Source organism: Pseudoalteromonas sp. P1-25 (assembly GCF_001401805.1).
Lineage (GTDB): Bacteria > Pseudomonadota > Gammaproteobacteria > Enterobacterales > Alteromonadaceae > Pseudoalteromonas.
This window is the reverse complement of record NZ_LKDW01000005.1, coordinates 1-165,201: the sequence shown is the minus strand read 5'-3', so window position 1 is coordinate 165,201 and position 165,201 is coordinate 1. Positions and strand designations below refer to the sequence as shown.

Annotated in this window: 154 protein-coding genes and 1 other RNA gene; 91 read left to right on the top strand and 64 right to left on the bottom strand. The window is 41.0% G+C overall.

The genetic code is table 11. The annotated features are described in order from the left end of the window. Positions 1–148: 148 nt before the first annotated feature. The 5 genes from AN393_RS05555 to AN393_RS05535 all read left to right on the top strand — a co-directional run bounded on the left by AN393_RS05555 (position 149) and on the right by AN393_RS05535 (position 6,237). Positions 149–835: a tRNA-uridine aminocarboxypropyltransferase gene (locus AN393_RS05555; protein WP_055017556.1), complete on the top strand. Its 687-nt coding sequence runs from the start codon at positions 149–151 to the stop codon at positions 833–835. Between the two features lie 776 nt (positions 836–1,611). Continuing rightward, a complete protein-coding gene (locus AN393_RS05550) occupies positions 1,612–2,616 on the top strand; it encodes an extracellular solute-binding protein (protein WP_055017555.1) in 1,005 nt (334 codons plus the stop codon). Next, the gene (locus tag AN393_RS05545) at positions 2,616–4,247 is read left to right on the top strand and encodes an iron ABC transporter permease (RefSeq protein ID WP_055017554.1); all 1,632 of its coding nucleotides are present in this window, start codon (positions 2,616–2,618) and stop codon (positions 4,245–4,247) included. The genes AN393_RS05550 and AN393_RS05545 overlap by 1 nt, the downstream gene beginning before the upstream one ends. Next, complete coding sequence (locus tag AN393_RS05540; RefSeq protein ID WP_055017553.1) at positions 4,248–5,294, top strand: ABC transporter ATP-binding protein; 1,047 nt, start codon at positions 4,248–4,250, stop codon at positions 5,292–5,294. Between the two features lie 43 nt (positions 5,295–5,337). Then, complete coding sequence (locus AN393_RS05535; RefSeq protein ID WP_055017552.1) at positions 5,338–6,237, top strand: Dyp-type peroxidase; 900 nt, start codon at positions 5,338–5,340, stop codon at positions 6,235–6,237. Here AN393_RS05535 and argR read toward each other — a convergent pair. After that, positions 6,234–6,701 carry a transcriptional regulator ArgR gene (argR, locus tag AN393_RS05530; protein WP_004587918.1) on the bottom strand — a complete coding sequence of 156 codons (468 nt, stop codon included), beginning with the start codon at positions 6,699–6,701 and terminating at the stop codon, positions 6,234–6,236. The genes AN393_RS05535 and argR overlap by 4 nt on opposite strands. A gap of 225 nt (positions 6,702–6,926) precedes the next feature. On the opposite strand from argR, the gene mdh reads away from it, so the two are divergent. Beyond that, positions 6,927–7,859 carry a malate dehydrogenase gene (mdh, locus tag AN393_RS05525; protein ID WP_055017551.1) on the top strand — a complete coding sequence of 311 codons (933 nt, stop codon included), beginning with the start codon at positions 6,927–6,929 and terminating at the stop codon, positions 7,857–7,859. Between the two features lie 88 nt (positions 7,860–7,947). Here mdh and ispB read toward each other — a convergent pair whose 3' ends face one another. Further along, the gene (gene ispB / locus AN393_RS05520; RefSeq protein ID WP_055017550.1) at positions 7,948–8,919 is read right to left on the bottom strand and encodes an octaprenyl diphosphate synthase; all 972 of its coding nucleotides are present in this window, start codon (positions 8,917–8,919) and stop codon (positions 7,948–7,950) included. A 421-nt stretch (positions 8,920–9,340) separates the two neighbouring features. Here ispB and rplU point away from each other — a divergent pair, with 421 nt between their 5' ends. The 7 genes from rplU (at position 9,341) to AN393_RS05485 (ending at position 15,030) form a co-directional block, all read left to right on the top strand. After that, entirely contained in the window at positions 9,341–9,652 is a 312-nt protein-coding gene (gene rplU / locus AN393_RS05515; RefSeq protein WP_004587921.1) for a 50S ribosomal protein L21, read from the top strand. Between the two features lie 16 nt (positions 9,653–9,668). Continuing rightward, positions 9,669–9,926 carry a 50S ribosomal protein L27 gene (rpmA, locus tag AN393_RS05510; protein WP_004587922.1) on the top strand — a complete coding sequence of 86 codons (258 nt, stop codon included), beginning with the start codon at positions 9,669–9,671 and terminating at the stop codon, positions 9,924–9,926. A gap of 136 nt (positions 9,927–10,062) precedes the next feature. Continuing rightward, positions 10,063–11,214, top strand: coding sequence for an Obg family GTPase CgtA (gene cgtA, locus AN393_RS05505; RefSeq protein ID WP_055014271.1), 1,152 nt, complete (start codon positions 10,063–10,065; stop codon positions 11,212–11,214). A 74-nt stretch (positions 11,215–11,288) separates the two neighbouring features. Beyond that, a complete protein-coding gene (gene folA / locus AN393_RS05500) occupies positions 11,289–11,780 on the top strand; it encodes a type 3 dihydrofolate reductase (RefSeq protein ID WP_055014270.1) in 492 nt (163 codons plus the stop codon). A gap of 78 nt (positions 11,781–11,858) precedes the next feature. Continuing rightward, positions 11,859–12,236, top strand: coding sequence for a DUF3718 domain-containing protein (locus AN393_RS05495; RefSeq protein WP_055014269.1), 378 nt, complete (start codon positions 11,859–11,861; stop codon positions 12,234–12,236). A 312-nt stretch (positions 12,237–12,548) separates the two neighbouring features. Beyond that, positions 12,549–14,474: a methyl-accepting chemotaxis protein gene (locus AN393_RS05490; RefSeq protein ID WP_055017549.1), complete on the top strand. Its 1,926-nt coding sequence runs from the start codon at positions 12,549–12,551 to the stop codon at positions 14,472–14,474. Between the two features lie 82 nt (positions 14,475–14,556). After that, positions 14,557–15,030 carry a peroxiredoxin gene (locus tag AN393_RS05485; protein WP_055014267.1) on the top strand — a complete coding sequence of 158 codons (474 nt, stop codon included), beginning with the start codon at positions 14,557–14,559 and terminating at the stop codon, positions 15,028–15,030. A gap of 45 nt (positions 15,031–15,075) precedes the next feature. Here the strand turns inward: AN393_RS05485 and AN393_RS05480 are convergent, their stop codons facing one another. Further along, positions 15,076–17,202: a S8 family peptidase gene (locus tag AN393_RS05480; protein ID WP_055017548.1), complete on the bottom strand. Its 2,127-nt coding sequence runs from the start codon at positions 17,200–17,202 to the stop codon at positions 15,076–15,078. A 329-nt stretch (positions 17,203–17,531) separates the two neighbouring features. Here AN393_RS05480 and AN393_RS05475 point away from each other — a divergent pair, with 329 nt between their 5' ends. Both AN393_RS05475 and AN393_RS05470 read left to right on the top strand, forming a co-directional pair. Then, a complete protein-coding gene (locus AN393_RS05475) occupies positions 17,532–18,716 on the top strand; it encodes an NAD(P)/FAD-dependent oxidoreductase (protein WP_055017547.1) in 1,185 nt (394 codons plus the stop codon). Between the two features lie 78 nt (positions 18,717–18,794). Beyond that, entirely contained in the window at positions 18,795–19,706 is a 912-nt protein-coding gene (locus AN393_RS05470) for a M48 family metallopeptidase (RefSeq protein WP_235576186.1), read from the top strand. Here the strand turns inward: AN393_RS05470 and AN393_RS05465 are convergent. Both AN393_RS05465 and AN393_RS05460 read right to left on the bottom strand, forming a co-directional pair. Then, positions 19,703–20,809: a DUF917 domain-containing protein gene (locus AN393_RS05465; RefSeq protein WP_055017546.1), complete on the bottom strand. Its 1,107-nt coding sequence runs from the start codon at positions 20,807–20,809 to the stop codon at positions 19,703–19,705. The genes AN393_RS05470 and AN393_RS05465 overlap by 4 nt on opposite strands. Positions 20,810–20,884: 75 nt before the next feature. Further along, the gene (locus AN393_RS05460; RefSeq protein WP_055017545.1) at positions 20,885–23,029 is read right to left on the bottom strand and encodes a TonB-dependent receptor; all 2,145 of its coding nucleotides are present in this window, start codon (positions 23,027–23,029) and stop codon (positions 20,885–20,887) included. Positions 23,030–23,225: 196 nt separating this feature from the next. On the opposite strand from AN393_RS05460, the gene AN393_RS05455 reads away from it, so the two are divergent. After that, positions 23,226–23,744 carry an Lrp/AsnC family transcriptional regulator gene (locus tag AN393_RS05455; RefSeq protein ID WP_055014245.1) on the top strand — a complete coding sequence of 173 codons (519 nt, stop codon included), beginning with the start codon at positions 23,226–23,228 and terminating at the stop codon, positions 23,742–23,744. Between the two features lie 55 nt (positions 23,745–23,799). Here the strand turns inward: AN393_RS05455 and AN393_RS05450 are convergent, their stop codons facing one another. The 4 genes from AN393_RS05450 to AN393_RS05435 form a co-directional block, all read right to left on the bottom strand. Continuing rightward, complete coding sequence (locus tag AN393_RS05450) at positions 23,800–25,074, bottom strand: cytosine permease (protein ID WP_055014244.1); 1,275 nt, start codon at positions 25,072–25,074, stop codon at positions 23,800–23,802. Between the two features lie 227 nt (positions 25,075–25,301). Continuing rightward, positions 25,302–26,501, bottom strand: a complete 1,200-nt coding sequence (locus AN393_RS05445) for an AGE family epimerase/isomerase (protein WP_055017544.1) — start codon at positions 26,499–26,501, stop codon at positions 25,302–25,304. Further along, positions 26,498–27,475 carry a carbohydrate kinase gene (locus AN393_RS05440; protein WP_055014242.1) on the bottom strand — a complete coding sequence of 326 codons (978 nt, stop codon included), beginning with the start codon at positions 27,473–27,475 and terminating at the stop codon, positions 26,498–26,500. The genes AN393_RS05445 and AN393_RS05440 overlap by 4 nt, the downstream gene beginning before the upstream one ends. Before the next feature lie 17 nt (positions 27,476–27,492). Next, a complete protein-coding gene (locus AN393_RS05435; RefSeq protein ID WP_055017543.1) occupies positions 27,493–28,794 on the bottom strand; it encodes an MGH1-like glycoside hydrolase domain-containing protein in 1,302 nt (433 codons plus the stop codon). Positions 28,795–28,990: 196 nt separating this feature from the next. On the opposite strand from AN393_RS05435, the gene AN393_RS05430 reads away from it, so the two are divergent. From AN393_RS05430 to AN393_RS05415, 4 genes are all read left to right on the top strand, one after another. Continuing rightward, positions 28,991–31,432, top strand: a complete 2,442-nt coding sequence (locus tag AN393_RS05430; protein ID WP_055017542.1) for a TonB-dependent siderophore receptor — start codon at positions 28,991–28,993, stop codon at positions 31,430–31,432. A 185-nt stretch (positions 31,433–31,617) separates the two neighbouring features. Continuing rightward, entirely contained in the window at positions 31,618–33,198 is a 1,581-nt protein-coding gene (locus AN393_RS05425) for a sodium:solute symporter (RefSeq protein WP_055017541.1), read from the top strand. 10 nt (positions 33,199–33,208) lie between these two features. Further along, on the top strand, positions 33,209–34,450 hold the full coding sequence (locus AN393_RS05420) for a glycerate kinase (RefSeq protein ID WP_055017540.1): 1,242 nt from the start codon (positions 33,209–33,211) through the stop codon (positions 34,448–34,450). 73 nt (positions 34,451–34,523) lie between these two features. Continuing rightward, positions 34,524–35,681 carry an ROK family transcriptional regulator gene (locus tag AN393_RS05415; RefSeq protein ID WP_055014237.1) on the top strand — a complete coding sequence of 386 codons (1,158 nt, stop codon included), beginning with the start codon at positions 34,524–34,526 and terminating at the stop codon, positions 35,679–35,681. A gap of 69 nt (positions 35,682–35,750) precedes the next feature. Here the strand turns inward: AN393_RS05415 and AN393_RS05410 are convergent, their stop codons facing one another. The 3 genes from AN393_RS05410 to coaBC all read right to left on the bottom strand — a co-directional run bounded on the left by AN393_RS05410 (position 35,751) and on the right by coaBC (position 40,551). Next, on the bottom strand, positions 35,751–38,510 hold the full coding sequence (locus AN393_RS05410) for a prolyl oligopeptidase family serine peptidase (RefSeq protein WP_055017539.1): 2,760 nt from the start codon (positions 38,508–38,510) through the stop codon (positions 35,751–35,753). A gap of 158 nt (positions 38,511–38,668) precedes the next feature. Then, positions 38,669–39,256: a nucleoid occlusion factor SlmA gene (gene slmA / locus AN393_RS05405; protein WP_004587943.1), complete on the bottom strand. Its 588-nt coding sequence runs from the start codon at positions 39,254–39,256 to the stop codon at positions 38,669–38,671. 101 nt (positions 39,257–39,357) lie between these two features. Further along, complete coding sequence (gene coaBC / locus AN393_RS05400) at positions 39,358–40,551, bottom strand: bifunctional phosphopantothenoylcysteine decarboxylase/phosphopantothenate--cysteine ligase CoaBC (RefSeq protein WP_055017538.1); 1,194 nt, start codon at positions 40,549–40,551, stop codon at positions 39,358–39,360. A gap of 144 nt (positions 40,552–40,695) precedes the next feature. On the opposite strand from coaBC, the gene radC reads away from it, so the two are divergent. The 3 genes from radC to rpmG all read left to right on the top strand — a co-directional run bounded on the left by radC (position 40,696) and on the right by rpmG (position 42,044). After that, positions 40,696–41,370 (top strand): DNA repair protein RadC, encoded by a 675-nt coding sequence (gene radC, locus AN393_RS05395; protein WP_055017537.1) that lies wholly within the window; start codon positions 40,696–40,698, stop codon positions 41,368–41,370. A gap of 270 nt (positions 41,371–41,640) precedes the next feature. Further along, complete coding sequence (gene rpmB / locus AN393_RS05390; protein WP_004587946.1) at positions 41,641–41,877, top strand: 50S ribosomal protein L28; 237 nt, start codon at positions 41,641–41,643, stop codon at positions 41,875–41,877. A gap of 11 nt (positions 41,878–41,888) precedes the next feature. Then, positions 41,889–42,044, top strand: a complete 156-nt coding sequence (gene rpmG, locus AN393_RS05385) for a 50S ribosomal protein L33 (protein WP_022946036.1) — start codon at positions 41,889–41,891, stop codon at positions 42,042–42,044. Positions 42,045–42,195: 151 nt separating this feature from the next. Here the strand turns inward: rpmG and AN393_RS05380 are convergent, their stop codons facing one another. Beyond that, on the bottom strand, positions 42,196–43,122 hold the full coding sequence (locus tag AN393_RS05380; RefSeq protein ID WP_055014233.1) for a manganese-dependent inorganic pyrophosphatase: 927 nt from the start codon (positions 43,120–43,122) through the stop codon (positions 42,196–42,198). 118 nt (positions 43,123–43,240) lie between these two features. Between AN393_RS05380 and AN393_RS05375 the strand changes: the two genes are divergently transcribed. Together AN393_RS05375 and mutM are read left to right on the top strand one after the other, a co-directional pair. Further along, the gene (locus tag AN393_RS05375; protein ID WP_055017536.1) at positions 43,241–43,756 is read left to right on the top strand and encodes a hypothetical protein; all 516 of its coding nucleotides are present in this window, start codon (positions 43,241–43,243) and stop codon (positions 43,754–43,756) included. Then, entirely contained in the window at positions 43,756–44,565 is an 810-nt protein-coding gene (gene mutM / locus AN393_RS05370) for a bifunctional DNA-formamidopyrimidine glycosylase/DNA-(apurinic or apyrimidinic site) lyase (protein WP_055017535.1), read from the top strand. Before AN393_RS05375 ends, mutM begins: the two co-directional genes overlap by 1 nt. Before the next feature lie 5 nt (positions 44,566–44,570). Here the strand turns inward: mutM and AN393_RS05365 are convergent, their stop codons facing one another. The 4 genes from AN393_RS05365 to AN393_RS05350 are packed head-to-tail and all read right to left on the bottom strand — an operon-like array spanning position 44,571 to position 48,157. Continuing rightward, positions 44,571–45,071, bottom strand: a complete 501-nt coding sequence (locus tag AN393_RS05365; protein ID WP_055017534.1) for a DUF3299 domain-containing protein — start codon at positions 45,069–45,071, stop codon at positions 44,571–44,573. A 13-nt stretch (positions 45,072–45,084) separates the two neighbouring features. After that, positions 45,085–46,380: an ABC transporter permease gene (locus tag AN393_RS05360; protein ID WP_055017533.1), complete on the bottom strand. Its 1,296-nt coding sequence runs from the start codon at positions 46,378–46,380 to the stop codon at positions 45,085–45,087. After that, positions 46,377–47,075, bottom strand: a complete 699-nt coding sequence (locus tag AN393_RS05355) for an ABC transporter ATP-binding protein (RefSeq protein WP_055017532.1) — start codon at positions 47,073–47,075, stop codon at positions 46,377–46,379. The genes AN393_RS05360 and AN393_RS05355 overlap by 4 nt, the downstream gene beginning before the upstream one ends. An 11-nt stretch (positions 47,076–47,086) precedes the next feature. Further along, positions 47,087–48,157, bottom strand: a complete 1,071-nt coding sequence (locus AN393_RS05350) for a CDP-glycerol glycerophosphotransferase family protein (protein ID WP_082422674.1) — start codon at positions 48,155–48,157, stop codon at positions 47,087–47,089. A gap of 369 nt (positions 48,158–48,526) precedes the next feature. Between AN393_RS05350 and AN393_RS05345 the strand changes: the two genes are divergently transcribed. The 6 genes from AN393_RS05345 (at position 48,527) to AN393_RS05320 (ending at position 55,292) form a co-directional block, all read left to right on the top strand. After that, entirely contained in the window at positions 48,527–49,630 is a 1,104-nt protein-coding gene (locus tag AN393_RS05345; protein WP_055017531.1) for a phosphoribosylaminoimidazolesuccinocarboxamide synthase, read from the top strand. 121 nt (positions 49,631–49,751) lie between these two features. Beyond that, entirely contained in the window at positions 49,752–50,408 is a 657-nt protein-coding gene (locus tag AN393_RS05340) for a methylamine utilization protein (RefSeq protein WP_055014226.1), read from the top strand. Beyond that, a complete protein-coding gene (locus tag AN393_RS05335) occupies positions 50,401–52,716 on the top strand; it encodes an EAL domain-containing protein (protein ID WP_055017530.1) in 2,316 nt (771 codons plus the stop codon). Before AN393_RS05340 ends, AN393_RS05335 begins: the two co-directional genes overlap by 8 nt. Then, positions 52,703–53,602, top strand: coding sequence for a DUF3034 family protein (locus tag AN393_RS05330; RefSeq protein WP_055017529.1), 900 nt, complete (start codon positions 52,703–52,705; stop codon positions 53,600–53,602). Before AN393_RS05335 ends, AN393_RS05330 begins: the two co-directional genes overlap by 14 nt. Further along, positions 53,602–54,021: a group 1 truncated hemoglobin gene (locus tag AN393_RS05325; RefSeq protein ID WP_055017528.1), complete on the top strand. Its 420-nt coding sequence runs from the start codon at positions 53,602–53,604 to the stop codon at positions 54,019–54,021. Before AN393_RS05330 ends, AN393_RS05325 begins: the two co-directional genes overlap by 1 nt. Before the next feature lie 176 nt (positions 54,022–54,197). After that, complete coding sequence (locus tag AN393_RS05320) at positions 54,198–55,292, top strand: capsular biosynthesis protein (RefSeq protein ID WP_082422673.1); 1,095 nt, start codon at positions 54,198–54,200, stop codon at positions 55,290–55,292. A gap of 37 nt (positions 55,293–55,329) precedes the next feature. Here AN393_RS05320 and AN393_RS05315 read toward each other — a convergent pair whose 3' ends face one another. After that, complete coding sequence (locus tag AN393_RS05315) at positions 55,330–55,680, bottom strand: DUF5522 domain-containing protein (RefSeq protein WP_055014221.1); 351 nt, start codon at positions 55,678–55,680, stop codon at positions 55,330–55,332. Between the two features lie 43 nt (positions 55,681–55,723). Here AN393_RS05315 and AN393_RS05310 point away from each other — a divergent pair, with 43 nt between their 5' ends. After that, positions 55,724–56,050, top strand: a complete 327-nt coding sequence (locus tag AN393_RS05310; RefSeq protein WP_055017526.1) for a hypothetical protein — start codon at positions 55,724–55,726, stop codon at positions 56,048–56,050. 125 nt (positions 56,051–56,175) lie between these two features. Here AN393_RS05310 and AN393_RS05305 read toward each other — a convergent pair whose 3' ends face one another. Next, the gene (locus AN393_RS05305) at positions 56,176–57,144 is read right to left on the bottom strand and encodes a class 1 fructose-bisphosphatase (protein ID WP_055014219.1); all 969 of its coding nucleotides are present in this window, start codon (positions 57,142–57,144) and stop codon (positions 56,176–56,178) included. Between the two features lie 155 nt (positions 57,145–57,299). Between AN393_RS05305 and AN393_RS05300 the strand changes: the two genes are divergently transcribed. Beyond that, a complete protein-coding gene (locus tag AN393_RS05300) occupies positions 57,300–59,729 on the top strand; it encodes a zinc-dependent metalloprotease (RefSeq protein WP_055017525.1) in 2,430 nt (809 codons plus the stop codon). Between the two features lie 46 nt (positions 59,730–59,775). On the opposite strand, the gene mgtE is transcribed toward AN393_RS05300, so the two are convergent. From mgtE to AN393_RS05240, 12 genes are all read right to left on the bottom strand, one after another. Then, positions 59,776–61,134: a magnesium transporter gene (mgtE, locus tag AN393_RS05295; protein ID WP_055014217.1), complete on the bottom strand. Its 1,359-nt coding sequence runs from the start codon at positions 61,132–61,134 to the stop codon at positions 59,776–59,778. Positions 61,135–61,272: 138 nt separating this feature from the next. Continuing rightward, complete coding sequence (locus tag AN393_RS05290; RefSeq protein WP_055014216.1) at positions 61,273–61,545, bottom strand: HPr family phosphocarrier protein; 273 nt, start codon at positions 61,543–61,545, stop codon at positions 61,273–61,275. Positions 61,546–61,585: 40 nt separating this feature from the next. Next, the gene (gene rapZ / locus AN393_RS05285) at positions 61,586–62,431 is read right to left on the bottom strand and encodes an RNase adapter RapZ (protein WP_055014215.1); all 846 of its coding nucleotides are present in this window, start codon (positions 62,429–62,431) and stop codon (positions 61,586–61,588) included. Between the two features lie 19 nt (positions 62,432–62,450). Continuing rightward, positions 62,451–62,903 (bottom strand): PTS sugar transporter subunit IIA, encoded by a 453-nt coding sequence (locus AN393_RS05280; RefSeq protein ID WP_055017524.1) that lies wholly within the window; start codon positions 62,901–62,903, stop codon positions 62,451–62,453. A gap of 4 nt (positions 62,904–62,907) precedes the next feature. Next, on the bottom strand, positions 62,908–63,195 hold the full coding sequence (gene hpf / locus AN393_RS05275; protein WP_004589084.1) for a ribosome hibernation promoting factor: 288 nt from the start codon (positions 63,193–63,195) through the stop codon (positions 62,908–62,910). Positions 63,196–63,222: 27 nt separating this feature from the next. After that, positions 63,223–64,722 carry an RNA polymerase factor sigma-54 gene (locus AN393_RS05270; protein WP_055014213.1) on the bottom strand — a complete coding sequence of 500 codons (1,500 nt, stop codon included), beginning with the start codon at positions 64,720–64,722 and terminating at the stop codon, positions 63,223–63,225. A 69-nt stretch (positions 64,723–64,791) separates the two neighbouring features. Continuing rightward, positions 64,792–65,517, bottom strand: a complete 726-nt coding sequence (gene lptB / locus AN393_RS05265) for an LPS export ABC transporter ATP-binding protein (protein WP_004589086.1) — start codon at positions 65,515–65,517, stop codon at positions 64,792–64,794. Beyond that, positions 65,514–66,062 carry a lipopolysaccharide transport periplasmic protein LptA gene (lptA, locus tag AN393_RS05260; RefSeq protein ID WP_055014212.1) on the bottom strand — a complete coding sequence of 183 codons (549 nt, stop codon included), beginning with the start codon at positions 66,060–66,062 and terminating at the stop codon, positions 65,514–65,516. The genes lptB and lptA overlap by 4 nt, the downstream gene beginning before the upstream one ends. Then, on the bottom strand, positions 66,052–66,606 hold the full coding sequence (gene lptC / locus AN393_RS05255) for an LPS export ABC transporter periplasmic protein LptC (RefSeq protein ID WP_055017523.1): 555 nt from the start codon (positions 66,604–66,606) through the stop codon (positions 66,052–66,054). The genes lptA and lptC overlap by 11 nt, the downstream gene beginning before the upstream one ends. Then, the gene (gene kdsC, locus AN393_RS05250; protein WP_055017522.1) at positions 66,603–67,154 is read right to left on the bottom strand and encodes a 3-deoxy-manno-octulosonate-8-phosphatase KdsC; all 552 of its coding nucleotides are present in this window, start codon (positions 67,152–67,154) and stop codon (positions 66,603–66,605) included. The genes lptC and kdsC overlap by 4 nt, the downstream gene beginning before the upstream one ends. Then, positions 67,155–68,126, bottom strand: coding sequence for a KpsF/GutQ family sugar-phosphate isomerase (locus AN393_RS05245; RefSeq protein WP_055014209.1), 972 nt, complete (start codon positions 68,124–68,126; stop codon positions 67,155–67,157). Positions 68,127–68,128: 2 nt separating this feature from the next. Continuing rightward, positions 68,129–69,097 carry a calcium/sodium antiporter gene (locus AN393_RS05240; protein ID WP_055017521.1) on the bottom strand — a complete coding sequence of 323 codons (969 nt, stop codon included), beginning with the start codon at positions 69,095–69,097 and terminating at the stop codon, positions 68,129–68,131. A gap of 254 nt (positions 69,098–69,351) precedes the next feature. Between AN393_RS05240 and mlaF the strand changes: the two genes are divergently transcribed. From mlaF to murA, 7 genes are read left to right on the top strand one after another with little or no spacing between them, the layout of a single operon-like run. Next, positions 69,352–70,155 (top strand): phospholipid ABC transporter ATP-binding protein MlaF, encoded by an 804-nt coding sequence (gene mlaF / locus AN393_RS05235; protein ID WP_082422676.1) that lies wholly within the window; start codon positions 69,352–69,354, stop codon positions 70,153–70,155. Continuing rightward, positions 70,155–70,934 carry a lipid asymmetry maintenance ABC transporter permease subunit MlaE gene (gene mlaE, locus AN393_RS05230; protein WP_055014206.1) on the top strand — a complete coding sequence of 260 codons (780 nt, stop codon included), beginning with the start codon at positions 70,155–70,157 and terminating at the stop codon, positions 70,932–70,934. The genes mlaF and mlaE overlap by 1 nt, the downstream gene beginning before the upstream one ends. A gap of 13 nt (positions 70,935–70,947) precedes the next feature. Then, complete coding sequence (gene mlaD / locus AN393_RS05225; protein ID WP_004589094.1) at positions 70,948–71,496, top strand: outer membrane lipid asymmetry maintenance protein MlaD; 549 nt, start codon at positions 70,948–70,950, stop codon at positions 71,494–71,496. 5 nt (positions 71,497–71,501) lie between these two features. After that, positions 71,502–72,182 carry a phospholipid-binding protein MlaC gene (locus AN393_RS05220; RefSeq protein WP_055017520.1) on the top strand — a complete coding sequence of 227 codons (681 nt, stop codon included), beginning with the start codon at positions 71,502–71,504 and terminating at the stop codon, positions 72,180–72,182. After that, positions 72,175–72,468 carry a lipid asymmetry maintenance protein MlaB gene (locus AN393_RS05215; protein WP_055017519.1) on the top strand — a complete coding sequence of 98 codons (294 nt, stop codon included), beginning with the start codon at positions 72,175–72,177 and terminating at the stop codon, positions 72,466–72,468. The genes AN393_RS05220 and AN393_RS05215 overlap by 8 nt, the downstream gene beginning before the upstream one ends. A gap of 5 nt (positions 72,469–72,473) precedes the next feature. Beyond that, positions 72,474–72,731 (top strand): BolA family protein, encoded by a 258-nt coding sequence (locus AN393_RS05210; protein ID WP_004589097.1) that lies wholly within the window; start codon positions 72,474–72,476, stop codon positions 72,729–72,731. Between the two features lie 13 nt (positions 72,732–72,744). Then, on the top strand, positions 72,745–74,004 hold the full coding sequence (gene murA / locus AN393_RS05205; protein WP_055014203.1) for a UDP-N-acetylglucosamine 1-carboxyvinyltransferase: 1,260 nt from the start codon (positions 72,745–72,747) through the stop codon (positions 74,002–74,004). A gap of 147 nt (positions 74,005–74,151) precedes the next feature. Here murA and AN393_RS05200 read toward each other — a convergent pair whose 3' ends face one another. The 3 genes from AN393_RS05200 to AN393_RS05190 form a co-directional block, all read right to left on the bottom strand. After that, on the bottom strand, positions 74,152–75,234 hold the full coding sequence (locus AN393_RS05200; protein ID WP_055014202.1) for a trypsin-like peptidase domain-containing protein: 1,083 nt from the start codon (positions 75,232–75,234) through the stop codon (positions 74,152–74,154). A gap of 100 nt (positions 75,235–75,334) precedes the next feature. Then, positions 75,335–76,687, bottom strand: coding sequence for a Do family serine endopeptidase (locus tag AN393_RS05195; RefSeq protein ID WP_055014201.1), 1,353 nt, complete (start codon positions 76,685–76,687; stop codon positions 75,335–75,337). 149 nt (positions 76,688–76,836) lie between these two features. Continuing rightward, on the bottom strand, positions 76,837–77,280 hold the full coding sequence (locus tag AN393_RS05190; protein ID WP_055017518.1) for a YhcB family protein: 444 nt from the start codon (positions 77,278–77,280) through the stop codon (positions 76,837–76,839). Positions 77,281–77,415: 135 nt separating this feature from the next. Here AN393_RS05190 and zapE point away from each other — a divergent pair, with 135 nt between their 5' ends. The 8 genes from zapE (at position 77,416) to AN393_RS05150 (ending at position 83,926) form a co-directional block, all read left to right on the top strand. Then, a complete protein-coding gene (gene zapE / locus AN393_RS05185) occupies positions 77,416–78,504 on the top strand; it encodes a cell division protein ZapE (protein ID WP_055017517.1) in 1,089 nt (362 codons plus the stop codon). A 288-nt stretch (positions 78,505–78,792) separates the two neighbouring features. Then, complete coding sequence (gene rplM, locus AN393_RS05180; protein ID WP_004589103.1) at positions 78,793–79,221, top strand: 50S ribosomal protein L13; 429 nt, start codon at positions 78,793–78,795, stop codon at positions 79,219–79,221. 8 nt (positions 79,222–79,229) lie between these two features. Beyond that, the gene (rpsI, locus tag AN393_RS05175; protein WP_024600778.1) at positions 79,230–79,622 is read left to right on the top strand and encodes a 30S ribosomal protein S9; all 393 of its coding nucleotides are present in this window, start codon (positions 79,230–79,232) and stop codon (positions 79,620–79,622) included. 555 nt (positions 79,623–80,177) lie between these two features. Continuing rightward, positions 80,178–80,768, top strand: coding sequence for a ubiquinol-cytochrome c reductase iron-sulfur subunit (petA, locus tag AN393_RS05170; protein ID WP_055017516.1), 591 nt, complete (start codon positions 80,178–80,180; stop codon positions 80,766–80,768). After that, positions 80,768–82,033: a cytochrome b N-terminal domain-containing protein gene (locus tag AN393_RS05165; protein WP_055014197.1), complete on the top strand. Its 1,266-nt coding sequence runs from the start codon at positions 80,768–80,770 to the stop codon at positions 82,031–82,033. Before petA ends, AN393_RS05165 begins: the two co-directional genes overlap by 1 nt. Then, complete coding sequence (locus AN393_RS05160) at positions 82,030–82,779, top strand: cytochrome c1 (RefSeq protein WP_055014196.1); 750 nt, start codon at positions 82,030–82,032, stop codon at positions 82,777–82,779. Before AN393_RS05165 ends, AN393_RS05160 begins: the two co-directional genes overlap by 4 nt. An 80-nt stretch (positions 82,780–82,859) precedes the next feature. After that, complete coding sequence (gene sspA / locus AN393_RS05155) at positions 82,860–83,486, top strand: stringent starvation protein SspA (RefSeq protein ID WP_055014195.1); 627 nt, start codon at positions 82,860–82,862, stop codon at positions 83,484–83,486. Beyond that, complete coding sequence (locus AN393_RS05150; protein ID WP_055017515.1) at positions 83,486–83,926, top strand: ClpXP protease specificity-enhancing factor; 441 nt, start codon at positions 83,486–83,488, stop codon at positions 83,924–83,926. The genes sspA and AN393_RS05150 overlap by 1 nt, the downstream gene beginning before the upstream one ends. A gap of 48 nt (positions 83,927–83,974) precedes the next feature. On the opposite strand, the gene dolP is transcribed toward AN393_RS05150, so the two are convergent. The 4 genes from dolP to AN393_RS05130 all read right to left on the bottom strand — a co-directional run bounded on the left by dolP (position 83,975) and on the right by AN393_RS05130 (position 87,465). Further along, a complete protein-coding gene (dolP, locus tag AN393_RS05145) occupies positions 83,975–84,541 on the bottom strand; it encodes a division/outer membrane stress-associated lipid-binding lipoprotein (protein WP_004589110.1) in 567 nt (188 codons plus the stop codon). After that, the gene (locus AN393_RS05140; RefSeq protein ID WP_055014193.1) at positions 84,534–85,127 is read right to left on the bottom strand and encodes an SIS domain-containing protein; all 594 of its coding nucleotides are present in this window, start codon (positions 85,125–85,127) and stop codon (positions 84,534–84,536) included. Before AN393_RS05140 ends, dolP begins: the two co-directional genes overlap by 8 nt. Positions 85,128–85,197: 70 nt before the next feature. Further along, positions 85,198–85,569 carry a YraN family protein gene (locus tag AN393_RS05135; protein WP_055014192.1) on the bottom strand — a complete coding sequence of 124 codons (372 nt, stop codon included), beginning with the start codon at positions 85,567–85,569 and terminating at the stop codon, positions 85,198–85,200. A 12-nt stretch (positions 85,570–85,581) separates the two neighbouring features. Further along, positions 85,582–87,465: a penicillin-binding protein activator gene (locus AN393_RS05130; RefSeq protein WP_055017514.1), complete on the bottom strand. Its 1,884-nt coding sequence runs from the start codon at positions 87,463–87,465 to the stop codon at positions 85,582–85,584. Positions 87,466–87,526: 61 nt separating this feature from the next. Between AN393_RS05130 and rsmI the strand changes: the two genes are divergently transcribed. The 6 genes from rsmI to AN393_RS05105 all read left to right on the top strand — a co-directional run bounded on the left by rsmI (position 87,527) and on the right by AN393_RS05105 (position 93,104). Further along, the gene (rsmI, locus tag AN393_RS05125) at positions 87,527–88,384 is read left to right on the top strand and encodes a 16S rRNA (cytidine(1402)-2'-O)-methyltransferase (protein ID WP_055014190.1); all 858 of its coding nucleotides are present in this window, start codon (positions 87,527–87,529) and stop codon (positions 88,382–88,384) included. Positions 88,385–88,427: 43 nt separating this feature from the next. Next, positions 88,428–88,806: RNase P RNA component class A (gene rnpB / locus AN393_RS05560), an RNA gene on the top strand. Between the two features lie 139 nt (positions 88,807–88,945). Continuing rightward, positions 88,946–89,224: a hypothetical protein gene (locus AN393_RS05120; protein ID WP_055017513.1), complete on the top strand. Its 279-nt coding sequence runs from the start codon at positions 88,946–88,948 to the stop codon at positions 89,222–89,224. 76 nt (positions 89,225–89,300) lie between these two features. Further along, the gene (locus AN393_RS05115) at positions 89,301–90,461 is read left to right on the top strand and encodes a metallophosphoesterase (protein WP_055017512.1); all 1,161 of its coding nucleotides are present in this window, start codon (positions 89,301–89,303) and stop codon (positions 90,459–90,461) included. Beyond that, positions 90,454–92,208, top strand: a complete 1,755-nt coding sequence (locus tag AN393_RS05110; RefSeq protein WP_055017511.1) for a hypothetical protein — start codon at positions 90,454–90,456, stop codon at positions 92,206–92,208. The genes AN393_RS05115 and AN393_RS05110 overlap by 8 nt, the downstream gene beginning before the upstream one ends. Beyond that, the gene (locus tag AN393_RS05105; RefSeq protein WP_055017510.1) at positions 92,205–93,104 is read left to right on the top strand and encodes a hypothetical protein; all 900 of its coding nucleotides are present in this window, start codon (positions 92,205–92,207) and stop codon (positions 93,102–93,104) included. Before AN393_RS05110 ends, AN393_RS05105 begins: the two co-directional genes overlap by 4 nt. 285 nt (positions 93,105–93,389) lie before the next feature. Here AN393_RS05105 and AN393_RS05100 read toward each other — a convergent pair whose 3' ends face one another. The 5 genes from AN393_RS05100 to AN393_RS05080 all read right to left on the bottom strand — a co-directional run bounded on the left by AN393_RS05100 (position 93,390) and on the right by AN393_RS05080 (position 100,804). Next, on the bottom strand, positions 93,390–94,802 hold the full coding sequence (locus AN393_RS05100; protein ID WP_055017509.1) for a sigma-54 dependent transcriptional regulator: 1,413 nt from the start codon (positions 94,800–94,802) through the stop codon (positions 93,390–93,392). After that, the gene (locus AN393_RS05095) at positions 94,799–96,505 is read right to left on the bottom strand and encodes a transporter substrate-binding domain-containing protein (RefSeq protein ID WP_161804163.1); all 1,707 of its coding nucleotides are present in this window, start codon (positions 96,503–96,505) and stop codon (positions 94,799–94,801) included. The genes AN393_RS05100 and AN393_RS05095 overlap by 4 nt, the downstream gene beginning before the upstream one ends. A gap of 335 nt (positions 96,506–96,840) precedes the next feature. Then, positions 96,841–97,902: a putative porin gene (locus AN393_RS05090; RefSeq protein ID WP_055017507.1), complete on the bottom strand. Its 1,062-nt coding sequence runs from the start codon at positions 97,900–97,902 to the stop codon at positions 96,841–96,843. Between the two features lie 33 nt (positions 97,903–97,935). Further along, positions 97,936–99,207: a dicarboxylate/amino acid:cation symporter gene (locus AN393_RS05085; protein ID WP_055017506.1), complete on the bottom strand. Its 1,272-nt coding sequence runs from the start codon at positions 99,205–99,207 to the stop codon at positions 97,936–97,938. Positions 99,208–99,733: 526 nt separating this feature from the next. Then, positions 99,734–100,804: a mechanosensitive ion channel family protein gene (locus AN393_RS05080; protein WP_055014278.1), complete on the bottom strand. Its 1,071-nt coding sequence runs from the start codon at positions 100,802–100,804 to the stop codon at positions 99,734–99,736. Positions 100,805–100,934: 130 nt separating this feature from the next. Here AN393_RS05080 and AN393_RS05075 point away from each other — a divergent pair, with 130 nt between their 5' ends. Next, a complete protein-coding gene (locus AN393_RS05075) occupies positions 100,935–101,897 on the top strand; it encodes a YihY/virulence factor BrkB family protein (RefSeq protein ID WP_055014185.1) in 963 nt (320 codons plus the stop codon). On the opposite strand, the gene AN393_RS05070 is transcribed toward AN393_RS05075, so the two are convergent. Together AN393_RS05070 and AN393_RS05065 are read right to left on the bottom strand one after the other, a co-directional pair. After that, complete coding sequence (locus tag AN393_RS05070; protein WP_055017505.1) at positions 101,894–102,784, bottom strand: LysR family transcriptional regulator; 891 nt, start codon at positions 102,782–102,784, stop codon at positions 101,894–101,896. The two genes, AN393_RS05075 and AN393_RS05070, sit on opposite strands and share 4 nt — an antisense overlap. Positions 102,785–102,857: 73 nt before the next feature. Continuing rightward, positions 102,858–105,878, bottom strand: a complete 3,021-nt coding sequence (locus AN393_RS05065) for an EAL domain-containing protein (RefSeq protein ID WP_082422670.1) — start codon at positions 105,876–105,878, stop codon at positions 102,858–102,860. Between the two features lie 345 nt (positions 105,879–106,223). Here AN393_RS05065 and AN393_RS05060 point away from each other — a divergent pair, with 345 nt between their 5' ends. Next, complete coding sequence (locus tag AN393_RS05060; RefSeq protein WP_055014182.1) at positions 106,224–107,066, top strand: pirin family protein; 843 nt, start codon at positions 106,224–106,226, stop codon at positions 107,064–107,066. A 21-nt stretch (positions 107,067–107,087) separates the two neighbouring features. Further along, positions 107,088–108,068 carry a glutathione S-transferase family protein gene (locus AN393_RS05055; protein WP_055017503.1) on the top strand — a complete coding sequence of 327 codons (981 nt, stop codon included), beginning with the start codon at positions 107,088–107,090 and terminating at the stop codon, positions 108,066–108,068. A 70-nt stretch (positions 108,069–108,138) separates the two neighbouring features. Here the strand turns inward: AN393_RS05055 and AN393_RS05050 are convergent, their stop codons facing one another. The 3 genes from AN393_RS05050 to AN393_RS05040 are packed head-to-tail and all read right to left on the bottom strand — an operon-like array spanning position 108,139 to position 109,182. Next, positions 108,139–108,381: a hypothetical protein gene (locus AN393_RS05050; RefSeq protein WP_055017502.1), complete on the bottom strand. Its 243-nt coding sequence runs from the start codon at positions 108,379–108,381 to the stop codon at positions 108,139–108,141. 10 nt (positions 108,382–108,391) lie between these two features. Next, on the bottom strand, positions 108,392–108,838 hold the full coding sequence (locus AN393_RS05045) for a hypothetical protein (RefSeq protein WP_055017501.1): 447 nt from the start codon (positions 108,836–108,838) through the stop codon (positions 108,392–108,394). A 5-nt stretch (positions 108,839–108,843) separates the two neighbouring features. After that, positions 108,844–109,182, bottom strand: a complete 339-nt coding sequence (locus AN393_RS05040) for a DUF883 domain-containing protein (protein WP_082422669.1) — start codon at positions 109,180–109,182, stop codon at positions 108,844–108,846. A 766-nt stretch (positions 109,183–109,948) separates the two neighbouring features. Here AN393_RS05040 and mraZ point away from each other — a divergent pair. From mraZ to lpxC, 16 genes are all read left to right on the top strand, one after another. Beyond that, positions 109,949–110,407 (top strand): division/cell wall cluster transcriptional repressor MraZ, encoded by a 459-nt coding sequence (gene mraZ, locus AN393_RS05035; protein WP_004589407.1) that lies wholly within the window; start codon positions 109,949–109,951, stop codon positions 110,405–110,407. Positions 110,408–110,435: 28 nt separating this feature from the next. Continuing rightward, positions 110,436–111,374: a 16S rRNA (cytosine(1402)-N(4))-methyltransferase RsmH gene (gene rsmH / locus AN393_RS05030; RefSeq protein WP_055014178.1), complete on the top strand. Its 939-nt coding sequence runs from the start codon at positions 110,436–110,438 to the stop codon at positions 111,372–111,374. Then, the gene (ftsL, locus tag AN393_RS05025) at positions 111,371–111,697 is read left to right on the top strand and encodes a cell division protein FtsL (protein ID WP_055014177.1); all 327 of its coding nucleotides are present in this window, start codon (positions 111,371–111,373) and stop codon (positions 111,695–111,697) included. Before rsmH ends, ftsL begins: the two co-directional genes overlap by 4 nt. Next, complete coding sequence (locus AN393_RS05020) at positions 111,694–113,511, top strand: penicillin-binding transpeptidase domain-containing protein (protein WP_055014176.1); 1,818 nt, start codon at positions 111,694–111,696, stop codon at positions 113,509–113,511. The genes ftsL and AN393_RS05020 overlap by 4 nt, the downstream gene beginning before the upstream one ends. After that, a complete protein-coding gene (gene murE / locus AN393_RS05015) occupies positions 113,504–114,982 on the top strand; it encodes a UDP-N-acetylmuramoyl-L-alanyl-D-glutamate--2,6-diaminopimelate ligase (RefSeq protein WP_055014175.1) in 1,479 nt (492 codons plus the stop codon). The genes AN393_RS05020 and murE overlap by 8 nt, the downstream gene beginning before the upstream one ends. Then, on the top strand, positions 114,979–116,361 hold the full coding sequence (murF, locus tag AN393_RS05010; RefSeq protein ID WP_055014174.1) for a UDP-N-acetylmuramoyl-tripeptide--D-alanyl-D-alanine ligase: 1,383 nt from the start codon (positions 114,979–114,981) through the stop codon (positions 116,359–116,361). Before murE ends, murF begins: the two co-directional genes overlap by 4 nt. Beyond that, positions 116,361–117,443 (top strand): phospho-N-acetylmuramoyl-pentapeptide-transferase, encoded by a 1,083-nt coding sequence (gene mraY, locus AN393_RS05005; protein ID WP_055014173.1) that lies wholly within the window; start codon positions 116,361–116,363, stop codon positions 117,441–117,443. The genes murF and mraY overlap by 1 nt, the downstream gene beginning before the upstream one ends. After that, the gene (murD, locus tag AN393_RS05000; RefSeq protein ID WP_055017500.1) at positions 117,444–118,778 is read left to right on the top strand and encodes a UDP-N-acetylmuramoyl-L-alanine--D-glutamate ligase; all 1,335 of its coding nucleotides are present in this window, start codon (positions 117,444–117,446) and stop codon (positions 118,776–118,778) included. Then, positions 118,775–119,950: a cell division protein FtsW gene (gene ftsW, locus AN393_RS04995; protein WP_055014171.1), complete on the top strand. Its 1,176-nt coding sequence runs from the start codon at positions 118,775–118,777 to the stop codon at positions 119,948–119,950. The genes murD and ftsW overlap by 4 nt, the downstream gene beginning before the upstream one ends. After that, on the top strand, positions 119,947–121,023 hold the full coding sequence (murG, locus tag AN393_RS04990) for an undecaprenyldiphospho-muramoylpentapeptide beta-N-acetylglucosaminyltransferase (RefSeq protein ID WP_055014170.1): 1,077 nt from the start codon (positions 119,947–119,949) through the stop codon (positions 121,021–121,023). Before ftsW ends, murG begins: the two co-directional genes overlap by 4 nt. Before the next feature lie 42 nt (positions 121,024–121,065). After that, entirely contained in the window at positions 121,066–122,475 is a 1,410-nt protein-coding gene (gene murC, locus AN393_RS04985; protein WP_055014276.1) for a UDP-N-acetylmuramate--L-alanine ligase, read from the top strand. Continuing rightward, on the top strand, positions 122,472–123,392 hold the full coding sequence (locus tag AN393_RS04980; RefSeq protein ID WP_055017499.1) for a D-alanine--D-alanine ligase: 921 nt from the start codon (positions 122,472–122,474) through the stop codon (positions 123,390–123,392). Before murC ends, AN393_RS04980 begins: the two co-directional genes overlap by 4 nt. A 1-nt stretch (position 123,393) precedes the next feature. Continuing rightward, a complete protein-coding gene (locus tag AN393_RS04975) occupies positions 123,394–124,179 on the top strand; it encodes a cell division protein FtsQ/DivIB (RefSeq protein WP_055017498.1) in 786 nt (261 codons plus the stop codon). Then, entirely contained in the window at positions 124,176–125,408 is a 1,233-nt protein-coding gene (gene ftsA / locus AN393_RS04970; RefSeq protein WP_004589420.1) for a cell division protein FtsA, read from the top strand. Before AN393_RS04975 ends, ftsA begins: the two co-directional genes overlap by 4 nt. A gap of 23 nt (positions 125,409–125,431) precedes the next feature. Then, positions 125,432–126,679, top strand: a complete 1,248-nt coding sequence (gene ftsZ, locus AN393_RS04965) for a cell division protein FtsZ (protein WP_055014167.1) — start codon at positions 125,432–125,434, stop codon at positions 126,677–126,679. Between the two features lie 106 nt (positions 126,680–126,785). After that, positions 126,786–127,697, top strand: coding sequence for a UDP-3-O-acyl-N-acetylglucosamine deacetylase (lpxC, locus tag AN393_RS04960; RefSeq protein ID WP_004589422.1), 912 nt, complete (start codon positions 126,786–126,788; stop codon positions 127,695–127,697). Between the two features lie 83 nt (positions 127,698–127,780). Here the strand turns inward: lpxC and yjjG are convergent, their stop codons facing one another. The 3 genes from yjjG to AN393_RS04945 all read right to left on the bottom strand — a co-directional run bounded on the left by yjjG (position 127,781) and on the right by AN393_RS04945 (position 129,963). Further along, on the bottom strand, positions 127,781–128,455 hold the full coding sequence (gene yjjG / locus AN393_RS04955) for a pyrimidine 5'-nucleotidase (protein ID WP_055014166.1): 675 nt from the start codon (positions 128,453–128,455) through the stop codon (positions 127,781–127,783). Then, a complete protein-coding gene (yjjX, locus tag AN393_RS04950) occupies positions 128,455–129,000 on the bottom strand; it encodes an inosine/xanthosine triphosphatase (RefSeq protein WP_055017497.1) in 546 nt (181 codons plus the stop codon). Before yjjX ends, yjjG begins: the two co-directional genes overlap by 1 nt. Positions 129,001–129,063: 63 nt before the next feature. Next, positions 129,064–129,963: a phosphoribulokinase gene (locus AN393_RS04945; RefSeq protein WP_055017496.1), complete on the bottom strand. Its 900-nt coding sequence runs from the start codon at positions 129,961–129,963 to the stop codon at positions 129,064–129,066. Between the two features lie 116 nt (positions 129,964–130,079). Here AN393_RS04945 and AN393_RS04940 point away from each other — a divergent pair, with 116 nt between their 5' ends. Together AN393_RS04940 and AN393_RS04935 are read left to right on the top strand one after the other, a co-directional pair. Beyond that, complete coding sequence (locus AN393_RS04940; protein ID WP_055014163.1) at positions 130,080–130,952, top strand: hypothetical protein; 873 nt, start codon at positions 130,080–130,082, stop codon at positions 130,950–130,952. 63 nt (positions 130,953–131,015) lie between these two features. After that, positions 131,016–131,360 (top strand): hypothetical protein, encoded by a 345-nt coding sequence (locus AN393_RS04935; protein WP_055017495.1) that lies wholly within the window; start codon positions 131,016–131,018, stop codon positions 131,358–131,360. A gap of 85 nt (positions 131,361–131,445) precedes the next feature. Here the strand turns inward: AN393_RS04935 and AN393_RS04930 are convergent, their stop codons facing one another. The 6 genes from AN393_RS04930 to AN393_RS04905 all read right to left on the bottom strand — a co-directional run bounded on the left by AN393_RS04930 (position 131,446) and on the right by AN393_RS04905 (position 136,912). Continuing rightward, positions 131,446–134,019 (bottom strand): M1 family metallopeptidase, encoded by a 2,574-nt coding sequence (locus tag AN393_RS04930; protein WP_055017494.1) that lies wholly within the window; start codon positions 134,017–134,019, stop codon positions 131,446–131,448. Positions 134,020–134,167: 148 nt separating this feature from the next. Further along, positions 134,168–134,848 (bottom strand): hypothetical protein, encoded by a 681-nt coding sequence (locus tag AN393_RS04925; RefSeq protein WP_055014160.1) that lies wholly within the window; start codon positions 134,846–134,848, stop codon positions 134,168–134,170. A 132-nt stretch (positions 134,849–134,980) separates the two neighbouring features. After that, positions 134,981–135,331 carry a DUF2750 domain-containing protein gene (locus AN393_RS04920; RefSeq protein WP_055014159.1) on the bottom strand — a complete coding sequence of 117 codons (351 nt, stop codon included), beginning with the start codon at positions 135,329–135,331 and terminating at the stop codon, positions 134,981–134,983. Between the two features lie 17 nt (positions 135,332–135,348). Further along, entirely contained in the window at positions 135,349–135,927 is a 579-nt protein-coding gene (locus AN393_RS04915; protein ID WP_055017493.1) for a glutathione S-transferase family protein, read from the bottom strand. A 54-nt stretch (positions 135,928–135,981) separates the two neighbouring features. Further along, positions 135,982–136,263, bottom strand: a complete 282-nt coding sequence (locus tag AN393_RS04910; RefSeq protein WP_055014157.1) for a peptidylprolyl isomerase — start codon at positions 136,261–136,263, stop codon at positions 135,982–135,984. A gap of 79 nt (positions 136,264–136,342) precedes the next feature. Beyond that, on the bottom strand, positions 136,343–136,912 hold the full coding sequence (locus AN393_RS04905) for a glutathione peroxidase (RefSeq protein WP_055017492.1): 570 nt from the start codon (positions 136,910–136,912) through the stop codon (positions 136,343–136,345). Positions 136,913–136,994: 82 nt separating this feature from the next. Here AN393_RS04905 and AN393_RS04900 point away from each other — a divergent pair, with 82 nt between their 5' ends. The 3 genes from AN393_RS04900 to AN393_RS04890 all read left to right on the top strand — a co-directional run bounded on the left by AN393_RS04900 (position 136,995) and on the right by AN393_RS04890 (position 140,764). Next, on the top strand, positions 136,995–137,486 hold the full coding sequence (locus AN393_RS04900; protein ID WP_055014155.1) for a GNAT family N-acetyltransferase: 492 nt from the start codon (positions 136,995–136,997) through the stop codon (positions 137,484–137,486). A 110-nt stretch (positions 137,487–137,596) separates the two neighbouring features. After that, a complete protein-coding gene (locus AN393_RS04895) occupies positions 137,597–139,588 on the top strand; it encodes an ATP-binding protein (protein WP_055014154.1) in 1,992 nt (663 codons plus the stop codon). A gap of 48 nt (positions 139,589–139,636) precedes the next feature. Beyond that, entirely contained in the window at positions 139,637–140,764 is a 1,128-nt protein-coding gene (locus AN393_RS04890) for a PleD family two-component system response regulator (protein WP_055014153.1), read from the top strand. Positions 140,765–140,796: 32 nt separating this feature from the next. Here the strand turns inward: AN393_RS04890 and queG are convergent, their stop codons facing one another. The 4 genes from queG to AN393_RS04870 all read right to left on the bottom strand — a co-directional run bounded on the left by queG (position 140,797) and on the right by AN393_RS04870 (position 144,872). After that, complete coding sequence (queG, locus tag AN393_RS04885; protein ID WP_055017557.1) at positions 140,797–141,930, bottom strand: tRNA epoxyqueuosine(34) reductase QueG; 1,134 nt, start codon at positions 141,928–141,930, stop codon at positions 140,797–140,799. Positions 141,931–142,043: 113 nt separating this feature from the next. Then, positions 142,044–143,261, bottom strand: a complete 1,218-nt coding sequence (locus tag AN393_RS04880; RefSeq protein WP_055017491.1) for a methyl-accepting chemotaxis protein — start codon at positions 143,259–143,261, stop codon at positions 142,044–142,046. A 46-nt stretch (positions 143,262–143,307) separates the two neighbouring features. Beyond that, positions 143,308–144,009: a glycerophosphodiester phosphodiesterase family protein gene (locus AN393_RS04875; RefSeq protein ID WP_055014151.1), complete on the bottom strand. Its 702-nt coding sequence runs from the start codon at positions 144,007–144,009 to the stop codon at positions 143,308–143,310. Continuing rightward, positions 144,006–144,872, bottom strand: coding sequence for a DMT family transporter (locus AN393_RS04870; RefSeq protein WP_055014150.1), 867 nt, complete (start codon positions 144,870–144,872; stop codon positions 144,006–144,008). Before AN393_RS04870 ends, AN393_RS04875 begins: the two co-directional genes overlap by 4 nt. Positions 144,873–145,197: 325 nt before the next feature. Here AN393_RS04870 and AN393_RS04865 point away from each other — a divergent pair, with 325 nt between their 5' ends. The 4 genes from AN393_RS04865 (at position 145,198) to rlmB (ending at position 150,296) form a co-directional block, all read left to right on the top strand. Beyond that, complete coding sequence (locus AN393_RS04865; RefSeq protein ID WP_055017490.1) at positions 145,198–146,295, top strand: sensor histidine kinase; 1,098 nt, start codon at positions 145,198–145,200, stop codon at positions 146,293–146,295. 2 nt (positions 146,296–146,297) lie between these two features. Further along, the gene (locus tag AN393_RS04860) at positions 146,298–146,912 is read left to right on the top strand and encodes a DNA-binding response regulator (protein ID WP_055014148.1); all 615 of its coding nucleotides are present in this window, start codon (positions 146,298–146,300) and stop codon (positions 146,910–146,912) included. 145 nt (positions 146,913–147,057) lie between these two features. Continuing rightward, positions 147,058–149,556, top strand: a complete 2,499-nt coding sequence (gene rnr, locus AN393_RS04855) for a ribonuclease R (protein ID WP_055014147.1) — start codon at positions 147,058–147,060, stop codon at positions 149,554–149,556. Then, positions 149,553–150,296, top strand: coding sequence for a 23S rRNA (guanosine(2251)-2'-O)-methyltransferase RlmB (gene rlmB, locus AN393_RS04850; protein ID WP_055014146.1), 744 nt, complete (start codon positions 149,553–149,555; stop codon positions 150,294–150,296). The genes rnr and rlmB overlap by 4 nt, the downstream gene beginning before the upstream one ends. 116 nt (positions 150,297–150,412) lie before the next feature. Here rlmB and AN393_RS04845 read toward each other — a convergent pair whose 3' ends face one another. Then, positions 150,413–151,261 (bottom strand): LysR family transcriptional regulator, encoded by an 849-nt coding sequence (locus AN393_RS04845; RefSeq protein WP_055014145.1) that lies wholly within the window; start codon positions 151,259–151,261, stop codon positions 150,413–150,415. A 126-nt stretch (positions 151,262–151,387) separates the two neighbouring features. Between AN393_RS04845 and AN393_RS04840 the strand changes: the two genes are divergently transcribed. From AN393_RS04840 to AN393_RS04815, 6 genes are all read left to right on the top strand, one after another. After that, the gene (locus tag AN393_RS04840; protein ID WP_055017489.1) at positions 151,388–151,987 is read left to right on the top strand and encodes a hypothetical protein; all 600 of its coding nucleotides are present in this window, start codon (positions 151,388–151,390) and stop codon (positions 151,985–151,987) included. A 98-nt stretch (positions 151,988–152,085) separates the two neighbouring features. Beyond that, a complete protein-coding gene (gene gcvT, locus AN393_RS04835; RefSeq protein ID WP_055014143.1) occupies positions 152,086–153,168 on the top strand; it encodes a glycine cleavage system aminomethyltransferase GcvT in 1,083 nt (360 codons plus the stop codon). A 72-nt stretch (positions 153,169–153,240) separates the two neighbouring features. Next, a complete protein-coding gene (gene gcvH, locus AN393_RS04830; RefSeq protein ID WP_055017488.1) occupies positions 153,241–153,630 on the top strand; it encodes a glycine cleavage system protein GcvH in 390 nt (129 codons plus the stop codon). Between the two features lie 154 nt (positions 153,631–153,784). Next, positions 153,785–156,676: an aminomethyl-transferring glycine dehydrogenase gene (gene gcvP, locus AN393_RS04825; RefSeq protein WP_055017487.1), complete on the top strand. Its 2,892-nt coding sequence runs from the start codon at positions 153,785–153,787 to the stop codon at positions 156,674–156,676. A gap of 514 nt (positions 156,677–157,190) precedes the next feature. Next, positions 157,191–157,850, top strand: a complete 660-nt coding sequence (locus AN393_RS04820) for a hypothetical protein (RefSeq protein WP_055017486.1) — start codon at positions 157,191–157,193, stop codon at positions 157,848–157,850. Between the two features lie 59 nt (positions 157,851–157,909). Beyond that, complete coding sequence (locus AN393_RS04815; protein WP_055017485.1) at positions 157,910–158,554, top strand: nitroreductase family protein; 645 nt, start codon at positions 157,910–157,912, stop codon at positions 158,552–158,554. A gap of 111 nt (positions 158,555–158,665) precedes the next feature. On the opposite strand, the gene AN393_RS04810 is transcribed toward AN393_RS04815, so the two are convergent. Continuing rightward, on the bottom strand, positions 158,666–159,391 hold the full coding sequence (locus AN393_RS04810) for a TetR/AcrR family transcriptional regulator (protein ID WP_055017484.1): 726 nt from the start codon (positions 159,389–159,391) through the stop codon (positions 158,666–158,668). Positions 159,392–159,720: 329 nt separating this feature from the next. On the opposite strand from AN393_RS04810, the gene AN393_RS04805 reads away from it, so the two are divergent. The 3 genes from AN393_RS04805 to AN393_RS04795 all read left to right on the top strand — a co-directional run bounded on the left by AN393_RS04805 (position 159,721) and on the right by AN393_RS04795 (position 164,398). Next, the gene (locus AN393_RS04805) at positions 159,721–160,833 is read left to right on the top strand and encodes an efflux RND transporter periplasmic adaptor subunit (protein WP_082422667.1); all 1,113 of its coding nucleotides are present in this window, start codon (positions 159,721–159,723) and stop codon (positions 160,831–160,833) included. Next, a complete protein-coding gene (locus AN393_RS04800; protein ID WP_055017483.1) occupies positions 160,833–163,883 on the top strand; it encodes an efflux RND transporter permease subunit in 3,051 nt (1,016 codons plus the stop codon). Before AN393_RS04805 ends, AN393_RS04800 begins: the two co-directional genes overlap by 1 nt. A 173-nt stretch (positions 163,884–164,056) precedes the next feature. Beyond that, the gene (locus tag AN393_RS04795) at positions 164,057–164,398 is read left to right on the top strand and encodes a hypothetical protein (protein ID WP_055017482.1); all 342 of its coding nucleotides are present in this window, start codon (positions 164,057–164,059) and stop codon (positions 164,396–164,398) included. Between the two features lie 219 nt (positions 164,399–164,617). On the opposite strand, the gene AN393_RS04790 is transcribed toward AN393_RS04795, so the two are convergent. After that, positions 164,618–164,926 (bottom strand): hypothetical protein, encoded by a 309-nt coding sequence (locus tag AN393_RS04790; RefSeq protein ID WP_004587588.1) that lies wholly within the window; start codon positions 164,924–164,926, stop codon positions 164,618–164,620. Positions 164,927–165,201: the final 275 nt, after the last annotated feature.

Here is a 165,201-nt window from a genome sequence, read left to right as displayed (position 1 = left end):
TGATAGCTGATAGCTGATAGCTGATAGCTGATAGCTGATAGCTGATAGCTGATAGCTGATAGCTGATAGCTGATAGCTGATAGCTGATATCTATTCCCTTTTATTTTAGCTACAATACGCGCCGAACAAATTTTAGGTAATAGCCCCCTTGAAAAATCCCCAACATAACTCAGTATTAGTTTTACGTGCTCAGCAAATTAGCGAATCGCGCCGTGAGTTTAATGCCCGCGGTGGTAAAATGGACCGTTGTGAGCAATGTTTAATAGCTAAGCATTACTGTATATGTGAGGGTGTAGAGCAAGCGCAGTGCGATGCTGGGGTGTGTTTATTAATGTATCATAATGAAAGTTTTAAACCCTCAAACACAGGGCGTTTAATAGCTGAAATAGTCCCAGATAACTATGCATTCAGATGGGATAGAACAGCGCCAAGCGCTGAGCTATTAGCCTTATTAAACAATGCTGATTATCAACCTATGGTGATATTTCCAGCTGAAGATGTAGAGCCAGGCAGAGCAACCACCGAAGTAAATATTACGCCTGGTAAAAAGCCATTATTTATATTTTTAGATGGCACCTGGCGTGAAGCTAAAAAAATGATCCGTAAAAGCCCGTATCTTGATAATTTACCTGTGTTGTCGATCACGGCTGATAAACTATCAGATTACCGTTTACGCGTTGCACCTCACGCTTATCAGTTAGGCACTGCTGAGGTAGGCATTATGGTGTTAGCGCTCGCAGGTGAGCAAGATGCCGCCTTAAAGCTTGAACAACACTTTATAAAATTTCGTGATGCGTACTTACTTGGCAAGCGAAATAAGGGCAGGCCACAGTAACTTAATTTTAGACAAAGAAAAGCGCGCTCTATCTCTAGGCGCGCTTGCGGAATCTTCTAATTTTGCATCCTGCAATTGAACTTAATCAACTCCAATTTTTACTTATCCATGTGATTACGATATTACTTTTTAGTTCTATGTAATTTAGGCTATCCGGGCCTATCTCCTTTAAATCCCTGTACATCCTGTATTGGTAAAAACTATTACCCATTCCTTTTAGCACGTCCTAGTGCAGTCCGTTAATTTACAATTCCATTGCGTTGCCTCAAGGGCCTGTCCATTTAATTCCGTGTAACTTCCTGTTAAACAACTATCCGATGTTGTTATCCTTACTGTATCATCCTAATACGTTCCTTTGTGCAACAATCCATTGCGATACTCATCCTGAGCCTGTCCTAATTTCCGTGTTGTCCGTAGTAACCTAATCATTGGTTGTTCGAGTAAGCAGTCCATTTCCATTTACTCGATAAGCATCACTGCTTGGTTGATGTAGTAATTGTAGCGTGTTGATGCAACTAAAATAGGTTAAAACGGTAATAGATTTACTTATAAAATATGAGAATTTTAATAATATTACTTAAAAACAATACCTTATAGTAATTCTAACTAGTTGTTATCGCTTTTTTTACTCATTAGCTGTCACCCCTGTAAGAGATGTCTTACGCAGTATTTCTGTTTTGTACATTAATTACTTATTTACATTTATGTAAAGAGTGTATATTTTCACGTATCGCGATAAAATTCCCTGTAAATAAAGACTATTTAGGTACACTGATATGAGAACTGCATTGGCTATACTCACCTGTATTATTAGTATTTCACCTGCATTTGCGAGTGATGTTGTTAATATTTACTCTTTTCGTCAACCGTTTCTAATTCAACCAATTTTAGACGATTTTACAAAACAAACGGGCATTAAAACGAATGTGGTTTTTGCAAAAAAAGGGTTAATAGAGCGCGTTAAGCGTGAGGGAAAACACAGTAAAGCCGATTTAGTCTTAACATCTAACTTTAGTGCACTCATTCAGCTAGAAGACCTAAATTTAACGCAAAGTATTAACAGCGATCGTATTAAAAATAATATCCCCGCATCATACAGAGATAGTGGTGGGCAGTGGGTGGCGTTAACTAAGCGAGTACGTAATGTGTACTCATCAAAAGAGCGCCTAGGTGCATTACCTGAACTTACCTACGAAGATTTGGCAAACCCTCAGTATAAAGGGCAAATTTGTACTCGCTCTGGTAAGCACCCTTATAATCTTGGCTTGGTTGCTTCGATGATTGCTCACCATGGCGAGGCAAAAACTAAAACATGGCTAGAAGGTGTCAAAGCTAATTTAGCACGTAAGCCACAAGGCAATGATCGCGCGCAGGTCAAAGCGGTTAAAGAAGGTTTGTGCAATCTTGCTTTAGGAAATAGCTACTACCTTGGCAAAATGCTTCAAGACGAAGAGCAAAAAGCATGGGCTGAGTCTGTTTATATTAATTTCCCTAATCAGCAAAATCGCGGCTCACACATTAATGTATCGGGAGCTGTTATTACTAAGTATGCAAAAAATCCTGGTAATGCCCTTAAACTTATTGAGTTTATGAGCGAAACCAAAGCACAGAACATGTATGCCTCTGTAAATATGGAGTACCCAGTTAAGCAAGGTGTTGAGCTATCAAACTTAGTTGCATCTTGGGGGAGCTTTAAAGAAGATGGCCTAGCACTCGATGAAATCAGTAAATATCGTCCGTTAGCCCTTAAGCTAATAGATGAGGTGAAGTTCGACCTTTAATGAATTTTATATTTAAGCTGTCTAAATGGCAGCTCTTTGCTTGGTCGACAGGCCTTTTATTGTCGGCCCCGCTGTTTTTTTTGATATATGAATCTTTACAAGGCGACTCAGAAGTATTTTCTCATCTGTGGGATACCGTGCTGTGGGATTATATTACCAATACCGTATTGCTTATTTTTGGCGTATGCCTGCTTAGCTGTGCAATTGCGCTACCGCTTGGTTGGCTCAGTGCGTATTGCTCCTTCCCCGGAAAAAAGCAATTTGAATGGGCGCTTATGCTGCCCCTTGCAATGCCTACCTATTTAATAGCCTATGTGTATACCGACTTGCTAGATTACGCAGGCCCGGTTCAAATTGCCCTTAGAGACTGGTTTGATTGGCACTCGCCAACGGATTATTGGTTTTTTGATATTCGCACTTTGCCAGGCGCTATGGTGATGATCGCACTTGTGCTGTATCCGTATTTATTTTTAATTTTTAAAACCGCACTGCGAGAGCAGTCATTTAAGTTAGTGCAAGCGAGCCAATTAATGGGCTTATCGCCTTGGCAAAGCTTTTTTAAGGTAAGCATAGTACTCTCTCGTGGCTCAATTGTGGCTGCCCTTGCGCTTATTAGCATGGAAACCATGGCCGACTATGCAACGGTGAGCTACTTTGCAGTGAGCACATTAACCACCGCAGTGTACGATACATGGTTTGGTTATTACTCACTCACAGCTGCAGCAAAAATATCAGGCGTTATGTTGTTACTGCTATTTTTAGCGTTAATGGCGGAGCGCTTTAGTCGGCGTAACCAGGCCGTATTTGAGCGCCAGTCGGGCGTTAATAGCGAGTCGTTGTATAAACTTAAAGGTAAACATGCATGGTTGGCTACGTCATTTTGCAGTGTTATTTTACTCATTGCTTTTATTATACCTATGTTTGTGTTGCTAAATTATGCAATAACTTACTTTGATAAAGCGTGGAACACCGCATTTTTTAGTTACGCGTGGCAAAGTTTAAAAGTGGCTATTATTGTCAGTGTGGCCAGCATAATACTTGCTACACTAATCGTTTTTTATCAGCGTGTGGCAAAGCAAGGCTACTCTTTAATACCAGGTCGCTTAGCAAGCACCGGCTACGCACTGCCAGGTACGGTACTGGCTATTGCAGTATTATTACCGCTTAGCGTATTAGAGAACTCAATAAATACAGCGCTTGAGAGCTACAACCTCGATATAGGTTTATTACTAACCGGTAGCATTGTCACTATTATATTGGCTTACATAGTGCGCTTTTATGCCATAGCGCATGGTGCGATAGAATCGAGCTTTGTGCGTATTAGCCCATCACTAGATATGGCTAGCCAATCTATGGGTAAAAGCCAAGGGCAAACATTGCGCTTAATACACCTTCCTTTATTACGACGAGGGCTTTTAACGGCAGCATTACTTGTATTTATTGAGTGTATGAAAGAGCTGCCAGCCGCTTTACTATTAAGGCCTTTTGATTTTGAAAGCTTAGCTACACACGTATTTCAATATGTGAGCGATGAACAGCTTGAGCTTGCTTCTATTTCCGCTTTATTTATTGTTTTGGTTGGGTTGATCCCCTTGTATTTTATTAACCGTTCTATGGAGCAACACAGTTAAATGAGCCGTTTAAATTTACAAGGTGTAGGTTATCACTACAATGGCACACCGGTTTTAAACAATTTGGATTTAACGGTGGGTCAAGATGAAATAGTGTGTTTACTTGGTGCCAGTGGCTGCGGTAAAACAACCACCTTAAAAGCCATTGCTGGCCTTATTGAAGTAAAGCAGGGGAGTGTATCTATAGAGGGCAAATGCGTAAGCGATAAGGATACATTTGTCTCTCCAGAGCATCGTAATATTGGGATGATGTTTCAAGATTATGCTCTGTTTCCTCACCTCAGTGTGGCCGATAATATCGCATTTGGACTAAGTAAAATAAGTAAAGCTCAAAAACAGCACCGGGTAGAGGAAATGCTGGAGCTGGTGCATTTAACAGGATGTGCAAAACGCTACCCTCATCAACTCTCTGGTGGCCAGCAGCAACGTGTCGCTATTGCGCGAGCGCTGGCTTATAAACCTAGCTTATTGCTCCTTGATGAGCCTTTTTCGAACATAGATACACAAGTGCGTTTTGAGCTAATTGCTGATATTCGGCGCATTATTAAAGCGCAGCAGGTTTCTGCGGTGTTTGTTAGCCACTCAAAAGAAGAGGCCTTTGCGTTTTCGGACACGTTGGCCATAATGCACCTAGGAAAAATAGCCCAACAAGGTACGCCAGAGCAGCTTTTTGCCAAGCCAGCGACAAAGGAGGTTGCAGAGTTTCTGGGTCAGGGCATATACTTAGGCGCAGAAGTGTTAACGGCAACTGAATACGCAACCACTTATGGTGTTGTGCAATCGCAGCAAGAACATAAGCACAGTGCAATAAAAGGGCTGGTGTATATACGTCCGCACCATATTGAGCTTGCGCAAAATACGCAGGCTGATAACCCTCAAAGTGTGAGCATTTTAAACCGTCGGTTTATAGGTTCGGCTTATGTTTACACTGTTTTAATTGCAGATCAAGAGATTGAAGTTGCCGCACAATATGGCCAGTCATTTGAAATAAATGAGCAGGTTATAATAAAAATAAAACCTCACACGGTGAATTTTTTCGAATCATAACAAACGTGTTATTCGCTGTGTTTTATAAAGCTAAGGAATAACAATGGCGCAAGCGCAATCTGGGATTTGTGCTGAAGCAAACTTACACGGTTTGCATTTATTTTTTAATGTATTTGATGGTCAAGACGAGTCATTGCGCGCAAAGCTAAAGCGCGTAAGCGCAATTGAAGAAGAGTTTAGTGATCAGTTCTCCGAGGCCATGCTCTCTTGCATGGTTGCCATAGGCGCGCAATATTGGCCGCATATACTACCTGAATATATCCCAAGCGAGCTGCAAAGCTTTCCTAATATAAATCACAGCGATTTTGTTATGCGCGTACAGCCCTGCGATTTATTTATCCAAATTCGCTCAGACCGAGAAGATGTTAATCACCTTTTTGCATTGCAAATATTAAAGTTGTTTTCGCCCGATGTAGAGCTGGTTGAACAAATTCGCAACTTTAGGTTTTTAGATGGGCGAGACTTTAACGGCTTTATTTACGCAGGCGATACCCCGCATGGGCGGCAAAAACGAATCACTGCACTGGTTAATAAGCCCGACAGCTTTGAACACCAAGGTAGTTATATTCATGTCCAACGTTATAAGCATGACTTGAGTGTATGGCAGCATTTATCACTCAGCGAGCAAGAGCATATTATGGGGCGCACGCGTTTAGATAACACTTTAATTGAGCCTAAGGTAGATACTAGCCACGCCACTAGAAGCGAGCTAAAAAATGAGAGCGGCCAAGCAATATTGCTTAACCAAAGCATGCCGTATGGCGATGTTTATGAGCAAGGTATGCTAAGTATTACATGCTCTGCATCGGGAAGTGCGTTTGAAAAGGTACTTAACAGCCGCATAGGAAAAGGGGAGTGTTACGACCATTGGCTTGATTTTACTCAAGCCGATATGGGCTCAGCGTTTTTTGCGCCGTCAGTTAGTTTTTTAAAGCAGCTTTAAACCGTATCAAATAAAATGCGTACGCGCTCAAGCGTAATGTCAATTTCAGAAATTTTTGCAGGCGCAATAAAAATAGTGTCATCTCCAGCAATTGTGCCTAAAACACCATCAGCTTTACCTAAAGAATCTAACAAACGAGCAATTAACTGCGCTGCGCCTGGGCTGGTGGTAATAATAATCATCATCTCGTTATGCATAATATCAATAACAAGCTGGCGCAGTGGGCTTTTAGCTGTCGGTACGCCCATTTCTGCGGGAAGGCAATACACCATTTCTTGTTTAGCATTACGGGTTCGCACAGCGCCAAACTTGCTAAGCATACGCGATACTTTACTCTGGCTTATATTGTCAAAGCCTTGCTCTTTTAATGCTTCGACTATTTCGCCTTGCGAGCCAAAATTCTCTTCTTTTAAAAGTGCTTTAAACGCTTTTACCAGTGCTTCTTGTTTGTCTTGTGGTTGCATAGTCTTTATTCATTTTTGTTATTTATAATGCAAATTCTACACAAAAATGAATAATTATGCAGCAGTTGTTTAGTTAACTTGCCAGTTTGCTGCGATAAACCAACAAAGTTTACAACTATGGTCGAAAATATACCTGAAATAAGCAGGATAAATTTGTTTTTAGTCGCTAATTTCATTATCTTAAGAGCCACAAATATTTCCTACCTCAAATTACGGAGAATTCCAATGAAAGTTGCTGTATTAGGTGCTGCAGGCGGTATCGGTCAAGCGTTGTCTTTATTATTAAAAACAGGCTTACCAGCAGGTTCTGAATTATCACTTTACGATGTTGCACCAGTTGTACCAGGTGTTGCGGTTGACCTATCACACATCCCTACAGATGTTAAAGTAGCAGGTTTTGGCGCAGACGATTTAAATAAAGCGCTTGAAGGGTGTGATATCGTACTTATCCCAGCGGGTATGCCACGTAAACCAGGTATGGATCGTGCGGATTTATTTAACGTAAACGCAGGTATCATCAAAACATTAGCAGAAGGCATTGTTGCTAGCTGCCCTAAAGCATTAGTGGGTGTTATCACTAACCCAGTAAATGGCACTGTGCCAATCGTTGCTGAAGTATTCAAAAAAGCAGGTACTTACGATGCAAGCCGCGTATTTGGTATTACTACGCTTGACGTAATTCGTTCAGAAGCATTTGTTGCTGAGCTTAAAGGCGTAGACGTAGCATCAGTAAAAGTACCCGTAATTGGTGGCCACTCTGGCACAACTATTCTTCCTCTACTTTCTCAAGTTGAAGGCGTAAGCTTTACCGAAGAAGAAGTTGCTACACTAACTCCACGTATCCAAAATGCAGGTACTGAAGTAGTAAATGCTAAAGCGGGTGGTGGTTCAGCTACACTTTCTATGGGTGCTGCTGCAGCACGTTTTTGTATGTCTTTAGTTAAAGGCCTACAAGGTGAAGACGTAGTAGATTACGCATACGTTGCTGTTGAAAATGGTGATGCAGAGTACTTTGCTCACCCAGTACGTTTAGGTAAAAACGGCGTAGAAGAAATTCTTTCTTACGGCGAGTTAAGCGCATTTGAAGAAAAAGCTAAAAACGATATGCTTGAAACGCTGAAAAAAGACATCAAAGAAGGTGTCGATTTCATGGCGTAATAGCCAAATTTCATACAAAAAAGCCTGCATATGCAGGCTTTTTTATTGCTCGAAAATTATTACCCTTTACTAATTAAGGGCTATGGCCTTAGTGATCTCGCTCTACAGCAATACGCGCTAGGCTTATTAATGCTTGCTTATACTGTGATTCAGCTAAAAAGTCTAAACAGGCTATCGCTTTATCAGCTTCTTGTTGCGCCTTTTGCATTGTAAATTCAAGCGCCTTGGTTTCTTTTAAAGCCGTTAAAATAGCCTCAAGGTTATCCATACCATTGCAATGTTCAATAGCATCTCGAATAAGGGCTCGTTGCTCATCACTACCATGCTGCATAGCATAGATTAATGGTAAGGTAGGTTTGCCTTCTGCTAAATCATCACCAATATTTTTACCTAACTGGTCAGCGTCTGCGTTGTAATCAAGCACATCATCAACTAATTGAAAAGCAGTACCTAAGTGCATGCCGTATAAGTTAAGCGCATCTAGCACACTATTATCTTGCTCGGTAATAATAGCCGCAAGCCCTGTAGCGGCTTCAAACAATTTAGCCGTTTTAGAATAAATAACCTGCATGTAACTTGCTTCGGTAGTGTTAGGGTCGTTGCAATTCATAAGCTGCAATACTTCGCCCTCGGCAATAACATTGGTTGCATCAGCAAGTACTTGCATAATCTGCATTTTACCAAGTCCCACCATCAGCTGAAATGAGCGGGTGTAAATAAAATCCCCAACTAACACGCTGGCAGCGTTACCAAATTCGGCATTAGCAGTAGGTGTACCACGGCGTAGGTTAGATTCATCAACAACATCATCGTGTAATAGCGTTGCAGTATGAATAAATTCAACAATTGTTGCTAAGGTAATGTGATCTTTACCTTGGTAGCCCAAAGCTCTTGCAGCCAATAGAGCAAGCATAGGGCGTACGCGTTTGCCACCGCTGTTAACGATGTACAGCCCAAGTTGATTGACTAACGCCACATCTGAGCGCATTTGCGCGTGTATAAGTTGATTGACGTCATTCATATCGCTTTCGATTAACGCCTGGATAGCTTTTATATCCATTGATCTCCGAGCCAATTTTTATGTGTGAACGGCGCCGATTGTACAACAAAAAATGCACTAGCTCGATATTTTGTGACGATTCATTAAAAAAACCGAGTTAAAAACCTGAATTAGTGCTTAATTAGCGTATTTAACTGTGTATTTAATAGACTTTTTGTGGCTGTTTATTATTCAGTTAGTAGGTTCTAGAGTAGGCATCACTGCACGGAAATTTATTTTATTTTTACGCTAAAAAGCGCTTGGCAACAGGGCAATTTAATATAAAATGGGGGAAATATTGAATTGCTCTCAATGCAGCTACTTTTTATTCATTTTAATTACAAAATAGGCTTGCTAGTTTTTATGCATTAGCGTAAACTTCGCGCCCTATCGAAGAATATTTTAGTTGCGTCGATTTGAGGGCGCACAGACGGAGTTAATTATGTACGCGGTTTTCCAAAGTGGTGGTAAACAGCATCGTGTGACTGAAGGTCAAACGATTCGTCTTGAAAAATTAGACGTTGAAACTGGTGCAGCAGTTGAATTTGATTCAGTACTTTTAGTTGCTGATGGTGAGAAAATCGAGATCGGTGTACCGTTCGTAAACGGTGGTAAAGTAACAGCTGAGGTTGTTTCACATGGTCGCGGTGAGAAGATTAAGGTTGTTAAATTTAGACGCCGTAAGCATTCTCGTAAGCAAATGGGCCATCGTCAATGGTTCACTGAAGTTAAAATCACTGGCATTAGCGCTTAATTAGAGGTACTTAGAAATGGCACATAAAAAAGCAGCTGGTAGTACTCGTAACGGTCGCGATTCAGAAAGCAAACGCCTAGGTGTTAAGCGTTTTGGTGGCGAATCAGTTCTAGCGGGTAGCATCATTGTTCGTCAACGTGGTACTCGTTTCCACGCTGGCGCAAACGTAGGTATCGGTAAAGACCACACTATCTTCGCAAAAGCAGATGGTAAAGTTCAATTTGAACAAAAAGGTCCTTTAAACCGTAAATACGTAACTATCGTAGCTGAGTAATCAGTAAGGTAGTAAAAAACCCCGCCTTTGCGGGGTTTTTTGTTTTCAGATGTATCAAATATATACCCAAGCCTGCATTTGTGTTGGCTTGGGTATATAATAGTTAAATTAAAGCCAATCCCTAAAGTGAGTAATCATGAAGTTTGTAGATGAAGTAGAAATTCGCGCAGAAGCTGGTGACGGCGGCAGCGGTGTCGTGTCTTTCCGTCGAGAAAAATATGTACCCGACGGTGGCCCGGACGGCGGTGACGGTGGAGACGGTGGTAGTGTTTATCTACAAGCTGATGAAAACTTAAATACCCTAATTGACTACCAGTTTGAGCGTTTTCACCGTGCAGAGCGTGGTACTAATGGTCAAAGCCGTAACTGTACTGGTAAAAAGGGCGAAGACTTAGTAGTGAAAGTACCTGTTGGTACACGTATTACCGATGTAGATACCCAAGAGGCGTTAGGTGATTTAACGCAGCATGGTCAAAAAATTGTGGTTGCAAAAGGTGGTTTCCATGGCTTGGGGAATGCACGTTTTAAATCAAGTACCAACCGTGCTCCGCGTCAAAAAACGTTGGGTACACCAGGCGAGGTTCGTAATCTTAAGTTAGAGCTTATGCTCCTTGCTGATGTAGGCCTTTTAGGGTTACCAAATGCAGGTAAATCAACGTTTATTCGTAGTGTATCGGCAGCAAAGCCAAAAGTAGCTGATTACCCGTTTACCACGCTGATTCCTAATTTAGGGGTTGTGCGTCCAGAGGCTAACAAATCGTTTGTAATAGCTGATATTCCGGGCTTAATTGAAGGTGCCTCAGATGGTGCAGGCCTTGGTATTCGCTTTTTAAAGCATTTAGAGCGTTGTCGTGTTTTGTTACACGTGATCGACGTTATGCCAGTTGATGGCTCGAACCCTGTTGATAATGCATTTGCGATTATTAACGAGCTACACCAATACAGCCCTAAGCTTGCAGAAAAGCCACGCTGGTTAGTGTTTAATAAAATAGACCTGTTACCTGAAGATGAAGCGCAAGCCTTGTGTGAACAAATTGCGCAAGAGCTAGGTGAAGAAGAAAACGTTTACCGTATTTCTGCAGTTAATAAGCTTAATACTCAGCCGTTAATTCACGATATTATGGCGTTACTTGATAGTATGCCTAAAGAGAAATTCGAAGAAATCGAAGATGAGGAAGTTGAGTTCAAGTGGGATACTTACCATCAAAAAGCGACCAAGAATGACGACGATGATTGGGACGACTGGGACGAAGACGACTACGATGTAGAAGTGGTCTACGAGCGTTAATAAATACATATTTTTAAAAAGGAGCTCAAGCTCCTTTTTTTATATTTTTAAGAATAAAGTATTAGGTATTTAATGTGATAATTTCAATGATTGCCGCTATGGCAAATAACCGCGTAATTGGTCTTGATAATAAAATGCCGTGGCATTTACCCGCCGATCTACAGCATTTTAAAAAGGTAACAACAGGCAAGCCTGTCGTTATGGGGCGTAAAACATTCGAATCAATTGGGCGCCCTTTACCAGGGCGTCGTAACATAATTATTACCCGTAATAGCCAGTATAGCGCCCAAGGTATAGAGACGGTTACTACCCCAGAGGCAGCGCTGGAGCTGGTTAAAGCCGAAGAGGAGGTAATGATTATTGGCGGTGGTAATATTTATCAGCAGTTTTTATCAAGTGCCGATCGTTTATATTTAACCTTTATAGATTTAGAGGTTGAAGGGGACACGCAGTTTCCAGATTACCAAGCGGTAGCAACGTGGAAAAACGTCGACGAACAGTCAAATAAACCCGATGAAAAGAATCAATATAGTTATAAATTCGTAACTTTATATAAAAAAGATTAACATTATTGCGAAACTTACAGTAGGTTGGTACAATATTAGACAATCAACATAGGTAAAAAGTACCATAAAGGGTGTTTCATGTTTAAATTGTCAAAGCTAATTGTTATTACAGCCGTTGCTGCTGGTTCGTTAATGTATACCGTGCCTGCTAAAGCCAATGACCAATTAGCAGTATCTATTTGTGAATATATCGCAGCTGATGATAAAAACCGTTTACGTAGTAAACTAAAGAGCTCACGTGTAAAAATTCGCAATATTTACGATGCTATTCAATGTAACGGTAATAACTTACTTCGTCATGCTGTAGCTAGTAACGCTGTTAACTCTGGCGAGTATATAGTTAAAAACTTATCAAAAAGCGCACTGTCTGATGGCGCTGATATAGCGTGGGCTGAAGGCAACGGCCACGGTGGTTCACCGTTAATTGCTGTAATTAAAGACCGTGCTGGCCTTTAATTAACACAATAAAATAAAAACCGCGCTGGTCGCGGTTTTTTTGTGCCTGGCGCTAGCTAATACACAGCGCTTTAATAAATAGCTGTATTAAGGCTATTTAATTTACTCACCCAAGTGATAAAACTCTCACCTTGTAATTAATCCGCGTTTCTTATCTTTAATAGTATATAAAGTAAGTCAATTTGTTTGATAATGTGATCGCTAAGCCTTTACTCGTATATTTGCCGCAAAAATACGTGTTTTCTCTGAGTTACATAAAATTGTCATAAATAGTTAATAGTCTACGCGCTTAAACAATAGGGGGTGTTATTTATGCGCGTTTCTTCTTTTACTCGGTTATTAGCTATTTTGCTAACGCTTGCTAGTATTTTATTGGCCATCACACTATTTTGGGCAAGCCAAACCTTACTTAAGCTTGAGCAACAAGACAGCGCATACAGTAAATTAAAAAACACGATTTTAGTGGATTTAGCCGGTGACTTAGGCAGTTATCTAGAACAAGGTGATAGCCAGTATTTAAATCAATCATCAGCCCTAATTGAGCAAGTGAAAACACAGCAACTCGCAATGCTCCCCTGGGTACTTGCTGAGCAATTAAATGAGCAGCTAAGTACGTTAGATACCGATATTAAAGGTAAGTACAGAGCGCTGGGAAAATTGTCGGGCAACGAAACGGCGTTACTTGATAATGCAATTCGCCAAATGGCCGGCTCAGCGTCGTCACTCATTGGTTATGCAAAAAAATCCCCTAATCAAAATAGCGATGCACAAGCTTATTACACACTTGGCGCTGATTATTATAACGAAGTGACCAACCTTGCCTTATTTACTTATCAACTTATCGTAAGCTACGACAGCAATACTGAACAAAGTTTGCAGCAAAGTATTGCTAATTTAAATGCGTTAGCAGCTAAAATAGAGCAACTCCCTAATTTAGGTGTAATGAGTGAAGTTGATGAAGATGCTTTATTTTTTGATGAAGAAGCTGAAGATTTGGCCGATGAAATAAAATCTGAAATTATAAGCTGGCCTAACCGCTACCCTCGCGATTTAGCCAACACAATAGCGCAATCCCAACAACGTGAAGCGGGCACTGATGAATTACGTGAGCAAATTAGCTTGCTCTCTAAAACCGTTATTAATGCAGAGCAGCAACTAAAACACGCACAAGGGGCGCTTAAAGAAAACGTATTTTGGGTATTTTGCTTTGCTATTGGCGCTTTGGTAATGCTAGCCGCGGGTGTTTATATTGTGCAGCGTAACCAAGTGCTCAACCCACTAAGGCAACTCAGAGACGGGTTTGCCTTTTTAATTGAAAGTAACGAGCTTAAAAACATTGAAAGTAAGAACCCAAAAACAGAGGTTGGCGAAATAGCCAGTTACTTTAATTTATTAATTGAACGACAGCGCAAAGAGGCGCAAGCGCGTGCCCAAATGCTAAAAGTGGTAAATGATTTTATGCAGCAAATGAGTGAACATTTGCAAACTATTAGTCATAAAGCGTCTACAAGTCATGGGCAAGTGGAGCAAAACCAACATTTACTTACCGATATTCAGCAAATCGGCGAGCAGGTAAATAATATTAATGCTCAAGTGGCAGATAACGCCCAACACACGTTTAGTGCTATGGAGCAAAGTTTAGGCTTTGCACAAAGCATGCTAAGTGCCAGTTCAGATACGCAAACACGGGTTGAACAAAGTATGCAAAACCTACAAGAGCTGCTTGCGGGGGTTGAAGGCGTTGGGCAAATTATTGAAGTGATCCGTAATATTGCCGAACAAACAAATTTACTCGCGTTAAATGCAGCAATTGAATCAGCACGCGCAGGCGAGCATGGCCGAGGCTTTGCTGTTGTAGCTGATGAAGTACGCCAGCTTGCCCGTCAAACTCAAGGTTCATTGAGCGATATTAATGAGCAACTCACACTACTGAGCGAAAAGTCGGGCACAGTATCTACACAAATTGCGGCCTTAGCCGATGGCGCACAATCGCAAACACAAAATGCACAAGAGCTAAAAGTAAATTCAGAAGGCGTGGCCGACAACGCTCAGCAAGCCAACAAGGTGGCCTTTGAAGCCATGGAGTTGGCTAAACAACAAAGTACTTTACTGAATAACTTTAGTCAGTCAATGCAAAGCATGAAAGGCCAAGTAAGTGAATCAAGCCTACTGGTTGATGATATTCGCGCTCAGCTTCAGCAACAAATACAGACGATAAAAGCGAATCTCGGTTTGTAAATTCAGCATTAAAACTTTGCTTTTAAGGGTGCTTTATAACGTTATACTGTGAGTACATTAATCAAATGCTTAAGGATTTATCATGATTGAACAAGGCCAAACGTTACCTGCAGTGACATTATCGCAATTAACCAATAAAGGTATGCAAACGCTTACTAATACTGAGCTTTTTAGCGGTAAAAAAGTTGTGTTATTTGCAGTGCCAGGAGCATTTACACCAACGTGCTCAAATGCCCATTTGCCTGAATTTATAACCCTTAGTGATAAAATTAAAGCTAAAGGTATTGCGGCAATTTACTGTGTATCAGTAAACGATGCGTTTGTAATGAAAGCATGGGGAGAGTCTCAAAATGCGCAAGAAATTGATATGCTTGCAGATGGCGATGCCAGTTTTACTAAAGCATTAGGCCTTGATAAAGACACCGGCGGTTTTGGTGGTACACGTTCTACGCGTTATGCAATGATTGTTGATGACAACGTAGTAAGCGGTTTATTTGTTGAAAAAGACAAAGAGTTTTTAGTGAGCCGTGCTGAGTCTGTGTTAGAAGCATTATAATCGATTTATGACGGCCCTAAGTGCATGCACTTAGGGCCATTTTAATTATGGCTGGTATTGTCCACTTAAAGTTAAACCTGAAAAGGTTCTATAAGCGTTAACGCTTAAATGCCATGTACCCGCTTGCGGATTACTAAATGTACATGTTTCTGCGTTGCCGTTTTTATAAGGACGACAATCGTAGCTAGATGCGGTAGGTTGGCTGCCAAACTTAACAAATAAGTCAGCATCACCTGTACCACCTGAGGTGGTGACTGTAAATGTACTCATTCCTGCTGGCACATCTAAAGTGTAGTGCTTCCAATTACCTGTTGTAGCCGTTACATCGCTTACCGTGCCGCCACCGGCTTCTGGTGTAGTTGAACCGCCACCTGTTGAGCCACCTGTAATATTACCCACTAAACTAACGCCAGAGTATGCAGAATAGCCACGCAGCATTACATGGTATGTACCAGCGGTTGGGTTATCAATAGAACATTCTTCGCTATTACCGCCTTTATACGGACGACAATCGTAGCTTGATGTCGTTGGTTGGCTGCCAGCGCGCACGTATAAATCTGCATCGCCGCTACCGCCACTCATAGTAAATGTCACATTCGTTGCGCCACTTGGTACTGTCATTGTGTAATACGCTTGTGAACTTGCAGCACCGCTTAAGCCTGTTTTTGCTTCGCCATCTGTCAGTTCGCTATCGCCACCTGTAGGCGGTGTTGTACCGCCACTTGCTGCAGCTACTGCGGCTGCTGCATCAACAATACCCGTACCACAACTTGTACACGTTGCAGGGAAAGAGCGGGTGGTTGATTTTAAAATGCTTTCTATTTCATCTGGGGTCGCATTTGGTTTAGCTTGTTTTATCAGGGCAGCAACGCCGGCAACATGAGGCGCCGCCATTGATGTACCTTGAGAGAACGCATAGCTATCGCTTGATGGTGTAGATGAGCCAGAGTTATAGGTTGATAAAACCCCTTCAGAATCGTTTGCAAAGCTTTGTGCGCCGCCCGGAGCTGCAACATCAATATTGCTACCGTAGTTTGAATAATACGCTCGCCCGCCGTTACGTCCTACAGAGGCAACATTGACAACGCCGCTACAGTTACCTGGGTTATAGTTTGCTGAGTTATCGTTATCATTGCCGGCAGCAATAACCACAACTGCACCATTACTGCGTGCCGTGTTAATAGCATTTTGTGTGGTAGAGCTACACGAGCCGCTGCCACCTAAGCTCATGTTAATTACATCAGCAGGATTTGGGTTAGCAGGAATGCCCGATACACTTCCGCCAGATGCCCAAATAATGCCATCTGCGATATCTGATGTTAAACCACCACATTTACCAAGTACACGTACAGGCACCACTTTAGCGCCATAGGCCACACCGGCAACACCTTCACCGTTATTAGTAACAGCCGCAACCGTACCTGCTACATGCGTACCGTGCCAGCTTGAGCCTTGTGCACCGTTATTTCCACATTCGCCAGCAGCTACAGCATCACCCGGATCGCGTGCGTCACTGTCGCGACCGCCGCCATCGTTTGCTACCGATAGGTTAGAGATCATGTCGTAACCCGGTAAAATGTTAGCATTTAAATCAACATGTGGGCGGTAGCCAGTATCAAGTACCGCAACCACTACGCCACTTCCCGTTGCAGTATCCCAAGCCGTAGGTAAGTTTAGGCCGCCAGCTTGCTCATAGTAGTGCCATTGATCGCCGTAACGAGGGTCGTTAGGCGTTGCAAATGGTTTTAACATTTGATCCACTTCAATGTATTCAACATTGCCAGAATCAACCATTTCTTGCATAAATTCTTGTGCTTCTGCAGCGCTCAGTTTTTTGTCTGCGCGCATTACGTGGTGGTTATTAAGAGCCATAGCACGAATATACTTCGCTTTCACTTTACCTTTTTTAGAAGCGAAATTTTTTACAAAGCGCTGAGCACGCTTTTTCATATTTGCGGGGCTAGCATCAGCTGACGAGATGCTTAACATATCGCTCGCGCTATCTTTATATTTAATAATAAACTGTGTTTCAAAGCCCGCTTGGGTTTGTAGCTTGGCTGAGGTTTCTGCCATTGAGGTTGAAACATCTTGAGCAACACTTGCAGATGCTGCAAATACCGTACTAATAGTGAGCGCGATAGCGCACCGCTTAAATGATTTACTTGTTGTCATAATTATCCCTAGTTGTTATTAGTCAATTCGTAATACTTGATTACGAAACAGAAACAAAGGTAAATGATCTGTTAACTTCTTTAAAATACCAATTACTTATGTACCTATTTCTTTTGGTTATAACTTAGGCAGTTAGCGGTTTTGCAGCATTTTAGTATTTGTTATTAAATAACAAAATAAGGTTTAAGTATTAGTGATTTTAACTACTTTAATATGGAGGGTAATTAAGCGTAATTACATTTGTTGCTATAAAATTAACAATAAATTCTGTTCAGGGTGTTTAGCTAAACTTTGCTATAATCGAGCAAATTTTTTAGTAAGGTAAAGTAATGAATCAAGTAGATGTAATTGTGATTGGCGCAGGTGCAGCCGGATTAATGAGTGCAGCACAGGCCGGTTATCGCGGGCGCAGCGTTACAGTGCTTGATATGGGTAAAAAACCAGGCCGAAAAATTTTAATCAGTGGCGGTGGGCGTTGCAACTTTACCAATGAAAATGCCAGTCCAGAGAACTACTTATGCAGTAACCCTCACTTTGTTAAATCGTGCTTAAGCCGTTACACGCAACATGATTTTATTGAGCTGGTAGACCGTCATGGCTTGGCTTATCACCATAAAACTTTAGGGCAGCTTTTTTGCGATAACAGCGCGCAAGATATAGTCGATATACTACTTACTGAATGCGAGTGGGCAGGTGTTACTATTAAATTGCGCAGCGAAGTGCTAAATGTGGCTAAAACCGACAACGGCTACCGTGTTACCACTGAACAAGAAACACTTGCTTGTGAGTCGCTCGTTATCGCATCGGGCGGTTTAACAATGCCCAAACTAGGCGCCACTCCTATAGGTTATAAAATTGCAGTGCAGTTTGGCTTAAACGTACTACCTACCATGGCGGCGCTAGTGCCATTTACTTTGCATCAACACGATAAAGAGCGCTTTGAAGGGCTTTCGGGTATTAGCATACCGTGCGAAGTGTCAAGCGAAGACGGCACAGTATTTAAAGAGAATATTTTGTTTACCCACCGTGGTCTTTCGGGCCCTGCTATATTGCAAATAAGCTCATTTTGGCGAGCAGGGCAGGCAGTTACTATAAACCTACTCCCTGAGCTCGATTTAAAGCAGCAACTGGCCGATTGGCGAGAAACACAATCTCAAAAGTCATTAAAAAATAGTCTGGCAACTATTTTACCCAAACGCTTTATAGACATACTGCACGACAGTAAAGCCATTCCTGATTGTAATATTAATCAGCTTACCCATGCCCAAATAGATGAACTGGTAAATTATATTCACGCGTGGCAAATAAAGCCTAATGGCACAGAGGGCTATCGTACCGCTGAGGTAACGTTAGGCGGCGTTGATACCGATGAGTTAAGTTCTAAAACCTTTGAAGCTAAAAAAGCCAAAGGCTTATATTTTATAGGCGAAGTAACCGATGTAACAGGCTGGCTAGGCGGCTATAACTTCCAATATGCGTGGAGTTGTGGGTTTGCATGTGGGCAATACGCATAAGTATTTCAGCGTATTGTGATAGGCGAGATAAAAATATTACACTTTTAATTAAAGGTAACTTTGAAGAGTGTGATATCAGTGCGTATATTTTTGCTGTTAAGTATTGCCGCTACCAGTTTTAATGCATTAGCATCTGAAAACTACAGCGATCATGAAGTGTTTTGCTTGCAACAGCCCCAAACACACTGCTTAACTTATATTGAAACGCGCCTTAATAAAGCCCAAGGTAACCCTCCACAGTGGTTTAAACTAAAAACCTACCAATTTGATTACTACTACGACTACCAACAGTTCGAAAACTTACTTAACGCTATTACTCCGTTTTTAGAGCAAGATAAGCTGCCCGATGTATTTAAGCTACAAATGTATTTTTATTACGCTAAAGCACTTAATTATATTGGCAAAAAAGCAGAGGCTAAAGCGTATGCCGCAAAAGCGTTTACCCAGTTAGACGGTATTTATAATGCGTTTGGCGATCCGCTAAGGTTGGTGGAGTTGGCTAACTTGCACTATGTATTTGGGAGTAAAAAAGCCGCCATGCGTTTGCTAATAGATGCCGAGCAGCGCTTTGCAAAAAACAATGATCCTATTTTTCATTTAGAGCTGCATATTAACAAAGCGCATATTTACTTAAATTGGCAGCAATACAAGCAAGCTATACGTAGTAATTTAATGGCCTACAACGCCATAAAAAGCACAAATCATGTCGCTAAAATAGTGCTTGCGAGTGGTAATTTGGCTTACAGTTATCATCAAAATAAAAATTATAAAGAGGCTATTAGCTATTATAAAAAAGCGTTTGATTACACAGAACAACAAAGTATTTACCACGCTATTTATAGCTTGCGCTTAGCGCAGGTATATTTACAAATAGGTAAAAAAGCACAAGCGAAAGAATGGCTTAGTAAAATTGATAGAAACGCCACTATGTTTGGTAAAGGGCATGCTGCATTGTATAGCAAGCTGCAACAAGCCCTTATTAAAAATTAGCTTACAACAGCTGCTTTATAAGGGGCGTTCACGCCGGCATATTGTGGGCCAAATATGCTTAAACCTTTAGGGCCTGTAAACTCCTTTGGCGCTGGTAAAATTACAACGGCTACATGCATGCCTACCTCGTAATTAGGATTAGTAATGGGTGTGCCTGTTTGGCTGTTAATACAGCATATTAAATCAGGAATAGTTACGTGCACTTCCTCATTTAAAAACGCGGCCATATTTTCGTTTTTAACCGTTATTTTGTAGTTGTTATTTACAAATTCGCCTAACCCTTTAAGTGTTACCTCACCTAGGGTAAATCCCTCTACGGTGTTGAATTCAAATGCGCTTACCTCGCCTTCAAAGGCAACAAAACCACCACCATGCTGTGCGATTACTTGCTCGGTATTAGCGTGCTGTTCGTTGGCTTTTCGCATTGCTTTACCGAGTTTGAGTGCTTTACTAATAGTGCCGTGAATGATCGCATCCTTCATTTGCTCAATTGGTAAAATATGGTCAATAGCAGCTATGTCGTTACGGCTAATTTTAGCCAGCGCTCGCACGACGGTTTCGGCGCGTAAGTCATCCATTACATTTTCGCAAATAAAGCACTCACCAAATTCATTCGCGGTAATAATGGGCGCTGCGGGTAAGTTATTTAAATAATAGGTTGAATGGGTGATCTCCGGTACTGCGCGCCCCGCGGGGTCGGCATCAATAATATAGCCGTCAAACATTGCTGCTAAGTAAAACGATACTGCGGTATTAGAGCCGCCAAGCTCACAACAAATAGTGCCATAAATAGCATCATTACCTGTGTACTGTAGTGCGCGCTCATAAGCGGACAAAATAGCATGTTTATTGGTACGGGGCAGGTTTGCATAAGCGCGCTCTTCTTGTTCACTTAAAGGTGATATTGCCCCTAAAATATAAGGTGTACATACCAGCTCCCCTGGCGGTACTTCATCAGCACTAATTAGCTTAAAGGTTTTACCCTGTGCGAGTGCTTCATCAATATAGGCAATGCCTTCACGTAACTCACCGCCGCCGCCAGTGCCTAAAATGGCGCAGCCATATAAAATATCAATAAGTTGTTCACGATTAAGAATTTGCATGTGTGTATCGCTATTAGTTAACTAAAAAAAACAGCAGGCGCTCAAAGGCATACCTGCTCTATAAGGTGAAATACATTAAAAGTCGTAGCTTAGCTCTATGCCGTAACTGCGTGGCTTATTAGGTTGGCGGGCAAGCTCGGTTACACCATCGCCAAATAAGAAAATATCTTCAATGGCGCGCTCATCCGTTAAGTTGTCTACGTAAACTTGAACGCTCCATTGGTCTGACTTAAGTCCTACACCTGCATTTAGATAGGTATAACGCGACGACTCAACATCAGGAATATCAATATTGAATGTTTTAGGGCCTTCAATTAATAGCTCAGCACGCGAGAACAGAGACCACTCTGCGTTTAGTACTAGGTTATGATTTGCCGACAGTCCGTAGTTATATTCAGGCACCCAAAATTGTGGCCTGCCAGAAAGCTCAGGACGTAGTGCAAAGCGTTTAATTTCTGAATCGATAATGCCAGCGCTAAAATTAATACTTAGATTGCTGGTGGCAGCGTATGCAGCTTCAAGTTCTAAGCCTTTGGTTTGCACTTCATCAATAGAGAGATTTTCTAGGGTGAAGGTATCTACATTAAATTGGGTAAATTGCGCATCATCTTGCTCAATAATAAACGCGGCACCATTAAGGGTAACTTTGTTATTAAACAAAGCGGTTTTAAAGCCTATTTCGTAACTGTCAGAAATTTCTTTATCGAAGGTGCGGCTAATACCGTCGGCCGGCTCGTTAAAGCCCCCACTTCTAAAGCCACGGGAGTAGCCGGTGTAAAGCAGTAGGTCGTCATTCATCTGGTACGCCAAGGTAACTTTAGGTTGTAATTGGCTAAACGATTTTTTAGCGTAAGTGGCGTCTTTATTGGTTGGGTCGAACGACTCGCGGGTGTCGTGATCGTAGCGCATTGCACCGGTGAGCTCTAACTGCTCGTTTATATCGTAGTTAAATTGCCCAGCAAGCGCCCATGCATCGCTGCTGTTGTTATCGATAATTGAAAGGTAGGGATCGTCGCTGGCAAAATCTGCACGCGTTAAAATTTCGGCATCGGTAAAATCATCATAAAATAATACCGCAGTATCGCGGTCGCGCTGTTGATAAAACGCCGACACTGACCATCTAAATGCCTGATCCGTCTGGGATATAAATCGTGATTCTACCGTTAATGATTCAATATCGTATAACCCTTCAGTACCAAATGGAGCTCTAAAAAAGCCATCTTCGTCAATAAAAGTGGCATCGGCAGAGTAGTCGCCATCGTAAAAGTGCTCGTTTTCTGAATTGCTATACGCGGTTACAAACTCAAACTTACCTAAATCATAATGTTGGGTAAGCTTAGCGCTTAGCTCATACACATCACGCTCATCTTGGTTAATAATATTTTGTGAGGTATTAATTGAAAAGTCTTCAATGGTGTCATCGCTCACCCCTTGGTAGTAAGCAAACCCAGCTTCGCTTGAGGTGTATTTGCCTTTTAGATTTATTGAGGTGTCTTCGTTTAGCTCAAACTCTAACTGAGAAAAAACCGATTGCTCTTTTAACGGGTCGGCGTAATCGCCTGTATAGGTATTTTTAATTAGCCCATCGGTATCTTTAATGTAACCACCGGCTCTAAAGTAAGCGGTGTTTTCATCATTAAGCGAGCCCGATACAACCGCATTCAAATTATAGGTGTTGCCATTACCTATTGAGCCTTTAATTTTACCTTCAAAGTCTTCAATGGGTTTTTTCGTTGTCACAATAACCGCACCACCAATGGCGCCTCGGCCATACAGTGCGCCTTGAGCACCACGCATAACTTCAATACGCTCAATATCAACTAGGTCTTGGTTTATAAACTCTAAATCGGGGGCGGTAACACCATCAACTACAAACGCTAATGGTGGATCGCCAACCTGTGGTGTAATTAAGCCACGAATAGTAATACGGGCTAGGCCGGGTCTAAAATTATCGAGCTGCGATAAGTTGGGCGTTAAATTAGCAACATCACGAAAGTTAGTAATACGTGATTTTTCGATTGTCTCGGCGCTAAATGCGGTAACAGAGTCGGGCACATTTTGTATCGACTCAACACGCCCGCGCGATATTACCGAAATTTTTTCTATGGTGTCAGTTACTGTTTGTTGTTGTTCTTGCGCATGCACATAGTTTATGCACGACAGAGTAACTGCCGATGCTAATAGTGTTTTACGAAAGCGTATTTTGTTGTATCTGCTCATGTTCTATGTCCTAATGTGACTATCATGGTGATGTTACTTAGTGATAAACATTGTCGCTTTTTCAGGCAAAATAATATTTTGTAAAGCCTTAATACAGCACACACAAATTGCTGAAAATAACGCTTAAGCGCGTAATTTTATGTATTTGTTGACCTTAAATTTACAAAATTAATTATTATTAAATGTGAAACCGGTTATGAAAAAAACGATAAAAATAGACAGGTACAATCAAAAAATACTGGCAATTTTGCACCTTACTGCAGACCTAACAAATGTCGAATTAGCTGAGCAAGTTAACTTATCGCCCAGTGCATGTTTTCAGCGAGTAAAAGCGCTAAAAGAGGCGGGATACTTTAGAACCTTTCATGCGGATATTAATTTAGAGCAAATTTGTGAGCATGTATTTGCCTACATGGAATTTACGCTAGAGGATAACAGCCTAGCAGCACGGCGTAAGTTTTTAGCTGACATACACAATATTCCCGAAATAATGGATTGCATGCAGCTAAGTGGTGATATTGATTATATTTCTTTTTGTTGCTTTGCCGATATTCAAGCACTTAATGCAATGTGCGACAGGCTAACCGGCAGTTCACAATATGCAATTAAAAAGCTGACTACACGCATAGTGCTTGAGCGCGCTAAGTTCTTTTTAGGCTACCCGCTGGAAAAACTTAAATGGCGAGACGAAATGAAAGTAGACGATGAAGAGTAGCCCCCTAATTTAGATTAATAAAAAGGCGCTTTATGCGCCTTTTTATTGTTTAAAGTTATTGCTGAATAACAGGTTTGGGCGCGATGGCTTTTGCAAACAGGGTATAAATAACGGCCGTTAATAAAATGGCGTCAATTACGGTAATACCACTCATTGATACGTTAAATAAAGCGCCATTACACACCGCATATGCCGCGCCTGCAAACCATGCGCTAAACGCGGGAAGTGAAAAGTTAGCGTTATTTGCCAAAGCAGCTGCGCTATAAGCTTGGGGTTTAATAAACAGTGCATCAACAATAATTACGCCCGCTACCGGTATAAAAATATCAGACAAAAACGCTAAAAAGCTTATAAACATATCTAAAATATTAATAAAAGCAGCGCCAATTCCCACCAAACCTAATAACACAATAACCCACTTTTTATGCCAATGCGGGAAGGTAGCCTCCACGCTAAGTGCGGTACTGTACAGGTTTAACGAATTTAAAATCCAGCTGCCTGCTATCACAATAAAAAAAGCTGAAAACCCTAAATTAAGCGCAAGCATTAAGCTTAATATTTCAGTTTCTTGCATGGCAGCTGCGGCAAATACAGCCACAAAAATAACCAAAAGCTCAATAACCATATACGCAATAAACGAGGTGTACACGCCGCCACGTTTTTGCTTAGAAAAACGGGTTATATCGGGCAATATTATTGCGCCAATAATAACGCCGCCAACAATGGCAGCTACACCATCTTCAAGAGAAAGCGTTGCTGATTTTTCTAAATTAATAAAATCAACCAGTGGCATACTATCGAGTGCGCCAAATAGCATCATGGCGGTGACTGCAGCCAAAATAGGGATCATGATAGAGGCCAGTACGTTAATCGCTTTAAACCCATACAATGTGGTTATGAGCATGGCGCAACCTGCGACTATATCGATCGGCCATTCGGGCACAATAATATTAAACTCAGCGCTAAGTAAGCGCACCACCGCATTAGAAAACAAATCAATATTTACGCCAAACCAGCCAATTAATGATAAAGCAAAGGCAATATTGACGATGCCCGCGCCAGCATTACCAAACGCTATTTTTACCAATAGATAAGAGCTTAAGCGGCTTTTCACACCTATGGTGCCCATGGCGCCACCAATAATGGTTAAAATAAGTGAGCCAATAACTAATGCCCAAAGCGTGTTGCTCACACTTGAGCTTTGATGTATTTCCAGGCCGGTGATAAAGGTGGGTAGCGAAAAGCTGAGCATTGCGGCTATGGCTGCAATACGTGGCCAAGCAACAAGTTCGCTGGTATTAATACTGTGAGGGTCGTTCCCGTTTGGCATTGCCTGTTTCTCTTTTTATTATCTTTTATATTACTATACGCCGCTGGCGTGCAAAATTTTTTACTATTAGGTGTTTATTCAAAATATGAGGTTTTAAAAGCAGGGCATGTACAAAATTATATTTTGTGGTGATTATTATGTATTTGAAAAGCGCTACAAACTAGGCAAAAAAAACCGCCAACATGGCGGTTAAAAGGTCTACACAACAAAATATAACTACTTTTTCGTTATTTTAATAACGCCAACACATCAAAGCAGGCACCCATAGTATGGTAATCAGTTTTACCAATAGGGCTTTTTTCGGTATCTATTTTTTTGTTATCTACGCTTAAAATTCTAAACCACGCACCATATTGATGATCAACCAAGTGCTGCCATGAATACTGCCAAATTTTGTCATACCATTGCTGGTATTTTTCATCACCTGTGGTTTCATAAAGGTAGGCTGCACAACACAGTGTTTCGGCTTGTACCCAAAAGTACTTGTCGTCATCGCATATGCTTTTATCTGGCGCAAACCCATAACAAATACCGCCGTGTTGTTTATCCCACGCAACATCTATTGACTCATCAAATAAAGCTTTGGCGCGTTCTACAAGCCAGGTTTGTGGCTTATGCTTATTTAAAAACATTAATAGTTTTGACCACTCAGTTTGGTGACCTGGTTGAAAACCCCACGGGCGAAATAAATTTTTAGGGTCGTTTTTGTTGTACTCTAAATCAACCTGCCAATTTATATCGTAGTGCTCCCAAATAAGCCCGCCCATTAAGTTAGCCTGACGGTTAACCATGTTGTCGGCAAGTGTGAGCGCACGATTTAAAAATAGCTCATCTTGAGTGGCTTCATAAGCGGCAATAAGTGCTTCGCAGGTATGCATGTTGGCATTTTGGCCGCGATATGCATCGCACTGAGTAAAGTCACTGTTGTGCTGATCTTTATATAAACCGGCTGTTGCATCCCAAAAATGTGTTTCCATTGTTTGAAATGTATCGTTTAGGTATTCGCGCGCCTGCGTAACACCTACGCGGTACGCCCAGCTGTAGGCTAAAATCACGAACGCAAAGCCATAACAGTGGTTGGTATCATCAAGTACAGTGGCGTTACCTTGATCAACACTCAATAGCCAATTGTAGCCGCCTGTTTGCTCAACAAAGTGGTGCTTACGAATAAACTCAATACCCGATTTAACACGGTTTAGGTACTTTTCGTCATTAGAGGTTTGGTACGCACGTGCATAGTTAAATACAAAGCGGGTAGAGCTTACTAAGTGGCGGGTTTGCTTATCAAACACCTCACCATTATCCGAAAAGTTTTGGTAAAAACCGCCGTGCTCATCGTCAATGTTTGGCTCATAAAACGCCAGTGTATCGGCAATATGTTGTGTTAAAAATTCGCGGCTTTTAAAGTTATCAGGTGTGTGGCTCATAGTGCGCTCCTAAAATCGTTAAGCGATTTTTCGTTAGGTAAGGAGGTAAACGCTCCTTTATAAGATGCGGCATGGGCACCACATAACGAAGCAAATTCAAAAATAGTTGTGAGTGTTTCGGGGTTATTGCAAAGCTTACTAAAAGAGCTAGGTGTCAGGTTTTGTAAGCCTAGTTGATACAGTAACCCACCTACAAATGCATCACCTGCGGCGGTGGCATCAACCATAGTTACTTTTTGTGGGATAAGCGTTTGCTTGGTATTTTTGGTATACCAGTGCATTGGGTTGCCTGCATCGGTAACCACAAATAACTCACAGCCATTATTAAGCGTGTGAGCAATAAATTCTTCACCCGTTTGCTCAGCGGCTAAATACTCAAGTTCTTCTTTTGAGGCCTTAATAATAGAGCAGTGTTTTAGTAAGGGTAAAATATGCTCACGTGGATTGGCATTACTTGGCCATAAGTTGAGGCGTAAGTTAATGTCAAAACTGACAATTGAGTTATTTTGCTTGGCAAATTCAACCCCATACGCGGTGGTTTTACGTATGCGCTCGTCGGTTAAGGTGTTTGAGCAAATATGGAATATGTCACATTGCTCAAACCATTCACTGCTAAAGTCATCATTACTAAAGTGTAAGTCGGCGGTGTTATCGCGGTAAAACTCAAACGTGCGGTCGCCGTCGCTATCAAGTGATACAAACGCAAGGGCGGTTTTGGCTTGGCTTGTAAAGCGCATAAAGTCGGTTTTTACACCTTGCTCTTTTAGGGCGTTGTGTAGAAAACTGCCAAAACTGTCGGTGCTTAGCATGCCGGAAAAGTAGGCGTTACCACCTAGCTTTGCAATGGCTACGCTTACGTTTGCAGGTGCGCCACCTGCAAACTTAGTAAATGCTTCGTGCTCGCTATTGTTTTGACTTAATTTATCTGAGAGTAAATCAACGAGTACTTCACCAAAACATATTGTGTGTTTCATGATGCTGCCTTAGGTTATCAATCAAGTAGCCAATGCAGTGCAATTGCTGCTGTCCATGAGAAATCTTTACCACCACAGCCAGCGCCTGTTTCTGGGTTAAAATATTCGTAGTAACCCGACTTAAGCACTAAGTCGCGGGTGTCATCCTGAATTTTTTCAGCTGTTGTTACAAACCCTGCTTCTTTAAGGCCGGTGGCTATCATCCAGTTAATGTGTAACCAAATAGGGCCGCGCCAGTAACGTTGTGGCTCGTATTTATCTTCTTTAGGGTGGGTAGATGCCACACTAAATTGGCTCGACTCGATAAAATCTTCTGTTGCGGTTTTAATAATGTGAGTTTGCTCGTCAGATGTTAAACCAGCATAAACGGTTAGTAATGCCGCTGACGTTTTAACTTTAGCGAGACTGTTGGTTAACACGTTTTTACAGTAAAAATATTCGCTTTGCTCACACCATAACGTGTTAACTGCTGTTTGAGTTAGTTCTAGACGCTGTGCTAAATAATCGGTACGTGCATCGTTTAAATCAAGCTGTTCACCCATTTTGAGTAAATCTTTTGTCGCACGGTGCAAAATAGCAATAATACCTAGGTCGTTCATTTTGTACGGACAGGTTTCGTAAATTACTTTGCTATCAAAATTGTTACGTTTAAAAAAATCTACTAGGTATAAGAAACGGTCGTACTCGCTTTTATGCGGGCGCTGCGACGAATCGACATGGCTGGTGTCGCGGCGGGTATACTCCCAATCAACACCAGGTACAGCTTCAAGCGCATCATCCCAAGATGGGCTGTTATCCATACCCGATTCCCAAGGATGGTAAGTGACCACTAAGCCTGTGTTTTCAGGATCGCGGTCGTTGTACCACCATAAATGGTAATCAACAACCTTTGAAAATAACGCCTTAACTTTTTGCTCTGCAAGGGTTTTATCTTGTGCACTGGCAAGCATTTCTTTCATTACTGTGGCCACAACGGGTGGCTGCGAAATAGACGTACTTTTAATTTTTTTATCTGAGCCCCACACATCTGGACCAGGGAAATAGGTAGTTGAATCTTTATGAAATAAGATATGCGGCACCATGCCATCATCCCACTGGCCTGAAAATAACACATCAATTTCTTGCCACGCACGGCGCTCGTCAGACTTCATCCAACCTAGTGCTGTTATTGCTGAATCCCAGTTCCATTGAAACGGGTAAAGGCCATGCGTTGGTACTGTATAGCCACCTAAATCGTTTGCTATTAGTGTTTTAGTAGCAAGGTCTGTAAGCGATGCCGCTGTGGCTGCATCAAGTTTACCGTTGATCGTAGTAGTCATATTGGGTGCTCTTTGTGTGTTATTTTCGATTTGAATAATGTTAAAGCACTCATTGTGGGTTGTAAATGTTTTTTTTCTGTGCTTAAATCCTGTTCGAAGTAACAAAAAACTAACATGTATACTTGATTATTTCGCACTTACTTAGCCACACTCTAAGTAATTACACACAGACAACTAGCACAATTGGAGAATACCCGTGAATAAAACTACGATCGCCTCTATTGTATCTTTATGCCTCACACAAGGCGCGTTTGCCGCAGAAGAGTCTGCGCCAAATACAGCAAAAAAAGCCAACAACGTTGAGCGTATTATCGTCTCTGGTACCAGTAAAGGACGTGTAATTTCAGATACTCCACAATCTGTAACCTCTATTAGCGAAGATGAATTAATAAAGCTTTCCTCAAGCAGCCAAGCAGATGTACTACGTTATATCCCAGGTATTAAAGTAGAAGGGGGCGGTGGTGAGGTTGCAACAAACCTACAAGTAAGAGGCTTACCTTCATCGGGTCAGTTTCAGTTTACGCCACTGTCGTACGACGGTTCACCTAGTTTGAGTGTTTTTGGCTTAAACTCGTCGGCTTTTGATGTTTACTACCGAAACGACTTAGGTATTGAGCGCGTAGAGTTTGTGCGTGGTGGTGTATCTAACTTATTTGGCCAAGGTTCTGTAGCGGGTATTATTAACTACATTTCTAAAACAGGCAGTGATGATCCGCAAAGTACCGTGCAAATGGAGCTATCTGATCAAGGGCGTACTCGTTTAGACTTTGCTACAAGCGGACCGCTTAACGAAGAGGGCCTTTACTATGCGCTGTCGGGGTTTTACCGTTACGACGAGGGCCCGTTAGATACAGGGCTTGAGACTAAAGGTACTCAGCTTCGCGGTAATATTCGTAAAGAATTTGATGACGGCTCTGGCTCATTTACGGTTTATGGCCAATACATTGACGATCAAGCGCAGTTTTACCTGCCTATTCCGCTTGATGGCGACAGCCGCGAGCGTTTAATTGGTAACGATGGCAGCGAGGTGGAGTCATTACAAACTGCTAATGTGTCTAACCTTACTTATGACACTGCTAATGGTCGTTATGAATCGCCAATCAGTGATGGTGTGGTAACTAAAGGTGGCTCAATCTCGGTCGTGTTTGAAAAAGAGCTCGCTAACGATTTTGCTATTAACATGCGCAGCAAATACGCAAAGTATCAGCACGAATTTAACCTTTTTTTAGATGGCGACGGTATTATTAATGTTCCTGAGAGCCAAGAAGACTTTTTAGCTAACCGAGGTTTAGGCGATGTAAGCGATGCAGCGTTTACTTACACCGCATCTGGGCAGGCACTGGCAAGTGACGACTTGCTATTTGCTAACCGTATTTTAGACCGCGATCGTCCAGCAGAAGATTTTTCTGCCGAATTTAATGTTATTAAAAGTATGTTTGTTGGCGATTTTAGCCATGATATTACGTTAGGTTCGTTTTTCTCACACAGTGAAGCCGATGACGATAACATTATTACGACCTACTTGGGGGAATTTAACAATAACCCAGAACTGGTTGATTTAACGTACACCAATGCTGAGGGTGATGTTGTTCAGTACACACAAAATGGTATAAGTGGTCCAGGTATTTCTTACACTAACCAAACAATTAGCGCTACCCGTCGTGCGCTTTATATTGCGGACCAAATGGAAAGCGATGACTGGATTATCGATTTTGGTGTACGATATGAAGAAATTGACGGCAAAATTAGCCGTGAAGGCAGCCAAGTTGTACAAATATCTGATGATCCATCACTTGCGCCTAATTTACAGGTAAACACCACAGGCAGTGGTGTGATGACCTACGGTGAAGTAGATACCTCTGAATTTGCCGTATCGGGTGCGGCGTTATACCGCTTGACCGCTAACTTAAACGTATACGCGAATGCATCTCGCGGGTTTTTCTTCCCAGAAATTAGAGGGATTCAGTTTAACGATTTAGGTGAGCCTGCCAGCTACGAAGCCGAAATTGTTGAACAAGGCGAACTGGGTATTAAGTTTTTTGATAACGACTTTAGCGGGAGCATCGCGTTATTTAGAACCGACTTAAAAGACAGGCGCAGCGTAGACTTTGTAAACGATGGTAACGGGGGCGTATTAGAGCTGCCAGTTATGCAATCGACCAAAGCAATGGGCGTGGAGCTTACCGGTCGTTACGATATTACCGATGAGTGGGCGGTTGATGCCAACATGACTTACACCGACCACGAATTTACTGAGTTTGACTCAGACCCTTCTATTATTGGTAACGAGTTACGTCGTAAACCAAAAATATTATTTAACTCATCCATTAGTTATACCGCAGACAACTGGGATGCTGCTTTGTATCATAACTTTACCGGTAAAAACTATGCTAACGATGCAAACTCGGTAGAGCTTGATTCATTTCATTTATTTAGATTTGATGCAGGTTATAACTGGCAAATTGCACCAGAGCAAACAGTACGCCTAAGCGTAGGGATATTTAATTTGTTTGACTCTGATGGTGTAACCGAAGGCTCGCCGCGTTTAGGCAACAGCCAAACGTCAGACAATCCTTACTTTGTAGGTCGCCCAATTCTCCCACGACGCGTTACATTTAGAGTCAAATACGACTTTTAAATAAATGCTTTACGCCTATTAACCTGTTATGGGGTTAATAGGCTTTTTGCGTTGTGATGCATTTTTCAGCTAAGTTAGCGATAGGTTTGTTTTTAGGGACTATTTTAGAAGTAAGCATATAGCTGTTTAGTTTTTTATTTTTGAGAAGGCGCTGTGTTTTCTTCATGTGAATACGCGAAATAATTATGAATATATTAGATTTTTCAATAGTTGCTCTTTATCTCGGTGCCTTATTGGTAATGGGGTTTATGCTACGCGAACAAACCAATAAAAGTGATTACTTTTTAGGAGGTAAAAGCTTAGGGTGGAAACCTTTAGCTTTGTCGGTAATGGCCACACAGCTTTCGGCTATTAGCTTTATTTCGGCTCCTGCATTTGTTGGTTTGCGTGAAGGTGGTGGTATGCAATGGCTCTCGTATGAGTTAGGTGTGCCGCTGGCGATGATTTTAATTTTAGCGACTATTTTACCTAAGCTTTATAAAAGCGGCATTGTCAGTATTTATGATTACTTAGAAATGCGCTTTGGTCGTTCTACCCGTGTGCTTATTAGTGTGGTTTTTCAGTTTAGCCGTGCATTTGCCACCGGTATTATGATTTATGCGGTATCGCTTATTCTTCAAGGCACCATGGGCATAGAAGCATGGCAAGCCATTGTGCTTACCGGCGTGATCACGGTGTTATATTCACTGCAAGGCGGCATGAAAGCGGTGGTATATGGTGATGCAATTCAAATGATCATCATTGTATTGGGTACCATTGCCTGTATTGGCTTCGGACTTTATCACTTAGGTGGGGTTGATACCTTTATTGCTAATGTGGATTCGAGTCGATTAGAAGCCATAAAATTTGATTCGTTTGGTTTTAGTGGTGATGGTTTTGGTTTTTTACCTATGATTTTTGGTGGTGTGGTGCTTTACGCCTCCTACTATGGGTGTGACCAAACACAAGCGCAACGTGCACTTAGTGCGAAAGATCCTAAAAACTTACGCTACATGATTTTAGCCAACGGCGTAGTACGGTTTCCTATTACTATTTTATATTGTGTATCGGGTTTAATTGTAGGCACACTGGCTATGAGCAACCCTGAATTTTTAGCAAAAATTCCAGCCGATAACCCAGATTGGATGATGCCAATCTTTATTTTAGATTACTTACCACATGGCCTAATTGGTTTATTAGTAGTGGCTATTTTATCGGCGGCTATGTCATCACTTAGCTCTGCTATTAACTCGCTTTCGGCGGTCAGTATTGAAGATTACAGCCGTATTTCAAATAAAGAGCTAGACCAACCAACCTATTTAAAACTAGCTAAATACTTAGGACTTATTTGGGGGGCAATTACGTTAATTTTATCGCTTTATGCCGGTGATATAGCGCCTACTATTATTGAAGCCATTAACAAAGTAGGCTCATTATTTTATGGCCCAATACTGGCGGTATTTTTAATTGCCGTAGTTAGTAAGCGCAGTGCTGCGCTGCATGCAAATATAGGCCTAATTAGTGGTGTGTTAATTAACTTGTTGGTGTCGGTTTTTGCGCCAGACATATTTTGGTTTTGGTGGAACTTTATTGGTTTTGTAAGCACTGCAATTATTATTTATATAACCAGCCGCGTTATTCCTCGTGAAGTAAACGAGGTTGCTAAAGCGCAAAACGCTGAGACAACCTCAAACTCAATTTTAACCGGTAAAGATATCGTTATGCTGCTTAGCATGTTTGTTGTGATGGTATTAATTTGCCTTGCTATTCCATCAATTTTTTCGTGAGCGTTTACCCATGGATTCTAAAAAGTCATTTTTAATCGATTTATTTACCACGGCGGTAAATGCCTGTAAACCCAGTGCGTGTATGGGCAAGTACTTGGAAAATATAGATGCCAGTAATGGTTTATGTGTGGTAGGTGCTGGTAAGGCCGCCGCAGAAATGGCCGCAGAGGTTAACCGTTTTTATGGAGATAAATGCTTTGGTGCGGTAGTGACGCGTTATGGCTACGAAAGTGCCGGCGATACTGGGCGCATAAAAGTACTGAGCGCTAATCACCCAACGCCAGATGATAACAGCTTAGCAGCAGGTAAAGAGTTATTGGCGCTTGTAAAAAATAACCCGGCCGATATTCCTATTTTGTTTATTATATCAGGTGGTGGCTCGTCGCTTATGTGCTTACCGGTAGATGATGTTCCATTTGCGCAAAAGCAGGCACTTAATCAGTTTTTACTTAAAAGTGGTGCAAGTGTTGATGAAATTAATGTTGTGCGCAAACAACTCTCGCTTGTTAAAGGCGGTAAGTTAGCGCAAGCGGCTAAATCGGATTATGTCACGCTGATTATTTCTGATGTAGTGGGCGATAAGCCAAGCGATATTGCCTCAGGCCCCACTATTAGCGATGGCAGCACTAAAGCTGATGCACTGGCTATTTTACAAAAGTACAATTGGCCAGTCATAAGCGAGATTGAAGCTTATTTACTAAAGCCTGAGCAAGCGGGTGCAGCCGATACAGTGGGAGAGCACTTTATTGTAGCTAATGCGCAGCACGCCATTGATAGCGCAATAAATGTAGCACAGCATCATGGCTGGGATACGCAAGTACTTGGATACGATATTCAAGGTGAGGCAAAAGAGGTTGCCCGCGCACATGCTAAAATTGCTCTTGAGCAAAAAGTACAAGGCAAGCGGGTTATGTTGTTCTCAGGTGGCGAGCTTACAGTAACTGTTGCCGATGTATACGGTGATGGCGGCCCTAATCAAGAGTATTTAATGGCACTGGCTGAAGCACTAAACGGCGAAGCGGGTATTTACGCAATAGCGTGTGATACTGACGGAGTTGATGGCAGTAAAGATGTTGCTGGCGCGTATATAGATAGCAGTACGATTGCTCGCGCACAAGCCGCTGGTGAGAACTTACAAGCGCAGTTACAAGGTCATAATAGTCATCAGTTTTTTAAAGCTATAGATGATTTAATTATTACTGGGCCCACTAACACAAATGTGAATGATTTTAGAGTGATAGTGGTTGAGTAGGCGCTGCGCCGTACTTGTTCTTTATAGTGGTTTAACGTAATCTTGTGCTCCAATTTTATTAGGGTTAATAGCTATGTTTTCGCTAAATAACAGTAACTTATTACGCTCAGGTTTTGAGCTTGGCAAAGGCGATAAGCTTTTTCAAGACATTGAGCGCGATATTATTAAGGTGGTGTTTTGGGAGCAATGTGTAACACAAAGCCATATTGTGAGCGCCACCCGAATTCCGCAGCAAACTGTCTCGCGTTTACTTAAGTCGTTAACCCAGCACGGCGTAATAGTGCAAACCGATACGCTAATTCCTAATAAAAAAGGTAAACCGGGGTTTGGCATTGCGCTAAACCCCGATTACGGATTTACCTTTGGTTTAGCTATTTTGCTTGATGCCATTTCACTTGCAGTTATGGATTTTACTGGCAAAGTAGTTTACACCCACATGCAGCTAATGTCGGATATGAGCATTAATAACGTGCTTAAATGCGCGCAAAAGCTGGTGGATGATATAAGCGCAGAGCGCGATATTCCAAGCGATAAAATATTGGGTATGGGCGTGGGTATTTCAGGCTTTTTTAGTTCTATGGACGGAAAAATGAATACCCACCATATGCTAGAAGAGTGGTCACAGGTTGATATTATCGATATTGTATCGCAGCACTTTCAGTTACCTACTTGGGTGGTTAACGACGCCACAGGCGCCGCCGCGGGCGAGGGCGTTGCAGGTATTGGCCGTGAGTATAAAAACTTTGTATATATGTTTGTATCGGCCGCATTTGGTGGCGGTATAGTTAATAACGGCGACGTATTGCATGGTACATACGGTAACGCTGGTGAGCTTGGCGACATGTTACCGCCTAAGCTGTATGCCCATCCAAATTTAGAGTTATTAAAACGTATTTTGAAAAAAAATGGCGTTGCTGTTAATTCAATTTACGACTTGCACGATAACTTTGACCCAGAATGGCCAGGCGTTGAAGAATGGCTATTTAAAGTTCAAGACTCGTTTGATTTAGTCGCAACCTGTTGCTCAGCGTTATTAGATGCAGAAGCGATTATTATTGGTGGCCATATACCTAAAGAGCTAGCTGAAAAAGTAATAGCGCGTACTGAAGTTTATGCGCAATTTAGACGAGGTGCTAAACGCCCAATGCCTAAGCTGGTGGTGTCTAATATTGATAATTTTCCGGTGTCGATAGGCGCAGCCACATTGCCATTTAGAGAGTTGTGTTTGTAGCTTAAGAGAAACCTAAAAACAAAAAAGCCGATATTGCATAAGCAATATCGGCTTTTTTGTTTGGGTTACTTACTCTTCAACGAACGGTTCACCTTCTGTCATCCACTTAGCGGCTGGCTTGCCTTTTAAGTAATGATCAAAGTACTGCATCATACGTATTGAAAAATCGACCTGATTAGGAAACTTTTTCAAATGATGTGGTTCGCCTTCATATTGTAAAAAGGTCGCGTCTTTACCCGCTCTGCGCAGTGCTAAATAGTATTGCACGCCTTCGTGCCAAGGCACTGCATCGTCTTTATCGCCAAACATAATTAAAATAGGGGTATTTACTTTATCTGCAAAAAACACTGGTGAGTTTTCTATATACAGCTCGGGTGCTTCAAATAAGTTTTTACCTATACGGCTTTGTCCTGTTTCGTATTGAAATTGACGTGCAAGGCCCGACTTTAAACGTATGCCACTGTACGCACTGGTCATGTTTGATACCGGTGCGCCGGATACAACCGCTTTAAACATATCTGTTTGGGTGATCATAAATGCACTTTGATATCCTGCCCATGAGTGCCCTTGTAGGCCTATTTTATCTGGGTCGGCTATGCCTAAATCTATAAGCTTTTGTGTGGCGTTTATCATGGTTTGCGTTGACGATTTACCTGGGTGGCCTATTTCAAAGCGAATATCAGGCAAAAATACTGCGTAACCATTTGAGGTGAACATAGGGAAGTTAGGACGATGATTTAGCTCCATTTTAGGAAAATCATACATGCGCTGGCTCATATAGCGGTAAAAGTACACAACAACCGGTACTTTATCGCCTTTTTTGTAGCCTGCAGGTTTAATTAACACCCCTTGTAAGTCTTCGCCGTCAAAGCCTTTATAACTAATTAGCTCTGGCTTTTCGCCCCAGGAAAAATCAGCAATTTGTGGGTTTAAATGAGTCACCTTTTTAGGCGCTGAAAAGCTAAAATCAGTTTGGTAGTAATCAGGGAATTGTTGGTAAGTTTGCTCGGTAAATAGGTATTTATCGGCATTTTTTGCTTTTTTAACTACATCAAAGCGCTTATTACCGTTAAGTACTTTAGTGACTGTGTTTGAGCCTAAGTCGAGCTTAGCAACTTCACGCTGTTTTGATTGTAAGTTCACAGCTGATAGTAGCAACGTGTCGTCTTTATTATAGCCAACTAGGTTTTTATCTAGCTGAATTACGCGATATTGGGTGTCTGTATCTTTACCGTTTGTAAGTTGGGTTGCTTGCTGGGTATTTACATCAAACGCCCAAATATCGTATTTGCTATACACTAATACTTGGCTGCTGTTATTTAACCAACCGGCAAACCCATAACCAGGCTGCGCTGACGGGTAGTCGTGCTTGTCATCTGCAAAGGTGGCATTAATGGCTTTGCTAAGCGCGGTTACTTTATTATTTTTTAAATCTTTAAGCTGAACTTGGCTATTAGCAAAATAAGCAGCGTACTGACCATTTGGCGCAAGGCTTGGTGTAAACGGTGAGTTTTTAACAATGACTGTTTGCTCACCAGTATTTACATTGATGCTGTAGTAGTCGGCAAAAAAGCCGCCGTACATTATTTTTTCAAGATGCGCTTGGTTTGAATAGCCTAATACACTTTGACTACGGTTAGTGTTAAGCGTTAAATCGCTCACTTTTTCATTACTAAGCTGTACTGTTTTTTGACTATCTAAATGTAAAACTGCGCTGTAATGACGGTTTTTATTTACCTTGTTCCATTGTTGTTCTTCGCGTGGTTTTATTTGAGCGTCGTTATTGTGCCAAACTTTCAACCCTTTATGCTCACGAATCGTGTCAAAGTTATACAGTGACGCTGTATCAGTGTATTCTTTTGCTTTTACTTTTGCAGCAAGTTTTGGGTGGTTTTCAAAGTATAAACGCTCGCCATCTTCGGAGAATGTAATTTTTGCTGTTTTGCCTATTACCCAGTCTTTATTAGGGGGGTCGATAGTGCTAAGGGTATTATTTTGCCAAAGTTTTAGTTCATATTGCCTACGGCGTGTATCGTCATTTACATAATTACCTAAGCTAAATGCTGCAATATCTTTACTTGGATGCCACACAATTGTTTGCGCAACAACACCAGGCTCATCGATTAGTACACTTTGTGCAAAGTTGTTGTTTAGTTCAAGTAGGACAATTTGATTATTATTGCCATCGCTGTAACTTTGGCTTGCGAGTAACAGGCTGGCTTTAGGGCTTATGGCGTAACTAAATACATTATTTATGCTATGTGTTGTATTGTTTTTTAAATCGACAATAACCAGCTCAAAGCTTTTATCTTTTTTGTCTGGGGTGATCTCGCTTTTTTCTTCTGTTTTATTGTCGGTGGTTTCGTCTTTTTCAGCTTTTTGATCAACTCGGTAAGCAAGCCACTGGCCATTATCAGCTAATACATAATCTTTTACGTCGGCAAATTGTTGTTTTTCGCCGGTTTGAGTGTTGATTAATATAAGGTTGTTTTTTAGCTCAGACTTCTTTTTAGTGGTCTCTTGCTTTAAAAGCGTTGGCACTTGTGTGAAGGCCACCCAGTTAGCGGCTTTGTTAATAACGGGCTTGGTGCCGCGCTCTACAGTGCTAATGAGGGTGTTAGTTGTTAAGTCATAAACTTGCCCGTTTGCATTGCCACGGTAAGGCTTAGCGCTAAAGCTGAGGATTTTACCATCATCTGAAAGTTGTGTGTTTTTTGCGTACTTAAAATCGAATACGTCTTTAAATTCTAACGGCTTTTGAGCCCAAGCAGCTGGGCTTGCCAAACTTGCAAGCAGAGCTGAGCTTAAAAAGGTGAGCGTTGTTTTCATTATTGATTCTCGTTTTTCACAGTACTTTTAATGTAATAAGTATTGTAGCGAGTTTGCTTTATATTTCGAGCGGATCAGATAAGCGGTATAAGAAAAGGGACGAAAGGGTAAGCGTTAGCGCGAATAACTAGCGCTAACGGTAAAATAATAAAGTAAGGTTATAACCAAATTTTTTGTAGCTCTGGCCATTGTTTTTCAAATTGCGAACTTGGCTTTACTTTAAAGTCGCTGCGTACAAACTGGTTCATTTTACCTTCAACATAGGCTAGTAAAAAGTTAGCCAGGGTAAGTTCGTCACTTTGGAAGGTTTTTCCTTCACGAAGCTTTCGCTCGCGCAGTACTTGTTTAAATTGCGTTTCTAGTTTTTCAAATAAACCTTGTACACGTTCGCGTAAACGCTCTTGCTCGCCTTGTAGGGCGTCGCCGGTAAGTATACGTGTAATTCCTGGGTTTTTTTCTGCAAAGGTGAGTAGTAATAATAAAATATTATAAACGCGTGTTTGGCTTTCTTTTTCGTTTTCTAAAATAAGGTTGATGCGCGATAAAAGTGTGTCTTCGATAAATTCTATTAGGCCTTCAAACATACGTGCTTTACTTGGGAAGTGGCGGTAAAGCGCCGCTTCAGACACGCCCACTTCAGCAGCAAGCTTTGCAGTTGTAATCCGTTGTCCTGGGCTGGTTTCTAACATTTGCGCGAGGGCTTGCAGTATCTGCTCTTTGCGATTACTTCTTTTTGTCGCAGGCATGAACCTTCCTTTTTTATTTGTTATTTTTAGCTGGGGCTAGTCATTTTCTGTTCAAATGAGTGGCTTATGTTAATGTTTTATTCAGTTTGTTTCCAGCATTTTTATAGATGTTTAGCGAGCTGTTCGATCACTTGATGCGCAATTTCTGTTTTACTTGTTGCTGGTAATTCTACGCTTTGATTATGCCAATAAAGTGTTAAAGCATTATGATCGGAGTTAAAGCCTAAGCCACTTTTTGATACATCATTTGCACAAATCATATCTAAGTTCTTATTTTTAAGTTTACCCTTTGCGTAGCTCTCTACATTTTGTGTTTCTGCTGCAAAACCTACTGTATAAGGGCGGCCTTGCTCTAAGCTTGCAACGGCGGCTATTACATCGGGGTTTTTAACAAGTGTAAGGGTAAGCTCATCGCCTTGTTTTTTCATTTTTTGAGTAGCGACATTCGCTGCTCTGTAATCAGCTACGGCGGCGCAACCAATAAAAGCGTCAGAATGTACGGCATAGGCTAATGACTCATTTAAAAGCTGTTCAGCACTTTCTATGTTTATTAAATTAGCACCAGCAGGGGCTTTAATAGTCACTGGGCCTGAAATTAAATTAACTTTAGCACCAAGCTCTAACGCAGCTTGTGCAAGGGCATAGCCCATTTTTCCTGAGCTGTGATTAGAGATAAAGCGTACAGGGTCAAGTGGCTCACGTGTTGGCCCAGCGGTAATGGTAATTGTTTTACCCGCTAATAATTGCGGCTGCTCTGTGGCCGTGCACAAAGCTACAAGCTCATGCGGCTCTAGCATGCGCCCAGCACCTACATCGCCACACGCTTGCTCGCCTTTGCCAGGGCCCCAAATTAATACATTACGAGATTTAAGCGTTGCCAAATTAGCTTGTGTAGCAGGGTGAGCATACATTTGCTGGTTCATTGCAGGCGCTATTGCTACTTTTGCGGGGGTTGCCAGTAATAACGTTGTTAGTAAGTCATCGGCAATGCCTGCAGCCATTTTGGCAATAGTATTACTCGTTGCAGGTGCGACTAAAATTAAGTCAGCCCATTTTGCAAATTCTATATGGCCCATTGCAGCTTCAGCTGAGGGGTCAAGTAATGAGTCAGACACTATCTCGCCGCTCACTGCTTGCATGGTTAATGGAGTTATAAAGTGTTTAGCTGATTCGTTCATAACGACTTTTACTTCGCAACCTGCGTCTTTTAAACGCCTAACGAGCTCGGCACATTTATAGGCTGCAATACCGCCAGTGATGCCAAGTACTATTTTTTTGTTTGATAAGTTAGTCATGAGTGTTTTCAGCTTGAGTATGTATGTAGGCTAAAATAACAAATCTTTGTGCTTTGAGCTAAGTTTTTAAGATTAAATAATCAGGCTAATTTTGAAATTTGCATTACAGTTATATGACTGTTTTTTAATCATCAAGGATGAATAATGCAATTAACTTCGTTACCTAATTCACTTCGCCCCCGTGAAAAACTCATTGCTAAAGGACCCAAAGCCTTGAGCGATGCGGAGTTATTAGCGATTTTTTTGCGTACGGGTTTACCTGGCATGAATGTTATTGAGCTTGCGCAGCACCTGCTCAACGAAAATAAAACATTGCATAATTTATTTAACGCCAGCCAAGATGAGTTTTGTGCGCAAAAAGGCTTAGGGATGGCAAAATATGTGCAATTGCAAGCTGTGCTTGAGCTAAGTCAGCGTTACATGCAGGAGCGCTGCCAGCGCGATGCGGTGTTTAATTCGCCAAATGCGGTATATGAATATTTAACACTGCAAATGCGTGGGTTACAGCAAGAGGTGTTCATGGTGCTCTACCTTGATAGTCAAAACCGTTTGGTAAAAGACGAAATATTGTTTTATGGCACGATAAACTCAGCCAGCGTTTACCCCAGAGAAGTGCTTAAAGCGGCCTTAAAAAACAATGCTGCGGCTATTATTTTGGCGCACAACCATCCTAGTGGTATTGCCGAGCCAAGCCAAGCAGACAAACTTATCACTCAAAAATTACAGCAAGCGTTGCAATTGGTAGACATAAATGTGCTTGATCATATTATCGTGGGAGGAGAAACGTGTGTTTCATTTGCACAGCGAGGCTTGATTTAACTTTGCTTGGTGAATAAGTGTGTTAAAAATGAGCTGTTTGAGGTGTTTTGGCAAATTAGTTTAATTTAAATGCAGTTTTTACTTTCCCTAAGGGCATTCGATCTTTATAATTAGCCGCTATCAAATTTACATATGAGCTGGTTGGATAGATCAGTATTTGATCTTTGCCTGTAAAAGCTGTATAAAGAGCGCCCTTCGATTTATCTAGGGCACAAATACATGGCCTTAGGTTAAATTAAGCTCGAGCGAAGTTATTGGAGATATATAGACATGTCTAAAGTATGTCAAGTTACAGGTAAGCGTCCAACGGTTGGTAACCACCGTTCACACGCGAGAAACGCGACTAGACGTCGTTTCCTACCTAACCTACAAACACACCGTTTTTGGGTTGAAAGTGAAAAACGTTTTGTAACACTACGCACTACTACTAAAGGTATGCGTATTATCGATAAAAAAGGCATCGACGCGGTACTTACAGATATCCGTGCTCGCGGCGAAAAAGTTTAAGGAACTGAATCATGCGCGATAAAATCCGTTTAGTTTCAACTGCTGGTACTGGTTTTTTCTACACTACCGACAAAAACAAGCGTAACATGCCTGAAAAAATGGAAATCAAAAAATACGATCCTAAAGCTCGTAAACATGTGATTTTCAAAGAAGCTAAAATCAAGTAATTTAGTTTTCTTTCAGAATTGTAAAAACCCAGCTTAGGCTGGGTTTTTTGTTTTTAAAGTTACATATTCGTAATGTATACGCCAACTTACTCTAAAACCTAGGCATAAAAAAACCTTGCAGGTAAAACCCACAAGGTCATTATTTTAAAGCTTACAGCTTGGCAAACACGTCTTGTAGTGGTGGTACTACTTGCTTTTTACGGCTTAATACACCGTCTAGCCACACTTTACCTTCGCTTAGTTTTTCACCATAAGCTTGCTCTACAAGTGTTGCATCATCTGATGCGATCAGCATTTGTGAGCCCTCTTTCATGATGTCGGTAAGTAGTAAAAATACTGAGTGGCGGTTACCTTCAATTTTTAGCTTAGCAATATCGGCTTCTAAGTCTGCTTTAATTTCGTCAAACACTGCAAGGTCGATTACTTCTAGCTGGCCTATGCCGACTAGATTGCCGTTCATGTTGAAGTCTTTAAAATCACGCATTACTAAGTCACGTACTGGCGTGTCTTCAACTGCAGACTTAACACGGAACATGTCCATGCCTAGTTCTTTAAAGTCTTCAATGCCAGCGATCTCTGCAAGTGCTTCTACACATTTAATATCAGCCGTTGTACAAGTAGGCGATTTAAAAATAACGGTATCGCTTAAAATTGCACATAGCATGATGCCAGCGATGTCTTTAGGGATTTCTACGTTGTAGAAGTCATACATCATTTTAATAATAGTGTTAGAACAGCCAACTGGGCGAATCCAGCACTCAAGTGGTGTAGATGACGTTAAGTCACCTAACTTATGGTGATCGACTACGCCAACAACGCGTGCTTGGTCGATATCGTCAGGTGCTTGTGTTTTTTCGGTGTGATCAACAATATATACATCTTCGCCAGCGTAGCTTAATTTAAGCTCAGGTGCTTCGAAGCCAAATTTATCTAGGATAAATTGTGTTTCTGGTGACACTTCACCAAGGCGTGTTGGAATTGCTGGCTCATCGATTTGGTTTTTTAAATAAGCCAGTGCAATTGCACCACAAATAGAATCTGAATCTGGGATTTTATGGCCCACTACATACATAGACATTGACGGAACTCCTTTAAATTTGCAGATATTCTACCAAAGTCTGTGGCCTTTAACATATAGACAGTGCAATTAAGTTTTAGTTACACTTTAAAATCTTGAATTTACTGGGTGTATAAATATGCGACTAGGCCGCAAAGGTTGGAACAACGTTATTATTTTTTCGATGTTGATTATGATCTTTTTTTTAAATGGCTGGCATAAGCAGTTTTTAGGGGGCGAGGACGGGCCTAAATTACAGCCTGTACTGCCATTACAAAGTTTTGTGTTAACTCTGAGCTTTGTTGATCAGAAAATTGAACGTATTGGTACTAGTTGGCGTACAACTGCATTAAAAGAAAATACGCCAGTGAGCTGGGATGCATCACAGCAGCAGTTAGCTGAGCTAATCAATAGGTGGCAAACGGCTGCCTTATTGGAAGTAAATGAGTCGATGGTATTTAACCCCAATTCACCACTTTATGTTGCCACCTTTGAGTTGGCTGGCGAGCGCTTACCTTGGGTTTATTTACTTTATAAAGGCAGCGGGCAATATTATTTGCTCGAGAAAAATAGCCAGCGTGTTATGGGGCTTGATTTAGAAACTGCAAAGCAGTTATTTCCAAGTGTTGATTTTTCAAAAAGTGAGTTGCATTAATGCCTGAATTACCAGAGGTAGAAGTTAGTAGACTGGGGATCACCCCACATATTGAAAACCAAGTTGTAAGCAAAGTTAATATTTATAATGCCAGTATGCGCTGGCCTGTGCCAGATGATGTTTATAAGTTAGAAGGGCTCAAGGTAGATCGAATCGAGCGCCGAGCAAAGTATTTGTTACTGCACTGCGAATTAGGGAGTGCTATTTTACATTTGGGAATGTCGGGTAATTTGCGTGTTGTGGATAAACGCGAGCCACTTAAAAAGCATGATCATGTTGAGTTTATTCTTAGTAATGACAAGGCGCTGCGATTAAACGACCCTCGCCGGTTTGGTTGCTGTTTATGGCAAGCACCGGGTGATGTACATAAGTTGCTTTCAAAGCTTGGACCTGAGCCGCTTACGGATGATTTTTTTGCAAAGCGTGTATACGAGCAATCGCGAAATAAAAAAGTCCCCGTGAAGCAATTTATTATGGATAACGCGGTGGTTGTGGGCGTAGGTAATATTTATGCCAATGAGTCGTTATTTAAAGCGGGGATACACCCAAAACGCGAAGCAGGCAAAGTATCGCTAAAGCGTTATCAAACCCTCGTTCCTATTATTAAAGAGACCCTAGCAGCGGCAATAACACAAGGTGGTACAACCTTAAAAGACTTTGCCCAAAGTGATGGCAAACCAGGTTATTTTGCGCAGCAGTTGTTAGTGTATGGGCGAAAAGGAGAGGCGTGCGTAACGTGTAAAACGCCACTTGAAGAAATTAGGCTAGGGCAGCGCAGTACGGTGTTTTGTAAGCACTGCCAAAAATAGCCATGTTATAGCTCAAAGGGGGCCACACCGACGGCTTTCATTTTATAGCCCACTTGGGCTATTTCGCCCGACCAGGTTTCAGTGCTGATAATGCCTGTGACAACAATCGCATCATACAAGCTCTCTATGGGCACACCGCCTTTTACTGTTACATGAACGATTTGATTTGGCGGCGGGGGCGGTACGTGAATACACGCGCCAAAGTATGGCACAAGTAAAAACTCAGTAATGACTTCGCTGTCGCCCTCTAGTGGAACAACAAACCCCGGCAAGCTCACTGATTGCCCATTTAATGCTTCAACCACGGGAGCATCTAATTCTGGTTGCACCCAGTTTTGCTCGCTGCCCTCGTGATTGGCCTGTGCTTGAGTATCTATTTGTACATGCCCTTGTGGGATTAAGTCTTCCCAAAAAATTTCTTTTGGTGGATTTGCACTGCTGTTAAAGCTAATAAGGAAGCAGCCCACTAGCATGCTGTAATAAAGCGCAGATTTAAAAAGTATCATGAAATTCCTAAAATTAAGTTTTTATACTCATACCATCGCTAAGCGAATAAAAGTAAGCGCGGGTGGCGGGTATTAAGCCAATTATAAACCCAGCGGCCATAATAACGCCTATTAAAGTGAGTTCATAGTAAGAGAGCATGGCTATATTAACGCTTATACCTGCATGGCTTTGCAAATAGCTACTACTAACAAGCATAACGCCATAATATAAACCACAGCCAACTAGGCAGCCTAATAACGTTGTAAATAACGACTCCATGCTTATGAGTGTAAAAAGCTGCCATGGCCTTGCGCCCACTGAGCGTAAAATAGCAAGCTCTCTTCGGCGTTGGTTTAAATTGGCCAGTAGTGTGGTTAACATGCCCAATAAACTGACCAATATAACAACGCCTGAAAACAGTAAGAGTACTTTTTCGACAATGGCGAGCATTTGCCACAGCTCTTTTAAGGTGACTGTGGGCATAATGGCCAGCAGAGGCTCTTTTTTGTATTGGTTTATATTGCGCCTAATTTGCAATGTATATAAAGGTGAATCGAAGCCCATTAAAAATGCAGTAATTTGATTTGGTTCACCGATTAGGTTGTTATGCTCATCGTGCTCATCGTGCTCATCGTGCTCATCGTGCTCATCGTGCTCATCGCTTTCACCATGTTCAACATTCGATGAATGTACGCCGCCATGGATTAAATCAATTGCAGCTAGAGGTATGTGCAAGGTTTTATCTACTGGCGTGCCGGTGGCGTTTAAAATACCAATTACAGTAAACGGGTTGTCTTTATGATGGTGAAAACTTGTATTACCCATGCCGTGTGAGATTACTATGCTATCACCTAGTGTATACCCTAAACGGCTCGCTACATCGCTGCCAAGTACCACCTGGTTTACACGCTCAAACGCGTGGCCTTGTTGAAAACTTAATGTTTGCTTTTTACCAAAGCGATAGTGGGTAAAGTAATCGCGGGTTGTGCCAATTACAGCTTGGCCTTTATGACTGTCGCCTAAACTAATAGGAATGCTCCATTTAACACCACGTTGAGCTGTGATGTACTGATAACTTTGCCAACTCACCCCATTATTGGCATGGCCTATTCTGAATACGGATGAAAGCAATAGCTGTATGTCGCCGGTACGGGCACCGACAATCAGGTCTGTACCGGAGATGGTATTACTAAAACTGGTTTTTGCATCCACGCGAATTCGCTCAATACTGAGTAATAGCATCACGCTAATAGCAATGGTAAACAATGTCAGTAGTACACTCGCTCGGCGGTTAAGCAAACTTTTATATGCTAATTTAGTCAGGATCATAACTGCTCCTGTAAGCTAGCTAGGCTGATTGCACGATTAAATAGCGGCTTCAATGCTTCGTCATGGCTTACAAAAACGAGCGTGCTGTTGGCACGCTTAGCCTGTTCGAATAACAGCTTTATAAAGCTTTCTCTATTTGCGGTATCAAGTGCCGAGGTAGGCTCATCAGCAATTATGAGCTCTGGGCTACCAATAAATGCGCGAGCAGCGGCAACCCGCTGTTGCTGACCAATGCTGAGCGAAGCAACATCTTTACTATGATATGACTCACTTAAACCTAATGCTGTTAATAAGCGTATCGCTTCTTTTTGTAAGCTTGGCTTAGGCTCTGTTGTTTGCTGTAAGGCTTTTTGTTTTCTGCTTTTTGAAAATTCACAGCCAAGCGTGACATTCTCAATGGGGGTCAAATACGGTAATAAATTAAAGTTTTGATAAATATAGCCTATATTCTCCGCTCTAAATGCATCTCTTTGCGTATTGCTAAGTGTATTTAAATCGTGATTTAAAATACGTATGTTGCCACTGCTTGGTGTGTTTATACCTGCTAATAGTGCAAGTAAGGTTGACTTACCAGAGCCACTAGGACCATGTAAAAAAATATGCTCGCCTTTATCAATCCTAAGGGTTGGGATATTTAGCGTAGGCTTGGTATCATTTTTATGCCATTTAAAGGTTATATTATTAAGTTCCATCATACAGTGTGGTTTTACCAACCCCAAAAGTTGAATTCTTTACGCATTTTAAGATTTCGAAATAGGTTAAGAGGTTTAGGTTTTAGCTTTTCGTTTTTATGCAAAAATTCATTTGCAGCATTAAGCACACGCAGGCTAGATTTTCCATCCGTGTATGGGTGTAGCTCTTGGCAATAGTCTTCAATATATTGCATTAAGTCATTAGGCCTCGTTAATGCACGCTCAATTGCTGGCTCAACTTCATTTGCGTTGGTAACGTCAAGCAAATGAGGCATAGGCTTTTGATTACAAAAGGTAACTACAGGTTTGCGAAGTAACAGAAACATCAGTAATACCGATGAGGTATCACAGAGCATTACATCAGCTGCCTTAAGCAGAGGTAACACGTTATCTGTTTCAATAAAGGTTAAGTTTTTATTGCTTAGTGCTTTGTACTTATTTACCCATTCGGTTGGCATTTTAGGATGAAACTGCATTAGGATTCGCCATTTACCTTTTTCACTAAAATGCTTTATTTGCTCATATAGTTTGGGGGCTAGTGACAACTTACGAGAGAAGGTTGAACAAATAAGTAAAGTAGGGCGTGGATCGTTACTTTGGTATGGATTGCTTTGTGATTCGTTAAACAAAGGGTCAAGAGTAGGCCAACCTGTTTCTGTTACTTTAAAAAAACCATGTTGTTGTGCAAGTTCTTTAAAGCGCTCAGTTGTATTAGGACCTTGAGTGCAATATAAATCATAACAGCCCCTAATGGTAAAATGGCCTCTGCTCCCTTCAGAGCTTCGCTTTTCAGAGTTGAACCCATGAAAAACGGCTACTTTTTTACCAGGGATAAAGCTTGGAACAATATTGCCAGGAATATATGTAATATCGGGTTTCCAATTCCTTACATCTGTAATTGTATACAATCGCTTTTCATCTTCATTTAAAAAGTCAGGGTTTACCTCATTACCCGCTAAAAACCAACGTACCTCACCACCATGCGCTAAAATTTGTGCTTGTAATGGCCTTAAAATAGCGTACGAATAATTTTGCGAAATATACATTAGGTATTTTTTATTTGCGGTCGCGGTTAGGTAGTTCAAGCGGTACTCCTCTAGTTAGCACGCTAAGTTTACCGCATTATTACAGCCATATAAATATTGCTTAGTTATTTAACCTGAGCTTTGGATAATAAACCAGCAGCTATTTTCAGCGCTAACGCCGTTGAATTTACTTGCAATAGGGCAGCTATCAACGCGTAAATTCGCCTTGTTATCATTGAAAACCTCTGGCTAGAGAAAATAAATTAGATATCACCATAATTCAACACGCCCTAGTAAATCTCTTAACCAAGGGTCAGGTTATTTAGTTTTCAGTGCTGATTGAGCTTTAGGGTAGGCTGATTTATTATATAGTGCTTATAACCCCATACCATACTTTGCTCTTTGAGCACCCCTAACCCCGGAGATAGCATGACTAGCTATAAAGTTTTAGACATTAACGATGATTTACCCATTCGCACTAAAGGTGACGTACACAGCGGTAAAGTTCGTTCGGTTTATTGGCTAACAGATGAAGACAGCGCACGCCTCATTAAAGAAAAAAACTATAAAGTTCCGCAAGGAACTGAGCTTGCAATTATGGTTATTTCAGACCGTATTTCTGCTTTTGATTGTATTTGGCAAGGCGAGAATGGCTTAAACGGCGTGCCGGGAAAAGGTATTGCGCTTAACTCTGTTGCATCTCATTGGTTTACGTTATTTGATAAAGCTGGCCTTGCGGGTAACCACATTGTTGATATTCCGCATCCTTACGTATGGATTGTGCGCAAAGCAAGTACCGTTAAAGTAGAAGCAATTGCGCGCCAATACATAACTGGCAGCATGTGGCGTGATTACAGTAAAGGAATCCGCAACTTTTGTGGCATAGATTTACCTGAGGGATTAACGGCAAACCAAAAGCTTGATAATGTACTAATTACGCCTTCTACAAAAGGGATTATCGAGGGCGTGGTTGATATTCCACCCGTTGATGATGTAAACATTACGCGCGCTAACATCACTGATAACCTAGATGTATTTAATTTTAAATCAGCTGAAGATGTAACTAAGTACGAAAAGCTATTAGTTGAGGGTTTTAAGCTAATTAGTGAAGAGCTGGCAAAGCTTGATCAAATATTTGTAGATACAAAGTTTGAGTTTGGTTATGTAGAGGATTTAGACGGTAACCAACAGCTTATTTATATTGATGAAGTGGGTACTCCTGATTCTTCACGCATATGGGATGGCGCGGCGTACCGCGATGGTAAAATAATCGAAAACTCTAAAGAAGGGTTCCGCCAGTTATTAATTTCTAATGTGCCAGAAAGTGATGTGCTATTAAATAAAGACCGTATGAGTGAGCGCGAGCAGCTTGCTAAAGACTTTATTTTACCAGAATCGGTGATGCTTGAGGTGTCTAACACTTATGTAGGCATAGCGAGTAAAATTATTGGCGAAGAGATTGTTATTCCAGAAGATCCTCGCCAAGAAGTGATTAATATTTTAGATACTGATTACGGCCTTATTGTAAAATAGTACAACTAAAGTATTAAAATAAGCAAAGCCCAGTCTTTATTTTTGGTTACTGGGCTATATTCCTTGCAATTAGTGCTGGTCTCTAATTAACTTAACCTAAGATTAACTTTTAGGTGTTGTTATGTTTAGGCAAGTGCAGCAAGTTTTTAATAAAAGAGGTTATTTACTCGCCGCTACTTTATTTTTTAGCCAAGGCGTACTGGGTGCAAATATTGACTTAGTAATTCAAGATCAACATGGTCAGCCATTACCAAACGCGGTCGTTGAGCTTTATAAAGCGGCAAAGCATGAGCGCACTTCGTTACCCGTTGCAGTAATGGACCAAGTAGATAAAGCGTTTTTTCCCGATTTACTGGTAGTGCAAAAAGGCCAGCAGGTTAATTTTCCTAATAGTGATAATATTCGCCATCATGTTTACTCTTTTTCTCAGGCCAAGCCATTTCAGCTAAAACTCTATTCAGGTCAACCTAAAGAGCCCGTTACTTTTGATCAACAAGGTGTTGTTGTACTAGGCTGTAATATACATGACTCTATGGTTGGCTATATTTATGTAGCCAATAGTGAGCACGTTTATAAAACCAACAATACGGGGAAGTTAACCTTAGACATAGCCTCTTTACCGACTACGCTGAGTGTGTGGCATGCGCTACAAACTGCACCGTTGGAAAATAAAAAAATGATAACAATAAATAATAATGAGCTAATAATTCAAATAGATACATCCACCCCAGCCCCAAGAAATACGTTTGGTAATAAGTTTAAGGGCGGTAATGACTAACAGTTTAAAAAACCGCATTATTGTTTTGTGTGTAGGCTTAGTGTTACTGACCACTATGCTGAGTATTGCTAGTTTTTGGTGGTCCACAAGTAAATTTCAAGAAGAAAAAGTAAATCAAAATATTAGCGTGGCGCAAAATGTATATAAGCAATATCTGAGCGCAAAAGAAAGCTTGTTGCTGACAGCCGCTAAAGTACTCACAGCCGACTTTGGCTTTAAGCAAGCGGTTGCCACTCGCGATGCGGGCACCATAAGTAGTGTGTTGTTTAACCACAGTCAGCGTATTGATGCAGAGCTTATGCTACTGATTGATTTATCGGGTAAATTAATTTCAGCCAATACTCATGCCGATTTATACCCTCAAAACTTAAAGCCGTTACTGGATGAGTTACTAACTTCGCCAGAGCAATCGAGCTTTGTTGTTCTTAATAAACAGCTATACCAAGTTATTTTACTACCTGTAAGGGCACCTAGAACCGTTGCTTACAGCTTAGTGGGTTTTAAAATTGACGACGAAGTCGCTCTTGAACTTAAAAACCTAACAGGAATGCATGTCAGTTTTATTGCTGAGGAAAATAACTTAGTAAGGAGCTCTTTACTTGAGCGCCCAGAGGTTTTTGCACCTAAAAACTACTTTAATACCACCACCACAACGCGTTTGTTTGGTGATTACCCTATATATAAAAACCGAGACATCACGCTGCCCTCCCTGCAAGGAAACTTAGTAACTATATTACTTAGCGCTGATTTAACACAAAGCTATAACGATTTTGAAAACTTATTGTTTACGTTAATTATTATGGCCATTCTAACGATGCTAGTGGGGGTTGTTACCAGTAGTTTACTGGCAAATAACTTAATCACTCCCCTGTCGCAGCTTGCACTAATAGCCAAACAATTTGCTCAAGGTAATTACGCGTTTGAATTTAATGCTTCTAAACAAAGTACTGAAATAGCAACCCTTGCTAACGCCTTTGATAATATGGGTAACGATATTAACGAACGTGAACAAAAAATTAGTTTTCAGGCACGCCATGATTCGCTAACAGGCTTTTATAACCGCTCGGCTATGCTTGAAGTGCTCGACGATGAGCTTACTTCCTCTACACAATACACCCTTGTGGCTATAGATATAAAAGGCTTACGGCATATAAACGATAAACTTGGCCCACGGATAGGCGATGAATGTTTAAAAGCCGTTGCCAATCGAATTAGTGGTTTTTCGGACGAACTTGGCGGCTTTCATGCGCGCATTGGGGGGGATGAATTTTTAACTGTGTTCCCAAGCGCCGCCGCTAGAGAGAAAAAAAGCGGTATAGTAGGTTTAATGGCACAGCTTTTAGCTTGCTATACCATTAAAACACTAAAAATTAACTTACGCTTTAGTGCAGGGGTTGTAGAGTACCCAACACAAGGGATTACCAGCGACGACTTAATGCGCCGTGTACTTATTGCTGTAGACAATGCAACAGATAGCCAAGACAGTATTCACTATTATCAAAATGGCGAAGACGAAGCGCATTTAGACCGTTTAAAAATACTCGATGAACTAAAACAAGCCATTAACGATGATGATGGGCAGTTGTTTATGACCTATCAGCCCAAGTTGCATTTACACACACAAAAAATAAATAAAGTTGAATCCCTCATCCGATGGCAGCGTAAAGATGGCAGTTGGGTAAACCCAGAGCTGTTTATTGATTTAGCTGAGCAATCGGGGCTTATTGTAGAGCTTACATCTTGGGTTGTTAAAACGGTGGTTTCTCAAGTGGCTGATTGGCAGGCTAAAGGAATTGAAATGCAAGCTGCCATTAATGTCTCGGCGCAAGATATTGCCTCACCGAGCTTTCACTCTGCGCTCGTGCGTACATTAAAAAAATACAAAGTTGATCCAACCCTTATTACTGTTGAATTGACTGAGCGCGACATGATTGAAAACGAAGAAAAAGGCATAAAAGCGTTACAAAACTTAAAAGCCATTGGTGTCAAAATTTCATTGGATGATTATGGCATAGGGCAAACATCATTGGGCAGATTAAAAACTCTACCTATTGATGAGCTAAAGTTAGATAAGTGCTTTATTTTAAAGTTAGATGAGTCGCGTAAGGATCAATACATAGTGCAGTCGACTATTACCTTAGGGCATCAATTAGGCTTTAGTGTTGTTGCAGAGGGCGTTGAAAACAGAGATTCGTTAGATTTACTTAAACTTATGCATTGTGATCACGCTCAGGGGTATTACCTAAGTAAGCCTTTAAAAGCAGAATTGTTAGAACAGTGGCTAAAGGAATATTATGAAAAAAGTTAAGTGTTTATTGCTAGGGCTATTAATGACTTCGAGTTTTTATGGGTTAGCAAGCGACGGTAAATTGTTAGCAACCCCAGGGGTTTCGCAAATAGAAGGTAGCGGGGGCGGCGGTATTGTGCCATGGGCACAGCTTGCAGGCTATGCCAGTGAAGACGAGTTCTCTGTAAATGGCTTTTGTAGTCATGCCGATGTAACCGATTACACATTAGATGTGTGTGGAGCACAAGTTAACTTATTTAATCGTGTAGAGTTTAGCTATGCACAACAGCGCTTTGACGTCCCTGCACTTGATACCGAAATAGAGCAATCTATCACGGGCGCTAAAATTCGTTTATACGGCGATATAGTTTATAGCAAATGGCCGCAATTGAGCTTAGGGGTTCAGCATAAATCCCTTGATGATGGCGCTGTTGCGACTCTTGTAGGGGCAAAGGATACTAGCGGCACCGATTACTACCTTGCAGCAAGTAAACTCCATTTAGGCGCTGTAGGGGCAAAGGATACTAGCGGCACCGATTACTACCTTGCAGCAAGTAAACTCCATTTAGGCGCTGTAGGGGGGCTTAATTGGTTTTGGAACCTCACAACGCGCTACAGTGAAGCTAATCAACTCGGGTTACTTGGTTATGGTGGGGCAAATGATAATGCAAAAATTTTATTTGAAGGCAGCACTGCAGTATTTTTAAGCCGAAGTGTTGCTGTTGGTATTGAATATAGGCAAAAGTCCAATAACCTTAATTTAGGTGAGCAAGACTGGAAGGATTTGTTTATTGCGTGGATGCCAAACAAGCATGTGAGTGTTACCGCCGCATACTTAGATTTAGGTAGCATTGCAGGTGCGAGCGATCAAACAGGGTGGTACTTATCAGTAACAGGGTATTGGTAATGAAAAACGTCGTTATATTATGGCTGTGTTTAGCTGCGCTGACAGGGTGTGTAAGCTCAACACGTTTATCTCTTTATCAACAGCTTGATGGCCGTGCGGGGCTTGCGCGTATTGTTGATAGTTTTATTTACCAAATAGGTAATGACGATCAAGTATTGCATTATTTTGAACACAGCGACATAGACCACTTTAGGGAGGGCTTTATTATGCATATGTGTATGCTAGTTGATGGTCCATGCAAGTACACAGGAGATTCTATGGTAGATATTCATACAGGGATGCATATAACTGAGAAAGACTTTAACCATGTAGTGGATTTGCTTGTTAAGGCTATGGAGGAGCAAAATATTAGCCATAGCATACAAAACGAAATCCTATCCAGAATGGCGCCGCTGCGTAGTAAAATTATAAAAATTTAGGTAACATCTATAATTTATTTACTTGTCGCGGTGAACCTTACTTTTGTAATAGTGTCCACTTAGTATTATTTTCTTAAAAACAATAATTGGCGCGCACAGCTTGTATGTCTTACCTATTTATCTCTCGCAAAAATGTACACGCAAAGTACTATAAAAAAATAATCAAAAAGCTGAGTATGGATTGCCAACTGCATGTTATGGGGGCGCCAAAGCTTTCAGCTATAAACTATTTAGCCAAAGCGTTTAAAGTTGATTTTACCGATGTTATTACTGCACAACTAAAACGTAAGCGCGCCCGTAACAACCTTTGGAACAATGCTTTAGTATCTGCGGTTTACAAGGCGGGGCTGCGCTTTTTTGAACGTTTACGTTATGCAAAATATTTAGCTTTATTAACTGAAGTTAACCCTGATGTAATCGTTATATGGAATGGTAATAAGCTGCCTAACACTACCGTTGCTATGGCTGCCAGGGCACTGGGCATTAAGCAGTTTTATTATGAAAATGGTTTGCTTCCGGGAACCACTAGTTTAGACCCCCAAGGTATCAACTTTAATGCGTCGCTAAGCCGAGATCCTGATTTTTATTTAAATTTTAATGTAAATAATGCCTTAAACTTTGATGCTCCAGCATTGGTCCCACGAGAAAATCATAAAAAACGCTGTGAATTTGCAGCTGAAAATATACCTGAACGTTATATTTTTGTGCCGTTTCAAGTGCCCCACGATACGCAATTAGCGAGTTTTTCACCATGGGTTGATTCTATGGAAATGCTATACGATGAGGTTATAAGCGCAGTGAAGGCGTTGAACGATCCTAGTTTAAAGGTCGTTTTTAAAGAACACCCCTCATGGCATAAGCATTACACTCATTTATATAATAAGGACCCCATTGGGTTATTTGCAAACGGGAATAAAACCTGTGAACTTATTGAATGCGCAGAGGCGGTAATAACAATCAATTCTACGGTAGGTTTAGAAGCGCTGTTATTAAATAAGCGTGTTATTACTGTAGGACAGGCCTGTTATAATATAGAAGGCTTAGTTAAGCATGCGGATACTCGCGAGGAATTAGCTGCTCAAGTTGCAGAGCTAGCTCACGGTTGGCATTTTAATGCGCAGCTGCGCGATAAGTTTTTTTGCTATTTAAAACATGTTTATAGTGTGCCGGGCGTTTGGAAGCACGCAGAGGAAGAACATATCAAAGCAATCGAGTTACGTTTTAAAGGGGCAGATAAATTTGCTCAATTCAACAATATTGCAGCTAATTAGTTCTTTCAGTTGCGTATTAATTATTAACATGTGTGATTTACCCATAAGGGCAATTTTTACAGCCATTTTTACAGCACGTTCCTCGTTTTAAAAAATACCACTTACTAAACACCATGTAGCCACTTTGCATGGTGTAATCTAGCCCTTCTATTAAGTGGTCATTACCTCTAAATTTTTTAGCAAACTCAATTTGTGCTTTTATAGGCTGCGTATAAATATGCGCTAAATAAGCGTTTATTTCATTAAGTGTACATTGCGGGCATAAACAGCTTGTTGCTGACTCTTCAAGCGGTAAAATAGCAGGTAATTGATTACACCAACATGCGTTTATATCGTTTACATTACAATCAAGCGTAGTGTGACATTGTGAGCAGTTTAATCTCGTCATTTTAACTCTTATCAGCAGTGGAGCAGCAAGAATAACAAATATTATGAATATACAAAAAGCATTGGCCGAATTTATTACTTTTGGTGAGCAAAGAGTTGATGCTATTAGCGTGATTATCTCTACTCCCGCAAAGGAAAGCGCCCCCATTTATACACTCACAAAACCGGTATTGATTCACGTGCTAACACGCTGTGTAAGTAACGAAATAGAGCTGGATGATTTAGAGTTATGGGCAAATGTTGTTGATTCTAGAGATGATATAGATAGCGGCGAATACGAAGGGGTTATTTTTGCGCTCAGTAATAGCGAGCAAATGGGAGAGCTTGATCGCCAAAAACTTGAAAAATTATTGGCATTATTAAAAGAGTAGATATTTAGGCTGATTCACATTTTTAGATGTGGGCTTATTGCGGTTATATATAGCGAATACATAAAAAAGCCGCATTTAAATAAAATGCGGCTTGGTATTTTATTTTTTAACAACTGACAAAGTGTTTACTTGTGGTATCCCAAGCATGTTTCTACTTCGTTTTTAGAGCCTAATATGACTGCCACACGCTGGTGGATTGCATCAGGTTGAATATCCATAATTCGCTCAGTACCCGTTGAGGCTATACCACCGGCTTGCTCAACTAGCATAGCCATGGGGTTGGCTTCGTAAAGTAAGCGTAGCTTGTTGGGTTTATTTGCATCTTTAGTGTCGGTTGGGTACGTAAACAAGCCACCTCGGCTAAGTACGCGATGCACATCGCCAACCATGGCAGCAATCCAGCGCATGTTAAAGTTTTTAGCGCGTGGACCCGTATCGCCAGCGAGTAAATCATTAATATAGCGTTGCATTGCTGGTTGCCAATGACGTTGGTTAGACGCATTAATAGCAAATTCGTTGGTATCAGCTGGAATAGTGGCAAAATCTTGTGTTAGTAAAAAGCTGCCTTGGGTTTTATCTAGCGTAAACATGCGTGTGCCTTTACCTGTAGTAAGTGCAAGCATAGTTGATGGGCCGTAAAGTACGTAACCTGCAGCCACTTGTTTATGGCCAGGCTGCATAAATATACTTTGATCGGCGGCATCTGAGCCTTCAGGCGCTTCCATAATCGAAAATATAGTACCAACCAGTGAGTTTATGTCGGTGTTTGATGAGCCGTCAAGGGGGTCAAACGCCACAATGTATTTAGCGTCTTGGTTACCTGCAACTGTGTAGTCTTCTTCTTCTGAGGCGATGGCTTTAACTGCCCCAGACTCCAGTAAAATATCTTTTAAAAGCTGATTAGAGAGTACATCGAGCTTTTTTTGTGTTTCACCTTGAATGTTTTCATCAAGCGTTGACCCTAATACGCCAGAAAGCGCACCTTGGCCAACACGAAACGATATTTCTTTACATGCTGCTAAAATGGTTCTAATTAACGATAAAAGTTCTCTAGGGCAACCGTCTTCTAGTAATACGGGTGGGAGTCTACGCATTCTATTTTCCTGATAACGTGTACTAGCTAATCTAAATGTGAGAGAGATTAACTTAGTGCGCTGAATTTCGTCTTAAATACCTGTATTGTTTAAATAGCACTGTAATAATGGTGCTACCTAATCGTACTTAAAACGCCAATAACAAAGATAAGATTATGAAAAAAATACCACTAATAAGTTACATACTCTTTACTGTGCTGTGCTCTATCATAACCCAAGCGCACGCAGCAATTAAGTCTATAGATGAATTTACTGCCCAAATGAATCACTTTCCAGGGTACTTTTCGTTTTATTACGATACACAAAATGGCAAAGTGTTCTTAAAAGTAGATAAATTAGAACAGCAATTTTTACTTCAGCAGAGCTTACCTTATGGAGTTGGCTCAAACGATATTGGTCTAGATAGAGGCCAACTTGGTAATACGCACCTTGTGCAGTTTGAGCGTTTTGGCAATAAAGTAATGCTGCGCGCTGTAAATACTTACTATCGTGCTAATACCAATAATAAAGCCGAGCAACAAAGTATTAAAGAGGCCTTTGCATCAAGTATCTTAGCGGGCTTTAAAGTTGTTGCACAAGATAAAACCAGCGCATTGATTGACTATACACCTTATTTATTGAGTGATGTGCACGGGGTTAGTCGAAAATTAGCTGCACGTAAACAGGGTAATTTTAGCCTTGATGAATCACGCAGTGCTGTGTACATGAGTCGCTCAAAGGCGTTTGTAAAAAACACCGAGCTTGAAGCTGTATTAACGTTTAAAGGCACAAAGCCGGGTGAATTTGTTCGCCAAGTGAGTGCCGATGCATACGCACTTACGGTGCATATGCATCACTCCCTTATTAAATTACCCGATGATAATTACACGCCGCGCAAATTTGACCCGCAATCAGGGTATTGGAGTATTGAGCATAAAGACTATGCCGCTGCGCTTGATGAGTCCATGTTTGTGCGTTACATACCGCGTCACCGTTTAGCTAAAAAAGATCCAACTTTACCGATAAGTGAGCCCGTAGAGCCTATTATTTACTACCTAGACCCAGGCGTTCCTGAGCCAGTTAAAAGTGCCTTATTAGAAGGCGGTAAATGGTGGAATGATGCATTTAGTGCTGCTGGTTACAAAAACGCATTTGTAATAAAAGTACTGCCGAGTAATGCAGACCCTATGGATATCCGTTATAACGTAATTCAGTGGGTGCACCGTGCTACACGTGGTTGGTCATACGGAAGCTCTGTAATAGACCCTCGCACAGGTGAAATATTAAAAGGCCATGTTACGCTTGGTTCACTGCGTGTGCGCCAAGATATATTAATAGCCGAAGCACTTGCAGCTCCCTATTTAAAAGGGGACGAGGTAGCTAAAAACCTACAAGCAATGGCGCTTGATAGGATCCGTCAGTTAAGTGCCCACGAAATTGGTCATACACTGGGCATTGCGCATAATTTTGCGGCTTCGGTGGGTGATAGAGCCTCGGTTATGGATTACCCACACCCACTTCTTAGCTTTAACGAGCAAGGTGAACTTGACGTAACTCGAGGCTATGCAAGTGGTATGGGTGTATGGGATACCCAAGTTATTAAATATGGTTACAGCGACTTTACTAATCAGGACGAAAGCGCTGAACTTGCTGCAATAATAAAAGAGAACAAAGCCAAGGGGCTTGAGTTTATATCTGACAGTGACGCACGCGCTAAGGGCGGTGCACACCCTACAGCACACTTATGGGATAACGGTACTAAACCAGCGCAAGAGCTACTTAGAGTGCTTAATGTACGTAAAAAAGCGCTTTCGCAATTTGGCATTAACAACATTAAAACGGGCGATGCTCTTTCGCAGTTAGAAGAAAAACTTGTGCCGCTCTATTTATTTCATCGCTATCAAGTAGAGGCTGCAGTTAAACTTATAGCGGGGGTTAATTACGAGTACGAAACACGCGACAATTCACCTGTTAAGGGCGCACAAGTGGTTGCAAAAGCGCAGCAGCAAGAAGCGGTAAATGCTATTTTATCCACATTAAAACCCGCTAATTTAATTTTGCCCGAGTCAGTGTTAGCGCTTATTCCGCCAAAGGCCTATGGGGAGTCTAAATCGCGCGAAAGCATAACTGGACGCACAGGTTTAACACTTGATGCAATGGCTTTACCAGAAGTCGCTGCACAGCATAGCTTATCTTTATTATTAAACCCACAGCGTTTAAATCGTTTAGCTCAACAACAAGTGCGTAATTACAATTTCTATAGCTTAGATGAGTTGCTTGAGCAGCTTTACAGTCACGTGTTTAATGTGTCTTCACCTAATACGATGAAAGGTAAAGTCACTCAACGTGTACAGTTTTTAACTGCAAAAAATATAGCCGATTTAGTGGCAAGCGATAAAGTAAGCCCAGAAGTGCAAGCGCAGTTACGTTACTACTTAGTTAAGTTGAGTGATGAGTACAATCAAAACTCAATGCTGAGTAACACCAGTGTCGGCGAAAGCGCGTTTAAGCAGTATTTAGCAGAGCAAATTAAACAGTTTTTAAAAGCTGGTAAGTGGCCTGAAAACTTTACTAATTTACCAATACCACCAGGCTCACCAATTTAACTTTACGTTTTAACTAATAGTGGCTACTTAACCTAGAGTTAGGTTGCTAAATAAGTAGCCACGTTGCTGTGCCTAAAAAGGCAAAAATACCAACAATATCAGTCACAGTTGTTAGTACAACACTGCCGGCAAGTGCAGGGTCTATATTCATTTTTTTCAATAAAATAGGAATACATGCGCCAGCAACGCCCGCTACTACAAGGTTCATAAACATAGCAAATGCGAGCACGCCGCCAAGCATAAAATCCCACTGCCAAAGTGCAATTACACCAGCAATAAGTAATGACCAAATAATCCCGTTTAATGCGCCTATGGCCAATTCTTTAGCCATTAAAAAACGTTGGTTAGTTTGATTAATGTGCCCCACAGCTATACCGCGAATAACCAGTGTTAAGGACTGACTACCTGCTACACCACCCATTGAGGGCACTATGCCATTGAGTACAGCTAAAATAGGGAGAATGTCTAAGGTACTTTCAAAAAAGCTGGCCACAAAGGCAGCAGCCAGGGCGGTAAGTAAGTTAACGCCAAGCCATACTGAGCGTTTTTTTGAACTTTTTAAAACAGGTGCAAAGGTATCTTCTTCATCATCAAGACCCGCTAAGCTTAATAAGCTATGCTCAGCATCTTCACGAATAACATCAACAATATCATCAATAGTGACACGTCCAAGCAAGTGTGCGTTATCATCGACTACCGGTGCAGATATCCAGTTGTGGCGTTCAAATAATTGAGCGACCTCACTTTCATCCATCGAGATAGGGATAGACTCACAGTCTTCATCCATTAAATCTTGAACAATTTTTTCAGGCGGATTAGTTAAAAGCGTACTAAGTGATAACGCACCTAAAAAGCAGTTGTGCTTATCAACAACGTATAAATCATCGGTGCCTTCTGGTAGCTCGCCTCGCAGCCTGATATAGCGCAGTACAACATCAAGTGTAACGTCTGGGCGAATGGTCACCGTATCGGTGTTCATTAGCGCGCCTGCAGAGCGTTCTTGGTATGATAAAGCCTGTGTCGCACGTTCACGGTCTTGCGTGTCCATCGCGCTAACTACATCTTTATACACGGTGTCAGGTAGGCTACGTAGTACTTCACCTAAATCATCGTGGCCCATATCCTCAGTGGCGGCGGCAATATGCTCAGGTTCCATTTGGGCAATGATGCCTAAACGTACATCTTCAGAGAGCTCTTCTAGCACGTCCCCTTGTACATCTGGGTCAACCAGCTGCCAAAGCATGCGTCTAATTTTATGCGGAGAGGATTCAAGTAAAAGGGCAGTATCACACGGGGCCGTTTTTGCTAGCATGCGTCTTACTTGAACAAATTGCCCACTATTAAGTGATTTAGTCACCTGTTTTAGTTGTTGCAGTGGGTAGTCTTGTTCAAACGCTTCTGGCATTGGCATCCTAATTTTTTATATACGAGGGGAGGCGATTAACCGCATTGTGATTAATCTAATTAAACACTATTCATTTACCAAGCTACACAAATCAGGGTATAAAGCAAAAATGTATGAGTAAGCTTGGTAATTAAACGTTTATTCTTGTTCGTTAAATCGCTGTGCGATTAATTGTCCGACCGCATGCAAAGCCTTTTCTGAGTCTGGGCCTTCACATACAACTTTAACTTCTTTGCCTTTACTACTTTCGAGTAGCATTAAGGCTAATACGCTATCACCAGCGGCTTCTTTATCATCTTGATGTAAGGTAATTTTAGCATCAAATTGCACAGCTAATTGCGCAAGGACCGTTGCCGCTCTGGCGTGTAAGCCTAATTTATTTTTTATTAAAAACGTGTCTTCACAACGCATAAATTACTATACCTAAACTGAACAGGTTATTATTTTAAGGTTACTTTTCTTGCTCACGGTGCCTAATTTTTACATTTGGATGTGTCATTGCAAAGCTCTCACCTATAGTTTGGGCTAAATAAACCGAGCGGTGTTGTCCACCCGTACAACCTATTGCAATAGTCAGGTAGCTGCGGTTATTGCGCTCTAAGTGTGGTAACCAAGTTTGTACAAATGTTTGAATTTGCCAAGTAAATTTTTGCACTATGCTGTGGTTTGCCAAAAAGTCTTTTACTGGTTGATCAAGACCTGTAAGCGGTTTTAATTCAGGCTCCCAGTGCGGGTTTGGTAAAAAGCGAGCATCAAACACATAATCAGCCTCTTTAGGTATGCCGTGTTTAAAGCCAAACGATTCAAACGTTACAATAAGTTGTTTATCTTTTTTACCGAGTATTTTTTCGCGAATTGACTCAGCTAATTGGTGGACACTTAAATCAGTCGTATCAAGCATAAAGTCTGCGCGAGTTACGAGTACATCAAGCAGTTCTTTTTCTTTTTTTATTGCTAAATCAAGCGGTAATGAATCGATGGATAAAGGGTGTAATCTGCGTGTTTCTGAAAAGCGTTTGATCAGTGTTTGATCATCACTATCTAAATAAAACAGAGTGGGTTTAGCAAAGTCCGGTAGGTACTCGAGAATATCGTTAAACTCGTCTTGTTCTTTGGGGATATTACGAACATCGATACTAACAGCTATTTTGTCATAGTTATCTGAAACACTACGTACTAAAGAGGGCAGCAGGTTGACCGGGATATTATCTACGCAATAATAGCCTAAATCTTCAACCACACGTAAAGCAACCGATTTACCTGAACCGGAACGGCCGCTTATGATTATTAACTCCATTTATAGCCCTTAGTATTTACTACGATTGATCAACAATTACTTGATACAGTTCTGCATCGGTTTTAGCGTTTCGCAGCTGTTTGCAAAATTCTTTATTGCTCAGTTTATCAGCTATGGTTGCTAGAGTCTTTAGGTGCTGCTGGTTATCGCCATCTGGTACGATGAGTGCAACAAAAATATCAACAGGACAGTTATCAATAGCATCAAAGTTTACAGGCTTGTCACTAACGAGTACTAACGCAAGCGGTTCTTCTACGCCACCCATTCTGCCATGCGGAATTGCGATACCGCGGCCAATACCCGTACTACCTAGTTTTTCTCTGCTAGCTAGCGCATTAAGAATATCCTGTTGCGGTAAGTAAGGGAGCTTTTCATGAGCCAGCTCACTGATAAATTCTAAAATTCTTTTTTTACTACTAAAAAGGACCGCAGCTTTGCTGCAGTCCTGGCATACTAATGTACTTAATTTCATAATATTAGTGTCTAGCAAGCTTCTCTTTATGTTTTATGACTTGACGATCGAGCTTGTCAATCAACGAGTCTATAGCAGCATACATATCTTGGTGCTCTGTTGAGGCAAATAAATCTGCGCCGCTTACATGAATAGTCGCTTCTGCTTTTTGGTTGAGTTTTTCTACATCGAGAATGACATGCACATTGCTAATATGATCTGAGTGCCTTTCTAGCTTTGCAAATTTATTATTTACATAGTCTCTAAGTGAATCAGTTACTTCTACGTGACGACCAGTTAGGTTTAGTTGCATAAGCATTTCCTCTTTGTTTTTTACGTCTTATATCAAACTCTTTCTCTGATTTGACGGTGGAATAGCTAGCGATTCACGGTATTTTGCTATTGTGCGTCTAGCTACTTTAATTCCTTGCTCTGCCAATATATCCGCAATTTTACTATCACTCAATGGTTTGGCTGAGTTTTCCGCGGCAATTAGCTTTTTAATTAAGGCACGTATTGCGGTTGACGAACATTCGCCGCCGTTTTCAGTGCTTACGTGGCTTGAGAAAAAATATTTAAGCTCAAAAATACCACGTGGCGTATGCATATATTTTTGCGTAGTAACACGCGAAATTGTTGATTCGTGCATTTCTACCATTTCAGCAACATCGTTTAAAACCATTGGTTTCATGGCTTCGGGGCCATGTTCAAAAAACGCTTGTTGCTGTTTTACAATACAGTTTGTTACTTTTAGCAGCGTGTCGTTTCTGCTTTCAAGACTTTTTATAAACCATTTAGCTTCTTGCAGATGAGAGCGAATAAACTGGCTATCTCCACTAGATTTTACGGTACGTGACATGGCCGCATACTGACTATTTACGCGTATTTTTGGCATGCTATCTGGGTTTAGCTCTACCACCCAACGGCCCTTAATTTTTTTAACTGATACATCCGGTATGACATACTCAGACTCTTCCCTTACTATTGTATCTGCAGGTTTTGGGTTGAGGGTATGTATAAGAGTCATGACCTCTTTAAGCTCGTCTTCTTTAAGCTTAGTCTTTTTCATTAATGTACGATAGTCGCGTGCCGCTAATAGATCAATGTGATCGGTTAAGATCATTTTAGTTTGTTCTATAAAAGGGGTGTCTTTATCAAACTGATTAAGCTGAATACACAAGCACTCCTGTAAGCTTCGCGCGGCTATACCTACAGGGTCGAATAATTGAATACGTTTTAAAACGGCTTCTATTTCATCCAGTTCAACCTCAACGTCGTCATCGTTTTCTTGGTTAAAGCTTTCTAAAATTTCTTCACAACTTAGCGTTAAAATACCCGAGTCATCTACAGCTTCTACAATGGCTATAGCAATAGCTTCATCAGTGGGGCTAAAAGGAGTAAGCTGAAGTTGCCACATTAAGTACTCATGTAGCGTTTCAGTAGAGGCGCCCTGATAAATAGACTCATCTTCTGGCATTGGGCCTGAAGATGCCGCAGGGGCTGCACTCATGTACTCATCCCAAGTTACATCCATCGCCATATCATCGCTAACGGTGTCTTTATTTAAAGCTTCACCACTGTCTTGCTCGTATTCACTGGTTGTATCATCAGCCGATGCGCTTACGGTTACATCATCCGTATCTGCTTTTTGTTCATTTTTTCCAGCCGACTCTTCCGTGTAATCTTGCTCTTCTACTTCTAATAGCGGGTTGCTATCCAGTGCTTCTTGTATTTCTTGCTGGAGATCCAATGTACTGAGCTGCAGCAAGCGAATCGCTTGTTGCAATTGTGGAGTCATTGTAAGTTGCTGGCCCATGCGCAGCTGTAATGATTGCCTCATGTATCTCTAACAATCCTTTTATGTTGTTATAATTAATATTAGCAGATGCTTGTAGGTGTGGCTTAAATGTTACAGCCTAAATTGCTCGCCTAAATAAACATCGCGTACAGTTTTGTCATTTAATACGTGTTCTGGGGTGCCAGATGCAATTAGCTCCCCATGAGAAACAATGTAGGCTTTTTCACAAACATCAAGGGTTTCTCTTACATTGTGATCGGTAATTAATACGCCAATGCCACGATTTTTAAGATGTTCTATTATTTTCTTTATATCTAACACTGAAATCGGGTCAACACCAGCAAAAGGCTCATCCAACAAAATAAATTTAGGGTTCGCTGCGAGTGCTCTGGCTATCTCTACACGGCGGCGTTCACCACCAGAAAGCGCCATACCTTGGCTATCACGTATATGTTGAATGCTAAATTCATCAAGTAAGTTGTTAAGCGTTTCTTCTCGCGCGGCTTTATTTAGCTCTTTGCGCGTTTCTAAAATAGCCATTAAATTTTGATAAACTGTTAGCTTTCTAAATATAGATGACTCTTGCGGCAAATAGCCAATGCCTAAGCGAGCACGACTGTGCATAGGTAATAACGTGATGTCGTTATCATCAATAGATATTTTACCTTTGTCGCTAGGTACTAACCCTACAATCATGTAAAAGGTGGTGGTTTTACCTGCGCCATTAGGGCCTAATAAGCCCACTATGCTGCCGGCTTCTACCTCAAGGCCTACATTTTTTACAACTTGGCGGCCTTTATAGCTTTTTGCTAATAGTTCTGCTTTTAAGGTGCTCATGGTTGACCTTCGTTACCTGTTTTTTCTTTAATATTTGCTTCAACAGGCACTAAAATTGTGTGGACACGATCCGTTGAGTTTTCGTCTTTTTCTGCGCTAATAAGCTGCTGCTGCATATCGTAGGTAATACTTTTAGCATTAATTTTTTGACCGGCTTGCGCGACTTCGGCATCCCCAACAAGTGTTAAAAAGCGCTTTGCTACGTCGTAACGTACTTCGTTTGCACTGGCACTCATTACGGTACCATCGTCTTGTTTTTCTTCGAAGTAGGCAGGGCTGCCAGTGGCAATAAGCAGTTGTTTGTTATCCCCTAGGTCTTCACGTTTATGTACTTCGAGTCGGTCGGCTGTAATTTTGCGGTTCCCATGCACAATTTCGACGTTTTTTTCAAAAATACCTACGTTTTCTTTAAGTTGACCTTCTTGACGGTCTGCACTAATAGAAATTTGGTTTGCTGGCGGTTGAGCAGCAGGCTCAGCAGCAGAAGCGCTAAATGCCAGCATCAGCGATGGGATAATAAGTATTTTAGTGAGTTTATTGGTCATAATATATTGTTCGCGTATGGTTAATTAGTTTTATTACTTCGGTTTTTAAATCGGCTTCAAGGCCTTTACCGACAATCTTTAAATTTGGCCCAGTGACAACCACTGGCTGCTCAGAGCGCATTGTTAGCGCTTTAATGTCGACTTCGATGTTGTCGGCATTGATGTTATCTATCATGGCGTTATCAACTAAATTTTTGGCAACCACGTTGCCTTCTAAAATAAGTTGTTTATCTTCGTAAAGCGTTGCTTCGTCAGCGTTTATTCGCCATGTTTGTGTTTCGTTATATAAAGTAAAAATAGGCTTTTCAAAAAATGTAAAACCAAGTTGTTGGTACAGCTCCATTTTAGCCGCGGTAACTTTATGGCTTATTTTACCTTGCTCGTCATAGGTTGTTTGCTTAAGCTCTATAGCGGTGTAATCAGGCTTTGCAATGACTTCTGGTTCTTGCTCTGGTGCTACATTGCTTTGCGTAAAATAAGGGTACCAAAGCCAAACCATACAGCCGATGAATAACACACTGAGTATAACGCGTGCTGCATTCATGAACTGGTACCTTGTGTAGTAAGTGCTATACCGTTTTCGAGCATGAGTAAATCTGTGAGCTCTCTCACTGCACCAAAGCCACCAGGCATTTGTGTAGTGTAATGCGATAAGCGTTTAATTAGCGGGTGCGCATCGTTTACTGCGACGGCAAAACCAACGCGCTCCATGACGGGCATGTCAGGTCCATCATCGCCAATATAGGCTATTTGTTCATCAGTTAACTTTAAAGTGTTTTTGAGTTCTTGATAAGCAATAAGTTTGTCTTCTTGGCCTTGATAAATATGCTGTACGGTTAAGCTGCTCATGCGAGCTTGCACTATTTTTGAATGACGCCCCGTAATAACCGCAACTTCAAAACCGCTATTGATCAGTGCCTTAATGCCAAAACCATCTTTTGTATTAAATGCTTTTAACTCTTCGCCTTGGTTACCGAGGTAAATTCGGCCATCAGAAAATACACCATCAATATCGCATATGAGTAGTTTTACTTTTTTGGCGCGTGCTCTGGCATCATCGCTTAGCGGTTGATAGAGATCTTCAAATTGCATTTATAATACTCCTGCTTTTAAGAGGTCTTGCATATTTAAGGCGCCCACAGGCTGGTTTTGCTCATTAACTATGATTAAACCATTAATCCGCTTATTTTCCATTATATTTAGTGCTTCTGCTGCAAGCATATCGGCCGTGGCGGTGGTGCATGACTTAGTCATAACTTGGTTAATAGCGGTGTTATGTATATCAACTTTTTGCTCTAAAATACGACGTAAGTCGCCGTCGGTAAAAAGGCCAGCAAGCTGTTGATTGTTATCTACAATAGCAGTCATGCCTAGCCCTTTGGCAGACATTTCTATTAACGCGTCTTTAATTGTTTGCGTTACACCTATAATAGGGGTGTTTGTGCCGCTGTGCATTACATCTTTTAAAGTGAGCAACAATCGCTTACCTAAGCTGCCGCCAGGGTGAGAGAGTGCAAAGTCATCGGCGGTAAAACCGCGTGCTTCTAAAAGCGCAACCGCCATTGCATCACCCATTGCTAAAGTGGCTGTGGTGCTTGCTGTTGGCGCTAAACCTAACAAACATGCTTCTTGTTCTACCTTTATGCATACGTGCACATCGGCAAGTGTTGCCATAGTAGAAAGCGGGTTGCCCGTCATCGATATTATTTTTGCACCGAGGCGTTTTAGCACCGGAATAATATTTAGTACTTCACTGGTTTCGCCCGAGTTTGATATAAGCATAACCACATCATTTTTGGTTATCATGCCTAAATCACCATGACTTGCTTCGCCTGGGTGAACAAAAAAAGCAGGGCTGCCTGTACTGGCAAGGGTAGCAGCAATTTTATTACCAATATGGCCTGATTTACCCATACCAATAACAATAATGCGGCCTTGGCAATCAAACATGGCCTGACACGCATTATTAAAGTTTTCATCAACGTATTGTTTAATATCCGCAAGCGCTTGGCGTTCTATGTTTAATACGCGTAAACCTTGCTCTATAAAGTTTAGTTGTGCCATTGTTACCCTACTTGACTAAAAATATAACCTTGGTACGCCAAAAATGCGATGAGTAATAGGCCACCTTCTACTCTATTGATACGCTGAGAACCTCTAAAGTTCAATGACATAATAATAAGCGCAAGCGTTGCACCCAACATAATAAGTATGTCGCGGTTTGCAAGTGATGGGTCGACCACTGATGGGTTAATAATACCTGCAAGCGGCAATACCGCTAGAATATTAAATATATTTGAGCCAACAATATTACCTAGCGCTAAATCGTCTTCGTTTTTAAGAACGCCTGCAACAGAAGCCGCAAGTTCAGGCAAGCTTGTGCCAATGGCAATAATAGTTAAACCAATAACTAAATCGCTTAAACCAAAGTATTTTGCTATATCGACAGCTGAACCAACTAAAAAATGGGAGCTTACAGGCAATAAAACCATACCGACAATAAGCCAAAATATTGCTTTTTTAGTGGGAACATCATTAGGGACTTCATCGCATGCTTCTGAAACAAATGGATCATCTTGGTTTTTAGCTCGTAGGGATACAATAATTAAACCACCAATAAATACAATAAAAGCGACTAATAAGGCGATACCTTCGGTGAGTGAAAAGTAGTTATCTGAAAACACATACCACGTAGCCAATGATGCCAACATTACGAGCGGCATTTCGCGTTTTAACGTACTTGAGGAAACACTCAGCGGGCGCAGCAGTGCGGTTATCCCTAACACAAGTAATATATTTGTTATATTTGAGCCCACCGCGTTACCTACCGCTGTGTCGGTTTTATTGGCCAGAGCAGCCGATGCAGACACCATCATTTCAGGGGCCGAAGAACCCATAGCAACAACCGTTAAGCCAACTATTAAAGTGGGCACTCCAAAGTTTTTAGCAAGCGCAGCCGCACCGTATACAAATCGGTCGGCGCTCCATACAAGTGCAGCAAAACCAAGAATTAAAATAACAAACGAGGTAACCATTATGTTAAGCCAGATGTTCAAAATACAGATGGCGCGAATAGTAACAAAAGCCAACATGAAAGTATAAGCAAAAGAGTGGGGTCTACTATAGCAGTGTGCGAATTTTATGCGCTTAAGCAAAGGTTAAGGCAATTTACTTCAGCCTTACAGCGCTTTTTGTAGGCGTATTACAAAATCTTACGAATTGTTTTTTCCATCTTGGTTAAAAAACCCTTAAAATAGGAGCACGAGTGAACATTGTTACGGAGAGCGACTTGTCGCAATCAATAGTAGAAGTCAAGGATGTTAGCTTTTCGCGAGGCGATAGAACCATATATAAAAATATGAGTTTTAGTGTTCCTAAAGGTAAGATAACAGCGATTATGGGGCCAAGCGGAATTGGCAAAACCACAATGCTACGCTTAATTGGTGGGCAGCTTAAGCCTGACGCCGGCGATATTTTATTCGAAGGTGGCAGTATTCCTAAAATGTCGCGCAAAGAGTTATATGCGGCACGAACCAAAATGAGCATGCTGTTTCAAAGCGGTGCGTTATTTACTGATATGTCGGTATTTGACAACATTGCATTTCCTCTGCGAGAGCATACCAAGTTAAGTGAAGCGTTAATAAAACTAGTCGTATTAATGAAACTGCAAGCAGTGGGTTTACGCGGCGCTAAAGATTTAATGCCTTCTGAGCTTTCTGGTGGTATGGCCAGACGAGCAGCACTTGCACGTGCTATTGCGCTGGACCCAGAGCTCATTATGTATGATGAGCCTTTTGCCGGCCAAGACCCAATATCTATGGGCGTATTGGTAAAGCTTATTAAGTCATTAAATGAAGTGCTAGGTTTATCATCCCTTATTGTAACCCACGATGTGACGGAGGTAATGAGTATTGCCGATCACGTTATTATTATTGCCGACCAAGGCGTAATAGGGGCAGGGACACCGGATGAAATGAGAAACCATGAATCTCCATTAGTACAGCAGTTTTTAAAAGGGTTATCGGATGGGCCTGTGCCATTTCATTACCCAGCACAAACGTATGCTGATGAGCTGTTAGGAGAAAACACTTAATGTTGGATTTATTTCAAAAGTTAGGTCATAAAACGCTAGGGCGTTTTGCAGCATTAGGGCGCTCTGCCACCATGCTTTTTAATGCACTGTGGAATATACCTAACTTTAAAAAAGGCACACCGCTGTTAGTACGACAACTTTATATGGTTGGTTCGCAATCATTATTAATTATTATGGTGTCGGGTTTGTTTATTGGTATGGTGCTTGCGCTGCAAGGGTATACCGTACTAGTAGGCTATGGTGCCGAAGACAGCTTAGGCCCATTAGTTGCGCTTAGTTTGTTACGTGAATTAGGTCCTGTGGTAACCGCGCTATTATTTGCGGGGCGCGCCGGCAGTGCACTAACCGCAGAAATTGGTTTAATGAAAGCCACCGAACAACTCTCTTCACTAGAAATGATGGCCATTGACCCTCTTAAGCGCATTATTGCTCCGCGTTTTTGGGCTGGTTTTATTAGTATGCCATTGCTTGCACTTATTTTTTCTGCGGTTGCCATTATCGGTGCTCATTTAGTTGGGGTTGATTGGTTAGGCGTAGATACCGGCAGCTTTTGGTCGATAATGCAGTCGCAAGTATCGTTTCAAGAAGATGTATTAAACGGCATGATCAAAAGTTTTGTATTTGCCATGGTAGTGACCTGGATTGCGCTTTATAAGGGCTACGATTGTATTCCAACCTCAGAAGGGATCAGTAAAGCAACAACAGAAACAGTTGTTCACTCATCACTGGCAGTATTAGGGTTTGACTTTATTTTGACAGCGGTAATGTTTACCAGCTAATAGGGTATAGATAATGAATTCACGGAAATTAGAGATTTTAGTTGGCTTTTTTGTCGCATTAGGCATTTTAGCGTTTGCAATGTTAGCACTTAAAGTGGCTAATTCGGGTATTAGCGGGTCGGGCGAAACCTACACGCTAAATGCAAAGTTTGAAAATATTGGCTCACTTAAAGCACGCGCGCCGGTAAAAGTAGGCGGCGTAGTAATTGGGCGTGTTGAATCTATTTATGTCCATCCGCAGGAGTTTTTGCCTGTGGTCAATATGACTATTGATGCACAGTATTTATGTCGTTTTTCAGACACGAGCTCAATCTCAATTTTAACATCGGGAATTTTAGGGGAGCAGTACTTAGGTATTCACCCTGTTATTTCTCCTAACGCAGCAGAGCAACGCTGTTTAGGTGAAACAGTGACCGAAAACGCGCAAGATCAAGCAATCGATGAGTTATTTGGCGTAGAAAGCAAAGCGCTAGGTGATGGTGATTCAATCACAGATACGAAGTCTGCACTTGTTTTAGAAGAGTTAATTGGGCAGTTTTTATTCAACCAAGGTAGTGAGTAATTATTATGTTGAAACAGTTTTTAGCCGTTATTGCACTTGGTGCAACCCTTGCTGTGCAAAGTGTTAGCGCAGCCGAAGTAAAATTGACAGATCCTAATAAAATGGTACGCCAAGTATCAGAGCATACTTTTGAGCGGATTAAAAAAGATCAACCGCTTATCGTTAAAGATAAAGAACACCTTCGTGTTATTGTAGAAGAAGAGTTAATGCCTTACATAGACTACAAATATGCAGCATTACGCGTATTAGGTAGTGAAGTGTCTAAAGTACGTGCGATTAAAGATGAAGCGCAAAAAGCCAAAGCGATAAAAGACATCCAAGAATTTATTGGTGCGTTTAGAAGTTATTTAGTCGCAACTTACGCTGGGGTATTTACTCAATATACAGACCAACATGTTGAGTTTGGTGCAGCACAACCATTTAAAGGAAAAGATGTGGTTGTAGTAAAAACTAAAATCATTGAAGATGGTAAACCTGACATAAAAATTGATTTTAAAGTGCGTGAAGATCGCAGTGGCGAGTGGCGTGCATACGATATGATTGCAGAAGGAATTAGCTTACTTGATGCAAAACAAAGTGAGCTACAAGGTATTTTGCGCCAGCAGGGTATTGCGCATGTAAGCAAATTACTAGAGCAAAAGAGTCAGCTACCTGTGCAATTTAGAGGCAACAACAGCAATGACTAAATTGGCAATTAGCCAAGTTGATGAGCAGCATTATAGGGTAAGTGGTGAACTTACCCGCAGCTCAATTGGCAATGAACCGCTTCTGAACGTCCAGTCATTAAGTAAGCATAAAACCATCTATTTTGACCTTTGTGATGTCATGAGGGTTGACACAGCGGGCTTAGCTTGGTTAATTCACTCTTTTGCTGAATTTAAGCAACAGGGCACACGCCTTGAATTGCAAAACCCACCTGAGCAATTGCAAAATTTAATGCAATTAGGTCAGGTAACAACTTTATTTGAGTGAGAGTTATGGAAACTAGCCAAGTCGAAACGTTATTACGCGATGAACTTCAATTATCTGAAGTAAAAGTAAAAGCCAATGGTAGCCATTATGAAGTAATTGCGGTAGGTGAGTGCTTTGACGGTTTAAGCCGCGTTAAAAAGCAACAGCTAGTTTATGGCCCATTAATGAATACTATTTCAGACGGTACAATTCACGCTGTATCAATTCGTGCATTTACGCCAACTGAGTGGAAGCGTGAACAAAAATTTATTTTACCTCAATAGTTAAGGCCTCTTAATGGATCAGTTTGTAATTCAAGGTGGCACTTCACTTGCTGGTGAAGTAACTATTTCTGGCGCTAAAAATGCCGCATTACCAATTTTGTTCGCTGCATTGCTTGGCGACGGTAAGAGTACATTTACGAATGTACCTCGCCTTCGCGATATTGTAACCACCGAAGCGCTTTTAAGCACCTTAGGCGCGACCGTAAATTGGCAAGGCGATACACTCTACATTGACGGTGCAACCGTTAACAAAACGCTTGCTCCTTATGATTTAGTTAAGCAGATGCGCGCTTCTGTTTTAGCCCTAGGGCCTTTAGTAGCACGTTTCGGTGAGGCGCAGGTATCGCTACCTGGTGGGTGTGCAATAGGCGCCCGCCCAGTTGATATACATATTCAAGGTTTAGAGCGCATGGGCGCGCAAATAAACGTTGAAAACGGTTATATCAATGCAAAAGTAGAAGGTCGTCTTAAAGGCGCTGAAATTTTTATGGAAATGGTGAGTGTTGGCGCAACCGAAAACTTACTAATGGCCGCAGCACTTGCCGATGGTAAAACGGTACTTGAAAACGCAGCACGCGAGCCCGAAATTATTGACCTTGCCAATTGCCTAATTGCAATGGGTGCAAAAATTACTGGTGCAGGTACAAGCCGTATAGAAATTGATGGCGTAGAGCGTTTAGGCGGCTGTGAGCACAGTATTTTACCTGACCGCATTGAAACGGGCACTTTTTTAGTTGCAGCAGCAATGGCTGCAGGCGAAGTACTTTGTAAAAAAACAGATTATCATTCACTTGAGCCTGTTATTGAAAAATTACGTGCCGCGAATGCATTAGTTGAAGTAAACGATGACAGCATTTATTTAGATATGCGTAATCGTGAGCTTAAAGCCGTTAATATTAAAACCATGCCTCACCCTGGTTTTCCAACCGACATGCAAGCGCAGTTTACCGCGTTAAATGTAGTGGCTAATGGCAGTGCAACAATTACCGAAACCATTTTTGAAAACCGTTTTATGCATGTACCTGAGTTACAACGCATGGGCGCTAATATTCGTTTAGAAGGGCACACGGCTATTTGTGGTGAAACGCAAAGTTTAAGTGGTGCTCAGGTAATGGCAACTGATTTACGTGCCTCTGCAAGCTTAATTTTAACCGGTATAGTGGCGCAAGGTGAAACGGTAGTCGATCGTATTTACCACGTAGACCGAGGCTATCAACGCATTGAAGATAAACTCAGTGGCTTAGGCGCTAATATTAAGCGCAGAAGTAGCTAATACCCATTCGCAATAATATTTATTTGCTTTGAGGTGAGGGCAAACTTGCTCGCTAAATTAAGCACACTGGGTTAAAGACAGTTTACTTTAGACATAAAAAAGGTCGGATACGCGTATTGCTATCCGACCTTTTTATTGTCACTTTGGTTAGAGTTTAGTCTCGAGTTCTGCAACTCTAACCATTATTTTTTTTATTTTACCGTTTCGATACAGCTCAAATTCTATTTCTTTACCGGGCTGTGTATTGCCTATTTTTTCGAGTACTTTTTGCGGGTTGGCAACGCTTAATCCTGCAATTTTAATAACAATATCTTGCTCTTCAATGCCAGCTTGCCATGCAGGGCCTAATGGGTCTAAATTGGTGATTCGCATGCCTGCAACCGGTGTTAGACTGTCGTTTACTTCTTTGCCTGTGCTATCAACAGCCGTGCCTTCAAACCCTAAATAACCACGTACTACACGGCCATGGCGTATCAGCTTTGCCATTACTTCTTTAGCCAGCGAATAGGGAACAGCAAAAAATATTCCTTGGATATTTAGGTTTTCACGGGTTTTAAACTGCGCAGACGTAATTCCCACTAAATCACCATTAGAATTAACTAAGGCGCCACCAGAGTTACCTACATTTATAGCGGCATCCATTTGTAATAGGTTGTTGTAAGGGCTATCGGTAATTTTTTGTTTACCGGTGGCGCTGATTATACCTTGGGTGATGGTTTGCCCTAAATTGAGTGGGTTACCTATGGCTAGTACTACATCGCCTACACTTGTGGTGTAATTGTCGTTTACCGGAATAACGGGCAGGTGATCGGCGTTAATTTTTAATAAGGCTAAGTCGGTAATAGTGTCAAAGCCAATTAACTGCACATCAAAAAAGCGTCGGCCATCGGTTAATATAACCAAAATTTGATCTGCATTATTTATGACGTGGTAGTTAGTTAAAATGTAACCATCTTGGGTCATAATAACCCCAGAGCCCAGCTCTTGAACGGTGTTTTGTTGCTTATACCTAGGCTCTTTAGAAATACTTTCCGAAAAAATGGTTACCACCGACGGTGCAGCACGTTTAACCGCGTCAGAAAAACTAAGATGATTTGAGCTCATAGCACTGGGCAAGGGAACATTAGGGAGTAAAGAGGCGCGCATATTAGGGCTGAAAAAAACCACTAAAAAAGCGATACCTAAACCGACAAACAAGGGGGGAAGTACAAATTTTAGTAATTTCAGCACGAGATTCTTATTGTTAGTGAGCAATTCTTTATGATGGCATAAAAAAAATAACAGCGGCAAGTGCTGCTGTTATTTTTATTGCTTATTTATAGTGTGTTACTTATTGAATAAGTACAAAGATAGACTCTCTGCCACGTTTAACGCCAAGTACAATATTACCTTGGGTATCTTCGATAATTTTGTTCATTTGACGAATGTTTTCTACACGTTGGCGGTTAACTTGTACAATAATATCACCTTCTTCAAGACCTACGCGTGCCGAAGGAGAGCGCGGATCTACTGTGGCTACTTCAATACCTTTAGTGCCATTTTTTTGCACGTTTTCAAGCGTTGCACCTTGGAATGCAGGATGCAGTTCATCGCCTGCAGCTGTTACACCCGATGCGCCATCAAGGGTCACCTTAATAGTTTTTACTTTGCCATCGCGGTAAATACCTAATTTAACTTCACGGCCTTCACCTAAAGTCGCTATTTTGCTACGCAGCTCATGGAAGCCACTAATATCGCTACCATTAATACTAATAATAACATCGCCAGCTTTAATACCTGCTTTACTTGCTGCGGTATCATCCATTACTTGCATAACATAAGCCCCTTGTTTAACGTCAAGTTGCTGTGCTTTTGCAAGGCCTGCATCAAGTGGGCGGCCAGAAATACCCAGTGAGCCACGGCGAACTTCGCCATGTTCAATAATTTGGTCGACTAGGTTTTTCATCATATTTGATGGAATAGCAAAGCCAATACCTACATTTCCTCCCGAGGCACCTAAAATAGCAGTATTAATACCAATGAGTTCACCATTTAAATTAACTAAAGCGCCTCCTGAGTTACCTTGGTTAATAGCCGCATCGGTTTGAATAAAGTCTTCATAGCCTTCAATATTTAAACCACTACGCCCTAATGCACTTACAATACCTGAGGTTACGGTATGGCTTAAACCAAATGGATTACCAATGGCCACTGCAAAGTCGCCGACACGCAATTTATCTGAATTAGCGAGTTTAACTGCGGTTAAATCATCTGCATCTATTTGTAATAATGCAATATCAGACTCTTTATCTGTACCTATTTTAGTCGCTTCAAATTCACGGCCATCTTCTAGCGTCACCACCATTTTTTCGGCATCTTGAATTACGTGATTATTTGTTACGACATAACCTTCATCGGCATCAATAATAACCCCTGAGCCTAACCCACTAAATTGACGTTTTTGGCTACGTGGTTGAGGGTTACCAAAAAAGTATTCAAGGGGGTCTGCACGACGACGTACTTCTTTTGACCCAGAAACCTGAATGCTCACAACGCCTGGAGTAATTTGCTCAAGCATAGGCGCAAGTGTAGGTAATTGTTGGCCGTTAACAGCAATAGGTAGTTTTGCATAAGAGGCCATAGGGCTTAATAATAAGCTCGTAGATAAGATTGCAGCACTAATAAGTGATAATTTCATTTTCATAGTCAGGGTGTACTCCACATCACAGGAAAAGCAAAAAGGCTGCATAAGCAGCCTCTTCGAATTTAAATATAAAGCTGTTACATTTAAAGACTATGGGGTCAAAAAAAAGTTCCTCAAGATAGCACTAACATTTTAGCGTGCATCGTATATCAAGAGGCTTTTACTGTTTTTGAATCGCTATTTTGTCCTGCAAACAAACCAGACTCGCCCGATACGTAATCGGCAGGTTGTGCCTGTGCAGATGAACGGTCAACTTCGCGTTCTTTTAAAGACGCTTGTAATTGCTCAGTTGTTTCTTTAGAGAAAAACGGCTCACTAGGGGCTTTGTTTTTATCATCAAGTAATAGTTGATTAGTTTCTTCAACATGGTTGAGTAGTTGGTCGTAATTTTCTTTCATTTTATTCACAAGCTTACCCGTGCTTGCTAAATGATCAGCCACATCTTGGCGATACTGCTCAAGCGCGTTTTGTGCTTGCTCTGCTTGTTCTTTTAATTCATCTTGTTTAAATTGTTTTTTAGTAACGAATGCACCAACAAAAAATGCCACTACAGCAGTAATGACAATTAAACCTACCCACGTAACTGTGCCCATAACTTTACCCCTTTGGGAAAAAATATCTAATAATGCCTGATTCAAATATAAATCATCCTGTAGGTAATATACCCCGAGTTAAGATGCGTGTTAATATGCTGAGCAAATTAAACTGTGTTTAAAATGTAATTAGATATGACTCCTTGGCAAACTTACCAGCAAGATCTTAAGCGCGATGACTTTGTACATGACCAAGCACAAGAAAATGCAGTGCGCCATTTACAACGTTTATACGATGACCTGACAAATAAAAAACCGCAGCAGCAAGGTTTTTTTGCAAAGTTGTTTAATAAAAACGAACCTGAGCCAATAAAAGGGCTTTATTTTTGGGGCGGTGTAGGGCGTGGTAAAACCTACCTAGTCGATACCTTTTATGAGGCACTGCCAGGTGAGCGTAAAATGCGCGTGCATTTTCATCGCTTTATGCACCGAGTTCACGATGAACTAAAAAAACTCAATAATAAAAGTAACCCGCTAGAAATTGTTGCCGACATATTTAAAGCCGAAACCGACATTATCTGTTTTGATGAATTTTTTGTGCAAGATATTACCGATGCCATGTTACTCGGCGGCTTAATGCAGGCATTATTTGCACGCAATATCGTATTAGTCGCTACCTCTAATATAGTACCTGATGATTTATATAAAAACGGCCTGCAACGTGCGCGTTTTATTCCGGCCATTGAACTGGTAAAAGCGAACACAGAAATAGTAAACGTAGACTCTGGTATTGATTATCGCTTGCGTACCCTTGAGCAAGCCGAAATATTTCACAGCCCATTAGATGAGCAAGCCGATAAAAACTTATTTGAATATTTTGATAAACTCTCGCCAGAGGCGGGGGAATGTGACCAACCCATAGAAATAGAAGGGCGCTTAATCAACACACGCAAAGTGGCTAAGTGTGTAGTGATGTTTGAATTTAGCGAATTGTGCGAAACCGCACGTAGCCAAGTCGATTACATGGAAATTAGCCGTTTATATAACACCGTTATACTTTCTAATGTAAAACAGCTTGGGCAAAATAATGACGATGCAGCTAGGCGCTTTATAGCCTTAGTGGATGAATTTTACGAGCGCCATGTCACCTTGATTATTTCGGCTGAAAAGCCAATTATTGAGCTATATACGCAGGGCAACCTTAACTTTGAATTTAAACGTTGTATTAGTCGCCTTCAAGAAATGCAGTCATTAGAGTATTTAGCAAAAGAGCATTTATCGTAGCGCCAGTTTATAAGCGCGTAATAACTCTTTTAACCGGCTTTATTGTGTTTTTATATCAATACATAAATTTTTGTAATTTTCTTGTGGAAAAAACAACCGCTCGGTAGCAATGTGTTTTAAGTGCTGGTATACTCCCGCGTCTGCCACGTTGCGTTCTATGTCCTCATATAGTTTAGCCACTTGTGAGCGGCGCTAAAGTCTAAAACTCGAAGGGGTTATAGCATACTTAGAGCGGTAGTTAATAATAACTGCCTGTGGTTTTAATTGAAAAACATTGGATTTTTATAAATGAAAACGTTTGTTGCTAAACCAGAAACAGTAAAACGTGACTGGTACGTAGTTGACGCTGAAGGTAAAACTTTAGGTCGCATCGCTACTGAAATCGCTCATCGCCTACGCGGTAAGCATAAAGCTGAATACACTCCACACGTAGATACTGGTGATTACATCATCGTTATCAACGCTGAGAAAGTTACTGTAACTGGTAACAAATTCAAAGATAAAGTGTACTACGCTCATACTGGTTTCCCAGGTGGTCTTAAGTCTACTACTTTTGATAAACTTCAAGCTGCAAAGCCTGAAATGATCATCGAAAAAGCTGTTAAAGGCATGTTGCCACGTGGTCCTTTAGGCCGCGCAATGTACCGTAAACTTAAAGTTTACGCAGGTACTGAGCACAACCATGCTGCACAACAGCCTCAGGTTCTAGACATTTAAGGAGCACTATCATGGCAAATCAATACTACGGTACAGGTCGTCGTAAAAGTTCAAGTGCTCGCGTATTCTTACGCCCAGGCACTGGTAACATCGTAATCAACAAGCGCTCTTTAGAAGAGTACTTTGGTCGCGAAACAGCACGCATGGTTGTTCGTCAAGCTCTTGAGCTTGTTGACATGACTGAAAAATTTGACCTTCACATCACCGTTGCCGGTGGTGGTACAACTGGTCAAGCTGGTGCTATCCGTCACGGTATCACTCGTGCACTTATGGAGTTTGACGAGTCATTACGTCCACAACTTCGTAAAGCAGGTTTTGTTACACGTGATGCACGTAAAGTTGAACGTAAGAAAGTGGGTCTTAAGAAAGCGCGTAAGCGTCCACAGTTCTCAAAACGTTAATTTTTACGTTATCAAGAATTCAAAAACCCAGCTTATGCTGGGTTTTTTGTTTTTGGCATTTAAATTTAAGTACTTACCTACCTCCAGCCTCCTTTTTTAAGGCCAGGCGCTGATCATATTTTGTATTTACCGCGTATTTAATGTACGAAAGTTAAAAAACACCCATTTCACTGCAAAAAAGTTAAATAATTATCGCAATTAGTGTAAATCCATCAGTTAATTGGTGGAATTTTTTGCTACAATTGGCTGGCAAGTAGTATGAGCAAGTTCAACATCACCATGTACAGTTTATCTGTTTCCTCTTAGTGGGGTTGATCTTGGTCAGTATATTGTTTTTACAGAAGCGCTATTATAGTCATTCGGCTTTATTCTCGAGCTTACTTTATCAACCTGTTGATCAAGTCGGGTTATTCGAGCGTGAGGCTGTGAATAACCTTGTTTTAATCAAGGGTTTTAATTATGATCGCTTCTATTTTAAAATTTTTGAAAAATTAACCTGCTGTAACTGATGTTCTCAATATAGCAAGTGTTGAGAATCATAGTGGAGATAAGTGGATGAGCAATGCGCCTGTAGACAATGGCCGACGTCGCTTTTTAACCATAGCTACCTCTGTTGTAGGTGGTGTTGGTGCGGCTGGGGCTGCTGTTCCTTTTATTGCGTCTTGGAATCCAAGTGAGCGAGCTAAATCTGCGGGTGCGCCTGTAGAAGTAGATATCAGCAAACTTGAGCCAGGGCAATTAATACGTGTCGAGTGGCGTGGTAAACCTGTATGGGTTGTATCACGTACCCCTAAAATGCTTGAGCAGATGAAAGAACATGAAGGTCAACTTCGTGATCCGCAATCGCAAGAGCCACAACAACTAGAATCATCAACAAATGATTACCGTTCATTACGCCCAGAGATATTTGTCGCTGTGGGTATTTGTACGCATTTAGGGTGCTCGCCAGGTTTCTTACAAGGTAACTTTGGTGAGAAAGTTGAGGGCACTGACGATGGATTTTTCTGTCCGTGTCACGGTTCTAAATTTGATATGGCTGGACGAGTATTTCAATCAGTACCAGCACCATTAAACTTAGAAATACCACCTTATACTTTTCTTGATGATACCACTATTTTAGTGGGCGAAGAAAAAGGGGTAGCCTAATGTTTGGTAAGCTGATTGGTTGGATTGACGACCGTATCCCAATGACACGTGTTTGGAACATGCACATTGCACAGTACCCAGCACCTAAAAACTTTAACTTCTGGTACTTTTTTGGCTCACTAGCTATGTTAGTACTGGTAAACCAAATCCTTACAGGTATTTGGCTAACGATGAACTTTGTTCCATCTGCTGAGGGCGCTTTTGCATCAGTAGAGTACATCATGCGTGATGTGGAATACGGTTGGCTATTACGTTATTTACACTCAACGGGTGCATCTGCGTTCTTTATCGTTGTATATCTGCATATGTTCCGTGGCATGATCTACGGTTCTTACCAAAAACCACGTGAATTACTGTGGCTATTTGGTATGTTTATTTTCTTAGCGTTAATGGCTGAAGCCTTCATGGGTTACTTACTACCATGGGGACAAATGTCGTTCTGGGGTGCACAGGTAATTATTTCACTATTTGGGGCTATCCCGGTTATTGGTGATGACTTAACACTTTGGATCCGTGGTGACTACGTAATATCGGGTGCAACGCTTAATCGCTTCTTTGCATTACACGTTATTGCCCTACCATTGGTTATTGTTATTTTAGTGTTCTTGCACATTGTTGCTCTTCACGAAGTGGGTTCTAACAACCCTGACGGTGTTGAAATAAAACGCAAAAAAGGCACTGTAGCTGAAGAAGATAAGCCTAAATTTAAATTCCATGAGTATTACACCAGCAAGAAAGATATTGTTGATGCGATACCGTTCCACCCATACTACACAGTAAAAGATATTGTGGGTGTTGTTGGCTTCTTGATTTTGTTTTGTTGGGTAGTATTCTTTATGCCTGCAATGAATGGTTTCTTCCTTGAAGCGCCAAACTTTGAAGCGGCAAATCCACTTAAAACACCTGAGCATATTTTCCCTGTTTGGTACTTTACGCCATTTTATGCAATCCTTCGTGCTATCCCAGACAAGTTAATGGGTGTTGCGGCTATGGGTGCGTCTATAGTGGTACTAGCATTGTTACCTTGGATTGACCGTGGTCGTGTTAAATCGGTTCGTTACCGTTGTGGCTTCCACAAGTGGAACATTGCAGGTTTTGTTGTAACTTTCGTTCTTTTAGGTTGGGTGGGTGCAACTCCACAAACTGACTTGAAAACGATAATTTCTCAAGTCTGTACTGTGACTTACTTTATGTTCTTCGTACTGTTATTTGTATACAGTAAGAATGAAAAAACTAAGCCATTGCCTGAGAGGTTAACGAAATGATGAAAAAGCTAATTATCGGTATATTTGCTTTATCAGTAAACTTGCTGCCTAATATGGTTATGGCTGCAGGGCCGTCAGTTCCTTTAATGGAAGCGGGTAACGATATATCTGATCAACCTTCTTTGCAACGCGGCGCTAAGTTGTTCATGAATTACTGCCTTGGTTGTCACCAAATGCAGTACCAACGTTATGAACGTACTTTCCGCGATATTGGTATTCCGACAGAGCTTGGTAAAGAGCAGCTAATTTTTGACGGTTCAAAAGTAGGTGGTCATATTCTTAACGCTATCACTAAAGATGACGCTGCAAAATGGTTTGGAGCGGCTCCGCCGGACTTAACAAATGTGGCGCGTGTGCGCGGTAGTGATTGGATTTATACTTACTTAAAATCGTTTTACAAAGACGAATCACGTCCGTTTGGTGTTAATAATACGTTATTTCCATCAGTAGGTATGCCACATGTTCTTCAAGAGCTACAAGGTTTACCTACACCTATTACTGAAGAAGTAGAACAACACGGTGAAACAGTCATCAAGGTTGTTGGTACTGAAACAGATGGTAAGGGCGAGCTAAGCGTTGATGAATACGATCAAGCTGTTCGTGATTTAACGAATTTCTTAGAGTATGTAGGTGAGCCTACACGCCTTGAGTCAGAAGCGTTAGGTATTAAGGTAATCGGGTTTTTAGTTATCCTGTTTATCTTGGCATTTATGCTTAAGAAAGAATACTGGAGAGATGTTCATTAATTTGAGCATTTTACAAGGTAATTTTGCAATAGGGGCTTAAGCCCCTATTGCTGTTTTAGTTATTTAATGGAGGTATAGGCATGGCCGTAGCTGCCAATAAGCGCCCTGTAATGACCCTTTTTTCTGGTGCTAACTGTATGTATAGCCACCAAGTACGTATTGTACTTGCAGAAAAAGGTGTAAGTGTAGATATTCATTTGGCTGAAAAGGATAACTTGCCAGAGGCACTTCACGAAATTAACCCTTATGGTACAGTACCGACACTGATTGACCGTGAGCTTGGCTTATATCAGGCAAACATCATCATGGAATACCTTGATGAACGTTTCCCTCATCCTCCACTAATGCCTGTTTATCCGGTAATGCGTGGTCGTAGCCGTTTAATGATGCACCGTATTGATACTGATTGGTACAGCTTAGCTGAAAAAATCAATAACAATACTGCAGATGCTGAACAAGCTCGTAAAGAGCTAACAGAAGCACTACTTGCAATTGCACCAATCTTTAACGAAGCACCTTACTTTATGAGTGAAGAGTTTAGCTTAGTAGATTGTTACTTAGCACCGCTATTATGGCGTTTACCAGAGCTTGGTATTGAGCTTAATGGCTCTGGCGCTAAAGAGCTAAAAGAGTACATGATACGCTTATTTGAGCGTGAGTCATTCCAAGCTTCTTTAACTGAAGCAGAGCGTGAGATCCGTTTATAATGACGCCTAATCGTCCTTATTTATTACGTGCTTTTTTTGATTGGATCGTAGATAACGAGTGCACACCGCATTTAGTGGTGGACGCAGATTACCCAGCAGTGCAAGTGCCTACGCAGTTTGTACAAGATGGCCAAATAGTGCTTAATATTAGCCCTTCAGCCGTAACTGGGTTTTCGTTAGATATGGAGCAGCTAAGCTTTAATGCGCGCTTTGGTGGGCAGCCAATGCAGGTATATGTGCCTTTAGGTGCAGTACTTGCTATTTATGCGCGTGAAAATGGCGAAGGAACAGTCTTTACCGCAGAAGAGTTTTTAGAGGACGAAGACGATTTTGTACCTGAGCTTGAAAGTGTAGAGACATCAGATGAACTTATTGATGAGACTCCGCCGCCAGAAAAGCCAGAAAAGAAAAAAGGTTCGCATTTACGCGTTATTAAGTAACGTTTAAATACAAAAAAACCGCTAATTTAGCGGTTTTTTTATGTGCTTTTATAAATATTCAAACACTTTAATAACGCGCTCTACACCTGATACATTGCGTGCAATATTAACCGCTTGGTTAGACTCAGACTCAGATACTAAGCCCATTAAAAATACTTCAGCGTTTTCTGTTACTACTTTAATATTATTACTTGGAATATCTTTCGCTGTTAGCAGCTGCGCTTTTACTTTAGAAGTTAACCATGAGTCGTGTGTTTGTGTGGTAATACCAATATTAGAGCCAATCCTAATTTGATTGTGTATTTTACGTATACCTGAAAGCCCCTCAATGCTTTGCTGAGCTTGGTTTTTCATTTCTTGATTGGCGACTTGCCCAACTAATAAAACAATGCCATTTACGCTTATAGCGTCTACATTAGCAAACTTTTCTAATCGTTCAACTTCACTCAGCGCAATACTGGCTTTAATTTCTATATTATTATCATCTATTTGAGAGCCAATTGTACGGCGATCATTTGCTGCAGTTACTGCACCAGCTGTTCCTGCAACCACTGCGGCTGCACAGCCTTGCAGTAAAACAACAGTACCTAAAACAATAAGAGAGCGTTTAAACATAATTTTCATCCTGCGGGAAAAGAGTTAAATCAACCAGTTCACTTAAACAATGTAAGTTAACTAAGTGAGATTCAATAATGCGGCTAGGTCGCTTAGAAGGCGTACGAATTTCTACATCATTAGGGCCTAATAAGCCAACAAGTTCTCCACCGTCATCACCTACCATCACTATGACCTTCATATCTTTAGTAAGTGCAGCCTCTACAGCAGAAATAATATGTTTTTCGTTACCATTAATGGCAAGCGCAAGTAGTAAGTCGCCTTGTTGTGCAAAGGCGCGTACTTGGCGAGCAAAGGTATCATGCTCATCCACCTGGCTATTTTGTCCTAAATTAATGTTTTCTTGAGATAGCGCAATAGCAGGTAAACAGGGGCGCTCAGTTTCGTAGTGATTAACTAATACGCCGGCTATGTGCTGCGCTAACATATGGCAGTTTGTTGTGCCACAGCAAAGAAGTTTATTCCCATTAATTAAACTTTGTGCAATGGTAAATGCCGCAGACTCAAGTGCGCTGGGCAGTACTTCGCCTGCTGCTATTTGTACTTGAATGCTCTCTGTGAAAATTTCTTTAATTGTATCTTGCATAGACTACCAATAATTTATTCGTCATTTTTGTATGTTGCTGGACGTTTTACTAATCTGTTTGTGGATAATTCTAAAGTACGTTTTTAATCCAGTTTATATTGCCAGCCCCTTGACCTGTAATGGCTACATAGTCGGCTCTGATAGGCTGATTAGTTAAGTTTTTTGCTGCCAAGTAGTGATAAATAGTACGTTTTAATCGCGCTTGTTTTTGTGCACCAAGGGCATAATTTGCGCCGCCTCTGGCATTGTTTTTACGAAACTTAACTTCCACAAATACAAGCGTATCGCCGTGTTTCATAATCACATCAAGCTCACCAAAGGGGCAATAATAATTACGCTCAATAGGCGTTAGCCCCTCACGGATTAAGTATTTTTCTGCTTGGCGTTCATAGTACTGGCCTTTTTCTCTGCTATTTTGCCACAGCGCTTTAAACCACGACATAGCCGCTCCAGATTAATCAAACGTAAGCGAAGTGCTTTCGTTGGCTGATTGCATAAATAAAGGTACGGGCTGCTTTGTTTCTAGTTGTACGGCTTTTATGCGTCTATTTGTGTATTGTGCCCAATCAAGCGTACGCTCTATGTGCCCACTGGTATTAACCGAAAGCTTTCCACTTAAGCCTGTAAACTTATTGCCGGGCATTATGCTCAGCTGCCTAATATCACTTAGCACCGACACTGCATCGTAAGCCATAGCAAATAAGCGCTGGCTTATATCGGCATTTTCAGGCCACAACGTGTTGTATTGGTTGCGTAAATTATGCTGTTTAACTGTTGAATTAAGCATCCAGGGCAGCTCTGTAAAGTAAAGTCCTTCTAAATCGCCTTTGTCGGTACGATCGATTTGTTTACTGTGGCTTTTTGAGCTAGCGTACAATGGAATACGCTCTGCAAAAGTACTGACATTTACATCTAAATAAGGTTTTATCAGGCGTGTTTCTATGGCATCACCTAAAATGTAAATAGCATCGATATCGCTACGTGAGCGGGTTTCACTTTCTACTTCTTGTTTAAATAAAGATTTAACCATTTTAATACGCTGCTTAGATTTATCGACCTCTAACAAGCTTGTAATTGTGTTTGGCATGTCTTTGTTATCGTTATAAAAACCAATTTGCGGTTTGGTTTCGCTATAGCGCTGCCACTGAATATTAAAGTAATCTACCAAACGTTGACCATTAGCATTATTAGGCGCTAATAGCATGGGCTTTTGATAACCTTTAGCTAAAAAGTGCTCCAGCGCTTGCTGTACTTCATGTTCAGGGTTTAAAGCAAAAAAGTAGTGTTGCAGCGAGAGTCGTTCGCCATCAAACGTATTTAAGTGTAATGTTGGCGTATCGATAAGTGTTTTAGCTTGCGCAAGTTTATCAATATTCGCTTTTAATAATGGCCCAATCACAAAGTCTGGATTAAATTGGCTTAGTTGCTCGTTTAACGCTTGAGTTGAGAGGTTTTCATCAATAAAAACGGTATCGCTAATAGTTTGCTTATCAAGCCCTGCTAAAATGCCTGCTTTAAGGGCGTCACCTAAACGCTCATTGGCGCCTGATTGCGGTAAAAGTACAGCTAAACGCTCAATGTTAACTGGAGCTAGGTTGGCTAGTGCTTCATCTTGCTCTGGTAAAATAGCCACTGCAGGGTGCCCTGGGTAACGGCGACGCCAGTTATTAATGGCTTGGTCAAGCTCTACACCGCTATTTGCATAGACTTGATGATATAAAGCTAAATTAGTCCAACCTTGTTGAATAACAGAGCCACGATTAAAGCGCTCTAGCGCATAAGAAGACAGCTTAGTTAAGTTATCCCAAAGCGCTTGTTGCAATGAAGGAATTTCAATGTTGTTTTTATTCGCTGTTTCTGAGGCCCTAAAAAAGTAAGGTGCAGCGCGCTTAGGAAAGTTTTGTGATGCATAAATGCTAGCAGTTAAATATTGATGCCAAGCAAAGTGCTCAGGCTGTTTAAGTTGGCCGTCGAGCGATTGTAAAATAACGAGTGCTTGATCGTTTTTATTTTGCTGCTTTTGCGCATAAGCAATGTATAAGCGGTTTTGAATTTTATCAACGCTTGGGGTTTGCTCAAGCTCATTACAAATATTTTCAAGTAATGGCCAGCTTTGCTCCGAAATTGCGGCATCTCGGGCACTGTAAAGTAATTGAATTTTGTCTGCACCGGTGCGGTTTAAGGCTAATTTATAAATAGCATCGGCACTGGTTGCTTGATTTTGCAGCGCATTCGCACTGGCATTAGTACTATCGCTATTTTTAGTTGGTTTTTCGGTTGTGCTACAGGCCGATAACCCTGACAATATAATTAATAGACTAACAAGTTTAAGTCGCACAATGATTTCCCAATACGTTAACGCGATTTGCTTATATTACTGACTGACGCAGGAGACCTCAATGTTAAATGAGGAGAATTCACAGAAAATTGGCACTCTTTACATTGTAGCCACCCCAATTGGCAATTATGACGACTTAAGCCAGCGTGCCATCGCGACATTATCGCAGGTTGACTTAATCGCTGCTGAAGACACGCGCCACACCGGTAAGCTGCTAAGCCACTTTGGTATAAAGGCTAAAACCTTTGCATTACATGACCATAACGAAAAGCAAAAAGCGCAGCAAATTATTGATTGGCTAAATGAAGGCAAAAATATCGCGCTGGTGTCAGATGCCGGCACGCCGCTAATAAGCGACCCTGGTTATGCCGTAGTAAACTTGTGCCGCGAGCAAGGCGCACATGTAACGCCCGTGCCTGGTGCGTGTGCTGCGATTACTGCGGTGTGTTGCTCGGGCCTACCAACCGATCGTTTTCAGTTTATTGGCTTTACACCGGCTAAAAGCAAAGCAAGGCAAGACTTTTTTATTGAGGCTGTTAATTCAGGCATTACCAGCATAATGTACGAAAGCACTCACCGTATTATGGCAAGCCTAGATGATTTAGAAGCGGCACTTGGTAATGAGCAGCAAGTGGTTTTTGCAAAAGAGCTAACCAAAACCTTTGAAACCTTTTTTAACGGCACAGTGAGTGAGTTAAAGCAATTTTTAACTGATGATCCCACTAAGCAACGTGGCGAAATTGTTTTAATGTTGCCAGGCAAACCTAAGCTTGTGGACGATATCCCACCCGAGGCGCGTAAAATGCTGGCGCTACTTGAAAGCGAAATGCCGATGAAAAAAGCCTGTGGAATTGTTGCAGAATACTTTGGAATGAAGAAAAACGCCCTGTATAAAACAATTATTGACGAAAAAGCGTAAATCTTTACTGCGTACAAGGCGCAGCTCATGTATACTGCGCGCCGAGTTAGCCAAGATAATCGCTGCCTGTGACGAAAATGATCAGGGGGAGGAAAGTCCGGGCTCCACAGGGCAGAGTGCCAGCTAACGGCTGGGGGGCGTGAGTCCACGACAAGTGCAGCAGAGAGGAGACCGCCAACTTTCGGGTTGGTAAGGGTGAAAGGGTGCGGTAAGAGCGCACCGGGCCGCTAGTAATAGTCGGTTGCAAGGTAAACTCCACTCGGAGCAAGACCAAATAGGGTTCTATCATTTTAAATAATGAACGCGTGGCCCACGTGAGAACCGGGTAGGTTGCTTGAGCCATAGAGCGATTTATGGCCTAGACGAATGATTATCACTTTCTTCGGAAAGGACAGAACCCGGCTTATATGGCTAACTCACTCATTCAACAAAACAGCCCGCAGTTAACGCTGCGGGCTTTTTTGTGTTTGAAAATTATAATGTATGAAGTCAAGGTTCGACCCCGCAGGTTTTAATTGAATTAGGCTTTCTTGAATATGTAGAGAATATAAACGAGGGGTCTTGTACGAGATCACGTCGGCAGAAAGTATAACAAGCTGGTTTGCTCGCTTAATTACTAAGCTTGATATAGCAAGTGTTAACGAACTAGATGAAATGCGCAGTTTTCACAGTTTTAGCCATACGTTTATCAGTAACATACGAAATAATCACTCTTCTGATTTAGCGCTGCTACAGCAGGTTGTTGGGCATGAACTTTTTAAAGGTGGGATTACAGATGAGTACACACATAAAAGTGCGGATTTAAAGAGGTTGGCTGATGTGATGAATGCATTTGAATAATGAACACTTAGTGTTTAGACTCTTAAACGTAAGTATGTGAACAAAATACTCTTTTAGATAGGAATGATTTTTTACAGTGAAGTTTCTTATAATATCAGATTTACATGCATGTCCTAAAAGCTCTGAGCAAGAACATTCTAGATTAGTGTTTGATGGGGTAGAAAATGAATTCGGAACAAGATTCATAGAATATTGCAAATCTATAAATTTATATCCAGATTTTTTAGTATGTCCTGGAGACATATCTAACCACGGGTGTGCAGACTCCTTTAAAAACGGTTGGGGCTTTCTAAAAGAGGTTCAATCACAGCTCGAAATTAACGGGTTATTATGTGTTCCAGGTAATCATGATTTACAGTCAAGACCAGGAATTGAAATTTCACCTCTACATCAAGTTAAGTTCTGTGCACCTCCATTTCCTAGTAATGAGTATGAGTTTAATACCCATTTTTGGGCGTGGGGGTGGGGTCATATTTCATATGATAACTTTAATTGTATTTTCTTAAATTCAAGTGCTTATCATGGGTTTAATGATGAATTTAAACATGGTCGAGTTGCGCAGGAAACAGTGAGCCAAATCGTAGATTACATAAAAAGTGATAAATTTGAAGAGAAAGCATTTAATATACTTTTATGTCATCACCATCCAGTAAAGAGGGAAGAGGTTGATTATGGTTCAGACTTTGAAGTGATGGATGGTGGCCAGCTTCTTATTTCTAGCATAGAACAAGCTACTTCATCTCCATGGTTAATTATTCATGGACACAAACATTTTGCAAGTTTGTTTTCTGCCTCCAGCGCTGGCTATAACCCGCCACTTATTTTCTCTGCTGGAAGTTTTAGTGCAAGGCTTTATCCTGAAATCTCTGAAAGAACTACAAATCAGTTTTATGTATTAGATATCAATTTAGAAAAAACAAGTGAAGATGAAAGACTGATTGGTACTTTTGAAGCCCATTCTTGGGATATAAAAAACAATTGGCACCCATCAAAGTCTAAGAATTTACCACATAAAGGAGGCTTTGGCTCTGATGTACGGCCTAAAGAAGTTATTGAAAAGCTTAACACTTTACTTGAAGGGACAACATACTTAAATTCAGATGATCTAATTGAGGTTAATGATGTATTGCAACATTTAACGCCTACTCAATATGATCAACTTATCATTAAGCTAAATAATGAATTTGAAGTTGAGTTATCTGATAATCTTTTATTTGAGGTCTCAAAAAATGCTTAATCAAATTCATTCTTTTAATAAATCATTTAATGCTAAATCGACTTCTAAGCAAAGCTTGTGTGATAGTTTCATTCCAAATAGCCATTTTGATCGGTTAATTTCTCCTAATCATACTGTTATGGTTGGTCCAAGAGGAAGCGGTAAAACCACTCTGTTAAGAATGTGTGAGGCTGAAGCACTAAATATATGGGAAAGTGAACAATCAAATGAGTACCGTTCAAAGGTTGATTTTTCCGGAGTTTTTATCCCTACAGATAGGTTTTGGAAGGCACAATTTGATCGTTTATCTAAGATTTATAAAGCAAATAACTTAGTTCTAAAGTTGCTCAACTCAGCATTTACATATCATGTTTTAGAATGCTTTTCGTGCTCTTTAGTATACAGAGCATTAAAAAATAAAGGTTCATGTGACTATAAAAAAATAGAATTATCAAAAGAAGTTGAAAGTGAGTTAGTTGGTTATTTAGCAGACCTATGGTGTGTTGAGGTTAAAATCCCATCATTAAGGGGATTATCTATAGCTCTCACGATGAAGAAGCTTGAAGTTTCGTCGTATATTTCATCTTTAAGTGGCCCAGTTTCAAAAAACTTAGCCCCTATATTTGTTGAGTCTGAATTAATTTCGCTGATGGATGCAAGTATCAGTATAGTAAATCAATATTTTGGGGAACTGAACGAAAAGTGGGCACTATTGTTTGATGAGCTTGAGCTAGCTCCGGATAGTTTTGTTCAGCCTTTGCTTAATAACATGAGAGGTGGTCCTCAAAATATTATATTAAAATTAGCTCTTTCACCTTATCACAAAGATGTTTCAATAACGGAAGACTCATTTAGCAGTATGCATAAGCAGGATCTGTCTTTCATAAACTTAAGCGGTGTTAGAGATGATGGCGTTGAGTTTGCTAAAGCGCTAAGCAATTATATATTCAAGCAGGAAAATTTACTTAAACCAATTGAAGAGTACTTTGAAGGTTTCGATATAGACAGGGATAAAGAGTTTGAAGAGTTAGCGTCTAATGATGATAGTTTTTCAGATTACTTAAAATCACAAAAAGTCTTAGGAAAAAAGTACTCATCTCTTCGCAGTACTGAAAAAGATGTGGTACGTCGTATTCAGTTTAATGTTCATTTAAGAAATTATCACCGCGCACGAAGAAAGCGACCCTCAAATTATTACACCGGCTTTTTAAATATTTGCAATATATTGGATTACAACCCAAGGATGCTTATAGGTGTTATGAGTATTTTTGCATCAATAGCTAAATCAGAGGGGATCGTTAAGAGCCATAAGCAAATAGAGTGCATTAACGAATACTATCAATCATTTAAAGCATTGTTAAATACAATTGCAGTAGAGTCTGATGAGTCTGGAGTGAGGTCACTTTATGATGTAATACAAGAGATAGCTCAATACTTTCATCAACAAATACATGGAGGGGGATTTTCTCCAAGTCCAAAAGGAAGTATTACATTCAAAAATGATTACAATGAGAACTACATGGATGCAATAGGATTAGCATTAAATGCAGGTGCTCTAGTGATAGAAAAGAATGAAATAGATGCTTTTCAAGATATCAATAACTTGAGAGGTGCAAGGTGTAGATTATCTTATATATTTTCACCTGAATATAGACTTCTGATGAATCTACAGCCTCCAGTTGATTTGGTAACAATATTGAATCATAAAAGATTAAAAGTTTTTAATATCTTAGACAGTAAAATCACACAAATGGAGTTGAATGTATGAGGTTATTAAAAAATGCAATGAATGAGCACTTTGATTTGGCTATTTTTGGTTTAGGCTATGAAAGCCGCTCCACTTTTGCCTATGAAAAATATAAGGCTGTCTCGACAAAAATAGTTGTGTTAGGTTACAAGTCCAATCAACATGTACTTTACTATCAAAAAAATAAAAAAGCTTTTGAAAGCGCTGAAATCATAGAGGAACAGTGCTCGGATATTACTGAGTTTCTCATAGGAAAAGTTGATGAACTAAATCAACTTGAAAGTGCAAATGTTATGATAGATATAACTGTTATGACACGACATAGATTAGCATTAGTTCTAAACTTTTTAATAAAAAACTTAAAACCAAAGATAAATATAACAATTTGCTATATTGCATCCAAATACGTTTGCCCACCAAGTGATATGCAGCCAGTGAAAAAAGTAGGGCCATTGATTGAAGAGTTATCAGGTGGGCTTGGTAATTTATCTTATTCTACTTCAGCTATCTTTGGGCTTGGGTATGAGCAATCTAAAGCGCTTGGAATTTATAATTATCTAGAACCAGATAGTGCATATTCCTTTATACCTAAGAGTTTGAATGTTGAGTTTGAAGAGGATGTAAAAGCCAATAATCTATCTTTATTAAACTCAACCCCTTCTGAGAATACATACTCTTATAATGTTTATAGCCCATATGACACTTATATTGACTTGAAGTCTTTGGTTTTATCTTTGGCTGAAACCTCAAGAGTTATCATTGTTCCATTGGGGCCAAAAATTTTGTCAGCAGTATCATTGATTATTGGTTTAGAGCTATATCCTGATGTAAGTGTGTGGCGTGTTTCTTCATTACATTCCGAAGAGCCTATGGATCGAGTTGCGGATAGAGAAATACTTCAAACAATAACTCTATAGTCGTAATTGATTAAGTAGTGTTAATACATATTAACGTTAGTTGGTAATGGTAAATCAAGGCTTTCTATGGAGCACACCTAAGTTTAATCTATAAACGTGCATAAATAGTGTGCCAAAGTCTGTATCTTTTCCCTCACTAAAAACTTTAACGTATTGATTTTTCAGGTTTTGTATTGAATATCCCTGTTGACTTATATGGCTAACTCACTCATTCAACAAAACAGCCCGCAGTTAACGCTGCGGGCTTTTTTGTGCCTAAAATTTGATTAAGTATTGTGTTGTTTTTTAAGGTTCTGGCTGGCCTTTTTTAAGTCGCTTACTGAGTGCTGGTTGCGATATACCAAGCAACTGGGCTGCTAATGATTGGTTTGAGTTAGCGCGCTTCATTGCCTCTGCGACTAATAACTCTGCCGCTTGTTTTAGTGTAGGTAAGGTAGATGACGACTCAAACAGTGGTTTTGAAAGCTGGGCATGCATATCTATTGTGGGCACGGCGCTGCGCACACTTTCAAAGGCTTTCATCGATAAGTCCCCTGATTGGTGGGTGCTCATTGCGTCAAATGCCATAGCGCGCAGCTCTCTGATATTGCCAGGGAATGTATAGTTTTCGAGTAAAATTAATAGTTCTTTTGGAATACTTGCCACCGGTTTATTAAATTCTTGCGCAGCTAGCGTTAAAAAATGCTCTAGCAGTAAAGGGATGTCTTGTTTGCGCTCCCTAAGTGGTGGAATATTCACATGATGAATTTTTAAACGGTAGTATAAGTCGTTTCTAAATTCGCCATTTTCTTTTTTAGTGAGTAAGTTTTGGTGAGTGGCTGCAATAATGCGCGCATTAATGCGTTTTGGTGTATCGCTGCCTACTGGGTAATATTCGCCTTCTTGCAAAAGCCTTAATAACTTTACTTGTGAGGCGAGGTTTAAATCGCCAATTTCATCAAGAAATAATATCCCGCCTGATGCACGTTCTATCATCCCTTTACGGGCTTGCTCTGCGCCTGTAAACGCGCCTTTTTTGTGGCCAAATAAGGTATCCGAAAACAAGTTATCATCAAGGCCGGCTACGTTTACACACACAAGCTCACCACTGCAACCGCTGGTTTCGTGAATTGCTCTGGCTATGAGCTCTTTGCCTACGCCACTTTCGCCGGTAATTAAAATAGGCTGCTGGCTGTTTGATATAGATTGGATGTAATTAAACACCGAATGCATTTGATGATCCACACTAATAATTTTAGAAAACGCAGGATCCAGGCTTGTTTGATTTTCTAGTAGGTAGCCACGCATGGCTTGGTTTTCTAAGTTTAGCTCTTGAAAACGCACCACCTGCATTATGCTATTACTTAGGCGTTCGGGATCTTCTGTTTTTACATGGTAACCATAAGCGCCTAATTTTATACATTTTACAGCGGCTTCTACTTGATTAATGCCACTGATGATCACCACCGAAATGTGTGGAAAAAGCTCGGTAATTTGCGCTATAAGCTCATCACCACTGATATGTGGCATGTTTAAATCAAGCAATACAACACGAATATTTCCTTGGTTTAGTTTGGCTATTACATCGCGGCTATCGTTACATTGTACAATGTTGTTAATGCCGCAGTAGCGCTCTATTGCAAACGATATGCTTCGTAGAAAGCTGTTGTCGTCATCACAAATAAGGACCTCAAAACTAGGGTATAAATTAGTATTCATAGTTCACTCTCGTGTTGTAATAAGGGTAGTGAAAGCTTTACTTTTGTGCCTTTACCGAGCGTTGATTTGAAGGTGAGTTGGCCTTGGTGATCCGCCACGATCCCCGCTGATACAGACAGCCCTAAACCGGTGCCACCCGATTGCCGTTTGGTGGTATAAAACGGATCGGTAAGCTTAATTAAGTGCTGTTGATCAATACCTACACCTTGATCTTCAATGCTCAGCACAACGTGATTGTATTTAGTATGGAAATAGCTGGTGATAATGATTTTTTGCGATTTATCTTCAAGCGCTTGGCAAGCATTTAAAATCAAATTAACGATTACCTGTTCGATGCGACTGCCGCTGCCTTTAAACAAAGGTAGCGAATTGGCTAGGTTAACCTCTAAGTGGTTTGTAGCGTTTTTAATTTGGTTTGTAACTAAGCGAATAGATCGGTTTGTTAGTAAGTTTAAATCTAATTGCTCTGTTTTTTCGTGTGATGTTTCACCTTTTACCGCAAAGCTTTTTAAATCTTCTACTATGCCTTTTACTTTGTTACTGGCGATGTGCATATCGTCTAAAATTTCTGGCAACATTTGTTTAAAACGTGGGTAGCTTACACCCGCAATAAGAAAGTCGCCTTGGCGTGCTTGGTGCTCATCGAGTATGTCTGTTGCATCTTCAAAGGCTTCTTTTATAAACGGAAAATTCAAAGTTAAAATGCTACACGGGTTATTAATTTCATGGGCCACTCCCGAAACCAACACCCCTAAGGAGGCCATTTTATCTGCATGAAGTAGCTGTAACTGCTGCGCTTGTAGCGCTTTGGTACGGCTTTCTACTTTTTTACGCAGTGCTTTGTTCCATATTATCACCACGATACTAATGAGTAGCAGCACTACTACACATATACCTGCGATTACCCCAGCTTTTGACCACGGCGACACGTTTAACGGGCCAAACCATTTGTCGTAAATTTCTTGCTGGCGACCGGTATTTTTTAAAATAGCTAAACCTTGAGTAAATTGCGATAACAATGCTTCATCTGCGGTTTTAGTGGCATAACCATAAAGCCTGTTTCTTTCTAGGCTAGAAATAGCCGTAATGTTTGATAGCCCTAGTTTTTTACTTAAATACAAACCAGGTAAGTTTGAAACTACAGCAAAATCATAGCGCCCAGAGGCAAGCAAGCGCAGAGCATCGGCGTGCGTTTCAACGGGTATTAGTGTTATTTTTAGGCCAGAGTCTTTTAGCATATCAAAGGCTGAGCCATTATTTTGAACAATCACTCGAAAGCCTTCAAGCTCTGTGTAATTGGTAATTTTAGGGCTATTGTCACGCGCAAAAATAGAGTGGTTCACAAAGGTATGCGGGCTAAAGTTATATAGGTCGGTGCGCTCGGGTGTGGCGGCCATGCCTTGCAAAATATCTACATTTCCGCGGTCAAACTCAGCTCTTATTTCGGCCCAAGGCATCAGCTTTATTTTTATATTAAGCCCCATTACCGCCGCTATTTCTTGGCTAAGCTCTACGTTATAGCCTGTAAGCTCGCCATCTTCGTTAATAAACTCATAGGGTGGGTAGTTAAAATCGCCGCCCACTATAATTTGTTTAGGCTCAGTTAAATTAGCCTGCGCTAAACTGCTTACGCTATTGATCGCCATCAGGCTTAGTAGCGCTATTTTTAGTACATAAAACCAAGCGTTTTGTTTGTTGAGCAAGTGTGTAAACCTCTGCATTTTTAGTTGTGTTAGGTCCGTTAGTTAATTGTGTAAGCAATACAAAAAAATGGTGTGTATGTTCCTTTTACAGCTGCAAAATGGTTATTTTTATTTGGCGGAGAGGGACTATAGTCTGTATTTTAATTTTATATAAATTAGGTACTAACGAATTTGGCATGATTTTAGGTCTTATTTATTTGCATTATAAGGTAACTAAAAATAAGTTATCCATGAGTTTTGATGCTAACTAGGTAGGTTATGTCTTTTTACTGCTAAAAATAAAAGCGATTTAATAACAGCTATTAAATCGCTTTTATTTGGTTGGGAGAGAGCGCTTAAAACTTCATGTTTAGATTTACTTGAATGCGATCGCGGCCATTGTTGTTTGTAGGTAAATCGTTATTAATATTATCCACGCTGTACCACCTTAAATCGGCATTTAAGTTATCTGCAATTTTATAATCTAGTTGTACGCGTGTGCCTTTAATATTGGTGTACGAGCCCGGCGTATTGGTTTGCGTAAACGCGCCGTTCATCGGTAATGCATAGGCTTCGGTACGTAGCACATAAAATCGCAGGCCAAACTCTTTATTTATTTGATAGCGTGCGTGTACGGTATAGGCGGTGTTTTCAGTGTCGGCTTCACTGGTGTAGTAATCAGTTGCAAAGCGCACTGGGCCATAACGTACATCAAGGTTGTAGGTCATTACATTACCCGCCTGGTCATCATCAAGGCCTGATTCAGCACTGGCGTAGGCCGTATCGGAGGCACTTACAAAAATGCCGCCGATACCTGCTTTCACTTTTACGTTATTAAATTCAGTAGCGTATACACCTTGCAGCTGTTGCCAGCTGGCATCGCGCTTGCCTTCACCATTATCAACGTTTTCTTCAAGAATAATATGCCCTGCATTAACGCTAAAGGTGTTGTTACTCCAATTAGCTTGTACACCTTCGAGCGCTATATCGTCACGAAAAAGTAGCTCTGATGAGTGCATATAAACGGGGGCCGCTTTACCAATATATACTTGGGTGTTACTAAGGCCTGTGTATTTCATAAAGGCGCGGTCTAATCCAAAGTCATCGTTATCGCTGGTATCGGTGATGCCAAAGGTTTGGTGGGTTGAATCGTGCTGGCTTGAGGTTGTTCTAAAGCGCATTTGTGCTGACCAGTTTTCGGTCGCCGCGTATTTAATGCCAAAACGGGCACGCAAACGAGCGCGGCTTGTTGAGTCAATTGTATCGCCTTCGGTGCGCTCAAAACGCATACGCATATCGCCAAATAGCTTAACGGCTTCAAGGCCATTTAAACCTTCAATTGTAATATCTGCATGAGCAGGTTTAGCTAAGGCAATAACACCTAGTGCAACGGGTAAATATATCAGTTTACTAGTCATGGTTTGTTCTCTATAAAATTACTAAAACGAGGGTTATTGCTTAGCGGGTTGAGCCGCTGTGTTGTTTTGGTTGTAAAGGGTTTCGTTAAGCTCGCCTTCGCTTTTGCCAATTAATAAAGTAACCATTAAGTCGCCTGTTACATTTATGGTGGTGCGCGCCATATCTAAAATTCGGTCAATACCGGCAACTATTGCAATGCCTTCAAGAGGTAAGCCAACGGTAGTTAGTACAAGTGAAAGCATAATAAGGCCAGCGCCGGGTACACCGGCGGTGCCCACAGAGGCTAAAGTGGCTGTAGCAATAATGGTTAAGTAATCTGTTGTGGTGAGGTCAATACCAAAGGCTTGGGCAATAAACAGCGCTAACACACCTTGGTATAAAGCGGTGCCATCCATGTTAATAGTGGCGCCTACTGGCAGTACAAAGCTTGATACAGTACGCGATACACCTAAGTTTTGGGTGGCGCATTTAATGCTGGCAGGTAAAGTACCTGAGCTACTTGTGGTAGTAAAAGCAATTATTTGCGCTTCAATAATACCTTTATAAAAACGCTGTGGATTAAGCTTACCTAGTAGGCCTACAAAGCCGCCCCCCAACACTAAAACGTGAATAATGCAGCCTAGGTACACTAAGCCAATTACCTTTATAAGTGGTAGTAATACATCCAGACCGTATTTGCCAGATACCCACGCCATTAATGCAAATACACCGTATGGCGCTAGCTTCATTACAAGCTCAGTTAACTTGTACATTGCATCGGCTAGGCTTTCAAACATTTTGCTAGCGGGTTCGCCTTTTTCACCAATTAGGTTTAAAGCAATGCCTAAGCTCAACGCAAACACAATAATTTGTAATATATTACCTGAAGCGAGTGAGCCTACAGGGTTTTTAGGTACTAAACCGACAATGGTGTCTACTAGGGTAGGGCTAGGTTTAGCATCAGCCACAGTGGTTGCAACCATATTTAAGCCTGCGCCAGGTTCAAACAACAGCCCAAGGCCTAAACCAATCGAAATAGCTACGGCGGTGGTGGCTAAATAAAATACGATTGATTTAACACCAATACGACCCATTTTGGTGGTGTCTTTCATTGAGGTAACGCCAACAATTAATGAGCAAAATATAAGAGGAACAATTAACATTTTTATGGCGCTAATAAATAGCTGGCCAAGGGGTTTTATATATTCAGCATTATTGCCAAGCAGCATGCCGGCAATAATACCCGCTATCATACCTATGAGTATTTTTAGCCAGAGCGCCATTTTTTTAGGCTCGTTGTTATTAATACTTGTTGTACTGGTCATAATGTTATTCCAATTATTTATAATTTTAGTGGGAGCTATTTAACTTTTGCTTAGGACGTCAACGCGTATACGCTTACCGCACAGGCACGTGCACAGGTCATACAAGGGGCTTGCAATGATATGGGTAAGCGCTCGTTAGCCTTTTTAGATAGGGGGTGTTTGTACACGTGCATAATTAAGCTCTAAAGTTGTTAGATTATTGTTATTGCATTAATAATGCCAAGCACTGTTTTGTTAATAACGTATTGAATGTTATTGATTTTATTGTTTTAAGTTGGTGGTTTGTTAATATAACTTTTTGAATAATTATTAATAATGAAAGGCGGGTTAAAGGCGGCTTAAATGATGGTTTATAAATAACTCGTTTAAAATCAAGGGGTTGATTGTTGTATAACTTTTGTTATTGATATAACAAAAGTTATACTCCCTGCATTAATTAATCATATTTCTCATTTTGAAAGAGTTTAAAACATTATTAAGTTGTAAATAGACTATTTATGGCTGTATTTTTTCTTGTACCTTGAACTTAGATAATATTTTTACCCTGTTCAGGATCGCGCGACTTTTCAGCTTGGTCGCGAATTTCGTCGGTATCGCTACTTACATCATCAAGGGTTTCATTTTGTTGTTGCAGCTGTTTAGTGGTTTGCTGAGCAGTTGAAGGCTGCTCAGTTTTGCTGGTGGGCTTTTGTGTATCACTCTCATCAGGTGTACTGAGTAAAATACGCTCACGTGCATCATCAGGCATGCTAATGCTTTGATTAGTAAACTCGGTTACAAGCTCACGCATTAACTGCGAGGCCACTTTTAAAGGGCTATGCTGTTCGCTGTTAACCCAAAAAAATAGATTAAAGTTAATTGTTGAACTGCCTAAATTGTTAATCAGTACTTGGGCTGGTGGCTCACTAAGCACACCCGTTTGCTTGTTAGCGATTTCAAGTGCGAGTGTTTGGCAATAACGAATATCGTTATCGTAACCTATACCAATCACCACCTTTGCACGCATTTTTGGATTTGCTGTTAGGTTTTTAATGGTATTTTTGTAAACCGTGGCATTAGGTATTTGTATATGGTTGCCATCGTAATCAACTAAGGTGGTTGCGCGGGCTGTGACCTTTTTAACCACCCCTAAGCGGCCATCTACCTCTATTACATCGTCTATTTTAAATGGCCGCTGTACGCTCAATAGTAAACTAGCAATAAAGTTCTCTGCTATGTCTCTAAAGGCAAAGCCTAATATTAAGCCTATTAACCCGGTACCGCTCATAATGGCAATAGCAAATTCGGTCAGCCCTGCTAAACGTAAAAATAAATACACACCCAGTAATAAAATTAAAATACTAATACCGCGTTTGGCCACAAGGTGTACAAGTTTACTGTCGGTCATATAATGAAGTGGCTTTACTAATAGCTTAGACAATGGACTTGCAACAAAGTAGCTAAGAGTTAAAAGAATAAAACCTAATAAAAGAGTGGGTAATATTTGCGCTGTTGCGTGAAGTAATTGCAAGCATTGGCTATATAAATACTGCCAACTTAGCACGTTTTGTTCGGTGTTTAAGGCATTAACAGCCGTGGTGTTCAGTGCAATTAGCATGGTTATAGGGCTGTTCATGGGGATTTACCTAAAATTTGTAATAATCTTACAATCAGCAATTTTAGTACCAATGTTAAGCGTGCAGCTTGGCAGACTTTTTGCTCAATAATAGGCTAAAAAGGAGTAGATGATGAGCAAAGCAAAACGAGGACAACATGCCGAGCAACCAGTACACATTCCAGTTGTCGGTTGGTGGGACATAGCTAAACGCATTTTTAAGCAAATGAGCCAAGATAATTTATCCTTGGTTGCAGCGGGCGTTGCATTTTATGCCTTGCTTGCCATTTTTCCTGCTATTGCTGCCATGGTTTCTGTGTATGCGTACTTTTCATCGCCCACCGATATTAGTGAACACTTGAGTAAAATAGTTACCTTATTACCACAAAGCACCAGCGATTTAATTTTATCGCAGGTATCGAGCTTAGCTCAAACCTCTAACGCCAGTTTAAGCTTAAGTGCAATTGGTACACTTATTCTAACTATATGGAGTAGCTCCAAAGGCAGTCAGGCGCTGATTACGGCGTGTAATATTAGTTATCATGAATATGAAAAACGCTCATTTTTTCATGCTCAAGTTGTGCGTTTTTTATTTTCGGTAGGGGCTATTTTAGTGGCTATTTTTGCTTTGCTAATTATAGGTATTTTGCCCATAGTACTTAATTTGGTAGGCTTAAAAGAAAGTATAGACTTACTAATAAAGTTAATATCGTGGCCATTGCTCGCCTTTATGTTTAACTTTGCATTGGTGCTTTTGTATCGCTATGCACCACACAGAAAACCCGCTAAATGGCGGTGGATCACTCTTGGCTCTTGTATTGCGACTGTATTATGGATTTTAGCCTCAATTGGTTTTTCGTTTTATGTCTCTCACTTTGCAAGCTACAACGAAACCTATGGTTCGTTAGGTGGGGTAGTGATTATGCTAATGTGGCTTTATATAAGTGCCTATATTATTACGCTTGGGGCGGTAATCAATGCGGCAACCGAACAACAAACAGCGAAAGATAGTACCAAAGGCCCCGCTAAAGAGCGCGGTAAACGCGGCGCCTATGTAGCTGATCACCTTGATGTAGATGAACCAACAAACTCTTAGTTGTGTTTGTTATTACACAAGCTTATTAAATGCTGAGTAAATGCTTGGCCAACAGGACCTAAACGGTCACTGTCGTTGCACATTAAGTAAAGCTTTAGGGAGCGGGTTGTTCCTTGCTCTAAATTAAGGGGCTTAAGTGTATTGTTTTTAAGGTAGGGTTGAATCTGCGCACTAGGCAACCACGCATAACCAAAGTTTTGGCTAACCATATCGATAGAGTTACGTAAGTGGCTTACTGTCCAGCGCATATCAGCGCCAAGCCAGCCATCGTCGTGGCTGGTGAGAGTGGCTGAATCGCGAACAACTATTTGCCTGTGTAATTTAAGCTCTCTGAAGGTTAGAGGCTCAGTGCGCTGATGTAAGGGGTGGTCAGGGTGCGCAACAGCAATAAATTCTATATCGCACAGGCTATGGCAATTAATACCATAAAGCGCAATAGAGGTTATAGCTAGGTCGACCACTGCATTTGTAAGTAATTCGTTTGCGCCGTTAAGTACGCTCTCTATTAATTCTATTTTTACCAGTGGGTATTGCTCATTAATATGGCGTAGCGCTTGATACAATAAATGCTGCGGAAACACTTCATCTACCGCTATTTTTAATGTGCTTTCAATGCCTTCGCTCAACGTTGCGGCAACCGACTCTATTTTACTGGCTTCGTCTATTAAAAACTCGGCGCGGCGTAATATAAGCTTACCGTTATCGGTTAAATACGCTTTACGGCCTTTTACTTCAAGCAACTTTACTTGTAATGCAGATTCTAACTTTTGTACTGCATGGTGCACGGTTGATTGGCTTTTAAATACTGCGGTGCTAGCACCAGCAAATCCACCATGTTCTACAACAGCTTTAAACATTCTCCATTGCTCGAGTGTTGCCTTTGCCATTTTAAACCTTGTTACTACTTACTATTAATTAAATAACCTGACCGTGTAGATACACTATTTATTGCGTAATGGCTTATTTATTATTGGCAATTACCATTTTTTTGCTGATCAGCAATGACATAAACTCTTTTTTAGGCACGGGCTTTGAAAATAAATAACCTTGTCCGTAGTCGCATCCTGCCTTTAACAGTAGTTGCATTTGTTGCTGCGTTTCAATTCCTTCGGCAATAACTTTAAGACCAAGCTGGTGGGCCATTACAATTATGGCTTCACATAAAGCAAGCTCTTGGCTTCCTGCTTTTATATTGTCAACAAAGCGTTTATCTATTTTTAGGTAATCGGTATCCATTTCTTGCAGGTAAGCAAGTGATGAATAGCCAGTACCAAAGTCATCTAGAGCCAGTTGCATTCCTGATTGCACTAGTGTTTTTAAGCGACTTTGTGTGAGTGGCTCTGGGTTGACCATAAGGCCTTCTGTGATCTCAGCTACTATGGAAGAAGCGGGCAGTTTTGCAGCCTTTAGCATATCGCACCAATCATCAATTCCGCTGTCGGTTGTCGATAGCTGCACAGGCGAAACATTGATACTAATTTGAAATTGCTCACCCATAGTGGTGTCTATTTCTTTTAGGGTGTGTATTGCTTGAGTAAATACAAATTGACCCAGCGCATTTATTTGCCTAGTTTCCTCTGCAAGCGGTATAAATGTCGCCGGCGAGACTAACCCCTTTTTAGGGTGGTGCCAGCGAATAAGCCCTTCGGCTTTGTGAATGTGTAAATCATTTAAGGCCACAATAGGCTGATAAAATAGCTCAAATTGTTCAAGCTCTATGGCGGAGCGTAAATCTTTTAAAAGCTGCATACGCGCTTGTGCGTGAATACGCATATCTTTTGAGAAAAATTCAAACCCGTTACGGCCGTTATTTTTAGCCTTATACATGGCTTGGTCGGCAGCTTTTAATAGCAGCTCTGTGCTTTGGCCATCGTTAGGTGCGCATGCAATACCCATACTGGCGCTGATAAACAGCTCTTCGTCTTCAAGCTGTATGCTTGATGAAAGACTTTGCAATACATTGCTGGCAATTTGGTTTATATGGCGAGCGCTTTTAACTTGATCGTAAACAATTACAAACTCGTCCCCGCCAATACGCGCAACAAAGCTAGCGTTTACTGCTGCTTGAATTATCCGCTGAGAAACTAATTTAAGTAGATTATCACCATAATGATGGCCTAACGTGTCGTTAATATCTTTAAAGTGATCAATATCGAGCAACATCACGACAAGTTCGCACGTTTCATCAGTTACATTTTCAAAGCGTTTATTTAAACGCTCTTTAAGCTCTAACCTATTAGGTAGGTCGGTTAAGTGATCAAAGTGAGTTTTTCGCCATATGGTTTCATCGGCTTGTTTTTTTTCTGTTAGGTCGGTAAATATAGCCACCCGGCGAGTAGGCATGTTTTTATCGTCGTAAACGGTATCTATGATCAGAAATTCGGTATAGGTGTCGCCATTCTTTTTGCGATTAATTATCTCACCCTGCCAACGGCCTGTTTCCCTGAGCTCTTCCCACATTTTTTCATAAAATGCTTTTGAATGTTTACCCGACGCTAAAATGCGACTGGTTTTACCAATTGCTTCTTCTTTGCTGTATTGAGTTGTTTCGCAAAACGCAGGGTTTACATCATAAATAACGCCATCAGGGTCTGTAATCATCATCCCTTCACTGCTATTACTGTATACAAGCGACGCTAAATGAAGTGCTTTTTCGTTGACCTTTTTTTGGCTAATATCTCTAAGCACAATAATGTATTCATTATTAGTAAGGGTATTAATTCTTGCTTCGAAAAAGTGCTCTTTAGATTTTTTACTTAATGAAAGCTCGAGTGTTTGCGAGCTCTGCAAACTCCCTAAATGAGAAAGTAATAGCTCGGCACTGGCCTTAGGCAGTACATCAGCTAATTTAAGCGCGGAGCTAGGGTCAACGCTTAGCACAGGGCTAATATGCCCGCCAATATAAAGTACTTCACCTTGGGTGTTTATACGTATGTAGGTATCGGGTAAAGCATTTAATAAGCTCATTAATTCGTTGTGCTTGTTTTTTAATTTTGCCTCTGCAGATAGTCGGGTCTGCGCCATAACAGCAAAACGGTCGTAAAGTGCTTTTAATTCTGGGCTATTGGGCTTTTTAATATGTTTAGGCATAGCACCATCTGCAAGCTCATCAGTGGCTTTAGTTAAATTAGCGATAGGTTTAAATATACTTTGTTTAATTAAACGCCTAGCAAGTAATACTAATAAGGCAATAGCCAATAAAAATGCAAAAATAGTTTTAGCAAAGCTTTCATTAACCTTATTAATAAAATCCTCAACTGAAACAGCAATATGAATGTCTAAATTATTACCATGCCCGTCTTCATATATAACTGAGCGATGAAAAATTTGGTTTTCGCCTTTTGCATTTTTAAATACGGTTAATGAGCTTTTAGCATGAAGTAAATCTACATCGGTAATTTTTTGGCCTAAATCACGTGGTTGATTAGGGTAATTGGCGAGTATTAAGCCGTTAGAGTCGGCAATAACAGCTTTAGCGTTGTTAGGTAATTTAGCTTCGCTTAGTACTATGTTCCACCAGTTCAATGCTATAACAGTAACTAGTGTGCCTTTTAGTTGGTTATTAGAGTCTATAATCGGGTAGGCAAAATTGACACTTTGCGCTTGAATACTCCGGTCGTATTGAAAATACCCCACCGAAAAGCTTTTATTATTAATAGCATTTTGAAAATAAGTACGATCGCTAATATTAATATTCTTACTACGCCCATTTGTTACACACTGAAGGTCGCCGTTTTTATCAACAATACCTATATTTGCAATATTTTTATACAGGGCTTTTATTTCATAAAAGTAGCTAGGGCAGGTCTTAGGGAGCGTGTTACTTTTTGCCGTTTTATCGGCTAAATAAATAGTCACCCGTTTAACATCATCAACCATCGTTTTTTGATGCTGTGTCAATTGCTTAGCTATATTTACTATTCTTTCTTCACTTTTTTCTATAGCAGCATCACGCTCATACCATAGCGTAAATACCGTCACTGCAGCGCCCGGAATGCTAAGCAGGATAAGTAATCTATAGAGCTGGCTTTTAAGCGATGAAGTAAAGATAAGATCTCCTTGGACTTTATGTTCCTAAAAAATGATTGTAGACATAAAAGCTGAAAATAACCATACAAAATATAGGGTTGTATTAAAAAGTTATTATAAATCAGCCCAAGCCTGAGCTTTTAATCATTAAGCCTATTATGCAACATAACCGAATTATCGCCATTATCAAGGTGGCTTCTAAAAATTAGAACGATTTACTCGATTTAAAGACATGGTTGTCTGGTTTTATCAATGTTTTAATAAGCTCATTAATTAATCTACTACAGTATTTTAAATATGAATATAGCAAAAGTGTTAACAGCTTATGCAACACAAGATGGGGATGGCGTAAATATCAGCCGAATACCTGGTTTTGATGGCAAATATCTCGACCCCTTTTTGATGATTGATGAGCTAAAGTCTAATAATGAAAGTGACTATATTGGTGGTTTTCCCCCGCACCCTCATCGTGGCATAGAAACTTTTACATACATTATTAAAGGTGGTTTTGAGCACCAAGATCAAATGGGCAATAAAAAAGCGATCCGCTCTGGCGATGTACAGTGGATGAGTACAGGTAGAGGCGTTATGCACAGTGAAATGCCATTGGCAGATACAAAAGAGGGGCTGCATGGCTTTCAAGTTTGGATCAATATGCCCAGCGACGAAAAAATGCGTGCGCCACGCTATCAAGACACAACACAAAATCCAGCTCCTGTAGTAACTAACAAGCAAGGCGTTATCTTTACTGCACTTGCGGGGAGTTGGCAGTTTGACAATTACACGCTAACGTCGAGTTTGCAAAGCTTAGCGGCCAATGCCGCACTGGCTAATGTTACTCTCCCTATTAATACACGCATACAGTTAGCAAGGCTTAAACAGCGTAAAGTAATGATTTATGTTCATACAGGCGAGCTTATTTCGGGTGATGGGCAAACCTTTAATGCTGGCAAGTTACTTATATTAAATGAAAACAGTGACATTGACGTTTCTTCAAAAAAAGGCGCGGGAATACTTATTTTAGCGGGTAACCCGCTTGAGCAGCCTATTGCACATATGGGCCCGTTTGTAATGACCACGCAAGAGGAAATTAAACAAGCGGTGCGTGATTATCAAAACGGTGAATTTGGCACCATTTAATCGTTAACTGAGGAGGTTATTATGGGTTTATTAGTTAATGGCCAATGGCAAGATAAATGGTACGACACTGACTCGAATAATGGTAAATTTAAACGCGAGGCAGCAAAGCTTCGGAATTGGATCACAAAAGATGGTAGCCCCGGGCCTACAGGAAGCGGCGGATTTAAAGCGCAAGCAAATCGTTACCACTTATATGTTTCCTTAGCATGCCCGTGGGCGCATCGCACACTTATATTTAGACAGCTAAAAGGCCTAAGCGATGTTATTAGCGTATCGGTCGTCAGTCCTGATATGTTAGATAAGGGCTGGAGCTTTGATATAAATAAGCTAAGTAGCGGCGATGATTTATTTAATAGTGAATACTTACATCAAATTTATACTAAGCACGATGTAAATTACAGTGGGCGAGTAACTGTACCTGTACTTTGGGATAAGCAGCAAAATAAAATTGTTAGTAATGAGTCTGCAGATATTATTCGTATGTTTAATAGTGCATTTAACGAGATTACTCATAATCCGGATGACTATTACCCGCAATCACTTCAAGCTGATATTGACGAAATTAACGACCTTGTTTATACCAATATTAATAACGGGGTATATAAAGCGGGTTTTGCAACCACGCAAATAGCATACGAAGATGCATTTACTGCGTTATTTAAAGCACTTGATAAAGTAGAGGACATACTAAGTAAAAATCGTTACCTGATGGGGGGCACATTAACCGAGGCAGATTGGCGTTTATTTACAACACTCATCCGATTTGACAGCGTATATGTAGGGCATTTTAAGTGTAATTTACGCACTATAGAAAGCTACCCAGCGCTCAGTAACTATGTTCGTGAATTATACCAAATAGAGGGAGTGGCCAGTACGGTAGACTTTGAGCATATTAAGCGACATTACTATTTTAGCCACAAAATGATTAATCCAACGCAAGTTATCCCAAAAGGGCCTGCCCTGAACTTTAGCCAAAACCATAACAGATCATCGTTAAGCTAAGTGCTATTTGAGTACAGCACAATAAGTAGCAATTGCACTCATAAGAAAGCGTGTATGCTTGCAATTGCTGCTATGCAAATAATTTTACTAGCCAGCCGTATTTACGCACAAAACTGTTTTCACTTTTACCTGCCTGCAGCGTTGCACCAGCTAAAAAAGCAGAGGCCAATCCTACCTTAGTCGCTGCAAAACGTTTAAAGCGGTACTTTATTGCTGCATGGTGCTGGCGCTTTAATGCGTGCTGTAAATCCATTTGTTTATTTAACGTGTCAACGTTCTCATTAGGTTCTTTAATTAGAAAATTAACGAGCATGGTTATTTCCTTAAAGATTTAAAAGTTGCTTAATACTTTTAATCGTTTTACTAAAACCAATTTTGTTGCTTAGGTAAACGGTATTTCGCCAAAGCCAAACTAAACAGATAATCTGCGCGAGTGCAGCCGTAGTAAAACTCAGCCAAACTGAGCCAAATAAATCGTATACACCGTAACCAATTGCACCTAGTAAGCCGGCCCACAACAAAATCAAACCACTGGCAAAGCACCCTAAAAATATAGTGATCAACGCCATTGATCGTAACGACAGCTTCCACTCAGCCTTTGCAAGTTGGTGGGTAAGCTTTCCTTGCGTTTTATAATCCTCCTTGAGCTGGTCAGAGTATTCAATGATCTTTGCTATATGATCCTGCCAATCGTCCTTTTGAGTAGGGTCTTCAGTCGTTTGATTTTGAGCATTACCGTCCGTGGTTGCTGTTGTTTGTGAGCTACTCATTATTTTTACTTACGACGAAATAATGACGTTACAAGCATACCAGCCGCAAAAGCAATACCTGCTGTCGCTAGTGGATTTTCTGAAGCAAAAGCACGCGTTTTAGCGCTGCACTCAGATAATTTTTCACGGGCAATAAGCTGTTTTTCACTTAGCGCTTCTGCAGAGCTTGAAGCACCTTTGCGAACGCTAGATTCAGCAATCGAAGCCTTGCTTGAAAGCGCATCTACCGCATCATGTGCCACAGAGGTTGCCTTTTCTGTAAGCGGAGCTTCACTTTCTTTTTGTTTAAGATCAGGTTTCATGTTTGTTTCAGTATTCGGTTTTGTATTTGTTGCAGTAGCCATAATCAATCCTTAATAAATAAAATAAAAAATTTAACTGGTGCTATAGCAGATGCAACGATTAAACCAACCATTAAAAATATTTTAACTGTTTGATTTAGTTGTTTTTATTGTTTTATGGTAGGGCGCGGTAGATTAAATTAAAAGCAGCATGAAGTAAGTATTGCTGCCGTGCTAAGTAAATTTTACATGGCTATAAACTATGGCCTGTTTACCTTTCGAAGTTTAATTTGCAGCAGTCTGTTTGGGATTTAGGCAAGGTAGAGCCTATGTAGTGTGGTTATTCCCCATAAATAGGCGATAACGACGTATAAATGTCAAACAGGCGCTGCCCGAAGGGTTCTGCCTAGGGCAATTTACTCTCTGTTACTCGGTTTTTACTTAGCCCACTAGGTTACAAACCTCACGCCGCGATTAAATGCCCCCTAGATTGAACAAATTATAATCCTTAAAGGTCAACAGGCCCTAGATTCATTTTTTTGTAATTATTCATTGATTATTCAGTAAGCAAATTATGTAAACCAAACGTTATTAGCAACGCTTTAAAAAAATTTTATCTACTACCTCCACTTTTTCCCACGTAATTCAATCGCTTTGCGTAAAGCCTTATTTTTTCTAGCTTAGCGAGACGTTAAAGCTGGTCAGCTTACTTGACAAAAAGGCTTGTCAAGCCCTAAACTGGAGCACTGTGGTAAAAAGTGGTTTTTAGTGGATCTAACTGGATCAAATTAATCGAAACGCGATTACACAATTTAAAAGTAGGCTTTTTATGTTTCGTGGCGCTAGTTCACTGAGCTTGGATGATAAAGGACGTTTTGCGGTACCGACTAAGTACCGAGACGCTTTGCTGTCTGAAGATCAAGGAACGGTAATATGTACCATTGCGCTAAACGAACCGTGTTTATGGTTGTATCCTCTTGCACAGTGGCAAGAAATAGAAAGCCGCTTGTCTAAAATCTCTAATATGAATCCACGTGCTCGCCGAATGCAACGTATGTTGTTAGGTAATGCCACAGAGTATCAACTTGATAAAAATGGTCGGATTTTGCTGGCGCCTTCATTGCGTAGCCACGCAGAACTTGGCAAAAAGATCATGCTAGTTGGTTTAATGAATAAATTTGAAATTTGGGATGAAGCGCGTTGGCACGAACAAATGCGCCAAGACACTGAGCTGGAAAGGCTTGGCGATTTTGAAGCAAACCAAGATTTAGATAATTTCACACTCTAACGGCACTAAAAAAGGCAAACACAAGCTAATGACTGCGCAATTTGAACACGTATCCGTATTAATGGACGAAACCATCGATGCTCTTGCAATTAAGCCAGACGGCATATACATGGATGGTACTTTTGGACGTGGCGGACACTCGGGTCAAATACTTGCTCGCCTTGGAGAACAAGGGCGTTTACAAGCCATTGACCAAGACCCTCAAGCGATAAAATCGGCTGAAAAATTTGCTGATGACAGTCGCTTTGCTATAGCTCACACCCGCTTTTCCAATTTATACGATGTTGCAGAGCAAAACGATCTGTTAGGTAAAGTTGATGGCATTTTGTTAGATATTGGTGTTTCTTCACCTCAACTTGATGACGCAGAGCGTGGCTTTAGCTTTATGAAAGACGGCCCCCTCGATATGCGTATGGACCCAACAAGTGGCCGCAGTGCAGCACAATGGCTGGCCGAAGCTGAACTTGAAGACATTACCCATGTAATTAAAACCTACGGTGAAGAAAAGTTTGGCAAGCGTATAGCCCATAAAGTACTAGAAGTTAGAGAACACACACCCATTACCACAACCAAACAGCTTGCCGATTTAGTCGATGAAGCGGTGCCTGTAAAAGATAAATTTAAACACCCAGCCACACGTACATTTCAGGCAATCAGAATTTACATAAACAGTGAACTGGAAGAAATTCAAACCGCATTGCAAGCCGCTGTAAAAGTTTTAAAGCCGGGTGGGCGTTTAGTGGTGATTTCGTTTCATTCACTTGAAGACAGAATTGTGAAGCAATTTATTAGAAAACAGAGTAAGGGAGAAGCGATACCCAGAGGTCTGCCTTTAACCGACGCACAAATAAATAAAAACCTGACGTTAAAAGCAGTGGGTAAAGCTATTAAACCAAGTGCTGAAGAAATTGAGCGTAATCCACGCTCTCGCAGCTCAGTACTTAGGATTGCACAGAGGCTTGGATGAACACTAAAGCGAATAATCGCCAACCCAATTTATTTTTAGAAATATTAAAAGGCCTAGGAGCTAATAAGCTAACCTCGGCCTTGTTGGTTGTGATATTCGCTTCAAGCCTTGCGGTCGTGCAGGTTACTCACTCTGCTCGTGCGCAGCTAATTAAACAAGATACGCTTTTACAAGAGCGTGATGAACTTGATTTAGAGTGGCGCTATTTACTTGTAGAAGAAGAGTTCTATTCGCAGCATGCGCGCATTGAAGAAGTGGCTACCACACAGCTTGAAATGAAGCGCCCTACCAGTCAGGACGAACAGGTAATAATAATACAATGAGAAATCGCGGCAAAAAGCAGGTCAATAACTTAATCACATGGCGTTTTATGCTGGTATGCACTGTGGTGTTTTTAGTGTTTGTAACACTGGTGTCGCGTGCTGCCTATTTACAAGTTATTGAGCCAGATAAAGCCCGTTCAGAAAGCGATAAACGCACCGTACGCGTTGAAAAACTGCATGTACAACGCGGAATGATCTTCGACCGTCAAGGTAAAGAGCTTGCTGTTAGTGTGCCAGTCGTTAGTGTGTATGCCGATCCTAAAGCATTGCATAAGTCGCTTGTTGCTAAAGTTATAAAACAGGCGCGCAAAAACGGTGAAGATCATAAAACCTTGGCTGAAAATGTAGCCGAGCTAGATAAACGAACTTCAGCATACTACGCAAATGATCTACGCTGGCGTGAGCTGGCAGATGTATTACGTATTGATCCTAACAAAATTAACTCGCGGTTATTAAACGATCCCACCCGTCGATTTGTGTATTTAAAGCGCCAAGTAACCCCTGCTGTTGCCAACTACATTAGCCAATTACGTTTACCTGGTATTCATTTATTAGATGAGTCTAAACGGTATTACCCGGCAGGAGAGGTAACAGCGCACATCATAGGTTTTACAAATATAGATGGAAAAGGCATAGAAGGTATTGAAAAGCTTTACGAAAATGCCTTAACGGGCGAAGAAGGTCGCCGTACTATTCGTAAAGATGCCCAAGGGCGCGAAGTTGAAGTACTTGATGAGCGTGAACGTGTAGAGCCAGAAAACATTCAGCTAAGTATCGATCAGCGCATTCAAGCGATTGCTTATAAAGCAGTTAAATCTGCCGTGCTCACGTATAAAGCGACCTCAGGGTCAGCCATGGTGGTTGATGTTAAAACTGGTGAAGTACTGGCCATGGTAAATAGCCCATCATTTAACCCTAATAACTTAAACGACGCACAACCTCATAAACGTCGTAATCGTGCAATTACCGATTTGTTTGAACCAGGTTCAACCGTTAAGCCACTAGCCATTTTAGCTGGGCTAGACTACGGCGTAATTAAAGCCGACGACACCATTGATACCTACCCAGGTTGGATGCGTTTAGGCGGCAGTTTAGTAAAAGATACCCGTAACCACGGTGAAATGACGCTTCGTGAAATTTTAAAGTACTCATCAAACATGGGCGTGGCTAAAGTAACGCAACAAGTACCTAAAGATTACTTAGTTGGTTTATATCAAAAAGTTGGGTTTGGTAGCGATACGGGCACAGGTATGGTTGGCGAAAGCAGCGGCTTATTTTACCCAAACCGCCGCTGGTCTGATTTTGAAATTGCCACGTTATCGTTTGGCTATGCTATTTCGGTAAGTACGGCGCAAATGGCCCGTTTTTACACCATGTTAGGTGCCGGTGGGATTAATCGCCCACTTACTATTTTAAAGCAAGATGGTGTGCCAGAAGGCGAACGTATTTTTAAACAAAAAGACGTAGAAGCCGTTGTTCACATGATGGAAAGCGTGTTTGAAAAAGACGGTACAGCGCGTAACGTTAAAGTAGATGGCTACCGTGCAGCAGGTAAAACTGGTACATCTAAAAAAGCAGTTGCTGGTGGTTACGGTGATGAATACGTAGGTTATTTTGCAGGTGTAGCGCCGGCAAGTAACCCACGCTTGGCTGTGGTAGTGATGATCAATGAGCCTGGCGGCGATGTGTACTATGGAGGTGCCACCGCAGGCCCTGCATTTGCAGAAATCGTCTCTAACGCATTAAGAATATTAAACGTAGCCCCTGATAAGGAAGAAGTGGCGTACGTAAAAGGTAAAGATAACGATGCGTGATTTAAAGGCTATTTTAAAATACATCGACATAGATGCACCTTCGCAGCTAGTTAAAAATTTACGCCTTGATAGCCGTGATGTAACACCAGGTGATGTATTTGTGGCGATAAAAGGCCATGCACTTGATGGCGGCCAGTTTATTGCCAAAGCAATCGAAAATGGTGCTATAGCCATTATTGCCGATAGACTGTGCGAATTTGACGTTGAATTTGAGCCTCTTTATTTAGTAACAGAGCTTGATAAAAAGCTCCCAGAGCTGGCAAGCCAATTTTATGAAAACCCAAGCCAGTCACTTGATTTAATTGGCGTAACGGGCACTAATGGTAAATCAACAACAACAGCCATGATGGCGCATTTAGCGCAGTTTTGTAGTACAGATTCGGCCATTATAGGCACATTAGGCTATGGCCACCCAGATACACTAACGCCACTTATTAATACCACGCCTTCGGCTGTTGATTTGCAGCACATATTGCATGACTTAAAGCAGCAGCATAAAAAGCTTGTCGCGATGGAGGTTTCATCGCACGGATTAGTGCAGCAGCGCGTGGCTCAATGCCAATTTAAAGCGGCGGTGTTTACTAATTTATCGCGTGATCACCTTGATTACCATGGTGATATGGCAAGTTATGGCGACGCTAAGCTAATGCTGTTTCGCGATTTTGACCCCGAACTTGTGGTACTAAATCAAGACGATGGGCAAGCAGAGCAATGGCTTGAAAAATACAGTTTTAATAACCTTATTTGTTATGGTCGGAAAAATTTAGCGCCGCAAGATGCGCGTTATGTTTATTTTTCTGATGTGGAATACTCTAAAAATGGTATTTCGGCGCAATTGAGCACAAGTTGGGGTGACATTAACGTAACATCGCCTCTATTTGGTGAGTTTAACTTATATAATTTAACGGCAGCACTGGCAACATTGCTAGGGCTCGGTTACCCGCTTGAGCAATTAGCTGCAGGATGCGCACATTTGCACCCTGTAGCAGGGCGTATGCAAGCGTTTAGCGAAGTGAATTTACCTACGTGCGTTGTTGATTACGCTCATACCCCCGATGCACTTGCATTGGCTTTACAGGCATTACAAAAGCATGTGCCTGGTGGGGTTAGCTGTGTTTTTGGCTGTGGCGGCGACAGAGATAAAGGCAAGCGTGCTTTAATGGCACAAGCGGCAGAGCAAAATGCAGATAAGGTGATTGTTACCAGCGACAACCCCCGTTCAGAAAACCCAGATGCTATTTTAGCAGATGTAGCTGCGGGCTTATCGCAGCCTGAAAAAGCCCATTTAGAGGCTGACAGAGCAAAAGCCATTCGCTATGCAATAGAAAATGCAAATGCGGATGACGTAATTTTAATTGCTGGCAAAGGCCACGAGGATTACCAAATTATTGGCGATCAACGTATCGACTTTTGCGATCGCAGTTATGTAAAAGAACAACTAAAAAAAGCAGTAAGAGGGATAACTCAATGATCCCAATGGATTTTGATTGGCTGGCAAATGTGCTAGCAACCGATTATCCAGGTGATAATCTCAATGTAGTAAATATTAATACCGATACCCGCAGTATTTGCGAAGGAGAGGTGTTTTTAGCGTTAAAAGGGCCTAATTTTGATGGCCATAAATTTATTGCTGATGCTAAACAAAAAGGCGCTATTGGCGTTATTGTGCAGCACAAAGTAGATGTAGATATACCGCAGTTTGTTGTTAGCGATACCCGTATTGCATTAGGCAATATAGGTGCAGCAGTTATGGCGCAGGTTAATCCTAAAACCATTGCTATTACGGGCAGCGTAGGTAAAACAACGGTAAAAGAAATGTGCGCTGCGATTTTATCGGTGCATGGAGATGTGCTTGCTACAAAAGGTAATTTTAATAACGATATTGGCGTGCCACTTACGTTATTACGTTTAGAGCCACAGCACCGTTTTGCTGTTATAGAGCTTGGTGCCAACCACTTAGGCGAAATTGCTTATACAACCGCCATGGCAAAACCCGATGTAGCTGTGGTGTGTAATGTCGCTGCTGCGCATTTAGAAGGCTTTGGTAGCCTAATGGGCGTTGCTAAGGCAAAAGGTGAGATTTTTGATGGCCTAAAAGAGGATGGCGTTGCCATTGTTAACTGCGATAGCGAATTTAGCCAGTACTGGCTTGATAAATTAAAAGGGCGCACTGTTAAGTGTTTTTCAAGTACTGAAAAACTTGATATTTGGGCTGAAAATATCAGCCTAGACGAAAACGCTCGCGCGAGCTTTTTATTGTGTACACCAGATCAAAAAGTACCCGTAACGCTTGCTCTTCCAGGTAAGCACAACGTAAGCAATGCGCTTATTGCCGCGGCTTTAACCAGCGAGTTTGACGTATCGCTTGAAGAAATAGCCACAGCACTTGCCACCATGGGGGATGTAAAAGGACGTGTAAATTTAATAAAAGTGAGTGACTCACTCACTGTTATTGATGACACCTATAACGCTAATGTTAAGTCGGTAAAAGCTGCCATTGATTTATTAAGTGATATTCAAGGGCACCGTATTTTCGCACTTGGCGATATGGGAGAGCTTGGTGAAGATGCCAGAACTTACCATCAAGAAGTAGGTGAATACGCCAAACAGCAAGGTATAGATGAGCTGTATACGCTGGGTGTGTTAAGTAAATATGCAAGCGATGTGTTTGATAAGCCAAATCGTCATTTTTCTAATCGCGAAGAAATGCTCAAGCAAATTCAAACCAGTCTTAATAATACAAATAGTAAAACCACACTTGTGGTGAAAGGATCGCGCAGTTCTCGCATGGAATTATTAGTAACCGATTTAGTAAATGGCCAGCAACAAGCCATCAATGGAGTATCATAATGTTAGTTTGGCTGGCAGAGTATTTAACTCAATATTACAGTGGCTTTAATGTTTTTTCGTATTTAACCCTACGCGCCATTTTAGGGATATTAACAGCGTTAATGATGTCGCTTTATTTTGGTCCTAAGCTCATTCGCTCATTACAAAAAATGCAAATTGGCCAAGTAGTGCGTGATGATGGTCCAGAATCTCACTTATCTAAAAAAGGCACTCCTACAATGGGGGGCTTACTCATTTTAGGCGCCATATTTACCAGCACCTTATTATGGGCTGACCTATCGAATAAATACGTATGGGCAACTTTATTTGTAATTGGCTCATTAGGTTTAGTGGGCTTTATAGATGACTACCGCAAAGTAATACGCAAAGACCCTAAAGGACTAATTGCTAAATGGAAGTATTTTTGGCAATCGGTTATTGCTTTAGTGGTTGCAACTGCATTGTATACCACCAGTACACACGCATCAGAAACCTCATTGGTTGTGCCATTTTTTAAAGATGTATTGCCACAGTTAGGCTTGTTATACATTGTGATTACTTATTTTGCATTAGTGGGAACTTCAAACGCGGTAAACCTGACTGATGGCTTAGATGGCCTAGCGATTGTACCTACTATTTTAGTGGCTGCCGCACTGGCCATCATTGCTTATTTGACCGGTAATATTAATTTTTCGGCTTATTTACATATCCCGCATTTACCGCTTGCCAGTGAGCTTGTGGTTGTATGTACCGCTATTGTTGGCGCGGGCTTAGGCTTTTTATGGTTTAACACGTACCCAGCCCAGGTGTTTATGGGCGATGTAGGGTCTTTGGCACTTGGCGGCGCGCTAGGCATAATTGCAATTTTAGTACGCCAAGAATTACTGCTAATTATTATGGGCGGTGTGTTTGTAATGGAGGCCTTATCGGTAATTTTACAGGTTGGCTCATATAAACTACGCGGACAGCGCATTTTTAGAATGGCGCCTATTCATCATCATTACGAGTTAAAAGGTTGGCCAGAGCCACGTGTTATTGTGCGCTTTTGGATTATTTCAATTGTGCTAGTGCTTGCTGGCCTTGCGACATTAAAGATTCGATAAATGCAGTATTTAAACGAGATAAAAAACAAACATATAACAGTGCTCGGACTCGGTGTAACCGGTCTGGGCATTGTACGTTTTTTATTATCTCATGGTTTTGCACCAAAGGTTGTTGATAGCCGTGTTGCGCCACCAGGTGTGGACTGGCTTAGCGAACACGCACCTGAGCTTGATACGCATTTTGGTGACTTAGGGAACGCTACACTTTGTAAAACCGACATGATCATCATAAGCCCTGGGCTTAGCCTAAAAATCCCCGCAATTGCTCAAGCAATAGAGTCAGGCGTTGAGGTCATTGGTGATGTTGAGCTGTTTGCTCGTATAAATACTAAACCCGTTGTTGCTGTCACAGGCTCTAATGGTAAATCAACCGTTGTTACGCTTGCGTATGAAGTGCTTAAAGCTGCAGGTTACAAAGTGGCATTAGGTGGCAATATTGGTACTGCGGTACTTGACTTATTAAACGATGATTTTGATGTTTATGTGCTGGAGCTTTCAAGTTTTCAGCTGGATACTTGCTCGAGCTTAAAACCAATAAGCGCAGCGGTATTAAATATATCTGAAGATCATTTAGATCGTTACGACAGTTACCAAGCCTATATCGACTCTAAATTAAGTATTTATAACAATGCTGAGCTTTTAGTAACAAACGCAGATGACATTCAAACTAAGCCTATTCGCCACTCTTTAGCGCCACAAATGAGTTTTGGCACCGACCAAGGTGATTATCGCTTAGCCCAACATAATAATAAGCTGCACTTTATAGTAAAAGGTGAAGCGTTTTTACCTGTGAGCACGCTTTCGGTAGTTGGTAAGCACAATTACTTAAATACACTGGCGGTAATGGCGTTATTAAGCCCGTTTGATATTAGTAAAGATCAATATACTGCAGCGCTTGGCCAATTTAATGGTTTAGCGCACCGTTGTCAGTTTGTTGGTGAGCAAAATGGGGTCAAATATTTTAACGACTCTAAAGCTACCAATGTGGGTGCTACTATAGCAGCTATAGATAGTTTGGCCTCAGCTCATGAAAACCTAATTGTAATAGCCGGTGGTGATGCCAAAGGCGCTGATTTAAGTGCGTTAACGCCTTATATAAAAAATTATGTAAAAGCACTTGTTTGCTTTGGCAAAGATGCAGATAAACTTGCTGCACTGAGCAGTAAATCGCACTTAGTAAACACAATGCAAGAGGCGGTATCGCTGGCTAAAGTGCTCAGTAAGCGCGGCGATATTGTATTACTTGCGCCTGCCTGCGCCAGCATTGATATGTATAACAACTACATGCAACGCGGTGATGACTTTGTGCAATGCGTTAAGGAAGGGCTAATATGATTGCCTTTGCCGATTTAAAAGAAACGCTCACTCCAAAACCTTCAGCACAGCTTTATGACGTGCCACTGCTTTATTGCATGCTCATGCTTATAGGTGTGGGTTTTGTAATGGTGACCAGTGCCTCTATGCCTACAGCCGAAAGGCTGTTTGATAACTCATACCATATTACCATTCGCCACAGCCTGTTTTTAGCAATGGCATTTATTTTATTTTGGATTGCCGCCAGTGTCCCTATGGATTGGTGGAAGCGCTCAAACCCGTATTTGTTATTGCTTGGCATGGTGCTGCTTATTGCAGTATTAATTATAGGCCGCGAAGTTAACGGCGCAAAACGTTGGATTCCCATTGGACCTGTTGGTTTTCAGGTGGCTGAGGCCGCCAAATTATACTTTTTCAGTTATATAGCTGGCTACTTGGTAAGAAAGCGTGAAGAAGTACAAGAAAATATTAAAGGCTTTGCAAAGCCTATTGCTGTATTTGCGGTGTATGCCTTACTCATTTTATTGCAGCCCGATTTAGGGACCGTAGTAGTTATGTTTGTAACAACAGTGGGGCTGTTATTTTTGGCCGGCGCGAAGCTGTGGCAGTTTTTTGTACTCATTTTAACGGGCATAGGGCTTGTTGTATTACTGATTATTGTAGAGCCATACAGAATGGCGCGAGTTGTAGGCTTTTTAGACCCTTGGGAAGACCCATTTGGAAAAGGGTATCAGTTAGTGCAGTCGCTTATGGCCTACAGCCAAGGGGGCTGGTTTGGCCAAGGGTTAGGTAACAGCGTTCAAAAGTTACAGTATTTACCCGAGGCTCATAACGACTTTATTTTTGCTGTTATAGGCGAAGAGCTAGGCCTTGTAGGTGTAGCAAGTATTTTATGTGTGTTGGCTGTGTTTGTATTTAGGGCGCTTTTAATAGGTCAGCAAGCGTTAAAGTGTGGCAAAGAATACGAAGGCTATTTTGCGTTTGCTATTGGCATTTGGTTTGCGTTTCAAACCATGGTTAATGTAGGCGCCAGTGCAGGGTTATTACCGACTAAAGGGTTAACCTTGCCGTTTATTTCGTATGGTGGTTCAAGTTTATTAATCATGACGATTGCCACCGGTATTTTACTGCGTGTTGATTTTGAAACTAAAATGGCAACCAAACAAGCCACCTCACGCGGAGGTAAACGATGAGTAAAAAATTAGTAGTTGTGGCTGGTGGTACAGGTGGGCATATATTCCCTGGTATTGCTGTAGCCGATTATTTAAAAGAGCAAGGCTGGCAAGTAAGCTGGATAGGCACGCCAGACAGAATGGAAGCGGATGTTGTACCAAAGCATAACATTGAGATTGATTTTATTAATGTAAAAGGCGTTCGCGGTAATGGTTTAAAGCGTCTTATTAAAGCTCCATTCATGGTACTTAATGCAATATTGCAAGCGCGTAAGGTATTGAAATTTCAGCAACCAGATGTTGTGCTTGCTATGGGCGGCTATGTAACTGGACCAACGGGGATAGCGGCTAAAAGTTTAGGTATCCCACTGGTGATTCATGAGCAAAATGCAGTGGCAGGTATGAGCAACAAATGGTTGGCAAAATTTGCTAACAAAGTACTTGCTGCGTTTCCAAGTGCCTTTGCACCAGGGCAAGCTGAATTAGTCGGTAATCCAGTACGTGCAAGCGTTGCTAATGTCGCTAAACGTGATGTTTCAAGCCCTATAAATATTTTAGTGGTGGGGGGCTCGTTAGGCGCACAAGTGCTTAACCAAACACTGCCAGAGGCATTTAGTTTACTTGCTAAAACAGCGCCAATTAAAGTGTGGCACCAAACAGGTAAAGGCCATATTGAGAGCGTACAAAGCGCGTATGCGCAAAACAACATTGCAGATGAAGACCTAAAAGTTGCTGAATTTATAGATGATATGGACGCCGCCTACGCGTGGGCCGATATTGTTATTTGCCGTGCCGGTGCACTGACTGTTAGTGAAATCGCCGCCGCGGGTAAAATGGCTGTGTTTGTGCCGTTTCCACATGCGGTAGACGATCATCAAACCGCTAACGCAAAGTATTTAGTAACCGCAAGTGGCGCGCTTTTAATGCCTCAGCCCCAGTTTAATAAAGACTCGATAGTTGAGCTATTAACCCCGTATTTGGCAAAGCCTATATTAATTAAACAAATGGCCAGTAATGCTAAGCAGCAAGCCATTTTAGATGCCACAGCAAGCGTTGCCTCGCACTGTGAGCAAGTAACAAATAAGAGAAAATAAGTGAAAGATAAGTCAATACAAGAACAACAAACTCGACCTGCTATGCGTCGAATAGAGACCATCCATTTTATTGGTATTGGCGGTGCGGGTATGGGCGGCATTGCCGAAGTACTGGCTTGTGAAGGCTACCGTATTACAGGCTCAGATATAGCGCACAGCGCAATGACCGAACGTTTAATTAAAGCAGGTGCTGAAGTATTTATAGGCCATCACGAAAACAACGTAAAAGATGCCAACGTCGTTGTTGTTTCAAGTGCTATTGACGAAACAAACCCTGAAATTATTGCAGCAAAAGCGGCACGTATACCGGTAGTTCGCCGTGCAGAAATGCTTGCCGAATTAATGCGTTTTCGCCATGGCATTGCCATTGCGGGCACACATGGTAAAACCACAACAACGAGTTTAATTGCCAGCATTTATGCTCAAGCAGGACTTGATCCTACCTTTATTATTGGCGGCTTATTAAATAGCGCAGGCAGTAACGCAAAAGTAGGTAAGAGCGACTTTTTAATTGCTGAGGCAGATGAAAGCGATGCATCGTTTTTGCATTTACAGCCAATGGTATCGGTGATCACCAATATTGAAGAAGATCACATGGAAACCTATGGCGGCAGCCTTGAGAAAATGAAAGACACTTATGTGGACTTTATTCATAACCTGCCATTTTATGGCTTAGCCGTTGTGTGTATAGACTCGCAGGTAGCCAGTGAGTTGATCCCACGTTTTGCTCGCCCAGTTATTACCTATGGCGAGTCAAAAGATGCCGACTACCGCATGAGCGATTTTAGTCAATCAGCAAGTACTTGTACTTTTACAGTGACAAATAAGAATGGCGATAGCCTAACAGCTACGCTTAACATGCCGGGTAAGCACAATGCACTTAATGCCACGGCGGCAATTGCAGTGGCTAAAGATCAAAACATTGCTAACCACGCAATTTTAGAGGCATTGCAAAAATTTGAAGGCATAGGGCGTCGTTTTCAGCACTACGGTGAATTTGAAAATGAGCGCGGCAATGTCATGCTGGTGGATGACTACGGACATCATCCATCAGAAGTTGCAGCCACCATTGCAGCGGTACGCGAAGGCTGGCCAGAAAAACGCTTAGTTATGGTTTATCAACCACACCGATTTACCCGTACACGCGATTTATACGAAGACTTTGTAAAAGTACTGGCTGATGTCGATCAACTTTTATTACTAGATGTGTACAGTGCCGGTGAAGATCCTATTGTGGGCGCAGACAGTAAAAGCCTGTGCCGCAGCCTACGTCAACGCGGAAAAGAGCCTCTACACGTAGCAACGAGCGCAGAGCTTGCTGGTGTGCTGGCCGATAACTTACAAAATAACGACTTAGTTTTAACGCAAGGCGCTGGTAATATAGGACAATTGGTTAAAACATTAGCGGCAACAGGTATGTCGGTTGAAAAATTAAAGCAAGGTGAAGTATGACGCAGCAAAACGCGCAATTTGGTAAAGTAGCAGTACTGCTAGGGGGTAACTCAGCAGAGCGCGAAGTGTCACTACGTTCAGGGCAAGCAGTGCTTAATGCACTACAAAATGCTGGCGTTGATGCCATTGCTTTTGACCCGAAAAATCGTTCATTGTGGGAATTAAAAGAGTTAAACATAGATCGTGTCTTTATTGCATTGCATGGCCGTGGTGGCGAAGATGGAACAGTGCAAGGTGCGCTTGAATTTATGAACTTGCCATACACAGGCAGTAATGTATTGGGTTCAGCCTTAGCAATGGATAAAGTCCGTTGTAAGCATTTATTTAAATCTGCAGGACTAAGCACAGCGCCTTATGCAGTTGTTGATGCTAAAAAAGGCTTTGATGCAAAAGCCATTATGGATGAGTTTAAAAAAGTAATGGTGAAGCCATCACACGAAGGCTCAAGCATAGGTATGGCGCAAGCAAGTACCGCTCAAGAGCTTGAAGATGCACTAACTCACGCCTTTAAGTTTGATAGCCAAGTGTTAGTGGAGCAGTGGATAACCGGACGCGAGTTTACAGTGACTGTATTAGGCGACGAAGTACAACCTGTTATTGAAATGACGACCCCAAATGGCTTTTACGATTATCAAGCTAAGTATCAGTCAAACACAACGCAGTATCATTGCCCTGCGGATTTATCGGCGCAAGATACACAGTGTATACAAGCTATGTCATTAGAAGCGTTTGAGTTAGTGGGTGCAAGCGGCTGGGGCCGTGTAGATGCGATGCAAGATGAGCAGGGAAATTTTTATTTGTTAGAAGTAAATACAGTCCCTGGCATGACCGAAAAATCGCTGGTGCCCATGGCGGCAAAAGCAAACGGGGCAACATTTGAGCAATTAGTTATTCGCATTTTGGAGCAAACGCTTTAATATGCACACCCTTTTAGAAAAAGCTCAACAGTTAAAACAGCAACTTAACTTTAATTGGTCGCTAATTTTTGGTGTGAGCTTTTTTCTAGTAGTAGTGATAGGGCTGGTGAAAATAACAAGCGGTGTATCTGATTGGCTAGTAGAGAACAAAGATGCACAAATAAAGCACTTAACGGTGCTAGGAAAGCCCAAATACACTGACGAAAAGGCCATAATAAAAGCAATAAAAAAGGCCGATTTAAGCAGTTTTTTTGAGCTAGATGTAAAACGCGTACAGCAACTAGTAAAAGATTTACCTTGGGTTGCAACCGTATCGGTTCGCAAGCAGTGGCCTGATACAATACAAGTGTACGTAGTTGAACACGAAGCCGTAGCCCATTGGAATAGCGATTTACTGCTAAACCAAAGTGGCGATGCTTTTGAAGCAAGCAGCGATAAACTTGCCAATGATTTACCGCAACTTTATGGCCCAGAGGGTAGCGAAAAAGAAGCGTGGATTGCTTTTAAGCAATTTGACGAAATGCTAAAGGTAAATGCGTTAACATTAAAAAGCTTGGCACTTTCGGAGCGTTTTTCGTGGCAGTTGTGGTTAGATAATGGTGTGCGCTTAAATTTAGGGCGCAAAGATAAAGCAAAGCGAGTACAGCGGTTTATAGATGTGTACCCGCGCATGGAAAAGCGTGCAGATGCACAAATAGATGCAATAGATTTACGCTATGATACCGGCCTTGCAGTTAGCTATAAGCCTGTGCAAGAACAGCAATTACAAAATAAGAGTAAGGCATGACTAAGTCAGCAGAAAGAAACCTAGTGATTGGATTAGACGTTGGTACCTCAAAAGTGGTGGCCACGGTAGGTGAAATCACCGCAGATAACAAGCTCAGCATTGTTGGTGTGGGCAGCCAAGTATCTCATGGTATGGATAAAGGCGGCGTAAACGATTTAAACTTAGTGTCTGAGTCGATTCGCCGAGCAATAGATGAAGCCGAATTAATGGCTGATTGTCGTATTAGCTCAGTGTACTTAGGGATCTCTGGCAAACACATACAATGTCAAAACGAAAGCGGCGTGGTTGCAATTAATAATACCGAAGTAACTGATGAAGACATTGAAAATGTAATTCATATAGCGCGCTCTGTGCCTATTTCGGCTGAGCGTAAAATGCTGCATGCATTACCGCAAGAATATAGCATTGATATGCAAGAGGGTATTAAAAACCCCCTTGGTATGAGCGGCGTGCGAATGGAAGCACGTGCACACATTATTACTTGTTCAAACGATATGGCTAAAAATATCGAAAAATGCGTAGAGCGCTGTGGCTTAGAGGTTGATCAGCTTATATTTACCGCACTCGCATCGTGTTATTCAGTATTAACTGATGATGAAAAAGAGCTTGGCGTAGCGGTGCTCGATATTGGTGGTGGTACAATGGATATCACTATTTATATTAACGGTGCATTGCGTCATTCTTCAGTGATTCCGGTGGCGGGCAATCAAGTAACCGGTGATATTGCAAAAATATTTCGTACACCTATATCACATGCTGAGTCACTCAAAGTACAATATGCATGCGCAAGTAGCCAAATGGCCAGTAACGAAGACACCATAGAAGTACCCAGTGTAGGCGGGCGACCAGCACGTTTAATGTCGCGTCATACTTTATCTGAAGTGGTAGAGCCTCGTTTTAGAGAATTATTTGAGCTAGCGATGGAAGAAATTCGTCGCTCAGGTTTAGAAGACCAAATTGCGGCAGGCCTCGTTATTACAGGCGGGACTGCTAAAATGACTGGTGCAATGGAAGTGGCTGAAGACATTTTCCAAATGCCAGTGAGAATAGGCAAACCAATCGGGATAGTTGGTTTGACAGACTACGTAGACGATCCTTCGTACGCAACCGCTGTAGGTTTGTTACAATACGGGCGCACTATGCAATCGATGAATGCACAAAAGTCGAAAGCAGAGGATAATAATAATTGGTGGAACCGCATTACTAAATGGTTCCAAGGTGAGTTTTAAAGTACTCAAGTCGGAGAGTAAACATGTTTGATATGATGGAACAACACAGCGAAGAAGCTGTAATTAAGGTAATTGGCGTGGGCGGTGGCGGCGGTAACGCTGTTGAGCACATGGTAAAACAACAAATAGAAGGTGTGCGCTTTATAGCCGCAAATACGGATGCACAAGCATTACGTAATTCCGCTGCCGATATTACCGTACAACTAGGCACGCAAATTACCTCAGGGTTAGGTGCAGGCGCAAACCCAGAAGTAGGTCGTGAGTCGGCTGAAGAAGATGCAGAAACCATTCGTGCCAGCCTTGAAGGCGCAGATATGGTATTTATTGCTGCCGGCATGGGCGGTGGTACAGGTACCGGTGCTGCACCTGTGGTTGCTAAAATTGCTAAAGAGCTCGATATTTTAACGGTTGCTGTAGTAACGCGTCCTTTTGACTTTGAAGGTAAAAAACGCGCCGCAGCGGCTGAACAAGGCATTAACGAATTGTCAGAAATTGTAGACTCACTTATTACAATTCCGAACAATAAATTGCTTAAAGTTTTAGGCAAAGGGACTACACTGTTAGATGCCTTCGCTAAAGCAAACGATGTACTTTTTGGTGCGGTTCAAGGTATTGCGGAGCTAATTACACGTTCTGGTTTAATTAACGTGGATTTCGCCGACGTACGTACCGTAATGTCAGCAATGGGTACTGCCATGATGGGCACAGCTTCTGCATCAGGCCCAGATCGTGCTCAAGAAGCTGCAGAAGCGGCTATCTCAAGCCCATTACTAGAAGACGTTGATTTAACCGGTGCTAAAGGTATTTTGGTTAATATTACCGCGGGTATGGACATCGCGATTGAAGAATTTGAAATTGTGGGTAACCACGTTAAAGCGCTAGCGTCTGAAAATGCAACTGTGGTTGTGGGTGCAGTTATTGACCCTGAAATGAGCGACGAGTTACGTGTAACCGTGGTTGCTACAGGGCTAGGCGGCGATCGTCGTCCGCAGTTTGGTATTGTTGATAACGGCTTTAAAAAGGCATCAGGCTCTGATGTAGCAAGTTCATCAAACCAATCTAGCAGCATGTACGTACCAAGCTTTGCAAGCCAAGGCACAAGCACTGAAGAAACGACGCCAAGCACGCAAGTAGAAAGCAAAGAACAAGCGCCATCTACAAGCTCAAGCAACACGGCAAGTTCATCAGCGCAAAACAGTAAAAAAGCGGATAAATCAGAAGGCGGAGATTATTTTGATATTCCGGCTTTTTTACGTAAGCAGGCTGATTAACATTTACTAATGCTTTTGTTTGAAATATGTACAAATATTGAAAGGCAAAAGGATTTATGTTAAACTCCGCCGTCTAACTGTAATTGATTTAAAAGTGAGCGAACCTATGATTAAACAGCGTACGATTGCACAAGTAGTCAAAGCCATAGGAATTGGACTTCATAAAGGTGAGAAGGTCACAATAACTCTCCGACCTGCGAGCGCAAATACCGGGATTGTATTTCGTCGTGTGGACCTTGATCCGGTTGTTGATTTTGAAACAACACCTGAAGCCGTTGGTGATACGCAATTATGTACCTGTTTAATTAACAAAGATGGTGTTCGCTTATCAACGACTGAGCACTTAATTGCAGCGGTTGCTGCAATGGGTATTGATAATCTAATTGTTGAATTAGATAGCTCAGAAGTGCCGATTATGGATGGTAGTGCATTACCGTTCATTTATTTGTTACAAAAAGGCGGCATTGAAGAGCAAAATGTTGCGAAACGCTTTATTCGTATAAAAGAAAAAGTACGTATTGAAGAAGGCGATAAATGGGCCGAAGTAGAACCGTATGATGGTTTTCATATCGACTTTGAAATTGCCTTTGATCACCCGGCCATTAACGAAAGCCGTCAGCGCATTGGTTTAGATATTACTGCGCAAAGCTTTACTGAAGAAATTAGCCGTGCACGTACGTTTGGCTTTATGAAAGATATCGAATACATGCATGCTAATAACCTAGCACTGGGTGGCAGCATGGACAGCGCAGTAGTACTTGATGACTTTAAAGTACTAAACCCAAATGGTTTGCGCTACAGCGATGAATTTGTAAAACACAAAATATTAGACTGTGTGGGCGACATGTTTATGACAGGTCATAACCTACTAGGTAAAGTAACGGCTTATAAATCGGGTCACGATTTAAATAACAAGTTACTTCGCAAAATTATGGCAACTGAGTCAGCATGGGAGTGGGCAACATTTGAAACGCCTGTTACGATGCCTGCACCCGGCCTTGAATTAGCGACTGCCTAATTTAGTATTTTTTAAAAATACACGCTCACAAACAGTTATAAAAAATGACGCTAACAGCGTCATTTTTTTTGCTTTTAATTTAGCTAAATTTTAAGAATAGACTGCAATTGATCTAAGTTAGCTATTGTGTAAGTAGGAGTTATGCCTTCAGGTAACTGCTCGCCTGGGTGCTGTAGCCAACAGGTATCAATACCGGCATTATTGCCTCCCAAAATATCGCTAGAGGCAGTGTCGCCCACCATCAATATTTTGCTTTTATCTGGATTACCCATAAGCTTAAATGTGTGCTCAAAAATAGCCTTGTTAGGTTTAGCAATGCCTACTAGTTCAGAAATAACCAACCAATCAAACATCTCTTTTAAACCTGTGTGTTCTAAACGCACCGTTTGCAAGCGGGCAAAGCCGTTGGTTATGATGCCTAATTTAGCATGTGGCTTTAGTTTATTTAACAGCGCTACGGCGCCGGGTAAAGGTTCACAAATTTGTGCCATAGCATCTAAAAATGCATCGTTTAGCTCTTTAGCGGGGACCCCTAATTTTACAGCCCACTCGTTAAAGCGGGTTACTTGTAAGTAATCGGCGCTAATTTTTCCATCTTGATAATCTATCCACAGCTGCTTATTGGTTTTTTGGTAATGGATGTAATCGGCTTGAGTAAACTCAATATTGTACGTTTTAAACATGCGGGTCATACCCGCTAAAATATCAAATCTGAATAGTGTTTCGTCTGCATCAAACAGTACATAACTGTATTTCATTAAACTTCCTGATGATAAAGGCTAGGGTGTAAAAAAGGCGCCATAGCTAAGGTAAGCGCTTGGGTGTAGGTGCTTTGTCGGGTTGCATGATTATTTGTAAGTAGTCCTATTGCGCCGCCTTTTTGCTTAACATTATGGGTGTTAAATGCTTTATCCATCACATCGCCAAGCTCTTCACCTTTTAATAGCGCGTTATATAACACTTGCGGTAACGGCAGGTTACTGCTGCGTCCTATCGCTTGCTCAGAGCCATTACTAATAACAACATAGGCAAAGGTTGCAGCCCCATAGCTAAATTGCTCTGCACCGCCTTCCATTGCACAGTAGTAATCTGCTTGGTATATATTTTTGCAGTAAGTAACTCGGTTTTGTGCGCCTATACGGGTTTGCTCTTCGCCAATGGGTTGATCGGGAACATTTGAGGGAGCATCAACGCCTTGGCAATCAATTTCGTAACTAGGAAAGTACATTGCAAAAATATGTTTTGCAGCGTTAATTTTTACTGGGTTTTTAGAGCCCACAATAATTTTTAATGAGTGCGACACGTTTTCCCTCACTGTTAGCAAAAGCAGCAGTGTACGTCAGAAGTGTAAATCATAAAAGAGGGGCTAAATGGGTATATCTAATGGAGCAAGGTTTTCAAGCGCACGCTTTTTAACAATAATGTCTTTAATAAGCGGGGTAAGCACCAACTCCATTGCTAAACCCATTTTACCGCCTGGCACCACAAGGGTATTTATACGCGACATAAAGCTGCCTTCAATCATCTGTAAATAATACGGAAAATCAACGTCATCAATTCCTCTAAAGCGAATAACTACAAAGCTTTCATCAAGTGAAGGGATATCTTTTGCGCTAAATGGGTTTGACGTATCAACCGTTGGCACACGTTGAAAGTTAATATGGGTGCGCGAAAACTGCGGTGTGATGTGGTTAATGTAGTCATCCATACTGCGTACAATTGAGTCCATTACTTTTTCGCGAGAGTGGCCGCGGTCTTGCGTATCGCGGATCAATTTTTGGATCCACTCAAGGTTAATAATTGGCACCATGCCTATAAGCAAGTCTACGTGCTTAGCCACATCGTGATCCTGATCAACCACGCCTCCGTGCAAACCTTCGTAAAACATTAAATCAGTGTTTGTTTCAAGATCTTGCCAAGGAGTAAATGTACCGGGTAATTGATTATAAGGCACGGCTTCATCAAAGGTGTGTAAATATCGGCGTAACTTGCCTTGGCCTGTTTCGCCATAGGTGCTAAATAAGGTTTCTAATGCGCCAAAGTCATTGGCTTCGCGGCCAAAGTAACTAATGTGCTTACCTTCTTGCTGTGCCTCGCGTATTTTTTTGTCCATTTCTGGGCGTGTGTAACGATGAAAGCTATCTCCTTCGATAAAAGCCGCATCAATATTAAGGCTACGAAAAATATGTTTAATTGCATTGGTGGTGGTTGTAGTACCCGCACCCGATGAACCGGTTATTGCAATGATAGGATGTTTAGCAGACATGTTTTTTCTCTTTTTTAGGACCAAGACAGTTATAAAGAGTTGACTGACTGAGGTCAAGTGACGCCATCGGCAAATAACGTTATCATGAGGTGCTTAAAATTAAAACGAGAGAAAGCATGAAACTTATTAAACCATGGCTTGGGCTAGCTTCTATAGCGGCGCTAAGCCTAGCGAATGCACAGGCTAGCATGCCAAAAAGCCAAATTTTGTTGGCCGATTTAAATACACCTTACGGTATGCAAGTAAGTATAGTGAGCGACAAAAACAGCTATAACAACCAACCTTATTTAACAAACCAAGGTATTTATTTTACGCACGAAGTTATTTCAAGCGAGCAAAGTCAAACCGATATTGCCTATTATGATTTAGTAACTAAACAAGTAAGCAACATAACAAATACGCCAGTGAGCGAATATTCGCCTACTGTCATGCCCTCAAAACAAAGTTTATCGGCCATTGTGGTAGAGCAAGATAGCAAACAAAAGCTGTGGCAATACCCACTCGATACTGAGCAAGCTCCGAGCCGTATTTTTGATTGGATTGAACCTGTTGGCTACCATGCATGGGGCACTCAAAGCGACTTAGTGATGTTTATTTTAGGTGAGCCACATACATTGCAATATACGTCGGTTGCTGCGGCAAAAGGCGAGGTGGTAGCAAGCAACATAGGTCGTACGCTTATTTATAACAGTAAAACCGCAACATTTTTATTTAGTTACACAAAAAATGATCAGCATATTTTAGCAAGTTTTAACCCCCAATCTAAACAGGTGGAAGATTTACTAAGATTGCCAGAGCAAGTACAAGACTTTATTTTAAAAGATGCTAATACAGTGGCTTATGCGGTTAAAAACCGTGTATATATGCGTAGTTTAAGCGGCACCAATGAAGTTTCTCAATGGCTTAACTTAAGCCCGTATTGCGAGACAAACATAACAAGAATGAGTTATAAAAACGACAAACTTGCCTTTGTATGCGATGTAAAATAATTCGGACTTTGCGGCGCGTATAGGCTAATGTAATGCACTATTAAACATTAAAGGGAGCACCACGTGGCGTATAGTTCAGATGAGTTAACAGAGCAGCTCATTCAGTTAAAGTGCAGAAGTAACTTTAAAATTAAAAACATTGCTGAGTACATGTTAGCAAATTCTAAAGAAGCCATTTATACCCACAGCGAAGCGGGTAAAGGCAAAATAATTATTCGCCCAGCCTTTGAGGTGTTTAGCGATGACTTTGCAACAATTGATGAGGTAACACGAGTACAAGGTTACTTTCATAGTAGCGAGATGACGCGCTTTCCTACACGTATTCACAAAAGTGCACAGCCGATTCACTATGGTGTGGCCTTTAAAATTAACTCAGCGCAAGCAGCAAAAGACTTTATTGCCAGCTAACACAGATTATTAACGGGTAAATAAAAGCCGCTGAGTGGATAACTCAGCGGCTTTTTTAATTATGCATATTTACTGTTAATTAAGCTTATTTGCTTTTTAAAAAGTCATTAACTGATGCAAGCTCTCGCGCTTTAAGCGCAATACAGTCGTTAGTACTTTCTTCAAGCTTGCTTAAGGTACGCGCATAGCCCGGTGTTTCTTCAATTTTATCTTTAAAGAATGCTTGCGTGGTTGCTAAACTTTGTTGATCACAACGCGCGGTCGTAAAGTACGGTAAGTTAGGTACAAAAAACGGCGGTAAGCTTTGTGTTACCTTGTCGTAATTGTTGTATATCCACTCAATAAATAGTGCTTGGCGTGACTCGCTATAACTTTGACCTGCTAAAATAGTACGCATGTCAGATGCCGTTACGTCGTCAGTGAGGGTATACGCTAACACTTGCTTTTGTAACTGGGGCTTGCCCATAAAACCCATTGCTGCCAACATGTTTGTGCGTACTTGTGGATCTTTAGTGGTTTTAAAGGTTGCCATAAATTGATCAAGTAAGGCTTTATCCCCATTATAGGCGGCAAGTTTTAAGTAGGTAGCTGCTAAATACGGATCCACTTTTTGCGGATCGTTTAAGTATACTTGCGTTTGCTCTTTTGCTTTGCTGATCACGCGTTGATCTTCGCCATCAAAACCAAGTAAGGACACAACACCTGCACGTAGTTGTGATACAGCACCGTCTTCGCCAGCTTGTGCTTCAAGTGAATATTTTTTAGCTGCAGGCATTACTGCACTGCGAATAAACTCAGGCCATAACGCTTCGTTGCTTTCATCTTTAAAGGTATTTTTTTGCGATACTAAATAGCCCAGCGCTGTATTAGCAACACGAGGGTGATCATCGCTTACAAATACTTCTAGAGTTTGCATTAGTTTAGCGGCCGATATTACACCTGCATCAAGCAGTGCATCAGTGGCAGAAAGCAGCGCTAAACGCTCACGATCATTCAGTGCTTGCGGCGCATGTTTTATCAGTGAGTCAAACTGCGCATCGTCCATTACCCAGCGGTAATAACCTAGTGCGCCTTCATCGGGGTAAATCCACTCTGGCTCAAAATCAAGCGTCAAAGTTTGGCTTTGCTTATTAAGTAAAATACTGGCTGTTTTTACTTTATCGCCAGCGCCATATTTTATCCCAACAGGGACATTCCAAAGCTGTGCAGGAGCATCTACACCGGCATTAGCAAAGCGACTTTGCGATACAGTAATTTTTTTACCGTCTTGTTTTACATTTACAAGCGGAAAAGAAGACTGTTCAATAAATGATTTTAAAACACTGGCAACATCTTTATTAGACGCTTTACCAAGTGCTTCCCATAAATCGGCTGCTTCGGCGTTTTTATATGAGAATTTTTTTAGATAACTTTGAATCCCTTTTTGGAATGCCTCTTCACCAATCCAGTTTTCAACCATAGCAAGCACCGCGCTACCTTTACTGTAGGCAAGCCCTAAACCATCCATAATATCGGCTTCGGTTTTAATCGGTTTACGAATAGGCTTAGTGCTTAAGCGAGCATCTAATGCCATTACGTTGTTTTGTGGTAAATCAAGGTGAGATTCAAATTCAGGATTAAGCTGTTTAGTAATTTTTGCCGCCATCCAGCTAGCAAATGCTTCGTTTAACCATAAGTCGTTCCACCACTTCATAGTCACTAAGTTACCGTACCATTGGTGAGCCAGCTCGTGCGCAATAATCGACACATTACGCTGTTTTTTACTGCGTGTAGCGGCTGCTAAATCAACCAGTAATATATCTTCGCGGTAGGTGACTAGGCCTGAGTTTTCCATTGCACCAAAAGGAAACTCGGGTACGGCTACCGAGTCGAGCTTTTTATAAATATAAGGAATACCAAAATACGCCTCAAGTGCAGCAAGTACTTTGGGCATGTTCTCTTTTGCGTAATCAGCTAAATGAATTTTACCCTGCGGGGTAATAACACGCCCTGGAATTGGCATGTCTTTTATTTCAAGCTCTTCAAAAGGGCCCACGGCCATAGCCACTAAATAAGAAGGAATAGGGGGCGTTTTATCAAAGTAATGTGTTGTCATATCGCCATTGACTGTGGTTTTAAGCTCTGGCGTATTGGCATAAACCTTTTGAGACGTTGGCGCTGTAATCGTTAATTGAAACGGTATTTTATAACTTGGTTCATCAAATACCGGAAAGGCTCGGCGCGCATCATTCATTTCAAACTGAGTAAATAAATAAGGTGTGCCCTGATCAATTGTTTTGTATAAGCCCACACTTTGGCGATTATACGGCGCCGAAAAATCTATTTTAAGGGTGTACTTACCCGGTTGAATTTTCTCATCACAGCTAAATTTTACTTTTTCTGTTTTTAGCATTTCGTTGTTTAAGTCGCAGTTTTCATTGCCTAATAACTGCGCCATTTTAACAGCGTAAGCCACGCCGTTAAGTTCAATGTAATGAGTGGGTTTTAACACTTCTAGGGCTATTTCTGTCATCCCTGTAAAGGTGTCTTGGCTTGGGTCGAGTGTTAACGACACCTTTTGTGAACTTGGTTTAGCAAGCTTTTCGATAACGAACTCGTTAGCGTTGGCAGTAGTCATTGCTAAAGCAACGCTTACTGTTAATAGGCTTTTTAAAAACATAGTGATCCCTAGATTGTTGTTGTTAGAAACTGTCTCAAATAGGCATTTCTATGCCCTTAAAAGTTGAGATTTAGATATCCTAGCAGCTTTTTTTACGAGAGTAATTTAATAAAGTAGCTACTTGGATTTAAAATAGTAACAAATAGTGTCAGTGACTTTGGCGCTGGTTAAAGCGCTGCCAATGCAGTTGTGGATTAATAGTACGAATTTGCTGTATTACAGTGTTTAGTAGGGCTACATCGTCAAATTTTTCATTAGGGTATTCGTTAAATCCCATTAAATAATTAAAAGCATCTTTTGAATTCGCTTGTAATGCATAAATACGCACTTGTTGCTCAAAATTAAGTCGCAGGCTACTTATGGCGGTTTTCATACCGAGTTGATCAACAGTGGGAATCGCGCATTTTTGCAAATAACCTGCACGCTCACCTTCACCTGTAAACCAGATGCGCACTTTTTCGCTATAACGGCCTGACTTAGCTGGTAAATCAAATAACAATCGTGTGTGATTATGTGCTTTAACAAAGGCAATAAAGTCGTTAAGCCCTGCATCAACTAAGGCTTGATGCACCGGAACCAAGCGCGCTTTTATTTTTCCATTAGTATGAAAATTAAAACACAAAATGCCATTTTTAAGCTCAAGATCGTCAAGCGTTAAACAGCCAATTTCATCACTATATGCGCCACTGTAATAGGCAATTAAAGGCAACCAAAAATGCCAATGCTTTGCTTGCTCTCTTGCTACTTTAAAGTCGCTATAAATGTAGCCGTTATAAAGCGTATGCAGTTCCATTGCTGAAAAAGGGCGGCGACCAAGATGGGTTTTCAACGTAATCCCTTGAAATTAATGACACGATATATTTTATACTTAAAATAGATAAACATGCGAGTATCGATTTACAAACAAAAACACCTACTTAAAAAGCAGGTGTTGTATTCACTATTATATAAAAAGCGATAATTATTCGCTTAGTGCGCGTGCTAAGCCAACAGGCTCAATTTCTACACACACTTGGTCGTCATTCCAATTTAAACCAACTAATGCGCTGTCTTCGTTTAAATCTTCTACCCACTCATCTAAAAATTCATCTAAATTAATTTCTACAGGCGTAAACTCTTGCCACTCTTCTTTACACTGGGCCTTTGCTGCCTCTTCGCTTTCCCATAAAAGCAGTACATCTGTTTCAGCAAACTGGTTAGATTCGCACACTACAAAGCCGCCGTCGTCGCCACCTAGCGCCCACACTTGCTCGCTTAAACGTACTTTTTCTACAAAGCTAACTAGTTGTGATTCAATTTCAATATCGCTCATGTGTTTACCTTATTTGTTTAGAGTCTAGGATCGGTGCTTATTGCAGCTTGATGCGTGCCATAGTCGTTATAAAAACTGACTAAAGCAGCGTGCTGGCTAAAGTCTGTTAATTCACGAAAGCAAATCCAATCAAGTAGGCAGTATAAACTGATGTTAAGGCATTCACAGCCTTTAAATTCATCATCGTTTAAATGATTATTTAAATAGCTTAATGTTTGTGCAACTCGTTCGTTTTGCAGATTAAAAAATAATTTATCGTCGCTAGTATCAAATCCTGAGCGTCTGCTAAGTGCTAATTCTACTAACGAGTCGTTACAGGCGTTGATAATATTAAGTAGGTGTTCTTGCGACCAAGTTAGTGAGGGTTTTTTAGCCTTGGCGATGAGGTAACGCAAAATAATAGTTGAGTCGCTTAGCGTTAAATCGCCATCAATTAAAACCGGTATTTTACTTGCGGGATTGTTACTGGCTAAGGTAGGGCGGTCTTGCTCAGAAAAAATATCGAGGTTTACTAGCGTTAAGTCAACATTGTTTTGTGCTGCCCACATTCTTACTCTGCGTACAAATGGAGAAGGGATAGATCCTATAAGTTTCATAATTGCTCCTAAAAAAAGCCGCATAAGCGGCTTTTATATTGTGATAACTCAACGTTATTCTGAGCGGCTTGTCACTTCTAGTAAGTGATAGCCAAACTGTGTTTGTACAGGACCTTGTACTTGGTTAATGGGCGCTGAAAATACAACTTTATCAAACTCAGGCACCATCATACCTGGGCCAAACTCGCCCAGTGCACCGCCGTCTTGACCAGAAGGGCAGTTTGAATAGGATTTTGCAAGCTCTGCAAAGTCTTCGCCTTGTTCAATCTTAGCTTTTAAATCTAAGCACTCTGCTTCGCTGTCTACTAAAATGTGCCTTGCACTTGCCACTGCCATAAAATCTCCTGTTTAAAGTTGATGTATTTTACCATTAAAGTCAGTCTAGTTAGTTTTAACGCGCAGTACCAGTATAAACTTAATTGATGAGTAGCGTATTTTCGATGGCATCAATTAATTCTTTTGAAGTAGGGGCAACTTTACTGTTAAAACGTTTAATGGTTTTACGGTCAGCCGATACTAAGTATTTATAAAAGTTCCAGTTAGGTGAGCTGGTTTGCGCGTTTAAATGTTTAAATAGTGGGTTTACATCACTGCCGCGTACTTCGCTGGCAGCAAACATATTAAAAGTGACGCCGTAGTTAATAAAGCACACTTTTGCTATGTCTTTTTCATCGTTTTCTTCTTGAAAAAAATCATCAGAAGGAAAACCTAATACCACTAAACCTTTGTCTTTGTATTGTTGGTGTACTTTTTCTAGGCCTTCAAATTGAGAGGTAAAACCACAATTACTTGCTGTATTTACAATAAGTAAAGGGCGGTCTTTAAATTGGCATAAGTTTAAGGATTCTTTCGAACGCAGTTTACGAAACTCAACATTTGTAAAGTCTTCGCATTGTGGCTGTTGTTTGTGGGGTAATGTGTCATTTGCTTGGGCACTTAAGCTGGTAATAAAAATACTCAGCCCCAGTAACGTTTTTTTTAACATACTCAACGCCTAAATTTATAATTGTTTGACTGGTCTATCTTACGCTAATATGCACAAAAGTGATCAACAATATTAAGCGCTTATGACTACACGATTAGCCACTATCGAAGATTTACCTACCATTGTAGCAATATACAACGAAACCATCGCTTCGCGTATGGTGACCGCCGATACTGAGGAAGTATCTGTAGAAAGTAAGCTAGAGTGGTTTAATAGCCACTCTAAAAAACGCCCGATTTATGTTTATTGCGAAAATGGTCAAGTACTTGCTTGGTTAAGCTATAAATCGTTTTATGGGCGTCCCGCATATGATGGCACTGTCGAAATAAGTATCTATATTACCAAAGCGGCACAAGGTAAAGGACTTGGTAAAAGGTTGATGGAGTTTGCGCAAAAAGAGGCTAAACAACTAAAAATTGAAGTGTTGCTTGGTTTTATTTTTAGCCACAATTTACCAAGTATTAAGCTATTTAAGCATTTCGGATTTAGCGTATGGGGAGAGTTGCCAAATATCGCGGTAATGGACAATACACACTATAGCTTAACTATTTTCGGCAAGCATCTACCAAAATAGTTGTGGAGCTTATCGGTAAAAAAATTAAAATTAAGTCTAACAACCTATACCAACTAAGAAATTATAGGCTACGCTATTAACATATAAAGTGTTTACGATAGTGTGGCTTAATGAGTCGAAAAATTTTAATTGTAGATAGCAGCAGTGTTATCGCAATGAGAGTAAAAGTTTTACTAGAATTAATAGGTTGTGAGGCTGAGCTCGTTCATTACTCTATGATCGATTTATACTCTAACACCAGCCAGTATGATTTGGTAATTGGTGCCTACGGAGTGCCGTGTGAAGTAGTAAAGTCGTTAGCTCAAACAATCTCACAAGACCGCTGCGTTTTACTTGCCCCTAAAGCCGAAAGCGGCGAACAACTTACCGCCTTTAGTGAGCTTAATAAACTTGTACCAGATGCAACGGTTATTTATCCGTTTTTCTCAAATAAAGAAATTACCTCATTACTTGAAAACCTCTTAGAGCTTGGCTCTAGCCATGTTTTAAAACTTCCTACTATTTTACTTGTTGATCATATACCCGAGCGCCTTGAAAAAATGAAAAGTAATTTAGTCGGCGCGCATATCAAAACGCTAACCGCAACCAGCGCAACAGACGCAGTGGCAGTGGCCAATAATAATAGTATAGATATTTTAATTAGTGACTTTAGCTTTGAAGATGGTACCGGTTTAAATATTTTTTCTGCTATTAAAATGTCTCAGCCAGATTGCCGCTGCTTATTATTTACTGCACACCCTGAGCAAGTTTCAATGATTGAGGCGATTCGTAAAGGGGTTGAAGATGTTTTAATAAAGCCCCTCACCGATAGTGTTCTGCTGCAATCAGTACATAAATTGTGGCAAACAGAGCTTTTAAAACGCCGAAATGCGGAGCTTGTAGAGCGTTTACAAGATACTGTTGATGCGTTAATTGAAAAAGACAGCCTACTACAAGTTATTTATAAAAATACGCCAGACGCCATTATGTTATTTGAGCGCAACGGCAAAGTAATTGAAGCAAACGATGCCTGCTTAAGGCTGTTTAAGCTGCCCTTTGACAAACTCGCGGGTTTTTCTGTATTTGAATTTTTAGATGAGGAATCAAGTGCTGAAATAAAAAATAAGATCACAACATTAAACAGTAATCGCCAGTTTAGCAGCGATCTGCGTTTGCAAAAAACAGATGGTGGGTATATTCCACTGGTTGGCTCATTTAACGAAATTGACCACCATGGCGAAATAGCGTTAGCGGTTATATTTAAAAATGTCACGCATTTAAAAGAAAAAGAAGAATTGCTCTTAGAAGCTAAAGACCTACTTGAAGAGCAAGTACGCGCGCGCACTTCTCAGTTAGAGCACGCCAAAAATGTAGCCGAAGCCGCCAATTTAAGTAAATCAGAATTTTTGGCAAACATGTCGCATGAGCTACGCACTCCTATGCACTCTATATTGAGCTTTTCTCGGTTTGGTTTGAGTAAGTTAGAAGCAGGCGATTTTGCTAAAGATAAACTTTTAAAGTATTTGTCGCGTATAGAAAGTAGCGGCGAGCGTTTGCTTTCGCTACTAAATAACTTACTTGATTTATCAAAACTGGATGTAGGGAAGTTTCCTTTTAATCCGCGCCCATACAATATTGAAAGTATTATTAAAACCAGTATTGATGATGTATCTGGTACAGCGATGGAAAAAGAAATTGAAATTGTTTTTTCAAAGCCAGGGCCAGTGGTTGTGCAGTGTGATGAAGAGCAAATAAATCAACTACTGCGCAATGTTTTAGGTAACGCACTTAAATTTAGTGAACCTAAAAGTCGTATTCAAGTGAACTTAATGGCTGATGAAAACAGTGCCATTATTGATGTAATAGACAATGGAATAGGTATACCCGAGGATGAATTAGAGCACGTGTTTACTAAATTTGTACAAAGCAGCAAAACAAATAGTGGCGCTGGTGGTACAGGTTTAGGACTTGCGCTTTGTAGAGAATTTGTAGCGCTTCATCAAGGTGAAATTACGGCAAGTAATAATAGCGATGGTGGTGCAACAATTAGGATTCAGGTACCCCTAGAAATAGATTTAGATGAGCATTTAGCCGATGATAAGCTAGCAGTGCAAGATAGCTAATTATTTGTGAATTAATGTTTAAATGATATTTAATTGGATGATGAAAATATGGCCTTAACTAAAATTCTTGCTGTAGATGATGAACCTTTCAACCTAGAAATTATTGAAGAAATTTTAGAAGATCTTGATTTCGAATTACAAGTTGCCACAAGCGGCCCTGAGTGTTTAGCCATGGTAGAAGGCTACATGCCCCAAGTTATTTTACTTGATGTGAGTATGCCGCAAATGAATGGCTATGAAGTGTGTAAAGCATTAAAGGCAAATCCAAATACAGCGCATATAATTGTTATGTTTGTCTCCGCAAGAGGAACGGTTGAAGAGCGTATGGAAGGCTACTCAGTAGGTGCTGAGGATTACATAGTAAAGCCGTTTGGGCATGATGAGCTTAAATCAAAACTTAAAAACTTAAATCAAGTATTAATAGAAAAACAGAGCCTCGAAAAACAAGTAGAAGATGCAACATCTACGGCATTTAACGCTATGGCAAATAGTAGCGAAATGGGGCAAATAGTTAATTACATTGAAAATATTGGGTTTATTAACAATCCGCAAGACTTGGGCAAAGCCCTAATAGACTGTCTGCAAACATTTGACTTACAAAGCAATGTTGAATTTAGGTATGACGACACAATAGAGCACTTTGCCCTTAATGGTGTGTGTTCGCCTATTGTGGTTGAGCTGTTTGACATGCTTAAAAACAAAGGCCGCTTACATGAGTTCTCTCACCGTATATTAGTGAACTACGAAATGATAAGCCTATTAATACTTAACATGCCAGATCACGACCCAGATAAACACGGGCGTATTCGTGACCATGTTTGCTTTATTGTCAGTGTGACTGAACAGCAACTGCGCGCAATTATGACCAAGCAAATGCTTGAGTCGCAGCAGCAAAAGTTAAATGATGTAGCCAGCACGGTGCATAGTAAGTTTCATGGTTTAATTGGGTTACTTAACGAAAACCGAGAAAGTAACGAAAAAGTATTTAAGCAGTTACAAGAAGACCTTGAAATACGCATACCTACAATGGGGTTAGATGAAGATCAAGAGATATTTATTTACAAAAAAGTAGATGAAACTATTCAAAATTCGATTGCCAGAGAAGAGTCGGTTAAGCAAGTTAAAGCCGCCTTTGCTGAAATTGAACAAGATTTGTCTTTGTTACTTAAAAAATAAGCCTCTCAGACAAAAAGGCTCACATAAGTGATTTACGCATCACGAGGTAAGCCTTTTTCGACTATTCTTATTAGGCGCTGTGTTTTACGAAGTTGTTCTCGTTGTTTATTATTTTGTTGCTTAAGCGCCCACTCTATATGCTCTTTTACTAGCAGCGAGCTAGACTCATGTTTGCTTTCTAAAGCGTAAATAATGCTGGGGCTAAAATCAGCATTGCCTAACCCCACCGCTAAATTACGAAGCCAACGTTCGTGGCCAATACGGCGAATAGGGCTGCCTTCGGTATTTTTTAAAAAAGTAGGTTCGTCCCAGGCAAATAGCTCAATTAAGTCTTTATTTTTTAGTTGCGTACGGGGGTGAAAGTCTTGCTCATCGGTAATTTGACCATAACGGTTCCATGGGCAAACCAATTGGCAATCGTCGCAGCCGTAAACTCTATTTCCCAATAACGCACGGTATTTCTCAGGTATTGGCCCTTGGTGTTCAATGGTTAAGTAAGAAATGCATTTACGTGCATCTACCACATAGGGCTCTACAATTGCGCCTGTTGGGCAAAGCGTAATGCAAGCAACGCATTTACCGCAGCCTTCAAACGTATTTTCAGCATCAATTGGCAGCGGTAAATCAACAAAAAGCTCACCTAAAAAAAACCACGAGCCCGCTTCTTGATTTATTAATAAAGAGTGCTTACCTCGCCAACCCAATCCCGCTTTTTCAGCCAGTTGACGCTCAAGTACTGGTGCGGAGTCTACAAATGGCCTAAATCCGTAATCGCCAATTGCTTGTTCTATTTTTTGGCCTAGCTTTTTTAGTCGGTTGCGCATTAATTTATGATAGTCACGCCCTAATGCATAGCGGCTAATATAGGCTTTTTCGGTGTTTTTTAATGTTTTGGCAAAACTAGCATCAGGGGGCAGGTAATTCATTTTCACCGAAATAACCCGCTGTGTACCAGGTACTAGTTCAGCGGGGCGAGCGCGTTTCATGCCGTGAGCTGCCATATAGTCCATTGAGCCATGAAAGCCTGCATCTAACCAGCGCTGTAATTGTGCTTCGTGTTTAGATAGATCAATATCGGTAATACCAACCTCACTAAAGCCGAGTTCTTGGCCCCAGGTTTTAATATTTTTGGCTAGCTGTTGATAGTTGGGGGTTGAGTTACTCACACACATTACACACTTAAATAATTAGCTGCGTAATTTACCATATTTATAAAGCGCTGTTGAATGTTGCCTTTAAAATAGTAGGAAATTCACAGCCCAGCATTGTTTTGTAATCGCTATTGTACAAAGCGCTTTAACTGCTGCTGCGTTTGCTGGCTAAGGGCATGAGATTGCTGACTATTGCTTAGTGCATGATCAATGGCGCTTTTAGCTTGTTCGCCTAAAGTAACAATTTGCTCTACTGATTGGTGAGTGTGTTGCTGCGCTTGCTCTAGAGTATGCACTGCATCTGCTATTTGCTGAAGCTGCTGTTGGTTTTGTTCAAACTCACTTAGCATTGCTTTAAACCCTTCAGAGGTATTACTAATGGCACTTTGTGCGGTACTAGAGTGGCTAATTAACTGCTCGCTTTCTTGGTTAGTTTCGTTAACTAGTTCATTCATTTGATTAATAAAGTCGCTTATTTGTCGGGTTGCGCCACTTACTTTTACCGATAGTGTACGTACTTCATCAGCAACAACAGCAAATCCTCTGCCAGCTTCGCCAGCGCGCGCCGCTTCAATGGCAGCGTTAAGTGCTAGTAAATTAGTTTGATCCGAAAACTCCTCAACCATTTTTAAAATGCTGCGAATGTTTTCGCTGTTTTCTTTAAGGCCAGACACCGTTTTAGAAAATCTTTGTAGTAAGGTACCAATAAGCGACACTTTCTCGACTAAGCTTGCAAGCTCTTGCGACGAAAGCTTAACAAAGTCTAAGTGCTCGCTGTTAACACTATGCACGCTATCAGTATTACTCACTATGCCCTCTAAGCTTTGCACTATTTGGTTGCTCGCATTAATTATAGTGTGGCTTAGTTGAGTTTGCTGTTCACTTAATTGCTGTGTATTTTGCATAGCGGTATTTACATCAACATTACTTTGCTCGCTGGCTTTAGCGCTGGCATGAGTTGTACTTAGTAAATCACTTAAGTGGTTAGTAAATAAGTTATATTGCGCACTTAGTTCTTTAAATTCATCGAACGAAAATTGCGGTAAGTTGGCGGCTAAATTAGCCTCTTGCTGGTTTATGTTTATTAATGTGTCGCACATCGCTTTTACAGGACGCACTATTAAATAGCGCATATAAAAAATAGTAAAGGCAAAGCCTGCAACAATAACCAAGGTTAACAACCAAAATGCGCTAGTGCTGTGCTGATCACTTAAGCTTTTATATAACCAAAATAAGGTAATGGCCTGAAACAAAAATACAAAGCTTAAATTGCCCACTATTTTACGCGTAAGCGTATAAAAAAATGTTTGCTCAATATAATTATAAAATTGCATTACACCACTCATTTATTGCTTACCCCATTTAGAGATTATCGACTAAGTTACCGTTAACTCAAGTAATAATGTTTGCTAAATATTTTTTAGACCGAGCAGGGTAATTAGTAAAAATACCATGCACCCCAATTTTAAGCATAAAATCTATATCTTCGGGTCTATCTACGGTGTAGGCGTAAACGTGTAAACCCCGCGCTATGGCATCATCTACAAAGGCTTTATTTACAAAGCTTTTGTCTACATGAACACTAAACGCATTAAGCTTTTGTGCAAACTGTGCATAATCTAATGGAATTGATGAGGTTAATGCGCCAATCTGTAACCACGGTAACCTATTTTTTAGCCAATGAATTTGATGGTGATCAAACGACGACACTAAAATATTACCTTTAGTAATAATGCCTTTAGCAATATTACTATTTAAAATGCTGACAAACTTTTCAAGCTCAAAGGTATGTTTTAGCTCTATATTGAGTAATGTTCTATTGTTATTCCAATCGAGTAATTGCTGTAAAGTGGGAATTTGCTCGCCGTTACCGGCATCCAGCAGGCTTAGTTGCTGCGCCGTAAAGTCGCTTACTTTACCGTGCCCGCTGGTGGTTCTATCTAACCACGAGTCGTGTATGAGCATATAATCATCAAGCGCACTTTGAATATCAACTTCAATACCATCTACTCCCACATTTAACGCTTCTAAAATAGCGCTTTTAGTGTTTTCTGGGTAATGGCCGCTTGCCCCTCGGTGCGCAAATATTTTCATTTTTTAGCCTTTTGAGTAATAGACCACGTTTCAAAGCAGGCTGCACTGACTATGAGTGCTCCACCAATAAGTGTTAGTAGCGTTGGGCGTTCATGAATAATAACAATAGCCAGCAACGTGCCGTAAAGCGGCTGCAAGCACGAAATTAACCCCGCAGTAGCGGCCGATAAGTGTTTTAAACTCGCTGCAAATAGCGAGTGCGGTGTAGCGGTAAAAATAATACCCGCCACAGCAATTAAAATAAGGTCGTGGTTACTCACCTCATACACCGGCACTTCAATAAAAGCGCAAAGCATAACACTTGCCACTAAGGTTTGGTAAAGCATGGTTTGTGGGCCGCCATATTGGCTAAAAAAACGTTTATGGGTAATATTTCTAATCGAAAAAAACAACGCTGATACCACACCCATAATAACCCCTAAGGTTACATCGTCACCCAAATTGGCACTGGGCACGAGTAAATATATACCAACTACAACCACCGCTGCGCTTACAATATCTTTTGCTTGGGGCCTGCTTTTATTAAACAAGGGCTCTAAGAACACCGTCATTACTGGATAACTAAAAAAAGCCAGCATGCCGACGGTTACGCCCGCCATTTGCATACCCGCAAAGTAAGTAACCCAATGCATGCCTACTGCCACACCTAAAAATAACGCAATAAGGTAGTCTTTTGGCTTGTTTAACTTAATGTGTTTTTTTTGAAAATACAGCATCGCTAAAAGTGCCATACCAGCAATAGCGGTACGGTACACCGTAATATCAATGGCATTTAACCCTATTAACTTTGCAAACAGGGCAGTGCCCCCAAAAAGTAATACGGCAATATGTAAGTAAATCAGGCTTTGCTGTTGTGGCTGCATTTAAATGAGAACTCCTTTTTTTATTATCTTATCACTGGGTGCGAACTCACAGGATGAAATTTTTAAAACATGACAAATGTCAGCAAAGTTGATGACATTTGACACGCTTATTATTTTTTGGCTTTGGCATAGTTAACTTATCTTAATGGGAGGTGGCTATGAATACGTTAATTTTAATAAGTCTCGCTATTAGTGAGTTTTTAGAATCATTTAGCTTTAGTGTTTCAATAAATGATTACTTTATACTCATTAGTATTTTTGTGTTATTTATATTTATTAATAAAAATAGTGTTATAAACAAAAATAATGAACTAAGGGCACTGGCATGAGTACAACAAATACGCTTTCAAAGCCCAGTAATAAAAAGTTTTGGGAATATGCGCCCCTAATTTTTACTGGGTTTTATTTACTTCCCACGCTTTTTAACTTATCTAACTTACCAGTCAATACCATTGTCATGAGCGTGGCCTTTTATATTGTATTTATTTTGCTTTACGTAAAAGCCATGCATTGTGAAACAAAGCACATAACAACATTGTTTATTGTTATGCTTTTGGTATGTTTTAGCGCCACATTTTATACCACAGGCACCTCTACTTTATATGGTTTTATCGCGTTTATAGCGGGTGAATCGTATGTTAAAAAAAGCAGGTTATATGCCGTTTTTAGCCTTATATTTACGGTGGCGTTAAGTGCTTATTTGGCAGATATAGCAAACATAAAATACTTTTTAGCCGGCACTTTATTAATATCAGGAGCGCTGCTGGCCTTTGGTATTGCAACCCAAAAAGAGCGCCTGCATAAAAAGCGTGAACAAGAAAGCGCAAACCAATTAGAGCAGTTAGCCGCTATTGCAGAGCGTGAGCGAATAGCCCGCGACCTGCACGACATTTTAGGCCACTCACTTTCATCTATAGCATTAAAAGCCGAACTTGCTAATAAGCTAAACCAAGGGGAGCGATACGAGCAAGCCAATAACGAAATAGCACAAGTAGCAGATCTAGCAAGACAGTTACTTAGCGATGTAAGAAACGCCGTGAGCGATTTAAAGCAACTCAATTTAATAAGTCAAATAGCACAACTAAAACAAAGGCTAATAGAACAAGACTTTAACGTTAACTTTAATGTTGTATTAGATACTTTACCTCCCAAAGTAGAAGGGATCGCAGGGCTTATAATTAAAGAAGCAGTCACTAATTTATTACGTCATAGCAGTAATAAAAACTGTGAGATACACATAGAGCAAACACAGCATCAGCTGCAAATAAGTGTGATTGATAACGCACCTTGCAGCACGTTAAACACAGGTAACGGTTTAAATGGTATTAAAGAGCGCGCAGAGCAACTTAATGGCCATGCCACGTTTACTTGTGGCGATAAGTTTACTTTAAACGTAATGCTGCCAATTTCAGCTAAGGATTAACAATGATCAAAGTATATTTAGTGGAAGATCAAGCACTCGTGCGCGACGCAGTAGGGGCATTGTTAAGCCTTGATTTTAATATCGAAGTGATAGGCCAAGCCAGTAACGGCCAAGATGCCTTTAATGCAATAAAAGCACTGGCCGATGAAGCATTACCAGACATAATTTTAACCGATATTGAAATGCCACACATGAGCGGTATAGAGCTAAGTGAGCAAATAGCGGCCACGTTCCCGTCTATTAAAATGGTTATTATGACCACGTTTTCGCGAGCGGGTTATATTAGGCGCTCGCTCGCCCTAGGTGTTAAAGGGTTTATTTTAAAAGAAGCACCCAGTGATGAGCTTATCAATGCACTTAAAAAAGTAATGCAAGGGCAAAAGGTGATAGATCCAGAGCTTGCCATTAACGCGCTTGATGACGCCGACCCGCTCACCGATAAAGAGCGCAAAGCCCTTAAGCTTGCAAGCGATGGCTTAAAAACAAGCGACATAGCCAAACAGCTGTTTATAAGCGAGGGCACAACACGTAATTATTTATCCGATGCTATCGCAAAACTCAACGCCACTAACCGTGTAGATGCAGCGCGTATTGCCAAGCAAAAAGGCTGGTTATAGTCGCGCTTATATTAAGTGATGATTAAGGCCATAGAGCGTATGTTTTACTCATTAAACGGTTTATTAAAAGTTTCATACGCTTTTACCTGTCTCATTTTACGTATATGGGTTAAAATACCTACATAACCAACTAACAAGATAGTGAATGTCAAACCAAGATCCAAATCTCAGCCGAGAACAAGAAAAGTACGAAAACCCAGTCCCTAGTCGTGAGTTTATACTTACTCACCTTCAAGAGCGTTCAAAACCTGCTAACTTCACGCAACTTTGTGATGAATTAGCTGTAAACGACACCGAACGCCAAATTGCATTTAAGCGCCGCCTTCGTGCCATGGAGCGCGATGGCCAATTGTATTTTAATAAGTTTAAATGTTACGCCCTAATTGACGAAGCCGGTTTAACTAAAGGCAAAGTAATTGGCCACAGAGACGGTTTTGGCTTTTTAGAAGTTGAAGGCGAGAGCAAAGATTGGTTTATAGCCAAGCATCAAATGAACATGGTGCTGCATGGTGACATTGTACTTGCTAAAGGCACAAAGCGTGGCTCAGGCTCAAAATGTGATGCCCGCATAATTAAAGTCCTTACCAATGAGCGCGCTCCTATTGTGGGGCGTTACTTTGTTGAGCATGGTATTGCCGTTGTTGTAGCAGAAGACCCACGTATTACCCAAGATATTATTATTTTGCCAGGCAGTGAAAACGGCGCGCGCCATAACCAAATGGTGCAAGTGCAAATTACGCAAAACCCTAGCCGTAACATGAACGCAGTAGGTAAAATTATTGACGTACTGGGCGAGCACTTAGCGCCAGGTATGGAAATAGAAGTGGCACTGCGCAATCACGATATTCCTCATGTTTGGCCAGAAGAAGTGGAAGAGCAAGTTGCTCATTTAGGTGAGTTTGTTGAAGAAGCCGACAAACAAGGCCGTGTAGATCTACGCGACCTGCCACTGGTCACCATAGATGGTGAAGACGCTCGCGACTTTGATGATGCCGTATATTGTGAGCGTAAAAAATCGGGTGGCTGGCGCTTATGGGTAGCCATTGCCGATGTATCGCATTATGTAGGTATGAACACGCCACTAAATAAAGAAGCGATAGCCCGCGGTAACTCAGTGTATTTTCCTGAGCAAGTAATTCCGATGCTGCCTAAAGTGTTGTCTAACGGTTTGTGTTCGCTTAACCCTAAAGTAGACCGCCTTTGTATGGTGGCCGAAATGACGGTATCAGATGCAGGTAAGCTTTCGGGCTATAAGTTTTACGAAGCGGTGATGAACTCGCATGCACGTTTAACTTACACCAAAGTAAATGCCATTTTACAAGGCGATGAAAAACTACGCGAAGAATACGCACCCGTAGTGCCACATTTAACTGATTTACAGCAAATGTATATGGCGCTTAAGTCGGCGCGCCAAACCCGTGGTGCTATTGAGTTTGAAACACTCGAAACGCGTTTTGTATTTAACGCACACCGTAAAATAGAATCAATAGTGCCGGTTGTTCGTAACGACGCGCACAAATTGATTGAAGAATGTATGATTTTAGCCAACGTATCGGCGGCTAAATTATTAGAAAAACACGAAGCCAGCGCGCTTTACCGTGTGCACGATGAGCCAGATCAAGAAAAACTAGGTAACTTTACGCAGTTTTTAAGTGAACTTGGCATTCAAAGCACATTAAGTGATGAGCCAACACCGAAAGAAATTACCCAAGTGTTAGCCCGTTTAGGCGACCGCCCAGAGGCCGAGCTTATTCAAACCATGCTACTTCGCTCTATGAAGCAAGCGGTTTATCAGCCAGACAATATAGGCCACTTTGGCTTAGCGCTGCCTGCGTACGCCCACTTTACCTCACCGATTCGCCGTTACCCTGATTTAGTGGTACACCGTGCAATTAAAGCGGTAATAAAAGCACAAGGTCAGCAAACATCGGGGGCATACGCGTACACCGATGATGAAGTAGACCAACTAGGCGAGCAGTGTTCAACCACCGAGCGCCGCGCAGACGACGCAACGCGTGAAGTTGCCGACTGGCTTAAATGTGAGTTTATGCAAGACCACGTGGGTGATGAGTTTAACGGGGTTATTTCATCCGTTACTAACTTTGGTTTATTTATACGCCTAGACGACTTACAAATTGATGGTCTGATCCATGTTACTAATTTAGGTGATGAATACTTCCATCATGATGGGGCAAAACACACCCTTATTGGTGAGCATACACATACCGTTTACCGCCTTGGTGATAAAGTAACAGTGCAAGTGGCTTCGGTAAGCTTAGATGAGCGCCGTATAAATTTAACGCTCAGTGGTGATGTAGCTCAAGATAGATACGCCCGTCGCCGTGGTGCAGCTAAAGGGCGCGGTAAACCAAGCCATGTACCGGCAAGTGTAAGATCGCAGCTTAAAGCGGGTAAAATCCCTGGAAAAAACACATCAGGTGATGAAAAACCTAAAGCAGGTAAAAAACCAGCCAGCAAAAGTAAAGGTAAACCTGCAGGTAAGTCTGGCGCAAAGCCAGCCGGTAAAAAAGCCGCTGAAAAAACCACCGCTAAGAAAAAATCGAAAAAAAAGGCTGTTAAAAAGCCTAAAAGACCAGGCAAAAACGCCCGTAAACGTAATAGCTCAGGAGCAAATAATACGTGAGTAATGAATTAATTTTTGGCTTTCACTCTGTTGAAGCAATTTTAGCAAAAGAGCCAGAGCGTTTTTTAGAAATTTACGCCCTAAAAGGCCGTGATGATAAGCGCTTAACCCCGATTATTAATGAAGCACGTAAATTTGGTATTTCTGTACAATTTATGCAGCGAAAAGCGTTAGACAACAAAGCAAACGGTGAGCAACACCAGGGTATAATTGCTAATGTAAAAGCAGCGCGTGTTTATAACGAAAAAGATTTAGATGAGATCATTGCTCGCGAAGACACGCCGTTTTTATTGGTGTTAGATGGCATAACCGATCCGCACAATTTAGGTGCTTGCTTACGTAGTGCCGATGCTGCAGGCGTACACGCGATTATTGTACCTAAAGATAAGTCGGCCAAGCTTAACGGCACAGCACGTAAAGTAGCCTGTGGCGCAGCCGAAACCGTACCGCTTATTCAGGTAACAAACCTTGCACGTACCTTGCGTGAAATTAAAGATGCAGGCGTATGGGTTGTGGGCACTGCGGGCGAAACAGATACCCACGTGTTTGATGCAAACCTGACTGGGCCAATGGCCATTGTAATGGGCGCAGAAGGTGAGGGCATGCGCCGTTTAACGCGTGAGCATTGCGATGTGTTAGTTAAAATTCCGATGGCTGGCACTGTGTCTAGCTTAAACGTATCGGTAGCAACGGGTATTTGTTTATTTGAAGTATTACGCCAACGTAACGCAAATAACTAAGTTGCTGTATTATATTGCGTATTGGTAAAAACCTAACGCAAAATGAGAAAAACGCCGAGGTTTATTTAATCTCGGTGTTTTTATTTTTAGGCTGTTAAATTGGTATTAAACGTAGATTAATAGCCTAAGCGTAGGGCAATAAACTCAGCAAGTTTATCTACGGCGTGCTCCGACTCCCCCCCGCTTTTTATTAAGCTAATACCTATACTACCAAGAGCAGGTAAATGTTTACTTTGCGCCTGAAAATTAAGATCGCTTGGTACCGTACTTTTAGCCAGCACAGTAATACCTAACCCCTCTTTTATGGCGGCTATTAACCCGGTTAAGTCGGCATTACTGTATACAATACGGTATTTTATACCTGCACTTTTAAGTGCATCGGTAGCGCGGCGCCTATAAATACAGCCCTCAGGTGCGGTTACTAAAGTGACTACCTCATTTTTTGCTTGTGCTAGGTCGCCCACCCAAACTAGCTCATCTTGCATAAAAATAGGAAACTTGTCTGAATTAAGGCGCTCGTTAAGCGCTAAAACAAGATCAAATTGATCCTGCCTTGAAGCCGACAGCAAATGCTTACTCAAGCGTGATTTAACTTCTAACGATACCTCTGGATAAAGCGAAACAAAGTCACCAATGATAGAGGGCAAAATACGCGCAGCAAATTCGCTAGGAATACCCAAGCGCACCTTACCGGTTATGCTCTCTGAGGTGAATTGCTGCAAAATAGCATCGTTATACTGCATCATTTGTTTTGCCATAGGCAAAAGTAGCTCACCGTACTGATTAAGCACTTGGCGCTGGCCTTGTTTTTTAAATAATTTATAACCGAGTAAATCTTCAAGACGTTTAATTTGCAAGCTTACCGCAGGCTGCGACAAGCCCAGCAGGTCGCCGGCTTTTGCAAATCCACCTACTTCAACAACCATTACAAAGGTACGCAAACTGTCGGTTGATATGTTTTTCATATTTAAAATTACAATTTATATAGCCATATATATAAGTATTATTTATCAATTGATTAATAATTACAATTTGTTGTTGTCACAGTGGCGCAATATACTTTTGGTATCAAAAATACACAGGTGTTTGTTATGACTTTTAACCCAATAATGTTTGCCCGCCACAGCAATGCTGCAAGTGCAGTGACTAATGCCGTGCAAGCTAATAACAACCTGGTTGTAATGGATTTTAGTGGCAGTGAAGCCAGTGTATTTTTAAGCACTATTTTAGGGTTAGATCTAACAAAGCTTACAGCCAGCGGCTTAGGCCTAAAAGGCACGCTTGATGGCGATTTAAATTCAGACTATAGCTTTGCCGTTTATTACTTTAGCGAAACCGCATTTAGATTTGTATTGCCATATAGCGCAAGCTTGCAATTACAAGCACTTATAAGCGAACAACAACTTCGTTTTGATATTGACTATGTACTACGTAGCGACCTTGCAACCCTTGCGTTGTGTGGAGAAAATGCCTTTGATGCCCTAATTAGCGCGTTTAAATTAACGCCAGGGCTGCGTTTATCAAACCCGCAACTATGCTATGGCGCGCAAAGCGGTGATGTATTTATTACTGCAATAGACAAAAACGACGAGCAACATTTTGTGTTAGTCGCCAAGCAACAAGCACTACAAAAATGGCAACAGCACTTACAAGCACAAGGTTTTGCACTAATGCAAAACCAAGCTGCTTAATACATAAAATAACCGGTAAACATAACTATGTTTGCCTGTTTAGTTAAACCTATTTAAGCCACGCCCGCACAGGGTTAATTTAAAAGTGAAGGAATGTTATGACTTCTAAAACTGTACTACATGCTAAGCACCTTGAAGCAGGCGCAAAAATGGTTGATTTTCATGGCTGGGAAATGCCAATCAACTACGGCTCACAAATAGAAGAACACAATGCCGTGCGTACCGATGCAGGTATGTTTGACGTATCGCACATGACGATTGTGGATGTTGAAGGCGAGCAGGCAAAAGCATTTTTACGTAAGTTAGTAGCAAACGACGTGGCAAAATTAACTGTCCCAGGTAAAGCGCTTTACACTGGCATGCTTAACGAGCAAGGCGGCGTAATCGACGACTTAATTATTTACTACTTTAGCGAAACCTTTTATCGCTTAGTGGTAAATTCTGCCACCCGCGAAAAAGATTTAGCGCACTTAGCTAAGGTATCTGCCGACTTTACAGTAACCGTTACTGAGCGCCCAGAGTTTGCAATGATTGCAGTACAAGGCCCTAACGCAAAAGCAAAAACAGCCACACTTTTAAATGCCGAGCAACAAGCCGCTGTTGAAGGGATGAAGCCATTTTTTGGTGTACAAGTGGGTGATTTATTTATTGCCACAACGGGTTATACTGGCGAAGACGGTTACGAAATTGTAGTACCGAACGAGCAAGCAGCTGATTTATGGCAGCAACTGCTAGATGCAGGTGTGAAGCCTGCTGGTTTAGGTGCACGCGACACGCTACGTTTAGAAGCAGGTATGAACCTTTACGGCCTAGATATGGACGAGAGCGTATCGCCACTTGCAGCTAACATGGCATGGACTATTGCATGGGAACCAGAAGATCGTGACTTTATTGGTCGTGACGTACTTGTTAAGCAACGCGCTGAAAAAAGCACCGACAAGCTTGTTGGCCTAGTGCTTGAAGAAAAAGGCGTATTGCGTAGCGGCTCAAAAGTAATCGTTGAAGGTGGAGAAGGGGTTATTACCTCAGGTACTTTCTCACCAACGCTTGGTTTTAGTGTAGCCCTTGCACGTGTACCGCGTTCAACAGGGGATACAGCCCAAGTAGAAATGCGCAAAAAATTAGTTAACGTTAAAGTAGTAAAGCCTAGCTTTGTACGTAACGGCAAATCAATCATTTAAAAATTTGGTTATACCAACCACAATAATTATTGTGATTGGTATCCTCCCAATATAAACCAAAGGAACAAAATAATGAGTAATATTCCTAGCGATTTAAAATACGCCTCTTCTCACGAGTGGGTTCGCAACGAAGGTGACGGTACATTTACTGTGGGTATTTCTGAGCACGCACAAGAGCTGCTTGGCGACATGGTATTTGTAGAGCTACCTGAAGTAGGCGACGAAGTAGATGCAGGCGAAGACTGTGCAGTAGCAGAGTCGGTTAAAGCTGCATCAGACATTTACGCGCCAATTGGCGGCGAAATTGTAGCGATTAACGAAGAGCTAGAAGACGCACCAGAAACGGTTAACAACGACCCATACGGTGACGGCTGGTTATTCCGCATTAAAGCAACTGACGAGTCAGAGCTTGAAAACCTACTTAGCGCAGAAGACTACGCTAACACAATCGACGAAGAGTAATACTCTAAGTAGATGACAAAAGCCCCATTCACTGTTTTTGGGGCTTTTATGATTTAACGGCCTACTCCCCATACACAGTACGTTATTAAATCATCACATATTTTAACCAATACTAATTACCCGTTAGTATTTAGGATCATAGGAATCTAGACGCATGTCAAACGCCAAATCTCTTGAACAGTTAGAGCAAAAGCAAGATTTTATTCGCCGCCACATTGGGCCAAGCCCAGCACAAGTAAGCGATATGCTAAGTGCTTTAGAAGTATCAAGTGTGCAAGAGCTGATCGACCAAACTGTACCTGCAAGCATTCGCTTAGCGCAGCCATTAACAGTTGGCGAAAGCCGTACTGAAGTTGAAACACTAAGCTACTTAAAATCGGTAGCAAGCAAAAATAAAGTTTTCAAATCGTACATTGGCCAAGGCTACCACCCAACGCATGTACCGCACGTAATTTTACGTAACGTACTAGAAAACCCAGGCTGGTATACAGCGTATACGCCGTACCAGCCAGAAATTGCGCAAGGGCGTTTAGAGTCGTTATTAAATTTTCAAACTATGACCCTAGATTTAACAGGCCTAGATTTAGCAAGTGCCTCGTTACTTGACGAATCAACCGCTGCTGCCGAGGCAATGGGCCTTGCAAAACGCGTATCTAAAGCTAAAAAAGCTAATGCCTTTTTTATTGCCGACGACGTACACACACAAACAATCGACGTAGTCAGCACCCGTGCTGAGCAGTTTGGTTTTGAAATCATTGTAGGTAAAGCAGAAGATGCCGTTAACCACGACATTTTTGGCGCACTTTTCCAATACCCAACTACATCAGGTGAAGTAGTCGATATAACCGACCTAATTGCTGCCGTACAAAGCAAAAAGGCCATTGCCTGTGTTGCTGCCGACATTATGAGCTTATTACTATTAAAAGCACCGGGTAAGTTAGGTGCTGACGTAGTACTTGGTTCGGCTCAGCGTTTTGGTGTACCTATGGGTTACGGCGGACCACACGCTGCATTTTTTGCAACGCGTGATGCTTACAAACGTTCATTACCAGGGCGTATTATTGGTGTATCTAAAGACCGTTTAGGTAACGACGCACTGCGTATGGCCATGCAAACGCGCGAACAACACATTCGCCGCGACAAAGCCAACTCAAACATTTGTACAGCGCAGGTACTACTTGCCAACATGGCGGCGTTTTACGCGGTGTACCACGGTCCACAAGGCTTAAAAACTATCGCGCAACGTATACATCGCTTTGCTGATATTTTAGCTGCTGGCCTAAAAGCTAAAGGTATCGCACTTAAACACAGCACCTGGTTTGATACGCTAACAGTTGTAAGCGACAGCAAAGATGACGTAATAGCACGTGCTCTTGCAAAAGGCGTTAACTTTGCTACAAACCACAACGGCGAGTACTCTATTTCGATTTCAGAAACCACCACACGCGCCGATGTAGCTGAGCTATTTGATATTGTACTAGGTGAAGGCCACGGCCTGAGTGTAGACGCTATTGCTGCCGATATTGAAGCAAACGGTAGCGACTCTATTCCAGCTAGTTTAGTACGTGATGACGAAATACTAACGCATCCAAACTTTAACAGCTACCACAGCGAAACGGACATGCTTCGCTACATTAAGCGCTTAGAAAATAAAGATTTAGCGCTTAACCACTCAATGATCTCGCTAGGTTCATGTACCATGAAACTAAACGCGACCGCTGAGATGATCCCAATCACATGGCCTGAATTTGCAAACCTTCACCCATTCTGCCCGCTAGACCAAGCAGAAGGTTACCAAATAATGATTAACGAGCTGCACGACTGGCTAGTTAACATTACCGGTTACGATGCGGTTTCACTGCAGCCAAACTCGGGCGCACAGGGTGAATACGCAGGCTTAATTGCTATTCGTAAATACCATGAGTCACGCGGCGATGCGCACCGTAACGTATGTTTAATTCCAAGCTCAGCACACGGTACTAACCCTGCATCTGCGCAAATGGCTAGCATGAAAATTGTTGTGGTTGATTGCGATAAAAACGGTAACGTAGACATGGCCGATCTTAAAGCGAAAGCAGAAGAAGTGTCTGAAAACTTATCGTGTATTATGATCACATACCCATCTACACACGGCGTTTACGAAGAAACCATTCGCGAAATTTGTGACATTGTGCACGAGCACGGCGGCCAAGTTTACATGGACGGCGCAAACATGAACGCGCAAGTAGGCGTAACAAGCCCAGGCTTTATTGGCTCAGATGTATCGCACTTAAACTTGCACAAAACATTTTGTATTCCACACGGCGGCGGCGGCCCAGGTGTAGGCCCAATTGGTGTTAAATCGCACCTTGCGCCATTTATGCCAAACCACAGCGTAATTAACGTACCGGGTACAAACATTAACAACGGTGCAGTATCAGCAGCGCCTTACGGTTCAGCCGCTATTTTACCTATTTCATGGGCTTACATTACCATGATGGGTTCAGAGGGCTTAAAACAAGCCACCGAAATGGCCATTGTGAATGCTAACTACTTAACGCACGAGTTAAGCCAGCACTTCCCAATTTTATACCGTGGCCGCAACAACCGTGTTGCGCACGAATGTATTGTTGATTTACGCCCATTAAAAGAGCAATCAGGCATTACTGAAATGGACGTAGCTAAGCGCTTGCAAGATTACGGCTTCCATTCACCTACTATGTCGTTCCCAGTAGCGGGCACGTTAATGATTGAGCCAACTGAATCTGAGTCAAAAGGCGAGATAGACCGCTTTATCGAAGCAATGGTGTCAATCAAAGGCGAAATCGACAAAGTAATCTCTGGCGAATGGTCAATCGAAAACAACCCACTTGTGTTTGCACCGCATACACAAGCTGATGTATTAGGTAACGAATGGGACCGCGCATACGACCGTTTTTACGCTGCATTCCCAGTGCCTTCGGTAGCTAAAGACAAGTTCTGGCCAACAGTTACACGTATAGATGACGTATACGGCGACCGTAACTTAGTATGTTCATGCCCAGCGGTTGAGACATATCGCGACTAAGAGCAGAGACTAATTTTTTGAACCTTAATGGGTAGTAAGTTCCATTATAGTTTGGGAATTATAAAAATTATAAAAGCCGTTGCAGCAATGCAACGGCTTTTTTGTGTGTGATTATTCGCCATAAATTATATGAACGTAGGTTGGGTAGAGTGAAGCGAAACCCAGCGAATCACAAATATACTTACTCGCTCAAAAGCCAGGAGTATGTGTTATTTACTATAGACGTACGGGGAATCTAAAAGTATTTTATTATTTATTAAGGTATTGATTATATGAAACTTTAAAAGGTGAAGATCTTATTGCGATACGATATACGCGCTTGTTGAGAACATAGATTTTTAAAATTATTCAACTGTGTAATTTTAAAGCATAGGGCGACATATTGACAATAAACACCCATTTGATTAATATTCGAATTAAATTCGAATGTGGTTACCTTGTTCTTAGGCAGATTTAGTAGCTTTGCCTTTAAAAGTTTAACTATTCGATATAACTATATTTTATAGAGGTAATCATGCCCAAAACATTATCGTTTTCATTCGTTTTAATAGCTTTTGCAATAGGCTATTTAGCCTATTCAATCCTGGCTATTTCACAAGAACTGTCCAAAACGAGACATCAGCTGCCATATTTTTTCGACCGAATGGAGAGCTTAGAGAAAAGTATTCATATTGAGTCGTGGCTGGAATTAAGTAAACAGCTTGAAAAGCAAGTTCCCCAAGTTTTGGATGAAGTTACTCAGGTTAGAAAGACGATTACTGCGGTTAATAATAACTTGCCCGACATACTGGCAGAGTCTAAAGCGTTACGTGAAGCCACAGTACCGCAGCTATTAGGAGAGATTAAAGCTATTCGGGTTCAAACTACTCCCCCTGTTTTAGAAGAAATTCATATGCTTAGAACAGACACTATCCCATCGTTGTTAGCGGAAGTACACTCCGTAAACAAGCAAATTATTCATCCTGTTTTGAGTGAAATAACAGCTGTACGAAAGGAAGCACCTTTACTTATTGGTAGAATGGAGCAGCTAGTTGCTGATGTGGAAAGTGCTTCAGCTAAAGCGTCTAAAGGCGCTGTGAAGGGGATTATTACGTCTCCTTTAAGTATTTTAGAGGATTCGGGTGAGTTTATTTTTAGTAGTGCAGAGTCTTTAGTTGGAAGCAAAAAAAACTAATGAAGGCCCCCATGCAAAGGGCATTCTACAATGTAAATTAACGAAGAAAGAGGTAAGTTATGAAAGCACTTGATGCGATAAGTAAACGTAAGTCTATTGATAAGTTTGATAAAGCCCGAAAGCTTTGTAGAACTGAGCTTACAGAGCTGCTGGAATATGCACAGCAAGCACCCTCAGCGTTTAATATACAGCACACTCGTTACATAGTTATTGACGATACTGAGTCTAAGGCACTATTAAAAGAGATTTCTTATGGGCAGCAAAAAGTGAGTGATGCCTCCGCTGTTATTATTATTTTAGGGGATGTACAAGGTATTAATCGTTTGGCTGATATTTCTCAAAGAGCAGTTAATGAAGGGATATATGGCGAAGGCGCAAACGAACATATTGTACAAGGAGCAAAGCGTTTTTACGGTAATGATGCCCAAGCTCATCGTGAAGAAGCAATACGATCGGCCTCCCTAGCTACAATGAATCTAATGATAGCCGCTACGGCGAAAGGCTTAGCAACCGGTCCTATGATAGGCTTCGATGCTGAGCGCTTAAAAAAAGACTTTAATATAGCCGAGCGTTATATCCCCGTAATGTTACTAACTGTTGGATACGCCGAGCTAGGCAATTGGGATAAAAAACCGCGTTTAGCGGTTGATGAGGTAAGTGTATATAACGCCAAAGGTGGTGTGGAACATATGCTTTCTAAATAGTTTTTAAAAATTGACTTTTGCTATCAAAAATTTACTGTTTTTAATGAATTGATAATGGGATTAACCTCTGCGTTAAGCCCGATAATTGTTGATTAGCAGAAGTCAGAAAAGCTACCTTAAGCCTCGCTCTATAAGAAGCTTCTCTATTGCAATAAGATCTTTTATGGAAACTGGGTTTTTCCACGGATAACTATTAGTAGTACGTATTGCTGTTCTAATTATTGGGTGATTAAGGGCGATAGGCTCACTTCTAACTGACCTGTTACTCGACTTATTTGTATCGTAAGGTTGGCTAAGAATTTGTGGAAAAGCAATGTTTAATGCCCAATGTAAAAACATAATTTCTTCAATCAGTTCATCTTTCTCTTCAGCTGAGCACAATAACTCTTCTTTTTGAACAGCCTCATTAAGTGAGTTCTGAAAAAGGCCACGAATTTCTTGTGCTTTATGAGCAAGCTTAGTAACCCAATTTACTGATGCTTTTGCTAACAAGTCTTCAGCACTCATCATATTGATCAGTTGATAACCAAAGGGGTATCTATACATTGCTTCTTGTGAAAGTAGGTGAATGGCAATTATTTTTACTGGCAGGGTGTACGGTAAAGCTAATACCTCCTGAATGACCTTTAAAGCTTGGCTATCAATACGAACAGAAAGCGCCACCAGAACATCTTCTTTAGATTGAACATGTTTATATACCGATCCCATTGAAATTCCTGCACTTTTAGCAATATTCGACATTTTAAAATCAAGTAATGAACTTTCAAGTACACACTCTACTGCTGCATCTACAATGAGTTCTTCTTGTTTAGCGATAGTATATTTAGGGGCAGGCATAGTTTATCTTCATTGGGGGTTATAATCGGCAAATGCTAATGAATCATTGGGCTTTAGTCAAACAATACTACTAGAGTGCAACGCTTTTCAAAATATAGTCAATCTATTTATTTCTACAATCTAACTAGTTCCTTTTAAATAATTGATAAAGCTGAATAAAGAAGTCATAACTTTACAGCTTCCTGTACTAGCATCTTTAAAACTCATTGACAAAAAATACTGCAGATATAAAATAACCACATTCGAATATTGTTCGAATGTGGTTTTTGTTATTCTCTTAGGGAGAGATTATGAATAAGAAGCGATCTGTGTACAGGTATTGGGTACTTATGGCTTTAGGCTTAAGTGCACTAATTGGTGGGCTGAGCTATTTTAAATTTAAACAGGTCAGCTCTGCTATAGAGATGGCAGAATCTTTCCCAGAGCACTATGAGGTTGTAGAGGTTGCTTATGTGAAAGATGCGGAACACATGCCAACTATAAGTGTACTGGGTAGTGCCCAATCGCCCCTACATTTAGAGCTTTTTACAGAGCTCCCCGGCAAAGTTGCCTTCATTGGTGCACCAATTGGCAAAAAAGTAGAACAAGGTGAACTATTAGTCCAATTGGATATAACAGCAGAAAAAGCTGGTCTCAAAGCTGCAACAGCTCGTGAAAAACTCGCTCAATCGATATTACATCGGAGTAAAAAACTATTAGATAAAAGCGCAATAAGCCAAGAATTGTATGATCAAGCTTATGCTGATTTAATTGTGATTCAATCCGAAATTGAGTTACTTGAATCCACTATTAGTAAAAAAACAGTGATCGCACCCTTTAAAGGAATCATGGGGCTTCATAGTATTAAATTAGGTGATTATGTTGCTGCCAATAAGATGCTTGCTAGTTATGTAGGAATAACTGACAAAGTGTGGGCCGAATTTGACATACCGCAATTTTATCCACCGCTGCCAATAGGCTCTGATGTTAGAGTAAGGAATATTGACGCGTTTGGCTCTTCATTATTTCAAACAGCCACAGTTATTGCTAAGGATACGCAGATAGCCAGTAATACGCGCAGTTTGAAGTATCGTGCTGTAATTGACCGTAAACATGAACAATACTCACCAAATACACCTTTAGAGGTGCTTGTTCCTATTAGTGATAAAGAGCGTGTTTTTCAAGTGCCTGTGACATCGGTTAATCATGATATGCACGGTACTTACGTTATGAAACTAGTAGCTAACGGAACAGAGCCAGAGACGTATCGTGCTAAGCGTTTACCTGTAAAGGTAGTTTCGCAATTTGATGGGTATAAGTTAATAACCCTTAATGAGATTAAAGAGGGAGATAAAATTGCGGCGGCCGGTGCGTTTAAACTTTATGAAGGTATTTTAGTAATGCCTATGAAGCGCAGCTCAACAGCAAAGTCTCCGTTGGCAATGAGCACTGGAGAACTGTAATGGATATTTTTGTAAAAAAGCCAATACTCAGTATTGTGCTTTCTTTGGTTATCGTTATTGCTGGAGTTGTTGCTTCATTACGCTTGCCTATATCTCAGTTTCCTCAGATTGAGAGCTCTTCATTAGTTGTTACGACAGAATATGTAGGTGTATCAGCAGATATAGTAAAAGGATTTGTTACAGAACCTATTGAGCGTATAGCAATGAGTGTTCCAGGGGTTGATTATGTTGATTCATCAACAACTGCGGGTACGAGTAAAGTGACCGTTTGGTTAAAGCTAAATCAAAATAGTACAGATGCCCTTGCTGAGCTTAATACACGCCTTAGTCAAATTGCTTATGAGTTACCTGAGGGGGCACAAGATCCTAGCGTTTCTGTATCACGCGTTGATAGGGCTGGGGCAACATTTTACCTCAATGTTTCGAGTGAAACTTTCGAACGAGCAGAGTTAACAGATTATCTTGAGAGGGAAGTTACTCCTTGGCTAGCCTCCGTAGAAGGCGTGCAAAGTGCTGATGTTTTAGGGGGAAGGAAACCAGCAATTCGTGTCTGGTTAGATCCGCTAAAAATGGCAAGCTTGAATGTGGGCACGAGCGAAGTGCATCAGGCTTTTGTGGATAACAACGTTATTGCATCGTTAGGTAAAGTAGATAATACAGAACAAAGTATCAGTATTATGAGTAACGCTTTAAAGCAAAATAGTGAAGATTTTCGTCAGCTGGTTATTAAAAAGAGTGGCGATACCTTTATTCATCTTGACGATATAGCGCGCGTCGAAATGGGGGAAGACCGCGGTAAAGATTCTGCAAGACATGATCTGCGTGAGTCCGTATTTATTGGAATTGTGACTTCCCCTGGCTCAAATGAAATATCAATTGGTGATGCGTTATACAAACAACTTACAGCTATAAATAATCGTTTACCAGAGGGAACATCAATTACTATTGGTTTTGACGGTACTCAATATATGCGTGATGCGCTCAAAGAGATTTTTACCACGTTAATTGAAACGGTTTTATTGGTGGGCATTGTTATTTTACTTTTGATGGGCTCAATTAGAACTGCTCTCGTTCCTTTAATAAGTATACCTATATCAATTTTAGGTAGTACTGGTGCTATTTTACTTGCAGGTTTTTCACTCAACTTGCTCACCATACTCGCTGTTGTTTTGTCAGTTGGACTTGTTGTCGACGATGCAATCGTAGTGGTGGAAAATGTCGCAAGGCATATGCGAAATGGAAAAGGCCGAATTGAAGCGGCGCTTATTAGTTCTCGCGAGCTATTTAGGCCTATTTTATCAATGACAATTACTTTGGCTCTAGTGTTTGCCCCAATTGGTTTTATTAGCGGCTTATCTGGCGCATTATTTAAAGAATTTGCATTTACATTAGCTATCGCTGTGCTTTTTTCTGGTGTTGTTGCCATAACTTTATCCCCGATAATGAGTGCGTATGTATCACCTGAAAAAGGGAAAGAAAACCAGTTTACACAGTGGGTAAACAGCCGTTTCGATAAATTATCAAACAGTTATGGTAATGCTTTAAATAGAATGTTCTCTCACCTTGGCGTGCTTTTAACTGGGGCATTTGTCCTGTCATTATTAACAGTTCCTTTTTATCTTTTTTCTCAAAAAGAACTTGCTCCTGTAGAAGACCAGAGTTTACTTTATGTGGTATCTGAAGCGCCGCCCAGCGGTTCTTTAAATTACAGTAATAAATATATGCAAGAAGCTGTAAAAACCCTCCAATATAAAGAGGGGATTGAGATGATATGGCAAACTGTTACAGAGTCGGGAGGCTTTAGCGGGATTAATTTTGTTCCTTACGATGAGCGTAATTATTCTACATCTCAAGTACTTCAGGAGATTTATTTTAAACTTAAAGATATTACTGGTCTACGAGTTTTCCCAACAGCTCCAATGCCACTGCCGACTGGTGGTCAGTTTGATATAGAAATGGTGATTCAATCGCAAGATACATTCACAAACATGTTGCAGTATACATATCAGTTATTGGATATGGCTCAAAAGAGCGGTATGTTTATATTTGTTGATACTGATTTAAAAATTGATATGCCTAATATACGGCTCAATTTTGACAGTAAAAAAATAGCAGATCTAGGCCTGAACACCAAAGCTGTAACGGATCAAATATCTTTATTTGTATCTGAGCAAGATTTAACTCGCTACGATAGTAATGGTAAGGCTTACCGCGTAATCCCAAAGGTTGATCAACCTTTGCTAAAAAGCAGTGAAGCTTTACTCGCATTACAAATTAAAACTTCCAGCGGTGATTTTATTCCTCTGAGTAGTATCGCGAACTTAGAGAATACAGTAAATGTTCGAAGCGCTAATCGATTTAATCAGCTTAACGCGTTTCGTATTTTAGGAGGGGTAGCACCAGGCACAACGCCAGATCAAGCTTTAAAATTTTTAGAAAAATCAGCAGAAGAGATTTTACCACAAGGCTATCAAGTAAATTACGCAGGCAGTTCTCGACAGCTGCGCAAAGAAGGAAATAGCTTATTTTCTGTATTAGCTATGGCTCTATTACTAGTTTACATGGTTTTATCTGTTCAGTTTAATAGTTTTCGCTCACCATTGGTTGTGCTTTTAGGTTCGGTTCCGTTGGCGCTTGCTGGAGGTATGTTATTCTCGTTTCTGGGCATGACTACAATGAACATATATGCACAAATAGGCTTTATAACTCTCGTTGGCTTGGTTGCCAAAAATGGTATTTTAATCACGGAATTCGCCAATGAACTTCAGCATAAAGGTATGAAAAAATTAGACGCAGTTATAAAAAGTGCGAAACTAAGACTTCGTCCAATTATGATGACGACCGCCGCTACAGTACTAGGGCACTTCCCGCTTGTTTTAGTAGCAGGGCCTGGAGCAGAAGCCAGAAACAGCATTGGTATTATTCTTGTGGCAGGAATGATTATAGGTACAATATTCACTCTCTTTGTATTACCAGCAGTGTATTTAGCTGTGTCAAAAGAAGTGAATAGTACACCCAAACAGGCTTTACAAGTACTTACTACACGTTAGTACAAAATTAAGTTAACACTGATTAAGAAATACAGGGGTCACTCATTAGGAAAATCCTGACCCCAAGCCTTATATTTCCAGTTTTTGAGTGACTTTTACTGCTCGTAATATTTTTAGCTATATTAGCCGAGTTTATCAAAAAATATTTTTTTATATTTAAAAAGGAATTTTAAATGATGCTTAGTATTTTTTTAATTGCTTCGCTAAGTGCTGACTTTCATCTTGCTGGAAAAACTTCGGCAGGCTTAATACTTTGTGAAAATTTAAATAATAAGGCGACTCTCGAAAAAATAAAAGAATATAGCAAGTTGTATAATGAGCTCAATAGTTACTTAAGCTCTGAGTTAGAGTCAAACTCTGATTTAAGTAATCGATTTTATAGTGCGCAGGTTGATTTTATTAATTCATTTGAAAATGCAGATAAAGATAAATCTTTAGATGAAAGCTTATTAACTACAGAAAAGTGCCAAATACATATAAATAAGGCAAATCAATTGATAAAAAAGTTTCAGTGAAAATTTTATCTCAGGCTTAACTTAATTCGATTATGAGCAATTATAGTATTCGGTAGGGGGCGGCCCTTCTACTTTTGTGATTAAGGAAAAATGCAAAACCTGCCTCTATAACCCCATTTAAAAAGGGCAATGTTACTGCCCTTTTTGACGCACTTAAACTTATTTTTATAAGCTACAGAGCTTCAAAACTTTGCTCTACCCCCTATTTATAGCCCTTCTTTAATCATCAGGGCCTTTTAAGGTAAACACTAAATGTTTACGCATATCTTTTAAAATCACACCTTTTTTAAGCATTGCGGCGCTTAAACGCTTTTGCCATTTTAATAAATCAGGCTCTGCGGCTGCTAAAGCTTGTTCGTTTTCAAACTGAAAACACAAAAGTAGTGAACTTGGAAATAAGTGATATTCCACATCAAACCAGCACTGCAACATACCAGGGATTTCTTCGCGCCCTTGTGCTTCTAGTTTATCGGCGACATTAAGCACAAGTGCTTGTTGTTTTACTTGCACTGCAGAGAGTTTTTTCATTATTAAAATCCAAATTAGCGGCTAATAGATACAGCCAGAATGCGGGCATTATACGCAAGCTTGTAGCTATGCAACAACCGTAGCTTGGTTTGAGCGAAGCGAAACCCAGCCTAAAACCAATTGAATGATTATTACCCCTCCAAAAAATAACGATTTCCACACCGGAAATAAAAACGACACTGTTCTGCTAAAAGCTAAAAGCTAAAAGCTAAAAGCTAAAAGCTAAAAGCTAAAAGCTAAAAGCTAAAAGCTAAAAGCTAAAAGCTAAAAGCTAA

What these genes read in the sequence shown, in the direction of transcription:
- AN393_RS05135 (WP_055014192.1), bottom strand. Translation starts at nt 85,569, where the DNA reads ATGTCGTGGTTTAAAGCGCTGTGGCAAAATAGCAGAGAAAAAGGCCAG.
- AN393_RS05345 (WP_055017531.1), top strand. Translation starts at nt 48,527, where the DNA reads ATGACTAGCTATAAAGTTTTAGACATTAACGATGATTTACCCATTCGC.
- AN393_RS04845 (WP_055014145.1), bottom strand. Translation starts at nt 151,261, where the DNA reads ATGAAAAACATATCAACCGACAGTTTGCGTACCTTTGTAATGGTTGTT.
- mraY (WP_055014173.1), top strand. Translation starts at nt 116,361, where the DNA reads ATGTTAGTTTGGCTGGCAGAGTATTTAACTCAATATTACAGTGGCTTT.
- AN393_RS04840 (WP_055017489.1), top strand. Translation starts at nt 151,388, where the DNA reads ATGACTTTTAACCCAATAATGTTTGCCCGCCACAGCAATGCTGCAAGT.
- murE (WP_055014175.1), top strand. Translation starts at nt 113,504, where the DNA reads ATGCGTGATTTAAAGGCTATTTTAAAATACATCGACATAGATGCACCT.
- AN393_RS04930 (WP_055017494.1), bottom strand. Translation starts at nt 134,019, where the DNA reads ATGTTTTTAAAAAGCCTATTAACAGTAAGCGTTGCTTTAGCAATGACT.
- AN393_RS04915 (WP_055017493.1), bottom strand. Translation starts at nt 135,927, where the DNA reads ATGAAACTTATAGGATCTATCCCTTCTCCATTTGTACGCAGAGTAAGA.
- AN393_RS05415 (WP_055014237.1), top strand. Translation starts at nt 34,524, where the DNA reads ATGTTTTCGCTAAATAACAGTAACTTATTACGCTCAGGTTTTGAGCTT.
- AN393_RS05360 (WP_055017533.1), bottom strand. Translation starts at nt 46,380, where the DNA reads ATGATCCTGACTAAATTAGCATATAAAAGTTTGCTTAACCGCCGAGCG.
- AN393_RS05305 (WP_055014219.1), bottom strand. Translation starts at nt 57,144, where the DNA reads ATGCGTAGACTCCCACCCGTATTACTAGAAGACGGTTGCCCTAGAGAA.
- AN393_RS05215 (WP_055017519.1), top strand. Translation starts at nt 72,175, where the DNA reads ATGACTAAATTGGCAATTAGCCAAGTTGATGAGCAGCATTATAGGGTA.
- AN393_RS05085 (WP_055017506.1), bottom strand. Translation starts at nt 99,207, where the DNA reads ATGACCAGTACAACAAGTATTAATAACAACGAGCCTAAAAAAATGGCG.
- AN393_RS04890 (WP_055014153.1), top strand. Translation starts at nt 139,637, where the DNA reads ATGGCCTTAACTAAAATTCTTGCTGTAGATGATGAACCTTTCAACCTA.
- AN393_RS04880 (WP_055017491.1), bottom strand. Translation starts at nt 143,261, where the DNA reads ATGAGTGGTGTAATGCAATTTTATAATTATATTGAGCAAACATTTTTT.
- AN393_RS05210 (WP_004589097.1), top strand. Translation starts at nt 72,474, where the DNA reads ATGGAAACTAGCCAAGTCGAAACGTTATTACGCGATGAACTTCAATTA.
- mlaD (WP_004589094.1), top strand. Translation starts at nt 70,948, where the DNA reads ATGAATTCACGGAAATTAGAGATTTTAGTTGGCTTTTTTGTCGCATTA.
- AN393_RS05480 (WP_055017548.1), bottom strand. Translation starts at nt 17,202, where the DNA reads ATGACAACAAGTAAATCATTTAAGCGGTGCGCTATCGCGCTCACTATT.
- AN393_RS05375 (WP_055017536.1), top strand. Translation starts at nt 43,241, where the DNA reads ATGCGACTAGGCCGCAAAGGTTGGAACAACGTTATTATTTTTTCGATG.
- lpxC (WP_004589422.1), top strand. Translation starts at nt 126,786, where the DNA reads ATGATTAAACAGCGTACGATTGCACAAGTAGTCAAAGCCATAGGAATT.
- AN393_RS04980 (WP_055017499.1), top strand. Translation starts at nt 122,472, where the DNA reads ATGACGCAGCAAAACGCGCAATTTGGTAAAGTAGCAGTACTGCTAGGG.
- AN393_RS05160 (WP_055014196.1), top strand. Translation starts at nt 82,030, where the DNA reads ATGATGAAAAAGCTAATTATCGGTATATTTGCTTTATCAGTAAACTTG.
- AN393_RS05495 (WP_055014269.1), top strand. Translation starts at nt 11,859, where the DNA reads ATGTTTAAATTGTCAAAGCTAATTGTTATTACAGCCGTTGCTGCTGGT.
- ftsZ (WP_055014167.1), top strand. Translation starts at nt 125,432, where the DNA reads ATGTTTGATATGATGGAACAACACAGCGAAGAAGCTGTAATTAAGGTA.
- AN393_RS04870 (WP_055014150.1), bottom strand. Translation starts at nt 144,872, where the DNA reads ATGCAGCCACAACAGCAAAGCCTGATTTACTTACATATTGCCGTATTA.
- gcvP (WP_055017487.1), top strand. Translation starts at nt 153,785, where the DNA reads ATGTCAAACGCCAAATCTCTTGAACAGTTAGAGCAAAAGCAAGATTTT.
- AN393_RS05355 (WP_055017532.1), bottom strand. Translation starts at nt 47,075, where the DNA reads ATGATGGAACTTAATAATATAACCTTTAAATGGCATAAAAATGATACC.
- AN393_RS04805 (WP_082422667.1), top strand. Translation starts at nt 159,721, where the DNA reads ATGGCTTTAGGCTTAAGTGCACTAATTGGTGGGCTGAGCTATTTTAAA.
- AN393_RS05140 (WP_055014193.1), bottom strand. Translation starts at nt 85,127, where the DNA reads ATGCAAGATACAATTAAAGAAATTTTCACAGAGAGCATTCAAGTACAA.
- AN393_RS05460 (WP_055017545.1), bottom strand. Translation starts at nt 23,029, where the DNA reads ATGAGCAGATACAACAAAATACGCTTTCGTAAAACACTATTAGCATCG.
- sspA (WP_055014195.1), top strand. Translation starts at nt 82,860, where the DNA reads ATGGCCGTAGCTGCCAATAAGCGCCCTGTAATGACCCTTTTTTCTGGT.
- AN393_RS05090 (WP_055017507.1), bottom strand. Translation starts at nt 97,902, where the DNA reads ATGACTAGTAAACTGATATATTTACCCGTTGCACTAGGTGTTATTGCC.
- AN393_RS04815 (WP_055017485.1), top strand. Translation starts at nt 157,910, where the DNA reads ATGAAAGCACTTGATGCGATAAGTAAACGTAAGTCTATTGATAAGTTT.
- AN393_RS05050 (WP_055017502.1), bottom strand. Translation starts at nt 108,381, where the DNA reads ATGCTCGTTAATTTTCTAATTAAAGAACCTAATGAGAACGTTGACACG.
- slmA (WP_004587943.1), bottom strand. Translation starts at nt 39,256, where the DNA reads ATGCCTGCGACAAAAAGAAGTAATCGCAAAGAGCAGATACTGCAAGCC.
- AN393_RS04940 (WP_055014163.1), top strand. Translation starts at nt 130,080, where the DNA reads ATGAAACTTATTAAACCATGGCTTGGGCTAGCTTCTATAGCGGCGCTA.
- murG (WP_055014170.1), top strand. Translation starts at nt 119,947, where the DNA reads ATGAGTAAAAAATTAGTAGTTGTGGCTGGTGGTACAGGTGGGCATATA.
- AN393_RS04975 (WP_055017498.1), top strand. Translation starts at nt 123,394, where the DNA reads ATGCACACCCTTTTAGAAAAAGCTCAACAGTTAAAACAGCAACTTAAC.
- rplU (WP_004587921.1), top strand. Translation starts at nt 9,341, where the DNA reads ATGTACGCGGTTTTCCAAAGTGGTGGTAAACAGCATCGTGTGACTGAA.
- rnr (WP_055014147.1), top strand. Translation starts at nt 147,058, where the DNA reads ATGTCAAACCAAGATCCAAATCTCAGCCGAGAACAAGAAAAGTACGAA.
- kdsC (WP_055017522.1), bottom strand. Translation starts at nt 67,154, where the DNA reads ATGCAATTTGAAGATCTCTATCAACCGCTAAGCGATGATGCCAGAGCA.
- AN393_RS05270 (WP_055014213.1), bottom strand. Translation starts at nt 64,722, where the DNA reads ATGAGGCAATCATTACAGCTGCGCATGGGCCAGCAACTTACAATGACT.
- AN393_RS05540 (WP_055017553.1), top strand. Translation starts at nt 4,248, where the DNA reads ATGAGCCGTTTAAATTTACAAGGTGTAGGTTATCACTACAATGGCACA.
- murC (WP_055014276.1), top strand. Translation starts at nt 121,066, where the DNA reads ATGCGTCGAATAGAGACCATCCATTTTATTGGTATTGGCGGTGCGGGT.
- AN393_RS05550 (WP_055017555.1), top strand. Translation starts at nt 1,612, where the DNA reads ATGAGAACTGCATTGGCTATACTCACCTGTATTATTAGTATTTCACCT.
- gcvT (WP_055014143.1), top strand. Translation starts at nt 152,086, where the DNA reads ATGACTTCTAAAACTGTACTACATGCTAAGCACCTTGAAGCAGGCGCA.
- AN393_RS04905 (WP_055017492.1), bottom strand. Translation starts at nt 136,912, where the DNA reads ATGTTAAAAAAAACGTTACTGGGGCTGAGTATTTTTATTACCAGCTTA.
- radC (WP_055017537.1), top strand. Translation starts at nt 40,696, where the DNA reads ATGCAATTAACTTCGTTACCTAATTCACTTCGCCCCCGTGAAAAACTC.
- AN393_RS05330 (WP_055017529.1), top strand. Translation starts at nt 52,703, where the DNA reads ATGAAAAAAGTTAAGTGTTTATTGCTAGGGCTATTAATGACTTCGAGT.
- AN393_RS05450 (WP_055014244.1), bottom strand. Translation starts at nt 25,074, where the DNA reads ATGCCAAACGGGAACGACCCTCACAGTATTAATACCAGCGAACTTGTT.
- AN393_RS04810 (WP_055017484.1), bottom strand. Translation starts at nt 159,391, where the DNA reads ATGCCTGCCCCTAAATATACTATCGCTAAACAAGAAGAACTCATTGTA.
- rsmI (WP_055014190.1), top strand. Translation starts at nt 87,527, where the DNA reads ATGTTAAATGAGGAGAATTCACAGAAAATTGGCACTCTTTACATTGTA.
- argR (WP_004587918.1), bottom strand. Translation starts at nt 6,701, where the DNA reads ATGCAACCACAAGACAAACAAGAAGCACTGGTAAAAGCGTTTAAAGCA.
- mdh (WP_055017551.1), top strand. Translation starts at nt 6,927, where the DNA reads ATGAAAGTTGCTGTATTAGGTGCTGCAGGCGGTATCGGTCAAGCGTTG.
- AN393_RS05280 (WP_055017524.1), bottom strand. Translation starts at nt 62,903, where the DNA reads ATGAAATTAAGTACATTAGTATGCCAGGACTGCAGCAAAGCTGCGGTC.
- rpmB (WP_004587946.1), top strand. Translation starts at nt 41,641, where the DNA reads ATGTCTAAAGTATGTCAAGTTACAGGTAAGCGTCCAACGGTTGGTAAC.
- AN393_RS05055 (WP_055017503.1), top strand. Translation starts at nt 107,088, where the DNA reads ATGGGTTTATTAGTTAATGGCCAATGGCAAGATAAATGGTACGACACT.
- cgtA (WP_055014271.1), top strand. Translation starts at nt 10,063, where the DNA reads ATGAAGTTTGTAGATGAAGTAGAAATTCGCGCAGAAGCTGGTGACGGC.
- AN393_RS05105 (WP_055017510.1), top strand. Translation starts at nt 92,205, where the DNA reads ATGAGGTTATTAAAAAATGCAATGAATGAGCACTTTGATTTGGCTATT.
- coaBC (WP_055017538.1), bottom strand. Translation starts at nt 40,551, where the DNA reads ATGACTAACTTATCAAACAAAAAAATAGTACTTGGCATCACTGGCGGT.
- AN393_RS05020 (WP_055014176.1), top strand. Translation starts at nt 111,694, where the DNA reads ATGAGAAATCGCGGCAAAAAGCAGGTCAATAACTTAATCACATGGCGT.
- AN393_RS05455 (WP_055014245.1), top strand. Translation starts at nt 23,226, where the DNA reads ATGAAAAAAACGATAAAAATAGACAGGTACAATCAAAAAATACTGGCA.
- mlaE (WP_055014206.1), top strand. Translation starts at nt 70,155, where the DNA reads ATGTTGGATTTATTTCAAAAGTTAGGTCATAAAACGCTAGGGCGTTTT.
- AN393_RS05320 (WP_082422673.1), top strand. Translation starts at nt 54,198, where the DNA reads ATGGATTGCCAACTGCATGTTATGGGGGCGCCAAAGCTTTCAGCTATA.
- rpmG (WP_022946036.1), top strand. Translation starts at nt 41,889, where the DNA reads ATGCGCGATAAAATCCGTTTAGTTTCAACTGCTGGTACTGGTTTTTTC.
- mutM (WP_055017535.1), top strand. Translation starts at nt 43,756, where the DNA reads ATGCCTGAATTACCAGAGGTAGAAGTTAGTAGACTGGGGATCACCCCA.
- AN393_RS05410 (WP_055017539.1), bottom strand. Translation starts at nt 38,510, where the DNA reads ATGAAAACAACGCTCACCTTTTTAAGCTCAGCTCTGCTTGCAAGTTTG.
- AN393_RS04800 (WP_055017483.1), top strand. Translation starts at nt 160,833, where the DNA reads ATGGATATTTTTGTAAAAAAGCCAATACTCAGTATTGTGCTTTCTTTG.
- AN393_RS05335 (WP_055017530.1), top strand. Translation starts at nt 50,401, where the DNA reads ATGACTAACAGTTTAAAAAACCGCATTATTGTTTTGTGTGTAGGCTTA.
- AN393_RS04895 (WP_055014154.1), top strand. Translation starts at nt 137,597, where the DNA reads ATGAGTCGAAAAATTTTAATTGTAGATAGCAGCAGTGTTATCGCAATG.
- dolP (WP_004589110.1), bottom strand. Translation starts at nt 84,541, where the DNA reads ATGTTTAAACGCTCTCTTATTGTTTTAGGTACTGTTGTTTTACTGCAA.
- AN393_RS05425 (WP_055017541.1), top strand. Translation starts at nt 31,618, where the DNA reads ATGAATATATTAGATTTTTCAATAGTTGCTCTTTATCTCGGTGCCTTA.
- AN393_RS04875 (WP_055014151.1), bottom strand. Translation starts at nt 144,009, where the DNA reads ATGAAAATATTTGCGCACCGAGGGGCAAGCGGCCATTACCCAGAAAAC.
- AN393_RS05445 (WP_055017544.1), bottom strand. Translation starts at nt 26,501, where the DNA reads ATGAGCCACACACCTGATAACTTTAAAAGCCGCGAATTTTTAACACAA.
- gcvH (WP_055017488.1), top strand. Translation starts at nt 153,241, where the DNA reads ATGAGTAATATTCCTAGCGATTTAAAATACGCCTCTTCTCACGAGTGG.
- AN393_RS04790 (WP_004587588.1), bottom strand. Translation starts at nt 164,926, where the DNA reads ATGAAAAAACTCTCTGCAGTGCAAGTAAAACAACAAGCACTTGTGCTT.
- AN393_RS05190 (WP_055017518.1), bottom strand. Translation starts at nt 77,280, where the DNA reads ATGGGCACAGTTACGTGGGTAGGTTTAATTGTCATTACTGCTGTAGTG.
- murF (WP_055014174.1), top strand. Translation starts at nt 114,979, where the DNA reads ATGATCCCAATGGATTTTGATTGGCTGGCAAATGTGCTAGCAACCGAT.
- mraZ (WP_004589407.1), top strand. Translation starts at nt 109,949, where the DNA reads ATGTTTCGTGGCGCTAGTTCACTGAGCTTGGATGATAAAGGACGTTTT.
- AN393_RS05325 (WP_055017528.1), top strand. Translation starts at nt 53,602, where the DNA reads ATGAAAAACGTCGTTATATTATGGCTGTGTTTAGCTGCGCTGACAGGG.
- lptA (WP_055014212.1), bottom strand. Translation starts at nt 66,062, where the DNA reads ATGACCAATAAACTCACTAAAATACTTATTATCCCATCGCTGATGCTG.
- AN393_RS05300 (WP_055017525.1), top strand. Translation starts at nt 57,300, where the DNA reads ATGAAAAAAATACCACTAATAAGTTACATACTCTTTACTGTGCTGTGC.
- AN393_RS04910 (WP_055014157.1), bottom strand. Translation starts at nt 136,263, where the DNA reads ATGGCAGTGGCAAGTGCAAGGCACATTTTAGTAGACAGCGAAGCAGAG.
- AN393_RS04865 (WP_055017490.1), top strand. Translation starts at nt 145,198, where the DNA reads ATGAGTACAACAAATACGCTTTCAAAGCCCAGTAATAAAAAGTTTTGG.
- AN393_RS05110 (WP_055017511.1), top strand. Translation starts at nt 90,454, where the DNA reads ATGCTTAATCAAATTCATTCTTTTAATAAATCATTTAATGCTAAATCG.
- AN393_RS05435 (WP_055017543.1), bottom strand. Translation starts at nt 28,794, where the DNA reads ATGACTACTACGATCAACGGTAAACTTGATGCAGCCACAGCGGCATCG.
- lptC (WP_055017523.1), bottom strand. Translation starts at nt 66,606, where the DNA reads ATGAATGCAGCACGCGTTATACTCAGTGTGTTATTCATCGGCTGTATG.
- AN393_RS05165 (WP_055014197.1), top strand. Translation starts at nt 80,768, where the DNA reads ATGTTTGGTAAGCTGATTGGTTGGATTGACGACCGTATCCCAATGACA.
- AN393_RS05315 (WP_055014221.1), bottom strand. Translation starts at nt 55,680, where the DNA reads ATGACGAGATTAAACTGCTCACAATGTCACACTACGCTTGATTGTAAT.
- AN393_RS05245 (WP_055014209.1), bottom strand. Translation starts at nt 68,126, where the DNA reads ATGGCACAACTAAACTTTATAGAGCAAGGTTTACGCGTATTAAACATA.
- AN393_RS05365 (WP_055017534.1), bottom strand. Translation starts at nt 45,071, where the DNA reads ATGATACTTTTTAAATCTGCGCTTTATTACAGCATGCTAGTGGGCTGC.
- ftsW (WP_055014171.1), top strand. Translation starts at nt 118,775, where the DNA reads ATGATTGCCTTTGCCGATTTAAAAGAAACGCTCACTCCAAAACCTTCA.
- AN393_RS05420 (WP_055017540.1), top strand. Translation starts at nt 33,209, where the DNA reads ATGGATTCTAAAAAGTCATTTTTAATCGATTTATTTACCACGGCGGTA.
- AN393_RS05045 (WP_055017501.1), bottom strand. Translation starts at nt 108,838, where the DNA reads ATGAGTAGCTCACAAACAACAGCAACCACGGACGGTAATGCTCAAAAT.
- rsmH (WP_055014178.1), top strand. Translation starts at nt 110,436, where the DNA reads ATGACTGCGCAATTTGAACACGTATCCGTATTAATGGACGAAACCATC.
- AN393_RS05465 (WP_055017546.1), bottom strand. Translation starts at nt 20,809, where the DNA reads ATGCAAATTCTTAATCGTGAACAACTTATTGATATTTTATATGGCTGC.
- zapE (WP_055017517.1), top strand. Translation starts at nt 77,416, where the DNA reads ATGACTCCTTGGCAAACTTACCAGCAAGATCTTAAGCGCGATGACTTT.
- AN393_RS04900 (WP_055014155.1), top strand. Translation starts at nt 136,995, where the DNA reads ATGACTACACGATTAGCCACTATCGAAGATTTACCTACCATTGTAGCA.
- AN393_RS05545 (WP_055017554.1), top strand. Translation starts at nt 2,616, where the DNA reads ATGAATTTTATATTTAAGCTGTCTAAATGGCAGCTCTTTGCTTGGTCG.
- AN393_RS05475 (WP_055017547.1), top strand. Translation starts at nt 17,532, where the DNA reads ATGAATCAAGTAGATGTAATTGTGATTGGCGCAGGTGCAGCCGGATTA.
- AN393_RS05100 (WP_055017509.1), bottom strand. Translation starts at nt 94,802, where the DNA reads ATGAATACTAATTTATACCCTAGTTTTGAGGTCCTTATTTGTGATGAC.
- murA (WP_055014203.1), top strand. Translation starts at nt 72,745, where the DNA reads ATGGATCAGTTTGTAATTCAAGGTGGCACTTCACTTGCTGGTGAAGTA.
- AN393_RS05080 (WP_055014278.1), bottom strand. Translation starts at nt 100,804, where the DNA reads ATGCTAATTGCACTGAACACCACGGCTGTTAATGCCTTAAACACCGAA.
- AN393_RS05220 (WP_055017520.1), top strand. Translation starts at nt 71,502, where the DNA reads ATGTTGAAACAGTTTTTAGCCGTTATTGCACTTGGTGCAACCCTTGCT.
- mgtE (WP_055014217.1), bottom strand. Translation starts at nt 61,134, where the DNA reads ATGCCAGAAGCGTTTGAACAAGACTACCCACTGCAACAACTAAAACAG.
- AN393_RS05060 (WP_055014182.1), top strand. Translation starts at nt 106,224, where the DNA reads ATGAATATAGCAAAAGTGTTAACAGCTTATGCAACACAAGATGGGGAT.
- AN393_RS05040 (WP_082422669.1), bottom strand. Translation starts at nt 109,182, where the DNA reads ATGGCTACTGCAACAAATACAAAACCGAATACTGAAACAAACATGAAA.
- AN393_RS04945 (WP_055017496.1), bottom strand. Translation starts at nt 129,963, where the DNA reads ATGTCTGCTAAACATCCTATCATTGCAATAACCGGTTCATCGGGTGCG.
- AN393_RS05150 (WP_055017515.1), top strand. Translation starts at nt 83,486, where the DNA reads ATGACGCCTAATCGTCCTTATTTATTACGTGCTTTTTTTGATTGGATC.
- AN393_RS04795 (WP_055017482.1), top strand. Translation starts at nt 164,057, where the DNA reads ATGATGCTTAGTATTTTTTTAATTGCTTCGCTAAGTGCTGACTTTCAT.
- rpmA (WP_004587922.1), top strand. Translation starts at nt 9,669, where the DNA reads ATGGCACATAAAAAAGCAGCTGGTAGTACTCGTAACGGTCGCGATTCA.
- hpf (WP_004589084.1), bottom strand. Translation starts at nt 63,195, where the DNA reads ATGCAACTAAACCTAACTGGTCGTCACGTAGAAGTAACTGATTCACTT.
- rplM (WP_004589103.1), top strand. Translation starts at nt 78,793, where the DNA reads ATGAAAACGTTTGTTGCTAAACCAGAAACAGTAAAACGTGACTGGTAC.
- AN393_RS04920 (WP_055014159.1), bottom strand. Translation starts at nt 135,331, where the DNA reads ATGAGCGATATTGAAATTGAATCACAACTAGTTAGCTTTGTAGAAAAA.
- ftsA (WP_004589420.1), top strand. Translation starts at nt 124,176, where the DNA reads ATGACTAAGTCAGCAGAAAGAAACCTAGTGATTGGATTAGACGTTGGT.
- AN393_RS05310 (WP_055017526.1), top strand. Translation starts at nt 55,724, where the DNA reads ATGAATATACAAAAAGCATTGGCCGAATTTATTACTTTTGGTGAGCAA.
- petA (WP_055017516.1), top strand. Translation starts at nt 80,178, where the DNA reads ATGAGCAATGCGCCTGTAGACAATGGCCGACGTCGCTTTTTAACCATA.
- AN393_RS05440 (WP_055014242.1), bottom strand. Translation starts at nt 27,475, where the DNA reads ATGAAACACACAATATGTTTTGGTGAAGTACTCGTTGATTTACTCTCA.
- AN393_RS04860 (WP_055014148.1), top strand. Translation starts at nt 146,298, where the DNA reads ATGATCAAAGTATATTTAGTGGAAGATCAAGCACTCGTGCGCGACGCA.
- AN393_RS05490 (WP_055017549.1), top strand. Translation starts at nt 12,549, where the DNA reads ATGCGCGTTTCTTCTTTTACTCGGTTATTAGCTATTTTGCTAACGCTT.
- lptB (WP_004589086.1), bottom strand. Translation starts at nt 65,517, where the DNA reads ATGAGCACCTTAAAAGCAGAACTATTAGCAAAAAGCTATAAAGGCCGC.
- AN393_RS05485 (WP_055014267.1), top strand. Translation starts at nt 14,557, where the DNA reads ATGATTGAACAAGGCCAAACGTTACCTGCAGTGACATTATCGCAATTA.
- AN393_RS05240 (WP_055017521.1), bottom strand. Translation starts at nt 69,097, where the DNA reads ATGGTTACCTCGTTTGTTATTTTAATTCTTGGTTTTGCTGCACTTGTA.
- AN393_RS05075 (WP_055014185.1), top strand. Translation starts at nt 100,935, where the DNA reads ATGAGCAAAGCAAAACGAGGACAACATGCCGAGCAACCAGTACACATT.
- AN393_RS05070 (WP_055017505.1), bottom strand. Translation starts at nt 102,784, where the DNA reads ATGGCAAAGGCAACACTCGAGCAATGGAGAATGTTTAAAGCTGTTGTA.
- AN393_RS05535 (WP_055017552.1), top strand. Translation starts at nt 5,338, where the DNA reads ATGGCGCAAGCGCAATCTGGGATTTGTGCTGAAGCAAACTTACACGGT.
- AN393_RS05340 (WP_055014226.1), top strand. Translation starts at nt 49,752, where the DNA reads ATGTTTAGGCAAGTGCAGCAAGTTTTTAATAAAAGAGGTTATTTACTC.
- rapZ (WP_055014215.1), bottom strand. Translation starts at nt 62,431, where the DNA reads ATGGAGTTAATAATCATAAGCGGCCGTTCCGGTTCAGGTAAATCGGTT.
- AN393_RS04820 (WP_055017486.1), top strand. Translation starts at nt 157,191, where the DNA reads ATGCCCAAAACATTATCGTTTTCATTCGTTTTAATAGCTTTTGCAATA.
- murD (WP_055017500.1), top strand. Translation starts at nt 117,444, where the DNA reads ATGCAGTATTTAAACGAGATAAAAAACAAACATATAACAGTGCTCGGA.
- AN393_RS05290 (WP_055014216.1), bottom strand. Translation starts at nt 61,545, where the DNA reads ATGCGTTGTGAAGACACGTTTTTAATAAAAAATAAATTAGGCTTACAC.
- yjjG (WP_055014166.1), bottom strand. Translation starts at nt 128,455, where the DNA reads ATGAAATACAGTTATGTACTGTTTGATGCAGACGAAACACTATTCAGA.
- AN393_RS05380 (WP_055014233.1), bottom strand. Translation starts at nt 43,122, where the DNA reads ATGTCTATGTATGTAGTGGGCCATAAAATCCCAGATTCAGATTCTATT.
- AN393_RS05195 (WP_055014201.1), bottom strand. Translation starts at nt 76,687, where the DNA reads ATGAAAATGAAATTATCACTTATTAGTGCTGCAATCTTATCTACGAGC.
- ispB (WP_055017550.1), bottom strand. Translation starts at nt 8,919, where the DNA reads ATGGATATAAAAGCTATCCAGGCGTTAATCGAAAGCGATATGAATGAC.
- ftsL (WP_055014177.1), top strand. Translation starts at nt 111,371, where the DNA reads ATGAACACTAAAGCGAATAATCGCCAACCCAATTTATTTTTAGAAATA.